We start from the raw sequence: 230,686 nt of genomic DNA, 5'->3' as shown, positions 1-230,686 counted from the left end.
CCACTTGAGTAGAATCATCCGTCAGCCCGCTGATTTCCAGGTTTAGGGAGGCTTGATCTATTTCATTTTCGACTTTTACGTTCTCTAAGAGGTCGTTTAACTTCATGGGAATATATTCACACCTTTATTTAGGTAAGGATTGTGCTAATCTAAATACTATCAAAATAAATAGCCTTCATGTTAATTTTTTTATAAGAAATATCTTTAATTCGAGACTGGTTAAGGTAAAAAGTGCCTTTTTAAAATAATGCGCAAAAGCTCATAATAAAGAGAGAAAGAAAGGCCGCTTTTTTACATAATGGCTCTGTTCACTATTAGTATGGACAGAGCTTGTGCAATAACACTCGTTCAAAAGAAACACGTGGGGGAATCATACGATGAATATGAATTTTAATCAATTAAAATCTTTTGGTATAGTAAAGTGTTTCGGTCCCAGTTCACAAACTGTGACTGGTTTAATGTTTCATTCTAAAAATATTCAAGAAGGGTCCATCTTTTTCTGCATAAATGGCGAGAATTCTGATGGTCATCTTTACGCAGAAGAAGCAATTAAAAGAGGGGCCAGTACCATCATAGGCGAACAAGAGAGAGAATTAGAGAAGTGGAGCAAAAGATATCCAGCGTGCTCTTTTTTGCTGGTCCAAAATGTTAGAAGGACGATGGCTTATTTGGCAAAGCATTTTTATAATTGTGCGGATGAGAAGCTGAAGACTATAGGAGTAACAGGGACAAATGGTAAGACGACTGTGTCTTCATATGTACGCTGTCTCCTTAACCTGCTTAAGATGCCGACAGGACTTATAGGGACGACAGGGATATGGACGTCTAAAGAAAAGGTAAGTTACAAAAAAAGCACGCCGACCACTCCAGAAGCGATCGATCTGCATCATATTTTTCATATGCTCGAAAGACAGGGAGACCAAGCTGTTTCAATGGAAGTGTCCTCGATTGCCCTTGATCAGCTGAGAGCAGAAGGCATTTATTACGATGTGGCCATCCATACAAATTTTTCAGAAGAACATTTAGAATATCATAGGACAATGGATCATTATAAAAACTGTAAACTTAAGTTATTTAAACAGGCGAAATGTGCCGTCGTTAATATCGATGATGAAGGCATGGCCGAGGACATTTTAGACATATTTGACGGTCCTCTTATAACTTATAGCCTCAAAGAATCGAGTGATGCTGATTTAAAGGCTTCAGGGGTTACGGTATCGGAAAAAGGGACAAGCTTTACGTTAGATTTTCTAGGCGAACGCTATCAGGTTTTCGTACCTGTGTTTGGCAATTACAACATTGCCAATGTCCTCTCCGCTGTAGGCACAGCGATTTTGCTTGGCCATCCGGTTAAACATATCATAGACGTGCTTCCGGAACTTCAAAGCCCGGAAGGTAGGTTCCAAGTAATCGAAGCGCCTAACAATGCAAAAATCATTTTAGACTACGCCCACACGCCGGTAGCTTTGAACCGTTTAGTAGAAGAAGTCAAGAAACTTAACTATAACCGGCTGATCGTCATGATTGCAGGGATTGGAATCAGAGATTTTAACAAGATGCCAAAAATGGCGGCAACGATTGATGGACAGGCTGATGAGGTGATCGTTACTGTTGATCATCCGGGTTACCATGACCCTCAGGTGATCATTGATCAGGTAATGAAGGGCTTTAAGGATCCTAAGGCTCCTAACATCCATTCTGCGCTTACACGGAAAGATGGCGTGTTAAAAGCATTGCTGCTAGCTGAAGAAAGAGACATTATTCTTTTGACAAGCGGCTGCATTAACAATGCTCAAATTGTTAAAGGAAAAGAAATTCCTCATTCAGATGAAGAGATTATTCACGGTCACTATTTACAATCATCATAAAAATTCGGTATTCTATTCCCTCTCCAGTAGGATGAAGCCCTGGTGGAGAGGGGCTGTTTGCGTGTATCTTCTCTTTTCTCCTGCCCATTACATTCAACTTTTTTATTTCATAACCTCATCCATTCCACCATAGTTGGATAGCATGAGAGGGAAACCCCCCTCTGTTTATTATGAAGAGAAAACCCGCTGTACGAGTTCACGGTAAGACATGAAGAATTCAGGGGTTTCCTGCGGCGGCATCCCGTCGAGCATATATTTATCAACCGACTGGTAATACCATTTTTGCATGTCATACCCTGCTTTAAAGAATCGCCATACTTCCTCCCCCAGCCTCTGCCTGTCGTTTTCTATAGAAGAAAGATTATCAAGCTTATCCGCAACAATTAAAAACTTCACCTCTTTATCTGACTGCTTGACGGTTTCAATCGTAAGGGATTTTCTCTCCAGCCAGGATTTCGTTTTATCTTCCGTATGGGAAGCGACAAGCCTGCGTACTTTGGCGCCGAACTCTCTTTCAATATCATCGATTTCATATGAAGTGTCTTCGACGACATCGTGCAAATAGCCGGCGCAAATAAGTTCCTTTGATGCCCCGGCTTCCTCTAAAGTCCGGGCTACACGTATGGGGTGTACAATGTAATCTTCATTGGAACTTTTACGCTTCTGTCCTCTGTGAGCGTGATCAGCAAATGATTGGGCTTTTTTTAAAATAGCGGCCATCTCCTTTCATTGGGCAGAATAGTTGTATCAGCGTTTTGTTGATTATAATATGGAACATAGAGTACGTATGAGCGAAAAGGGGAGTATAGGAAATGAAGACAATTGAAGTAACGGATTTACCTCCAGTAAACGACCAGTCCACCTTATTAGTCGTAGGAAAGTTTGATGGGCTCCATTTAGGACACCAGCAGCTTTTGAATGCGGCAAGATCTGCCCGCCAAGAAGGCGAGGAGATTTCGGTCTTAGGGTTTTCAGATCATCCACTTTGGGTGTTAAAAGGTGACTCCGACTACGAGAAGGCTTTATCTTCATTCCAGGATCGCCGTCAATTACTGGAGCAGGCCGGAGTGGATCGTTACTATCATGTTCATTTTACAAAGGAATATGCTCAATTAACCCCTGAACAATTCGTTCATGAACATTTAGGCCAGCTTCAGATCAGCCGTATTATTGTAGGCGAAGGCTTTAAATTTGGCAGAGGCCGAAATGCCGATACGGATGGTTTATCTAAGCTTTGCGAAAGGAACGGAATCGAGGTCACTGTTATACCTCACGTCACTTTTAACGGGGAAAAGGTGAGCAGCACGAAGATTCGCTCCCTCGTTACAAATGGAAATATGGAAGCTGCACAAGGTCTGCTCGGCCGCCCGTTTGAAATGACGGGGATTGTTGAAAAGGGTGAGCAGCTAGGCCGTGAACTTGGCTTTCCTACTTTAAACTTAGGGGATATTGAAGAATATGTCCAGCCATTTCCAGGCGTTTATTTAGGCGTAGTAGAGGTTCACCATGACTCAGCCAATGCCCACTATTATTCATTAATCAGTGCCGGGTACCGTCCCACTGTGAACGGAAAGACATATAAAGTGGAGGCCTACCTGCTTGATTTCTCAGGCGATCTGTATGGCAAAACGGTAACGGTAAAATATTTACGCTTTTTACGAGGAGAAGAGAACTTTAACGGGCTGGACGAGCTCGTCGATCATATGAAGCAAGACGAAAAGAATGCCAGGCGGATACTAGGGCTGGCCAACACAAGGTAAAGGAGCAGTGACATCATGGGGTAGTCGTAGTAGAAATTTGTGACAGCAACCTAATCAATGAACTGGATGTGGAATCAATCATTGAATCTGAATATCCAGACGTAGCCGTTTTGATGAATGAATGCCTATCCTTCTGCGGCCTTTGTGCCTTAAAACCGTATGCAATGGTCAATGGCACAAGGGTTTTTGGAAAAACCCCTGAAGAGGCTCTCGATAAAATCCGCCAAAAAATAGAAGAAGAACTTGCTTTCTATGCAGAATAGAAGTAGGCCGCAAAAACGGTCTATTTTTTTTGCTCAAGACTATGAAAGATGCGAATTAATTCTTTAATATCGCTGCTCGATAACTTTTCGAATCTTTCCTGCATATATTGGGCTCTCTTTTCATTAAGATGAGAGTATACTTCTTTTCCCTGAGTGGTTAACTCAAATACGACAACCCGGCGGTCCTGCCGGCTTCGGGTTCTTGTAATCAGTTCTTTTTCTACCAGCCGGTTCATAATCGAAGTTGCGTGGCTGTTGGAAACGTTAAGCCCTGAGGCTAATTTAGATACGTTCTGTTCAATGTTCTCTTTAATGGCACCAAGAAAGGCGAGTTCACTGCTTGTAAACCCTTCACCTAACCGCGCGTTTAAGTCTCGCCTGTATCCTCTGATAAAAGTTCGAAAAATACCTTCTAGGTCAGTTATCAAAGCTAATTTGTCTTTATCGATCATAAAAAGGCCCCCTTCTAAGTCCTTCATTTTTACTATCGTAAACGTCGTTTCATAAATAGGCAAATCCCCATTTTCAAAAAAACAAATATAGCGTCGAACGAATGTCATTGTGTTTTCGTTCGACTTTATGTATTATAATTTTAAATCTTTAGCGTAAAATGGCGATTGTGTTGGAGGTAACCTGATGAATAAAACGTTAATCATGCAGTCAGATTTTGGGCTCAGCGATGGAGCCGTTAATGCCATGTATGGAGTAGCTCATTCTGTCGATCACGATCTTAAGATCTATGATTTGACGCATGACATTCCTCCTTTTGACATATGGGAGGCTTCTTACAGGCTTTGGCAAACGATTTCTTACTGGGCAGAAGGTACGGTTTTTGTTTCCGTTGTTGATCCAGGGGTAGGCTCTACGAGGAGAAGCATAGTCGTAAAGACAGGGGCCGGCCATTATGTCGTGACACCTGACAACGGATCACTCACTCACATTAATCGAACGGAGGGGATTGCAGAAGCAAGGGAGATTGATGAAACAGTGAACAGGCTGCCAAGATCCGGAGAGTCTTACACCTTTCACGGACGCGATATTTACGCCTTCACAGGAGCGCGTCTTGCGTCAGGTGTGATTACGTTCGAGGAAGTCGGGCCAAAACTGGATGTGAACAGCGTGGTCAGCCTTGCTGTGAAAGAACCACAGCTGAAACAGGATGAAACAGAAGGGATGATTGATGTTCTCGATGTGCGATTTGGTAACCTTTGGACAAACATCAGCCGGGATTTATTTAAACAAATCGATATTCCATATGGCGGGCAGGTTGAAGTGGAAATTCAGCATGGCGGCCGGTCCATTTATCAGAACATCATGACATTTGGGCGTTCTTTTGCCGATACTTATAAAGGGGAGCCGCTCGTTTACATTAATTCATTAGACAATATGGCGATTGCCATTAATCAAGGGTCCTTCGCCAAAGCTTACGGCATTCGGACAGGATCAAATTGGATTGTCATTTTTCGAAAAATAACAGATAAATAAAAGAAGAATAGGGATAGGTAGAGGTGAACTACATGCATCTTCGGCGGGCAGGTGTGCTGCTGCTTTTATTGATTGCCGGATGCTCAAGTCAGATTTCCGGCATGTCGTTGGATTCGACCGATTTTCAAGAGAAAGAAGTTGTAGATAAACAGGGGAAGCTGAAAAACATCCAGTATTTAGATGACTTTGTTAAAAGTGTGGAACAGGGAGAAGAAGCTGAAGTCCGAGTGACCAAGTACACCGTAGAAGGGGATCAGGTTTTTACACGCTTAAGCTATGAAGAAGACGTTATTAATTATGAGCATGATACCACTAAAGACGAATTCGGAACAAAGAAAGTAACCGAGAAAACATGTGAATCGATTTCCCGTGAAGAGAGGACAATCGAAACGGTATATGCCCTCGCCTGTGGTTCAACAGAAATTGATGTGCTGACCATTTCATACGACGCTGGCGAGCAGGACAGGTTTGACATTCAATTTGTTTATGATAAAGAGAACAGAGTCAAACTGGACACGATAGAACGGTCGTTATCTTTGCAAGCTGAGTCTGCCAGCATGAAGGAAAATAATTTTCACTTAACGAAGGAAGAACGTAACAGTCTTTATAAATTATTAATTATGGGTAATTTTTCAGGCGATAAAGATGTAACCAATGAATGCCGCGATCAGCCCGAATACTCTTTAAGAGTACTGATTAACGGAAATGAAAAACAGTATCAATGGTCATCCTGCGACAGCGGGGAAGACGTTGAAGAGATGACGGAAATGGCCGAAAGGATGGCCGCCGTTATAAAAGAAACTAAACAATATAAGCAGTTCTTTCAATAGACTCTCGCAAAAATAAGCGCGGGTTTTTTTATTGGCTTTTTTAATAGGTTTGATCATAGTGAGCAAAATAAGAGGAGTTAGGAAATGTCTATGCTAAACTACCACTGTAACCTTTTAAAAGAAAGGAAGAGATCTATAAAATGAGAACGTTTAAATTACATGACAAAGTAGAAATGCCCCAGCTTGGTTTTGGTGTATGGCAAGTCGAGGAAAAAGACGCTGTACCAGCCGTAACTAAAGCTATCGAAACGGGATACCGTTCCATTGATACGGCAGCCATTTATAAAAACGAACGCCAGGTAGGAGAAGCCATCGCAAAAAGCAGCGTGCCGCGTGAAGAGCTCTTCATTACAACAAAAGTGTGGAATGCAGATCAAGGCTACGAGGCTACGATTAAAGCGATGGACGAAAGCCTTGAAAAACTGGGATTAGATTATGTCGACCTTTATTTAATCCATTGGCCTACACCTGAATTCGATGACTATGTAGAAACTTATAAAGCTCTCGAGCAGCTGCAGAAGGACGGGAAAACACGAGCCATCGGAGTATGTAACTTTGAAATTGAACATCTTCAGCGCCTGATGGATGAATGTGACGTCACGCCTGCTATCAACCAGGTTGAATGCCACCCATATTTGGCTCAAAATGAACTTAAACAATTCTGCCGCGAAAATGGAATCCTGCTGGAAGCCTGGAGCCCGCTTATGCAGGGGGGAGAAGTTCTGAAAAATAATGCCGTTCAAGCGATTGCTGAGAAGCACGGCAAAACAACAGCGCAGGTTGTCATTCGCTGGCATATACAGAATGATACGGTGGTTATTCCTAAATCTATTACACCATCCCGAATTGAAGAGAACTTCGATGTCTTTGATTTCGAACTGCCAGAAGAAGATATGGCCCAGCTGAACCAGCTGGACAAAGGCGAGCGCAAAGGCCCGCACCCAAACGAAATGAATGTAAGATAATTAAGACGGAGAACGCTTTATGCGTTCTCTTTTTTTTATGATCCTGTTCTTGTTTGCCTGGATCACATTTAGGAGATGAACCACCTGCCGATTCTGCAATTTTATGAAGGTAATAGCATTCTTCTCTCGCCATATGATCAGCCATCAAGGATGAAAAATTACTTAACACTTCTGCAGAAATCTCCATTTCCTCTCCACTTCTTCATTCAAAGCTTGAAATGAATCGTGATTAGTTTTCAAATCCCCCCCAACGTTTTAAAATAAAATTCATTAAAATGTCGAGAATCGCCAAAAAGGGAGGAAGAACCGCTGAAAGAGCTTAGAATATCGCTAATAGAGATCTTCTAAAGCACTGCCAGTTATAAAACTTATGACAAAATAAATATTCCAGCCTTTATAGATTATGATCGTTTATAATAGAGTGAAACCGAAAAGGAGGTATAATAATGATAGTTAAGCCCCGCACTTATCCTCTTAAGTTAAGAAAGATCCAATCACTCCTCCGAAGACTCCCCAAGAGTCATTCCAAATATCCCTTTATTCAAAGTACTTATTCACGAAACTTAGCAGGTTACGAAGGTGAAAAGTCTATTGATTATTATTTGGACCTTTTGCCAGAGGAAGATTATCTTATTCTTAAAGACCTGCGAATCAAAGGTGAAAAACACTATTTTCAAATGGATACAATTTTGCTGACTTGCAAATATATTTTAATTCTCGAAGTTAAGAATTTTGCGGGAAGCCTTAATCTGAATCGCAATACTCACCAGATGATTCGAACTTACAATGGAGTGGAAGAAGCTTTTCCTGATCCAATTTTGCAGGTGGAAAGTCATGTGCAACAGCTCGACCGTTGGATTAATTACATACTAATATAAAGGTTCCAGTGGAAGGAATAGTACTTCTCACAAATAATAAGACATTTTTAAAGATCACTGGAGAGCATAATGAAAATAAAATAATTATGAGCGAGGGCTTAATCAATCGTATAAAAAATTTAGAGGAGAGAACCGCTATATGTGATAAAAGTGAAATTTCTAAGTTGGCTTATCTATTAAAGGATGAGCATGAAGAAAAGGAAATTGATATACTAGCTGCGCTGGGAATCAATAAGCATGAAATCTTAAAAGGAGTTCAGTGTCCCTCTTGTAATGGAGAAATGAGAAGGCATCGAAAGAGCTGGGAATGCAAGGATTGTAAGTGCAGGAACCAAGAGGCTCATAAAAAAGCTTTAGAAGACTATGCTTTATTATTTTCACCATATATAGAAAATCATGCAGCACGTGAATTTCTTTTGGTCGAATCTATCGATGTTGTTAAAAGAATCCTTATTAATTTGAACTCATGTAAAACCGGCGGTAAAAAATTCAGGTCCTACCAAATCCCTCTTTCTCCTCTCAAATAGGCTCCAACACTTTTAATCCTCTCATCTAAGGGAAACATAGCATTAGAATGTTTTTACGAAAAGGAGTTAATTAAATGATTGTCCGCTTCGGTTATGTGGCCAACGCTTTAAATTTATATGACGGATCCCCTTCAAAAACGATGACTTTTGCACGTTATCAAAAGCTTCCCAAACAGGAAAGGGCAGACCAGCTCGAACGTATCACCCGCACGAACCTGGAAAATACGATCAGGGCGCTGCATTATAATATCGGCCATGAGATTCCGCTCTATCGGTTCTCTTCGTCGATCGTTCCTTTAGCGACTCATGATGAAGTTGATTTTAATTATATCAATCCCTTTTCCAATGAGTACGAGACGATTAGACAGCTTGTAAAAAAGCATGGGCTGCGAGTCAGCTTTCACCCGAATCAATTCACTCTTTTCACGAGTGATCGAGCTCATGTGACGGAAAACGCTGTGAAGGATATGGAGTATCATTATCGGCTGCTTGAAGCGATGGGATTGCACAAGCAGAGTTATATTAATATTCATATCGGCGGTGCTTATGGTGATAAAACAAAGACTCTGGCTCGTTTTCATGAAAATTTAAAGCAGCTCCCGCCAATGATCAAAAGGCAGATGACATTAGAAAACGATGATAAAACTTATACGACAACGGAGACGCTGCAGGTGTGCGAGAAGGAAAATATTCCGATGATGTTTGATTATCACCATTATTTTGCCAACCATACAGAAAATGAATTTTTATCGGAACTCATGCCGAGGATTTTTAATACGTGGAAAGATTGTGACCATCCGCCGAAACTTCATATATCCTCGCCTAAATCGGAAAAAGAGCTGAGAAGCCATGCGGATTATGTTGAGATCGATTTTATAAAAGGTTTCTTAAAAAAGCTGAAGAAATTTGGGCAGGACGTGGATGTAATGATTGAAGCAAAACAAAAAGATCGTGCGCTGCTAAAATTGGTAGAGGAGATTGCAGCGATTAGAGGAGTGAAGCGTTTGAGTGGAGGAAGTGTAGAAATATAAACAGCCGTCGTGAATAGCCACGCCGGCTGTTGTCATCTTATTTAACAATAAATTCAAAGTTGCCCTCAAATTTCACATCTTTGCCCAGCAGGAGGCCGCCGGTTTCCATAGCAGCATTATACGTCATTCCATAAGCTTCGCGATTTACTTTTCCATTGACCTCAAAGCCGGCAACTGTGCTTCCGTCTAATGGGCTTTGGGAAGTTCCATTGTACTCTACTGTAAAAGTTTCTTCGTTCGTTTTGCCCTTTATCGTAAAGTCTCCTGTAACTTCATACTCATCGTCGGAAACTTTTTTAATAGATTTGCTTTTAAAAACCATGTTCGGATATTTATCGGCTTCAAAGAAATCCCCGGAGCGGAGATGTCCGTCACGGTCTTTGTTTCCAGTGTTAATCGCAGTAACCGGGATTGTTACTTTCACGCTGGCTGTTTCTAAATTTGTAAAGTCGCCATTAACCTCGACTTCAAAGTCTTCAAATTCACCCTTCGCTTTTGAAACCATCATATGCTTAATTTGAAAATCCAAAGTACTGTGTACTTTGTCTAGAACTAATGTTGACATTGAAATCTCTCCTCTTTGTTAGTTATAAAATAAAAACTGGTTACTTTATGTAAGTAATATAACCCACATTTATTTCGAAGTCAAGATATTAACCTAAAAAAACCGCTTATTAAAAAAGCGGGTGTCTGTAAATTAGTGAAGTATCCGCCGTGCTTCCCAGAATCGCTGGACCCCCGTAAATAATTCAACGGCAAAAAAGACCAAAGTGGTCCAGAACAAAATATTAGGGAAGAGCATCATAACACTAAAAAGCAGGAAGCCTTCCGTCCGTTCAGCTAAACCTGCTTGATAATAAAAGGATTTCATGCCTGCTTTCTCAGATACGGTCCCGACCACTAAAAAAATAGTCATCGAAATTACAATGGCCCCAGTTAATAATAGGAGCGGCCACATCACTTCCGGATAGACAATGGCGATGGCAAAAATAATTGATAATTCTACGACACGGTCAAAAGTGATATCCATAACGGTTCCAAATGGGGAGGTTTTCGTGCGGCGCGCCATGGTACCGTCGACAGCGTCGAGAAAGCCGGAGAACCACAATAAAAAAACGGCCAAAAGGGGCTGGCCCAATAGATAAGCGATGCTGGAAGAAACCCCGACAAAGAGGGCGGTGATAGTTATCTGATCAGGAGTTTTTCCTTTTTTTAAAAGCCAGCTGGCTGTTGTGTCGATTGAGGGTTGTACGAATTTGCGAGCATGGGTATCGAGCATATTTTACTTACCTACCTTCATGAAAAAGTATATCACGAATGGAGGGGGAAACATTAATCCCGCAGCTCCAGGAAGGAGTGCTGCGGGATCTTTTTTAGGCGCTGTCTTCTTCAACGAACAGCTCTACATCTCTCTTGTCTGTTTTCTTCTTCACCACTCGATTGACATAATCGTCTGTCAAAGCTGCAATTTCCTTGTGAAGGAAGAGCAGTGGAATAATATTTGAAAGCAGTACAAAAGCAAGAAGCAGATCGAGGAACTGCCATACAAACTGAAGTCCGCCTAATGCGCCGACAAAGACAGCAGCAATATAAACCATCCTCATTCCTACGGCAGCTTTTAAATTAAATAGGTATTCTGCCTGTTTTTCACCGTAAAAGATCAGTACTCCTATTGTTGTAATTACAAAGAAAATGAGGAATACCGTTACAAATATACTTCCAAATGTGTCGCCGAGCTCTGTAGCAAAAGCGACGTTGATCATGTTAGACGCCTCTGAAGGACCTATATCTCTCCAGGCTCCAGTTACAAGTACAACCAGGCCGGAAGCTGTACAGATGACAATGGTGTCAACAAAAACGCTGAATATCCCCCATAAAGCCTGGCGGGAAGGGTGGTCTGTTTTCGCAGCAGAGTGAGCAATAGGGGCTGTACCCAATCCAGCTTCATTGGAATAAAGGCCTCGGGCAATTCCCCAGCGCAAGGCTTGGGCAATACCGGCCCCTGCAAAACCTCCAGCTGCTGAAATTGGTGTGAAAGCATGTACAAAAATCATCTCGAATACGGCAGGAAGCTGGTCAAAGTTAACGCCGATTACATATAGGCATACGCCTAAATAAGTAAGTACCATAAACGGAACGAACTTATCGGTTACTTTACCAATTCTTTTAATTCCGCCAAACACTACTAAAGCAATCACCACACACATTACAATTCCGGTGATTTCAACTGGCCAGTCGAAAGCGCCGGCTGTCTGGGTGGCAATGGAGTTTGACTGTACCATCGTACTTGGAATTAATTCAATCATGAGGAAAAAAGCAAAAGCAGTGGAAACCCATTTCCAGCCGAGGGCTTTCTTTATGTAATATTGAGGCCCGCCGACCCATTCATTTTTATCATTCGTTTCTCTGTATTTTAAGCTTAGTAATATCTCGGAGTATTTTGTAGCCATCCCGATTAAGGCTACGACCCACATCCAAAATAAGGCGCCTGGGCCTCCTAAGGAAATGGCTACGGGAACACCTACAATGTTTGTGGCACCTGCTGTAGAGGCTAGAGCCGAGGTGAAAGCCTGAAAAGGAGTAATCGTTCCTGTCTGCTTGTCCTTTTTGAAGATCTGCCCGACCGTCTGCTTAAGGACATGGCCGAAGAAACGAAATTGAAAAAACTTAAGCCGGATGGTGAGAAAGATCCCGCCTGCAACCAGTATAAAAGCTAGTGGATAAGTCCATAAAAAATTTGATACATCTGCGATAATCTGCTGAAAAACTTCCAAGAAATTAGTCTCCTCTCTATCTGTCGATTATCCAATCTATTCCCTGTTCTGCATAAAATAAACAATTTAAAACTAAAGTAAACGAGAGTACTCAGGAAAAAGGATATAATTAACAAGTGAGGAGGTTATAAGTATTGATTATCCAACATGACCAATTCGATCAGCATAATATGAGTAAACTTGTAAAAGAGCCATTGTCCCGCGTTCAATTGCCGGATGTCGGCCCAAAGTAAAGCTGGTATCAGGAATTTAGCGCCGTTCAGCTTTTTTACTGTCGCTTCCATAGATCTATTACTCTGTGTATTTCATCAGGCAGGGAAGAGAGGGAAAAAAGATACCTACTTTAACATTAAGGAAACGAAAGAATTTTGATTAAAGTGGTGACAGAGGAACAGACTGACCAGATGCACGAAAGCAGCAATCCACACGAAAGAAATGCAGATGAACTTAAAAAGGCAGAAGATTACAGTTATATCCGCGAGTTTTATAGTCTTCCTAAATAAAAACATCCGGCAAAAAAGCCGGATATTTACAGACTGTCGAGAAAGTCTCAACAGTTTTTTCTAATGGAGTTTCCTGTTTAAGCTAGCGTGGTTAGCGGGATTCCATTGGCCAAAAAAAGGGGACTAATGGGTCGGGAACCACCTCGCTTTTAAGCGGGGAAGACGGCAAGCCTCCTCGGGCTTGGCGCCCTGTGGGGTCTTGCCAGCCTTGCGTGTCCCGCAGGAGTCTCGTTGCTTCCCTTCCCATAACGAGGAAAAAGGTAAATGGAATCCTGCCCTTGCGAGAAGAGGAATCAGCTGACCTTTCACCTGGGCCCTGCATCCTTAAGAGCTTAGACCCCGGGAAGAGAGCAAGGAAAGAAACACGTGATCGGGAGAGGGCGATGGGAAACGGTGAGACTCCTGTGGAAGGAACGTACAAGGTGAGATCCCGCAAGGCGAAAGCCTGAGGAAGCTCACCGTACGCCCACGGAAAGCGATACGTTTCCCGGAGCCCTTTGCTGTATCCGATCCTTTAAAAGAAAAGTCGGTTGTCTGCAACATGAGGTTTATTTACAAGCTGAAAGTATCCAGCAAAAAAGCCGGATGTTTATTTTATACTTCTGGCGTTGGAGTAGGTTTTGAGTAACCTTGCTCGTACTGTTTATCGATGTCTTCTCTAATCTCTTTTACGGACTTTCCATCCTGGTAATCAACGATTGATTGAGCGGCAATCTCAAGACATACGCCGCATTTTGTGCCGTGGTCATCCCAGACGAGCGAACCGTCTTCGCCGTTTTTATGCACGAAGCAGTCGTAGTTATCTCTATGGCCGACAGAATCTCCACAGCCGCAGTAGCAAGGGATTTGTTCTAGTAACTCTTTATGTTGAGAGACAGCCATATAGATATTTTGCATTTCTTCAGGTTTTTCTTCTAGAAAAGCAGGCATCACATCGGAGCCTGACGTTTCCTCGCGAATATCTCCACCAGCTGTCTCTTGGGCATGCCCTTCATGCTCTTCGGATGCCCCTCCTGAGGAATCCTCACTATTCTGGGAGCAGCCAATTAATAACGTCGATAAAAGTAAGCCAAATATGATAATTAAATTAGTTTTCATATATTCGCCTCCTAAGCTCTCTTTTCTATATTAGTAGGAAATGAAAGGAAGCTCAAGAGAGTTTAGCACTGTTCAAGGAATATACAAAATTACTTTCCAAAAGAGGACAGGAATTTTACACGATCTCCCATCGGAGGGACGCGGTCATCAACGAGCGCGATTTCGAGAATTGCGGGACCTGCCTGGTTTAATAATTTATAGACGGCGCTCTCATTTAAATCTTCCATGCTCTTAACACGAAAGCTAGGTATTCCCATCGTTTCTGCCAAAGAAGAGATAGCCACCGGCTCCTGGGAGAATCTTTGGTGGGCCCGCTTATACTGCAGGGCATGGCCATGGTGAACCATACCTAGCCGGGCATTGTTCATCACTACAAATAAAACAGGAATATCATATTCCTTTGCGGTCAGCAGCTCCATACCGTGCATGAAAAAGCAGCCGTCCCCGGTAATACACACAGTCGGGCAGTCTTCGTGTGCAAGTTTAGAACCAATGGCGCTTCCGATGCCGCTTCCCATCGCTCCGAAATGGACGTTAATATCAAAGCTGTCCGGGGCTGCTACATTCATATGGTGAATAACATATGCCATAAACTCTCCTATATCAATGGTGTAGCGTGTTTTCAGTGGGAGAAGCCGCTGCAGTTTTAACAGCACATTTCTCGTACTGTACTCTTCTGTAATCTCTTCTAATGAACGCTCAAATTCAGGAAGATCAGCACGCTGATAGCCGAGGTTTTTAACACCTTCAATAATGGAGGAGAGGATAATATCCATATCTCCCGATAAAGCCACGTCAGTTTCATAGCGGCGGTTAAAGACGGATTGGTCAAAATCGATTTGGATTAAAGTTCGGTTCTTCGTTATGTTCTGATTATAGTTATTGGTGGCCGTTTCTCCTAAACTAGATCCAGCTACAAGAACGGTATTAAAATCTCCTTCATTTATTAGCGAAGAAGCCGACTCGTGACCGGCAAAACCAAATATGCCTCGATACAGCGGGTGGTTATCTGGAATCAGACCTTTTGCCTGTGGAGAAGAAATAATCGGCCAATTAAGAAGCTCTGCCAATTCAATTAATTGATCTGCACATCCACGAATTCCCTGTCCCGCAAAAATAAAGCCTTTAGGGCTGTCGGTTAATTTCATGACAGCTTCGTAGAGCGGCCCATCTTCAGGGAGGAGAGGGGCTCGTTTTGGAAATGGCGGGATGATTTGGTCCTCCGCTTCACTTAATTGAACGTCAATCGGCATGGCAATATGTACAGGTCCTGGCACTCCTGAAATTGCGGTCTCAACAGCTTTATGAATTTCTTTAAGGAGATCCTCCGCCCGGTCGACTCTTTTGCTGTATTTCGTTACTGATTCAAAGATCGGATGAGCATCTAATTCCTGCGAGGCATTGTGTCCCATCGTATTTACAGGAACGGCTCCCGTTAAAAACAGTACAGGAAGATGCTCACGCATTGCATTAGCCGCTCCTGTTACGAGGTTTGTGCCTCCAGGACCGCTGCTTCCGATACAAACTGCGAGTTTTTTTGAGTATTTTGCGTAAGCGGCAGCCATGTAAGAAGCTGCTCCTTCGTGCTTAGTAACAATTGGAGTGATTTCCGGACTGTCGTATAACTCATCAAAAAAAGCATTTACAGAACCTGCAGGGATGCCGAAAATATACGAAATATCCCCGCTTTTTAAATATTCAACTACTGCCTTAACAGATTTCATAATTTCCCCTCTTTCATTCCACAACTAGCTGTATATTTTTTGAAGAACCTCTTCTGCTCGTATAGGTTTGCAGTAATAAAAGCCTTGAATCAAGTAACAGCCATGACTTGTTAAATAATCAAGCTGTTCCTGTGTTTCTACTCCTTCAGCAATGACGTTGAGCTGCAGACTGTTCGCTAACGTGATAATCGTATTTGTGATTGCCGCATTGTTAGGATTTTTCGGCAGATCATCTATAAATGTTTTATCAATTTTCAAAGTATCCACAGGGAAGTCTTTTAAGTAACCTAAAGAAGAGTAGCCTGTGCCAAAGTCATCAATGGAGATTTGAATACCAAGCTCTTTTAAACAATGGATCACGTTCAGCGTCTTCTCGGTGTTATGAATGATCAGATTTTCTGTTAATTCCAGTTCCAGCAGCTGAGGAGGGAGACTGGTTTGTTCAAGGATGGCTTTGACTTTGCTGACAATGTTCTCCTGGCTGAACTGCTGGGGAGAAAGGTTTACAGATACAGACAGCTTTGTATACCCCTTGTCGTGCCATGTCTTCATCTGCCGGCAGGCTTCATGAAGAATCCACTCGCCCATCTGGATAATGAGGCCTGTTTCCTCAGCGAGTGGTATAAAATCTTTAGGTTTCATTATGCCTCGTTGTGGATGGTTCCACCGAAGGAGCGCTTCTACACCAATCATTTCTTGTTTTAAATAATCATACTTCGGCTGATAGACCACCCGGAGCTGATGATTTTTTAAAGCTTTATACAGGTCGTTTTCCAGCTGGATGCTTTCTATGGTTCGATCCTCTAAGTTAGGATCGTAAAGCTGAAACTGGTTGCCTGATAGTTTCTTTGCGGTGTACATCGCAACGTCCGCGTGTTTAATAAGCTGTTCAGAAGTAGTTCCATTTTCCGGATATATACTAACTCCGATACTCGTTTTCACGGCAATTTCCTGCCCATTGATATGAAAAGGGTCAGAGAATACAGCCAGTACCGCTCTCGCACAATCTGTCACATCCTGCCTTGTGCGGATACTTGGAATTAAGATGATAAATTCATCTCCTCCCTGTCTGGAAACGGTTGTTTCTTTAGGAAGACTGCTCGTCAGCCGTTCCGCTATTTTCTTTAATACTCGATCGCCGAAGGTATGGCCAAAGGTATCATTAATCTTTTTAAACCGGTCGAGGTCTAAGAAAAGAACGCCCAGTGAACGCCCATAGGATTCTGCATAGTTTAGTGCCTGATGCAGACGATCTTGAAACAGCACACGGTTTGGAAGGTTGGTTACGCTGTCATAAAACGCGTGATATTTAATCTTTTCTTCCATTTGTCTTCGGCTGGTAATGTCTTTGAAAGTCACTACATAACCTACTGTCTCCTCATTCTCAATTTGAGATGTAATGACGAACTCTACTGGAAACTCACTGTTATCTTTCCTCAGGAAATAGTCTTCTTCGGCATCTTTATTTCTATCGTCTCTCCGTCTTGGCGAAAATAACCCTGAAGCATCTGACATGTTCTCTTTGAAAATGATATGGCATGGTTTTCCTATGAGCTCTTCCCGGCTTTCATAGTTAAGGAGTTTAATTGCCGAAGGATTGCAAAACGTTATGTTCCCTTGAAGGTCTAAGCCAAATATCCCTTCACCGGCAGAGTTTAAAATAAGTTCTTTTTCTCTTCCAATCTGTTTGACTTCTTTTACAACTCGCTGTAACTCTTTATTTTTATCGGTAAGTTCAGAAGTTCTTTCAGAGATGATAAATTCTTGTTTTTCAATATAAAGTAAGTAAGAAAGCACAGGTGCTGTAGCATCTGCTATGGATTCCGCCAGCTGCATAGCCGATTCTGGGTAACGATGCCCTTTTTCGTTCAAATTGACAATTGCGATCGTACCTAATACTTTTCCGGTAGCAATCAACGGAATCATATAGAGGCCTTTGATTCCAAACCTCCGGCAGGCTTCATGGTTGGGGCGCGGGTCGGACATGGTATCATCTATAAAAATGGATTGTTTCTTCGACAATACTTCCTGAAACACTAAATCTTTTTTAAAATCTACGGAGAGGTGATGGTGGGTCCGTTTCCAGTCTTCCTCGGTCCAATCACTGTCTTTACTTAAGCTGGCAGGGTTGATGTGGCTGTTGGCAACAGGGTCTAAGAGATGGGCTCCGATATTAGAGTTTCCGAGGACTTGTCCGATGTATTCAAAGCATTTATCCATGACTTCCTCAAGTGTGGAGCATAAAGAAAGTTCACGAGTAACATTGAGCAAAAGCTGTTTATCAGCGATGAGGGACTCTTTTCTAGTCAGGTTATTAGAGTTTCTCACGGCTACGGCTGCCATGTTTACGTAAGCTTTAATAGATTCGATTTCAGATGAAGTGAGGTTCATGGGGATTCCGTAATCAAATAAGAAGACCAGGCCGTACAATCCTTCTTCGTAGGCCATTGGCAAGACTAAGAGAGACTTGATGCCAAATGCCTCAACAGCCCGTGGATCAGGTCTTAAATCCTTAGAAGTATCAGGTATGTAAATGGCTTCTTTAGTGTCAATCACTTCTCGCGCCAGGTGGTCGTGGTCGGTATCGACTACGTGCATATCGAGAGTCATTCCATTTATTATCTCGGGTTTTCCTACATAGCCTCGAAAGGTCCCGTCGGCCTGGGGAAGATAGATTCCCACTGAATCACAGCGTACAATTTCTTCAGATATCGCTGTGACGACATGCTCCAGCACTTCTTTTAATTCCAGATTCGTATTAATAAGCTTGGTAATTTGAGCAAGCCGGGAATACCTTGTTTGTTCGTTTGCCATGGTGATTCCTCCATACTGCAAAATTGGATAAAGCGTAACAAGCTTCTTCCCATAAGTCCTATTATCTATTATATCGACAATTTAATCCAAAGAATGAGTATAAAATACATTTATACTCATTCTTTTTCCTATCATATCAAATTAATAAGAAACCCGGCACCAACACCTATTAAAACAATAGCCCAGGCAGGCACCTTAAAGTAATGCAGGCAGGCAAATAGAATAACAGCCAGTGCAAAATCTGCATTGGATTGGATAGAGCTTGTAATAACAGGGTCATAAAAGGCAGCGAGCAGGATACCTACCACGCTTGCATTTACTCCCATAAGCACACCTTGGAACTTGGCTTTCTTACGCAGTTCACTCAGGAAAGGAAGAGCTGCAATTAAGAATAAGAAAGAGGGTAAAAAGATACCTACAGTAGCGACGACTGCACCCGATATACCTTGGATCATCGTGCCGAGATAACTGGCAAACGTAAACAGAGGCCCCGGCACTGCTTGTGCCATCCCGTAACCTGCCAGGAATTCTCCGGCATCAAGCCATCCTGTCGGCACAACTTCCCGCTCAATCATAGGCAGGACGACGTGGCCTCCGCCAAATACTAGAGCACCAACCCGGAAAAAGGTATCAAACATTTGGACGAGCATATTTTCAGTTGTACGTGCCAATATAGGAAGGAAAGCCAGTAGGCTGGCTAGTATAGCTAGAGCAGCAGCCCCTGCTTTTTTAGAAAAGGTGACAGGGAAGGGTTCTGCTTTTGTATCTGCAATTTTGTGAAAAAGCTTAGCTCCGAGAAGGCCTGCTGCTAGAATAATAACAATCTGCACCCATGCAGAAGGATAAAGCAGCATTATAAATGCGGCAGCCAGAGCAATGGTAATCCGCGGCGTGTCCGGTGTCAGCTTTTTTCCTAATCCAATGAGGGCATGGAGAACTACGGCAGCGGCAACAACTTTTAAGCTTTGAATAAAGCCGGCGTCACTTAAATCAAAAGACTGATACATTAACGCAAACAGGACAAGAACTAAAATCGATGGAACGGTAAAGCCGATCCAGGAGACAATCCCTCCTAATAGTCCTGCCCGCAGCATGCCGATGGCTATTCCCACCTGGCTGCTTGCAGGGCCGGGAAGAAATTGGCAGAGTGCAATGATGTCAGCATAGGTTTTATCATCCAGCCACTTTTTTCTATCGACGTATTCGTCTTTAAAGTAAGCCAGATGGGCAACAGGTCCTCCAAAAGAAGTGAACCCCAGCTTAGTAGAAGCTAATAGAACTTCTTTTAGGGATCCTTTAGGTCTACTCATGTTCATTCCTCCAATCATCTTCTAAAACTTCCAGGGCGAGCTCCCTGACTTGCTGTTTTCCTTCTTCAAGAACTCGTTTCCCTTCTTCGGTGATCGTATAATACTTCCTCACCTTGCCATTAACAGTTTCTTCATACTTATGGAGAAGACCGTTTTTGTGCAGAGATTTAAGAGTAGGGTATAGTGTTCCAGGGCTGATATTATAGCCGTGGGAAGCTAATTCCTCCATAAGGTATGCTCCATAAATGGGCTCCACATCTGCGTGATAGAGGATATGGATCTTTATTGATCCTAAAAAAAAATCTCTCAGCATAGAACAGTCTCTCCTTTTATCAGAATCCGATATCAATATACGATAATGTTGAATTTAATGCAATAAAAAATACGCAAACTTCGACAAAGTTTACGTATTCTTTACATTTTATTAATTTGTTAGAGCTTCATGAACTTTATTTAATGTCATATCGTGAGCGATGACGCCGTCGATCGTCCAGTGGCTCGGCTCATTCATAGTATAAACTTGATCTTTTTCAACGGCAGGCACGTTCTTCCATACAGAACTGTTATTTAGTACTTCAAATCCTGCTTCGTTTTCTTCACCGATTAGAAAGACATGGTCAGCGTCAAGCTCACTAAGCTTTTCTAAAGCAATGGGGTTCCACTGTTCCTGCTGCTCTAAGTTTTTAATAAACTCAGGCTGAGTAAGACCAACTTTCTCATACAAAACTTCTGCTCCATATCGTGTGGATTCGAATACATAAAATTCCTCGCCCATCGTCCAAATGAAGGCGACAGATTCATCCCCCACTGCTTCTTCAAGGCTTTCTTTCATATCCGCTGCCTTTTGGTCAAATTCATTTAATGCTTGTTCAGCCTCCTCTTGCTTGTTTAAGATCTCTCCCATTTGTGTAAGCTGCTCTCTCCAGTGAGCATTTACTTCTTCTTCCATAACGTAAGTTGGCGCTATTTGCTGATAATCTTCATAAGAACCATTTTGCAAAGAAGAAGGGGAACTGAAAATTATTAAGCCCGGGTCAGCCTCTAAAGTCTGTTCTAATGGAAGATCCCAGCTGATTTTAGGAACGCCTTCCAGTTCAGGCTGCAAATAATCAAGAACATCTTCACCAATTGACCACTGAGCAGCTGGCTTAACTCCTAAAGCTGCTAGAGAATCTTCTAAGTATGGGGCAAGTACACGTTCCGGGTTTTCGGGGAGTTTCACTTCTCCAGAGGCATGTTCAAGGGTTCGTTCTGAGGAAGCTTCTTTAGTATCCCCGGAATCTCCAGAGCTGTTTGAATCCTCTCCATTACTGCAGGCTATCAGTGCAAGGATGGACAGAAGGCTGATAAACATCCATATTGTTCTTTTCATTATGACTTTCCTCCTATGAAATTGTCTTTAAATAATTCATCTGACGATAATGATAATCATTTTCACTAAAAGAGTCAAATTCTCCACTTCCAATAACTTAGCTTGAAGATTTATTTTTTGTGCCATATACTTAGATAGTGATAATCATTCTCAATTTGATGAGTACATAGTACTGTCTTTGGAAATAGAGAGGGCTGAAATAAAGTGAGGGCAGCGGAAGAGTCTCAAGTTCCTAAGCATTTAGGAAAAGCATCATTAATATTTTTACTAGCATCAATCGGACTTGTTTTATCTTTAGGATGGTCAGTAGCACTTGGTGCGGCTGATATTCGTTTATCAACGGTGTGGGAGGCAGTGGTTAATTTCAACCCAGAAGAGGCCAGCCATCAGGTGATCCAGGAACTGAGGCTTCCGAGGGCAATTGGTGCAGCATTAGTCGGGAGCTTTTTAGCCGTTTCAGGAGCTGTCATGCAAGGGCTTACGCGTAATCCTTTAGCCTCGCCTTCCATCATGGGAGTCACTCATGGCGCCGCGTTTGCTCTCATCGTGGCTTTAGTATTTTTTCCCTCCCTTTCTTTGTCCGGGATGACGTTTGCTTCTTTTATCGGGGCTGGTTTAGCGGTCGTTCTTGTCTTTGCTGTTGGTTCTTTCTCTTCAGGGGGATTGACTCCTGTGAAACTGGCTTTAGCAGGCGTAGCGATTGGCGGAATGCTTAGTTCTATAGCCACAGCCATTTCCATGCATTTTCAAGTAGCTAAGCAAATGAGCTTCTGGTATGCCGGCGGGTTAGCAAACACGGACTGGACTTCGGTAAAAATCCTGCTCGCAGCCGGGGCGGTAGGTCTAGTATTAGCTATAGCTATTTCTAAATCTATGACCGTTCTCAGCCTGGGGGAAGACACCTCTAAGGGGCTTGGACAAAATACATTTCTTATTAAAGTTCTGGGAGTCGTTGTTGTATTCGTTTTAGCAGGAGCGGCTGTGTCTATTGCGGGTACTGTCGGTTTTGTTGGACTGGTCATTCCTCATATTACAAGGTTCCTTGTCGGTGCGGATTATCGACTGATTATTCCGATATCTGCGATTCTGGGAGGAGGGCTGTTAGTACTTGCAGATACGGCGGCCCGGCTGGTTAATGCTCCTTTTGAAACGCCCGTTGGCGCTATTACCGCCTTTATCGGTGTACCTTTCTTCCTTTACTTAGCACGCGGCGGAGAAAGGAGCGGAGTATAATGACAAGCTTTAAAAAAATGACGGCCTGGTATCTCGGGCTTGGAATTTATATTGTCGCCGTTATGCTCATCAGCTTAAACCTTGGTGCCATTCAAATAAGTCCGAGTGAAGTCTTTCAAACTTTAATCGGACAAGGAAACAGCCGGCAGGAGCTCGTTCTCTTTGATTTTCGACTTCCCGGCATCGTAATCGCTCTATTAGTAGGAATGGCTTTAAGTGTTTCAGGTGCTATTTTACAGGGGGTAACACAAAATGACCTTGCCGAACCCGGTATTTTAGGAATTAATTCCGGAGCCGGATTTGCTGTCATTCTCTATATCTTCTTTTTTCAGTCATCCATGAACTCTTTAACCGGCTGGGGCATTTGTATGCTGCCTTTATTTGGCCTTGTCGGAGCTTTTTTTGCAGCAGTTCTCGTCTACTTTCTGGCCTGGAAACAAGGGGTTGAACCGATGAGGCTCGTATTAGTTGGAATTGGTGTGAATGCGGGCTTTAGTGCGGCACTTATTTTATTTCAAGTAAAAATGAACCCGCAGGATTTTATGCAGGCGATTGTCTGGCTTTCAGGCGATATTTGGAGTCCGAACTGGGGTTTTGTAATCGCAATAGCTCCCGGGATATTACTGCTGATTATATATGGAATAGCAAAATATGCGGCCTTAAATGTTTTAAACCTGGGCGATGATGTAGCCATGGGGCTGGGGGCAGGCGTTGAGAAAGAGCGCCGGGTTCTATTGTTTGTTGCTGTCAGCCTAGCAGGTTTATCTGTAGCAGCGGCCGGGGGAATCGCCTTTCTAGGTCTTGTCGCTCCTCATATTGCCCGAAGGATTGTCGGGCCGAAGCACCAGTATTTACTGCCGCTTTCGACTCTTATTGGAGCTGCAGTACTACTGACGGCTGATACGTTAGGAAGGAATCTATTAGCGCCATCAGAGATTCCAGTAGGGATTGTAGTAACCATAATAAGTACGCCTTACTTTATTTACTTACTAATGAAAACGAAATAAAGGAGAGAGAGCATATGAAAGAACAATTTGATCTGACCATTATAGGTGGGGGGACAACAGGCCTATATGCTGCTTTTTATGCAGGAATGCGCAACATGAAGACGAAAGTAATCGAGTATCAGCCAGGGCTGGGAGGAAAAGTCTCTTTTTTCTATCCGGAGAAAAAGATTTACGATGTCGGCGGTTTCTTAGGGGTCACAGGTGAAGAGCTTGTGCATAGAGTCGAAGAACAGGCTGGAAGCATAGAGCCTGAGATCGTCACAGATGAGAAAGTTAAATCCATAGAAAAACAGGTAGATGGATCATTTATTCTTCACTCAGAAGACGGAAACCAGCACCTCTCGAAAACGGTCATCGTTGCTTCCGGTTTAGGGACGTTTGATATGAAACCGCTGAATGTACCGCAGCTGGAGAAATATAATCAGAAATTCATTCATTACACGATCCAGAATATTAAACAATATGAAGGAAAGAAAGCAGTGGTTGTTTCTGACAGCCGTGTAGGCATTGATTGGGCTTTAGCTTTAGAAAAGATTGCAAAAGAAGTCCATATAATCAATCATAGTCAAGAATTTAAAGCCGTTTATGAGCAGGATGTTGAGAGACTGGAAGCTTCCTCTGTTCGTATTCATAGAAATACGAAAGTAAGCGGTCTTGAAGGATCGGAAACAGAATTAACAGGCGTTGTTCTTGAGAATAGAGAGCGCCTCGATGCTGAACACGTTTTAGTCTATGAAGGGTTAAAAATTGAAAAAAGCCTGTATCAGGAATGGGGACTAGAGACGGAAAAAGGGCGTATCCCTGTGGAGATGAATATGGGTACAAACATAGAAGGAATATTTGCTGCCGGTGATGCAGCGCTTTATCCTCATAAAACAATGCTGATCGCTTCAGGGTTTACGGAAGCGATGACGGCGGTTAATGCAGCCAAATCATATATCGATCCTAAATCCAAATCCCAAGTTTACAGCACGGTCATCTATAAACATTCTTAAATGGTCTAGCGGTTTACGCACCTGCTGAGTTGCCTTCTAATTAGTGAACTTTAAGGCGGAAAATACGGTCAGCCTCGTCTAACCGTATTTTTTTGATGCTCTTTCTTTAAAATTAGATACTCTTCATCTTCCCGGACAGTTATCCATTTTTCTTCAAATATCTCTGCCGACCTTGCTTTTTCATGATCGATCTCCCGCTCGTTTACTTCACCTTGGTCATTATACTTTTTACCGCCTTTATAGTTGGCATATCGACGGGACCTCGTATAGCCCATTTGAAGGAACTTCCGGGCCATATCCATTCCGACAAAGTCCCCGGCTTTCTTATAGTCCAAATACATTTGATAGATCTTGTCAGAAGATTTCTTGGCGATTTCTGGTGTTTTAAACCTCCAGTGCGGAAGGATTTCGCTCTTATAAGGCTCCACCAGCAGCACTCCCTGCTCTCCAAGTCCGACCCGGTAGAGCTCAGGTTTTTCTCTGAAATCCGTGTTTTCAAAGTCGATTGAGTAATCAAACCCCATCAGTGCTTATCCTTTATATTCTCAATACCGAACATATTCAGTTCCAAGTCTTTAGACAGCTTTTTAAGCAAGGCTCCACCTGCTGTGCTGTTTCCTTTACTGTCAATTGGAGGCGAAACAACACCAATTCCCATCACTCCAGGCACCGAGCCGATGATGCTGCCTGAAACCCCGCTTTTACATGGGAACCCGACTTCTACAGCATAATGACCAGAAGCGTTATACATACCAGACGTAAGCATAATGGCTTTAACCGTACGTAAATGCTGATCAGGAATAAGTTTATTTCCATCTGGATCATATCCACCGCGGGCGAGGAATAATCCGACTCTTGCAAAACCGGTACTGTTCATCATAATGGAATTCATTCGAAAATAAAGGTCCAGTGCGTCTTCGACATCGGTTACGAGAGTGCCGGTACTCTGGAGAAAATAAGCCAGCGACCGATTGCGGGCTCCATTATTTACTTCAGCTTCATAAACTTCTTCATCCATTTTGAGCTCATTGTTTTCTGTAATGTCTTTTAGAAAGTCAAGGTAACGGCTGAAACGATTCTCTACCGTCTGACCCTTTATAAGAGAAGCGACTGAAATCGCCCCGGCATTAACCATTGGATTAAAAGGCTTCTCATTAGCTGGCGATTCCAGTGACGAAATAGAATTAAAGAAATCTCCCATAGGCTCCATTCCCACGGTTTGAAAGACTCTATCTTTTCCAAAATCCTGCAGGGCGAGCATGAGCCCAATAATTTTCGATGTGCTCTGCATAGGAACGGTCTGATCGTATTCTCCTGCCCGATATATTTCAAAGTCCGGCGTAATAATGGTTACACCTAGCATATCTCTCATCTTTTCATCCATCCGGGGGATATCCGGCTTTATTTCTCCATTTGCGGCATAAGGCTTGCTGTCTTCGATTGCTTCTTCAAGGTATTGATTACTGAGTTTTTTCATAGCCGTTCCTCCTGTGATTAGTAGTTAAATGTACCCTTTAGAGGATATGACGTAAACGTAGGCAGCAACTAAAAAAAGTAAGAGCTCTGAGGAAGAGGCTCTTACTCTTGTTGTTTTAAGTATCGCTGATCCTTTAAGAAAAGTCTCCAAAACAGGTAGAAGGCCGGTATTAATATAGCAAATCCTGCGGCATGAACGATAAGCAGCTTATAAAAAACCGTTGTATTAGTAAACGTTTCTGCCACGGTAAGGTCAGGATAAATTAAGTACGGCAGGTGAGCAGAGCCATAAGCGTATATGGCAATTCCATACTGAATGATAATAAATACCATAGCCGTGCGGGAAAGTCCCTGCTTTTCGTTCCTCTTAATGAACAGCGAAGCATAGCCAAGAAGGAAGAACAGAATAGAAAGACCAAACCAAATAGGGGTTGATTTAATATTTTCAATCAGCCATGATGCTTCAGCCGGCATCGTCCCAATTGTTAAAACAGCAATGACAATGGATACAGGTCCGAGCCATAACGCATGTTTTCGGTACGTATGGTAGGCTGACCAGTCTTTCGCTTCTTTGGCATAATCCATGAGAAAAACAGCCGAGATAAAGAGTTCTGTTGTTAAGCCAAAGGCGATGTGCATATATAGCGTTGGATGGACGAGCAGCTTGCCGTATAGAAGCTGCGGAACTTCACCGTCCATCTTTACAAATCCTCCGAGTGTAATCGGGAGGATGCTGACCAGCAGTGCAGGGATGAGTAATCCTGTCACACCAGAAGTAATTCTTAAAATTTCTCGATAACGGTTCGTATGGTTCGCAAATACCATAAAGGTCGTACGTATTGTTAATAAAACCACACCTAAACCAACAGGGACTAATAGAAGGCTTCCCAGTATATTAGTCGCGAAAGGGAAAAAGCTGACAAGAGATACGACAAAAAGGACGAGAAACACGTTGGTTACTTCCCATGTAGGTGAAAGGAAGCGGTTGGCAATATTGGCCGCACTTGTCCGACTGTTATGTGTATAGACCATACCCCAGAACCCGGCCCCGAAGTCCATTGAACCGAGCATGGAATAGATGAACAGCAGGCTCCATAAGAGCGTAATGGCTAAAGTTGAGGGTTCCATATTGGCTGTCACTCTTTTCTATTTTTTATTAAGGAAGTTATGAATTTACTGCTAAATCCTTTTCAACGGGATTTCTTTTAAAGTAATATCTGAGAACAAACCCGGTAACGAACAGCAAAGTAACATACATCGTTAAAAAGGTTACAAACAAGATGCCGACACTGTTTGATTTGGTAGAAGCTTCATCGGTTCTCAGCACATCTGTAACCGTCCACGGCTGGCGGCCGATACAGCTGAAACACCAGCCGGCCTCAATCGCAATCATCGCCAAAGGTCCGCTTGCAACAAGAAGGGCGAGAATAAAGCCAGGAAAGTCCCTTTTTAACACATGTTTCCAAAAAAGCGCTAAAAAAGAGACAACAATCAGAAGGCTTCCAATTCCGACCATGATGTTAAAGAGAATATGGACGTACAGCGGCGGCCACAGCTCTTCAGGGTATTCGTTTAAACCAATCACTTCTGTATCGAACCGGTCGCCGGCTAAAAAGCTTAACGCATAGGGAATTTCAATCGCGTATTTTACCCTCTGTTCTTCCGCAGAGGCATATCCGCCGATAGAAAGAGGGGCATAACTTGTTGTTTCAAATAAACCTTCCGCAGCGGCCAGTTTTCTTGGATTCTCCTCGTGGAGCACTTGTGCTGCCTCATGGCCGTTAATCGCAGTCGCCAGGGACATAGCAGCACCAAAGTATAAAGCAATCATTAATGCTTTTTTATGATAGTGCCGTTCGTTTTGAGAAATATTCTTTTTCAATAATCGAATGCCTGCGATGGAAGCAATTAAAAAAGCGGCGGTCATGTAAGCAGACAGCGTAACGTGGATAGCCGTTACCGTGAAACTTGGGTTAAACACAGCCTCCCAAACATTGACGTTCGTAATGGTGCCATTCTCGGAAATATCAAACCCAGCCGGTGTATTCATCCAAGCATGTACATCAGTAATCAAAATGGCTGAAGCCGTTGCACCGATTGCCACGAGGGTAATGCTCAGGAATCTCAGACCTTGCGGCAGACGGTCGGCGGCGTATAAATAGATCGACATAAAAACGGCTTCAATGAGGAATGCGAAAATTTCAATTTGGAAAGGCAGCGAGATTACCTGTCCGACGATTTCCATGAAATTGGGGAACAGCAAAGACATCAGTACGGCCACAATCGTTCCTGATGTAATCGACACCGCTAATAAAATAGCAAAGCCTTTTGTCCAGCGGCGTGCCATAAGAGCATAATCTCTATCCTTTTTAAACCAGTACATAATCTCAGCCAGAATAATCATGACGGGAATTCCTACACCGATTGTTGCGTAAATGATGTGGAAAGCCATCGAAGAACCAAATAATACCCGGGCCATGGTTACTATATCCATAACGTCACCTCATAACTCACTTTATCTAGCATCAGCCTGTCCTTAAAAGAACCTAATTAAACACAAAAAACCTCCTTCAATAAAAAGGAGGTGATTATAAGTTATTTTGTACAGTGGACCATCCATTCATCAATTGAGAAATCAAGGATACGGCCGGAATCTTCGTTAATCTGAAAATACGACTTTACTTTAGGTGAGGCATTAAGGAAAAAATTCTTTACGTGTTTTACTTCATTGTGGGGCAGGGTTCGCTCGGCCCAGTCTTTAAAGGGGAGGGTCTTCTTACGGACGATTTCCTGTTTCACAGAAAGCCGGCTGTCTTGCATGAAGTCTTTCCATTCGGATACTTTTAACGCGCGGTGGTGACTGAAATCCCGCATTTTTTCAAAAGTATTATAAAATTTATCCAAGACATCGTCTTCAGGCGCAATATTATCGACCATTATGAAGGAACCGCCTGGCTTTAATACACGATGGACTTCTTGAATAAACCGGTCAGGGTTAGGGAAATGATGAGGCGCAATCCGGCAGGTTACAGCGTCAAAAGATTCTTCAATAAAAGGGAGCTGTTCTGCATCAGCAATGACATAATATACATTGGATAGCCGCTGAAGGTATTTAGCCGTATGGCTGAGCATGTCTTTCGTAAGATCGGCGGCTATGACGGCTTTCACATCAGGGCTTAATTGCTTAGCGACATGCCCGCCGCCTGTTGCAATATCTAAGACTGTCCATGAGGCTTGAGGATTCAGCCAGTCCGTAATCGCTTGTAAATCATTCTTATTCCTATGGGTTTCGCTCGTTACATAAGCTTCTTTATTTTTGGAAAAGGTCTGCTGGGCCTGCTTTTTAATCGGATCCATCATTATTCCTTCTTTCTGTACGAGTTATTTTTATTATATGAAAAATAAAGAGATAAGAGGAATACTGGTTTTTAATCGAAACTGATAAGCTATCCTTATCAATGAATAAAATAAGAAGAAAAAAATTCTTTTCTCGGTGGCGCAGGAAGTGAAGAAGACCGTGAGACTCCTGAGAAAAACCGGGTGATCCAAGACCAAGAGGAGTGGGCTTCACGAGGAGGGGCGGGCGTTCGTCCGGGGAAAGCGAAGCGGTCCTCACTCCCGGAGCAGGGTATGAAAAGTATTGAAGACCAAATAAATAAGGCTGTCGAGATTTGCTCGACAGCCTGAATCAGGTGATTTTATTTAATAGAAAAAGTTTCTCTTTCAAGCAGGTCTTCAGGTTTTTTACCAATGTTGTCCTGGTGGAAGTAATCTCTGATGACTCCATCATGGAGGTAGTTGGCAATCGATACGATACTCATTCCTTGATCCAGCGCGAGATAAGCATTTGTCACTTCGCCGGTTTCTACATTCACAGAGTCAAGGAAACCATACTTTCCATAGGTTCCAAGGTTCTTTAATGTTTTAATATTTTCAAAGGCTTCAAGCGGTGCGTATTCTAAAGCTAAAAAGGTGGCATGTGGAGTCACTGTTCCATCAGCTCCGTAACCTTCGTGGCCTAGAGGAGCCACTCCGAATTCTTTGTAGTTATCGGGAGTAGCTGCCGGAGACATTCCCCAGGCTTCGTATCCCTGCTCCTTCGCATATTCAATTTGAATATCGACATGACGCTGGTTATTTAACCCGAGGGCGTTTTTGCCTAGTTCTTTTTCTTTAAGGACCAGAGCTGGCATTAGAGCTTCAAACATGCTGCCACCCCAGCTTGGAACGTATTTTGTGTCATTATAGCTATAGTGTCCTTCAAATACTTCGATACCGTCATAAACTTCTGTATAACCTTCAGGTGTTTGTGACTGCCAATCCCACTCGGCTGGCATAGTACGATGCATTTTCCACCAGTGAGTTTTTGGCACGTCTTCTTTACCGATAGCTAAATAACTTGCGACACGGGGCTCTGTATAAAAAGCTCCGTAGTGGTGAGCTGTCATACTATCCGTAACGGCATCATAGCCTCCACGCATTTGGCCGACTTCCGTATCGTAAAGGGTGGAGTAGTCCATCTCTTCAACGATCTGGCTTGTTTGTTCATATAGTTCAGGGTAAGCCTGTCCTGCAACAATCAGTCCAGCAGACAGCCACCCATTATCAACTGTAGAGATAAACTGGCCCCAATCCGTCATGAGGGAGCCGTCATCCGTGTAATACCAGTTGTAGAAAAGCCCGTTCCATTTTTCCATATCTTCTAATGTATCTAAAGTAGTCTTAATCTTAGAAACAGCTTCTTCTTCTGTAAGTGTACCTGCTTCTTCAGCAGCAATTGTACTCATGAAATACATACCAATGTTTGTAGGGGAAGTGTGCTTGGCAGGGTCGATCTCACCGTTATCAGTTCGAACAGCATCGTATGTAAGACCGGTATTTTCGTCTGTGAATTCTTCAAAGTAGCGGTAAGTTTGTTTAGAAATGGCTTCAAGCTGTGTGGAAAGGGCCTTCTCTTTTCCTTTATCAGAGGGGTGAGCGAACGAAGCTGTACCAAATGAGCCCATGATAAGCAGCAGAACAGTAAGTGCAAGTAAAGTTTTTTTCAAATATAACACTCCTTTATATGAATTGGTGAAACGTTTCGAATTTAAGTATACAGGATAAAAATGTAAGCGTAAACATAATACAGGGTTAATATCTGAATTTTATAAAAAGATAGAATAGTAGTAGGTAAAAAAACCTGAAAGGAGATAGGGGAAATAGTTTGGAGATGAGCGGTTTCTGTGAAAACGATTCGATATACGGGATAATCTTTTTAAAAAGAAGTGAATTTGAATTCGTTCGCGTTAAAAAAACTCCGCTTAAAGGAAGCTAAAAAGTCCTCTCTAATCTAAAAGAGCTGTTAAAGTTTGTTGTTCCGAACCGCTTGTCGGTGGATGCTTGCCGCGGGCACGGCCTCAGCTAACTTGGTCAAGAAGATCACTTGACCAAGTGTACCTTCGGCTCGCGCTGTTCCCGCAGGTGTCACCACCGATCGCTCATCGTGTAATTAACAGAAGTCACTCTTTTTTCTTGCACAATGAAAGTAATAAATTTATGAAAGAATAGAGGGCACAAATCTCTTAAAATTAGAAGAAAAGCGGTCTGGAATTTAAATTCCAGACCGCTTTTAAAAATTCTACCTTTCACAGATCTTCGGTTTTTCAGTGGCCTCGCTTTAAGCGGAGTTTTTAATCAGCAGTATTGCTCGTATGCATTCTTAAGGTTTTGAGTAATTTCTTCGACTTCGTGATCTTCAATCTCTTCACGGGGAATAAAGTGAACGACCTGGCCCTTTTTCAATAAGGCAATAGAAGGGGAAGACGGCTCATACCCTTCAAAATATTCACGCACGCGGCTTGTCGCTTCGCGGTCCTGGCCGGCGAATACAGTTACCAGCTGGTCCGGCTTTTTCTCAAAGTTTAACGATTCGCGGGCGGAAGGGCGGGCAAGGCCTGCTGCACATCCACACACTGAATTAACGAAAACGAGGGCAGTTCCTTCTGTTGTGCTGATAAACTCATCAACTTCTTCCGGTGTGGTGAGCTCTGTGAAACCCGCGTTCGTCAGTTCTTCACGCATTGGCTGAGAGATCTCTTTCATATAAGCTTCATATGGATTCATAAAATGAACTCCTCCTGTTTATTTTTGTTTAGTCGCTTGAGTCATCTGGTGCCAGACGGAACCTTTGGCTTCCTCTCCGCCTTCAATTCTTTCAATCGCCATGTTGACCTGCAGGCGCACCTCAAATTCAGGATCATTACTGGCTTCTTTAAGTGCTGGCAAGGCTGTTTCGTCTCCTAATTCATAGAGAAACATAGCCGCCCGCCATCTGACTAATCGGTTCGGGTCTTTTAGCGTTTCGATAACCTTTGACATCGCTTCTTTAAACCCTAAATCAGATAAGCAGTCACCGGCTGTTCTGCGGACAGTTACTGTTTTATCCTCCAGAGCTTTATATAAAGAGGGAAGGACTTCTGGTTCTTCGATCATTCCCAGATAAGCTGTGGCTAAGCGGCGGATGGAAGCTTTTTCATCATCCAGTGCTTTATCCAGGACGGGAAGGTCCTCAATGGTCGGATCCATTCGATCAAGGGCGGCATACCTTACCTTCCAGTCCGGGTTGTCCATCGTTTCTAAAGACACCTTTATTTTTTTCGGTTCTGATGGCTCATTTAAATCTTGGTCAAACGCTTGTTTAACAAGCTCTTTCAGGCGTGCTTCGTCGTAGCTTGCTGAGAGCTCATCTTTCACTTGTTCTCCAATTTCTTCTGCATCTCCATAACGAGGGTTCTGCTCTACCCATTTTCGCTCCATAATCATGTTGGGAGAAGCTGGAGACGCTTCCATCGCTGCATCCATAAATCGTTCAGGAAGGCCGACACGTTTTTCTTCATCGCCTTCTTCAAGCTTAACCTGCATCGGGATTCCTCTAAACATTTGTACAAATACTTTTACTTCCCCAAAAGAATCATCGGGCGTTTGCTGATTTTCTGCTGGTTCTACATGTTGTTCGGAGCCAAACACGCCCCGTACTTTTGGAAGAATTTCTTCCCAGGCTGTTTTAGGGCTGCGCTCAAGCGCAATAAAGTCGGCGACATGGTATAAGCCTTTAACGCCGTCTATTTGAAAAAGTTCATGAACAAAGCCAGGAGCCCCGTTATCAACTTCCTCTTTTTTATAGTTGTGGGTTTCTCCTGCCGGCAGTTCTTCGTTTAAATTTATTTTCATTGAGTGCGGGCTCGGGGTTGGTTCAATTGAGACAATTTTCATGATAAATTCCCCCTTCCTTAAAGGATTTATTTAAATTTTATCAAAGAAAACCTTCTATATCCATTGATAGAATCAGTATTCTCTGTACCGGAATAAATATTAGCTGGAACCTTATTTTTAAAAAGGTGAAACGTAATTCATAATAAATCGTAAAATAGTTTGGAAACAGTTGAGCGAAGGAGCGGGTTAGATGTCGGAAGGCGTCATGCAGTTAAAAGGTCTGAAGAAGACAATTAAAGGAAAACCAATTATTAAAGGCTTGGATTTTGAAATATTCGAGGGAGAGGTGTTTGGGTTTCTTGGTCCTAATGGAGCTGGGAAGACGACGACCATTCGGATGATGGCCGGCCTGATAAGCATGACCGATGGGGACGTGATCATTAAAGGTCATAGTGTGAAAAAAGATTTTAAAAAAGCGATTCGTCATGTAGGAGGAATTGTAGAAAATCCGGAAATGTACCCGTTTATGAGCGGGTATAAAAATTTGGTTCATTACAGCCGGATGATCCCCGGTATTAGTAAAGGGCGAGTGGAAGAAGTGATTCGGCTGGTAGGGCTTGAAAACAGGATGAAGGAAAAAGTATCAAAATACTCTTTAGGAATGAGACAGCGGCTTGGAATAGCGCAGGCATTATTACATAATCCTTCGGTTCTTATTTTAGATGAGCCGACCAACGGACTTGATCCATCCGGAATCCGTGAGATCCGGTCCTATATTAGAAGGCTGGCAGAGGAGTCTGGAGTATCGGTGATTGTGTCCAGCCATATTTTATCTGAAATGGAAATGATGTGTGACCGTATCGGCATCATTAAAAATGGTGAACTAATTTCCATTCAGCCTGTTCATGAGGTGCTTGGGGAATCTGATCAGAAAGAAGTGATTATAGAGGCTTCGCCGGTTGAGGAAGCGGAAGAAATTTTTAGGAAAAAGGGCGGTAAGGTTCAAAGGCAGAAGAATGAATTGATCTTTACGGCTCAAAGGGAAGAAATCCCTCTTTATGTACAGGAAATGGTTAACCACAACATCAAAATATACAGCGTGACCGTAAGACGCTCGACGCTGGAAGATAAATTTCTTGATTTGATAGGAGAGGGTGCCATTGAATAATTTTTTCCAACTTATTCGAAATGAGCAGATGAAAACCTATTCCCAGATCTCTACGTGGGTGATGGTGATTATTTTAGCCGTGATTGTTATTGGGATGGGCGTATTATTTAAAGTCGGGGGAGAAATGTCAGAAGGTTCTCAGGTGGATGGTAACTGGGAAGAACAGCTGCAGACAGAGAATGAGCGGATGAAAAAGGAAAGTCAGGAAGATGAATTCATGGCCGGTTTCAACGCTGAGCAGATGGCGATTAATGAATATCGGTTAGAGAATGATATTCCTCCTACTGAATATAATGTCTGGGACTTTGTGCTGGAGAACCAGACAAACGTATCAATCATTAGTCTTTTTACAATAATAATTGCTGCTAGTATAATTGCAAACGAATTTAGATGGGGTACAATTAAATTGCTGCTTATACGTCCGATTTCTCGAACGAAAATTTTAGGCGCAAAATATGTATCTGTACTCCTATTTGCGATAAGCATGTTATTCTTTTTATATGCTATGGCATTCATCACAGGCGGACTGCTGTTTGGATTCTCGGGAGTCAGTGAACCTCATCTGTTCATAATGTCTGGAGAGGTTCAGGAAACCCCGCAGTTTCAGCATACGGTTTATGGGTACTTATTAAGCTCAGTGAACTTGGTGATGATGGCGACTTTTGCCTTTATGGTATCTGCCGTTTTCAGAAACAGTGCGCTGGCAATCGGGATAGCCATATTCCTCATGATGTCAGGAAATGCGATCGTAGCTTTCTTTGCATCAAAGGAATGGGCAAAATATATTCTCTTTGCCAATACCAATCTGACTCAGTTCTTCTCTGGAACACCGATGATTGATGGTTTGACGTTAGAGTTTTCTATTACGATGCTCGTCGTCTATTTTGTCATATTTCTTGGATTATCCTGGATTTTCTTTACGAAACGAGATGTATCAAACGCATAAAAGAAGAGGAGTGTTGTATTTATGAAGCGAACCGTGGAAATCGTTTTTTCTGTTATTGGGGCCGTTTTATACGGACTGGTAGCTGTTTTTGCTGGAATTATGGTTAACTTCAGCGGGGATCCGAGTCTGAGGGCGGAATTTCAAAGTATCTTATATTCAGATCCTAATGTGAATCCTGAAGAAATCCCGATTGATGAAGTGATGGCATTTATTGATATGGGAGCCTGGCTGATGCTTATTTCAGCGGTTGCAGGAATCATACTGGGAATAGTGAGTATTGTATTTCTGCGCGGTAATAAAAAGCCGAAAGCAGCTGGTATTATTCTGATAGTAAGTGGAGTGATCACGGCTTTCTCAACTATCGGTTTCGCTCTCTTTGCATCGATTGCCTATGTGGTCGCTGGCATTGTAGCACTTGTCCGTAAACCGAAACAGCCGGCAGCAGAAGTAACGAATGAATCCTATTAACTTCAAAAGCACTGGACACGCGTCCAGTGCTTTTTTTAATCCAATATGCGGTTCATTTCATCGACATTTGCGACTTCCCGGTTCGCGACATTTGAATGCTGGGGCATAAGTCCATCTCCGTTACAGACTTTGCACGTGTACTGCCATTCTTCATCATCCATTAAAAGGCCGCGGCCGTCACATGCTAAACATAACTCATCTCTGCTGGACATGTTTACCACTCCTTGAAGGGTCTGTAGTAGTAAGTTGGCCCGTTTTTTCCTAAATATACATACCGTCTTAAGGACTAGGTTACTTTAAAAGGATGAAGGGAAAGAAAACATTAATTGGAGGGAAGAGCATGACAGACAATGAAGAAAAAGAAGTTAATGACGGAAATTCAACAGGAAACGATTCAAGTCAGCCTGCCAGGCAGTTTTATCTGCCGTATCAGATCGTGGATGAATTTGGAGAGAAGGGGAGAGACCATCTTAATCAGGCATTTGGTGGTCAGTTCCTGCTTGCCTTATCAGCAGGTTCATTTATGACATTCGGAGCTGTTTTTTCAATTCTGCTTGCAGAGGGAGTAGATATTAAGGGCGTTTACTACCTTCTGTCCGGTTTAGGATTTGCGACAGGATATGCTCTCGTGTTCATTTCAGGAGCTGTTTTATTTACGGAGATTAACGTACTTCTGCCATCTTATTTATTTAATAAAGCCAATTTAATGAAGGTCAACATTTATAAATTTTGGGCGAGTGCCTATATTGGAAACATCATTGGTGCTTTAGCAGTAGCTGTCCTGATTCAAATGTCGGGATCGCTTAACTCTGAATTCTATACGGAGCTGTCATCTTATTTAGATAAAAAAATGAAATTCATGGATCACGGATTAAAAGGCTGGTTCGAAGTGTTGGTATCGGGAATTCTGGCCAACTGGCTCATAGGCATGGCAGCATTTCTTACCACGGCTGCCCGCGATATTACTGGTAAAATTCTTGGAACGACACTCCCGGTAATTTTATTTGTGGCTGGTAATTTCCAGCACAGTGCGGCAAATATGGGGTATTTCAGCATGGGAATTCTCGTATCTGACAAATACACTTGGTATGAATACTTATTCCTAAATCTTATCCCGGCAAGTATCGGAAACCTGATCGGGGGAGGCATCCTCGTATCCCTGTTGTTCTCTTACGCTTATAAAGATCATATATCTACGAGCTTAGGAAAAAAATCTTCATATAAAAAATAGGATGTTAAAAAGCCCTGCCTTTTGTTAAGGCAGGGCTTTTTGCAGCTGATAGAGAGATCGGATTTTTTCCAAAGACGAAAATCACTAGTTTTTATGCGTCCCCACAAGATGTGGGGGCGTTTTTTCGCGGGAGTCCAACGTAGTCGCTCCTGAGGAATCAAATGTCACGCCTCTATTTCCATAGACTGAGTCCTGATGTTTTACAATTCATATTCTGGCACTTTAAGGCCAAGTCCATCAGCTACACGCTGTCCGTATTCTGTGTCGGCTTTATAGAAGTGTTCAATTTGGCGAAGTTTAATCTCTTCTTTTTCTACTGGTTTCATGGACTCTACAATGTTTTTCACGAGACGCGATTTCTCGTCGCTGTCCAATAATCGATACAAGTCTCCAGCCTGCGTATAATGGTCACTTTCATCGTAGCGTACGCTATCGGCATAGCCAGATACTTCAAATGGTGCCGGCTTGCTGTTTGGATCTTCTACAGGACCTCCGTAGCTGTTCGGTTCATAGTTTGGCTTGCCGCCTCCGTTGTCATCAAAGCGCATGAAGCCGTCACGCTGATAGTTACTCACTTGAGTACGCGGGCGGTTAACCGGCATTGCTTCGTGGTTAGCTCCGAGACGGTAACGGTGCGCATCTGAGTAAACAAACAGACGTCCCTGAAGCATTTTATCTGGAGATGCTTCTATTCCTGGTACGAATCGGCCAGGAGAGAAAGCTGCCTGTTCCACTTCCGCGAAGTAATTCTTAAGATTCTGATCCGTCACCATGCGTCCAACCTCAATCAGCAGGTAGTCTTTTTGTGACCACACTTTTGTTACATCGAATGGGTCGAAACGGTAGGTGTTGGCATCTTCCAACGGCATGATTTGAACATAAACCGTCCAGGCAGGATAGTCCCTTTTTTCGATAGCTTTATACAAATCGCCTGTCTTATAGTCAGGGTTTTCCCCGGCAATTCTGTTCCCGGTCTCTTCATCCAGGTTCTTGATACCTTGTTCAGACTTAAAGTGATACTTCACCCATACAGAGCTGCTTTCCGTATTCGTCCACTTAAAGGTGTGGCTTCCTAAACCGTGCATATGACGGTAGGTAGCAGGGATGCCTCGGTCTGAATGAAGAATTGTGACCTGGTGAAGCGACTCAGGTGAAAGGGAGAAGAAATCCCACACAGCGTTAGGGTCCTTCATGTTGGTCGCCGGATTTCTCTTTTGAGTATGGATAAAATCAGGGAATTTAATGGCATCTCTTAGAAAGAAGACCGGTGTATTCTTTCCTACCAGGTCATAGTTTCCGTCTTCTGTATAACACTTAACAGCAAAACCGCGCGGGTCGCGGACTGTGTCAGCTGATCCTCTTTCCCCTGCTACGGTAGAGAACCTCGTAAATACAGGAATGCGTTTCCCTACTTCATTTAAAAATTTTGCTTTCGTATAGGGTGTTACATCATTTGTGACTTCAAAAAATCCGTGAGCTCCCGCACCTTTTGCGTGAACGACTCGCTCAGGGATGCGTTCTCTATTGAAATGAGCTAGTTTCTCCAATAAGTGGACATCTTGTATAAGTGTTGGTCCACGGGATCCTGCAGTGATGGAGTTCTGGTTGTCGCCAACAGGAGCACCTGAGCTATTTGTTAACTGGTCTCTTTTTTGTTTATCTGACATTATTGGTTCATCTCTCCATAAAATTAGTGTCAATAATGATTATAATATAAGTCTTATAAAAATAAATATTTATTTATATTAATTATAAAATAAATTCTATTTTAATTTGTGGTAATGTCGTGGTAATAACAATTTGGGGAGTGTTGGTTTCTTTTAAGGATATTCTAATAAAAAGTTATATAGTGGAAGGATAAGACCATTTGATATCAATTAAAGTGATATTTTATCAATTGGAAACAAAAAAGAACTCCCTTTGATAGAGGAGTTCTTCAGCTGACACTATTCAAATAATAAGATTTCCAGATCTTTATTATAAGTGTGGACTAGCATAGCATGCAGCTGGCCGCGGTGATGGTACATGTGAGCCAGGATTTCCAGCAGCCATTCATATCGGGTATAAGTAACACCCCACCAAGATGTAATTTCGGCAAACAAATGATCCTCTGTGTAGCTTTCATATTGGAACTTCAATTGGGCGAAGTGCTCAAACAGAGCGGCCGAAATCTCCTCAGTCGTCTGAAGAGAAATAGAATCATAGAATTTCTTCATTTCTTGTTCGGATAATCCTTCGGCAATCTTCCCATCGGCAGAAGGGATAATGGCGATGTGTTCTAAAAGTTCACCGATCGAGAACTTTCCTTCGGTGGGACGGAACTTTAAATCTTCTTCATTGAGCTGGCCTAAGATTTCTGATATAGACGCTACTACGATTTCTAATTGATGGAAAGCCATTTGACAGTAATTATTCATGTTATAACCTCATATAAAAATTTTGTTACTACACATATTCTTCATTAAATGCTCATTCCCCTCTGTCTTGTGAAAATCTGTAATAAATCGACAATATTCCCCGGGAAATATTGTTTATTTTGATATTACCCAACAAAAAACCTCCTTATCGAAAACGAAAAAGGAGGTTTGCTGACAGCATTAACACGAGTGAGGGAACTTGAAATAATTTTGAATGACGTCGAGTTCTGAGTAAGGAACTCTTTGATCTTTAATAATTTGATAACCGCCAAATCCGATGCCGGTTAATAACACAACGTCTCCTTTAGAAGCCAAACCTAAAGCATAATGGATGCCGTCTTCTCGATGAAGCTTGGTATGAATGTTAGGCGCTGCTGGGTTTTTGAACCCTTTTAATACATCCTGCACAACATCCCGTCTGTTTGAAAAACCAGGCTGATCTACACTGACTATAATTTCATCAGCTAAACCTTCGACTTCCTGTGCCATCAAGGGCCGCTTATTAGGGTCGCGCAGGCCAATGCCCGTTATCATGACAATAAGCTTACGGTGGGGACTTTGTCGTACCGCTTCAATAACGTGGGACAAGGCATCTGGGGTGTGGGCGTAGTCCAAAATAATTTTAAAAGGGGCAAGGTTATGAATGACCTGGTAACGCCCTTCAGGACTTTTAATTTTAAAAATAACTGAAAGGATATCTTCTATACTGAAACCAAGCTGAAAACTAGCTCCAATAGCCGCCAATAAATTAGACACATTATAATGGCCAAAAAGGGGAGCGTGTACGTAATACTTCTTGTTGTTAACCACGAGATTGAATGCTGTCCCATTGGCCGTAGTGTGGATGTCTTCTGCTTTTAAATCAGCATTTGACTGAATGCCATAAGTCAAAACAGGGCTTTGGGAGAACTTCAGGATGTCCTGGGACATTCCGGGATCATCCAGGTTTACGACAGCCCGTTTTGACTGGGAAAATAATTTAAGCTTCGCCTGCTTGTATTTTTCCATCGTACCGTGAAATTCCAAATGCTCAGGTGTAAGGTTGGTATGAACGGCAATGTCAAAATCAATCGATGCCAGGCGGTGCTGTTCAATCGCTATGGAAGTGGATTCTATTACAGCTGCCTGTATATTATTTTTGCAATAATAATCGAGCACACGTTGAAGGTCTGGGCTTTCAGGCGTAGTAGGGACTGTTTGTTTAAAATCTTTTTTCTCTTTATCGTCCCATATGCCGGCAGTTCCTATCGAGCCTGTCCGAAACGATAACGCATTCAATATAGAATAAACAAAAGAAGTAACAGTCGTCTTTCCGTTCGTGCCTGTAATTCCAATAGTGGCCAGCTTCTTAGAAGGGCTATCGTAAAAGTTGGAGGACAGTTCCGCAAGGGCAAGTTTACTATTTGTCACTGCTATAAACGTGACATCGGGGTAAATGGTGGATTTCTTATGTAGCAGTTCTTCTGATGTTCCAATAATTACAGAGGCACCTAGTGTAACAGCCTTTTCTATGAATTGATGTCCGTCGTGATGCTCTCCTATAATACATACAAAGGCAGAGCCGGGAATTACGTCTCTTGAATCATAAACAACTGAACTGACCAGCTTGGATGACGGGCCATATACAGGAGCATCCCACAGACCGGTAAAGTGATACATTTTTTTCTCCAAATCATCAATCCTTTATGCAGGTAAATTTTACTAGATAGATTCCCGTCTTTTCGACATATTAAACTACTAAAGTGTCATATCTTTAAAAAATATAATAAAAAAAGCCTCGCTCGGGAGGCTTTTCATTATTAATATACTTTTTCCTTTTGTTTCTCTGCAAATGGGATGAACTGTTCGACAACATTATCGATAAAATCAACAGTCTGCTTATCGGTTAACTGGCCGCCTTCATCCATTTTATGCTGAATGCCGCCGATAAGAATCTCGTTGCCCGGCAGCACATTGGCTCCCATACCAGGAGCATTTAAAATTTGGCGCAGCTGCATTTGCGCGCGCACTGTACCGAGAGCTCCCATTGTGGCACCAGCAATGAAAGTGGCTTTATTCGCCATTTCGCGGTCACCTCGAGAAAGCCAGTCCAGAGCATTCTTTAATACGCCAGGGATAGAATGGTTAAATTCAGGAGTTACGATTAAGAAGGCGTCTGCATCTGCTACAGCTGCTTTAAAACGCTGTACAGAAGCAGGGGCTACATTTTCGATGTCCTGATCATAAAAGGCGACGTCGCGGATGGGTACAATCTTAATATCTAAACGGTTTTTATAACGTTCCTGAATAAACTTCGTCAATTTCATGTTATACGATTCTTTGCGAATGCTGCCGACGAGAGCTGCTACTTTAATCATAAAACATACTCCTCCTCAAAATAACTGGTCATAACTATTATAATGGCGGACCAGGCTTACTTCTAATCATCTGCCTCATTCTAGTAGAGTATAGTAAACGAAAAGGCTGCCGAATTTTGTCAAAAAAATTGTTAAAAAAACTATTGCATAACCCTCTTTATAGGTCGTAAAATTTCCTTAAATTCCTTAGTTTTAGTGGAAAACACAGCGGGAATTGATTTATATACCAAGCAAAGGAGGGTTAACCATGACTATGCTTTATTCCAAGGCGCGTGAGCTGTTTGACCAGGATTATAAAAACAGCCCGGAAGCTAAGGAATCAGAACAGGCAGCTTCTCTAAAAGTGAAGCGCACGAAAAGCGGCAAACTTCTCATGCCTTTTCGCAAAAACAAGCGAAAATAAGACAAAGAAGTGGTGACGGTAGCTATGAGAATAAACAGAATAAACGGGAATAGGCCAATGGCCGTTCCGTGGATAAACGTCTTAACCTCTTGTTAGAGTTAAGGCGTTTATTTTATTTTGGATTGCCATAAAAAGTTTGAGGCCTGTTAAGGAGTGAAATGATAACCAAAAAAGGAGGCTCTTCATAATGTCTATTTTCTCTAATGAAGCATTATCAAATCAGCATATTCTTATTACCGGCGCGACTGGAGGTATCGGCTATCAGGCTGCCATTGAAGCCGTTCAAGCTGGTGCAAAGGTGACAATCACCGGCAGAAACGAAGAGAAGCTGGCCGGGCTTAGAGAGGAATGTTTAAAGAACAAAGAGGCTGAAGTCTTCGTTTATCCGTCCGACTTAAACAAAGCAGAAGGCCGCAGGAGCTTAATTAAAGAAGCCCAAAATCAATATGGACCAATGACCGGTCTCGTCAATTCTGCCGGCATCTCCGGTGGAGGCTCAATTGAAAATTTATCAGAAGAAGATTTGCGTAAAGTGATGGAGTTGAATTACTTCTCTACTGTTTTACTCACCCAGGAGGTCTATCCCCATATGAAAAAAGAAGGAAAGGGAGCCATCGTAAATATCTCGTCCTTATCAGGCTTACGAGGCACACACAGTAATATCGCCTACAGTGCATCAAAGTTTGCCGTTACAGGGTTTACTCAATCACTGGCCGTTGAAGCTATTGAACATAACATTCGAGTCAATGCCATCTGTCCGGGATTTGTGGAGACAGAAATGGGGAAGCAGGCGATTAAAAGAAAAGGTGAAAGAGAGGGCCGAAGCTATGAAGAGCAGCTGGAAACAGCGAAAAGCAGAATCCCATCAGGAAGGCTCAGTACACCTGAAGAAGTGGCCAGGTCGATCGTCTTTCTATTGTCAGATGCGGCGTCCAATATAGTAGGAGAATCCTTAAAGATATCTGGGGGAAGCGTCATGAGGTAACTCCGTGCTACAATAAAAGTAAATGTCATATGGGGGATTTATATGGCTTTAGACCGCTATTCTCGACAAGAACTTTTTACATCAATCGGAAAACTAGGACAGCAGAAGATTCGTGATAAACATGTGCTTATTATCGGAGCAGGTGCCCTTGGGACGAGCAATGCCGAGCAGCTTGCCCGGGCAGGCGCCGGGAAGCTGACAATTGTAGACCGCGATTATGTAGAATGGAGCAATCTTCAGCGTCAGCAGCTTTTTACAGAAAATGATGCCAAACAGAGGATGCCTAAAGCCGTAGCTGCCGAAAATAGGCTGAAAGACGTAAATTCTGATGTTATTTATCGATCCTATATTATGGATGTCCAGCGCGAAGAACTGGAAAGTTTAATTAAAGACGTTGATGTACTGCTTGATGCTACAGATAATTTCGACACAAGAATGCTGCTTAACGACGTTTGTCAGAAATATAATGTGCCGTGGGTGTATGGGGGCTGCGCAGGAAGCCACGGAATGAGCTACACGGTCGTTCCCGGCAAGACACCCTGCCTGAACTGCCTAATGGAAACTGTCCCTTTAGGAGGAGCCACTTGTGATACGGTGGGAGTGATCAGCCCGGTTGTGCAAATGGCTGCAGCCCACCAGGTGGCCGAGACGCTGAAGCTGCTTGTAGAAGATTATCAGTCTCTTTTTCAAAAGCTGATCGTTTTTGATATGTGGAAGCATTCGTATTCAGGCATTGCAGTGAATCATGCGAAAAAGGAGGATTGTCCTTCTTGCGGAGTAGAAGCGACGTATCCTTTTATGCAGCCGGCGAATCAGACGAAAGCTGCGGTTCTCTGCGGCAGGGATACTGTTCAAATACGCCCTCCCCGAAAAATGGAGCGCGATTTTAATAAGCTGAGAGAGAATCTTCCAGGAACCAATATTGAGGAGAACCCTTTTCTGCTGTCGTTTAAACAGGACGATTACCGGTTTGTCTTTTTTAAAGATGGACGGGTATTAGTTCATGGGACGAAGGATATAACAGCGGCACGCCGCCTTTATCATAAAATCGTAGGATAAGGGTAACGGGTTTTAGAAATAGACGAGAAGGGAAAACTCGTAGTATAGTTAATTAAAAGTAGGAGGTTCTAGAGCAATGGGAAGGCTAATTAAAAGGTTAATTAAATACGGTCCCATGGTCTATCCGTATATTAGAAAATTCATGAAAAAACGTCGTATGAAATAACGAAAACGCGTCTTCATTCAGGCGCGTTTTTACATATAGAAGACAGGTAAGGGAAGAAAGAGGGAATCATTATGGAAAAATGGGAATCCACTCCGCTCATTAGGTTCTTTGGGGGAAAGAATCTTCTTTACATATTAGGAGTTATTTTATTCATTGGTCTCAATCTATTTATTTACTCTCAAGTTTCGTTTATCTTTAAGCCTATTGTCGCTTTTTTTGAAACGATTGCTTTATCCGTAATATTTACCGTTGTCGTCTACTATTTATTGCGGCCGATTATCGGATTACTCGAAGGATTCAGGATTAAGCGGGTGTGGGGGATACTAATTACCCTCGCATTAGTCTCGGGATTAATTACACTATTGATCTTCTTAATTATTCCATTTCTTGAACGGCAGTTTTTAAGTCTAATCGAAGAGCTGCCGGAATACCTCATGGAGCTGGCCTACTCAATAGATCAGTGGATTAGGAATTCCATTTTTGCTAATTATTATAATGATTTGTTTGAAGATCTTGGCGGAACGCTTGATCAGGTATCTGATAACCTGTCTACTTACGTAGGGAATACACTTGAAGGTGTTACAAGCTTTATTACGACCCTTACTAATGTAGTTATTGCACTAGTGACACTTCCATTTATCCTGTTCTACTTATTAAAAGATGGAGAGAAATTCCCCAATATGCTTTTAAGAATTTTCCCTCCGAAGGTACGTCCTGAGCTTTTGAATGTTTTTAAAGGGATCGATCATCAGTTAAGTGCCTATATTCAAGGGCAGATTATCGTAAGCTTTTGTATTGGGGCCATGATGTATGTCGGATTCCTAATTATTGGGCTGGACTATGCATTGCTGCTGGCTGCAATAGCTAGTGTGACAAGTGTCGTTCCTTATTTAGGGCCGATGATCGCAATTACTCCGGCTCTCATTATTGCTATCGTTACTTCACCTTTTATGCTCGTGAAATTAGCAATAGTATGGACGGTTGTTCAGCTTCTGGAAGGTAAGTTTATTTCTCCGCAAATTATGGGGAAAAGGCTTCACATTCATCCCGTCACTATCATTTTTGTATTGCTTACAGCCGGCCATTTATTTGGGATTCTCGGTATTATTGTTGCGATTCCAGGTTATGCGATTATTAAAGTGGTTGTCGTGTATATGTTCCTATGGTTTAAGCGCCGGTTTAATAAATTTGCGGCACCTGATAATAAGTACAGCGAAACAGAATAAATAATAAGTACTGTCTAAGCCGGTCCTTTAAAGCTTGTAGAGAAACCTCGTGCCTTTTAAACGACCAACTTCCTTTCAAAGGATAAGATGCAGCGAAGGGCTCCGAGAAGCGGATCGCTTTCCAATGGGCGTACGGTGAGCTTCCTTAAGGCTTCGCCTTTTAGGGATCTCACCAATGGAATCCCTCCAACCACACTAGCTTTAACCGGAAATTCCATGAGAAAAACTGTTGAAATTCTCTCGACAGCCTGAAAAAGAAGTGCCATGCCGGCACTTCTTTTTTTATTAGTGTTATGAGAAAACCAATAAAGCTGTAACAGCTGACAGGACAATTGAAGTGGCTGTAACAGCCATTAGCGGCTTCCATGCCCGCTGTGTTAAATCATTAAGGCTGACATTCAAGCCAAGTCCCGCCATCGCCATCGTCAGAATAAATGAAGTAATACTGGAAGACAGATTTAAGAAGGAAGAAGCATTCGGCAAATATGGAGTAATGATGAAGCTTCCGATCAGGCTCATAACGATAAACCCTATTAAAAACCAGGGGAAAGGAATGCTGTGGTTCGCTGTGCTTTTATTTTTACGATGTTTCATAACCCAAATTAAAAGTAAGCTCAGAGGCACTAATAAAAAAACACGGCCCAGCTTAGCTAATAATGCCATGGCGAGACTGTCTTCCCCGCCGGCCTCGCCTGCTAATACCGCGTGAGCGACTTCATGTAAGCTTAATCCCGCCCACATTCCAAAAGCCTCTGCTTCGACCGGAAGAAAAGGACGGAGAAGGGTATACACAATGGCGAAAATGGTACCGATAATGGAAATGATTCCCGCACTTAGAGCGGTATCTCTTTCTTTAGCTTCTAATATAGGGGATACAGCTGCAATTGCCGAAGCACCGCAAACTCCTGTTCCTATACCTAACAATAAAGACAGTCCCCGATCAGCTTTCAGCCATTTCGCCAAGGCCATCATCAAGCCGATACTTAATATAATAACAAGTAAATCACGCATGATGAGGGTAACCCCTTCAGCTAAAATAAGGTTAATATTTAACTGCAGTCCAAATAATATAATAGCGGCACGCAGAAGCCGCTTGGCTGAAAATGTAGTGCCTGATTTTAAGACTTCAGGAAAACCGAAAAAGTGACGAAACAATACAGCTATAAAAATTGAAATGGCCAGAGGGCCGACTTGCTGCATACCAGGAAGTTTGGCGAGCAGGAATCCCAGTCCTGCAATTATAAATGTAAAAAACACTCCAGGAATAATTGAGTGGCGTTGAAGTAAAGATATACGCATGTTTTAACCTACTTTGATTTTATTATCTACATTCACTATACGAACGCTTAATCTATTAGTAAAATAGAACTTTATAATGGTGATGATTAATAATATTAATAATTGAGGTGTGACAATGGATATCGAGTCGTTACAAACCTATATTAAGGTAATAGAACTCAAAAGCTTCACAAAAGCTTCAAAGCATTTAAACCTGTCACAGCCGTCCGTAAGCTTTCACATAAAAAATTTAGAGGAATATTTTCAAACGACGTTAATTGACCGTTCGCCTAAAAGATTTCAGCCGACGCAAACAGGAGAAATCGTCTATGAACGGGCCAGGCAGATGCTCGGCATTCTTAAAAAAGCAAAAACAGAAGTAGAGGAGTATCATCACCAGTTAAGAGGAACGATCCGAATAGGGGCCAGTTATACGGTTGGAGAATATATTCTGCCTTCTTTATTAAAAGCTTTTGATGAAGCCTACCCAGCCGTAGATCTAATGGTGACGATTAGAAATACTGAGCAAATAAATCGGGGTATTCAGCATCACGAGTTAGACGTAGGGTTAGTCGAAGGGAAAGTGAACAAGAAAGAATTGTCTTCCTTTCCTTTTAAAGAAGATGAGATGGTGGTTGTGGTACCGGAAACCCACCCTTTGCGCTCAAAAAAGGAAATAACGTTTGATGATCTGCAAGACCATACATGGGTCAGCCGGGAAGAGGGATCTGGAACGAGAGCAGTGATGGAAGCTGTCTTGGAAAACTATAATATCAGTGCTGGAAAAATAATAACGATCGGAAGCAACCACGGCGTTATTCAAGGGGTTAAGCAGGGACTTGGACTTTCGGTTATTTCAAGAACCGTCGTCGAGCATTCCCATGCGGAATCTCTGATTCTTACTATTCCTTTTATCAAGTCGACTACACGCTTCTTCTCCTGTGTATTACCTGTGGATGAACGCGAAATTTCTAAGAATGTTACGGTTTTTATACACTTGCTTAAAGGCTTTATAAATCAAATGTAAAAAAACTGTGTAAATATGCTATTAATTGAATATAGGGAAAAGATTTAGGGTAAGGTTAGGTAGAGAAAAGTGAAACCTTTATTAAAAAAAACCGTATAGAAGATAGAGCTTGGTTTCTAGTCAATTTTAAATATATGAGGTGAAACTATGAAAAGCCTAGACCAGATAGTCGACTACTTAAAGACACTGGGCATTGAGGTCGAAAAGGTTTATAAAACACCAAAAGAAGAAACAAGATAGTCCCCCTAAATACACATATAGCAAGAGAAGGTATGCTGCATACAGCATACCTTCTCTTCACGCAGACTTATGGGATGTAATCTTAATAAATTGAGGGTGCCTGGCCTGGAAAATGGACCATATAAGTCCTAACAGAACAGGAATCAGCAGAAAGAGAAAAACGCTGCCGGCTCCGTAGTTTTTCGCAATCACTCCAAAGACCGGCCCGGTTATGACCACCGAGGTTTGATTACATAGCATACGAAGACTGGCCATGCGGCCGTGAAGCTCCTTTGGTGTGGCCATTTGCTGAACGGATTGAAGCAGAGCTCTTACAAAGGAAGTTCCCAGTCCAATGAGAAGAATGCCTAAGAAAGCAGCGGTTATGCTTTTTGTTATTCCCACAAAGAGCAGTCCTGCAGCGACGGCGGCCAGGGAATATACAGCTATATGATTCTCCATCCGCTTCCACCACCATGCACCGAGCAGTCCGGCTGCAATTCCACCTATTGAAAAAGTTATATCCAGAGCTCCGTAAATAATTGCCGATCGCTGTAAATACTCGCTCGTATAAACAGATAAAAAGCCTAAAGTTGTATGAAATGTCAGCTGGCCAAGCATAAGGGTAACGAGCAGCCCGTACATCATACGGTTCGCGTTTAAAAAGCTGAACCCTTCGCCAATTTCCGTTATGAATGATGTGTGTTTCTTCGAAAGGCGCCTTACCGGTGAATACTGCAGGAAAACGACAGCAGTTAAAGCACTACAATAAAATAGTATAACGACAGCCAAAGATAAAGGCATAGTTACGAAGGTTGACAATAAACCGCCGAGCGCCGCTCCTGCTAAGCTTCCGGAGATCGTTGCAGAACCGGATAGTGAGAAGATGTTTGGCAGTTCTTCTTCCTTGAACACTTCGGCTACTAATGCCTGCAGTGAAGGACGAAATAAAGAACCGCATGTCTGTAGCAGCATATGTGTCAGAATGACCCACCAGGGACTGAACCAGCTGAATACAAAGGATAGGAACAGCAGGCATAAGATGATCACACTTACTGAGCCAGAAATATTTGCTAACCATTTACGATTATGACGATCGACAAGCACTCCAAAAATTAAATTTGAAAAAATGCCAGGTATAAACCCGAAACTTACAAACAGCCCTGTATAAATCGCATCTTCGGTCCATTGGTACAAAAACCAGGTGACGAGGACAAAATACATCGCCCTCCCGCACTCATACAAAAAATAACCTGCCAGCAGCTTATAAGTATTCCATCGGTCCAACTGCCTCACCTCACGTGGTTCTCTCTATTTTCATCATACGTGAATTTCTGCGATAAAAATAATATTGTTTTATAATTAAAAGGGATAACAAAAAGTTATCGGGGGAGGGCTTTTTGTGAAAATTGAAGACTATCAATTAATTATACTGCTAAACCATTCTAAAACGATAAGAGCTGCCGCTAAGAAAGCTTTAATTTCTCAGCCTGCCATTACACAGCGTTTAAAATACATAGAAGAATACTTTGGCACGACCATATTTATACGTACGCCGAAACAGCTCATGTTAACCCCTGAAGGAGAAGCAATTGTAAAGCATGCCGGTGAGGTGCTTTCAAAAGAAGACCAGCTCACTCAGCAAATAGCTGAAATAAAAGATAAAGTGGCTGGTACTCTTTCGCTTGGAGTATCGTCGCTTGTAAGCCAGCATACTCTTCCTTCGATCTTGCGAATCTATACTCAGAAATTTCCGGATGTAAAAATTGATCTGGTTTCCGCGGTCAGTGCAGAAATCAAAAGCAAGGCAGCAGATTTTCACGTAATGATCGTTCGGGGAGAGCCATTAAAAGGACTCGCTTGTATCCCTCTATATAAAGATCCTTTATATATATTTGATACAGCAGAGATTACCGGTGCAAAAGAACGGCCTTTTATCGAATTCAAAGCAGACTATGAGTATCAGCAGTTAGTTGAATGCTGGCTCCATCAATCGTCAAACCTCAACATACGGCGTACAATGAAGGTGGACCATTTTGAAGTTGCAAAAAAGCTGATGGTCGAGGGGTTGGGGATGACGGTTCTTCCATGGAGCCTAGTAAGTGAAGATTTGATGCATCTCTATCATGCTCCTTTGATTGTTGATGGTTCTCCTGTTCATCGTCAGACGTGGGCATGTGTAAAGCCGGATTACAGGAGGCTGCCGCAGGTCGATGCCTTCCTGCATGTTTTAGAAAAAAGCTCTGCAGGTTGATGCTGTTTGATAGGCAAAAGCAGCTTTCGAGATGTAATAGAGAATTAATAATTAGATTGTTGGCAGTTTTTCACCATTCATTTTATTATTAAAATAATTACTTTTGTAGAAGGGATATTACATATGAAATATAAATCGGTAGATTATCTCAATGAAATCCAACAGAATGAGTTTATTAAGGCGGCGATTGATCATGTAGGAGCAGGGGTGGTCATTTCTGATCCCGAGCAGATTGATAACCCAATTATTTATATTAACAAAGGATTTGAAGACCTGACGGGATATGAACCAGAAGAAGTTCTAGGGATGAACTGCCGGTTTCTCCAAGGCAAGGATACGGATCTAAATGCAGTCAAAACCCTTAGGGAAAACTTGAAAGCCTCTAAACCTATCCAAATTGAATTATTGAATTATAAAAAAGATGGAACCCCTTTCTGGAATGATCTGCAAATCTTTCCTGTTTATATTGAGAAAATGGAGCAGAACTATTTTGTAGGAGTTCAAAAAGATATTACGAAGCGAATAGACGCTGAGAGCCTGGTGGGCCACTATACTTCTGAAGTGAAACGGCTGTCCACACCGATTGTACCTGTAGAAGACGATGTTTCCGTCCTTCCTTTGATTGGGAATGTTGATGAAGAACGAGTGCAGCAAATGCTCGAATTCGTCAGCCACCATGTGCAAGAGGTAAAAGAGGATTATATTATTCTGGATTTATCAGCCGTCCATACTTTTAACGAAAATATTCATATGGGGATTTACCAATTAGACCAATTGCTTACGCTTATGGGGACAACCTTGCTGATCACAGGGGTAAAACCTAATTTTGCACTGCAGAGCGCACCTTACGCTAACTTTGGCGAGCTTTCCCTGAAAAGCTACCCGACCGTTAAGCAGGCTTTACAGGAGATACGGTAAGACAAAAAAAACAGCCGCAGCACGCGGTTGTTTTTTTAAAAATAAGGTTTAACGGGAGCATAGTTGAATATTTATGATTATCCTGAGCAAATCATAACCTGGTTGTTGTCAGGATCATAGAGAGTGAAGAAAGAAAAGTCATCAAATTCCACCAGTCCTGAAGCGATCGATAAACCCTTTTCTTCTGCAGCTTTTAAAGAGTCCTCAATATCATTAGTATGGAAGTTGAACAAAGGATAAGGAAGAGGACTGAAGTCTTTTGGCGTTTCTTCAGGTCCCGCATCTATCGTAAGGCTTGTCGTTTTATTTAAAAGAAAAGTGTACACAGGCTTCACTATATCTTTTTCGTTAACTGGATGACCCAGCAATTCTGCATACCATAAGACGGAAACTTTTAAGTCGCTCGCATGAACAAACACGGTATTGATTTGTTTTTGGACGAGAGGTTTCAATGATTCCACTTCCTTTATATTTTTGGCTCTGTTAAAAGGTTTGATTATTAATTAGTATGGAAAGCTAACAGAGCTTATAAAAATTAGTTCGTTAATAATAAATAAAATCCTCTAGGTTCTTTGTTAGTTTTTGAAGGAACAGGGAATGGTTTGGGTATAATAAAAAGTCTAATTAGATTAAGGGAGTGAGCTGACATGAGTGATATGATTCGAGAATGGGTTAGAAACGAGAGACAAGAGCGGTTATACAAAAAAGCATCGGTCATAGCGGAAGAGGCTCGTTCCCATGTAGTTGAAACAGATCGGGATGCTGAATTTTCGCATCAGACATTAAAAGTAATGAAACAGGAAAAATATCCATCTTTAAGCCTTCCAGTCCAGCATGGCGGTGAGAGCTTATCCTTATATGAATTCTTATTCATGCAGGAGAAGATTGCCGAGGGAGACGGCTCAGCAGCTCTATCAATCGGCTGGCATTTAGGGATCATGATGGAACTGAGCCAGGAACGATTATGGAGTAAGGAGAATTTTCTTAGGCTGGCTAAAGATGTGGCAGAAAATCAGGCGGTTGTAAACAGAGCAGCTACAGAGCCAGCGACGGGAAGCCCGACAAGAGGCGGAATTCCTGAAACAAAGGCTGTTAAGAAAGATGATTGTTATATAGTATCCGGCAGGAAGACTTTTACATCCATTTCAGATCAACTCGATTATTATATCGTTTCTGCCTATGTTGAGGATCTTAAAGAGGTCGGCTGGTTTTTAATAGACCGCCACCAGCCTGGTGTTAAAACGGAAAAAACGTGGGATACGCTGGGAATGCGCGGAACAGCCAGCGATGATTTAGTATTGGACGAAGTGGAAGTCAACCAAGAAGACCTGGTTGAAATTAAAGGGAAAGCCAAGCCTATGCCTAAAGGGTGGCTTCTGCATATTCCTGCCTGCTATTTGGGAATTGCTACGGCAGCGCGGAATCATGCGGTTCAATTTGCCAAGGAATTTCAGCCGAACAGCTTAGATGCACCGATTTCAGAAGTAGGCCATATCCAGGACAAAATTGGCGAAATGGAATGGAAGCTGCTTCAGGCTCACAGCTTCTTATATACGACAGCCCGCAAATGGGATGAGGAGCCGGAACGGAGAGAACAAATGGGACCTGATTTAGCGGCTGTAAAATTAGCTGTAACTAATACTGCGAACGAGGTTGTCGATTTGGCGATGAGAATTGCAGGAGGGCGGGGATTATCGAAGCAGTACCCGTTTGAAAAACTATATCGTGACGTCCGTGCAGGACTGCACAATCCCCCGATGGATGATGCTGTACTTCGCATGCTCGCTGGAAAAGCTTTAAAATAATAAAAAGTCCCGAATTCATTTTAGAATCCGGGACTTTTTTTATTCAGCTAGTAAATCAGCAAAAGCTTTTGCATATGGCGGCAGGTCTGGCGGACGGCGGGCAGAAATGATATGGCCGTCCTGTACGACAGGCTCGTCAAACCATTCAGCTCCTGCATTTGTCATGTCATCTTTAATACCCGGAGTGCTGGTCACTTTGCGGCCTTCTAAAATTCCTGCAGAAATGAGCACCCATCCTGCATGACAAATTTGGCCGATCGGCTTCTTATGCTCGTCCATATGTTGAACCATATTCAGCACACTTTCATAACGGCGGAGCTTATCTGGAGACCAGCCGCCGGGAACAAGAATTCCATCATAGTTTTCCGGATTAATATCTTCAAATCCGTAGTCGGCTGTTGCCGGAACGCCGTACTTACCAGGATATTCTTCGCCCGCTTTTTCACCAACGAGGTGGACAGTCGCTCCTTCCTCTTGTAAGCGAAGCAGTGGATACCATAGCTCTAAATCTTCGAAGTCTTTACTTACAAGAGCAATGACTTTCTTATTTTGTAATCGCATCGTACAGCCTCCTTATTAATTTCTAATATTAAGTCTATCAAAGAGAAAGCTTCAAAGATACTATTTAGAAACCGCGATTACCCACCAAATCAGCAGTGGCTGAAGCAGCGGCCTGAGCCACAAAAAGACAAAATTTGTTTCCGTTCCCCATGGTGAAGGTGCACTTATAATGGCTGCATAGATGTTTGCCGGAAGGACAGCTATCAAAAAAACAGCCGTTGCGATCCCGGCGGCGCGCCTCGTTTGGGGAAAAACGAGCAGCAGGGCGAGCATCCATTCAATGATGCCGGTAATATAAACAATCTCAAGGCGCATCGGGACAAACGGCGGAATCATAGCAGCGAATCCTTCTTCGTATATGAAATGAGTGACCCCCGCTAAGAAAAATGAAGCGGCGAATACATATAAAGCGAATGTTTTAATAAACTTCATAGGTAATCTCCTTTAAAAATTTGAAACATTTTATAGAGACAGCCGTATAACGGCTGTAGGGAAAATCACGTAAAGAGCTGATGCCAAAAATAACAAAAAAGGTATAATAATAAATAAGTTTAGCATATTTTTTTACTCAAATTGAAACTATTGTAAGGAGTCGAATGCAATGAAAAATCGTTTTATTATAATTTTTACTGCTTTTTTAATGATGCTGACCGCTTTTATTCCCGGGGCTGTAGATGCGTCTACTGGAGACCAGGGAATCAATGAAAAACTCGGTCTTCCAATTGTAGTTTATGGAGAGGCTCTCTCAGATGCTCAAAAATCGGAAGTGACAGACCTGCTGGAAGTGGATCGGCATGAACAAGTCGATGAGTTTACGGTTACGGGGCAGGATATTGCTAATTACATTGGCGGCAACCCGAACTCAAATATGTACTCTTCCGTAAAGATCATTCATAAAGATGAAGAGAACCTTAACATTGAAATTGTAACACCCGATAATATAACAGAAGTAACGAAAGAAATGTATGCAAATGCTCTGCTTACGGCAGGGGTTGAGAATGCGGATGTAATGGTTGCCTCTTCTGTAAAAGTGAGCGGACATTCTGCGCTTACTGGAATTTATAAGGCTTATGATTCCAAGGGAGTTAAGCTTGATGAAGAACGGATGAAGATCGCCAATGAAGAACTGGACGTCGCCACTTCAATTGCCAAAGAAGGGGATGTCAGCGAGGATGAAATCAGCCAGCTTCTCACTGAAATTAAAAAGGATATCGCTGAGCAGAACCCTGCGACAAAAGAAGAGGTTCAACAGATTGTAGAAGAACAGATAAGCAATATGAATATTGAACTCAGCGAAGAGGACCGCCAGCGGTTAACCGATCTATTTAACCAAATGCGGGATTTAAACATCAACTTTGATGAAGTCCGCAATCAGCTCGATGATTTAACAGGACAAATTACTGATATTATTAATGACGAAGGCTTTTGGAACAAAGTATCCAATTCGATAAAAACCTTTTTTGACAGTTTAGCAGACTTTTTCCGCTCCATCCTTAATTAATAAACAGAATCACTCGTGATCAGAAGTTTTTAAGCTGTCGAGAAAGGCTCGACAGCTCTTTTTTTATTTCATTTATATCAATGATCACATGAGAAAAGAAAAGTTTCTCTAAAAGAGATTTTTTATTGGGATTCCATCTGTTTAATGTGGGCAAGGTAGCAATCGGCGGCTCTTTTATATCTTCCCGTCTTGTAAAGATGATCCGCTAGCTTTAAGTAAAGGGTATCCAATGGTTCCTGGTCATGATTCTGTTTAAAAAAATGAATGCATTTTTCTATACTTTTTTGATAGGTGTCTAAGTCGTTAGTTTTTTCGTAATAGTCGAGAAAAGCTTCCAGTAAATAATAATGATCTAAAGTCTGAGTCACCTCATCTTTTGCTTGATGAAATAACTGCTTGGCGTCCTCGAGACGGTCGAGTGTAAGGTAGGTCTTACAGAGCGAATGGTATGTGATTTGCTTCTGAGCCACGAGGCCTTCCTGTTCTTTAAGTTCCAGCGATTTTTCCAAATAGTCGCAGGCAGCTTCCTGCTTTCCGGCTTTTCGCATGACAATCCCTTTATTATGAAAAACCTGTGTCAACAGGCCTTGGCTATTTAGTTCAATCAGCCGGGCTTCCGCTTCGGATAAGGCTTCCATCGCCTGATCGAATTTCTCCTGATTTAAATAAATGACACCGATGAGATTATAGACCATAGAGACTTCATCCCGCTGACTTAAGGATTCATAATACTTGATCGCCAGTTGGCTGAACTCTTCCGCCTGCTGATAATCTTTGATCGCACTGGATAAGACAGCGATATTATAAGTTATCGCTGCTTTTACTGAAAGAGGCTGGCCATCTAGACGGAATTGCTTATAATGCCGCAGACTCGTCGTGAAATCTGAACTTTGATAATGGCGCATCCCCTGGCAATAATGATAGGCATTCTGAACGTAAGCAGGGGCTTTTTCTAAATGTTTGCCTTCCACGAAAGGCTGAACGAGTGTTTCATATGTACGGAGTGCTTCAGGGTACTGCTTGCTTTTGCAGTAATACGCACACTTCAGGAGGAGATAATATACTTCCTGGCTCACGTTTGATAAGTAATAGTAATAATTTTCTTCGAGTGTCTCAATTAAAGGAGCGGCTTTGCTTATGTCTGTAATGATAAACTGTTCCAGTTGTGTTAAAACATGCTGGACTTCAATATCTTCCTTTTCAAACCCCTTAAAGAAGGGCAGGGGAAGCTGCAGGGCTGCGGAAATAGCAGAAAGAGTAGCAGCTCCCGGTTTGCGATATCCGTTCTCAATTTTACTTAAGTGGGCAGCTGATACGGCAGCCCCGGCTATATCATTTAACCGTAGATTATTCTTTTTTCGATAAATGTTAATTCTCCGTCCGATATCCAACGATCATCACCTCATATTTCCATCATACAAAATTTGTCGGATTATTGTTAGGTCTAAAGTAACAAAAAAATCAGGGTATAGTAAAATTTTTCAACAAATCGACTTAGAAGGTTCCAGGTTCAAAAAAAATTGCTATTTTCTTAAGTGATAATAGGTCTAATACAAGATTTGTATTTTGTGGGAATATTGTACGATGTAAGAAAACGTAAATAAGTGGAGAAAAATAATAATGGAGTGGAAGATGTGATGGAAAGTAGACGGGATGAAAAATTAAACGAAATCGTGGAAAACTATTATGCTTCATTACTGCGTACGGCTTTTGGCTATGTAAAAAACATGATGACGGCTGAGGACATGGTTCAGGATGCTTTGCTGAAAGCCTATGACAAATTTCATTTGTTTCAGGAGGGGCAGAACCTGAAAGCCTGGGTCTTTAAAATTATGATTAACCACTGTAAGGATTATCTGCGGAGTTATGACAGCCGTAAAGTAACACCTTGGGAAGGCCATTGGCTTCAAAATACGATGGCTAATACGAAAGACCCTTTGGATATTATGCTCGAAAAAGAAGCACACTCCCATATTCATGAAGCAATATCCCATTTACGTCCAGGTTACCATGAATGTGTTCATCTCTATTATTTCAATAATTTGTCAGTGAAGCAAGTCTCCCATGTCCTTCATATGAATGAAAATACTTTAAAAACTAGAATGAAGAGGGCACGGGATTATTTAGGAGGAGAATTAAGTCTCTCCGTTGCCGCTAAATAACTGAACTCAAAAAAGCGAGCGTGTCTGCTCGCTTTTATAGTATGGAAATTTATTGTTCAGCCAGAATTTTGGCATCTTCGACGATCTTCTCATAAGGGACATTTGTATCGCCTTTATAGTGCTTCATCACTTTGCTGTCTTTGCTTACTAAGAAAAAAGATGAGCCATGCGTGACCTGATCGGCTCCTTCAGGTTTACTTACAATTGTACGAAAGCTTTCCTGCCCGTAAGCTTCAATTTCGTCCTGGGAATAACCTGTTACAAAAGACCATGTCTCAAGGTCAGCCCCGTGAGCGGTTGCAAACTCTTCAAGCTTTTCAGGGGTATCCACCTCAGGATCAACAGAGAATGAAACGAATTCTGCTTCGATTCCTTTTTCTTTAAACTTTTCTTGAAGCTGGGCCATATTTCTCGTCATCGGCGGACATACCGTTTCACAGGAAGTGAAAATAAAGTTAGCCATCCACACTTTGCCTTCCATTTCCTCGACAGAAAAATCCTCGCCAGATTGACTGGTCCCTTCAATATTACTGATTTCCCACTCGAGAGGATCCTCTAATTCTTTTTGTCCGCAGGCAGCAAGGAAAAGGAACGCTGCCATAACAAAAATAAGCTTTACTCCGCTATGTATATTCATAAGGTGCTCCTTCCAATTAAGTAATAAAGTAAATCCCTTTATAGTTTACGACTGAGAGAATCGAAGTGTCAATTTAGGAAGCGATTTCTTCCCTTTTTCCTCGCATGTGGTTCTATTTTGTGGAAACACTATATACCTGAATAGAAAGAAGGGATATAGGGTGCCAGTTTATATAAATAAAGACCATCAGCGAATGTTTTATGAAGAGATCGGAACAGGGGAAGTCCTGTTGTGTATCCATCCTCCAGGGATGGGAAGAAAAGTTTTCGTAAATCAGTATGAGTTATCTTCGACCTTTCGTCTTATCATTCCGGATTTAAGCGGCCATGGTGATTCGGATACTACAAAAATTGCTCCGGCCATTAGTGATTACTCCAGTGAGCTTTTAGACTTATTGGAGCACCTTCAGCTAAAAGAGGTAATTTTGTTTGGATATTCAGCGGGAGGGTCAATTGCTCAAGACTTTGCCTTAACTTTTCCAGACAGAGTCAAAGCGTTAATTCTTTCAGGTGCTTTTCCGAAAGTCGCTGTAAAATTATTAGAAGTGGAATTTAAAGCGGGGATGAGCTGGGTGAAACAGGACCCCGGATCACTGGCTAAATTACTGAGCTTTTCTCATTTCAAAAGCCCTGAAATTAGAGCTGAATTAGAACACCATATGTCTAAATCGGATCCTTTCGTCTGGTACCATTTTTATAATGAATCTTTGAAGTATGATTGCACGGACCGGCTCCAGGAGTTTAAGATGCCGCTGCTGCTTCTATATGGGAATCGCGCCAAGTGGATTAAATATCATGTAAAGTATTATCAAAGCTGCAGCGATCCTTCTCTGGTCATTGTGGATGGAGCCTTTCACCAACTTCCGGCAAGCCATGGACCGATCGTGAATCAGGCGATACGGGATTTCTACGAACGAACGTTTACGGCCATACAAAAAACGCACGGCCTTCTATGAGGTGTGCGTTTTTTGTTCCTCTTCATCAGAGTAATGGTCGATGATTGCCTGTCCTTCTTTGGGAACTCGGTTCTCTTCATCTTTTTCTTCATGCTCGGTAAATGCTTCATTTATTTTGGCAGGGTGTGAAAACAGTTCGGCTGCTTCGTTGGAAGTGGGCTCATTCTTATGCTTTTTGTCTTTTTCCATCGTAATCCTCCTATGTTATTTAGTTGTGTTATTAGTTTTCCTTAAAATTATGTTCCTAAACAAAAGAACGATATATGATAGACTGTTAATAATAAGTTAACTGGTGTTTTATTAAGCTCTGTTAGGTGGCTTTGTTGATGAGAAAAGGGAGAGCTGCTCGCTTTTAAGCGGACAAACGTCTGAGCCGCCTCGCAAAACGGGTCTTGGATCGCGCGTTTCTCAGCGGGAGTCTCGCAGATATCCTTACTTTTTTAAGAATTATTGCAACAATAGAATTAACTTAGCATGATACTACTAGAGAGGGTCCGGCTTCCTTTTACAAAGGTAACGGTTCGCTGAATCCCTTCTTAATCAACACCGACGATTAACAGAGCAAATAATCCTCTACAAAGAAATGGGTGGGCACATGGGAGAAAAATTAAAGATCTTTAGTGACTGGATGACGCCTGTTGGTGAAAAGGATCGAGACGAAGTCCACCGTGACGGGGATTGGCACGAAAGTTTTCACTGCTGGTTTTACAGGCATGATAAAGACGAAACCTTCCTTTATTTTCAGAAACGATCGGACACGAAGAAGGAATTCCCATGCTTGTACGACATAACCGCGGCAGGGCATATTCAGTGTACAGAAGGGCGGGTAGAAGGAGGTCTTCGGGAAATCAGTGAAGAGCTGGGGCTGCAGCTTAGTGAGAAAGATATAGATTATCACGGATTCTACAAAGAAGAGCTTCGTGTGAAAACTTTAAAAGACCGAGAAATCTGTCATATTTACCTATATGCTTATGATGAAGCGAAAACTTTAACGATGAATGAAGAAGTTACCGACGTAGTCAGAGTTAATTTAGAAGAGTTCTTAAGCATGATTTCCAAGAACGGAAAATTTGTAACGGCTGAGTCCCTATTTCATAAGGAATCTATCTTGATGGAAGCCGAAGATTTCTGTCCGCATGACTTTAATTATTATCAGCATATCATCCAGGCGATCATGAGCACGCGATAGTTTTTTCGTTGACATCATGGTTTGGTCGTATTATATACTGTGGAAAACATATAAAGGAGAGACAGCAATGACTAAATCTTTTCATACACAAGTCGTACATAACCAAATTGACCAGGAGAAAGCCTTAAATAGTAAATCCACTCCGATCTATCAGACGTCTGCCTTTTCTTTTCGGGATTTAGACCACTTGGAGAGCTACTATGCAGGAGAGACCCCATATTCTTATACGAGAGAAAACAACCCGAACACAGATGAGCTCGGTCGTACGGTAGCCAATCTTGAAGGAGCGCCTGCTGGAGCAGCCTCATCATCAGGAATCTCGGCAATTATGGCGGGGGGTCTGTCCGGTTCAGAAGCCGGAGATCATATTTTGACAGCCGGAGAGTTATAAGGCGGCACCCACCAGCCGATTTCAAAAAAAATTTTCGCTTTTTGAATTGAATACACGATGGTTTCTTTTGCAGATGAACAAGCGATAAAAGATGCCATTCAGCCAAACACGAAGCTATTGTATTCCGAATCGATCTCCAATCCATTTCTACGAGTAGAAAATATCGAAAAACTGGTTGCCATAGCTCAGCAGCACAGCCTGCGGACGATGATTGACAATACATTTGCTACTCCTTATTTACTGCAGCCTTATAAACAGGGAGTGGATATCGTTGTCCACAGTGCCACTAAATACATCGGCGGGCACAGTGACGTTACTTCAGGCGTGGTCATTGGCCATGAAGATCTTATGGCTAAAGCGAAAAGGAAAGTGATAGGGCTTGGTACTAACTTAAGTCCATTTGAAGCCTGGCTGACACAGCGCGGATCCAAAACGCTGGCGCTGAGAATGAGACAACAGGCAGCTAATGCGGGCCAGGTTGCCAGTAAGCTGAGCGAGAACAGCGGCGTAAAGCGAGTCTTTTACCCAGAAGAGGTTTCTGATCGTGGGAATGGGGCGATCGTTACGATTGAACTTAGTCATAATGCGGATGTAGAAACATTTTTCAAATCACTTGGGTGGATTAAACTTGCTCCGACACTTGCCGGTGTTGAGACAACTGTATCCTACCCAATCCGTACTTCACACCGTTCGCTTACGCCTGAAGAAAGGGAGAAGATCGGCATAAATGAATATGTGATTCGCTTGTCAATTGGGATAGAAGAAGCGGATGATATTATTGCCCAATTCAAAGAAGCAATTGAACATTCTGTTAAATAAATATTCGAAAAATTATTGACTTTAAAGCAGCTAATCCTTATAATTCATAAACATAACCAAATTAAATATTGAGATTACTCTTATCAAGAGCGGCAGAGGGACTAGGCCCTGTGAAGCCCGGCAACCTTCAAACATCGGTTTGAAAAGGTGCCAAATCCTACAGATCACGGATCTGAGAGATAAGAGGAGGACTTTTGTTATTAACAACCCCTCTTCTTATCGAAGAGGGGTTTTTTGCGTCTTTTGTAACACATGACATAACTAAAAACTAAGGAGGATTTTACTATGACAAACTCTTTTGAAAGCTATGATTTAGATACCATTTCCTTACATGGCGGTCAATCTCCGGACCCAACGACAGGTTCACGCGCCGTACCAATTTACCAGACAACATCTTACGTGTTTCATGATACTGATCATGCGCAAAGTTTATTTGCCTTAGATGAGCCGGGAAATATTTACTCTCGTATTGGCAACCCGACCGTGGATGTATTTGAGAAAAGGATGGCTTTGCTGGAGAACGGTGTAGCTTCAGTGGCTACAGCTTCTGGGATGTCCGCCATTTCTCTTTCGATCTTAAACCTGGCTGGAGCAGGTGATGAGATTGTGGCAGCGGCTAATTTGTACGGCGGAACGTATAATTTGTTCGCTAATACTTTGCCGAGATATGGCATTAAAGTAGTTTTCGTAGATCCTGAAGATCCTGAGAACTTCCGCAAAGCGATCAACGATAAAACAAAAGCAGTATTTGCTGAAACAATTGGTAACCCGAGCCTGCACGTGCTGGATTTCGAAAAAGTGGCTCAAGTTGCCCACGATAACGACATTCCGCTCATTGTCGATAACACGTTTGCAACCCCATATTCCTGCAAACCGCTTGAATGGGGAGCAGACATTGTCGTTCATTCGGCAACCAAATGGATTGGCGGCCACGGTACGACAATCGGAGGTGTCGTTATTGACGGAGGACGCTTTGACTGGAGCAACGGCAAGTTCCCAGTATTCACAGAACCAGATGAAAGCTACAATGGCATTCGCTATGCCGCTGACTTTGGGACATTAGCTTTTATTACAAAACTCCGTGTTCAATTACTTAGAGACTTGGGAGCATGCTTAAGCCCGCAGAACGCGTTCCAGCTTCTTCAAGGCTTAGAAACACTTCACTTAAGAGTAGAACGCCATAATGATAATGCGCTGGAAGTGGCTGAATATTTAAAAGCACATCCGGATGTAGACTGGGTATCCTACCCGGGATTAAAAGAGCACCCGGCTCATGATCTGGCTAAGAAATACTTAGAGGTCGGTTATGGATCAATTGTAAACTTCGGCATTAAAGGCGGCCGTGAAGCGGGTCGCCAAGTAATTAACAACATTTCACTCTGGTCTCACGTAGCGAATGTCGGTGATGCCAAATCTCTTATCATTCACCCGGCGTCCACTACCCACCAGCAGCTGTCTGTAGAAGATTTGGCAGCCAGCGGGGTAACCGAAGAATTAATCCGCTTATCTGTCGGAATTGAATCAGCTAAAGATTTAATCAATGACTTAAACCGCGCCATTGGCAAAGCAACAGGCAGAGAAGCTGATACAGCCATTACAGAAAATGATGAGGGTGTAATCAAGTGGGCCCTTAATTCTCCAAAGGTAACGGAAACCGTCGATGGAGAAGAGGTAACAAGACCAAAACGGCTCGCGATAGTCGGGCTTAGCGGCAAGCCGTCCCGACCAAGTCACCGTTTGGCCCGCAAAATGCAGCGTATGGGTTATCAAATCGTACCCGTCAATCCTCGAGAAGAAGAAGTGTTAGGGGAAAAAGCTTATCCTGACCTGCGCGCCATTCCTTTTAAAATTGATGTTGCCCAAATCTTCCGCAGTCCGGAAGCGGCCATTGAAATTGCTAAAGAAGCGGCCGAAGTGAAGCCAGAGGTATTTTGGCTGCAGGAAGGGGTCATTTCTCCGGAAGCAGCTAAAATTGCGAGCGATGCCGGTTTGCAGGTCATTCACAACCGCTGTACGTATAAAGAAGCACAACGCTTAAGAGGCACCATAGAAACTTATGCATGTGAGATATAAAACAGGAGGAAAGAATGAAAATTAAATCCTCCGTTACTATCTACTGTTCTGCTGCTTACAATTACGTTAATTGTCTGCTCAAACGCCGAAGAAGAAGGCGGCCTTGATAAAATCACACGCGAACGCGGTGACTCTTACTTAGCGGAATTAAAGCAGCTAGACTTTACAAAAGGGTAAGGAGGATCGTTTTAGATGACGGAAAAAGTTCTGCCGCCAAGAAAAGGAAGTTATAATGTCGGAATAGAATGGATGGAAGGCGAACCCTTCAGCTGGGAGCGCGTCCATCCGATGTTTACCTGGTTTGAAACAGGCAAAGTAAACATGGCGCATGAATGCGTGGACCGGCATGTGGAAGATGGAAAAGGTGAAAAAACGGCGCTTCACTATTTTTCTGAGGAGCTGGAAATTACTTTCACTTATCGTGAACTGCAGACAGAGGTGAATCGCTGGAGCAACGTGCTTCGTACCAAGGGCGTGAAAAAGGGCGATTTCGTATTTATTTTCCTTCCGAAGCATCCTTATTGTCATATTGCCATGCTGGCAGCCATTAAAATCGGTGCTGTTGTCGGTCCATTGTTCGAAGCTTTTATGGAAGAAGCCGTAAAAGACAGAATTAATGATTGTGAAGGAAAATATCTAATCACAAATTCTGATTTCCTGGATCGTGTGAAACGCGAGGAAATACCAAGTTTAAAAACTGTCTTTACGACTGATTTCGATACTGTCGGTTCAGATATTTCCATAACGAAAGAAGCGGAGGAAGTATCAGATCATGCCGAGACAGAATGGGTCGATCTTGAAGACGGTTTAAATATTCACTATACGAGCGGGTCGACAGGCAAACCGAAAGGCATTATCCACGCTCATCGAAATATGATCCAGCAGTACCAAACCGGCCGCTGGGTGCTCGATTTAAAGGAAGACGATGTTTATTGGTGTACCGCTCATCCCGGTTGGATAACGGGGACGGTTTATGGAGTATTTGCCCCGCTTTTAAACGGCGTAACGACGATCATTCACAGCAGCCGATTTTCCGCGGATAACTGGTATCAAATTCTTCAGGATGCCAAAGTCACGGTTTGGTACAGTGCTCCTACTGCTTTTCGTATGCTGATGGCAAAAGGGGATAAGGCTTTAAGAAGGTATGATCTGTCTTCACTTCGTCACATTTTAAGCGTCGGGGAACCGCTTAACCCTGAAGTGATTTACTGGGGAGAGCGCAACCTGAACTTAAGAATCCACGATACGTGGTGGATGACAGAAACAGGGGCCCAGCTGATCGCCAATCTGCCGACGAGAACAATTAAGCCGGGTTCGATGGGGCGCCCGATTCCTGGTATCGAAGTTTCTGTTTTAGATGAAGAAGGAGAAGAGTTGCTCGCTTATGAAACAGGCCACTTGGCGATTAAATCATCCTGGCCTTCTTTAATGAAGGAAGTATGGAAAAATAAAGAGAAGTTTCAGTCTTATTTTCCCCACGGAGAGGAATGGTACATTTCCGGAGACCTCGCCTATTTAGATGAAGACGGGTACGTATTTTTCCAGGGGCGCAGCGACGATATGATCAACTCCTCAGGAGAACGCATCGGCCCGTTTGAAGTAGAAAGCAAACTGATCGAGCACAAAGCTGTTAAAGAAGCAGGAGTCGTCGGCAAGCCTGACCCGATTCGAGGAGAAATTGTCAAAGCGTTTATCGCCTTAAATTCAGGTTTTGAAGAGAGCTCCGAGCTGCTAGAAGACATCCGGCTGTTTGTGAGAAAAGGACTGGCTGCTCATGCTGCACCAAAAGAAATTGAAGTAATTGATAAACTGCCCAAAACCCAGATTAGCGGAAAAGTGCTGAGAAGAGAATTGAAGAGAAGAGATATAGACCAAGCAGGCTGACAATGTTGTTGCCTGCTTTTTTTAGTTGTCTAGGAAATTATAAAATTCCAAGCTGTGGATATATATGTTTAAAAGAGCGACATCCAGCTCCAGCGCCCAGACACTCGCGTCATAAGCCATCCGGCCTGCGGAAGGGAAGGCCACCTTCCTTCGGCCGTTTTGCCTATGACGCGAGTGTCCACCAGGGCGCTTTAAGCCTTTGTTCGTTTAGCGGCCAAATTAAAAAAAGCGGCGAAGCTGAAACTGGAAAGGCAAGATTCTGGAAGCTAAAAGTCTTTTCGGTTTTTTTATAGCTTGTTCTTTCCTATGTGTGGGGTCCCTGTGATTTGGGTATACCTTTACTAGAGTTAATTGTAGAGAGGTGATTAAGGTGGCTTATTCTGTAACATTGCAAAAAATATTAATCTTCCTTGGTATAGGACTTACAATTGGAGCAGTCATTGGGTTCAGCGCTGTTCTTGGCTTTGGACTGGATGGATCTGTTTTTGTCATTTCCATGTTTCTCAGCATTTTAACCGTGTTTGCATCAGCTATGTACGCCGAGCTTTACCACATTCGTGAAGCGATTAATAAGCAGCGTCAGGAAGAAAGCCGGTTAAGGTAACCTGGTGTTCTGGGAGGCTCCTGCGGAACCAGCCTATTTTATAAAAATCGAGGCAATAAGCACAATTATGTATAGCAGAACGATCAGAGTCATCGTTAAATAGCTTAAGGCAGAGAGCCTTCTGAAGATAACAAAAAAGGTAGCAATGATGACGCTTGGGATAAAGATCCAATAAATCAATTCCATAAACTAAAGGCATCTCCTTCCTATATTTTCATCTTAAGGACATGACGTGCGTTTTACAAGTTTTTAAATGTGCAAGTCCTGTTTATTGAAGGGAAAGGGAAGGGTATATGATGTTAAGCAGCTATGAGGAGGGAAGAGCTCCAGAACGGCTTGCTCCATCTGGTAGATTCTTCTCTCTATCCTAATATAGGAATTTGTTTTATTAATGTGGAGGTGGATACATGAAAAAGAAGGCAATTATAATTGGCGGGGGATTAGGCGGAATGTCCACAGCCATCCGTTTAAGCGGGGATGGTTATGATGTGAAGCTTCTAGAGAAGAATAGTAATTTAGGCGGGAAGCTGAACCGAAGGGAAGGAAAAGGGTTTACATTTGATACCGGTCCTTCTATCTTAACGATGCCGTGGGTATTAGAACAGCTGTTTGAAAGTGTCCATCGTCGTCTGGAGGACTACATAAAGGTTGAGAGGGTAGAACCACAGTGGCGTACCTTTTATGAAGACGGGACTCAGCTTGATGTGACGAGTGACCTGCCGACAATGCTTGATGAAATGGCAAAAGTCACGGACCGTCCGAATCGCAGCTTGACTGATTTTCTGTCCTATTCGCAGGATATGTATGAGCTGTGTATGAAGAGTTTCTATAAATACAGCATTTCCGATCTGAAAGATTTAAAGAAACACCACTCGCTGAGTGAACTTTTGAAAATGGATCCTTTGAGTACAGTTGCTAAAGCGACTCATAAGCAATTTAATAATAAGTATTTAGAGCAGCTGTTTAACTTCTTTGTCATGTATGTAGGATCGAATCCTTATTCGGCACCTGCCATTCTCAATCAGCTTGTTTATGTGCAGCTCGGCCTTGGCATTCATTATGTGAAAGGCGGGATGTACCAAATTGCTGAAGGAATGAAGATGCTCATGGAGGAATTAAGAGTGGACATCCACTTGAACACACCTGTTGAGCAGCTGGTTGTAGAAGGAGAAAAAGTGACAGGAGTGCAGACGGAAGATGGAAATATCCACACGGCTGATGTCGTTGTATCCAATTTGGAAGCCATCCCGGCCTATCGTCAATTAGCACCAAAATCTTCTAAAGTTAAAAAAGAAAGAAAAGCCCTGGAGAAAGAATTTAAACCTACCGTATCCGGGCTTGTCCTGTTACTCGGTGTAAATAAGAGGTTTGAGAATCTTAAGCACCATAATTTCTTTTTCTCAGAAGACCCTGAAATAGAGTTCAAAGAAATTTTTGATAAGGGTGTGCCGGCAGATGATCCGACTGTCTATATTGGTATTTCATCACGCACGGACGGCACACAGGCACCGGCAGGCAAAGACAACTTGTTTGTTCTGACCCACGTGCCGCCATTGAAAAATGGTAAGCGTAAATCCCAGGATTGGGATCATTACCGCGAAGTTGTGCTTGATAAGCTTGAACGAATGGGAATGGAAGGTCTGAGGGATTCCATCGAATTCGAGCACCGCTTTACACCGGAAGATTTAGAGAGTCTCTATGGACCAAATGGCGGTTCTATTTATGGAATTGCATCGGATAAGAAAACAAATGGCGGATTTAAGATTCCTGCTAAGAGCCAGGTCTATGATAATTTGTATTTCGCAGGCGGAGCGACTCATCCCGGAGGCGGTGTCCCAATGGTGACACTTTCAGGGCAGCTTACCGCAGATCTGATTAAAGAACATATGCATATGGAAGTAGAAGTATAAGGGCCGGCCTAAAAGCTGGCCTTCTTTCCTGTGGCGGTTTAAAATTAAGGAGTTTTTAAATGAGTGTATGGTTAATATTTATGTTATTTATACTTTCTGGGATTGGAGCTTTCTTTGCAGCTTCACGTCTGGCGTATTTTGGAGATGCTGTAAAAGAAAAAACTACAGCAACTTCCGCATTTATGGGAATGCTGATTGGTGTGGCCATTTCCCTTCCAGAATTAACGTCAAGTGTGACATCCATTATTATCGACGCGCCCGACTTGGCTGTAGGGAATTTAGTAGGAAGTAACTTATTTAATATACTGGCTTTAGCTATATTTGATCTGGTTTATCGAAAGCATCAGATTATGACTCATGCGACGGTAGAGAGTAAGCTGTATGGCTGGCTTGTTATCCTTCTCACATTCATAGTGTTGTTGGGGCTTATACTCCCTGTTCCCGCACACCTGTTCAATGTTGGCTACACGTCGATTGGGGTTATTTTAATTTACGCAATCGCCACGAAATGGATTAATGAACGCACAGAATACAAAGGCAGAAAAATTAAAAGGAAGCCAAAAAGATACAAAGAACATTCTTTTAGGCAGTCAATCTGGCAATTTATTTTAGCGGCAGCTGCTATTATGGTTATGGGCAGTATTTTAACGATTACTGCTGAAGAAATTGCTACGATTACTGGGTTAGGTGCCTCGTTTGTCGGTTCGTTTTTAGTGGCGATTAGCACATCCTTACCTGATGCCGTCAGTGTGGGAACGGCTCTTAAAATGAGAAATTATAATTTAGCCATTAGTTCATTGCTGGGAAGTAACGCCTTTAACTTAATAATTTTAGCGTTCACCGATATCTTTTACATTAGAGGGCGGCTTTTGGAACAAGCAGGACCTTCTAACTTGATAACCGGTGGTGTTTCGATCGGTTTTATACTGCTGATCATCTATAGCATCAGCCGCCGGCGTGCTCAGCCTGCCTGGAGCTATATGCTTCCTTCCTCACTTATTGTAGTTTCCTACTTTGTCACGACGTATTTCGTTTTTGCGATGAGATAGCAGTGTGAAAATAATGAAATATAGATGGAGGTGGGAGTATGGAGCTGCCTGAAGACTTGTTAAATCAAGCGGAAGAAAAAATGAAAGACCTAAAAGTGGAAGGGTTTGTGCTGGGAGAAGGCAACCCTGAAGCAGATATTATGCTTGTCGGAGAAGCACCCGGGGAAAAAGAAGCAGTCGAAGGGGTCCCTTTTATTGGCCGGGCCGGAGATGAGCTTGATAAACAGCTCTACTATTTAGGTCTGAAAAGAGAAGATATTTATATTACAAGTGCTGTAAGGAGCCGGCCGTATAAATGGGTGGATACCACATCGAAGAAGAGTGAAACCGGACGAAGAAAAGCTAACCGGAAGCCGAATCAAAAGGAAATCATTGCTCATGCTCCTATTCTTGATTACCAGATTGAAAAGGCAGATCCTAAAGTCATTATTGCTTTAGGGGGAGTCGCTTTAGAGAGGCTGGCGGGAAAGGATTATAAAATCAGCCAGGTGCTAGGTGAAGTGATCAACACACCGGTTTTAAAGCTCGAGAACGATGAATTTAAGCCGACGGTAAAGAACTATGCGGTTTTTCCGCTTTATCACCCGGCGGCTGTTTTCTACAATCCAAAAATCAAAGAAGATATTTACGCCTCTCTCGATCGTCTAAAAGATTATTTATCGGAACAGAATATATAAAAAAAGCTGTGTAAACAAAGCCTTTCTAAGCTCTGTTTAACACAGCTTTTGTTTTTATTGGGCGATCGGGAGAGCTTCTTCTTTTTCAAAAACAAAATATCCCTGCTGGCTTATATTCCCGCTGCCGATACCTGTGCTCTGCCAGCTTTTAATGGCGACGATATGCTGTTCATCTTCGCCTTTCACTGCATAGATCGTTTCGTGCTGAGTGAATGGTATGAACTTCTGCGATTCAGAAGGTTTAGGCGTCGCAGTTCCGACTGGCTTATCGAGTTCGTCAGGCTGAACCTGTCTCCCGGTTTGAACGTAAAATTCATCATTATGAATAATATAGGTCTGCCTCACTATTGTCGAGGTATCTTTCGTATTTCCGCTCACCAGCTCAATCTTCTCTGCGGATTCTATATTCTGCGTCTGAAGGTCTTTCATCTCCATGTCAGCCGAACGCTGAGAGTTAAGGGTTACGTCAAAAGTCTCTGTATCTGATGGCTGGTTATAAAACTGAAAGGCAATCACAGCCAATATAGCCATAGCGGGGAAGGGGAGTGCCGTTTTTGCCCAGCTTGTCCGCGGTGTGGCGGGCTGGTTTTTAACTTGATGAATCATTTTATGAACTTCATGTTCACCCATTGGAACCTTTTCATATTTCACTTGATGATTCATCTTTTTTAACCGGTGATCCATCAGTTCATTCATAAGTAGACCCCCCTTCGGAAACTAGCTGTTCTTGTAAGATTTGCCTTGCTCTACGCAGTCTTGTTTTCACCGTATTGGGACTGACATTTAATAGTTGAGCCATATCCTTTACTTCAAATTCTTCAAAATAGTAGAGGATCACGACTTCCCGGTATTTATCTTCAAGCCTTAAAATATGTTCGAGAAGCTCCTCATCTTCGCTTTTATGAATGGTGTACTGCTCAGGTGTTTCATGTTGAGAGGGCAGGTTCTGAAAAACTTCCAGCCCTTTTTTAAAGACACGGCGGATGTAAGAGCTTTTCAGATGGTCCTTGCATAAATTTATCGTTATTTTGTAAAGCCACGTCTTTTCGCTGGATTGCTTTTTAAAGGAATCATATTTCTCGTAAGCTTTAATAAAGGCATCCTGTGTGATATCTTCTGCCAGCGAATGGTCTTTTACATAAGAGTAAGCCAGCCATTTTAAGTCATGGCTGTATGTTTTGATCCAATGCTCCACTTTTATCTCCAGGGAATGATCGCTGTCTTCTGTCGGCTGCTGCTTTCCGATTAATTTGTCCCACTTCATAAAATTAGACGACACTCCTCCCGGCGAGGTTTTCTTAATAATATTACTAGGATAACACGATTTTTTGAAAGTTTACGTAAAAAATCAGCTTACGCCCTGTGAAGGCTAAGCTGAATTGTTTTTTTTGTGATTAATTCGTTCATCACTTTAATCGTCTGCTGAAGTTCTTCAAAGGTGGTGGTCCTGCCAAAACTAATTCGAAAAAGCCCGTGAGCTTCTTCAGGGGTATATCCCATCGCTAAAAGGCTCTTTGGTGGCGCTGAATGTGAGGATTTACAGGCGCTTCCTGATGAAATTGCTATGCTTTTTTGGTTGCATGCAAGCATAACCCACTGGCCTTCGAGACCATCAGCCCTTAAAGCTAGATGATGAGGCAGGCGGTTATGACGATCTCCGATTAACATAAAGTGGCTTCTATTAAGACGAGCTAGAAACCAATCCTGCATTTCCTTCCATCTCTTATTTAAAGAAAAGGAGTCTTCATGCATGATCATAGCGGCCGATGTGAAAGCGGCAATTCCGGGACCATCAACTGTCCCTGATTTAAATCCATCCTGATGAATAATATCCGGATAGAGGCTCTTTCGTGATACAGTAGGGGAAATATAACAGCCTCCTGTATTTTTAGGACCATTAATTTTGTGGGATGAAAAAGAAAGTGCGTTTATGTTCCAACCTCTTACATCAATAGGTATTTTAGCGAATGTCTGCACGGCATCACTATGAAACAAACAATCTTTCTCTTTTAAAATTTTTCCTATCTCCTCAAGAGGCTGAAGGACACCCGTTTCGCTGCTGGCATGGCATATAGTTACTAAAATAGTGTCCGACCGAATTAGTTTATTAAGAGAAGTAATTGATATTTGTCCATTTGGATGGACTTCTGTCTCATCTACCTCAAATCCTGCATCTTTAAGCTTATCTAACGCCTGATATATGGATGGATGTTCAAGCGGAGAGGTAATAATATGTCTGCCGCGCTGTGCATTTCCATAAGCGAGGCTTAATATCGTGGAATGGTTACTGTCAGAACCTCCGCTCGTAAAAAAAATACCTTCTGTCTCTCCTTTGATAATGCCAGCAAGCTCTTCCTTACAATGCATAATTAATTGTCTCGCCGACTCTCCCTCATCATGCAGACTTTGTTCATTCCCAAAATATGTTCGAGCGGCTGTTACATAAGCTTCTATAGATTCCTCACTCATTGGAGTTGTAGCACAATGGTCGAGATAAATCATTTTACCCCTCATTTCCTAAATTGCTCACTTATTCGTTCAATATTTCACATAATATTAAATTTCTTCTTGCTCCTAGTTTAAAAGTATGTAAATATATATGTCAAGACTAATGTATATACACACAAAAGGGGATCGGAATGGAACCAAAAGTAATGGAAACAGAGGTTGTCATCATTGGAAGCGGAATTGCCGGTTTGCTGACAGCATTAGAATTGCCGGCAGAGAAAAAAGTTGTTTTAGTGACGAAGTCTGCTCTCGGTGCCGGGAACTCGAGCAAAGCACAGGGAGGAATAGCTGCAGCGCTTGGCCGCAATGATAGTGTAGAACTACACATTGAAGATACAGTGGAGGCCGGGCGTTATGTGAACGCTCGAAACATAGTGACAAATATACTTAAGCAGGCCCCACAAGTTATGGAAAAGTTAATATCACTCGGGGTAGCGTTTGATAAAAACAGGGGCGGTGAATTTGATCTAGCTAAAGAAGGTGCCCACAGCAGCCGCCGGATTTATCATGCGGGGGGAGACGCGACGGGCTGGCATATCATCGAGCAATTAAAAAAGAGAATCACGAAAAATGTCGAGGTGCTGGAGCTTTTTAACGCGTATGATCTTGTGATGAAAGAAGGCAGGTGTACTGGTGTAAGAGGGAAAAATAAAGAAGGGGAGCCTGTGGTCATTTTTGCCGATGCCACTATAGTTGCTGCAGGAGGGTGCGGCCAGCTGTATTCGATTACTTCTAATGCAGAAGAGTCAACAGGGGACGGCTTAGCGATGGCTTACCGAGCGGGTGCAAAGCTCGTCGATATGGAATACATGCAGTTTCATCCTACGATGCTCTTTGCTAGAGGGAGAGGAGCTGGGCTGTTATCTGAAGCAATTAGAGGAGAAGGCGGTATTTTAGTAGATGAATTCAACCATTCCATTATGAAAGATCGCCACCCCCTAAAAGACTTAGCTCCACGCTCGGTTACTTCATTGGCGGTCTACGAAAATTTGAAAAGCGGCAGAGAAGTATTTCTATCGATTAAAAATGTTCCGGATTTTCCCGAAAGGTTCCCGACGATTGCTGGACGAGTTCTGGCAGAAGGAATTAATCTGGCTGGAAATCTACTTCCGGTCCGCCCGGGCGCTCACTTTATGATGGGGGGGATTGCAGCAAATGAATGGGGAGAGACTTCCATTAAAGGTCTATATGCTATTGGGGAAGCTGCATGCACCGGCCTTCACGGCGCCAACCGGCTTGCCAGTAATTCTCTGTTGGAAGCCGCAGCTTCAGCTTTACTTTTGGGAAGCCGTTTAAAACACGAAGGTCTTTCAGTGGAAAAGGCAAGCCAAGTTCACTGGCCGCTCAGTTCAGTGCCGCCTATATTGCCAGAACTGGGTGAGCTGAAAGGGAGAATGGATGAGTGGGCAGGTATTGTTAAGACAAAGGAAAACTTACTCCAAATGAGAGAGTGGCTTGTGAACTTTCAACCTTATCTGCTGCGTTCTGCTTCTTTCGAGTTAACTGAAGAACAGCTGACAATTAAGAATATGCTGACTGTGGCTTGGATGGTCATAAATTCAGCATTGGAAAGGACAGAATCAAGAGGGGCTCATATACGGGCAGATTACCCGACAGAATCAGAAAAATGGTCCAGTCTATCAATCAATTGGGAAGGCGGATCGTTAAAGCCGTCTATAGAAAAGAAAAGGTCTGGGCATGAAAGGAACAGATACGATGAACCCGTTATTAATTAATGAAAAGCTGAGAAGTTTTTTTCTAGAGGATGTCGGGACAGGAGATGTAACGACGGAAGCTATTTTTTCCAGCCAACACACGTCTTCGGCAAGAGTGACTGCGAAAAGTGAAGGCTTATTTTGCGGAGGAGAAGTAATTAGAGAGGGATTCCGCCTCTTGGATAGTCAGGCAGAAATAACGATTTTTGTACAAGATGGTGAACTGATAACAAAAGGCCAAATCTTAGCAGAAATAAACGGAAGTACGGCCGCGATTTTAAGTGCTGAGCGCGTAATCCTTAATCTTATCCAGCGATTGAGCGGTATAGCATCGATGACTGCTCGGGCCGCAGCTTTATTGAACGATCCATCTATACGCATTTGTGATACGCGAAAAACAATACCCGGCCTAAGAATGTTTGATAAGTATGCTGTTAAGTGCGGCGGCGGGAGGAGTCATCGTTACGGACTTTATGATGCGGTAATGATTAAAGATAACCATATTTCAGCTGCCGGAAGTATTACCGAAGCGGTGAGGAAGGTAAAAGAATCAGCGGGCCATATGATTAAAATTGAAGTGGAAACGACAAGTGAGAGGGAAGTTAAAGAAGCGGTTGAAGCCGGCGCTGATGTCATCATGTTTGATAACTGCAAACCAGATGATATTAAAAATTGTACAGCTCTCGTCCCTGACGGCATTCAAACGGAGGCATCGGGAAATATAACTCTCAGCAATATAGTTTCATATAAAGGGTGCGGCGTTCATTATATTTCCCTTGGTAGTCTCACACATTCTGTCGAAGCAGCTGATATCAGCCTTTTAATAGAAAGCCCAAAACAGTAATTATTAAATTCAAGATAGAAAGGAAGTCATTACATGAAGGTCTTACAAAGCTTTCAGGCTCATACACTTCCTGAGCATATCCGCTCGATGAGTGAACAGGAGATGAAAAGACGGGTCTGGTCAATAAAAAGAAAGCTCGGAAAACGTCTATATATGCCAGGGCATTATTATCAAAAAGATGAAGTTATTCAATTTGCCGATGCGACCGGGGACTCGCTGCAGCTGGCAAAGGCAGCTGCGAGCAACAAAGAGGCAGAGTATATCGTTTTTTGTGGGGTGCACTTTATGGCAGAAACAGCTGATATACTATCTGCTGAGCATCAAACAGTGCTGCTCCCAGATTTAAGAGCTGGCTGTTCTATGGCTGATATGGCTACTATTCAGCAAGTGGAAAGAGCATGGCCAAAACTCCAGGCGAAGCTGGGAGATAACATTCTGCCAGTCACCTACGTTAATAGTACAGCCGCGATTAAAGCTTTTTGCGGAGAACATAACGGTTCGACCGTAACCTCTTCAAATGCTGCTCAGATGCTTGAATGGGCTTTTACTAAGAAGCAGTGTGTTCTATTTCTGCCTGATCAGCATCTGGGTCGTAATACGGCTTATGACCTTGGGATTTCCCTGAGCCAAATGGCTGTATGGAACCCGTTAAGTGATACGCTTGAATATGAAGGAGAAGCTCATAATATTCGAATGATCTTGTGGAAGGGGCACTGCTCTGTACATGAAAAATTCACCTTAGAAAATATAAAGCAAGTAAAAGCTAATCACCCTGATGTAAATGTAATCGTCCACCCGGAGTGTTCATTCGATGTTGTTCAGTCAGCAGATGAAGCGGGATCGACGAATAAAATTATCGATGTGATTCGACAAGCCCCTGCTGGAACGAAATGGGCCGTTGGAACAGAGATGAACCTAGTAAACCGTATAGCACAGCAGGAAGCTGAAAAAAATGTTTTTTCATTAAATCCTAATATGTGTTCATGCTTAACAATGAACCGAATTGACCTGCCTCATTTGCTATGGTCACTTGAAAGCATTATAGAGGAGGATCCTCACCATATTATAACCGTGGATACAGAGACTAAACAGCTGGCAATGGCTGCCCTGGAAAGAATGTTGTCGCGATAAAAACAGCTCAGGATGGCCGAAGCCACTGAAAAAGTCCTTTCTAATCTAAAAGAGCTGTTAAAGTTTGTTGTTCCGAACCGCTTGTCGGTGGATGCTTGCCGCGGGCACGGCCTGAAGCTAACTTAGTCAAGAAGATCACTTGACCAAGTGGATCTTCGGCTCGCGCTGTTCCCGCAGGCGTCACCACCGAACGCTCATCGTAGAATCAACAGAGCCAATCTATAAAGAGTGATTTTCTTAGATTTTTAAAAGAAAGTCACTCTTTTTTCTTGTACAATGAAAGTAATACATAAAAGTGAGAGATTTGATGTTAGACCGTCCACATTCAAGGTGCGATGGCGAATTTCACAGCTAATGGGAAACAAATCGTGAAACTTATGAAGGAATAAGGGCACAAATCTCTTGAAATTCTACCTTTCACAGATCTTCAGTTTTTCAGTGGCCACGGAGGGCCTGAGCTGTTTTTATTTATTGAGCAGTCTTAATCACCATAAAGAATAAAAAACAGGCCATTCTTCAAGAGAATAACCTGTTAGCGGGAGGATCGCGGATTTATAAATCATCGAATCCATTGTCTTCTGATACTTTCGTGTATTGTCTTGATTTCTGCTCAAAGAAATCGGATTTTCCTTCATCGACTTCTTGATAAGCGCGAATCCATTTTAATGGATTTTCATTATATTCAGGGTATGGCTTGACTGCGCCAAGGAGCTTACAGCGTTTGTTGGCAATATAGCGGATATAATCTTCTAAGTCTTTAATTGGAATCCCTGGAAAACTGCTGCCGATGATATGGTGAGCCCATTTGATTTCCAGTTCCACGGCTTTTTTAAAGGTTTCTGTCGTAAACTCTTCATATTTCTTACGGTCGAGATCAGGATTTTCGTTTAGCGTTTCTTTAAAAATATGGGCAAATAAATTAACGTGGATCTGCTCATCCCGGTTGATGTAGTTAATCATTGTGCTTGTCGAAACCATTTTCTGATTTCTTGCCAGGTTGTAGAAGAAGGCAAAACCGGCATAAAAGAACAAGCCTTCTAACACGACATCATACACGATGGATTTTAAGAAAGAATCAAGGCTTGGATGATCGGCAAATTCTTCATATCCATCAGTGATAAACTGATTTCTTTCTATTAGAATGTCGTCATGCTTCCAGTACTCAAAAATTTTCTCCTGTTCGCCTTGATCGACAAGAGTGGATAATACATAAGAATAAGACTGGTTATGGACAACCTCTTGAAAAGCAAGCACCTGCATTAATGCCGAGAGGCTCGAATCTGTTAAATAGTCTGCGATTTTGCCGGAGTAATCTGTTTGGATAGAATCTAAGAATGCAAGCAGTCCAATGATCTTTTTAAAAGAGTTCTGTTCTTGCTCAGAAAGAGACGGCCACTGTTTCAAGTCATTGCTCATGTTAATTTCACTTGGTATCCAGAAGTTGGCAAGCATCGTTTTATACATTGGGTATGCCCAGGAATAGCGGGTGTTGTCCCAATTCAGCACATTGGAACTTCTGCCATTGACGATCCCGGTAGATGCGTTTGGCGCGTTATGATCCACGAGCTTTCGTTTGTCTAGTATTTGATCCATATTAATTCCTCCTTACGATGAGCAGCTTTCACATTCGTCAAATTCACCCTGGCTTGAAGTAGAGCGGGTGTAGTAAGTCGTTTTTAACCCTGATTTCCATGCGTCCAGGTGGAGAGTAAGCAGCTCTTTTGCTTTAATGGTGTTTTTTACATACAAGTTAAAAGAAATCGACTGGTCCACATATCGCTGACGTGCAGCATTTTGCTTAATGCTCGTATGCTGATCAATGTCATAAGCTGATTTATAATACCAGTAAGTTTCAGGGCTTAGATCGGGAGCTGTGACTGGAATCTTGAAATCTTTCTTTTCTTCGGAATAGAATTTTTTAAATATAGGGTCAATGCTGGCTGTGCTTCCTGCAATAAGAGACGTACTTGAATTAGGGGCAACGGCCATAAGGTAACCATTGCGGATGCCATCACGATGCACCTTATCCTGAAGCTTAGGCCAGTCAAACTTTCCGTGTTGGTCAAACGCCCGTTTAACAAAAAATTGCCCCGTATCCCAGTCTGATCCTTCAAAGAGCGGGTAGCTGCCTTTTTCTTTTGCCAGCTCGCTGCTGGCTACTATCGTGTAATAGGCAATCTCTTCATAAACCTCATTTGTGTAATCGACAGCCTCACCTGACTCCCAGGCTATTTTTTTCTGTGCTAATAGATGCGCCCATCCAAAAGTTCCTAAGCCAATGCCTCTGTAAGACTGGTTCGTCAGCTGTGCCTGCAGGACAGGGATCGTATTTCGCTCGATGACATTGTCGAGCATTCGTACTTGAATCGAAATGAGTCTTTGCAGCACGTTGGCGGGGACGGCTCTGCCTAGATTAATGCTGGACAGATTGCAGACAACAAATTCGCCGGGAGTCTTTATAGTAATGATTTTTCCATCTTCGACCCGCTGTTCTTCCTGCGTTGTCGGACTCTGGTTTTGGGTGATTTCTGTGCAGAGATTGCTGCAGTAGATCATGCCTTTATGAGAATTTGGGTTCATTCGGTTTACTTCATCACGGTAAAACATGTATGGCGTACCGGTTTCGAGCTGTCCAATCATAATACGCTTCATGATTTCAATGGCGGGAACCTTTTCCTTTGAAAGGCGGTCCTCCTGAATGCATGCTTCATAGCGGTTCCTAAAGGATCCCAAACCCCGCACTTCATCATAAGAGTCCTCTAATGAAAAACCCATGACGGTTCGAACTTCGTGAGGGTCAAATAAATACCAGTTATCACGGTTCTCGACGGCTTCCATGAACAGATCAGGGATAGAGACGCCTGTAAATAGGTCATGAGTCCGCTGGCGCTCATCGCCATTATTCAGCCGGCTATCTAAGAACGGGAAAATATCTTTATGCCATACATCTAAGTAAACCGCTACAGCCCCCTGACGCTGTCCGAGCTGATCAACGCTGACAGCTGTATTGTTAATCTGCTTCATCCAGGGGAGAACTCCGGAGGAAACCCCCTTAAATCCGCGGATATCACTGCCGCGGCTGCGGATTTTTCCTAAGTAAACACCAATTCCTCCACCGTGCTTGCTTAAGTTCGCAATATCTGTGTTGCTGTCGTAAATCGATTGGAGGCTGTCATCCACCGTATCTATAAAGCAGGAGCTCAGCTGCCCATACCGCTTCCCGGCATTGGCCAGAGTCGGGGTGGCCACCGTCATATAGAGGCTGCTCAGCGCCCAATAGGATTCTTTAACTAATTTTAAACGATTGGCTTTTGGTTCATCTGCCATCAGAGTCATGGCGATAATCATAAAACGCTCCTGCGGAAGTTCAAAAACTTGGCCAGACTTAGATTTGGCTAAATAGCGGTCTCCGAGCGTTTTCACCCCAATATAAGTAAACAGTCCGTCCCTCTCTGGTACAAGCGCCTCTTCCAACTCATTTACTTCTGCTTCTGAATAGTAATTGAGAAGGGAAGAAGTATAAATATCTTCCTCCATAAGCTGATTCAGCAATTGATAGAACCCGGTATATGGATGTTCGGTTCCGCGATTTTTCATAGCTTCTTCGTACATTTGCTGCAAATGGATCCGGCTCGCTACATACGTCCAGTCCGGCAATGTTTCACTAATTTCTGCAAGGCATTCCAGCACAAGAGTTTTTGCCTGTTCGTTTCTGTTTCCTGGTAAATTCTTTGATTTTTCAATGATTCGATCCAATTCTAAAGAAGGAAAGGAGGCTTTTTGTGTTTCCAGCCATTCCTGCCAAAAAGTCGTTTGAATTGATTGCATATCACCACTCCTTTGTTTTAAAGCTTTTTATCCATAGGCTTTGTTATTGCGGGCGGGGAAGGAATCTTTCGGCACTCCTGCTTAAAAAACGTGCTCACGGAAGCCCTCAGCGATGTAACGAGCGAGGTGGCCCGAAGGTTCTTCCGCTTAAAAGGGAGCGGATTCCTCCTTTTTATGCTGAAAAAGTTTTTAACAAAGTCTGACCATAAAAAAATCCGCTCAATAAATTGAGCGGATGAAACCATGAAACGGAGGAGGTAAGGCTGCCTGCATTCCATCGTTTCATCTTCTCAATCCCCGAAGAAGTAGAAACTCCTGCGAACGAAGACAGGTCTCCTGACTTACACTCGATCCTACTCCGGCCCTTCCCGTGAATGCACAGTGGGTGATCCGTTTCGCGAGTGATTACAGTTGCGGGGGCAGTTCTGGAATTGTACCAGATTCCCTATTAAGCCTAGTGGCATCTTCTATTCGCGGATACTATATATAGTGTTTTTAAAATCAATAATTAGCTTATATTGTGTTATAAGCATAACGAAGTTTAAAATGAAGTGCAACAATTTTATACAAAAATAAGCAGAAAGAATGTGTTTGAAAATAGAGGGAACGATCGACTTATATCGAAAAGTATAGGGAGAAAGGGAGGACGCTAATGAAGTCAGAAAAGGCATTAACAATTAACAAAAAGTGCTGGGATTCAATTGCTCATCATTTTGACGGTAAAGATGCATTACCTGATTACGGGCCTTACAGCCAGAGTGAAGAAGAGCTTCAGCTGCTTGGAAATATTGATAATACGACGGTGCTTGATATAGGTTGTGGAAGCGGGCATTCTTTGGAGTATGTAAGAAATAAACGCGCGCGTGAAGTATGGGGGGTAGACATTTCTGAATCGCAGATCCAGACGGCCAGGACGCTTCTCCCTTATGAGAACGTATCCTTGCATTGCGGCCCGATGGAAGAAAAGGGCACTATTCCAGAAAATTATTTTGACATCGTTTACTCTATTTATGCTTTAGGGTGGACGATGGATTTGAGAACAACCCTGTCGCTCGTATACTCATACTTAAAAGAGGGAGGGATCTTTGTGTTTAGCTGGGAGCATCCTTTTTATCCGACAGTTGATGTCAAAGAAGGAAGAATTGAAGTAACGCAGGCGTATGAACAGTCTCAACATAGGATTTTTGAAAGCTTTAAAGAAGATGGAATTCAAGCTGTGATGAAACGCAGAACATTGAGTACATATATAAATGAACTCATTCAAGCAGGTTTTACGATTGAAAAGCTTATTGAGGGGAGTGGGAGGTCTGAAGCGGAAGCGTCATACTCGCAGAGATATTATTCTTCCTTTAAAGCGAGTAAAGTACCAGCCACTTTTATAATAAAAGTTCGAAAGTAAGGGGAATGAAAGAATGAAATCTTTTAATTGGCATACAGAAGCAGAAAAACAGTGGGATGAACGGGCGGAATTTTGGAATGCCAACAGCCGCAGCATGTGGGACAAAGGCAGCAGGCAAACGATAATTCCTTTTATGGGACGGTTCATTGATAAAGGAATTACCGTTGCAGATTTGGGCTGCGGCGATGGTTATGGCTCTTTTAAGTTGTATCAGGCTGGATATCATGTGACCGGAGTGGATATTTCAGAAGATATGATTCGGCGTGCGAAAAGTCGAGTTGAGGAAGAAACTCTTCAATTCGTCCAAGGTGATTTAGTGGATCTGCCTTTAGCGAATGAAAGCTTTGATGCTGTTATGGCAGTTAACAGTTTAGAGTGGGTGCAAGTGCCTGATGAAGGCTTAAAAGAGATGAAGCGGGTTTTAAAGCCTGGAGGGAAATTGTGCATAGGTATCCTTGGGCCTACAGCCAAACCAAGAGTAAATAGTTACCGCAGGGTTTACGGAGAAGAAGTTATCTGCAATACCATGATGCCCTGGGAGTTTGAGCAGCTGGCTTTAGAATCAGGCTGGAAGCTGGTAGATGGGCATGGTGTATGGAAGCGGGAAGTTGAAGGGAAAGACCTTTCTGATCTGCCTCAGGAGCTTCAGCAGGCCCTGTCGTTCATGTGGGTGTTCTTATTGGAAAAATAGCTGAATAACCATTTGCAGAATGCGTCATTTTATGGCGCATTTTTTTGTGGCTTTAAAGGATTTTTAACCAACTATTGACATAAATATAGATTAAGTTTGAATTATATGAATGCTGACAAAAATCATCGGAATTATATAGTTTAGTTTTTAAGCAGCATTCATATCATATTGAACTGAAGAAGGGGGATTAGAATGAGTACATTTCTAGTAGTCGTAAACGTTGCAGTTTTACTGGCGCTCATTGGTGTATTAATTAAAATGCAGCAAAAGCACTTTTCGTTCAGTAAACGTGTGTTTGCAGGTCTAGGGTTTGGAATCATTTTAGGTATTTATTTACAGACCGCATTCGGTACAGAATCAGAAATTGTAACTCAAACGACGGACTGGTACAGTCTGGCGGGCAGCGGCTACGTCAAATTGTTGATGATGATCGTCATTCCGCTCGTTATGGTTTCGATCATTCAGGCGATCATTAATTTAGAGAAGGCATCAGAACTCGGACGGATGTCGGCATGGATTATTGGAATTCTTGTGGCGACAGCAATGGTGGCCGGAGTGGTTGGTGTCGGCAGCTCGCTTATGTTTGATTTAAATGCCGATCAGATTGAAGCCGGCCAGGAGGAGCAGGAACGGGGCGCCTATATGGAGGAAAACTTAGGAAGCCTTCAGGATATGAGCACACCTGAAAAAATTCTCGAATTTATTCCGGCCAATCCATTTTTAGATATGACAGGCGACCGGGCTACATCAACGATTGCTGTCGTAATCTTCTCGGCAATTGTTGGTATAGCTGTATTAGGCGTCAGGAGAAAGAATCCTGAGCAGGCAGCCGTATTTACTAAAGGAGTCAACGCGGTTTATGCTGTCGTCATGAGGATTGTTACATTGATCCTTCGTTTGACGCCAATTGGGATTATGGGATTAATGGCCAATACGGTTGCTCAAACAAATGTGGCTGGAATTTTAGAAATGGGTAAATTCGTTTTAGCCTCTTATGTTGCATTGCTTGTCATGTTTATTTTGCATCTCACACTTATCGCATTCAGCGGACTTAACCCATTCACTTATCTGAAAAAAGTATTGCCGGTTCTCGGTTTTGCTTTTACTTCCCGCTCTAGTGCAGGGACAATTCCTTTAAATATTTCAGCTCAGAAAAACAGCCTGGGCGTCGATGAAGGTACCGCCAACATGTCAGCTTCCTTTGGTGCGACGATCGGTCAGAATGGATGTGCCGGAATTTATCCTGCTATGCTTGCGGTTATGATTGCACCGTCTGTCGGTATCGATCCGCTTAGTCCAGGATTTTTAATTCAGTTGATCCTGCTGATTGGCATCAGCTCCTTTGGAGTAGCCGGAGTAGGGGGAGGCGCGACATTTGCAGCTCTCATCGTGTTATCTTCCATGAATCTTCCAGTAGCTTTGGCCGGCCTTTTGATTTCGGTAGAGCCGCTGATTGACATGGGACGTACAGCTTTAAATGTAAACGGTGCGATGACGTCTGGAACGATAACCTCACGCATTCTCGGTAAGTTCAACCGTGAAAAGTTTAACGACGCAAAAGCAGTGGAAAAAGACATTGCTATTTAAATAAAGCTTGAACAGAGTTTCTAAAAGAGCCGGCACTCGACGGCTCTTTTTTATGTTGTCAGTTTATGTAGAACATTGCAGGATTTACTCGTAATTTGGAGAATACATTAAACAAAGAGGTTAACCTAATGAAAAGGGGCATAAATCACATGTATTCGCAAGAGGTAACCAGGCGCGTTCAACAATCCCTCAATCAGCTGGGAAGCAATACGTCTTCCGCCTATATAGAAAATTTAACAAAAGTCCAAGTGATGGACTTATACCTACAGGATTATGGGGAAAAGATTTCACCAGAGAAGATCCGCAGCGTAATCTTAGAAATTTTCGGTATCAACCTTGAAGGAATATCAGCTTTGGAGAAGCTTCGAATTTCTGTATTTTCGAAAGGGCAGTGGATTGCTCAGAAACCTAAGGATTTATTTGTTGTGCATGCAGGAGCAGGGGATATCGATGTAAGAATTTATGCCACGCCCTATTTTAAAAAGTCAGCAGGCTACTCCAAGATACCTGAATCGCTTAGGGAAAAGCTTGAAGGCTTGGGTTACAGCCCTCTAAACGAAAAAGAAGAATATTATTACAGAGATCCTTCCGGCCAGAGTGTCCCTATGGAATTTAAAGACCAGACGATCGCCGCCATTGGAGAAGTCGTCCAGCTTGAATATAAACACATTTAAAAAGAGCATAGGCCAGCAGCCTGTGCTCTTATACATTAGTGAATATTCCATAAAAACTCGGCAACAGCTTCATCTACTCCAGTATGTTCGTGCAGCCCGGAGTGTGTGGCTGAAGGACCGCTGAAAACAAGCTCAGAGAAGTTTTTCCGCGGGACAATTCCTCGCAGTCCAAGGGCGCTTGGTTTTGTTACAACCCCATCCCATTGATCTTCTTCAAGGTCATTCTCATTAATGACACCCGCAATCGAAAGTGCTTGAATATCTTTTTCGAAGTTCTCTTTACTGTTTAACATTGTGACTAGTGCATTGGATTTCACTTGCAGGTCCACAGTGGCTTCTCCTGTGTTTAAACTGAAATAATCATTTTGCCCAATCCCTAAAAAAGGACTGCCGATCGTAATTAACTTTTTAACCTCCGGATAGTCGCCTTCTTGGTTGTTCAGTAAAAAGTTAGTGGAAGCTAATCCTCCCATGGAATGACCGACTAAATTAACTTGTGAAATTGCGTAGTCATTGTGAAGCTTCGTCATTATCGTACGAAGCCAGCTCGTCTGGTCAGCAATGCTCGCACGGTTGTTTTCAAAAATGACCTGAATAAACGGGTTCATTGTATAAGGGATACCTCCGCGAACCCTTACATTACCTTCATTTGTAACATATATGACCATTCGCTTTGTTCCCCAATTATTATCTTCAAACCGGTCCAGCATTGTATTAAATGAGCCAGGCCCGCCCTTGTAGCCATGCACAAAAATAGTCGGTGTCACGACCGAAGGCTTTTCAGAACGAGTCGGTGTAGAATTGACAAAGAAAATCGACGCCCCCAGTAAAAAGGATAACACGGTTATCCATATGAACTTTTTTCTATGGTGTAATACCTTATCAAGCATGGTGAGCCTCCAAAAACTGTACTTCTTCCAGTGTAATATAGAATTGATTTATTATAAACCTATTATTTCATTTTTGTTACAAATATTACGGTTTTATGATAAAAAGCCAGCGCAGAAGGCTGACTTTTTAATGGAGAAGATGGCTTATCTTCTCAGTTTTTGCAGTAATCTTAAGACTTCAATATACAACCAGACGAGCGTAATCATAAGTCCAAATGCTGCATACCATTCTAAATGTTTAGCCGCCTGCCGTTTAACTCCTCGTTCAATAAAGTCAAAGTCCAGCACTAAGTTTAATGCGGCAATAGCAGCAATAAAGATATTAATCCCGATTCCAATCCATCCATTTGAATGAAGATAAGGGACCTGAGTGTTAAAAAATATGTTTAAAATAAAGTTGATTAAATAAACGATTAATATCCCGATTGTAGCCGCAATGACCATCTGCCGGAACTTTTGCGTGACCCGTATGATTCTTAAGGAATAAAGGATGAGCAGTCCGGCCATTACTCCAAATGTGATAGATACCGCCTGAAGGACGATGCCCGGATACATTGATTCCACAATGGACGATAGGCCGCCGATAAAAAAGCCTTCAAGAGCTGCATAAACCGGGGCGGTAACGGGGGCTGCCTTTTTAAAGAAAATCGTAATTAATGCAAAAATTAAACTGCCGATCAGGCCGATCATCATCATTGTACGTACGTCCGTACCTTGGATATATTGATACCATGTATACCCTGCAGTACCTAATAAAAAGATAAATAATAAGCTCGTTTTACCAATAGTGCCTCCAAAGGTCATAGAAGATCCACCTGAATGATTCCTGGAGAACACTTTCTCGTTTAAGGCAGGGTTTCCTGAGCGCATAGTCTTCCTCTCCTATCTTCGTGCTATCTGTCTATTTCCCGATATTATATAGTTAAACATATGTGCCGGGGGAAGAAACGAATAAAGTATTACGATGTTTATATTTTCCTTTTTACAGGAAAACTAAGGATAAGTTTTCAATTAGAAAGGAGAATCGTTTTGAATCAAGAAGAATTGAAGAAAAAGATATACAATATTATGGATCAGCATAAAATCGGTACTCTTGCCTCGGTAAAGCAGGGCAAGCCGCACTCCCGTTATATGACATTTGCGAATGACGATGAGTTCACGTTCTATACACCTACTCACAGAGAGACCCATAAGACGGATGAAATTGAAGAGAATCCTAATGTTCATATCCTTATCGGCTATGAAGGGGAAGGTTATGGCGACACCTATTTAGAGGTGGAAGGCCAGGCGAAGATTAGAGAAGACCAGAAGGTTAAAGACTGGCTTTGGACCGAACAGATGGAACACTGGTTTAACGGAAAAGAAGATCCAGACTACATCGTGCTCGAGATTTACCCTGAAAGCATCCGGCTGATGAACGCCGGCGATAAAACTCCGCAAACATTAGAGATGTAAATGAAAGAAGCTGCTTCCCTTTAGGGGAGGCAGCTTCTTTAATGGTGCAGGGCGTGCTGAATCATCTGCTGCAGTACATTAATGACGTGCTCATCGTCGTGAGAATAGTACATCGTTGTTCCTTCCCGCCGGTATTTAACTAGCCGTAAGTTTTTTAAAAAACGCAGCTGGTGGGAAACCGTGGATTGCCTTAGGTGGAGGCTTTCCGCAATCTCATTGACACTGTACTCCTTTTCAAAAAGAAGGTTAAGAATTCTCACCCTCGTCGGGTCTGATAAGGCCTTGAAGGTTTGCGTGACGACGAAAAGCGTTTCTTCATCGAGGTCTTTTGAGTAAAAAGGGTGGTCATCCATATGTTTATCCTCCTTTTTCTTCATTCATCGAACAATATTCATCCTCATATTCAATTTCTATCGTTATATGGTCGAGATGAATATCTTCAATCACTTGCTTCACCTGTTCTTTAATGTTGCACACAGCTTCCTTGCTGGAGGATGCCGGCACAACGACATGTGTGGAAAACGCGTGGTGTTCCCCATCTAAAGACCACAAGTGAGTATGGTGGGTGGACTTCACGTCAGGCAGCTGCTGGATCGTATTAATAATTTCATCTAAATTAATGTTCTCTGGTACAGCCTCTAAGAACAGACGCATGGTTTTTACTAAATTAAGAATAACATTATATAAAATATACAACGTAATGAAAATTGATGCGATCGGGTCAAGAATCGGCAGCTCGGCAAATGTCATGACGATACTGACAATTAATACAGCCACCCAGCCGAGCACGTCTTCAAGCAGGTGCCAGGTGATTACTTTCTGATTCATTGAGGAACCGCCGCGAAGTTTAAAAACGGCAGCACCATTAACGAGAATCCCGAGCACCGCGAGTCCCATCATACCTAATGTATGAGGCTCCTGCGGGTCAAGCAGCCTCGGTACAGCTTCTGTTAGAATGAAAATTGATCCTACTATGAGTACCACACTGTTAATTAACGCTGCTAATAAAGAAAAACGCTTATAGCCAAACGAAAATTGCTTGCTTTTTTCCTTCTTAGAGAAGTTCTGCAGAAACCATGCGAGTCCAAGTGACAGGGAATCCCCTAAATCATGGAGCGCATCAGAGATAATCGCCATACTATTTGTTAAGATACCTCCAATAAGTTCAATAATTGTGAAGAAAAAATTAAGAAAGAAAGCTGTTTTGATATTTCCGGTCGTATGGTCATGATGATGGTGATGGTGTCCCAAATAGATCGCCTCCTTACTTCAATATATGTGTATATGTTCATATATATCATATTATGGGAAAGAATTAAAGTGTCAATAAATTAAAGAAGAAAACGCCAGGCTTCCTAAAAAGCCCGGCGCTTAAGTATAGAATATCAATAAAACTTACTTTCTATCGGCGGGTAATCGTCTAAATGGCCGGTAACTTCTGCCAGACGCTTCACTTCCCGAAGGAGGAAGGTTTTATCAAGTTCATAAATGACTTGCTTCTCAATATGATCAATCGTGTTACAGCCAAAATTCCACAGCTTATCATGTTTATCTTTATCAATAGACTCAGCGACCTTGGCTAAGCAGGCAACAATTTCGGTAATAATTAAATGGTTATCCTTTGCATAGTGGCGGATATAGCCAAAGCCCCGGTAAATGTAGTAGTCGAAAGTTTCTTCTCTTAGAATCACCCGCACCTGCTTATCATCGTCGGCAAGGTAAGGGCTGAACGTAATGTAGCTGTCAACGGAAAGCATAAGGTCGGCCATCTGGTGAAGGGTATTGGACGCTGTTTTAGGATCATCATTGCCAAGTGCCTTAATCGCAATTTCGGCAAGCTTGTGCATCCCCATCTGAATATCCTGAACTTCTGTTTCTTTGTAGCCGATTTCCACCATTTCATAGTATTTAGACTCATCTACTTTGTCGGCGCCCGGACCCCAATAACTAATCAGGTCATTGCCTGCCAGGATATAGTCGCCTGTCTGAACATGCAGCTGGAGAATAATATCATCCTGACGGGCTTCGTCAATCATTCGGTTATAATCAAACAGCTGAATATAGCCCGTTTTCCTTGAAAGTACATTGTGGGATTCCTCCTGATAATCTTCCATTAAGTTACTTGGATCCTTTGTGCGGTGTTTATCCAGATCTTTTCTTAAGGACTCGTAAATAATATCCTTAGAGACATTTTTCATACTGTACGTGATATTGTGGACCTGCATCCACGTTGTCGCATGGTTGATAAAATATACAAAAACCAATGCTGTAATAAAAGCTAGGGTTGCTGTCATAATAGGTGTAGCAATCAGGACTTTTTGCGAAGTTCCTCCAATAAAAAGAAATAAAAGCAACACAAACACAAAGCTGCCGTTAAATATTCCTAAAGCATGCTGGGTTTGGCGGTCGGAAATAAAGTTCAGCAGCATCCGCGGTGAAAACTGACCGCTGAATGTTGTTAAAACAACTAAGAGGGAGTTGAGCGTAAAGGCGCTCAGCGTTAAAATACCGCCAATCAGGGCACTGATCAAAGTTCTCGTCGCCTGGGGCTCAAAGTGAAGCAAAGGTGGTATAACGTCCTCCAGGCCAATCACAAGGTCTAAAGTTAAAGTGAGCGCCACTAAAAAAATGGAGATAATTATGTAAATAAGCGGCATTAACCATAATGTAGACTGTATTTCATGTTTTCGAAGCCGTTTAGACATCTGGAAGTATTTTTGTAAAGATAAAGGCAGCAAATTTAAAAACATAGAACGCCTTCCTTTTTAGTAGAATTTTGTTAATCTTTACTTTACCCTGCGGTATATAATTTAAACTGGAAGACGTGGAACCAATAACAGGAGGCGGTTGAAAAATGTGCTGGCAGAAGAAGTCGTTTGAGGATTTAACGAAAAGAGAGCTTTACTCTATCTTAAGAATCCGAACCCAGGTTTTTGTAGTGGAACAAAATTGCCCTTATGAAGAAGTGGACGGGCGTGACGAGGAGTGCATGCATATATGGAAAGAAGACGCAGGTGAGATCGTGGCATACTGCCGCCTTGTTCCCCCGGAGAAGCCGGATGAGTATTACTCGATTGGACGCGTCCTCGTCTCAAAAGCGGCCAGAGGGAAGGGATACGGCAGGAAGCTGATGAATACAGCGTTATTAACTCTAAATGAGTGGGATGTCCCTGCTGTTCAGCTTCATGGCCAGGAGTACTTAAGGGATTTTTATCGTTCGTTTGGGTTTGAAGAAGTAACGGAAGTATACCTTGAAGATAATATTCCGCACGTGGATATGGTAATGAAGATGCCGCCGGCAAGGAAATCTTAGTTGGGAACATACGTCTGTGAGCAAGAGGTTATAAAAGAAGGAACTTCCATAAAGAGGAAGTTCCTTCTTTTAATCCATTCCGGAGGTTTTTCTATGCCTGCTTGAACTTTTTAAACCGTTGAACCGCATCCTTTAAGCTTTCGTTCGAATTGTTAAGCCCGATTCTTACATAGTTTTCTCCATACTCTCCAAATCCAATGCCGGGGGCAACGAATAGTCCTACTTTCTCCAGGAGGGCATCGGCAAATGTTTCAGAAGTATAGCTTTCTGGAACCTTCAGCCACATAAAGAATGAACCTTTACATGGTGTGGTTTCATAGCCGGCTTCTCTCAGGCCTTCTTCTAGAATGTGGCGGCGCTCTTCATACGTATCGCGCAGGTCCTCCACGCACTTTTGCGAATCTAAAAGGGCAGCAGCGGCTGCATCCTGAACCGCTCCGAACAGACTGCAGTAGTAATGATCCTGAATCAGCTCAAGCGCTTGAACGACGCTGTGGTTGCCGACAGCAAAAGCGATCCGCCATCCGGCCATGTTGTATGTTTTCGACATCGTGTAAATTTCAACACCCACATCTTTGGCGCCCGGAATTTCTAGAAAGCTTAGCGGCTTTTCTCCATCAAACCCGATGGCTCCATATGCGAAATCATGAACGACACATATATCGTTTCGATCTGCTACTTCAATCGTTTCTTCAAAAAACTCGCGATTTGCTGAAGCTGATGTCGGGTTGTTCGGGTAGTTAAGAAACATCAGCTTTGCTTTTTTTAGAACAGCTGGGTCGATGTCGTTATATTTGGGAAGGAATGCATTTTCTTCAAGAAGCGGCATAGGCTCCATGACTCCATCGGCCAGTGCCACACCTGACCAGTAGTCTGGATAACCAGGGTCAGGAACGAGCGCGACATCTCCCGGGTTTAGAAAACACTGACTTAGTTCAACAAGTCCTGCTTTACTGCCAAATAATATGGCAACTTCTTTCTCCGGATCTACATCGACATCGTACTCCCGCTTATAGTATGTCGCTACTGCTTCTTTTAAGTGGCTAAAGCCTTGAAAAGGGGGGTATTTATGATTCAAAGGATTTTCGGCGGCTTTTTTTAAGGCCTCAACAATATGGCCAGGGGTCGGCTGATCAGGGTTCCCCTGTCCCAGGTTAATAAGGTCATGTCCCTGCTGCTGATATGTATTAAGCTTGTTTACAAGCTTGGCAAAAAACTGATCGGGCAACCGTTTTAATGACTCTGACTGCTGGAACTCTTTCATAAACTCCTACCTTCCATATCGTTTTTTGAAAAGTTTAATAATTCATACTAACGTGGCGTATTGAATTTGTAAAGGGCGGATTTTAAGTAAGGTGAAATAAGGGTATAACTACGTGTAGAAGGAGTGAAGGTTATGCGAATTGTAATTATTGGAGGAGACGCTGCCGGAATGAGTGCAGCGATGCAGATCGTTCGAAACAGTGAAGAGCTTGAAGTGATTACACTCGAGCGTGGAGGGATTTATTCTTATGGCCAATGCGGTCTTCCTTACTTAATAGGCGGGGAGGTAGAAGCTGCGGACGATTTAATTGCCCGGACACCCGAAACCTTCCGTGAAAAGCATGGGATAGATGCCAGAGTCCATCAAGAAGTGACCAAGGTGGATTGTGATAATAAAATCGTGCACGGCTTCGATCATCATTCAGAAAAGGAGTTTGAAGTGAAATATGACCGGCTGCTGATTGCAACAGGTGCTGATCCGATTCTTCCTCCATGGGAAGGAAAGAACCTGGGAGGAGTTTTTCCTTTAAAAACCATACCTGACGCTGAAGCCATTATGGAAGATTTGACGGAAGAAGTGGAAAACATCGCGATTGTAGGCGGCGGATACATCGGGCTTGAAATGGCTGAAAACCTTATACATTTAGGAAAAAAAGTTCGGATAATCGATCGAAGCAGCCAGCTTGCGAAAATTTTTGACCCCGATATGTCAGAACTCATTCATGAGGAAGCCAAGCGTAACGGTTTAGAACTTTCCTTAGGGGAATCGGTGGAAGGTTTTGAAGGAGAAAATCGTGTAGAAGCTGTCATCACGGATAAAGGTAAATATTCATGTGAACACGTGCTGCTCGCTGTAGGAGTAACCCCTAATACCAAATTTCTCGAAGGAACGGGTATTTATAAAAGTTACAATGATGCGATTCAAGTGAATGGTTTTATGGAAACGAGCATCATGGACATATATGCTGCAGGTGACTGTGCTACACAGTATCACCGTGTGAAAGAGCGCCATGACTACATACCGCTTGGGACCCATGCGAATAAGCAGGGACAGATTGCAGGCTTAAATATGGTAGATATCCATAAAAGCTTCCGCGGAATTGTAGGAACCTCTATATTGAAGTTTTTTAACTTAACACTGGGACGCACGGGCATCTCCTGCCGGGAAGCGGAGCAGGAACATATTCCTTACCGTACGGTGTCGGTTGAATCCACGCATGCGGCCGGATACTATTCGAAGAAAAAGATGACACTGAAGCTTATTTATCATGAAAAAACGAGAAAGCTTTTAGGCGGGCAGATGATTGGAGAAGAAGGGATCGATAAACGGACCGATGTGCTGGCGACTGCGCTTTATAATGAGATGACGATAGACGACCTTCTCGACCTCGATCTTTCCTACTCTCCTCCTTATAACAGTGTATGGGACCCTGTTCAGCAGGCGGCCAGAAAGGCGACTTAATCTTCGAAGCCTTTGGTCTGATTGTGATAGTATAAGGACAAAGGAACTAGATGAGAGGGATTAGACCATGCATCAAGAAGCAGAAGCTTTTATCCGTCAATGCTATGGAGAGTTAGGAAAGGATTCACTAATAGAGAACCGGGTCGATGAAGTAATTGATTCGATTGAGAGTACAGGGACTTACCGCCATACGTATGAAGAATTGGAATATGGTGCGAAGGCAGCCTGGAGAAACAGCAACCGGTGCATCGGCCGGCTATTTTGGGACAGTCTGCAGGTGTTTGACTGCCGTGATCTGCAAACGGGAGAAGAGATCCGCGATGCCTTATTTCATCATATAGAGTTTGCTACGAATAAAGGAAGAGTACGCTCGACGATTACTATATTTAGTCCTGAGTCCGGCATTCGAATATGGAACCACCAGTTGATTCGGTATGCGGGTTATGAAGAGGAAACGGGCATAATTGGCGATCCTGCTTCTGTAGAGTTTACGAAAGAGTGCCAGAAGCTCGGGTGGAAAGGAAAAGGGAGCAGGTTCGATATTCTCCCGCTAGTCATTCAAATAGGGAATCAGAAACCGAAGTGGTTTTCAATCCCTGAAGCCATCGTAATGGAAGTGCCTCTTCGGCATCCCAAATATAATTGGTTTGCCGATTTTGAGCTGAAATGGTATGCAGTACCGATAATTTCTGATATGAGACTCGAAATAGGCGGACTGAGTTACCGGGCCGCTCCTTTTAACGGCTGGTACATGGAAACGGAAATTGGAGCACGCAACCTGGCTGATGGATTCCGCTATAATATGCTGCCTGGAGTTGCCGAAGCGATGGGACTTAATATAAAAAGAAATACGTCCTTATGGAAAGACCGGGCATTAATTGAACTGAATCAGGCAGTGATTCATTCCTACAAGGAGGATAAAGTCAGCATCGTGGATCATCATAGCGCCGCAAAGCAGTTTCAGCTTTTTCAAAATAACGAAAGAAAGTGCGGCAGAGAAGCGACAGGTGACTGGACATGGCTGATTCCTCCCGTCTCACCTGCGACAACGGAGATCTTTCACCAGTCATTTGAAGACCGAATGGATTCCCCGAATTATTATTATCAAAAGAAAGCGTATGAAGAAAGAAAGCCTGAGTTATGAAACTCAGGCTTTTTTTGTGTTTGGCTCCGGGAGCGAAGACCACTTCGTTTTCCGTGGCCGAACACCCTAGAAAAGCGAGCTGTTTTCTACGCCTCTCTTATAAGGTATCAACAATATGTTTATTAATGCTAAGGACTGCCAACACAAGCCTCATTCATATAAGTCCGGGCGGCGGTCCTGGAAAATCGGGATTTGTTCGCGGATTGCTTCCACACGGGAGAAGTCGACATCACAGTATAAGATCTCTTCATCTTCCCCGGCTTCTGCTGCAATATTCCCCCAAGGATCGATAACAATCGAATGTCCGCCAAATTCGTTATTTTCATCAGATCCTACGCGGTTGCAGGCAATAATGAAACACTGATTTTCAATGGCGCGGCTGATGAGCAGGTTACGCCAATGCTCGACTCGAGGCTTCGGCCATTCAGCAACTACGAACAACCCTCGTGCCCCATTTAGCATATGGGTGCGGATCCATTCGGGAAAGCGAATATCATAACATACGACTCCCGCGGCAAGGGTGTCTTCGACAACAAAGTTTCCTTTATGAAAACCGGCATGGAGAAATTTTTCTTCGTTCATTAAGCGGAACAGGTGGACTTTACGGTATTTAAGAACCCTGTCTCCGTCCTTGTTATAGGCAACAAATGTATTGAAAAATTCCCCGTGATCATCTTCTGCGACAGATCCAGCAACGGTTACCCCAAGTTCTTTTGCCAGATCGGCCATCATCGTATGGGTCGGTCCATCTAATGTTTCGGCGATCTTATCAAAGTGCTCTAAATCATACCCGGTGGTCCATAGTTCAGGGAGTAAGATCACTTTACCGCCATTTTGGGCAGCTTCTTTAATGCGGGGAATGGCGTTCTTTCGGTTCGTTTCCGGATCACCGAACGCGATATCCATTTGAATAATAGCAATAGTTGTTGTCATCGTTTCACCTCTTTTCTTTTTATTCTAACAAAATAAATTCCCCCTATCATTGCATAGCCTAAAAAGGTTAAGGGTATATAAGGGAGGAAAGGGTGAATAGCTTTGAATTCAATACAAAGAGATAATGGTACATTTTTTGTAGAGGAAAATAGTGAAAGAGTGGCTGAATTAGCTTATAAACAAGGTGGCTCCACGATGACCATTACCCATACTCATGTTAAGGAATCTGAGCAAGGGGAAGGTCTTGCAACAGAGTTAGTGGAGAATGCCGTCGAATATGCGAGAGAACAAAATATGAAAATTAATCCGATGTGTTCGTTTGCCAAGAAAGTGATAGAAGAACGTACGGAATTTCAAGACGTGCTTGCGAAATAGATTTTTTTAAGGGGGAATCTTATGTCAGGCATTGTACGAGAGCCCGAGCCAAGAGACTTAGTCCACGTGACGAGGTATGCGATTGACTGGGCAAAGCTTGTAGATGAACAGCATGACCAGCCGCAGAGAACTGAACGTTTGAGAGGAAGAAAAGACTGGGCTGCTGAACATTTATTTAATGATCATCCTAATCGCCGCGTGCTCGTTGCTGAACAGGGAGGACGTACGGTCGGTTATATATTTGGAACCGTGGAAAATAACAAAACAGGCTGGATCCGTGAAATATACGTTGATGAATTTTACAGGCGTGAAGGAATCGGAACTAAGCTGATGGAATCGATAAGAAGCTGGATGGAAAGTCAGAGTATCAACAGTATTCACGTAAATATACCTGATAGTTATGGCAGGGAATTCTTTCAAACCTTTGATGACCTAACCATACATGCCGTCCACTAAATTAAGCGAAAAAGTGGGAGGAGATCTCTTGCCTGAAAAAGCTATGATTATTGTAAACCCTTCTTCTGGAAAAGAAGATGCGGCCGACTATGTAGAGCAAATTGAAGACATTCTTACGGGAAAAGGATACGAGCTTCAAACCGTTCAAACGAAAAAGGAATTCGATGCTACGAATTATTGTATTGAAGCCTGTCACGGTGAAATCGACTTAGTCGTATCCTTAGGAGGAGACGGCACACTGCATGAAACGATAAATGGCATGGTCGATCAGGAGCACCGACCGAAACTTGGAGTCGTTCCATTAGGTACAGTGAATGATTTTGCAAGGGCTCTGGATTTGCCGCTTGACCCAAAGAAAGCTATTGAAGTGCTCCGGTCAGATCATACAAAAAAAGTAGATATCGGGAAATTCAACGACCGGTATTTTGTTAATATTGTGGCCGTTGGAGCTATAGCTGAGGCGACGTTTGAAGTTTCTCCTGAACAAAAAACAAAATTCGGATCTTTAGCCTACTTTATTGAAGGAGTGAAAACACTGGCTTCTAACCAGTCTTATCCGATACGGGTGGAATTTGATGATAAAGTATGGGAAGGGGATTCCTTTTTATTTCTCGCCGCATTAACAAAATCAACGGGCGGCTTTGAAAAGCTGTCGCCTGAAGCTAAGGTTAATGACGGTGTTCTGCACTGTTACGCGATTAAAGAAGTAAATATGATCCGGTTGGCTTCAATCATCACCTCTGTTTTAAGAGGTAACGTAAAAGAAGACAAAGATGTGGAATATTTTACAGCGAAAAAGCTGCGCATTTCTTCTGAAGAAAAACTTCACACGAACGTAGATGGAGAAGAGGGAGATGAGCTTCCTGTTTCCCTTGAAGTAAAGCCCCAGCATATAGATGTTGTCGTATAAGGAAATAGAGTCTTTTTCGGTTGTAGACGCTGCTAACGAGAAGGATAATAAACTTGTAGAAAACCTAAACACAGAGGTTTTCTGCAATCTGAAAGCTTAAGGTAAAATCCTTAAGCTTTTTTTAGTATAAAAAAAGCCCTTCTCTGACGATAATATCAAAGAAAGGGTTCGCAGAATAACTGCCATAAAAAATCTACAGGTCTATTCTTTCGGAAAGAATAGAGGGTGATTCGACATTAGAGACAAAAGAGAGTTCTTTTCATTTCGAGATATATGACCAGAAGTATCTCGGGACCATTGCCGGAATGGTGAAATCCCTTTTGTTATTTACCATTGTATCATCGTTTACAGGCGTGCGTCTTTGGGAAAAGATTCGCAAAAGAAGCCAATAATTGCGGCATTAGGTTATGTATTTTCGCAAGTTTTGGGTAATTGTGGAAGATCGAAGGGCAGATTGTCTATTGTTTTCTGCTCATGTAAAATAAAGAGAATTTAGAGAGTCGAGGTGGGTCGATGGATTATAGTAAAATTCAAATACTGATACACATGCAGGCCTTCTCTGTTTTGAATGGAGAAAGCAGGCTGTCATCAAGCATGCCGGGAACCAGCGTACAATGCCGGACCGGGCAATGTTGATAAATACGGCGGGATTCCTCCTTTTAAAGAAACACAAAACTACGTAAAGAAAGTGCTCAGCTTCGCATAAAAAATCCCTCCTGGTTAAAGGAGGGATTATACGCGCTAGATTTTTTGGCTCATCTCCATATATTGATCGAAGACGAGCGTCATTTCCTGAAGGCGATTATGAACATCTTCATCGATCAGTTCCCCTTGTGTTGAAAAGTGATTCGTATGCGTATAGACATAGTTAGGGGTCACGAGGCAGCGGAAATAATTCAGGATGGGTTTTAACTGGTTTTCGATCACCAGGTGATGCTGCAATGTCCCTCCGTTTGCTACAATGGAGACAGGCTTATGGCGCATAGCCCGGGGTGAAATAGCGTCGAACAAGTTTTTTAAAGTACCTGGAATCGACCCTTGGAAAATAGGAGTAGCTATCACGTAGGCATCTGCTTGTTCTACCTCACGGATCAGCTGCTGCATTTCCTCGTTATATTCCTCACCAGGGCGGCCATCTACGAATTCCATTTGGTAGTCTTCTAAGTATAGGATAGAGGTTTCGTAGCCTTTATTAAGTTTATGAATATATCTTTCGATTTCATTTAGCAATGCTTTCGTTTTACTGCCCACGATAGTACCGTTAAGAAGCAGGATCTTCATGACAAGGTCTCTCCTTTATTCGTTCGGGTGGCGCCTGATACAATATTTGCTAACACTTATGTTAAATCATACGTAGGCAATAAGCAATTGTGACAGAGGAATTGCGTCGGTTTTGAAAGGGGAGAAGAAAAATGAGGAAATTTTGGCGCAGAATCAAATTTTTGGCCAATATAAGAAAGTCGGTGCCTTTCATCATTAAGTTTTTCCGTTCCTCAGATGTGAAGCTTAAACACAAGCTGCTTTCGATTTTGCTGATCATCGGCTATTTTCTCTTTCCCTGGGATATCGTTCCTGATTTTCTTATTCTTCTAGGGTTCGTAGATGATGTCGCAATTCTTGCATTTGTTTTGCAGCAGATGGTTAAGATGGCACCGGAATCCTTGAAAAAGGAATTTCACCCCGAGGAAAAACTGTAAGGTTTAGTGTACTTCCAATTGAGGTACATATTAGTTGTGAATGGATTTCTAAAAATCAAGGAGTGAGTATAATGAGTAATGTAATGTTTACTTCTCATGCGACAGCAAAAGGCGGTCGCGAAGGCCATGTTAAATCAGATGATGGTGTTATTGATGTAAATCTTGTAATGCCAGGAAGTGACAGCAATGAATCAGGCTCTAATCCAGAGCAGCTGTTTGCCGCAGGATACTCTGCATGCTTTGATGGTGCTCTAAACTTGATTGCCAGCAAACAGAAGAAAGACATAGAATCTGAAACTACTGCCGATGTAAGCCTTATTAAAGATGAGTCAGACGATGGCTTTAAAATTGGTGTCATTTTAAATGTAAGTGTAAAAGGTGTTTCCCAGGAGGAAGCCGATCAGCTTGTAAAGGATGCTCATGATTTCTGCCCTTATTCCAAGGCAACTAAAGGAAATATTGATGTAGAATTAAACGCAAAAGCTGTATAATGATTACGATAAAAAAGCCTCCGTTACTGGGGGCTTTTTTATCGTAATTTATTGTGAGCATATTTATATTAGAAAATAGAGTTAAACTTCATACTAGAGGTATGACAGATGCTTAAGGAGAGAAAACAAATGAGAATTACAGAAGAAGCCCGTGAATTACTCGATGAATTACTCGAGGAAACAGGATCAGGGAGTTTACGCTTGTATTTTGCCGGCTACGGGTGCGGTGAGCCTGATGTCGGGATGACGATTTCTGAACCTGAAGCGGATGATGAGATTCTCAATATTAATTCCATTCCCGTAGCGATCGATCGAAGAATCATTCACCTTACCGAAAACATAACCATTGATGGGAAAGCCACGATGGAAGGGCCGAAATTCCAAATGCTTGGACTGCCGGAAAAAGACTGCTAAAGCCTCTGAGCAAAGGGCAGGCGGATTGCTTATTTACGAATATAATTTTATAAGATAAGCTAATAAAAGCCCCGGTTCCTGTCGAATCGGGGCTTATTCTTGAAAGGCGAGGTATACATACAATTATGATGGCATCAGGACACCAAACTGTTGGGGTAACAGCAGGTTTATTATCCATTACCCTTTTACCGCAGGTGGAGTATATTCCAAATGGTACACTGGAAACAATTTTATTTTTTGTTTTTGTATTATTTGGCTCCTTATTACCTGACATTGATACACCCAGCTCCACATTAGGCAGGAAGTTTTGGAGAGCACTTATGTACATATTATTGGCGGCGGCAGTCTTATATCTTTTTGCCCCGGAATACTTAGAAACGTACAGAGAACAGTTGAAAGTATTTGTTATGCTGACCTTCCCGTTATTAGTCATGGTAAAAAGCCATAGAAAAATGACCCATTCGGTTGTGTTTATTGGTCTGCTGCTTTTTTATCATCTTGTGATTACTTACTTTTTTGAAGTACCGCCGTATTATTTTGTTGGATTTATGTTGGGTGTTTGTTCTCATCTGCTTGGGGATTACCTCACTAAACGAGGCATTCCCTTTTTTTACCCGATTTCCAAAAAGTACTTTCGGTTTATTATTACCATGAGAACAGGTTCATCTGCCGAGAAGATCATGGTTACGGTACTGTCCATTTGGAATGTCTGGTATCTTATTTCGCAAGTATTTTAGCGAATAGGTAATTATATGGTTAAGAGAGCCCTCTTAAGTGGAAGGTATATAAGACAGGAAACAAGCGAAAGGGGCACAGACATCATGCTTATTACAGGAGTAACGGGTTTTGTAGGGAGTGAGCTTGCTGGCTGGCTTCTCGACGAAGGCGTGCCTTTTCGTACTGGTTCCCGCCATCCGTTAGAAACGAAAGAGATGTTAGACAGTCACTTAGCCGATAGTGTCTATTTTGACTTTGAAAAAGATTCTACTTATGAAAAAACTTTTTCAGGAGTGAAGCGGTGGTTTTTAACAAGGCCATCTAATATAGGGGATGTTGAGCCGATCGTAAACGCGATGAAAGCGGCCAAAGAGTGTGGAGTGGAACGTTTAGTTTTCTTGTCTGTCTTAGGAGCAGAACGGATGGGCTTTCTTCCGCACCGCCGGATAGAAAAAGCTATTATGGAGCTGGGTTTTAACTATACGATCCTTAGAGCCAGCCATTTAATGCAGGATTTTTTAAAATATCAAATTCTTCCAATGAAAGAGGATCATGAGATCAATGCTCCTGCCGGTTTTGCTAAAATCAGCTTTGTCGACAGCCGTGATGTAGCCGAAATTGCTTATTTAGCGCTTCGGAATTCACTGACGGCTAAAGATGTTTACAAAGTTACCGGAAAGCAAGCCTTAACGATGAAAGAGGCAGCTCAGCTGTTTTCAGAAGAATTAAATACAGTGATTACTTATTCAAATCCTACGAAACATCAGTTTTTAGAATACTGTTATCATAGAGGATACAGCAGTTCATTAGCTAAGCAGCTGGCTAACATCTACACATCGGCAAAGAATGGATTCTTTAAAACAACCAGCCTCGATACTGAGAAGCTCCTGCAGAGGCAGCCAAGAGGCATGCAGGAATTCATACAAAATTACAAGCCTATATTTCTGGACAACTAGAGTGCGCTTAAGTAGAAAGCGCACTTTTTTCTTTTTTCTGGGTATCAGGTACCGGAATTGGCTCTACCATTATTACCTTTTCTCTTTTTAGGGAATGGTATGGGTAAAGACAAAGGAGGATGCTTAAGAAAATGTTTGAACCATGTTTGCAGGTGAAAGGGTTTTTGGAAGGGTTTGAAGGGAAATGGATGATAGCCGGGGGCTGGGCTATTGATTTACATATAGGTGAGGAGACGAGAGATCATGACGACATTGAGGTTGCGATATTCAGAGAGGATCTTACTCAGCTGTCTAAGTTCCTTAATGGCTGGGAGACATATGTCGTCGATCATTCACAAATGATCGAGAATAATCTTAAGGAGCCGCTTGATGAGCATATCCACGAGATTCATGCACACCGGGATGAGGCTAAATTAGAAGTGCTCCTCAATCGTAAACAGAGAGAAAAGTGGGTGTTCCGCAGAGATGAGGAAGTCACATTTCCACTTTCTAATATGAATTTACATTCTGAGCAGGGGATTCCTTATTTAAACCCGGAAATCGTACTTCTCTATAAGGCGAAAAATACTGAGGAGAAGGATGAGCAGGATTTCCGCTACGTCTTCCCTCACTTAAATGAGCATCAGAAAGAGTGGCTGAAGCAGTCGTTAATTCAGCATCAGCCGCAGCACCCTTGGCTGGAAAAATTACTGTATTAAGGGAAGATTACTTTTTTATAAAATATGCCATATCAGCTGGGGAATTTTGATAGAATAAAATAGGTTTGTTTTAAAAAACAAGGCTCTTTTAATTGTTAACGTTGATCTTCATGAAAAAGAGGAGCCAGTCGTTTTTTCGCGGACGACAGGTCAAGCCTCCTCGCGAAACCTGTGGTTGAGATCATGCCCGCCCGTTTTTTAAGCAGGAGTCTCGCAGAACCCCTTGCTTTTTCTGAATAGGATCAGCCAGAGCTCAAATTAAAAAGATAGAGATGGAGAAGGAGAAATATAACTTATGTGGAGATGGAAAAATATTTACCGCGGCATGCTGATGGGAGCGAGTGACGTAGTCCCGGGGGTAAGCGGCGGAACAATCGCAGTCGTGTTAGGTATCTATGATCAATTAATAGAAGCGATTAACGGTTTCTTCAGTAGAGAATGGAAAAAGCATTTAAAGTTTCTGCTTCCTTTAGGAGCAGGGATTATCATTTCTATTTTAATGTTGGCTAACCTGATTGAATGGTTGTTTGAGCACTATCCAGGCCCTACTAAATTCTTCTTTTTAGGATTAATTATCGGGGTCATCCCTTATTTAACTAATAAAGCGGATATGAAAAATAAATTTGAAGGCAGGCATTATGGTCTTCTGCTGCTGGGAGCCATTCTAGTTGGATCGATGGCTTTCTTTCAAGCAACAGAAGGAGAGCCAATGACTAATCTGACGCTGGCTTCTTACATCGGGCTTTTCTTTTCCGGGTGGCTTGCCAGCAGTGCGATGATCCTCCCGGGGATAAGCGGATCGTTTATTTTGCTGCTGATTGGTATGTACAGCACAATTATATCCGGGGTGGCTAATCTTCGGTTCGATATCATATTAACCGTAGGACTGGGCGTTGCTATTGGGATTGTGATTATGAGTAAGATCATTAATTACTTTCTTGAAAATTATACTTCCGCTACGTTTGGGCTGATCATAGGATTGGTCGTCGGTTCGATATTCGTCATTTTCCCAGGTGTACCTGAGTCAACTCCTTTGTTAATCGCAAGTATCATCACTTTTATTACAGGGTTGCTAAGTGCATGGCTCCTTGGTAGAGTGGAATATAAATAAGCAGAAGATAAGACTTTTCAACAAAATCACGGTATGATATTAAGCATAAAGAACGCAAAGGAGCATCATTCTTATGGAACCGATTAAGCAGCAAGACGCATTTGAGAAAACTATTGAAAGTGAACAGCCGATCATCATTAAATTCCACGCGGACTGGTGCCCGGATTGCCGGCGGATGGATATGTTTATCGGTGACATCCTTGAAGAATATAAAGATTACAAGTGGTACGATATTAACCGCGATGAGCTTCCTGAAGTGGCGGATAAATATGAAGTTATGGGAATCCCAAGTCTTCTCATTTTCCAAAAGGGCGAGAAAATCGGCCATCTTCATAGTGCCTATGCAAAGACACCTGAAGAGGTTGAAAGCTTTTTACAAAAGCATCTGTAAAAACAGCGCACCCACATGGCTCGGCCGTGTGGGTGTTTTTGAAATAAGGAAATACGGCATGCAGTTTAAGGGAGGGGTTCTTCTGAGACAGAGACTGTTGTTAGTGGGAGCGGGGCATGCACATTTAGAGGTCATTAACCAGTACGGCCAGAATCCGAATGATGACGTCGACGTATGTCTTTTGTCTCCGTCGAAATATCAATATTATTCGGGGATGCTTTCTGGGTATGTGGAAGGATTATATGAAAAAGAAGAAATCCGGATAAATGTGGAGAAGATGGCTGAGAAAGCAGGCGTTAATTTTATAAAAAAGAGAGCGGATTTCGTGAATCCCAAGCGTAAGAAACTCCACTGTGAAGGCGGCGCGGTTTATCCCTTTGATATGATAAGCTTCGATATTGGTTCAAACAAAGTGCCAGATCAATTTCAGTATTCCTTTACCCAATCGGTTAAGCCGTACAGTCACTTTGTCGACCAGATCTCCAGTTTAAGAGAAGCGCCTATGCCGCTGATTATTGGCGGAGGGGCAGCGGGAAGTGAGCTGGCTTTAGCCCTGCAGGCTTATAAAAATAATCATAATGCAGTAGGTCAAGTGCGCCTTGTTACTTCTACAGAGGTTCTCTCCTCAGGTTCGAAAGGGTCCACGAAGAAGCTCCGTTCGATTTTAAAAGAAGCAGGTGTACAGCTCTGGGAGCATGAGAAGGTAAAAGAGCTCTATGATGATTATGTGTTAACTCATACAAATAATCGCATCAGGCACAGTGACCTATTATGGATGAGCGGACCTCAGGCGGATGAAATTTTTAAAAGGTCCAGCCTGCAAGTCGATAAACGCGGCTTTGCACTCGTTCAAGATACTCTTCAGTTTGAAGATTATGATTTTATGTTCGGAGCCGGTGATTGTGTGACGATGAGTTCACACCCTGACCTGGATAAGAGCGGGGTTTATGCAGTAAAGCAAGGACCGGTATTGTTTGAGAACCTGCTGAACTTCGTAAAGGGGGCTCCGCTTCAGCCCTTTAAGCCTCAGAAGCAGGCATTATATATTTTATCGACAGGCAATAAAAAAGGCCTCTTTCTTTATGGAAAGCTTAAGAATCACAGCTTTAGTGCCTGGAAGCTGAAAAATAAAATCGATGAAAGTTTTATCAGAAAATACCAATAAGGCGTTTTCCTTCTGAAAGAGGAGGAACGCCTTATTTTAATTTTAATATTGTAAATACTTTTTTTCTAAAGAGATAAATAATAAGCCCGACCCAGGCAATAATCGAAAGGCCGGCGAGCAGCAGGCTGCGGTCGCCTTCGGCCAGACTGCTTCCGACTAAGCTGTACGCAAGTGTTCCTGGAATCAGGCCGATCATCGTGGCGGTAATAAAGGAGATCCATCTGACTTTCGCAATGCCTGCTGCGTAGCTGAGAACATTAAAACCGATGATCGGGATCAGCCGTAATGTAAGTACGTAAAGAAAGCCGTTCGCTTCCATTCGGGCATATAAGTTTTTCATCCACGGGGTGTTTGGAATTTTTATAACAGAGTGGCCAAACCACTTTCCCATAACAAACCCTACTACGGCAGCTCCTGAAGCACCGATCACGATAAAGAGTATTCCAGGCCACACCCCATAGGTGAATGCGGCGGCAAGCGATAAGATCGAAGTAGGAAAAGCAATAAACGGGCCAAGTGTGTACAAGCCGATAAAGATTAATGGCCCCCACCAGCCGTAGGAAAGGATATAAAGCCGAATCTCCCGCGGCGATAAATCCAGCTGGTATCGGACAAACCAGGCTGCAGCGACAAAGGCTAATAACAGGATGCTTCCGCGGATTATGGCTCTCTTGCTCATTCTGACCACCTCAAATTAGCGATTGGTAAAGCTTTGAACAGACGGCGAGGGAATCGAGAGATAAACTTTAGGTGCGGAAATGGTCTCATGTACAGGCAGCGATAATTTACGATCTAAGCTGCTGATATATAAATGGATAGTACGCTGTCCCTGGTGAAACGTCGTTTGTAACACTTCGGCTTCAAAAGCTTCCTGCTCCGGAACTTTAGTGTACAGCTGAATGTGATCCAATGGGATGTACCGTTCATCTTCTAAAACGAGGTGGCCGCCGAGAAATCGGGCAACAAAAGGATTAGCCGGCAGGTTGTGCAGCTCCTCTGCCGTCCCGATCTGCTGGAAAGTCCCTTCATGAAAGACCCCGATCCTGTCTCCCATCAGCATCGCTTCTTCATAATCATGAGTAACAAAAATAGAGGTGACCTCCCGTTTCTTCAGCAGGTCTCTGACCCAGTATCTGAGTTCCTGTCTGAGAGATGGATCAAGGCTGCTGAACGGTTCATCTAATAAAAGCACATCAGGTTCTGCTGCAAGCGACCTTGCTAAGGAAGCGCGCTGCTGCTGACCTCCTGAAATTTCGGCAGGGAATTGATCTTTTGCCTTATACAGACTGGTCGCTTCGAGTAAGTCGTTAACTTTATTATAAGAGATGTTTTGCAATTTTGCTCCATACTGGATATTTTCTTCAACGGTCATATGCGGAAACAGCAGCGGCTGCTGAAAAACGAATCCTACGCTTCTTTTCCGTGCAGGAATCGTGGACACATTTTGCCCGGTGAGATAGATAGAGCCTGCTGACGGTTTTTCAAGTCCGGCTAATATGCGCAGAAGGGTCGTTTTTCCGCTCCCGGATGGACCGACAATGCTCAAGTGCTCACCGGCATCAAGTGCAAAACTCAGTCCATTGATAACAGAGAGGGAGTCATAGTTTTTGATCAGCTGCTGTACGGTAATTTTTTTCGTCAAGTTCGTTGCCTCCATGGTTTTCTCGAATAAGGGATGAGGAGTAATAAAGACTCAATAATTAAGTATATGATTAAAGGCGGTATGGCGAACCAAAGGGCAAACGCGGACATCACCGAATCGTTAGCCGAATCGAGGTAAGGGAAAAAGATCATCGGCAATGTAATAACGATCCCGCCGCCGATGATTGCCGTAATGGCGTACTGGCTTAAACTGATGACAATGGTTAAAAAAGTAACACTGCGAATGGCCGCTTTTAATAATGGCAGCTCTATCGTTATAAACTGCCTAAATGGAGCGGCTCCTAATATTTCAGACTGCTCCATCAGCTTTTTATCCACTTGGTTGTAGGCATTTCGAAAAATTTTGTTACTGTACGGAATCGTCGGCACTAAATGAACGAGCGAAACACCTATCCACGTATCAGCAAGGCCAATACGGATCATAAATAAATGAAGTCCCATCGCAGCAAGCAGTACAGGAATAAGGATAGGTGCCAAAAGCAGCGCTTCAATCGCGGAATGAAACTTAAAAGAATTTAGTGCCAGTGCTCGTCCGCTGCTTATCCCAATCAAGAAGTTTAACAAAAGCACAAATGCCCCGATACCGATAGACCAGAACGTAGCTGACCACAGATGAGGATCAGAAAAAAGGATACCCCAGCTATCGAGTTGAACTCCAGCAAAACCTCCTGGTGATGTGAAGCTTTGGATGAATAAAACAGCGACAGGAATAACAAAAAAGAGAACAGCGATCAGGAAGAAGGTGGATTTTCTTTTCATCTATATCCTCCCCCTTAAGGCCCGCATCCGCTTTCGGTTAATGTACAGATATCCAAGCCATGATGAGAAAATGATCCCGATGCTCACAAGTATAAGGGCGCCAAAAGCAAGCGGCCGGTCGTCCCAGTCTCCGTTATAAAACCATTCATAGCTTAAGACGGAGAGCATTTCCGGATACGTCGTTCCAAGTAAAGCAGGAACTTCGTAGGCTGTTAAAGTAAAAGCAAACAAAATGAAAAACGTCTCGGTAACGGCCGGGAGAATATGCGGCCATTCGACGGTCTTAAACTGATCCCAGCGGCTTCCGCCAAGAGTTTGGACGACATCATAATAAGCAGACGGGATTGCTGAATAAACAGGAAAAAGCATTAACATGACAAAGGGGACCTCTTTTCCGATATAAGTCAGTATAATACCAACACCGTTAGGGTCCCTTGTCCATATGGGGAAATCAGCTGACGTATCGATAAGTCCCATGCTGATAAAAAACTGCGCCCATAACCCAGTTTCTGATAGAAAAAGAAGGACGACATATCCCCAAACGAGGTGAGGAAAGAGCATCGGCAGCCATACCGTCAGTCTTGGAAACAGGTTCAGCAATTCCTTTGAAAACGTCCGGCTCAAAAGGATCCCTGCCATTAAAGACAGAAGGGAAGCTATGAGAGCTGTACGCAGGCTGAACCAGAGAGAAGCGAAAAAGCGTTCAGATTCCAGCAAATGCTGCCAGGGATTGCCTTTAACACTTTCTATAAAGGCTGCTGTTATTCCGTAAAAAGGAAGAAGCAAAAATAAAGCAGCGGGCAGCAAGCTGAGCCATGGATTAGTTTTGAACCAGTTCATTGAACCATTGATCCTCCATCCATTCTACATACTCCGCATCCGATTCGGGAAGAAAGCTTTCTTCTAACCTTTGGGGGTGAAGCACACTGCTGCCACGGTCGACTTCTGCAAAGGCCTGTTTTTGCTCCTTATTTAACTTTTCAAAACTGATCGGCGTGTTTTCTCCCCAATATTCGGCCTTGTACTTAGCCAGCTGTGCCTCAGGAGACAGCATATAATTGACCGCCACTAGAGCAGCTGATTTATTAGGGCTGTTAAAAGGGAGGGAGAGAAAGTGTGTATTTCCGATCGAACCTGGGTTAAGAACAAAGGACTTCGTCGTTTCAGGAAAAATCCCTTCATCAATGAGCGATTCAGCGCGGGCTTCGTTATAGCCCATCGTCATAGTTACTTCTCCATCACTGTACAAACGGTCAAGCTCACTTAGAGAATTGGGGTAATGCTCTCCATTTCTCCACAAATGGGGTTCAATTTCTTTTAAATAGTCCCACATGCTTTCCGCCGGTTCTGACAGCTGCTCTTGCTGAAGCGGCTGTTCGTATATATCCGCCGGACTGTCAGCTTTGGCATACAGCAGATGACGAAGAAAAGCATTGCCTGTGAAATCGCTCGCTTGCGGATATGTAAACTCTCCGGGGTTTTCCGCAATCCATTGTTTTAGCTCTTTAAAGTTTTGCGGAGGCTCAGCTAATTTAGCTTCATCATAGTGAAAGACAAACTGAACCTTGCCCCACGGTGCTTCCATTCCTTCTGTTGCCATGCCAAAATCTGTAGAGATGGCTGGGTCTTCTTTATCGTAATACTCGTTATAGATCGGAAGCTTATCGACGAAGGAGCCGGCTAACCAGTCATTTTTCTTGGCATTTTTAAAGTTTTCACCATTCAGCCAAATGAGATCAATCGTGCCCTGCTGCTTTCCTGCCTGTTTTTCTGTCTGCAGCTTTTGAAGAATTTCCGGTGTATCCATAGGTACACGTTTTAACGTTATGTTATGGGCTTCCTTTAATTGAGGGGTGAGCCATTTATCTATGTATTGATTGATTCCTTCATCACCGCCCCACATATATAAACGAACTTCATCACCATCCGCAGTTTCTTCAATTTCAGACCATTCTTTATTTGTGATCTCCTCAAGTGAAGGCTGCTCTTCATTTGAGCTGCAGGCGGCAAGAAGGAGGAGCAGCAGAAATAAGCACAACTGTTTCATCTTTCAATCTCCCTTTTTATAAGCTTTCTTTTTATCTATCATACAAACAAATAGAAAGGAAAGGAAACAATACAACTGTACGAATGGGCTTTTTAATTTAGTATTATCAAATGGCTTTAAGCTGGGAAGATAATGCTGCGATACGGGGCAAGGCACAGAGTTAGTACTTATCAAAAGGGGATATAAATCTGAACAATATAAAGGTTCCTTTTGAAAGATGTGTAAGGGAAGGCTCCTGCGACTCCTAGAGAGTTCACGAACGATGAGGCTTGACCGTCCGTCCGCGAAAAAGCTGGCAGGTTGCCCTTTAAATCCTTCATTCAGAAAAAATCTATGGTACGATTTGGACAAAGGAGTGGATGACGTGAATCCTTCATTATCAACGGAACAGAAAAAGTACATGATTGACCGTATCCAGGAATATTTTGAGCTGGAGCGGATGGAGCCATTAGGAGAGCTTGCGGCAGATCAGCTGCTGCATTTCATGGTTGAGGAATTAGGACCGTTTATGTATAACAAAGGGGTTCATGACGCCCGGCAGATGGTCGATCAAAAGGTGATGAATCTCGATGAAGACTTACTGTCGCTTGAAAGGCCCGCTGGCCGGCCAAGACGCTGAAGGAAGATAAAAATCAGCTTACATTGAAACTAAATTACTAGGGGAATTACCGCTCGTTTTCCTCAAGAAGCCGCCATATTCTCTCCCATAGTAAATAGAAAGACAACCTGCCCTTAGCAACATCGCCAGGGACAGGTTGTCGTCTTTATCACTGCCTTCAAGTATTGGAGGATTCTAAAAAGCGAGGCAGAATTCTGCCTCGCTTTACGCTGTTAAGAAAGCCTCGCGAAGCATGACTTATTTAATTGATCTGAAAAGAGTTAAATACAGCAGTAATTCCTTCTCCTTTAGTCATTAATAGCCGGCCGTTTTCCAGCTGGCCAATCGGCTTGTCAAAAAGGTAAATTTCCTGAAAGACTTGCATCATTTTTTTCGGATCCGAACTGCCAAGTTTAAGCTCAAGGAAGCGTACTAAATTAATATCATCACCTGAAGCCGGCACGTTTTTTCCTTCCCATTCAATTAGAAAAGGGAGAGGATAAAGCGGGCTTTTTGGAAACAGCATCTGCCATTTTAAGAGTGATCCGTCTGGGCGCTTTCTCTGACCGTCAAATGGACCACTGTAAGGTATATCATTTTCTTTAAAATGCTTGAGGTAAGCCTCCATATCATCTGTTCGTAAAGCAAATTGAAATGGACCGGTAAGCCCTTGATCAAACGTTTGTTTAAACTCCTGAATCAGCGGATTCTCTGACTTCGCGGCTGTCTCCGCTGATTTTAGGCCAAGCCATTCAATGTAGCAGTCGTTCGAGAAATAGCACAGCTCATTATATGTTCCCCAGAGGGTGTGATGACCGCCTGGAACTCCTTTGAGCTGCTGTGTATCCATGAGCTTTTTCTGATCGGCTTTCGGGTCTGCTGAAGCAATGACGAGGTGATCAAAGGCTAACATTTAACATCCTCCTGTTACTTAACATTTTCTGTTAACTGAAAAGCTTCGGCCAGCAGCTGATACGATTGAAGACGGTTTTCAAACGGAGAAACGATCGAATTAATAATGACTTCATTGACATCATAATAGCGGGCCAGGTCCTCAATTTCTTCTTTTACTCTTTCAGGAGAACCTACAATGATACGGCTGCGGTTTTCCGCGATCTGTTCTTCTTCAAACATCGTGTAAGAATAATGAAAGGCTTCCTCAGGTGTAGGAAAATGGGAGCGAAGGTCTCCTTGTTCAATTTTTAGCAGGGCCAGATCCAGGCTGGCGGCCAAATATTCAGCTTCTGAATCGGTTGCGGCACAAATGACGAATACCGATACATTGCCTGCAGGCTTGCTTTGCTGGACAGAAGGCTGGAAATAATCCGTGTAGCGCTTCATCGCTTTAGCCCCGCCATAGCCATTGATAAAGTGGGCGAATGAATAGGAAGCACCGATTTCTGCGGCTACACGTGCGCTCGTTCCGCTGGAGCCGAGCATCCACACAGGAGGCGCTGTATGCCCGGAAGGAGAGGCGTGAATGCCCATGCCTTCTGGATCTTCTCCATGAAGATAAGAAATTAATTCCCTCACTTGTGATGGATAATTTTCTATATTCGGAAGCCTTCCCCGGTTTAATGCAAGGTTGACATTGGGTTTTCCGCCGGGGGCTCTTCCGATTCCTAAATCAACACGCTGAGGATATAGTGTTTCAAGCAGTCGAAAAGTTTCTGCTATTTTGTAGGAGCTGTAATGAGGAAGAAGGATCCCGCCAGTGCCTACTCGGATTCGTTTCGTCTGCCCGAGCAGGTGTGTCGCTAGTATTTCCGGTGCCGAACCCGCCAGCGTCTGCGTGCTGTGGTGCTCGGCTACCCAGAAGCGGTGATAGCCCAATTCGTCTGTCAGTTTGGCAAGCTCTGTTGTCTGTTGTAATGCTTGCTGAGGGCTCATCCCGGAAAGGATGGGGGATTGATCAAGTACGCTTAGTTTCATGTTTTGCCGCCCCTTTTTAACGTTAAATATTTCTACTATATATCGTGTCATGAGGAAACATCTTTTGCAAAGCTTTTAAAAAAGTACCCTTCCATAAGAAGGGTACAGGCCAGATCAGCGGTTAAGCAGACCTAAATAAATGTTTTCCTTAATAACGGAAGCAGGCTGTTTCATTAATTGTTTTAGATGCAGATGGTCCGTATCGATCGGCGTAATAAAAGGTGTTCCGCTGCGGAACTGATTCTCCGACTCAACGGCCAGCTTTGCCGTGCCTTTGATACCATTAAGGATTTCAATCCGGCCATCATCTGTTAAACCAGTCTCCACTTCCTTATAAAGGAGCAGGCCGTCTGTCGTCATCTGCCAGACGTAAGGGTTTTCTCCTGTTTTTAATGCCGGTTCGAGCACGGCTAAAGCATCGGCGGATTCATCTGTAATGATCTCCACCTCTGCGTGATAGCCTGGAAGAACCCCTTCCGCCTCTTTGGGGACGGTAATTTCTACAGGGTACTGACTGACTCTATTCGCATCAATATTTTTTGAAAAAGGATGAATGTTATCGACCGTGCCTTCAAGCTCCACTGGATCATTCTCTTCTGTGAGTGTAATCTTGGCAGTCATATCTTCTTCGGCAGCTTTTCGTTGTTCTTCCCGGAGTTCCCCTTTTACAAGAAGGTCAGTTGAAGAAATGGTCAGTAAAGGATCGCTAAGGTTTTCAGAACGATCCGTTACCACTCCGGAAACAGGGCTCTGCACCGTGATAGTCTGTCCTGTTGAGGTGAGCTGTTCTAATTGGCCTTGCACCATTGCAAGCTGTGATTCTTTTTGGGTCCGCTCTTTTTCTTTTTCGGCAATCGCTTCTTCTTTAATGATTTGGGCGACGGCTGAGGAATCTTGCTCCTGCGGCTCCTCTTCCTCCTCATTTACCCCTTCAGCAGAAGACGGGAAGTCAAACGTGCCCGACGCCTCTACGCTTTCTATCGACATCGATTCCACTTGCTGAATGTAGGTATCTATTGCTGTGATCTCTTCTTGAAGTTTGTCGGCCTCAAGCTGCAGGTCTTCTGATTGTTTCTCATAATCGTCGACCTGATAGGTATACAGGTCGTCGCCTTCTGTAACTTCATCACCAGTTTCTACGAAAAATTCCCCAAAGGATCCCTGGCTTTTATCAAAATATAAGGGGCTTGACTCCGCCGCTGCGAAAACCCCGCGGATATTTAAGGATTCCTGCAGATCATCAGTAAACGTTCCCGACCAGCTGCTTATGTAAGACTTTCTATCAATCTTTTGGTCAGCGTCGACGTATAAGAGAATGCTGTTGGTGACTACAAAAAGAAGCAGACCTGCAAGCCACAGTCTCTTTCTAAGATTATTCTTCATTACAGTTCACCCTTTAGGAAAGAAGTAGTGTAACAATCGAGTGGTCAAAATAGGATAAAGCAGCTGTTGCTGCGTATAGAATAAGATTCCATAAAAGGACGCCGGTGATGATCCACCACTTTCTTGAAGTTGATAATCGGCTAATACAATGAATTTGATACCAAATAATGAAAATCTGAAAAACCGATAGACAGCCGAAGAAATAAATCAGCCATTCAATAGAAGTGAAATACGATGCCATCACGCCAAATGAAAGAGGGGAAACGAACCAGTCGAGTCCAAGGTAAACCATAATAGGAACCCACGTTATTCTCTCAATCAGCATGACAAGCCAAACCACCATTTGGACAATGACTATTTTTTTATAATGTAAGTCAAAAAAGATCCAGTATATAAGAGAGGTGAAAAACAGAACGCCAAGGAGCAGACCAATAGAAAATGCGGCTCTTCCTATCAGAAACCACGTTTTATGTAATTCGTAGTCCATGCGGCTGAGCAGGTTGACGTTTCCTGAGAGGGGGTCTGTTCCCAGCCCAATCCAGGAAGTCCATATGTATGTAAGAAGAGTCAGGATAAGTAAGATAAAAAACGTAAACCAGCCGTTTCTCAGCCGTTCTGCTTTTTGCAGAGTGCACAGCTGTTCCCGCCTTCGGGTGAGTAGCTTTAACAGATTAATAGAATAAGTCATGACCGTCACCTTTCGTATGTTCCATGTACCCTTTAGTGTAACCGAAAATTTTTAATCTTTCTATCAAACTTTATCAGAAAATGGAAAAAAGCGCCGTTTGAACGACGCTTTGGTTTGGAGTGATACCTCAAGTTTTTATATAAGATTATTAGTCTCTTCAGGGAAGTGCGAGCCAATACCGCGAGACTCCTGCGAAAAAACGGGGAATCCGATACCCTGCAGCGTGGGATTCGCGAAGAGGCTCGGGTGTTCGTCCGCGGAAAGCGAAATGGTATTCACTCGCACGACAGCTTCAACGGCATTCCTTTTAATTTTTGCCCGACCGTCATCTGCAGCCTTCTTTCGATCCTAAAAGGCGATACCAAAAGTCATAAGGATCTTCAAACCGTGCTTGAGCACCTACGGGCGTATATTCTTTTGGATACGCTGAAGAAAGGATATAATCACCTGATGCTCTTCTTTGGAAAATCCCTCGCCGATCTCTTCTTCTATCTCAAGGACGATTGACCAGACTTCCTTCTCAATATGTTTTCCTTTCTTGGTTAATTGAATGACTTTGGCCCGGCGGTCGTTGGGGCTGGATTCTTTTGTGATGCATTCATTTTTGATTAAAGATTCTATGATGCCGTTCATCGAGGAAGCTTTAATATAGAGCCGTTTCTGTAAATCCTTCTGGCTCTGGGGGCCGTGCACGGCTAAAAAATAGATCACCTTGGCCTGCGAGCGGGTTACCCCATAATCGCTTAAGCGCTGGTTATATTCATTTTGAATAAAGTGGGATATCGTGCCGATGTTATAACCTACCAATGATTCTAAGTCGTGTTTCATTATTAATTAGCCTCCTAATCAAGGCTTAGTATAGGACTTTAAGGCCTGGAGGTAAACCTAACTGCTTATGTAGATAATGTTTTGAGCACCAAGTTTTAGGAAACAATATTAGGTAGAGGAAGTTAAAAGGAGGACACTGTATGCCTCGTTATGAGCGTGGTTTATTTTTATATAATGCAAATGCAGGAAACGATGAGCTTGAACAGAACCTCTCCCTGACGCTGCCGATTATTTCCCAAGGGGTGAAGGAGTTGTCTGTCGTTCAAACGGAGAGCCTTGAAGAGTTCAAGAAAACGTGCTGTGAATATGCCCCAGAGATCGACGTGCTTTTTATTTTAGGCGGAGACGGGACGATACATGAGTGTATTAACTGTTTAGCAACAGAAGATCATCGGCCGGTTTTAGGAATTCTGCCTGGAGGGACGTGCAATGATTTCAGCCGGGTGCTTGGCACTCCTCAGGATATGCAGCAGGCCGCGCGTGCTGTGATTAACGGTGAAGAAGTAAAAGTCGATGCCGGAAGATCGAACGACGACTATTTCATTAACTTCTGGGGCATTGGATTAATTACGGAGACATCCAATAATATCGACGAAGATCAAAAAGACCGCTTTGGCGTGCTCAGCTACTTCATCAGTGCTTTTAAAACGATGAATCAGGCGGATCCTTTTCACTTCACGGCAAAAGTGGACGGAGAGGTGATCAAGGAGGAAGCGGTGATGATTTTAATCATGAACGGACGCTTTGTTGGAACCCGCGAGGTCCCATTACCAGGATCGACGCCTCAGGATAAATATCTCGATGTATTAATTGTGAAAAATTCGAACTTAACACTCTTTCGAGAACTTCTGTCAATGAACAACCCATCCGCAGATCCTGATCGTTTTCAAGAGCTTACGTACCTTCGCGGAAAAGAAATCTTTATAGATGTTGAAGTTCCACAGAAAATTGATATGGATGGCGAAGTGAAAGGGGAGACGCCAACACATATCGACGTTTTGGAAGAACATTTTACCTTTTTAGCCCCAGACCTTGAAATGATGAGAAATGTAGAGCAAGGACGTGCCCAGGCTGAGTTGTCCTAATGATACCCGCTTCCATGGAGGAAGCGGATTTTTTACTGTAAACCTTTAGGAATTTTCGATTCTTTGTTATATTAAACGTATTAAACAGGGTGGATGAGAGGAAGAGAAATATGGACGAACAAGAATCATACCTTAGAAAAAAACAAGATCCGTCGCTGAAATTGTTTGTCGTCTTATCGAAGGCTAACCGCGCGATTGCGGACCTGGTGAAGGAAGACATTCAGAGATACGGACTCAACCCGACCGAATTTGGTGTAATGGAACTGCTTTATCATGAAGGAGAACAGCCGCTTCAGAAGATCGGTGAAAAGATTTTACTTGCCAGCGGAAGCATTACATACGTAGTCGACAAGCTCGAGAAAAAAGGGTACATCGAACGTGTTCCCGATCCGAGTGATCGAAGAATTACGTATGCGGCTATTAATGAAAAAGGAAAACAGCTTCTCCATGATATTTTTCCTGATCACTGGCAGCAGATCGAAAAGATTACCGGCGGTTTGTCAGATGAGGAAAAGAAACAGGCGATTGAGCTGCTGAAAAAGCTCGGCGTATATGCGGCCAAACTGAACTAGCACTAATTAGCATTCTCCGCTATAATATATATTAACTAAAGGCAAAGAAAGGAGGTATGAAGATGTTATCGATGCACGTAATTGACCGTGAACTATTGTATATCAACCGTGCGCTTTTTCATGATTTAACTGTCCAAGGGGGAAGTATGCCCTTTTTTAGCAGTTAAATAGAAAAAAGATAACGTCTCATACCTGATTTGATATTTGCGAACGTCCAAAGTCAGAGGTCCCATGAGGCCTTTGGCTTTTTTTGTTTGCCTTTAGGAGGAAAAATAAATGTATATTACGTTAAAAGATGCCTATAAAATTATTGGGGGAAAAGTACTGTTTGAGTCCCTTAACTTTGAAATAGATGAAGGCCAGAAGATTGGGTTAGTCGGAAGAAATGGAAGTGGGAAGACAACAATTTTTAAATTAATTACAAAGGAAGAGCCTTTAGACAGAGGCAGCCTGTTTATTAAAAAAGGATTGTCTATTGGTTATCTGAAGCAGATTCCGGAATCCTTTGAAGGTTCAGGAACCTCTTATTTAATGAGCGCATTTACAGAGCTCCATCAGATGCTTGATGAAATGAAACAGCTTGAGCAGAAAATGATGGATCCCGCCTGCATGGAAAAAGCGTTAAAGAAATACGGCGTGCTGCAGGATCAGTTTACAGAAAAAGGCGGCTATGAAATGGAGTCAATGATTCAGCAGGTAGCCCATGGTCTTAAAGTCAGTCACTTGCTGGAGCAGCCGATCAGCCGTTTGAGCGGCGGCGAAAGAACGAAGCTGTCGCTTGCGAAAATTTTACTAGAAAAGCCGGATGTACTGCTGCTTGATGAACCGACGAATCATCTGGATTTGCATGCCATTGAGTGGCTGGAAAAGTATTTGCGGGAGTACAAGGGCGCTGTCTGCATTATTTCGCACGACCGTGAATTCTTAGATGCAGTCGTCCATACGATCGTCGATGTAGAATCGGGCGATACCGAACGCTATAAAGGGAATTACAGCTCGTTTGAGAAGCAGAAGGAAGAGAAGCTGCTGGCCGAGTTCCAGCAGTATCAGGAGCAGCAGAAGAAAATAAAGAAAATGAAAGAAGCGATTCGGCGTCTGAGACAGTGGGCCAATGAAGCCAATCCGCCAAACCCGAAGCTTTTTAAAAAAGCGAAAAGCATGGAACGGGCAATGGAGCGAATGGAGAAGATCGACCGGCCGGTGATTGACCCGAAACGAATGAATCTATCGCTCGAAATGAAGGAACGAAGCGGCGGGGATGTACTGATCGCAGAAAATGTCGGTCTTGCTTTTGACGACCACTCGGTTCTGGAGGATGTATCTCTTCACCTCCGCTTTCAAGACCGCTTGGCAGTCGTCGGCACAAATGGCAGCGGGAAATCTACTTTTATCAAGGTTCTGCTCGGTGAATTGAGTCCGGATGACGGTGAAGTCAAACAGGGCTCCTCCATTAAAGTGGGATATTTACCGCAGCATCCGCTTAAAAATGTGGATGAAGGATGCCGTTTAATCGACCATTTCCGGGAGCACGTCATTGTAACCGAAGGGCAGGCCCGCCACATTCTCGCCGGGTTTATGTTTTATGGCTATGATGTCTTTACAAAAATCGGGCACTTAAGCGGTGGTGAGCGCATGAGGCTGCAATTAGCGATTTTTATGCACATGGGGATTAATCTTCTCGTGTTGGATGAGCCGACCAACCACTTGGATATTGAGTCACAAGAAGTGCTGGAAGAAGCTTTAAAAGGATTTGAAGGTACGGTAATTGGGGTCTCACACGACCGTTATTTTTTAAATCAGTGCTTTGACGAAACAGCTTATTTAGTCGATGGCCGGCTTTATCGTTATTTAGGAAGCTATCAGGAAACGAAAAGCCACTGGGAACAGCTGCTTGAAGAAAGTCTCAATAAGAAAGAAAAGAAGGTTGATGCCAGACCTCATGAAGAGCAGCAGCCTTCTTTAAGCTATGAGGAACAGATTGTAAATTTAGAGAGTGAATTGGCGCTTGAACAGAAAGAAAATAAAAAGCGTCACCTCCAAACAAAAATCGACAAATTATATGAGTTGTGGTTGAAAAACTAAAGAAACCACCTGTACACTATAAGTACAGGTGGTTTCTAATTATTACGTAATATCTCAGCTTCAAACGATGGCGTTTAAATTTTTCTAAATTTGGGAATTAAAATTGTTACATATTGTGTTTTTTTGTTTTTAGAAAGGGAGGCAAAGGAAGTGCGCGTATTAGTTATTGGAGCCAATGGTAAAGTAGGAAAGCATATCGTTTCAAAATTAAAGGAAACGGGACATGAACCAGTAGCAATGGTAAGAGATACTGACCAGGTTCCTTTTTTCGAAGAACAAGGAGCGGCTACTGTTCTTGGCAATCTTGAAAATGAGATTGACCAGGCTTTTTACAATATAGATGCTGTTATTTTCGCAGCGGGTTCAGGCCCTGACACCGGAGCTGATAAGACGATTCTAATTGATCAGGAAGGTGCAATTAAGGCGGTAGAAAAGGCAAAGCAATTTGGGGTGCAGCGTTTTGTAATGCTGAGCTCAATGGCTGCCGACCGTCCGGAATCAGCACCAACAGGCATCCGTCATTATCTTTTTGCGAAACACCGTGCGGATGAGCATTTGAAACAAGCGGGACTGAACTATACGATCGTAAGACCTGGTGCCCTGACGAACGATGAGGGGACGGGACGAGTCACGCTGAAAGAACATGTCAACAATTTTGGAGAGATCTCAAGAGAAGATGTGGCAGCAACGATTGTCCGCCTGTTAACCGTACCGGGAGCCGAACAAAAGAGTTACGATTTAGTCTCTGGCGATCAGGCAATTGAAGATATCCGCTAATGTTACAGAAATGTTTCAAACACGTTTAAATCGTAAATAAGGCGGGTAATAAAATATTGACACGCAGTGTAGGCCAGGTAGAGGAGGTTCAACTATGAGTCAGCATAAAGTTATCGTTTATACTAGTAATCAATGCTCTCAATGTGAAAAGGTCATTAAAAAGCTATCGGAATGGAATATCGATTTCGAAGAGAGAAATATTTCTGATGATAGAACCTACTTCAAAGAACTTCAGAGCCAAAATGTGTATGGAACACCGGCTACCTTTATTAATGACGAGAAAGTGCTTGGTTACCAGGAGAGAAAACTTAAACGGACGCTGGGCATTCAAGATACAGGACGCTTTCATCAACTAAACCACTTAAATTTTTCTTAAAAGCTCCAAGTGATTACAATGATCACTTGATTTTTTTTACACTTTTTAAACGATGTGGGCATAGGCTGTAGTAGTAATTAGCAAAGGTGGTCCTCTTATGTATCCATATTCAACTAATTATTATTGGCAGCCACCCGACAATTCCTATTTTTATCAGGAAATGTACCGGAATTACCCTCCATTTATGAACCAGAATATGACCCAGACACCACAGTCATCCTATATGCCTTACAGCAGCCCTCAGGCTCAGCCGGCATTTGCGTCTCAGGGCAACAGCGGCGGCGCTGCACAGACATACGGCTGGGAGCAGGGATATGATCCTTCTTACATGTATGGTTATGGGTATCCAGGTTATAATGAGGGTGGAGCAAACGGGTTTATGAAAAAGAACCTGATGTCGTATTTTCAGGACGATAAAGGCCAGATTGATTTTGACAAGATGATGTCAACTACTGGCCAAGTAATGCAGACGATTCAGCAAGTCTCTCCGGTAGTTAAAGGAATAGGATCGTTTGTAAAAGGGATGCGCTGACGAACGCACCCTTTTTTACATAATGCTTGGTAATTTATATGATTAGAAGTGGAATCTGCGACACCTCCTGCTTAAAAAACGGCTGGCAAGTCTCCGCAGTGAGGCGCGAGCGAGGAGGCTTGACGGTTCGTCTGTGGAAAGGGAGTGGATTCCCCGAAAAATAAAAATTTACCAGAGTTTTGCATAAGAAAGATGGTGAAGGAAATGGCAACTGCTTGTTTGTGTATTCATGGGTATACAGGAAGCCCCGCAGAAGTCGAGCCCCTGGTGGATTACCTTCAGGAGCATACGAACTGGCATATTGAGGCGCCGACACTGCCGGGCCATGGGGAACGCCTCAATTTACGTGGGCACTACTACCAGGAGTGGATTGCCACAGCGGAGCTCGCCCTCATTGAACTGAGAAAAAAATACGACCATATTATCTTGATCGGCTTTTCGATGGGCGGGATGATTGCTTCATATTTGGCGGCAAAATATAAAGTAGACCGGCTCGTATTGCTGTCAGCTGCTTTGAAATATATTAGTTTCGGGCAGATGATTAAGGATATGTTTGGAATCGTGGGAGATGCGTGGAGGGGGTCTTTATCATCGAATGAGCTCTTCCTGCGCTACCGGACGAAGATCACCCAAACGTATTTTCTTTCGAGTCTGGAATTTATGCGTTGTGTAGAATTTACGAAACCTTATTTAAAGGATATCCAGTGCCCGACGCTCATTATGCAAGGCCAGCTCGATGGCATGGTGCCGAGCAAAGCAGCCAACTTCTTGGATAAGGAAATTAAATCTCCTGTAAAGGAACTGGTCTTCTTGCCGAAGTCCAAGCATTTAGTCTGTCACGGGGAAGATTGTGATGTATTATTTGAAAACGTCCTGAAATTTGCCATGGACTTATAAGAAAGGAGAAGGTCCGCTTGAATAAAAAGTCGGGACAGGCTCCTATACATACACGATTTTACTATGGGTGGGTCATCGTCATGGTGGCCGGCCTTAGTGTTTTCTTTTCAGGGCCGGGTCAGACCTATTCAATTTCAATATTTATTGATTACTATATAGAGGATTTTGAATATTCCCGATCACTCGTTTCCGGGTTATATTCTACGGCTACCCTCTTGGCCGGTTTCACTTTGTTTCTTGTCGGCCGCGTGATTGACCGGTTAGGGCAGCGGATCATGATGGCGGCGGTAGGAGGCCTGCTTGCACTGGCCCTGTTTTGGAATGCTTTAATAATGGGACCTATTATGATGTTTGTAGGCTTCTTTCTCATTCGTTTGTTAGGTCAGGGATCCATGACATTAATACCAAATACGCTTGTTCCACAGTGGTTTATTCATAAGCGCGGCAGAGCGTTAAGCGTTATGGCCATTGGAGGATTCACCAGTTCTGCTTTATTTCCTCCGTTAAATGCTTTTTTAATTGAAGAGGCAGGATGGAGAATGACCTGGGGGATATATGGGACGGTCCTCCTCTGCTTATTTGTACCTCTGGCCTATATGTTCGTCCGTAATCAGCCTGAAGATATAGGAGAGGTTCCGGATGGGATAATAAAGCGGGCGGGAATTGAGGAAGCGGAACCACATATTGAGGTTAATGAAATCAGCTGGACGCTGAAAGAAGCGATGAAGACCCGTGCATTCTGGTTTATTCTCTTTTGTGTGATCGTGCCGGCCCTCGTTAATACAGCTGTTACCTTTCACCTTGTTTCTATTATGGAGATTAAAGGACTGGGTACAGGAACCGCCGCGACAGTACTAGCTTTAATGGCGATCGTTGGTTTTCCGGTTACGTTTGTGGTCGGTTATTTAGTCGACAGGGTAAAAGTGCACTACATATTAGCAATTACTTTCTTTGGCCATATAGCCACACTGCTCGTTTTATTTTTTTCGAATTCCTGGTGGCTTGCTATTGGATTTGGAATAGTCTGGGGAATCGTAAACGGGTTTGAACGTATCGTATTAAATATCGTCTGGCCAAATTACTTCGGGCGTCAGCACTTAGGGAGCATTAAAGGGCTCGCTCAAACAGTAATGGTCACTGGCTCTGCGCTCGGACCTCTGCCGTTTGGTATCTTTTATGACTGGCTTGGAGGATATCAGGAGGTTATTTTATTAACCATTCTATTTCCTTTAACAGCCGCTGTGTTAGCGCTGCTTTCTCCTCAACCGAATTATAAAGATTACCATTAAAAAAGCCCAAGAGCTGTTAAACAGCTCTTGGGCTTTTTAGGGTGCTTTAAAACAGGGTCTTGCTAAAACAATATGTTTATTTAGTTTTTAATACTAAAAGGGAGTCCTGCTTACCTTCCGCAGACGAACGGTCAAGCCTCTTCGCTCGTGGCCCCCCGTTCTTTAAGCAGGAGTCTCGTAGAACCCCTTGCGTTTTCTGTGAAGTCCACAGTTTCGTGTTCAACAACTATTAATTAAGAATCATCCCTGAAAAAAGCAATCACGAGTCCGCTTTCTCCAGCATAAGTAGAAATGAGCGGCCCTGTTTCTGTAAATATTGAATCTTTAAAAGGATATTTTTCTTTAATGGATTTCAAAACCTTTTGGCCGTAAGCTTCATCGTTGCTGTGAGATAAAGCGATCACCTTGTCTTCAAACTGATGAGTATATTCACCGATCTGCTCAATAAACCGGCGGATGGCCTTTTTGTTCCCCCGTACTTTTTCCGTAACTTCAATCGAACCTTCGTCATCGGTAGCCTTCATGAGAAGCTTAATGTTTAAGGTCTTTGCAATTGTTCCTTTGACACGGTCAAGGCGCCCGCCGCGTATAACATTCTCGAGAGTTTTTAAAACAAACAAGGTCGTCGTCTGCTCGATCTTTTTTTCCATATGAGCCACTATATGTGAAAACTCGGCTCCCCGCTCAATTTGACGGGCGGCTTCATCCACAAGCAATGCAATCCCGCAGGAAGCGGTTTTTGTATTTAAAACGGCAATCGGGCGGTCAGGCTCTTCTTCAAGCAGCATGTTACGTCCGATCACGGCACTATTATAAGTGGAGCTTAAGCCTTGTGTTAAAGCGAGAACCAGTATAGGTACAGAAGGGTGGACTTCCTTGTACTTTTCATAAAAGTCCTGCGGGCTTGGAGAGGATGAAGTAGGCCAGACGTCGGTTCTGTTTAATTTTTTATAGAAAGCGGGTAAATCCATAGTTATTCCTGTTTTGTACTGCTCTTCCCCAAAATGAATGTTAAGGGGAACAACCTTTAATTGATGCTGTTCGATCATAGAATCCGGGAGATCAGCTCCACCGTCAATAATCATTTGAATCGTCATTTGTTCACCTGCTCTCAAGAGTATTTATCTGTTAGAACCAGTATAACAAAGCTGCTGGCTATTCTTTATTTGGAAGGTGGGTGATTTTTGGCTTCATCATTTTTTTCGTGCTGATAATGAAGAGCATAAGTCCAAATAATACGATAGAACCGCCGAGCCACTGGGAGGACGAAATCATTTCATCAAGTATAAAGTAAGCCAATATAGAAGCTCCAATCGGTTCGATTAAAATACTCATCGAAATTTTTGAAGCACTTACCCACCTTAACGACCAGTTGAATAAAGAGTGTCCGAAGAAAGTGGGTATGATCGCAAGTGCCAGGAACATCATCCACTGATCAGATGAATACCCGGTGAAAGGAACTTGAAGAGCGACGTTATAAAGCAGAAGGATTAAAGCAGCCACCCCGTAGACGACAAACGTATAGGATGTCAGGGAAAGACGCTTTCGCAAATTCTGCCCGACGAGAAAGTAGCCGGTTACCGTGACCGCTCCAAGCAGGGCCAACATGTCTCCCCATAAGGCGAGCCCGTTTATTTGGAAGTCACCCCAGCTGATGATGACGCTTCCGGTAATGGCGATCAGCATGCTGAGCACAGCACCTGCGGAAAATCTCTCATGATAAAATAAATACGTCCCGATAAATGCAAAAATGGGCTGCATCGAAACTAATACAACAGAACTTGCGACAGAAGTATAATTTAACGATTCAAACCACATGATAAAATGCAGGGCCAGAAAGATTCCCGATAATGCTGCAAACACCCAGTCTTTCCAGGCGATTTGCACAAGATCTCTCATATGCTTCATCAGTACATAGGGGGCTAATATAGCGAATGCAATAAAAAGCCGGTAAAAAGCAGTAATGGAAGCTGGCGCATCTCCTGCCAGTTTGACGAAAATAGCTGATGTTGAAATAGAGATGACACCAATGATTAATAATATATATGGATGAAATGGAGGTTTTTCCATAGGAACATCCCCCTCTACAATTAAATGGCTTTCTTAATTTTATCATTGATGGGTTTGAAAAGCATAACAAAAATGTGTAGAATTAATAATGCTATGTGTGTTATGATGAATGAATCTATCAGGCAGGTGCTTGGAAGCCTCTCCGTAGTCGGAAGGAACTGGAGGCTTTTTTTACATGTCTTAATCATAATAGAGGTAGAAGATTTCGTGATCTTTCAGGGGTAGTCTTTTCCTTTAGTGGTACTGTGGAAACTTAAAGAGGAACATATAAATGGAGGGCTCGGAATCCCCTCAATGATACGATGAACTGCCCATATAAGAGAACGAAGTTTCATTTTATATATAAAAAGGAGTATGGAATTATAGTGACAACATTCAATTCATTAGGTTTATCAAAACCCGTTTTAAAAGCTTTAGACAATATGGGCTTTGAAGAAACCACACCGATTCAAGAGCAAACAATTCCGCTTGGGTTACAAGGTAAAGATGTTATCGGCCAGGCGCAGACAGGTACGGGTAAAACAGCAGCATTTGGTATTCCAATGATCGAAAAGATCGATAAAGACATCCGGAAAGTTCAAGGGCTTGTCGTAGCGCCTACACGTGAGCTTGCGATTCAGGTTGCCGAAGAAATCAACCGTCTTGGTAAAAATAAAGGCATCCGCACCCTTCCTATTTATGGCGGGTCTAACATGGATCGCCAAATCCGTGCACTGAAAGATAATCACATTGTTGTGGCGACACCAGGTCGTTTACTTGATCACATCCGCCGCAAAACGATTAAGCTTGAGTACGTACACACGGCAGTACTAGATGAAGCAGACGAAATGCTGAACATGGGATTCATCGATGATATTCGTGATATTCTAAAAGCATTGCCTGAGCATCGCCAAACACTGCTTTTCTCTGCGACAATGCCGAAAGAAATCCGCAATATCGCAACAACCCTTATGAAGAGCCCGGAAGAAGTTAAAGTTAAAGCAAAAGAAATGACAGTAGAAAATATCGAACAGTATTATGTAGAGATCCCTGAAAAACATAAGTTCGATACACTTACACGTCTTCTTGATATTCACGCACCAGCTTTAGCGATCGTATTCGGCCGTACGAAGCGCCGTGTCGATGAGCTGTCTGATGGATTGCAGGCCCGCGGTTTTCGTGCGGAAGGAATTCATGGTGACTTAACGCAAGGTAAGCGTATGTCCGTTCTTAATAAATTTAAGAAAGGCCGTATTGAAATCCTTGTAGCAACAGACGTTGCAGCCCGTGGACTTGATATCTCAGACGTTTCTCACGTTTACAACTTTGATATTCCGCAGGATCCTGAAAGCTATGTGCACCGTATCGGACGTACTGGCCGTGCCGGACGTAAAGGGGAATCCATTTCCTTTGTTACACCGCGTGAAAAAGCGCAGCTTAATTTAATTGAAAAATTAACGAAGAAGAAAGTGGAGCGCATGAGCGTACCTTCTTCTGATGAAGCGCGCCGCGGTCAGCAGCAGGTAGCTGTTGAAAATCTTGTCGATACGATGGAGAAACAGGACCTTTCCAAGTTCCAGAATTCCGCTAATGAATTGCTGGAACAGCATGATGCGTCTACGATCGTAGCAGCAGCACTTAAACTGATGACGAAAGAGCGCAGTGAAGTGCCTGTCCGTTTAAGCTCTGTTCAGCCGATCAGTGTAAAAGGTGCTCAGCGCAGTGGTAAAGGCAAGGGCAGCAAGAAGCCTTACCGTAAAGAAGGCAAGCGTCCATTTAACAAGCAGAAATCTCGTAATTTCAAAGGGAAGAGCAACAGAAGTTTCCAAAAAAACCGCAGCTCTAACTAATAAGAGATAATAAAATCCCTCGGAGAAGATTCGTTTTCTCCAAGGGATTTTTTTTGAACCTTTATGAAATGCCACATCGTTTGGGGCCGCTTAAAAGCGAGCTGCTTTTTAGCGCCTGACCACCAAATTACAAGCGTCCAAACAAAGCTAATGCGGCGAGAAAGAGAATCGCTCCCCAGAAAATATACTTACCGTACGTTTTAAACGTCTGCTTTCGCTTCCAGCGGTTCGGATTAAACGCGATGTCGCCGCTGGCGGCTTTTGAATGCTTCGCCCGGTTTTGCCAAATAGAAAACGGACGTGCTCCTTTAAGAAGAGGCGGCGCTAGCGCAAAGCCTCCAATCAGGCCGAATAGGTGAGCCCATACATTGATGCCTGAGCGTGTGAACGTCATAAACAGGCCTAGTATTAAAATCACCATAACGATTTGGGAATTGGCCGGGCCGAGCAGTTCTTTTCTGTTGAAGTACATATAGAGGTAGACACCAAAAAGGCCGAAAATTGCTCCTGAAGCTCCTAAGTGAAGATAAAATTCATTCGGGGCAATCAGGTAAGTTCCGATATTTCCAAACGCTCCGGCTGCTATATACATGAGAATGAACTTAACTTTGCCGAGCATTTGCTCCAGTGCTGGACCGAACAATACAAGTGAAAATGAATTAAACAGCGCGTGGGTAAATCCGGCGTGCAAAAAGATAGGCGTAATGATTCTCCAGTATTCTCCCTGTCCTACTAAATAATTATTTCCGATGCCGAAGCGGTAAAATTCCAGCGCAGGCCCCAGCTGAAAAACATCAATGAACAGCCATAACCCAAGGTGGATGGCGACCAGAGCCGAAACAATCGGGTAAAATTTCAAGAATTCCTGAAAGCTTTCCGTACGCACAAACATTAGCGGGCTCTCCTTTTTAACGTATTCTATATCTACTATAATCGAATTTCTAATCTAGTATTCTTTTTTAACAAAGGAAAAGATCGGGTATACTACAAACAACTTACGAAAAGGAAGATGAAAAGATGATTAAAGGGATTGGTGTGGATTTGATCGACCTTGAGCGTATTAATCAAAGTATAAGTCGAAATCCACGTATGGTTCAACGAATTTTAACTGACAATGAACAGCAATTTTTTAATAAGTTAAAAGGGCAGCGGCAAATTGAATTTTTCGCGGGGCGTTTTGCTGCGAAAGAAGCTTTTTCTAAAGCCGCCGGGACTGGCATCGGGCGCTTAAGCTTTCACGATATAGAAATACTTCCGGATTCAAATGGAGCGCCACAGATGAAAGTGAATGGCTATGAGAGTTATAATATCTGGATCGCTATTTCTCACAGCCAGCACCAGGCGATTGCCCAAGTCATCCTTGAGGAAGTGTGAATGGACATATTTACATACATTTATTCATAGCATGGTAATGCGGGTAGGAGGGAACGAATGGATATTGTGACCGCGCAGGAAATGTACGAGTGGGATCGTTTAGCAATAGAGTCAGCTGGAATGCCGGGGGCGATGCTGATGGAAAATGCTGGACGTGCGGTGTGCAGTGACTTGGAACGAAAGCTTCAGCCGGGTGATCGGGTGATGGTCTTAATTGGCGGAGGGAATAACGGAGGTGACGGCTTTGTAATTGCCCGTACCCTGCTCAATCGTGGCTATCGTGTACAGGCCTGGCAGGTTGTACCTAATGAGAAAATCAAAGGAGATGCCCTCGTTCATAAGGAACTGTTTGTCCATTCCGGGTATACAGTCCAGCATCTCGAAGATGTTCAGTCATGGAAGACAGCCCTGCGTGAGGCCGATATTGTGATTGATTCGATGTTAGGGATTGGTGTAAAAGGAAAACTCCGCCCTCCGTTTGATGAAATCATTCCGCTCGTAAATGAGCATGAAGCCTATACGATCGCCGTGGATATTCCAAGCGGTGTGCCTGCTGATGAAGGAGTGACCGAATTTGATGGTATTCAAGCAGATTTTACCGTCATCATCGCGGCTCCGAAACAAAGCGTCTTCTTAGAGCATACAAGCCCTTTTTATGGTGAGTGGAGCATAGTAGAGATCGGTCTGCCTTCTTCGATTCTTTCCGATCCAAAACGCAGCCATTGGCAGGTGGAAAACGTCAAATCGACTTTGCCTGACAGACAAGCTTTATCTCATAAAGGCAGTCACGGCAAAGGATTAGCCGTAGGCGGAGCCTTTCATATGCCTGGATCGATTGCGATGACGGCACGAGCGGCTTTGAGAAGCGGGATTGGCTTATTAACTATCGCAACGCCCAAAAACGCCGTCCCGCTCGTCACCTCATTTGTCCAGGAGGCTATGTACTTTCCTCTGGCAGACGGTGGGGAGGCCATGGACTTTTCCGGGTTTGACGGAGCAGCTTTCGGTATGGGAATCGGCAGAGAGGAAAAGAGTTCCTTTTTATTAGACGAGCTGCTTAATGGGACAGACGGCCCTTTGCTTATTGATGCAGACGGCCTCTACCATCTAAAAGAAAAGTTAGGAACGATGCCTGGTCCGGACCGTCCGATCGTTGTAACGCCGCACCCAGGGGAGTTCGCCCACTTAACCGGCCGCTCGATTCCTGAGATTTTAGCTTCACCTTTTTCCATCAGCCGAGATTTTGCCTGCCGTTACGGTGTTTACGTTGTGCTGAAAGGGCCAAATACAATTATCACAGCCCCTGACGGCAGACAGCGGGTCGATACGTCAGGAAATGACGGCCTGGCAAAAGGAGGAAGCGGTGATGTCCTCTCAGGAGTACTGCTGGCTCTTATCCTTCAGTCTGATTCTGTGTTTGATGCTCTAGCCAATGGCTGTGTCATCCACGGGTTTACCGCGGAGATGTTGACAGCCGGTGAGCATTCTACAAGGGGGCTTCTGGCTGGCGATCTGATTGAGGGGTTATCCCAGACCTTTCGTGCATTTTCTTAAAACATCCATTTGGTGAACGTTCCCTTTGTCCTCAAGGAAGAGACAAAGGAGTTGAAATCAAGATGAAGCGTTTCCCGATCCTTTTCTTTATGATCATGGCGGCCCTTCTTGTTCTCAGCGCTTGTGGAGAGCAGTCGAAAGAAGACGTCGTGAAAAAACTCGAAGACCAGCAGGCGGAGATGGCCGGTTATAAGACAGATGCCACGATGACGATGAAAACCGGCAAGGAAGACCAGAAGTATCAAATTCAGATCTCCCATAAAAAGAAAGACTTTTATAAAGTCGAGCTTGCCAGTGATCGAGATGAAAAAGGCAGCCAAATTATCTTGAAAAATAACAGCGGTGTATTCGTACTGACACCTGCGCTCAATAAGAGCTTTAAGTTCCAGAGCGATTGGCCGGAGAACACAAGCCAGCCTTACTTGCTCAACTCACTCATTAGAGACATTAAAGCAGACAGTGAGGCTGAGTTTAACTCAACTGATAACCATTACGTCTTTAAAACGAAAACCAACTATCAGAACAATCAATCCCTGCCTTTTCAAGAGATTTATTTTGATAAAAAGACATATGCTCCTGTAATGGTGAAAGTGTTAGATAAAGACATGACCTCCTTAGTAGAAGTGCAGTTTTCCAACTTCGCGCAGGATGATTCCTTTAAGGAAACCGACTTCGATGTTGATGAAAATATGGCGATGAGCCAAACGGAAGATACAGCCGTAAATGCAGCTGAAGAAGACCCGGCAGAACCAGAGCAGCCGGCGGAAGAATCAGCGGAAGCGGAAGTTCTTTATCCTGAGGAAACATTTGGATCCAGTCTCTTTGATGAACAGAAAGTGGCGACAGAGAATGGTGCAAGAACCATTATGACGTATAAAGGAGAAAAAGACTTTACCGTCATTCAGGAGTCTGCGACGACTCAGCCGGCAAGTGCAAGAGAAACGGTTGCGGTTAATGGCGAGCTCGTTCAGTTAGCTGACGGATCTGTAGGTGCTCTTTCTAATCAAAAGCTTGAATGGACGAAGAACCAAACAACTTACCATGTGGCCAGTAATGAATTAACCCAGGAAGAGCTCATAGCTGTGGCCAATTCCGTAAATGGCTACTCCGTAAAATAAAGGTACGACATGCAGGCAGGCTTAACGGTCTGCTTTTATTTTTTTAGTTATGTTATTTTTAATAGTAATGCTCATAAAAAAAGGGGAACCTGTTCGCTTTTTGCGGCCCCGTACGATCTTGAGTGCGTTCGAGTGGCGCAGGACTTAATCGAACTTTCTCTTTACTAGAGTCTCCTCGCTCGTGACCTCACTGCGTGGGCGCAGGACGCCTTTAAACAGGAGTCTCTCAAATTCCCTTTCTTTTTGGGATGTTTTAACAATGTCGTTTTACAGAGCCATTTTTCTGGTCAGGCTGACAATAAAAACTAATCCAAAGTTATTGTTTAAGCAGCTCCCGTTCTCCTGGCAGTTGACACGCTTTTTCTAACATTCAATAATAAGAAAGATATGAATAAGAACAGGGGGCGCTTTTATAGTGTCAGCAGAGAAATTTTACAGAGATACATGGGCAGAAGTAGAGTTGTCCCATATTGATTACAATATAAAACAGCTTAAAACACGTTTAAGAGAAGATACAGGAATTTATGCCGTAGTAAAAGCGAACGGGTACGGGCATGGTGATATTCAGGTGGCAAAAAAAGCTCTGAAGGCTGGAGCCGAGCGCCTGGCGGTTGCTTTACTCGATGAAGCTTTAAAACTAAGAAAAGCCGGCATTCAGGCTCCAATCCTTGTTATGGGTTGGACCCGTCCTGAAGATGCCGTGCTCGCTGCAGAGCATGGTATCGCAGTGACCGTCTTTCAGGAAGAATGGCTTCAGTCACTGCCGTCAAATGGATTTGCAAGACCGCTGCTTCTCCATATGAAATGGGATACGGGAATGGGGAGGATCGGCATTCGCTCTTCTGATGAAATGGACCGTCTGCTGGCTGAGATTAAGAAAAATGAAAACCTAAAGCTCGAAGCGATATTTACCCATTTTGCCACAGCGGACGAAACCGATACTTCCTACTACCATAAGCAGGTCGAACGTTTTGAGTCTATGCTGAAACACTTAAAGGCTGACTGGCCGCATGAAGTAGAAATGCATACAGGAAACAGTGCGGCAAGCATGCGGTTCCCAGAGCAGATGAAACACTTCGTCCGCTTTGGAATCAGTATGTATGGACTGTATCCATCTCCTGATGTAAAAGAGGAACAGCCTATCGATTTAAAGCCGGCTCTCTCACTGCAAAGCAGACTCACCCACGTAAAGAAAGTGGAGCCAGGTGAAAGCTTAAGCTATGGGGCGACTTATCAGGCCAAAGAGGAAGAATGGATCGGAACTGTTCCTGTCGGTTATGCCGATGGCTGGATTCGAAAGCTGCAGGGTTTTGAAGTGTTAGTGGGCGGAAAAAAACACCCCATTGTCGGCCGGATATGTATGGATCAGTTCATGATTAAGCTCGATCAGGAATATTCTGCAGGAAGTCAGGTTACATTAATTGGAAAGCAAGGGAATGATGAAGTGCACACGGACGATGTAGCAGCATATTTAGAGACGATTAATTACGAAATTCCTTGTATGATCAGTCGGCGAATTCCACGCATGTATTTGGAAAACGGGCATATAGTAGAAGTAGAGAATTCCTTATAAATTTTTAAAATGTGCAGGAATCCTTTTAATTCCAGACGCTAAGCTACATCTTTCACGAAAAAAACCCAAGACTCCTTTGCAATAGACACGGGCGAATGATAAGATTAAATTGGACTTAAGTAGACTGGTTTCTTTTGGGAAAAGATGGTGGAGGTGTATGGTTGTGTCCGACAGTATGCGAGAGATTGTCATTCGGATTCCGAATAACCTTTTGGTTGAATTAGATGGACATGTTCAACATGAAAATAGTGATCGGAGCGATTTCATGTGTAAAGCGACGAAAATGTACCTGCGTGAAGAAAAACAACGCCATATTAGAGAATCTATGAGACGTGGTTATATGGAAATGGCTAAAATTAATCTTAACATCGCTTCAGAAGCGTTTCAGGCCGAAGAGGAGGCAGATCACACCCTGGAGCAACTAGTGAGCGGGGTGTGAAATCGGTGATAGTCAAACGAGGAGATGTTTATTTCGCTGATTTGTCCCCAGTTGTGGGATCCGAACAGGGAGGAGTGCGCCCTGTACTTATCCTGCAAAATGATATCGGGAATCGTTTCAGCCCCACAGTAATTATCGCCGCGATTACTGCACAAATCCAAAAAGCCAAACTTCCCACACACGTTGAAATCGATGCAAAGAAATATGGTTTTGAACGTAATTCTGTTATCCTATTGGAACAAATCAGGACGATTGATAAACAGCGTTTGACCGATAAAATTACACAGCTAGATGAACCGATGATGAAACAGGTCAATGAAGCGTTACAGATCAGCCTAGGACTGATTGACTTTTAACAAAGCTGCCGCAAAATACGGCAGCTTTGTTTTTTGTCGTCTAGGAAATTATAAAATTCCAAGCTGTGGATATATATGTTTAAAAGAGCGACATCGAGCTCCAGCGCTCAGACACTGCGTCATAAGCAATCCGCCCTGCGGAAGGGAAGGTCACCTTCCTCCGGCCGTTTTGCTTATGCGTTTTGTGTCTACCAGGGCGCTTTAAGCCTTTGTTCAGTGGCAAATAATTGAAAAAACATATTCGGTTGGCGAAGATATAGGAAAAAGTATAAAATAGAAGTAATTAGTATATTTAATACAGCAAATTTGTTAATATTATATTTGTATAACTCTGAACGGGAATAAACAAGACTGGTTAATAACGTGGAGGTTTATCATGGACAAGAGATTAAAAGGGATGGTTATCGAACATAGCGATGACATCGTGAAAATGTGGCTAGAAGAAGTAAACAGCAAGAAATCCAGTGATTATACATCATCAATATCGGACGAGCTTTTCGAAAATACAAATAGAGAATTCGTGAATGTGATCTTTTCCAGTATTGAAAAGAACGGTGTCTCTTCCGACCTGGAAGACTTTTCAGAACGCCTGATTAATTTAGGGTGGCCGCTCAGTTACTTAACGGATGGCATGCAAGTGTTTCGCCGTGTAATTACTGAATTTATCTTACAAAGATCAGATCAAGTCGATTCAAAATATTTCGGTGAAATTCTGCGCCAGGTCGATAACTGGGTAGATCCCGTTATTAATAAGCTCGTGAACGAATTTTCTGGAAGCTGGGAAAACATCGTGTCCTTGCAGAGAGTAGCTCTTCAAGAACTGTCAGCTCCGTTAATTCCGGTAATGGAAAACATTACAATCATGCCTTTGATTGGCACCATTGACACAGAAAGAGCTAAACTTATCATGGAGAACCTGTTAGATGGTGTGATTAAGCATAATGCTGAAGTTGTGTTAATTGATATTACAGGTGTTCCTGTTGTAGATACTATGGTGGCTCATCACATTATTCAGGCAGCCGAAGCGGTTCGCTTGATTGGTTCCCGCTGTATCTTAGTGGGCATCCGTCCGGAAATTGCGCAGACGATTGTGAACCTGGGCATTGACCTTGGGAAATTCCCGACGAAGAGCTCACTCCGAAAAGGATTCCAAACTGCCCTGGAATTAACTAACCGCACCATTGAACAGACACAAGACAAAGAAAAAGATATAGAAAAGCTAATTGATTCTCTGGACAGGGAGTGATAACAGTGAGAATACCAATTTTAAAGCTCCATAACTATTTACTAATTTCTATTCAGATTGATTTGGATGATCAGACGGCTATTCAGTTTCAGGAAGATTTATTGAGTAAAATTCACGAGAGCGGATCTACAGGAGTGGTTATTGACTTAACCTCTGTAGACATTATTGATTCCTTTATCGCCAAGGTTCTAGGTGATGTAGTAACAATGTCTGATCTAATGGGGGCAAAAGTGGTCCTCACAGGTATTCAGCCTGCTGTTGCAATGACATTAATTGACCTTGGAATTCATATGCAGGATGTCCCAACTGCACTAGATTTAGAACAAGGACTGATAAAACTTCGTCAGGAATTGGAGGAGTGAGTATGGACATCCAATCCTGTGTCAATATCAAAAAAGAGTGGGATATTGTAGGAGCAAGACAGCTTGGGCGCGACATTGCCAGAAAAATTGGTTTTGGAACAGTCGACCAGGCAAGGATTGCTACTGCAATTTCTGAATTAGCAAGAAATATTTATTTGTATGCTGGGACAGGAAAGATCTGCTTTGAACCGATTGAAGATATGAATCAAAAAGGGATTACAATTATTGCGATGGATGATGGCCCGGGGATTAAAGAATTAAACCAAGTAATGGAAGACGGCTTTTCCACTTCTGGAGGACTGGGAGCGGGATTGCCCGGAGTTAAACGATTAATGGATGATTTTAATATATTCTCAGAGTATGGCAAGGGGACGGAAATCAAAGTCGTTAAATGGCTCCGGTAGAGGAGGGATACGATGAGTACGCTTAAACTCGATCTGGAAAATTATAAAGAATTAATGCATCAATATATAAAAACAAAAGATGAGCAGGCTCTTTATCAGGCCGAACAATTCAGCAAGCATTCGATGCAGCAGAACATTTCTCCTGAAGAGATTATTAATGTTCATATTGAGTCCTTACAGGACCTATACCCGGAAATGCCTGAATATATTCAGGCTTCACTGGACTTTTTGTTAGAAACGATGATTTCTTATGGGCTCGCTTATCAGGAGTATCAGTCCCTCCGGGAAAGACAGCTCGAGCTTAAATCTGAAATTTCTGTTGCTGCCAATATGCAGCAGACGCTTCTTGCTACGGAAAAACCTGATTTTGACGGCCTGGACCTAGGCGCAATAAGCGTTCCCTCGAAGCAGATGAATGGGGATTACTACCATTTTGTTAAAGATGAAGACGGTTCGCTTGGTATCGCGATTGCCGATGTAGTAGGGAAAGGTGTACCAGCTGCGCTGTGTATGTCCATGATCAAATATTCGATGGATAGTTTTCCTGAGAATTTGATGGACCCCGGTGTCATTCTGGGCAGCTTAAATCGAGTGGTTGAGCGAAATGTGGATTCCAGTATGTTTGTTACGATGTTTTACGGCTTGTATGATATCCGTGATCACGTATTTCGTTTTTCATCAGCTGGCCATGAACCAGGCTACTACTACAACAGTAAAAAGGACGAATTTGAAGAGATTGATGCTTCCGGATTGGTGCTTGGTGTTTCTTCAGAAGCCACGTATGAACAATGCTCAAAACAGGTGCACGAAGGTGATATGGTAATCCTGCTTACAGACGGAGTTACTGAATGCAGGCAGGGCGACCGCTTCATTGAAGAGGATGAAGTGCTGGAGATCATTAAACAGTATGCCCACCTTTCCGCTCAGGAAACAGTAGAGCAGGTGTACAAGCATTTTGAGAGGCTGCAGGATTTTTATTTGCGTGACGATTTTACTTTAATAATTTTGAAGAGGAAGGTTTAAAATAAAGGTGCACCGGGTACTTTTATTCTACTGGACTTTTTTAAGTTACAAGGGGAGGCATATGAGATGAACTTAACTATCGACGTTACGAATAAAGAAAAAATCGCCACAGTGGCGCTATCTGGGGAAGTGGATGCCTTTACAGCACCTAAGCTGAAAGACACTCTTTTACCCCTTACAAAAGAAGAAGGCCAAACAGTTGAAGTAGACCTTCAGGATGTAAACTATATGGATTCTACAGGGCTTGGAGTTTTCATCAGCGCTCTTAAGTCTACAAAGGAGCACAACACTTCTTTACAGCTTATTAACATGCAGGACCGAGTATACCGTTTGTTTAAAATCACTGGGTTAACCGAGATTATGGACATTGATAATAAAGTACAAGGTGGAATGTAATCATGGAACCATTTGATTTTGTAGAGGTTAAAGTTCCTGCTAAAGCTGAATATGTTGGTGTTGTCCGCTTAAGCACCTCTGGAATTGCAAACCGTATGGGGTTTGGCTATGAGGAAATTGAAGATCTTAAAGTAGCGATTTCTGAAGCGATCACAAATGCTGTGAAGCACGCATATAAGGAAACAGGCGAAGGTGAGATTACTATTGGCTTTGGAATTTATAAAGACCGCCTGGAAGTAATGGTTGCCGACCATGGTGGAAGCTTTAACCTTGGTGAAATTAAAGAGGATATCGGACCGTACAAACATAATGACGATATCGGCGAACTGCGGGAAGGCGGGTTTGGCCTATTCCTAATTGACGCATTAATGGATAAAGTAGAAATCAACAGCAAATACGGCGTTATTGTCCTGATGACAAAATACCTTCAGGAAAATGAGGTGGGTCAAGATGGCGACCAGATCTCAACATCATAATGATGAGGTTTACGAGTGGATCGCGTATTTACAAGAAAATCCTAAAGATGAAGAAATTCAAGAAAAAGTTGTCTTAACCTATAATGATTTAGTGGAGTCCATCGCCCGTAAATATTCAAAAAACAGTACGATTCATGAGGATCTGGTGCAAGTCGGAATGCTTGGTCTGCTGGCCGCTATCCGCCGCTATGACCCGGAGTTCGGGAAGTCCTTTGAGTCCTTTGCGATTCCGACGATCATCGGGGAGATTAAACGATTTATCAGAGATAAAACGTGGAGTGTCCATGTTCCCCGGCGCATTAAAGAACTAGGACCTAAGATTAAGAAAGCCGCAGAAGAACTGACCAGTGACCTGCAGCGGTCTCCTTCGGTATTGGAAATCGCTGATTATATCGGGGTTTCTGAAGAAGATGTCCTGGAGACGATGGAGATGGGCAAAAGTTATAAGGCTCTTTCCGTGGATCGTAAAATCGAAGCCGATTCTGATGGAAGCACTGTGACGATTCTTGATCTTATCGGAAATCCTGAAGGCGGCTATGATCAAATCGATCAGAAAATGCTCCTTCAAAAAGTGCTGCCGATACTTAGTGAACGTGAACAGGAAATTCTGCAGTGCACCTATTTTGAGAACTTGAGCCAAAAAGATACCGGGGAGAGGCTCGGTATTTCACAAATGCATGTTTCTCGCCTTCAGCGCCGAGCTCTTCGTAAACTAAAAGAAGCCTTACAGGCAGAATCCGTCGAGGCATTTTAAGTGAACACTGGTGCAGCGGCAAAAGTAGCTGTCTCCATTTATCAGAAAGCCAAAAAAGGAAATTACTTTTGTGGAGATAGTTATTACTACAAGGAAACCGATGAGAAGTTTGTTTGTGCTATTGCTGACGGTTTAGGCAGCGGAGAGCTGGCGAAGGATTCTTCACAGGCCGTAATGGACGTGATCGAGAAATATCCGGATTTGGAAATTGAGTCAATTATTACGAAATGCAATAATGCTTTGCTCGGCAAACGCGGGGTAGTGCTAGGCATACTTAATATCGACTTCAAGGAGCAGACCTATTCTTACTCTTCCATAGGGAATATCGGCATTATTATCATTGATCAGGATGGTAATAGAAGCCGGAACATTCCTCTTGCTGGTTATCTTGCAGGGTATCCGAGAAAGCTGAGAGTGAGCCGGGGTAAGGCAGAACGAGGGATGATGTTTCTTATGTTTTCTGACGGAGTACAAGATCGGAAATTATCGGCGAAGCATATCAGCTCAAAAAATATAGATGTGATGACTCAACAGTATAAAGAGCTTTATGGCAAAAGCATTGATGACGATACGACACTCATCGCCATGAAGTATAAATAAAGGGACCTTATTCTAAGAAAAATCATGAATAAGGTCCCTTATTAAGTGTGCGATGTTTGATACAATAAAGAGTAGACCTAGTTATTGAGGAGGACTTGTTTTGAGTGAAAACCAGGACCATATTCAGTTAGTGGCAAAAGAAACCGGGATTGCCGTAAAGCCTATACAGCAAGTGATTCAATTATTAGCAGATGGGAACACGGTTCCGTTTATTGCCCGCTACCGAAAAGAGTTAACGGGAGGATTAGACGAAGTTCAGATAAAAACGATAGAAGATCAGTGGAACTATGTAGAGAACCTCTCCCAGCGAAAAGAAGAAGTAACCCGGCTGATAGATGAGCAGGGAAAATTAACAGAGGAACTAAAAGAAGAAATCGAAAACGCGGCTAAACTGCAGAAAGTGGAAGACCTATACCGGCCGTATAAGCAAAAGAGAAGAACCCGAGCTACGGCAGCCAAGGAAAAAGGACTCGAGCCTTTAGCTTTAAAAGTATGGGAGCAAAAGCCTTTTGACTATGAAGCAGAAGCGAAAGAGTTTTTCTCCGAAGAACACGAGTTACATACCGTTGAAGAGGTAACTGCCGGCGTGAACGATATTTTAGCCGAGTGGATTTCTGATGATCCTCAATATCGCGAGAATATAAGACAAAAGACTTTCCATTCAGGTACAATTGAAGCCAAAGAGAAGGATAAAGAAAAAGACGAAAAGTCGATTTTTGAAATGTACTATGAATATCAGGAACCGATTCGCTCCATTGTTTCTCACCGCATCCTGGCTTTAAACCGAGGGGAAAAGGAAGATGTGCTAAAAGTAACGATTAACCCGCCGCAGGACAGCATTATTGATTACTTGAAAAACAAAGTAATTAAGCCATCAGCGGATGCCAAGCTTCGTGAATTACTGGAGATGGCGATTGAAGACAGCTATAAACGTCTTATCCAGCCTTCAGTTGAAAGGGAAATTCGTAATTCGTTATCAGAAACAGCGGAAGAACAGGCGATCGAAGTATTTTCCAGCAACTTAAAGAGCCTGCTGCTTCAGCCGCCGTTAAAAGGCAAGGTTGTCCTGGGAGTCGATCCTGCCTACCGAACAGGATGTAAGCTCGCTGTCATTGATGAAACAGGAAAAGTACTCGATATTTCTGTTATTTACCCAACTCCTCCAAAGAATGATGTAAAAGGTGCCGAGAAAACGATTAAAGGCTATTTTGATAAATATCCGATAGAGCTGATTGCTGTCGGAAATGGAACAGCTTCAAGAGAAACCGAGCAGTTTATCGCCAATATGATTCAGTCATATGATTTTAAAGCAGCTTATATGATCGTTAACGAAGCGGGGGCAAGTGTATATTCAGCTTCCAAGCTCGCCCGTGAAGAGTTTCCGGAATTGAAGGTTGAAGAGCGAAGCGCCGTATCCATCGCCCGACGCGTCCAAGACCCGCTGGCAGAACTCGTGAAAATTGATCCGAAATCGATCGGTGTCGGGCAGTATCAGCACGACGTTACGCAGAAGAAGCTCAACGAATCCCTTACCTTTGTCGTAGAAACGGCCGTAAACCAGGTAGGAGTAAATGTGAACACGGCTTCGCCATCACTTCTTCAATATGTATCCGGCTTAAGTAAAGCCGTAGCGAATAACGTCATTAAGAAAAGAGAAGAAGTCGGTAAATTTACAAGCCGCAGGCAGCTTAAGGACATTCCGCGTCTCGGCGCCAAAACGTTTGAGCAGAGTATCGGTTTCCTTCGTGTATTAGAAGGAGAAGAGCCGTTGGATAAAACATCGATCCACCCGGAATCTTATAAAGCCGCTTACTCATTACTAAAAGAAATCAATGCTTCCCCAAGCGATTTAGGAAATCAAGAGGTCAGGGAAAAGCTGTCAGGACTCAATTTATCAGAGATGGCTGAAAAGCTTGGAACAGGAGAGCCTACCTTGAAGGATATTGTAAAGGCACTGGCCGAACCAGGCCGTGACCCAAGGGATGACCTGCCGAAGCCATTGTTAAAAACAAATGTATTATCGATGGAAGACTTAGAGCAGGGAATGGAATTAGAGGGGACCGTTCGAAATGTTGTCGATTTTGGAGTATTTGTGGATATCGGCGTAAAACAGGATGGGCTCGTTCACATTTCCAAGCTTTCCAATAAGTTCGTTAAGCACCCAATGGACGTCGTATCCGTCGGTGATGTCGTCACCGTATGGGTGGATAATGTAGACGCCCAAAAACAGCGGATCGCGCTGACTATGGTGAACAAATAATCATACCTGCCTGGGAGACACCACGTCTTCCGGGCTTTTTTATTTTAAACGACGTCGGTAAAAATACCAGCACTGATTTAACATTTTAATCTGATACTTATCCTTATTTAAAAATGCATTGGACATTTGCTTCTGTAACCAACGAGGCACAGAAATCTCCTCCCTTTGAAATTAGGAATCATCCCATTTATAATAAGTTATGCGTAAAAGAAGAAGGATGTGTCACCATGACGATGTCAGAAAAGCAGCTGCATGAATGGACAAACCAGATATCCCTCGATTTTTTTGGGAAGCCATTTATTGATCGTGTAACCATTAACCCCAGACTTCGCACAACAGGCGGACGGTATATTCCTTCTAAACGAGTTATCGAGCTCAACGGAAAATATTTAAAAGAGCTGGGCGAAGAGGAATTCCAGGGCATCATAAAGCATGAACTCTGTCATTATCATCTTCATATAGAAGGAAAAGGCTTTTCGCATGGGGATCAATCTTTTAAAGAACTGCTGAAAAAAACAGGGTCGCCGCGGTACTGTAAACCGCTGCCTTCTGATCTGGATAAAACACTCATATATAAATGCACAGACTGCGGACAAAGCTATAGAAGGAAGAGGAAGATCGATACGTCCCGCTATGTTTGCGGAAAATGTAGAGGAAAGTTAAAAAAACAGTAAAAATCCATTGACGAAATATGTAGTCCATGTTAAATTAAATAAGCCCTGAACAAAGGGGAGTGAAGAGCAGACAAGCTGCTTTAAATTACATAAAAAATAATATTGACACAAGCCTATAAATGTTATATTATATATAACGTCGCTGACATTGTCAGTTTGAAATTTATTCCACAGTAGCTCAGTGGTAGAGCAATCGGCTGTTAACCGATCGGTCGTAGGTTCAAATCCTACCTGTGGAGCCATTACGGAGAAGTACTCAAGTGGCTGAAGAGGCGCCCCTGCTAAGGGTGTAGGTCGCGCAAGCGGCGCGAGGGTTCAAATCCCTCCTTCTCCGCCATTTTTTATTGTTCTAAACGGCCCGTTGGTCAAGCGGTTAAGACACCGCCCTTTCACGGCGGTAACACGGGTTCGAATCCCGTACGGGTCACTTTCATACATACACTTCAGGTCCGGGTCCGGTAGTTCAGTTGGTTAGAATGCCTGCCTGTCACGCAGGAGGTCGCGGGTTCGAGTCCCGTCCGGACCGCCATTTAGTTGGGCCATAGCCAAGCGGTAAGGCAACGGTTTTTGGTACCGTCATGCGCTGGTTCGAATCCAGCTGGCCCAGCCATTTTGTGTGTGAAAAGGGTTGACAAACCTTTTGAGAAGTTATATGATATTCCTTGTGCTTCAAACAAAGCATAACTAAATATTCTCAAGCTGTTACGAAATTATTTCTTTTATTAAGAGCCATTAGCTCAGTTGGTAGAGCATCTGACTTTTAATCAGAGGGTCGGAGGTTCGAGCCCTCCATGGCTCACCATTTTCTTGCGGGTGTGGTGGAATTGGCAGACACGCTAGATTTAGGATCTAGTGCTTCACGGCGTGGGGGTTCAAGTCCCTCCACCCGCACTTAGTAATTAGCTTTTGCAAATTGCTTGATCAATTAGCGGTCGTGGCGGAATCGGCAGACGCGCTAGGTTGAGGGCCTAGTGGGGGCAACCCCGTGGAGGTTCAAGTCCTCTCGGCCGCACTAAGCTTTTTCAAAAAAAGTATTGCAATTCAAGCTGGAGCATGATATATTAGAATATGTCGCTTCAAAAGGCGCCCGTAGCTCAATTGGATAGAGCGTCTGACTACGGATCAGAAGGTTAGGGGTTCGACTCCTCTCGGGCGCGCCATTTACTTACGGGAAGTAGCTCAGCTTGGTAGAGCACTTGGTTTGGGACCAAGGGGTCGCAGGTTCGAATCCTGTCTTCCCGACCATGAGAGTTCTATCATAACGCTGGAAATCTACTTATCACTTAATTTAATATTGCGGGTGTAGTTTAGTGGTAAAACCTCAGCCTTCCAAGCTGATGATGAGGGTTCGATTCCCTTCACCCGCTCCATTATAAGCTGTTGAATGCCATTTGGGGCCTGTAGCTCAGCTGGTTAGAGCGCACGCCTGATAAGCGTGAGGTCGGTGGTTCGAGTCCACTCAGGCCCACCATTAAGCATTTTGATCTTTGAAAACTGAACGAACCAACCAGTACGTCAATTTATTCTTTCTATTATATAGAGAGAATTCAAACAAGCACATTCGGTGTGCAAATGAGCAAGTCAAACTACTTTTATGGAGAGTTTGATCCTGGCTCAGGACGAACGCTGGCGGCGTGCCTAATACATGCAAGTCGAGCGCAGGAAGCTAACTGATCCCCTTCGGGGGTGACGTTAGTGGAATGAGCGGCGGACGGGTGAGTAACACGTGGGCAACCTGCCTGTAAGACCGGAATAACCCCGGGAAACCGGGGCTAATGCCGGGTAATCTCCTCCCTCGCATGAGGGAAGAGTAAAAGATGGCTTTCTGAGCTATCGCTTACAGATGGGCCCGCGGCGCATTAGCTAGTTGGTGAGGTAACGGCTCACCAAGGCGACGATGCGTAGCCGACCTGAGAGGGTGATCGGCCACACTGGGACTGAGACACGGCCCAGACTCCTACGGGAGGCAGCAGTAGGGAATCTTCCGCAATGGACGAAAGTCTGACGGAGCAACGCCGCGTGAACGATGAAGGTCTTCGGATCGTAAAGTTCTGTTGCGAGGGAAGAACAAGTACCGTGCGAATAGAGCGGTACCTTGACGGTACCTCGCGAGAAAGCCCCGGCTAACTACGTGCCAGCAGCCGCGGTAATACGTAGGGGGCAAGCGTTGTCCGGAATTATTGGGCGTAAAGCGCGCGCAGGCGGTTCCTTAAGTCTGATGTGAAAGCCCACGGCTCAACCGTGGAGGGTCATTGGAAACTGGGGAACTTGAGGACAGAAGAGGAGAGTGGAATTCCACGTGTAGCGGTGAAATGCGTAGATATGTGGAGGAACACCAGTGGCGAAGGCGACTCTCTGGTCTGTTTCTGACGCTGAGGTGCGAAAGCGTGGGTAGCAAACAGGATTAGATACCCTGGTAGTCCACGCCGTAAACGATGAGTGCTAGGTGTTAGGGGGCTTCCACCCCTTAGTGCTGAAGTTAACGCATTAAGCACTCCGCCTGGGGAGTACGGCCGCAAGGCTGAAACTCAAAGGAATTGACGGGGGCCCGCACAAGCGGTGGAGCATGTGGTTTAATTCGAAGCAACGCGAAGAACCTTACCAGGTCTTGACATCCTTGGACCACCCTAGAGATAGGGTCTTCCCTTCGGGGACCAAGTGACAGGTGGTGCATGGTTGTCGTCAGCTCGTGTCGTGAGATGTTGGGTTAAGTCCCGCAACGAGCGCAACCCCTAATCTTAGTTGCCAGCATTGAGTTGGGCACTCTAAGGTGACTGCCGGTGACAAACCGGAGGAAGGCGGGGATGACGTCAAATCATCATGCCCCTTATGACCTGGGCTACACACGTGCTACAATGGATGGTACAAAGGGCAGCGAAGCCGCGAGGTGTAGCAAATCCCATAAAACCATTCTCAGTTCGGATTGCAGGCTGCAACTCGCCTGCATGAAGCCGGAATCGCTAGTAATCGCGGATCAGAATGCCGCGGTGAATACGTTCCCGGGCCTTGTACACACCGCCCGTCACACCACGAGAGTTGGCAACACCCGAAGTCGGTGAGGTAACCTTTATGGAGCCAGCCGCCGAAGGTGGGGCCAATGATTGGGGTGAAGTCGTAACAAGGTAGCCGTATCGGAAGGTGCGGCTGGATCACCTCCTTTCTAAGGATAAAAGGAACGGCTTTTTAGCCGTCTCCTTCGGAGGACGTACATGGTTGGTTGTTCAGTTTTGAGAGATCAAAGGATCTTCTCAATGTGAACCTTGAAAACTGGATAAGATTTGACAAGACATCAAACCAAAGTAAGAAACGTCTTTTCACGACGATTTAAAAGTTAAGTGAATAAGGGCGCACGGTGGATGCCTTGGCACTAGGAGCCGATGAAGGACGGGACTAACACCGAAATGCCTGGGGGAGCTGTAAGTAAGCTTTGATCCCAGGATCTCCGAATGGGGAAACCCGCTGTTCGTAATGGAACAGTATCCATAACTGAATACATAGGTTATGGAAGGCAGACCCGGGGAACTGAAACATCTCATTACCCGGAGGAAGAGAAAGCAAACGCGATTTCCCAAGTAGCGGCGAGCGAAACGGAATCAGCCCAAACCAGAAAGCTTGCTTTCTGGGGTTGTAGGACACTCCTTTGGAGTTACCAAGAGAGAGGATAGACGAAGTGATCTGGAAAGATCCGCCATAGAGGGTAACAGCCCTGTACTCGACATCCTTTCTCCTCCGGAGTGTATCCTGAGTACGGCGGAACACGAGGAATTCCGTCGGAATCCGGGAGGACCATCTCCCAAGGCTAAATACTCCCTAGTGACCGATAGCGAACCAGTACCGTGAGGGAAAGGTGAAAAGCACCCCGGAAGGGGAGTGAAAGAGAACCTGAAACCGTGTGCCTACAAGTAGTCGGAGCCCATTCATGGGTGACGGCGTGCCTTTTGTAGAATGAACCGGCGAGTTACGACCGTATGCAAGGTTAAGCTGATGAGAAGCGGAGCCGCAGCGAAAGCGAGTCTGAATAGGGCGATTTGAGTATGCGGTCGTAGACCCGAAACCGTGTGATCTACCCATGTCCAGGGTGAAGGTCAGGTAACACTGACTGGAGGCCCGAACCCACGCAAGTTGAAAATTGCGGGGATGAGGTGTGGGTAGGGGTGAAATGCCAATCGAACACGGAGATAGCTGGTTCTCTCCGAAATAGCTTTAGGGCTAGCCTCAGAATAGAAAGTCTTGGAGGTAGAGCACTGATTGGACGAGGGGCCCCTACCGGGTTACCGAATTCAGTCAAACTCCGAATGCCAATGACTTTGTTCTGGGAGTCAGACCATGGGTGATAAGGTTCATGGTCGAGAGGGGAACAGCCCAGACCGCCAGCTAAGGTCCCTAAGTGTGTGTTAAGTGGAAAAGGATGTGGAGTTGCTTAGACAACCAGGATGTTGGCTTAGAAGCAGCCATCATTGAAAGAGTGCGTAATAGCTCACTGGTCGAGTGACTCCGCGCCGAAAATATACCGGGGCTAAACACACCACCGAAGCTGCGGATTGATCCTGATGGATCAGTGGTAGGAGAGCGTTCTAAGGGCGGCGAAGTCAGACCGTAAGGACTGGTGGAGCGCTTAGAAGTGAGAATGCCGGTATGAGTAGCGAAAAAAGAGTGAGAATCTCTTTCACCGAAAGCCTAAGGTTTCCTGAGGAAGGCTCGTCCTCTCAGGGTTAGTCGGGACCTAAGCCGAGGCCGAAAGGCGTAGGCGATGGACAACAGGTGGATATTCCTGTACCGCCTCCTTTCCGTTTGAACGACGGGGGGACGCAGGAGGATAAGGAGTGCGCACGATTGGAAGAGTGCGTCCAAGCAGCAAGACGGTCGGATAGGCAAATCCGTCCGGCAACGTCAAGCTGTGATGGGGAGGGAAATAAAGTACCGAAGCTCCGGACTTCACACTGCCAAGAAAATCCTCTAGTGAGGAAAGAGGCGCCCGTACCGCAAACCAACACAGGTAGGCGAGGAGAGAATCCTAAGGTGAGCGGGAGAACTCTCGTTAAGGAACTCGGCAAAATGACCCCGTAACTTCGGGAGAAGGGGTGCTCCTCTGCCGAGGAGCCGCAGTGAAAAGGCCCAAGCGACTGTTTACCAAAAACACAGGTCTCTGCGAAGCCGTAAGGCGAAGTATAGGGGCTGACACCTGCCCGGTGCTGGAAGGTTAAGGGGATGCGTTAGCTTTTAGCGAAGCGTTGAACCGAAGCCCCAGTAAACGGCGGCCGTAACTATAACGGTCCTAAGGTAGCGAAATTCCTTGTCGGGTAAGTTCCGACCCGCACGAAAGGTGCAACGACTTGGGCACTGTCTCAACGAGAGACCCGGTGAAATTATACTATGCGTGAAGATGCGCATTACCCGCGACAGGACGGAAAGACCCCGTGGAGCTTTACTGTAGCCTGATATTGAATGTTGGTACAGCTTGTACAGGATAGGTGGGAGCCTGAGAAGCCGGAGCGCTAGCTTCGGTGGAGGCGCTGGTGGGATACCACCCTGGCTGTACGGCCATTCTAACCCAGGACAGTGATCCGGCCCGGAGACAGTGTCAGGCGGGCAGTTTGACTGGGGCGGTCGCCTCCCAAGGAGTCACGGAGGCGCCCAAAGGTTCCCTCGGCATGGGTGGAAATCATTCGCAGAGTGTACAGGCACAAGGGTGCGTGACTGCGAGACCTACCAGTAGAGCAGGGACGAAAGTCGGGCTTAGTGATCCGGCGGTACCGTATGGAAGGGCCGTCGCTCAACGGATAAAAGCTACCCCGGGGATAACAGGCTTATCTCCCCCAAGAGTCCACATCGACGGGGAGGTTTGGCACCTCGATGTCGGCTCATCGCATCCTGGGGCTGTAGTCGGTCCCAAGGGTTGGGCTGTTCGCCCATTAAAGCGGTACGCGAGCTGGGTTCAGAACGTCGTGAGACAGTTCGGTCCCTATCCGTCGTGGGCGTTGGAAATCTGAAAGGAGCTGTCCTTAGTACGAGAGGACCGGGATGGACACACCGCTGGTGTACCAGTTGTTCCGCCAGGAGCATCGCTGGGTAGCTACGTGTGGACGGGATAAGTGCTGAAAGCATCTAAGCATGAAGCCCCCCTTGAGATGAGATTTCCCCTAACAATAAGTTAGTAAGATTCCTCAGAGACGATGAGGTCGATAGGTCCGAGGTGGACGCGTGGTGACACGTGGAGCTGACGGATACTAATCAATCGATGATTTAACTTTAAAAGAAAAGCGAAAACGCCTAGGCGTTGCAGCTACAAATTATGACGGTTTGATTCCAATCAGTCTTATCCAGTTTTGAGGGTTTACCTCCATATAATAGATGAGGTGGCGATAGCGAAGAGGTCACACCTGTTCCCATGCCGAACACAGCAGTTAAGCTCTTCAGCGCCGATGGTAGTCGGGTATATCCCCGTGAGAGTAGGACGCTGCCTCGTCTTTTACAATTTAATTTTATGGGAACTAAATAGTAGTTTACCCACATTATCGCGGGGTAGAGCAGTTCGGTAGCTCGTCGGGCTCATAACCCGGAGGTCGCAGGTTCAAATCCTGCCCCCGCAACCAAATTATTTTTAACTGTGATTCAACTTGTATAGTTGAAAAATTTTTTTGTTTAAATAAAAAAATGGTCCGGTAGTTCAGTTGGTTAGAATGCCTGCCTGTCACGCAGGAGGTCGCGGGTTCGAGTCCCGTCCGGACCGCCATTTTCATTTAAATTTCCAGCCTTAGGGTTTTCCTAAGGCTTTTGTTATGCACAAATTTAATTTAAGGCCCGTCCTTGCTATAATGGAGAGAGTGAATGATGTTCACGGAGGGGGCCATAACCTATGGACGAGTTTTCTTTTATCGATTCAATTCAGCCTCGCACCTATCGCCAGTCTTCTTTGATTAAAGGGATCAGCGATGATGCGGCCGTTTTTCGACAGACGTCACAGGATATTGTTACAGCTGTTGATACAATGGTAGAGGATGTGCATTTTTCTAAAAAAACGATGGATCCTTACCACGTTGGATACCGCGCCCTGGCTGCTAATTTAAGTGATTTAGCGGCGATGGGCAGTACTCCGGCATATTACTTAGTTTCATTAGTTGTGCCTCCTCATTGGAGTGAAGAGGAATTGCAGGAGCTCTACCGGGGCATGATGAGTTTAGCTAATGAGTACCGGATGGATTTAATCGGCGGTGATACGGTGTCTGGCAAAGAGCTGTGTGTTTCTGTTACGGTGATTGGGTTTACGGCTAAAGGCAAAGCCCGATACCGAAGAGATGCGCGTGAAGGTGACATTGTGTTTGTTACAGGTACATTAGGTGACGCACGAGCAGGCCTTGAATGTCTATTAAAAGAGAAGCCCAGTGAGTATCTTATCAGGCGTCATCGCACCCCGGATCCAAGGATACGTTTTGCTAAAAGGCTGGAAGAATTGCCGCGGGTCAGCTTAAATGATGTCAGTGACGGAATCGCCAGTGAATCGAATGAAATTGCTGAAGAAGCCCGGGTGGATCTTCATCTTGATTTTGCCAAACTCCCATACGCTAAAGAAAGTCAGGAACTTTTCCCCTATCATTATGAAGATTGGATTTTGGCTGGAGGGGAAGACTTTGAACTATTAGGGACGGTATCAGAAAAGGATTGGTCCTTCGTTCAAAACGCAGCCGAAAAGGAAAACCTTAAAGTGACCCGGATAGGCTGGTGTGAGGCCGCTGCTCAATCTAACGGGCAAGTGTACTTATATAAAAATAATCAGCGCCGTCTTTTAGAAAAGTCGGGCTATACCCATTTGCAAGAGGATCGTGATTAATATGAAAAAGACGATAACGACACATACCGCTGAAGAGTCAATGGCGCTTGCGAAAAAGCTTGGCGGGCTGCTGACCCCAGGTGATGTTCTCACATTGGAAGGTCAGCTGGGCGCTGGAAAAACGACGTTTTCTAAAGGATTAGCGCAAGGGCTTGGGGTAACGCGTACTGTAAAAAGCCCAACTTTTACAATCATGAAAGCGTATAAGGGGCATATGCCTTTTTATCATATGGATGTTTACCGTTTAGAGGACAGCGATGAAGATCTCGGTTTCGAAGAGTATTTTCATGGCGAGGGTGTAACAGTCGTGGAGTGGCCGCAGTTTATCGAAGAGTACTTGCCAAAGGAACGGCTTGAGATTACGATCGAATACTTAGAAGAAGACTCGCGCAAGATTACCTTTGAAGCCCGCTCTCCACACTTTGAAAGGATATGTAAGGAGCTGGACGAATGAACGTGTTAGGGATAGATACGTCAAATGAAATATTAGGAATCGCGGTCGTGAAAGATGGTGTCGTAATTGGAGAACACGTCACTTTTGTGAAAAAGAACCATTCTGTCCGTCTGATGCCGGCGATCGATCAGCTCATGAAAGAGACACAGACAAAGCCTGAAGAGCTTGACCGCATTGCTGTGGCCAAAGGACCTGGTTCTTACACAGGCGTGCGGATCGGCCTGACAACGGCTAAGACGATGGCCTGGTCGCTGAACATTCCGGTTGTCGGAATATCAAGCTTAGAAGCATTAGCGAGCCAGGGGCGATTGTTTGATGGGTTGATCTGTCCGTTTTTCGATGCGCGAAGAGGCCTTGTATACACCGGGCTCTATGATCAAAAGCTGCAGCCGGTTAAAGAGGAAGCCAATGTGTTATTGACAGAGTGGCTTAAGACCCTTAAGGAATATCGTGAGCGAATTCTATTTCTTAGTCAGGACCTGTCTATCCACCGGGAAGTGATCACAGATGTCTTAGGAGATCAGGCGGTCTTTCCAGATGCGGCTTATCATTACGCAAGGCCAGCTTACCTGGCTCTGGCAGCTTCAGAAAAAGAAGCGGGCTCTGTTCATGAGCTTGTGCCTAACTACTTACGTCTGCCGGAAGCGGAGGCTAAGTGGCTGGCTCAGCAGGAGAAGCAGTGATGGCACATATTCGGAGAATGACAAGAAGTGATCTCGATCAAGTGCAGCGTGTCGAACAGGCCACTTTTTCAGTACCATGGTCTAAAGAAACTTTTTTAAACGAATTAGGAGATGCGAACCCTTACGCGCATTATTATGTCATTGAAGACGAAAACGGGGTTTTCGGCTACTGCGGGGTGTGGCTGATTATTGATGAGGCCCACGTCACCAACATCGCGATTCATCCTGATTATCGCGGCAAAGGCTACGGAGATCAGCTGTTTCGCCGTTCATTTGAAAGTGCGATTGAAATGGGAGCGATTCAACTGAGCTTAGAGGTGCGTGTCTCCAATACGGCTGCCCAGCATTTATATCGAAAATTCGGGCTCGTACCGGGCGGCATTCGGAAAAACTATTATACAGACAATGGGGAAGATGCATTAGTCATGTGGGTGGGATTAAAATGAAGGATCAATATATATTAGCGATTGAGACAAGCTGTGATGAAACAGCCGTCGCCATCGTCAAAAATGAACGAGAACTGATCACAAACGTTGTAGCTTCTCAAATTGAGAGTCACAAGCGCTTTGGCGGAGTGGTCCCTGAAGTTGCTTCCCGTCATCATATTGAGCAAATCACTTTAACACTCGAAGAAGCGCTTGAGCAGGCAGAGCTGACGATGGATGATATCGAAGCTATTGCAGTTACCGAAGGGCCTGGTCTCGTTGGAGCACTCCTCGTCGGTGTTAATGCGGCCAAAGCTTTGGCATTTGCGAAACAGAAGCCGCTTCTAGGCGTTCATCATATTGCCGGCCATATTTACGCCAACCGTTTGGAAAGGGAATTTGAGTTTCCACTGTTATCACTCGTCGTTTCCGGAGGCCATACAGAGCTTATTTTAATGAAGGATCACGGATCTTTTGAAGTGATTGGAGAAACTCGGGATGATGCAGCAGGAGAAGCGTATGATAAAGTGGCCCGTACGTTAAAACTTCCTTATCCAGGAGGGCCGCACATCGACAAGCTGGCACAGACAGGAGAAGCGACGATTGATTTTCCGCGGGCTTGGCTAGAGGAAGGTTCATATGATTTCAGCTTTAGTGGATTAAAATCAGCAGTTATCAACAAGCTGCACAATGCGAAACAGAAAAATGAAACGATACCTGTGGAAAACGTTGCCGCCAGTTTTCAAGAAAGTGTCATTGACGTGTTATCCACAAAGGCGTACAAAGCGGCTAAAGAGTATAACGTTAAACAGGTCATTGTAGCAGGCGGGGTAGCAGCCAACCGCGGCTTAAGGAAAGCGTTGGAAGAAAAGTTTGCAGGGGAAGAGATGGAGCTGTTAATTCCACCGCTTAACCTTTGTACCGATAACGCTGCGATGATTGCTGCGGCGGGCGCTGTAGCTTATCGTCAGGGCCATAGAGCCCGCTATGATTTAAATGCAAATCCAGGTCTTGACTTAGAATTGTACGGAGAAAGAAAGAATATTTAAAAGACTTCCTTTTACCAAGAAGGAAGTCTTTTTTTGTCGTAAAAGTTATACACAATTGAATATTTATGCAGTGGATAACATAAATAGACGAGCGGTTTTTCAAGCAAGAAAACGATACCAACATTTTGTGGATAAGTTAATGTTGACCTGTGGATAATGTGTATAAGGTTGTTGAGAACCGATATATCAATTCACAGATGTTGAAAACACTGTGGATAATAAAATTCTGACAATACGAGTCTATGCAAACAAAAAAGCCGCCTAAGTAAGGGCGGCTAGTCGAGCGATTCCCATTCTTCCATGAGGGCTTCGATCTTTTCGTGGCTGCTGTGGTTTTCTTCGGTCAGTTCAAGCGATTTCTCATGATCCTGATACACTTCAGGCTCACAGAGCAGCTGTTCATTTTCTTCAATTTTTGCTTCAAGCTGTTCGATTTCTTTTTCAATCTCTTCCATCCGGCGTCTCCGCTTACGGTCTTCGCTCTTTTGTGCTTTATCTTGAGCGAAGCTGTTTTTCGTCTCAGGCTGTGCAGTCTTCGGCTCGTTCGCCAATTTGTCGGCGGATTCGAGTTCTTCCAGTTCCTGCTCTTCCTGCTTTTTCTGGACATAATAATCGTAATCCCCAAGGAAAACCCGTGTTTCAGAAGGCTGCATCTCGACAACCTGTGAAGCGATCTTGTTAATAAAATAACGGTCGTGCGAAACGAAAAGAATGGTCCCGGGGTAATCCACAAGTGCTGCTTCAAGCACTTCTTTACTGTCGAGATCCAAGTGGTTTGTCGGTTCATCGAGGATTAAAAAGTTCGATTGCTGCATCATCAGCTTAGCCAGCGACAGTCGTGCTTTCTCACCGCCGCTTAATGCGGAGACGGGTTTTAGGACATCTTCTCCTGAGAACAAAAAGTTACCGAGGATAGTGCGGATGTCCTTTTCATTTTTCAATGGATAGTCATCCCACAGCTCATTAAGCACGGTTTTCTTTGAGTGAAGCTTCGTCTGTTCCTGATCATAGTAGCCGATGTCCACATTCGTGCCAAGCTTAATGTCACCTTTGGCTGCTTTAAAATTGCCGATGATCGTTTTAAGAAGTGTCGTTTTTCCGACACCGTTAGGACCGACCAGGGCAAAAGAATCACCGCGGTTAATATCGAGCGAAAGATCCTCGAACAAAAATTTGGACGCGCCATCATAGCGAAATGCCAGGTCACGCAGCTTCAGTACATCATTTCCGCTCTTCTTCTCCACTTGAAAGCTGAACGTCGCAGATTTCTGATCGGACTTTGGCTTATCAATTTTATCCATTTTTTCAAGAAGCTTGCGCCGGCTTTGCGCTCGTTTACTCGTCGTCGCGCGGACGATGTTCTTTTGAATAAAATCTTCCATCCGCTTAATTTCGCCTTGCTGCTTTTCATATTTCTTCAGCTCAAGCTCATAATCGGCTTCTTTCTTTTTCAAATAATCGCTGTAGTTGCCGTGATATTTTTTTGAGCCCTGATAGGCGATTTCATATACGGTATTAACGATCTCATCTAAAAAGTAGCGGTCGTGCGAGACGATGACGACTGCTCCATCATAGCCTTGAAGGTAGCCTTCAAGCCAGGCAAGGGTATCAATATCTAAGTGGTTTGTCGGCTCATCAAGAATTAATACATCCGGCTTCGTTAATAGCAGTTTCCCTAACGCAAGACGAGTTTTCTGCCCGCCGCTTAAGGAAGAGATTGGTGTGCTCCAGTTAAAGTCACGGAAGTTCAGTCCATTCAGCACGGACTTAATCTCGGCTTCATACTGATAGCCGCCGGCTTCTTTAAAATAGTTCTGCTTCTGGTCATAGCTGCTTAACAGCTTCTGATAAGCGTCCTGGTTCTCAAGCAGATCCGGATCTGCCATATCGGCTTCCATAGAACGCAATTCCTGCTCAAGCTTTTTAAAATGGGAAAAAACCTTCTCCATCTCGCTCCAGATCGAATCGCTCGATTGCAGGCCGGTATTCTGCGCCAGGTAGCCAAGGGTTACTTCTTTTGGTTTGAAAATATCGCCGCTGTCATAGCTCATTTCCCCAGCCATCATTTTAAGCAGCGTACTCTTGCCGGCACCGTTACGGCCGACAATCGCGATACGGTCATTTTTCTGTACTTCTAATTTTATATTCTCTAAAATCAACTCAGCACCAAAACGCTTCGTTAATTGATTTAATTGCATGAGAATCATGTAGTTTCACCTCAGTCAAGATAAGTGTATCCTATGTAGGATCAGAGGATCAAGGACAGGTACTCGAGATTGTGAAACACTTAACGACTTCTATTTGATTTTTTGGTAAAATAAGAGTACTGTTTCAAGTAACAACATGCTAGCAAAAGGAGTCAGACGGATGGCAGATTTCACTCACTTTAATGAACAAGGACGAGCCCGCATGGTGGATATCTCCGCTAAGGGAGACACGGTGCGTACAGCGGTTGCACGCACGAGTGTCGAAGTGAATGGAGAGATTTATCATAAGATTACCCATGATGAAATGGAAAAAGGCGACGTACTCGCTGTCGCTCAGGTAGCGGGCATCATGGCTGCTAAGAAAACACCCGATTGGATCCCGATGTGCCATCCTTTATCACTAAAAGGCGTAGACATTACGTTTCAATGGGACGTAGACGCAGGCTATCGATTAATCATTTACGCTTCTGTTAAAACAAAAGGAAGCACAGGAGTTGAAATGGAAGCGTTAACGGCCGCATCCGCCACCGCCCTGACGGTTTACGACATGTGCAAAGCGGTCGATAAAGGGATGGTCATCGGTCCCACTTGCCTTGAGGAGAAAACAGGCGGGAAAAACGGGGATTACCGGAGAAGCGATCGGTAAAAGGAGGGTCCTTCAAGCAAATGGATATCGAAAATCAAAAAATACCACAAGCTACAGCAAAGCGTTTGCCGCTATATTACAGATTTATTAACAACCTGCACAGCCAGGGCAAGCTGCGCGTCTCCTCAAAAGAACTCAGCGAAGCTGTGAAAGTCGATTCCGCGACAATCCGCAGAGATTTCTCCTACTTCGGAGCCCTCGGAAAAAAAGGCTACGGCTACAACGTTGAACACCTGTTGTCCTTTTTTAGAAAAACACTGGATCAGGATGAAACGACCAACGTTGCCCTGATCGGTGTCGGAAACCTCGGAACCGCATTTTTAAACTATAACTTTACGAAAAACAATAATACGAAAATCAAAGTCGCCTTTGATGCTGATGAGAAGCGGGTCGGAGAAACGGTTGGCGGTGTGCCGATTAAGCACATCGACGAGCTCGAGGATTATATGGACAACATCTCGGTTGCCATCCTGACTGTTCCGGTATCAGCCGCACAGGGAATTGCTGACCGTCTCGTGGATGCTGGCATTTCCGGCGTTCTGAACTTTACGCCAGCAAGGATTACCGTACCAGCAAGCGTACGCGTCCATCACATCGATCTCGCGGTTGAACTGCAGGCGCTCGTCTATTTTCTAAAACACTACCCGCTAGATGGGGAATCAGAAGAGGATAACCAATAAGGTTATCCTCTTTTTTTTTCGTTAGGAGCTGGTACGTGCGGAGGAGGCGGTCATTTCGCACGTATTTTCCAATTTTTGCTATTTCATAAAAATGTAAATCCAGCCGTCTATAGCCGGAAAACGTTTTTAACTGTAAAATATAAGAAAAAAGGCAGGGAGGGACCCTGATGAAAGAGCATATCCACAGGTATTGCATGAAATTAAAAGGTACAACTCATGATTATAAGGAAGAATGGAGCGCTGACCGCTACCACGTCGGCGCAAAAATGTACGCCATGGTTGGCGGCGACTCAGAAAGGACACCGATCATTTCGTTAAAATGCGACCCCGAACGAGCCGAGGTGCTGCGCGATACATATGAAGGCATCATCCCCGGCTATTACATGAACAAAACGCACTGGAACTCGATCTACCTGGAGGCCGACCTCCCCGATGGCTTGTTGGAAGAACTGATTTCTCATTCGCACACGTTAGTTTTTAACAAGCTGACGAAGAAGCTGCAGAAACAGATCACTGAAGCGGACTAAAACAATTATGAATGGTTTATTTGCTAGGTTGGATTTCAAGGGAATACTTGTCTAATTCACTTTACACTTCCATTAAAAAGAAGGGAGAATAAAAATGATTACCAAGATGAAGGCTTTAATAGATAACCAGTATGGTAAACCACGCGGATTACTAGGAATGTATTTTGGCGAAAAAATGGTCAGGCAGCATAAACCAGAAACATTATGGACCATTGAATTACTAAGAAATATAGAAGATAAAAGTGTGTTAGAGCTGGGGTGCGGCGCGGGATATGCCATGAAGCATATATTAAGCCGAGATAATGTTAAGGAAGCGGTAGGAATTGATCTTTCCCCGGTTCTCATTCGGTCAGCTGCCATGAGAAATAAAAAAGCAGTCATTGAAGGAAGAGCTAAATTAGTTGAAGGAGATGTAAAACAACTCCCATTCCAAAGTGAACATTTTAATAAGGTGTTCAGCATTCATTCCATTTATTTCTGGGATCAGCTTCCTGATACAGTCTCTGAAATCCATCGGGTCCTTAAACCGGGAGGGTCTTTCATCATAACTCTTAGTGATGGAAAAGACGATGAAAAGTGGGAAGGAATAGAAAGTTTAATGAAAGACAAATTTATCCCTCTAGCAAGGGAACGGGGGTTTCACAATGTCGAGCTTGTAAGAGGTCCACATTCCAGGCATTATCATACGGCTGCTATCCTAGGAGAAAAGAGGCTTTAATAAGAATCAACCTTTTACCCATAAAGGAGGAACCTAATGAATATTGCGAATGAATAATTGAAAACCATTCAAAACAGGTTTCAAAGTGTAAAAGACGTTGGAGATCAGGCGATTCAACAGCTGGCTGAGGACGACATCTACTGGAGATTAAACGAAGAATCAAATAATATTACCATTATCATCAAACATCTAACCGGCAATATGGTTTCACGCTGGACAGACTTTTTAACGTCTGATGGAGAAAAAGACTACAGAAATCGGGATGAGGAATTTGAGGATACCATCACCTCTAAACAAGAAATGATGGAAGTGTGGGACAAAGGATGGACTGTACTTTTTGGTGCATAAGTTAACGAAAGAAGATCTGTTAAAAACCGTAATGATTCGCAGTGAAAAACATTCAGTCGTTGATGCCATCGAGAGACAGATGGCACATTATGCTTATCACGTATATGAAAGTTATCGATATGGGAGGAGCCCATTCTCAAGGAGGATCGGCTAAAGTAGCAAACAGTGTGACATCCAACAATGCTTGGCATTCAGGAATCATTAAAAGAAACGACAGGGATGGATTTAAAAGCGATGCTCGAAAGCTACGTATTCCGCGGCTAAATAACTTTGGCTCACAAAAAGAGGATTCATTTGAAGAAGTTTCAGCCACCGCCGAGCCGGAGCCTCAAGTTACCGATGATAAAAGTGAAGATTTTAGTGAGAAGAAAAACGAAGAGAGAGAATAGGAGCAAAAAAAGCATGCAGCCGTCCAACGGCCTGCATGCTTACTTTTTTAATGAGGAGGGAAGAAACCATCATTTCTAATCAGACCTTTTTTATAACAATAAACTGACGAAGAAGCTGCAAAAACAGATTGAAGAGCATAGAAGGACAAAAATCACTTGCGGGTTTACCCGGTAAGTGATTTTTTTCATGACAGTTGTTTTCTCGCGTATTTTTTCATTTTCGCTCGTATTTTTGACTGATCCTGAAACGAATCACAGGTTATAATCGTTATGTAATAAAGAATCCATTTTTTTCATAAAACATCATAGGTAGAGGAGCTGACTTTATTGGGAATCAGCCTGATTTTTTTCGCTATTATCATTTTCATTATTTTTATCATAATTGTCATGACCTTCCTTTTTCAACAAGAAGGAAAATCACCGTCCCCTTTTAACTTTTCAATGATTGTTTTCGCTGGGCTGACGTTACAGATTGGAGCTTATTCGCTTCTGCCAATAGAAGTCTCTGACGCTTTATTTTTTCCGGTGTGGGTCCTTCTTGGCGCAGCCGGGCTCTTAGCCGGTGCATTTGAATATAAAAGTAACACAGCTGCGGCTCTAGGGGTTACTGGTTTATCAATAATAAGTGTTTTTGTCAACGGAATTTCAAAGGTGTAAAAGGTGGTGTACCGCAATGAATAAAAAGCATCAGGCATATATGGGCTTAATCAGCAGCCTGGTTCTGTGCTTATTCGGTGTTTCTCAGTGGGCGGGAGAAACATCCTCAGCAGATTTCATCCCCATATTGTTTGCCGTCGGCGGCTTTTTTGGCATAATCGGAGCGGTGATTGAGCTAAAGAAGGAGAAGTCTAAATGAAAAAGCGCTGGAGAAGAAAGACAGTCGGTTCCATATCTTTGATTTTCTGCTGGAGCTGTTATTTTGGATCCCTGAACTCCTGATCTTTCCTTTTCGGATCGTCTTGTTTTTAGTAAGAGGGATCGGAAGGTTAGTAAAAGATATTTTTGACATTGTATAGGGGCCGTCAATATTTAAAAGGAGGGATGGAAGTGGATCATTTATCAGAGGCCGGGAAGAACGAATTCTTCAAAACCCGTTTGGAGCAGCTTTGGATTGACGGTTACATAACGGAAGATCAATACAACAAAATATTAACCGCGAATCGCTTATTCACTGTTGATCTTAAAAAAATAAAGGAAGAGAAAGAGAGTGCGGCGATGGTCGATCCCAACCCGGAAATAGAACCGCCGCAGGAGCAAACGGTTAAGGTGAAAAAAGAAAAGTCACCAGAAGAAATTCGTGAGCGGAACATTACGTGGTCTCTGATTCTCGGAGTGTCCCTTTTACTCATCACCGGGCTTATAGTTGCGACCAGCCAGTGGGAACAGATGGGGCCTGGAATGAAGGTGTTATCGATTGCCTTTGTGTCCCAGTTCTTCTTTGGCTTGAGTCATATAACGGGTAAGTTTCTTAAAATCACAAAAACGGCTTTTGCTTTCTTAACTCTTGGAAGCCTCCTTATTCCAATAGGCTTCCTTGCGATCGGCTATTTCGAACTGTTCGGCAATTTTCTTTCTTTATTTGGAGAAGGGCGGTATCTCTTAGGGCTAATGGGAACACTGCTTCCTTTACCGTTATACGTCCGCCACGCGTTCGTCCACAAGTCCCGTCTGTATGTATGGATTTCTCTCGTGTTTTTGTCACTTTCCGCAGGGTTTGCTCTAGGTGCTCTGCCGTTATCAGTCGACGCTTTTTATATGCTGCTCATGCTGTTTAATGCGGGGCTGCTCATTCTCTATGTCAGGTATAAAAAACAAGATAAGCTTAAGATTTTTATAAAAGAAGTTCCGCTGTACGCGCAGCTGAATCTTGTGCTTTCCACACTGCTGATGCTGTTCTTCTTTGAAAGTAAAGTATTCTACAGCTTTAACCTTTTATTGACGGCCAGCATCTATATGGCGATGGTCTTCGTCTACAGAACGAAAGAGTATCAATTCGTGTTTTCCGTGATGATCGTTTATGCCGTCTATCAGCTGGTTGAGAATTCGCCGCTGCAATCGGTCGATGCCACGGTCTATGCGCTGACTGGGCTTATTTATTTAGGTTTTGCCTATGCTTTTAAAAACTATGCCTTCGTAGATAAGGTATTCCGCTATACGAGCGGGAGTGTTTCGTTTTGTGCTTTTATCTATATCAGCTATGAAAGCATCTTGCTGAGAGGGGAAGTGGATTCATGGCTGCTGCTGGGAGGTTATGCCATCATAACTGTCAATTACCTGCTCCTTTCCAACTTGACGAAATACAAGGTCTTTCAATACATGACCCCAATATTTTTCTTTATCTCGCTTTGGCAGCTATGGGAATTAACTGAAACAGGGCCGCTGTTTTTCTTTATGTTTATCTCAGCAGCACTCATGCTTGTATACGCAGGATTATGGACAGAAAACCGCTGGTTAACAGCTGTTAAAGAGAGCGCGTTTTATGTTTCAGCTTTCGTGCTATTAGGCTCTCTTCTTTATGGATTAAATGAAATGTTGTACGGATACAGCTCGCTTATGTTTTTCGTGATTGCGATCCTTGCTTATCTTGTAAAAAGAAAAATCCAAATTCAGGACGTCAGAGAAACGGCTGTATGGATCCATCCAATCGCATTATTTCTGGCCGCGGCTTTTCTATATGAGCCGATTACAAATGTCGCTGCCTTTTACGAAGAAGGTTTAGCTCTCCCGTTTCATCTCGCTTTAACTGGTCTATTGCTGCTGGCTATTCATCTAGGCTGGAAAAAGCTTAAAGAGCAGAAGCTTTCGATGACCACTTTTTATACAGGACAGGGCTCATACCTGCTGGCAATGATTTTACTCATTAACAATCCACAGGTGAACGGTACCTTCATCAGACCGATGATTCTCCTGGTCGGCATCGGAGTATTGTACTGGCTTGTCCAGTTTATGGGGCAGTCGTTTTTATGGAGTTTAATCTCTATTGTGACATTAGCTTTTTATCTCTCGATGATAGATACGTTTTCCATCAACACATTTGAAGCGATTTTCATCTATATGGCATTTGCGCCGGTCGTTTTAGTAACAATAGGAGATGCCGGTCAGAGAAAATGGGCAGGAATTAGACCGTACTTTTATTGGCTGGGCCATGGCATTCAACCGCTGATTGTGGCGGTGTTCCTGCTTGATCAGATCAGTTCTGAAACGGTCAGTCCCGTCATTTTACTTGTGCCGATGGGGCTGTATGGTTACAGTACGCTCAAGGCAAACACTGAATGGAAAATTAAGGTGATGCTGTATGCAGCCTTGACAACACTGTTTATCTTCATTTTGACACTGCCTCGATTTTACGGACTGTGGCCGTCGGTGCCGACGGTGTACGTGTTCCTCGTTACAAGCTTAGTGATCGCTGGAATATGGGAAGCTGTGCCCCGCCTTTGGCAAAAGCGCATCGACTGGTACTTGGTGCCTTTTTCAATCCTAGGTTTATATTTAATCGCAAGCCGGGAAGGGGAGTGGCTGGCTTATGAGTGGATTCCTTCATTTGGCTATGTCATCCTGATCCTTTTCTTTTTACACAAGAGAGACTGGTCGATCGTCAGGTTTGCTCCATTATTTGTAACGCTTATGTTATGGGAGAAGGCGGGATCTGATTGGGACCGCTCCTTATATATTCTCGCACTTGCAGGATTCGCTCTCATATTGGCAGGAGCCGGCCGTTATTTCCATAAATATCTTGTCGGGCCAAAAAATAAGGCCGATGCCTATTCATGGATTGCGTTTATGTATGTCGTTTATTTGAATTATCTCACGACCTGGGATGACAGCGTCTGGCTGCGTATTACCCCAGTCGTTCTATTGAGCGCATGGTTCTTTATCAATGCTGATAAATGGGCTCAGAAGCTCGTTGATAAAGCTTTCCGTACAGCAGGAGCGTCCGGTCTTTATGCGGCTTACCTGATGCTGTTACACGACTATCGAGCCTACATTCCAGACTTGATCGAAGCAGAGCTTCAAGTTCTTCCAATTCTCGGCGTTCTTTTCCTCCTGAGAAAAATGGCCTGGAAGGACTTCACGTCTATTATGTATCACGTCCAGTTTGGAGCTTTATTGCTGATCGCGGCTTACCTTGTTGTTGATGCGATCCAGAGCCATACGATCTGGGATGCTTGGATCATCGGCGGGCTGTCTCTTATCTCAATGCTGGCAGGCATGCAGTTCCGCATCAAATCTTACTTTTTTGTCGGTATGGGCGTACTCGTCTTCAACGTTCTCTATCAATCTAGACCTTACTGGGGGAACGTGCCATGGTGGGTATACTTGCTGCTGGCAGGATTTCTTCTTATCGGAATCGCCAGTTACAATGAATGGCAGAAACAGCAGGCGAATTCGAGCAAGCCGGTGGAACGGAAGATCAAGCGGTTGTGGTTATCTTTTAAGAAATGGAATTAATAAAAAAAAGGTGCACTTCTCATCATTGGAAGTGAACCTTTTTGGCTATTATATTTCAATGTTATAAATTTTAATATATCACAGGGCTGACAAACCAAAGCCTTATACGAGGCATCGAGAGTGTCGAACGTCTGATGAAGGTATTTTATTGAAACGTCCTTCAGAACTAATCGTAAATATAATTAGGAAATTATTTCTACGGAGGGGTCATGTGCTACATATAACCGTGACAGATAATAATGAGAATGTCATCTTGAAATGGCAATTTAGCAAAATTAAGATTCCTAAAAATGATGTTATGGAAGTGGTCAGTGACGATACATATGCTGGCGAAGATAAAAAAGCGGTGAGAATCGGATATCCATCGGGTTCAACAGACAGAGTTGTGATTAGAACGAAGAAAGACAATTATATTTTATTTACAAGCCAAATTTCTATTAAAGAAAAGATAGAGTCGATGATCAAGCATAAATAAGGAGCGTTAGGGATGGAAAAGTATTTTTATGAAGCTTTCGAGGGTCTATCAAGATTAGGACCTGGAAGTGAACATTCAACAAAAAAGCGATTCGTTTAGTAAATATACCAAGAGATAAAGAAATGAAAATTCTGGATATTGGCTGTGGAACGGGGCAGCATACCTTACTTTTAGCGGATCAGTTTCCAAATGCCCGCATTACGGCTATAGATAACAACGATTCATATTTGAGAAAACTTAAAGAACGGCTGCAGGTGAAAGGGTTAGAAAAAAGAGTAGACGTCCTAAATCTATCAATGTTTGAAATGGATTTTCCAAAAGGAACATTCGATATGATTTGGGCAGAAGGATCCATCTATATTGCGGGGTTTCAAAAGGGTTTGCAAGATTGGCGGAAGTTTTTGAAAAAAGATGGTTATCTCGTATGCAGTGAAATTTCCTGGCTGCATTCCCATCCTTCTGAAGAAAGCAGGCAATTCTGGAATCAAAGCTATTCTGATATGAATACCATCCCTGATAAAATAAAGCAGATTGAGGACAATCATTATGTATATATGTCTTCGTTCGTACTGCCCAAAGAAGATTGGACCGAAGAATATTATGCTCCTCTCGCTGCAAATCTTAAGCATATGAGAGAAAAATATGCAGGTAATGAAGAAGCACTGGAAGCTGTAGAAATGATTCAGCAGGAGATCAACCTGTATCACGAACAGTCAAGTGACTACAGCTATGTTTTCTACTGCAAACAGAGAAAGGATTAGATGATGAAGAAAAAAACTATCATTTTAACATTGCTGGCGGTAATTTTTCTTAGCGGCTGTCAATCAATGAACCAGGCAGACAGCCAGACAAAAGAGGATGTATTCGAGTATGAAGATTCTTTAATTGGCGACAACAGTGCAATTATTAATATTATCGGCCAATTGGAGCACAGTGAAGAATTCAAGGAAGTCACTTTGCAGTCAAAAGAAGTTCCTTATGGAATGACCCTTACATATGAAGGCATAGAACAAACCGAGATCGAAAAGGAATACCGGGAGACGGCAATCTATAATGCTACATTCCTATTTGTCTTGGTTGAAAATGCAGAGTGGGCGGCTTTCCAGTTTGACGATCAGGAATATAAACTGACAAAAGAACAGTTGAGTAAATGGTATGACACTGACTTAAGCGGTTTATCGAATGAACAAGAGGTAAAAGACCTTATTCAAGAAGCGATGTCTGAAGAAAGTAAAGTGGAGGTGCTTTTCTAAGAGGAAGGAGTTTAGAAAGTGGGAATCCGCTCACTTTTAAGCGCCCCCGCATGGGAGGTTGGCACACGACGTGCCGAACTTAATCGAACTTTTTTAGATCCTAGCGAAAATCACGCTGCGGGGTCACGGTCGCTCGGGGTTTCATAGTTATTAGTAGAGAACCTTATAAGAAAAGGAGGGGATGATTAATATATTAAGGAAAATAGAAGGGTGAGGGAGAGCAGGAAGTGAATAGAAAACAATGGATTGGTTTAGGGATATTAATCACATTAACAGCCATTGTAGTATTCGGCCCATACAGCGTGGTCCGGGAATTTAATGAAAAAGGGGCGGTTAAGGAGTTTATTGGGACAGATAACACATTTCAGGGACTTAAGATAACAAAAATAGACTATCGAGGTTCAGATACATATTTTATTCAAACCGAAGAGGAAGGAAACCGGAAAAACTTCATCCTTATGAGGCACTATACTTCGGTGATGAACGGGCAATGGAAAGTGTTTGAGCAGACAGGGGAAGAAGGCCATTATTAAGTAAGAAAAACGGCAGCCTATATGACTGCCGTTTTCTTATTTCTGTGACTGAATAATTTCGTCGATAATCCCATATTCCTTCGCTTCTTCTGCACTCAAGAAATAGTCGCGGTCCGTATCTACAGCTACTTTTTCAATGGGCTGCCCGGTACGATCGGCTATCAACTGATTCAATTGCTCTCGCAGCTTCAAAATCCTTCTTGCCGAAATTTCAATATCTGCTGCCTGGCCGCGCACACCGCCAAGCGGCTGATGGAGCATAATTTCGCTATTAGGCAGCGCAAAGCGCTTTCCTTTTGTACCAGCGAGTAAGAGCATAGCGCCAAATGAAGCGGCCATCCCTGTGCAGATCGTGCGGATATCCGGCTTTATATATTGCATCGTATCTAGGATAGCGAATCCTGCGGATGTTGAGCCGCCCGGGCTGTTGATATAAAGAGATACATCCTTATCTGAATCATCAGCAGCCAGAAAAAGCAGCTGGGCAACGATGCTGTTTGCCATGTGATCGTTGATTTCATCACTGACCATGATAATTCGATCTTTCAATAATCTTGAGTATATATCGTACGAACGCTCGCCGTGCTTCGATTGTTCAATTACATATGGAATAGCAGACATGTTTTTTCCTCCTTCGTATACCGCCTAAGCGGCCATCGAGAGGGAACTGGAAGGAGAGGAAAATGCCATGACCTTTAACGTCGGCTGACTTTCTTTAGGGAACAAGGCTGGTATCAGCTTAATAAAATCAGAAGGATCACCTGAGCGGATTGCGTGAAGCAATGGCCGTGTGATGATTTCTGATTTCGCAGTTTGTAAGTCAGGAAGCTCTTCACCAGAAGATAATTTAGCGAGTCTGGTTCTTGCCCTGTTTAGTACCGCCTTGACTGCTGTTTCTGTCATGTCAAAAATCTCGGCGATCTCAGAATTTTGAAAGTGAAAGCCATCTTTTAAAGTGAAAATGACCGACTGTTTCGGTGTAAGCTTAGAGATCGCTTTTTCTAAAAGGTCTGTATCGATTTTGCAGTAATCATCCTTTTCTATTGGATCACAGCCAAGGACTTCACGGTTAAGCTTTTTACGTTGGTCCAGCCACAAATTACGAGCCATCTTCTTCAATAAAGCTGCATTGAGATCAGACTTCTGACCATAATGATTCATCGCTTTGTATATAGTTTCCTGAGCTAAGTCCTCACCATCCCACTTGTTTTGGGATAGAAAAAGACAATAATCCTTTAATTTAGAATAAAGTTCTTCGAGTTTTTTACAGTTTGAGGGTGCTTTTATGCCAGGCCTGGCGTTCATTTTCCTCACTCCTTTAGTTCCTCTCTATCCTTTAAACGATTAAGAAAGAAAAAAAGATACGGTCCAATAAAATATTCTGCAGATGTTTCTATTATAGCTTATCATATTGCTTTTATATGCATTGATGAGGAACCCCCATAAAAAAGAACTGTCCGCTGAAAGTTCTCAAATAGCGTAATCCGCATTAAAACCATCAGGGATCATGTAAATTACATTTTCAACTTTTTCTTGGGGAGGACCTGCGTGGTCAGGCTTTGCTGCGCCTGCCTCCTGGTCCCTTCAACAATTGGTTCGATTAAAAGCATAAAAGTAAAAGTTTAAGCTTGTAGCTGGGTGAAAATCTATTAATCTCTTGTTAATAGAAAATTGCAGAAGTTTAGGGAAATATAGGAAAGGGAACATATGAAGAGATTGGGCAATTTGACTCATGCAGAGGAGGGAGCAGGCAGCGTTCGCAGCCCGATGTTTTTAGGGACAGTAATGAAAGCGCTAACAAAAATTAAGCGGGAGGTTGTAAATTTGGCGACGAATAACCGGGCAGTAGCCTATACAGGTAATGGCGGAGTCACGGTAAAAGATATCGAATTTCCTGAGCTTGTGTTGAAGGATGGTCCTGGAGTAAACCCGCAGAACGTCGGGCGGCGCTGTGATCACGGAGTCATTTTAAAAGTCGTATCCACCAATATTTGCGGAAGTGACCAGCACATGGTCAGAGGAAGAACCACAGCTCCCGAGGGGCTCGTACTTGGACATGAAATTACCGGTGAAGTGATTGAAACAGGGCGAGATGTAGAGTTTGTTAATAAAGGCGACCTTGTTTCCGTTCCATTTAACATTGCGTGCGGACGCTGCCGCAACTGTAAAGAACAAAATACACATATCTGTTTAAATGTGAATCCGGATCGGCCGGGCTCTGCCTACGGCTATGTAGATATGGGCGGCTGGGTCGGCGGACAGGCTGAATATGTTATGGTTCCTTATGCAGACTTCCAGTGCCTGAAGTTCCCTGATAAAGACCAAGCCATGGAAAAAATGCTCGATTTGACGATGCTATCAGACATCTTCCCGACAGGATTCCACGGAGCTTATACGGGTGGTGTAAAGATTGGTTCCACAGTCTATATTGCTGGGGCAGGACCTGTAGGATTGGCAGCCGCCCACTCGGCTCAGCTGCTCGGCGCTTCGGTCGTAATTGTCGGCGACCTGATCGAAGAGCGTCTGAAGCAGGCGCGAAGCTTTGGATGTGAAACCATTAATATTAGTGAGCATGATGATATTTCTGAGCAAATTGATCAGATTCTTGGCGTTCCTGAAGTTGATGTCGCTGTTGACTGTGTCGGTTTTGAAGCCCATGGACATGATCACCAGGAGGCTCCGGCTACTGTACTTAACTCTATTATGAAAGCCACCAGAGCAGGCGGAGGCCTCGGAATCCCAGGCCTCTATGTAACGGAAGATCCCGGCGCTTCGGATGAAGACGCAAGACGCGGCTCGCTGAAACTTGATTTCGGCCTTGGATGGGCCAAAGCCCAAACCTTTGCCACCGGCCAGACCCCAGTCATGCGCTACCATCGCGGATTGATGATGGCCATTTTAAAAGGAAAAGCCAACATCGCTAAAGCAGTAAATGCTACAGTGATTGGACTTGAGGATGCTCCTCTTGGTTACGATGAATTTGACTCAGGAGCGGCGAAGAAGTTTGTACTGGATCCGCATGGTATGCTGAAGAGTTAAATGAACGGAGCAAAAGACGCTTATCTGTAAAGGATATGCGTCTTTTTGTGTTTTTCCTGAAAAAAATAATTGAGGTTCCATTATTTGTTTGGAATAATTGGAACTAGCATTTATTAAGGTGACAGATATGATGAAAGCTACGTTTGTACTATCAAGTTTATCCATACCCGTTTCTCTTATTTTTGACCAGGGAGGGTCAGGAATGATGGCTGCCTTGTTATTTATGTTTCTGGGCACCTATTTCAGTAAACCTAGATTTACTAAAAGGAATGCAGAAAGAGGGGGGTTGAGCTGAAAAAAGGCAGAGCTTTATTTTTAATCGGATTACTATAATTATCAACAGGCATCTGCTTATTCACGATGCGGAGCCAGGTTCCAGTGCTTTCATAAAATAGGCAGTTGGAAGAAGAACTCCAATTCTTGCTTCAATTAAAGCAAAGAAGCGGGTAGGCCCGACAGTCCTACAGAAAACATCGTTTCGCCGTTAAAGTACAGGAATTTAGGGTAGGTACAACAGGAGTTATTGTCTCGACGCTTTCGACTAAAGGTGCTAAAATAGCTTGGCCGGTAAGTTTTGTTTGTGAAAAAGTAGACAAGGTTTTTAAGAATAAAGATAATCGTGGCTTCTAATAAGAAATTGACCAATTTTTATCACCTCTATCCCCCCTTATATCCTTACCTCTTAAGTGTTTAACCAAAGTTCTAATAAAGTTTGAATAGATGAAAAAAAAACCGCCGACAGAAACTTCGGCGGTTTATGACTAAAAATTCGGCAGATTATCCAGGTTGTTCTCTTTAATACCGTCCGGCTCACTGCGTAGAATATCACGTCCGTATTTATGGAAGACGTCAACATGAGCGAGGTTTCCTTGTTTTGCTTCATTGAGGGCAGAGACATAGTCGAGTTCGCGTCCGCTGTTTGTTTTAACAGCGATAATGTCGCCGTCATCATTTTTTCTTACAGCTACGATCTCTTCCTGTCCCTGCTGAGGAGCTTGGCTTCCTTGTTCCTGGGCGGCGTTCTGTTCGCCCTGCTGCTTGTACTGATTGTAGATTTCTTCAAAATCTGACATGGTCATTCCTCCTTCTTATACATTATTCTCCAAAAATCTAAATAGAATTCCTCATGAATTGGTCCTGTCTTACATTTGTAACGCTACCAAATCATCTTGAAAAATTATTAAAAAACCTTCATTATTTTAGAAAAGGAGGCCCGATATGCGACACGATATACAACCCAATGAGCGAGCTTTCTCTACTAAGGAAGTTGCAGAAGAAATGGGAATCGCTACAACGACAGTACGAAGATATGGGCAGATTTTAGAACGGAATGGTTATGAATTTTTTAAAGACGGAGATCGGCGGATTTTTGTGCGCTCTGATATCGATGCTCTTAAAGCAATCCGGGACACGGATAAGCCGCAGGACGATATGGCGAAAGACCTTGTCGAAGATCAGCGAAACCGGCTGAAAAGGTCGACAGAAGTTGCCATCCCCAATACATATGACCATTCTCTTCAGGACCCTGCTCAGTTAAGCGAGTTTTTCAAAGCGTTAACGAATGAACTGGCAGCTGCAAGAGAAATGAATGTCCAGCTGTCTAATGATATGAACGAACTGAAAACAAAGGTATCCCGGCTTCAGCAGGATCATCATGTAATCAGTTCGGGTGTAGGGAACTTCGCACAGAAAACTTCGACCAACATTGAGAAGCTGTCAGAACAGCAAAAAAATCACTATGAGGCCCTGCTTGAGCAGGAGAGAGAGAAAAGTGAAGCACTAAAACAGGAATTACAGCACATGCGGGATGAACAGAGAAAAGAATGGCAGTCCCAGAATGAATTTAATAAACGTCTGGAAGAGTCGGTCAAACCAAAAGGGAAGCTTGAACGAATTCTGGCTTTATTCAGATAACGCTGCTAACACTTGAATCTCTAGTGATTTAAGTGTTTTTTAATCGTAAGCCATCAGGAATCAATAAGTTTTACTGCAGCAAAATACTTTTTCCAGCCTAACTAAAAGGAACTTCCCATACGGAAGTTCCTTTTCTTTTCGCTTAGTAATTTTTCTTCCAGCTCATAAAATACACGAGCGTCTGAACTAAAGGGATAAGCAGCAATATAATGATTGGATAATACGGCATTGTTTCAATAACAAATGGATAGAGGAGAAGCAGGGCAGCGGCTATCGGAGAAATATACCACATCGCTACATAAGAGCTGCGGCAGGCTTTTCCTGTTAGAAAACGCTCACGTTCATCGCTCTCTTCTAATTCAGGAGGCAGAAGGGCTGCTTGCTTCCAGGAGCCATGTTTCTTTTTGTTTTTCTTGTAGGCCATCGCCGTAAGAATTCCGCCGATCAGGAGAAAGAACAGGATGGGAAGAACCGGGATAGTAATTTCCCAGGGCGGGTTAGGATCGTGAATGATTTCAGCAAACTGTATTTGCGCACTATATAAAGGTACTAAAGCCCATCCGAACAAAACAATTAAAGTAATCGAAATTAAAGCATTCTTATAAGTACTCATCGTTCGTCCTCCAACGTAAATATTTCTTCCACCTGTAAATCAAAAGCTTGAGCTACCCTCATTGCCAGCAGCAGGGAAGGAATATAGTCATCCTTCTCTAAAGCGGCGATCGTCTGCCGCGACACCTCTACCTGCCTTGCAAGATCTGTTTGTGTCCATCCAATTTTAGCACGTAGTTCTTTTACTCGATTTGATAAATACATATCCAACCAACTTTACATTTATTGGTTTAATTGTAAAGTTGACTTAACATTATGTCAAGTCAACTTTACTTCAATGAATGATGAAACCAACTTTAGAGTAAATCGTATTTATAAAAGTAAAATCTAAGAATCATAAAGAAATAATACATTCGTAAGGAGTGTTACTAGTGATTGATAGAATTGATACATTGTGCTTAATTGTTAAAGATGTGGAGAAGTCTTGCAGATGGTATCAGGAGATCCTCGGGTTTGAAGTTGCTTTTAGAGGTGAAGGCTATCGCGTGCTAAGCGTTGGAAGCAACAGTATTCCGCTAACTCTTGAAGAAGGTGACAGACATTTAAACACTCATCAGACCTATCCGATATTCTTTTCGAAAAATATCAAGAAAACCTATGAAGAATTGAAGGGAAAAAGCGTATCAGTAAGCGAATTATGTAATGACGATGTAAATAACTTCTTTAATTTTTATGATTTAGATGGTAACAAATTGCAAGTCTGCTTTTTTGAATAATTCAAGAAAGGGAAAATTATTATGAAAAAAATCACATAGAGAGGAACAACTCGTGAAAACTCAATTTATAGAATTAACTCAGCCAACCCCAAGCCTGGCAGATATGTTTAACAAATGGGAGAACGACTCCGAGATGGTTCCATTGACACGCCCTAATCTAAACAAAGCCGATTTAGAACGCCAGTGGAAAGTTACAGCTGATGAAATAAAAGAACGGCTTCATTATCAGAACATTTACCTAATATATGTGGATGGACGACTGGTCGGCGAAATGAATTATATGGTGGATCCAGATCATCTCTACAAAAAAGACCCAGGTACAGCCTGGATAGGGATTACGATAGGCGAGCCGGAAGGACGGGGCAAGGGGATCGGATATGCGGCGATACGATACTTAGAAGAACAAATTACACGTATGGGTCTTAAGCGGATTGAACTCGGCGTGTTTGAATTTAACAAACAGGCATTTAACCTTTATAAAAGGCTCGGATACGAGGAAATCACCCGCATCCCAGAGTTTACTTACTGGCAGGGGAAGATGTGGGCAGATATTCGAATGGAAAAGTACTTAGGAAATGATCCTGCTTTCAGTGGAGGATAGAAATGGACAATATCGATAAAAGAAATCGATTGGATGTATCCCCTTTTAGTTATCGGGTCACTAAAAATCGCACCGTTTTTATAGACTTCGACGGTCAGTAGGTAAAAATACTAAAAGGAAAAGAAGCAGAGAAATTTCTAGATAAAATGGACATAGCGGAAAATGAAAAAGCCAGGCAGTTAATCATGGCGAAGATCACAGGGAATTTCAAACGTGGAAATGAGCGTAATCCAAAGAAATTTTGACCTTAGTGTAGGAGGGAATTCATGAATTGGCGGGTATTAAAGGATGGCAAAACCATGCTGGGTTTTATCGTATCCATTTGGTCTGGGGTTTTTGCAACCATAGCAGCAGCTTACAGTAATGAGTATTGGATTGGATTGTTCGTTGTTTCTTTAATCACTATGTCTGCGAGCGTCTATCGTGCAGACAAAATTTATAAGCGAAATGTGGGGTGAGCTAAATGGAAATTGAATTAGTTTTTCTATCTATTGTTGTTTCATTAATTTTAGCCGTTGTCCTTCATCTTCTTCAAAAGAAATTAAAATCTAAGAAGCATATAGGTGATGTTATTTTCACTCAGCTTATTGTTCTTGCTTTAGTAATATTTCCGATCAGCTTCTTTGTGGGAGGATGGGATGGCTTATTTTGGGGAGCAGTTGGAGTTTATATGCTTATTCCTTCCTTGAGCGGACTTATTTTTACTAAGCTTATCAAACGCAGCGGAAGGAGAACAGAATGGAATCATGGGTAAAGGAAAGGATAGATACAGCTCACGGACGTCCAAAGATATTTTTACGGGGAGCAAGATGTGCAGTGCCCGCATAGCAATTAACAATCATATCCCTGGAGCAGAATTAGTTATTTTTCACGATCCATTATTAGAAGAGAAACAGCTATTTAAGTCTGAAACGAACAGTCTTTCCCAAAAAGTTTATGCCGGAGGTGGAGATAGATGAGCAGGTTAAAGCAAAAGCTTGATATAGACAAGATTGTGTTTATCGGCAGGACATATGAAGAGTATATGGACATGTTTGCTCTATCTGAGGAATTTGTAAGAAGAATAAGAATTCTTGATTGTCCAGCAGGCGCTTGTTCTTTTACTGCCGTCGGACGGAAAAAGGGGTTTGAGATTACCTCGTGTGACATCGTATATGACCATTCAGTGGAGGACTTAAGAAACAAGGGGTTAGAAGATATTGATCATGCGATGGAACACATGGAAAAAGCAAAAAATAATTATGTTTGGGACTACTTTAAAGACATTGATGAGCTTAGAGAATACCGCGCCAGTGCCTTGAAGGACTGTACGGATGATATGCGAGAACACGGACAAACATACGTTCCTGTCACACTTCCGGCGCTGCCATTTAAGGACGAATCATTTGATATTCTTTTATCCGCACATTTTCTATTTATGTATGCAGACCGTCTGGACTATGATTTTCATGAGGAGACCCTTAAAGAATTATTAAGAGTTTCTAAAGAAGAAATCCGGATCTTCCCCTTAGTAGACCTCGAAGGTAATAAATATAAACACTTAGACAAATTAAAGAAGTTTATTATGAGCAGAGGCTGCAGAGTAGAAGAACTAAAGGTTCCCTATGAATTTCAGGACGGGGCTGATTCGATGTTAAAAATAACAAAGGTTGAATAGAAAGTAAGAGCAGTTTTCTCGAGCGGGAGAAGAATTGCTTGGGATTTGTCTTAAAGATTTCTAACGGGAACTCCTATTAATGAAAACAATGACATTCATAGCAAAGATAGGGAAACCAGCCTGATGGCCCCTAATGGTGCGAGTTACATAAAGCTGGAACAATTGAAAGGCATAAGTGAGAAAGAGCTTCTGAAATTACGCGGAGGTGATCTGGGAGCTTCGTGCTGCTCTTGAGGCCAAAGGTTTATCTTTTGCAAATAAATAAGGGGCTTCTATCTTTATGTTTTGGCATAAAGACTTTTCCTTTTTCTTTTTCGATAGGTAAGAAGTGCAGTTTTTAAAGAAGCGTACCCTCCAACAGCTGCGTTGCCATAGAAGAAACCCATAAATAATCCGGCCCATAAATTGTTGGGGTGGGCTATGAAAACAGCGATGAACAGGCCGATTATATTAGCAAGAGTAGGGATGAGACCTTTTGGGATAGCAAACGTCATTTTGAAAAGCTGGGTAAGTATAATGACTGAGGGCACGGCTATGATAACGTCCCAAAAATTTGTGTGGATGATCGGAAAATGTTCCATTTCGCTCACCTCTTTTTTCGTTAGTATAAGTGATTGAGTAAGTTTTTATGTGTGAGCGATCAAATGTATAAATTCGAAGAAGGACGTATCATCATTAATGATTTCGGGAGGAACCCATGAGAAGAGACAAACTCAGCAGCTGTATAGAAGCCATCGAATCAAGCTTTCCCGACTATAAAATAAGCAATGCAGAACCGATCGGGGAAGGTTGGATGAGTATCGCCCTTAAGGTCAATGATGAATGGGTGTTTCGGTTTGCAAAGAACGAGAAAGGATCGGCTGATTTAGAAAAAGAAATTAAAATCCTGCCAAAGCTCAAGGAAGCGGTAACTGTCGCGATTCCGGAATTTGAATATGTCGGCAAACAAACGAATGGACAGCTTTTCGTTGGTTATAAACTGCTTCCCGGCACTCTTTTAGAAGAAGAAGCCGTTCCTCATCTAAATCAAGATCAAAAGAAAAAGCTCGGCTCTCAGCTTGCACGCTTTATAAAGGAATTGCATGCTTTTTCTATAGAAGAAGCTCTCAAAGCGGGGGTGCCGCAGTTTAATCTCAAGTCATTCTTTTCTAAGCTCTATGAAGAAACGAAAAGAGATATTTTTCCACGCATTGAACCTAGCCTGAGCCGCTATATTTCTTCAAGGTTTGGGACTTACTTGAGTGACTCCTCTTATTTTTCCTATACGCCTGCACTCATTCACGGGGACTTGTCGCCCGATCACTTTCTAACTGATCCAAAAACGGATGATTTATCAGGAATCATTGATTTTGGCGACCTTTGTATCAGCGACCCTGACTATGAGTTTATTTATATCCTTGAAGATTGCGGAGAGAATTTTACCCGAGAGCTTCTAAAGGAGATGGAAGAGAAGGAGATCGACCGCTGTATTCAAAAGGTTTCTCATTTCGTTACTTTTGACCATATAAGATATGTACTTGAAGGCATAAAAAGGGGAGAAAGTGAGTGGATAGAAGAAGGACTTGATGAAATCAGAAAAGAAATGAGGGAAGAAGCATAAGAGCACAGCGAATTGTTTAAGGGAACTCACAATGGGTAAATTTAAACAGTCGAAAAAGGAGGAGGATCAGGATGAGCAAGCTGCCAAACAAATGGTTAGTGGTGGTCTCTGTCCTCTTTGGAACCTTTACCGTCATCTTAAACAACAGCATGCTCAATCCGATACTCCCGCGGTTTATCGAAGTCTTCGATTCCAACGCCGTATCGGTGGGCTGGATTTTGACAATCTTTATGGTTTCGATGGGGATGACGATGCCATTAACCGGCTTTCTTGGCGACCGATTTGGAAAAAAGAAAGTCTACCTAGCGGGGTTATGCCTGTTTATTTTCGGGTCGATCTCAGGCCTTTTATCTAATACATTAGCGATGGTCATCGTATCTCGGGCGATCCAGGGGATGGCCGGCGGTCTGATGATGCCGATCGCTATGGCATTAATTTTTAATTCATTTCCGAAAAATGAGCGGGGACTCGCGGTCGGTATCTATGGCATATCAGTGATGGTTGCTCCGGCCATTGGACCGACGATCGGCGGAACGCTCGTTCAATATTTGGACTGGCCGTGGCTCTTTGCGATAAACATTCCATTTGGATTAACTGGGCTTTTCCTGTCTGCGAAGTTTTTAAAACCGACAAAGAAGGATCCAATGAAAAAGTTCGACCTTGCCGGATTCCTGCTCGTTACGTTTGGAATCGGCGCGATTCTTTACTCTCTTGGGCGCGGGAGAACAGTGGAACTCCTATTAGATCCAGTCAATCTCTCACTGATTGGAGCAGGACTTGCAGCGATCGTGGCTTTCGTTTTCTATGAAAACCGCCAGGAGGATCCACTCTTAAACTTATCGGTGTTCAAAGTACCGACTTACACGGCATCGATTCTTGTGACGTCTTCAGCTTCGATTGGATTGTTTTCCGGAATCTTTTTGCTTCCATTATTAATACAAAATGTGTACGGCCTAAACGAAGTGATGACAGGGCTGCTTTTCCTGCCAGCAGCGGCGGCCAGCGGGCTGTTTATGTCACTTGGAGGACGGCTGCTCGATAAAAAAGGACCAAGGTATGTCGTGCCGCCAGGGTTAGCAATTATGGCTTTAGCTTCTATCGGTCTTGGATTCCTTGAGTTGTCCACGCCCTTCTGGTGGATTCTTGCCTTAAACACCATTCGTGGCGTCGGAATGGGGATGGGCAACATGCCGGCGACAACGTCTGGGATGAACTCGATTCCTGAGCACCTTGTCGCTCAAGGATCGGCAATGAACAATATCATCCGCCAGATGTCCTCGTCTCTTGGCATTGTGTTCTTTTCAATCTACTATGAAGTACGCCGCGCTCAGCTGGCGGCCGCCCCTGATGTCGATCAACAGCTGGCCACATTGCAGACATTAAATGAAGCGTTTCTCGTCTCAGCGGCCGTGCTGCTGTTAGCAATTCCGTTTTCGTTTATTTTAAAAGGCGTTCAGGATGATAAAACGAAAGCATAGAAAAAATCGTGAGCATGAAAAATAAATAGATATTTTCTCAACGGCCTCAAAAAAAGTCGAGACAAGGTCATTGTAGAGATGTACGCCTCCTAAAAAAGCCACGGGCACTCTTTTCCTTAGGAAATATAAAACGCGGAAAAGAAGTTATTCTTCTAACTTCTCTTCCGCGTTTTTTTGGTTCCATTCTCTTTTTAAAAGGCCATACATGAACATATCATACGCTTCACCATCGCGCATCACAAACTCGCGCTGCGCTCCTTCATACGTAAACCCGAGCTTTTCATACAGCCAGATCGCCGGCTGATTGTATTCAAAAACCGTCAGCTGCAGGCGGTGAAGGTTCAGTTCGTGGAAGGCGTAGTTAATTAACAGATCCATCGCTTCGGTTCCATAGCCCTTGGCCTTGTAGTCTGGATTGCCGATCGCAATCGCTACCCAGCCGTTACGCTGGTTCCAAAGGATGCTGCTTAATTCCACGTAGCCGATAAATTTATCGCCATCGCAAATGGAGAAAAGAAAACTCTTATCGCTATTCATCGCTTCATCACGCCACTCTTTTAAAGACTCCAATGTTTTCGGGCGTGCCGCCACCGCGTCAAACCTTCTCATAAAATGGGAGCTGTTGAACCAGGTCTTAATTTCGGTTAAGTGTTCGTCTTTAACAGTCCCAAGGTGAACCCGGTGACCGTGAAGGATAGCTTTCATAAGCAGATTTCCTTTCTCCTCTTTATTTTTTCTTGTTATTCTTTATCTTTTTCATTTTAAGATGGATGTTGACTAAGCGGACCGCCACCGCGAAATTAAAGGTAGCTACCATCACCGGAAGGATGGTCCGGAAATTCCAAACAGATTCTGAGGCCGAGTAGGTCGCAATATACGTAAATGCGGCCCCCATGAGGAAGTAAATCAAGGCCATCAGAAGGGGGAGGCTCTCATATTACAGCAGGCCTCCCGTTAAGATCGTCTGCAGCTGCTCCTGCATCCGGCGAATATCTTCTTCACTGTAGAAGAGCTGCGATAGGACGACAAAGCTGTTCATCGCCATATGAGCGACAATCGGCGTAATGATGCTCTTCGTTTTTACATATAGAAACGCAAAAACTAACCCCATGGAAAAATACACGAGCATATGCTGAAAGTCGAAGTGAAATGCGCCAAATACGAGTGCTGAAATAATAACAGCGAGCCAGAAGTTCGAGCGCTTATAAATCTGGCCGAAAATCACTTTACGAAAAATGATTTCTTCCGTTATAGGAGCAAATACAACGGGTAATAAGATGAACAGAGGTGCTTCGCGGGCAATGTTCATTAAATCCATTGTATTCTCAGATCCTGCAGGTATGCCAAGCAGTTCCGTTTCAATCAATGCGGCAATGGCCTGAGCGAACAATGCAAGGAACACGCCGGCAATCGACCAGCCAAAAATTTTCAACCCGCTCGAGCGGTCTGATCTCATCTGGGCTTCCTTCATATCAGGTTTCAGTAACGCTATGATAATGATTGTAGCGATGGTAAAGCTGATGACCGACCACAAGGCAATCGCGTCAAATCCGCGCGCAATACCGAGAGAGGCCAGTACTGGAACACCAATCAAGGCCGACAGCTGTGTCGCCACGTAGGTGATTATAATAATCCAATATCTTTTTGGCATGTACATATCTCCTTTTTCATTATAGGCGTTGTTAAAATGTTGTTATTTTGAAGGAAAAGTAAGGAGTCTCGGACGTTCGTCCGCGAAAAAGCGGGCCGTTATCCCCTGTTTATTTAAAATTAACGCAGCCTTCTTTTAAAAATCAGTCTGTTTATACCATATGTATTTTATCATAATTTAAAAACTACCCATAAATATAAGGGCTTATACAATGTGGAATCGTGTCAGAAAAAGATGACGAAAATTTAGTTTATTTTACTTGAAAATATGAGACGATTTGATTATGATAATAATTGTGATTAGCACTCACCATCAGAGAGTGCTAATAAGCAACAATAATCGATATTAATGCTGACTAAGGAGGGTGTCCTAATTGTTAAAGCCATTAGGTGATCGTATTGTGATTGAATTAGTAGAGGAAGAGCAGACTACTGCAAGCGGAATCGTGCTTCCGGATTCTGCGAAAGAAAAGCCGCAGGAAGGTAAAGTGGTAGCTGTAGGTACAGGCCGCGTAACGGAAAACGGTGAAAAAGTTGCCCTGGAGGTCAAAGAAGGCGACCACGTAATTTACTCTAAGTTCGCAGGAACAGAAGTGAAATACGAAGGCAGCGAGTACTTAATCATTCGCGAAAGTGATGTACTAGCAGTAGTTCAGTAATTACTGCAAGAACAATTTAATCGATACGAATTTTGATAAGGAGGGCATTTTTTTATGGCTAAAGAAATTAAATTCAGTGAAGACGCACGCCGCGCGATGCTGCGTGGAGTAGATACATTGGCTAATGCCGTTAAAGTAACACTAGGACCAAAAGGACGTAACGTTGTATTGGACAAGAAATTTGGAGCACCACTTATTACTAACGATGGTGTAACCATCGCGAAAGAAATCGAGCTGGAAGACCACTTCGAAAATATGGGTGCACAGCTTGTATCCGAAGTAGCTTCTAAAACAAACGATATCGCAGGTGACGGTACAACAACTGCAACAGTACTTGCCCAGGCGATGATTCGTGAAGGACTTAAAAACGTAACTTCCGGTGCGAACCCTGTAGGCATTCGCCGCGGAATTGAAAAAGCTACAAAAGTAGCAACTGAAGAATTGCGCAAAATCTCTAAACCGATCGAAGGTAAAGATTCTATCGCACAAGTAGCTTCCATCTCTTCTGCAGACGAAGAAGTAGGACAGCTGATTGCTGAAGCTATGGAGCGCGTAGGTAACGACGGCGTTATCACGATCGAAGAATCTAAAGGCTTCTCTACAGAACTAGAAGTGGTTGAAGGTATGCAGTTCGACCGCGGATACGCTTCTCCTTACATGGTCACTGACCAAGATAAGATGGAAGCTGTTCTTGAAGATCCTTATATCCTTATCACGGATAAGAAAATCAACAACATCCAGGAAGTTCTTCCTGTCCTTGAGCAGGTTGTACAACAGTCCAAGCCGCTTCTATTAATCTCTGAAGACGTAGAAGGCGAAGCTCTTGCGACTATCGTTGTCAACAAACTTCGTGGAACATTCAACGCTGTATCTGTAAAAGCACCAGGCTTCGGCGATCGCCGTAAAGCAATGCTTGAAGATATCGCGACACTTACTGGTGGTCAAGTTATTACTGAAGACTTAGGTCTTGATCTGAAGAATACAACACTAGACCAGCTTGGACGCGCGTCTAAAGCGGTTATTACTAAAGAAAACACGACTATCGTTGAAGGTGCCGGAAACCCTGAGCAAATCGCTTCCCGCGTCGCTCAAATCCGTACACAGGCAGAAGAAACATCTTCTGAATTCGATAAAGAAAAACTACAAGAGCGCCTGGCTAAGCTTGCTGGCGGAGTAGCTGTTATTAAAGTAGGTGCTGCTACTGAGACGGAACTAAAAGAGCGCAAACTTCGCATTGAAGATGCCCTTAACTCTACTCGAGCAGCTGTAGAAGAAGGCATCGTAGCTGGTGGTGGTACAGCTCTAACCAACATCATTAACGCTGTAGAAGGTCTTGGATTAACTGACGATGAAGGTACAGGTGCTTCTATTGTACTCCGTGCCCTTGAAGAGCCAGTACGCCAAATCGTACACAACGCCGGCCTTGAAGGATCCATCATCGTTGAGCGTCTTAAAGGCGAAGCTGTAGGCGTTGGTTTCAACGCTGCAACTGGCGAGTGGGTCAACATGGTTGAGCAAGGTATCGTAGACCCTACAAAAGTTACTCGTTCTGCTCTGCAAAACGCAGCATCTGTTGCGGCTATGTTCCTAACAACTGAAGCTGTAGTCGCTGACCTTCCAGAAGAAGAAGGTTCAGGCGGCGGAATGCCTGACATGGGCGGCATGGGTGGAATGGGCGGCATGATGTGATAGCCCCCAAAACCCTTTCACCATAGGGTTTAAGAGCAATTTGACTGGATTTTGACTGGTTTTTAAAATCGTTTAATAAATCTACAAGCCTCTCAAGAGTTTATAAACTTTTGAGAGGCTTTTCTTTTTTTCTTAAATATGAGCCGGACACCAGGGTTGATAATTTGGAGATGTTAAAAGATGCATGTGGCAGAGGGGTGAATCTAGGATAATTGCAATTAAGTGATAGGAAGATTATCTCGAAGACTTGATTTCGAGATAGCAGGGTGAAGTTAAAAATATATGGTGAAAGCTTGCCAATGGGCTGGCCGTTTATTTAAGATAAGAAAGAAGCTATAATTAGAGTTTGAATCGTTTGTTAAAGTGTCTTTCCCTAAATGTTGATGTTACTACTAATCATTTTAACCAAGATGCCAATAAAAGATAGGAGGGATTAGTGTGGATAGAAGTAACCAGGTGATCTGTGATAAAAGGTCATATTCTAATAAAAGGAAATCTCATCAGCATGATTTTGGCCAATTTCTTTTTCCTTTGCAAGGTTCTTTAGAAATAGAAACGCATGACCAAGAATTAAATCTTACTACTGAGTATTGCTTTTATCTCCCTCCTGCTTATAATCATGATTTTCGTTCTACGGTTAGGAATGAATTTCTGATTTTAGACATTCCCACTGGTTTTTTATTGTGGGATACAGAAAGTATGTATTTACCGTTGGATAAACAGTGGAATTCGATTCGATATTTACTATTAGAAGAGGTTGGGAATAAGAAAGATTCGGTTGCTCTTAGAGATTTAACAAGATATGTGGCACATAAACTTAAAAGTTCTACACCAGCTTCGATTGAATATATTCATAATCATTATAAAGAGTCAATTAACTTAGATACATTAGCTGCAATAGAAAATTATCATCCGATTTATTATTCCACATGGTTTAAACGAAAAACAGGCAAAAGCCCAAAAAATTATATAACAGGATTACGGGTAAAAGAAGCGAAAAAATTATTATTGGACACTTCTTGGACTATATTATATATTAGCCAGGAAATAGGATTTGAAAACTCCTCATCCTTTACAAGGTGGTTTGTAAAGTGGGAAGGTATGACTCCAAAAAAGTACAGAATGATTAAGAATGGATAAAAAGAAACTTAAACTCAGTAAAGATGAAGAAACAGGATTCATCTACAATGAGTTTAAGTTCTTTTTTTTTGAGGTGATACTTATGGAAAAAAAGTTAGCTCCCTTTTTCGTTTTACTTGCCGCTATTTTATGGGGAACAGCAGGTACAGCTCAGGCTCTCGCTCCAGATACTGCAAACCCCGTTGCAATTGGAGTGACGCGCTTAGCGTTAGGTGGTATTCCTTTATTCATTGTTGTTCTTTTATTAGGGAGGTTAAATTTTAGAAGCTTGCCAATAAAAGAAACTCTACTCGCTTCTTTCTGCATGGCATGTTATCAACCCTTCTTTTTCTCTGCCGTGACATTGAAGAAAGACAGAGGTTAGATCCGCCTCTGCCATCTTTTTGATCCACTTAGGACAAGGAATTGAGCCACTCGCGCCATAAGTGAGCCACTACCATACATGATGGTGGATCTGAGTTTTACTGGTGTAATCCGTAACGTTCTCTCATCGACATTTCTCCGTCAATGACAATATTATATGAATCGTGAACGATTCGATCGAGAATGGCGTCAGCCAGTGTGCTTTCTCCTATTTTTTCATGCCATCCTCGCGGATCAAATTGTGAACAGAAAATAGTGGATCCTTGTTGGTGACGTGCCTCCACAATTTCTAGAAGGTCTCTTGCTTCCGTATCATTTAGAGGTGTTAGAAGCCATTCGTCTAATATGAGTAAGTTAACTTTTTTATATTTTTTCATTACTTTTCTGTAGATCCCTTCGCCTCTAGCGATGGCTAATTCGTCTAATAAGTCGGGGAGACGGGTGTATTTCACTTTATAAAACTGCCGACATGCTGCGTTGCCAAAGGCACAACCCAAGTATGTTTTACCATTTCCAGAGGCGCCCATAAGAATGATGTTGTGGTGCTCTTCAATATAGCTACCTGTCGCCAAACGCAAGATTTGGTTTTTGTCCAATTTCCGGTCAGAGTAATACCTGATGTCTTCAATACATGCTTGAGTGTCTCTTAATTCAGCTGCCTTTATCAATCGATCGAGTTTACTATTTTGTCTTCGTGACCATTCCATGTCAACCAGTAATCCAAAACGATCCTCAAATGATAATTCTTGATATTCAGGGTTACTTAATTGTTCAGTAAATTTCTCTGCCATTGCTGTCATACGCATTTCATTTAATTTTATTAGAGTATTATCAGTTGTCATGATTTTTACCTCCATAATAGTTCGCACCGCGTGTAAAACCATAAGCGCTATCATTTTTTCGTTCACTAGATTTTTTTGTCACCATTTTAGGATCGAATTTATCCTGGCCCGTTTTTAAAATGGTCTGAACACTTTTGAGTTTAGGTCTTGGAGTATAGGACAAAATTCTTTCGCAGGCGTCTTCGACACGTTCAATGGAATACTTATCTGCTAACTTAATTAAACCGAAGGTTGATTTTAAGCCTTGCTTTTCAGTTGGGTAGCTTTCTAAAATCTTTTCAATGGTTAATAATGTGAACGGTCCTGCGGACTTCCCCCATTTTAAAATGTACTCTTTATCAAGCTCTAAATATTGCTGGTGTTTTCTAGGCATATGATCTGGAATCGTTTGAAAAGAATCCCCATATCTACTTAATCTCTTATGGGAGGCAATCCGTGCATTTTTATAAAATACTTCTACTATTGTTCTAGTCATTCTGACGTCTACTGTACATTTGATATAATCATAAGGAACAGAATAAAATTTAGAATCAGCTTTTATATGATAGTCGGGTTGGACAGTCGCCGTTGTCCAAGTCGCCATTTCATAGGATGAAGTAGGCAGAGGCATAAGAGCGAACTTTTCTTCCTCTAAAAATGCTTTCTGCCTATTTCCACTTTTTTTCTGAAAATCTTTAGTATTGAATTCTTCTAACTTCTCTTTTATTGCCTTATTAACTTCTATGAGAGTAAAGAATTTTTGATTACGAAGAGAAGCAATAATCCACGTTGATATGTGGCCTACAGTAACTTCTACACTTGGTTTATCTTTTGGGTGAGAGACTCGTGCTGGGATTATAGTTGTCTGATAATGTTCAGCCATCTCTTGATAAGTCGGGTTAATGATAGGTTCAGTACGAGATGATTTCGTTACACCAGTTTTTAAGTTATCAGGGACGATAATTCTCGGGATTCCCCCAAAAAATTCAAAAGCATGAATATGAGCTGTAATCCAGCTTTCACTGTTCATGGACAAAAATGCTTCTACATATGCATACTGACTACAAGGTAAAACACTAACGAAAATATACACAGGTATCTTCTCACCAGTTAAGTGGTCGGTCAGATGCATTGTATCCCCTGCCCAGTCAACTTCCAGCTGTTCTCCAGGTTTCCTTTTAATACGCATGGTAGCTTTCGTTTTTCGTGCATAGTCATTATAAAACCTGCAAAACTGGCGATAGCTGTATGGGATTTCATTATTCGCCCTGCTCTGCACAGAGTATTCATCCCATAATAGAGATAAAGTGACACCTGACTTCGCCAATTCCTTATGAATATATTCACCATCTGGCTTGCGCCGATGATCGGAAGGAAGTTTCTTTTCCGGGAACAGAATGGACAGTAAATCTAAGTCAGTCACATCCTTGTCCAATGGCCAACATACACCTTTTTCCTCCGCTCGTTTTAGCACTTCCCTTACAGTGTTCCTGGAATGTCCACAACTTGAAGCTATCCCCCTTTGAGTGACTCCTTGTGCCTGAAGCCTTAATATCTCTCGATACTTAACCACAAAAAAACCCCCTACATAATAAAATGGCACCGTTAAGGTGCTTCTTTATTATATAGGAGGGTGGATCAGCTTTGTCTTAAGTGGATCAATATATTGGTAGAGTTGGATCAAAAAGATGGCAGACCTGGGTCATTTCCATGGCTGTAAACAGACATTGACCGGAGTGGCTATAGGGACAGTCATAGCTATTGGAAGTGCACCTGTTTTATCTGGAATTATTGAGTGGTTATTTTTGAAAAAAAGTCCAGCAAAAGTTTGGTGGTATTCTACCGTTTTATCGATCGTCGGATGCTTTATGATTTTTATAAACAAAGAATCCGTAACTGTAGATCCTTATGGCATAGCGATGGCTTTGGTAGCAGGATTATCTTTTGCGAGTTACACTCTGGTTAGTGGGAAATTAGCTAAGAGACATTCATCCATTTCAATAGTGGCTGTAGTATTTACGCTTAGTGCCATCTTTCTATCTCCATTGTTATTCATCTATGACATGTCGTGGATTAATGAAGGAAAAGGCTTTGCAATAAGCCTCCACCTAGGACTCATAGCAACCGGATTTGCCTATTTTCTGTTTGCCAAAGGTCTTATAAACGTCCCTTCTTCAACGGCCGTTACTCTTTCGTTGGCGGAACCCCTAACAGCTGCATTGTTGGGAGTGTTCCTTCTTGGAGAGCATTTATCCTTAACTTCTTGGTTAGGTATCTGTTTCTTACTATTAGGGATTGGGGTGTTAATTCTTTATTCCAAGAATACCAGGATTGATGCAAAGACAAGAGTCAGTTCCAACGTAAGTGAATAAGGACAGGAATAACCTATAATGATGAAGTGGCCATTAAAATCCACGAAAATTTGCCCTGGTATAATAAGCTACTCCATCAATGGGTTGAGCGGATGAATGGTTAGTTATGGAATAGCCATTAAAAGATAAAGCACAAGACGTTAGCAACTACTTCTAGTTTGTGAACCGAATATTATAAAATGCATTAGCCCAAACGGTTAAAGATCGACTTCTTTTAGTCTGAATCTAGGAGAAGTTTTGGTGACTGGATTATGACTGGATACTGTTCATAAAGTTTTACAACTTATTGTGTTTAATCAATTTACTTGCTAACAGAAATCTTGTGATAATAGGGTTCTGCGTAGTTTATTATTATCCTATTAATTAGTCGAGTGAATGGGCGGCATGATGTGATAGCGCCCAAAATCCTTTCGCCATAAGGTTTGAGAATGATTTGACTGGATTTTGACTGGTTTTTATAATCGTTTACTAAATCTAAAGGCCTCTCAAGAGTTCATAAACTTTTGAGAGGTTTTCTTTTATGCTCTAAATTATGGCTCTACTGGTAAATAACAGAAAAGTGCAAATTATTTGTGATGTTACTTAACCTGATATAAAATGTATTTAAGTAACATTAATAAAGGGGGCAAAATTTTGGAGTTTGTCGAGCCGATTCGTGGTATTAAAGATATTAATAAAATGAAAGGAATATTAAAACAGCACTCCCAAAGAGATTTGTTGTTTTTCGTTCTTGGCATTAATACTGGCTTGAGAGTCAGCGATCTTCTTTCCTTGAAAGTCAAGGATGTATGGGAGGATGCCAAGCCTAGGGATTTTTTATATTTAGTTGAATCTCACAGTGATCAGGAACAATCCTATTATATTAACAGAAGTGTAAAAAAAGAATTGAAAGCCTTCCTTTCCTACCTTGACCCTAATCCGCAGGACTACCTCTTTAAGTCCAAAAAGAATAATAACCCAATCACCCGCCAGCAAGCTTACCGGATTATTAATCAGGCCGCAAAGGAGGCTGGGTTAACAGGAAAAATCGGTACCCACACATTACGTAAGACATTTGGCTATCATGCTTACCGTAAAGGGATTGCTATCTCATTTATCTCTCAAATTTTCCACCATCATTCAAGTTCTCAAACGTTACATTATATCGGTATAGACAAAAATGAAAAAGGGGCGGTGAAAGTAGATGTTAATTTATAGCAGCTGAAAGAGTATTTCAGTTTTAAAAATTAATGAGAAAGGGCTGAGAAAATAATTGAATGTATTGGTCTCAAAAGTAAAAGAAGTCTTATTTGCTGTCCTTCCTATAACTGCAATAGTTCTACTTCTTCATTTCACTTTAACGCCACTTGACCCTACCCTGATCATTCGTTTTATTATTGGAGCTATCCTGATCATTCTTGGACTGTCTATATTTCTTATTGGGGTTGACATCGGGATTACTCCTATCGGACAGACAATCGGGAAAGCAGTCGCCAAATCAAATAAAATTTGGATCGTTATCGTTGCGGGTTTACTGCTGGGCTTTTTCATTTCGATTGCTGAACCTGATTTGCACATTCTGGCCGGACAAGTTGAAATGGTTACATCAGGACTGATATCGAAAGTAATTCTTGTGATTGTTGTATCAATAGGAATTGGTCTATTAATTGCTACCGGGTTTGTGCGAATTGTCTATAATTTCCCGCTTTATAAGCTGTTGACAATCTTGTATCTGATTATTTTAGTTCTTGCAGTATTTACCTCTCCGGAGTTTCTGGCTATTTCTTTTGATGCCTCAGGAGCGACTACGGGTGCCTTGACCGTACCTTTCATTTTGGCGCTTGCTTTAGGTATTTCCACATTAAAGAAAGACAGTAAAGCTTCCGAGAAGGACAGCTTTGGTTTAGTAGCTATTGCTTCAACGGGTGCCATTATTTCCGTGATGATCATGAATATTGTGATGCAAACTGATAAAATGACAGGTAGTTTAAATACAAAAGCACATGACTCAATTTCTATCTTTGGCCCTTTTTTACATGAAATACCGATTATAATGTTTGAAATTATAATCGCACTGATACCGATTTTAATAGTTTTTCTTGTATTTCAGAAAAAATCGTTCAAAATGACTAAGAAAGCCGTCAGGAAAATTTTAATGGGAATACTATTTACATTTATTGGGCTTGTTTTGTTCCTTGTAGGGGTGAATGCAGGATTCATGGACGTCGGGAGTACAATGGGCTATAACCTGGCCTCCCTGGATAATAAAGCGTATATTATTATCATATCCTTTGTTATGGGTCTGGTTACAATTTTGGCTGAACCAGCTGTACATGTTCTTACAAATCAGGTTGAGGATGTAACAAGTGGTTATGTGAAAAGGTCAGTGGTATTGAGTACTCTGTCACTCGGTGTTGGGTTGGCGATTCTCTTATCCATGTTGAGAGTCCTAATTACAGACCTGGAGCTGTGGCATTTACTGTTACCCGGATACATTATGGCAACCACACTGATGTATTTTGCACCGAAATTATTTGTAGGAATAGCTTTTGATTCAGGCGGGGTTGCTTCTGGGCCGATGACAGCAACTTTTATACTGGCGTTTGTCCAGGGGGCTGCCGAGGCGACTTCAGGGGCTGATGTTTTGGTGGATGGATTTGGCATGATTGCACTGGTTGCCATGACACCATTGATAGCTTTACAGATTTTGGGACTAGTGTTTAAAGTAAAATCAAAAAAGAGAAAAGGAGGAGTAGAGCACAATGTCGAGCAAAACTGATAGAGTGGAACTTGAATTAGTATGTGTGATTGTGAACGTCGGCCTGGGAAGTAAAATAATGAAATCTGCTAAAAAGCACGGAATCTCAGGTGGTACTGTGCTGGTAGGCAAAGGTACAGTGAAAAGTCGTATTCTTGATATGTTTGGACTGATTAATGTGAAAAAGGAAATCATTTTAATGGGTTCCAATAAATTAACGGCATCTCAGGTTCTCGAAAAATTAAATGAGAAATTCAAGTTTAACAAGCCAAATCACGGCATTGCGTTTACTACTTCAGTGAATCAGATCTTTGGTGCAAGCAGTTTTAAAAGTGATCGTTTAATAGGAAGCGGAGGTGCAGATAATAAAATGTATCATGCTATCACGGTGATTATTGAAAAAGGAAATGCGGAAGAAGTCATTGATGCAGCAACCGAAGCTGGCTCAAAGGGCGGTACAATCATCAATGCAAGAGGCTCAGGGATACACGAAACCAGCAAAGTTTTCTCGATGGATATTGAACCTGAAAAGGAGATCGTGTTAATTCTTTCTGAACGGGATAGCACCGATGCGATTGTCTCATCAATCAGAAGAAAGCTCAAAATAGATGAGCCGGGCAACGGAATTATTTTTATACAGGATATTAATAGCACGTACGGATTGTATAAGTGATGTATTTGCTATCAGTATCTGCTTGCAAATTAAAAAGGTCACTGACTACGGTTGCAATTCGTGCAATCCGTAATCAGTGATCTTTTTTTATTAACCATGGTGGATTAAGTCTCTTCTAATCGAAAAACTCCTGGTATTTTTCAGGATCGTGGGCAAGTATTTCTTTCAGTGCATTTTCATCTAATTTATTCAATTCGTTTGCTGAAGTCTTATCTTCAGCAAAATAAGACCAGTTTCTCTTGAATAATTGTGTCTTCCCCCATGCCTTCGTTTGACCATAGGTACTATTTACATTTGCATATTTTTGAAATTCATAAACAAGATCCGCCTTCTCCGAATCATACAGTTTACCATCAATAACCTTTCTCATAGTAGTCCTGCTATTTCCTGATTTCATAAATGAGCAGACTTCCGTTCGGCAATCTAAGTGTTCTTTTTATTTTATCAATAGAGATGGAAGTTGGAAAGCCTTTAGCCACCTCTGCATGGGTGTTAGTGGTGTCGATAGTATCAATAGACCTAACAAAAAGGGATCGGAATAAAATTCCTTTACGTGATATTTTCTGAATATATTATATAATGGATTATGAAAATTCACAAAAAGAGAAAATGGATAGATAAGCATGCTTTTTACTATTTACTTTTGCTGGTAAAATAAAAATGAGGTATATTTCACTGCTGGTCGAAGGGAGGGGAGAGAGGTTAACTTTTATAAATTTGTTATATCACTATCCTTATTGTTGGTAACAGTGGTTATAAATCCATTTCATGAGATAGCTATAAAGCCACACAAGCCCTCCGCCACTGAATTGACGGCTAAACCAGTAGTTTCAACTCAGAAAGCTGTGCATTTTTCATATGCCATTGTGCTACCGAAAAATGAGAAAGAGGATTTCCGATCATTAAAGCTCTCGAAAGATAGAGCTTACAGTTTGCGGCGTTCTCTCCCATTTTATACCTATTCCACTTATGTAACTTTAGTGAGATCACTACAACAGTTTATGAAGGTGAAGTTCTTTCAATCAAGCTATACATGATTTTCTCTCTACCTATGCACTAATCTGGATAAAGAGGAGAGAAGACATGAAATATTCAAATGATAAAGATACGTTATTGTATTATGGTATGAGTTTCTTAGTGTTATTCATTTTCTTTGGAGGTATTTTTATTTCAGGTATTGTTACAGGTGTTGAATGGGGAGAATATATACCTCGATTTTCCCGGGATATGTTCAATGCTAGGGAATTAAAACAGATAGTGGGTTTGGAATAAAGATAAAATGATAAACCCATTTATTAAGGCACACCCATGGATAATCAATATTTAAAACGATAAAGTAATTGATGGTGGAATAGTGTGATTTATCGAGTTTAACAGCTTGAAAGCTATGGAGTATGTTTATTATAAATAAAAAAGCAAGATTAAAAAATATTATATAGTGAGCTAGTTACTCAAAAAACCTCTATCTTTGTTTGTAGTTGGAAGCCATAAACACGATAGAGGTACTTTCTTTTCTGTTTACAATAATTTTATTAGTAATAAACATTACATACGCTCGTAATTTATCTAAAAGATTTTTTACTTTCCCAATTTACAACTTTAGCTCTCATGATTATCGTTGATGTTATCAATAAACGACTGAATTCTTTCTAAAGTTTATGTAAATATTTAATAGATTGCTTTTAAGAAATTAGATGTAACATTATTATTAGATAGGGGCGTATCCACAAAAAAAGAGATGCTTGGTTATGTATTTTCGAAATGAGAAGTTAGGAGAACTTTATGGAAAACTGTTAATGGATATATTGAATGAATATGGTTACGCAGGAATCTTACTTTTAATAGCGCTAGAAAATTATTTCCTCCTATCCCCTCTGAGGTAATCCTTACGTTTGGTGGGTTTATGACTACTTCTTCATCTCTAAGCGTGACTGGAGTTGTTATTGCTTCAACATTAGGTTCAGTTTTTGGAGCATTGGTTTTATACGGAATTGGTCTCGGGCTAGATGTAGATCGGCTGGAAAAATTCATTGAGAAATGGGGACATATTTTAAAATTATCAAAATCAGATATTCATAAAGCTGATCAATGGTTTGATAAGTATGGCCCTTGGACTGTTTTCTTTTGTAGGTTTATTCCATTCGTGAGAAGCTTGATCTCAATTCCTGCAGGGATGTCTAATATGAATTTTGGTGTATTGATTATTTTGACAACTTTAGGAACATTCATTTGGAATATTGTTCTTGTTAACTTGGGGGCTTCAGTAGGCGGGTCGTGGACAGAAATAGTTGCCTACATGGACATTTACTCAAATATCATTTATGTGTTGTTAATCATAGTGTTTATATTATTTATAGCAGTTATGTATAAGAAAAAGAATAGGTAATTTTTTATGTAACTGGGAAGAGGTGTACCATTGGAATTTTGGTATATAATTGTTTCAATTATATTAGGTTTTGTGGAGGGGCTTACTGAATTTGCTCCTGTTTCTTCAACAGGACACATGATAATAGTTGACGAATTATGGTTGCAATCTAAAGAACTATATAGTGAGCCCGTAGCAAACACATTTAAAGTTGTGATTCAATTAGGATCCATACTAGCAGTTGTTGTTATTTTTAAGGACAATTTTAAACAAATGCTTAATTTAAAGAAAGGAGAGGGAGTAAAGGGGAGAAAATTAAAACTAACTCATGTGATCGTTGGTATTATTCCAGCAGGAGTATTAGGATATGCATTTGAAGATTATATAGATAATTATTTGTTCTCAGTTAAAACGGTGATCTTTGGTCTTGCTGCTGGAGCAATACTTATGATTTTGGCAGACTGGTTTCAAAAAAATAGAACTTATACAATAAGCACCGTAGATCACATCTCGTATAAACAAGCTTTTGGTATGGGACTATTTCAGTGTGTTGGTTTATGGCCAGGCTTCTCCAGGTCAGGTTCAACCATTTCCGGCGGCGTCTTACTCGGTATGAGTCACCGAGCATCCTCTGATTTTACTTTTATCATGGCAGTGCCAATTATGCTGGGAGCTAGTGGCCTCTCCTTTATCAAAAATTTTCAACATTTCACCATAGATGCTATGCCCTTTTTTATAATAGGATTTCTCAGTGCCTTTGTTTTTGCCTTAATTTCTATTCGTTTTTTTCTGAAGCTAATCAATCGCATAAAGCTCGTTCCGTTTGCTATTTACAGAATCCTTTTAGCTGGATTCATATATGTCCTGTACTTTTAAGCATGATTAAAAAATGTACTATAGTGATTTTTCTGTTAATTGACCGTCTCTTTATTGTCACGCTTTCAGAACCTGAAATACAACATACCTATTCATTAGACAATTTCAAATCTGATATAGTACGAAATCATTCAGCCCTTAATATATATTAAGGGCTGGTTTTTGCATTTTACTCAGTTAGATGCTTATCCATTTCTTTTGAGCTAACCTTTTGTTCTAATTCCTTTGTTAATTGGTCCTTATACTTTGATTCAACAAGAATATATAAGAAGTCTCCCGGATGTATTTTTGTTTCTCCATAGGGGGTTATCACATGGTTGTCTCTAATTATTGCATTAACATTTGAACGATTGGGTAAAGAAAGTTCTTTCAGTTTCTTTCCAACAACCGCAGATTCTTTGTTTGTCTGAAATTGAACTATCTCTGCAGCCACTTTTCCCATGGATATCAGTTCAATAGAATGGTGTGGAACATCTTTTTTAGGTCCTACCAGTTTTAATTTCTTAGCTGCCCAGGAGATGGTGGAACCTTGAATTAATGCTGATGTTAATACGATAAAGAATACGATGTTAAAGAGGGTTTGGCTATTCTCAAGGCCCTCGACGATTGGAAATGTAGCAAGAACAATTGGAACGGCTCCACGTAAGCCTGCCCAGGATATTAAGACCTTTTCTTTAACTGAATAATTGAGTTTTATTAAAGAAAGAAAAACGGCAATAGGGCGGGCCACAAGTATTAACAATACAGATAAAATCAATCCCCCTAGAATAACTTGTAAGGAAAAAAGTTGCGCTGGAAACACTAACAGCCCCAAGATAATAAACATGATAATTTGCGCCATCCAAGCAAATCCTTCATTAAACTGAAAAATGGAATATCGATAGGTTAATTCCCGATTTCCTATCACTAATGCGGCTATATATACTGCCAATAAGCCACTCCCTCCAATAAGTGCAGTTATCCCATAAATAAGCAGGGCAAAAGCTACTGATAATATAGGGTAAAGCGCACTTGATTCTAATCTTATTCGGTTAATAGAAAAAGAAGCTAACCTACCAAAAAGAACTCCCAAAATAAGTCCCAGTCCCATTTGTAAAAAGAATGTAGGGACTAGCATCCAAATAGAGCTATCCTGCCGTGAAATTAACTCTATGATTGAGATAGTTAAAAAGACAGCCATAGGATCATTTGTACCGGATTCAGCCTCAAGAGTAGCCCCCATCTTAGCTTTTATATTCCTTTCTTTAAGAGCAGCGAAAACTGCTGCCGCGTCTGTCGAACCAACAATCGCCCCTAAAAGCATTCCTTCTAGGAGAGTTACGTCAAATAAGAGAAAAGCAGAATATCCAATAATTGTAGAGGTTATTAGTACTCCTACTGTAGCTAGGGATAATGAAGGTATCGCTACCGAGCGAATCGTTGCCCATTTTGCATGTAGCCCTCCTTCAAATAGGATAATAACCAAAGCGAACACCCCTATGATCTGAGCTACCTTAGCATTATCGAAAAAAATAATTCCTAAACCATCACTTCCAGCGAGCATTCCTACGATTATAAACAAGATAAGAGAGGGGAGTCCCCACTTAGTAGAAAACTTTGAAGCGAATATTCCACTGAAAAGTAATAATGCAGTGAGCATTAAGAAAGTGTCCGTACCGAATGCTTCAAAAAACATTGTGTTTAATTCTCCTTATAAATTATTTAATTTGTATAGGATAAAGAAAGCAAAATTATCCATATACTTTTATAACTGGAATACAAAACTTTGAAATATTTATGTATAGTCTTATTGGTGTTGTACAGTCACAATAAAACCCATATTCTCACCTTGGTGTTCCTCGAACTTTTCTTTTTCAAACCTTATTCGGGTGTTAAAAAAAGAAGCCGGTGAATGGCATTAATGAGGTGGATCTGGATTTTTTGCTTATAGGAAGAGGAATTTTTTACCCGTTGATTTTAATAGCTTTATGGACAGAAATAGTTATAGTAGATGTAATTGTAGATTATGTTAAATAATTTTTCTCAATGGTTGCAACTTTTTCAGTTGGACTGCCAGCGAAAAAAGTAACAAGAATTGAGCCGCAATTAGTTTGATTGCCCGCATTTTCTCCACTCCTTTAAGGACCCTAACTAATTATACCAATAATAGATATAAAATGAACAAAAACGAAGGAGAGTTAGCGGCTAAAAGCATAAAATTTCACTTAAAGATTTCAAGAATATAAAGCGCATAATTACACTGCTTCTTAATTAAGAAAAAAAGTTATGGATTAATTAGCAACGGCCGACAAAAGTACTAGCTTGTAGAGTTATGGTTATTAGATTATATTGATATTGAGTCTTCTGATAAGGGGCAAACTTAGAAGACTAGGTGATTGTCTTTATGTTACAAGGTCTGCGGGGAAGCATATAGTGGCTCTTTTCTCCTGTCCGGTATCCGTTGACGATACAAGGAATCCTTTCTAACCTTTTTAAAAGGCTTGGTTAATACCATATATACCTATTCCAAAAAAAATAATAAAAGTGTTAGTATGTTTTATTAGGTTGCCATCCTACTTTAGGAGGATCATTTTTTTGAGTATCCGGTACCGTCCTAAATTAGGTTCTAACCAAATAATCAATTTTTTTATGTTCTTTTGTGCTGTATTATCAAAAATGAATAATATTATAGATTAAAGAATTGACAGAACCACTTCATGTTCTGGTTCTCATACTATATACTGGCAAGGAGAAAAGCCTTATCATAAATAAAACATAAATAAAGGTTTAGGAGGATTGAAATGAGAAAGGTTATTGAGGGGAAATTGTATGATACTGAAAAAGCGAACCTTATTCATGAGTTTCAGAAATATGCCAATATAGTTAGTACTTATGGTCATACTAAGACTTGGGTGCCAGCGCAATTGTATCAGACAAATAGGGGAAACTGGTTTGAGTTGGTTGAAGGTCAAAATACATCAGATGTACTAAATAAATTGAATGAAGATAAAGTAAAAGAAATACTTGCCAATGACCCTGAAAAATATCAGGAGTTTTTCGAATTAGAAGATGCCTAGTTATGTTGTAAGTCAATAAACTTACAGAAAAATACGAGCGCTATAAGATTACTAGGTGAACTATAACAGCCGTAAGTAGCTGTTATTTTATTTCAATTTCAGTACTAATTATTCAAAGAAATAAGCTATACTCAATGACAGGAAGGAAAAGCTATGAACTTTCTTCACCTATGGAATCGGATTTAGTCAGCCACTATTTTCACCAGGTCTTTCCCAATCGACATACTATTCGACAGAACTATTTATTTTATTTTGTTATAGATGTTGAATACGGACCTTAAATACACTGCTTTTATCCCTCGGTTTTGATGTTATTTTCCTTTATTAACTTAGGTGAATCCATGGGCGGCATGATATGAGCCCCCCATACCCTTTCAGCATATGGTTTGAGAACATTTGATTGGGTTTTAAAATCATTTACTAAATCTATAAGCCTCTCAAGAGTTCATAAACTTTTGAGAGGCTTTTCATTTAGGTAATGTATCGGTGACTGGATTATGACTGGATACAGATCATAAAGTATTAAAACTTATTGTGGTTTATAAATTCACTTTGCGATGGAAACCTTGGTATAATAAGGTTCCACAGGGTCTTTTATGGTATATACAATATATAGCTGAGCAAGTGAATGGGCGGCATGATGTGATAGCGCCTAAACCCCTTTTAACATAGGGTTTAAAAGCAATTTTACTGGATTTTGACTGGTATTTAAAATTATTTACTAAATCTAAAAAGCTTCTCAAGAGTTTATAAACTTTTGAGAGGCTTTTCTTTTATTATTAAATATGAGCCGGGGGATACAATTGTTTAAACTAGGATTAATATTGGAGATGTTTACAGAAGAAGAAAGAGAAGTCTACTTTAGTATGCGTTGTTCATTTTGGTTAAAAAAATATTTAGAGGAGTGCACGTATATTTATTTATTACTTAACATCAAATAAACCCATATCGGTTATTTTTGATCAGGAATGACCGGTAATGCCAAGAAAGGGTTAGAAAAGGATTGAATTTCTTCGAAGCCTCTATGTAATCAAGACCTTTCAATAATTTTATTAATTACTGTATACCTTTTCTGCTGGTCCATCAGATAGTAAACCTGCAATAGGTAAGGCTAAGGAAGCTATTACTTTTTTATTTTCGACAATTACTAAACCTCCACCCATCTCTTTTATCGTATCTATTGCAAATAACATATCCTTCTCATTCGTACCACAATAACATTATTATGCTAATCATGAGCGCCTGATCTTCGCGAGCTTTTAGCTGACTTGTCTCTTCTGCTTTCAACCAGTTATAGTATCCAGCCCGACTGACGCCTGGAACTTCACGGAAATGTTCAAAATTTTAGTGATATGCGCTTAAATGTTCATAATAAAAGGGATGTTCTTTTTATGTTAGCTAAAATGTTGAAAATTATAGGAATTTTATAAACAGGAGGTAAATATTTTGGGTGCTATTAGTATGGACTTACTGACAATGAAAGTCATCATTGGTTTTTTCACACTCTTTTTCATTGTCATCTTAACAGGAAAAACAGCCATTTATCAGCTAACACCATTTCACTTAGTTTTTGTGCTATTGCTTGGAGGGTTTTTAGAAAATACTATTTATGAAGACGATATAGGAATTTTGTCTTTTTTATATGCTGTCGGTTTGTGGACATTGCTGATGTTGGGTGTAGAATTTCTTACTTTGAAAATAAAATCGACACGTTCTATATTGGTAGGGAAACCTGCCATAATCATTCGAGATGGTATCATTGACCGAAATATAGCGAAAAAAAACAAATTAGATATGAATCAAATATTAAGCTTACTTCGACAAAATAATGTTTTCTCCGTACGTGAAGTCAAGTACGGCACACTCGAACCTAATGGGCAAATAAGCACACTGCTAAAATCTAAATATCAACAACCAGACAAGCAAGATCTCAACCTGCCAGAAAGCTTTGTAGATCTACCGATCAGCTTAATTATTGACGGTGAAGTTTTATGGGACAATTTAAGTGAGTGTGGATTTGATGAAGAGTGGCTAAATAATGAACTAACAGCTAATGGGTATAATGATAAAACTAAGATTTTCTATGCAGATTGGAGAAAAAGTGAGGGTATTCATATAAGTCCTAAATAACAACTCTTCCTGCTTATTTTAAATCATTAAGATAAGCTTTTAACTAAATCAACGACAATTTACCAGTTCCTCCATGTATAAAACAGTCAAGGCTCGCAAATGTTATAAAAAAAGAGAGGAGGAATCCAATTGCAGTGGATTCTTTGGTTATACCTTATAAATACAATAGTTATGTTAATTATAGCAGTCCGCGAAGTCCGCAGACCAGCTAAGGCTTTAAACTGGTTGGCGATTTGTCTTATTTTACCAATTGTTGGATTTGTATTCTATATTAGTACAGTAAATCCCAAACGTATTCATAAAGAAAGGCTCTCATTTTCAAGTGATAACCCCTGTGAGCTGCATTCCTTTAGTCCATCAGCTTCACGCATTGCTTATGCATTACAGAAATTAAGTGTAAATGGGCTGCATAGTGCTAAAATCCAAGTACTTACAAACGGGATTGAAACTTACAAACACATTTTCGAGTCTCTAAAAAATGCCCAAAAAACGATCGATCTTGAATATTACATTTACCGTGATGATCAAATTGGTAAGAGGATTACGGAATTATTAATCGAACGAGCAGAAGCTGGAGTGCAAGTTCGTTTTATAAGAGATGGCTGGGGAAGCAGGAAGTTTCCTCGCAGCGAAATCAAGCGCATGATGAATGTTGGCATTGAATGCCGAACAATTTTTCCTTTGCGCTTTCCTTGGATAACGTCAAACTGGAATTATAGAGATCACTGCAAGATAATTACGATAGACAAAAAGGAAGCATTTACTGGTGGAATCAACATTGGATATGAGTATACGGGATTGAAGCCTGACGTAGGATTTTGGCGTGACACACATGTGCACATTTCAGGAGAAGCTTCAGCAGATTTACAGAGGATTTTTGACAGCCATTGGAACATCGCTGAAGTGGAAAAGAGCAAAATCAGAGATACACAAACAGGAGGTACAAAGAACAAAATTTCCTCCGGCAAATCATTAGAGTGGACAACAGAAATGAGCACAGAATTTCACATCAAGGAGATTGATACAGAATCGCCTACAAAAACTCAACAAGAAGTTTATGTGCATACCTTAGAAGGAAATCCGGGTATTCCAACTCCCGTTATCCGAGAAGCTTATTTCATTTGTATAACCCAAGCAGTCAAAACTATTGACATCACTACTCCTTATTTTATACCTGATGAGGATATTATTATGGCGATAAAAACGGCGGCGTTACGAGGTGTACGTGTTAGGTTATTAGTTCCACAACGTGTAGACCAAATAGTAGTAGGAACTGCAAGCCGTACCTACTATGGAGAACTATTAGAAGCAGGCGTAAATATTTTCTTATATGAAAAAGGAATGCTGCATGCGAAGCAAATGGTCATTGACGGAGAGATAGCTGAAATAGGGGCTGCCAACTATGACATGAGAAGTTTCCGTTTAAATTACGAGACATGTCAATTTTATTATAGTAAAGACGTGGCAAAGAAACTCACAGTGCAATTCGAACGTGATCTATCAGAGTCTAAAAAGTTAACTTTAGAAGATTTGAAACAGCGTTCTTATTCCAAGCGTTTAGTGGAACAAAGCGCTCGCCTTTTGTCTCCGTTGTTATAGGATATAAATAAATGTAGTTGAACTATTTATATTCTTTTTTAATAAAACTAACTTCTTCTTTAGAGACGGTATAAAAGAGAGCGTAAGAACTTGGCGATCTTAAAATTCCATTCCCCGTGAGCCCGTATATAATTATTTTAAAAAAGCAGAGATTGTCCTAGCAAAATGAACTTTATTTTATACTATTTATCGATGAAGATATAGGCTGTATTACTTCTAAGTACTTCTTTTAATTTGACTGGATTTTGACTGGATATTGTTCATAAATATTGATATGTTATTTAACCTCACTCTAATTTTAAAAGGTTTAATCACCGATAAGATAGGGTTTTCTGGGCTTTATATTTAAGTATTTCATTTATTCAGTGAATGGGCGGCATGATGTAAGGTCTTCCTTACACTTCTCCCTCACGTAGTAAAGCTACCATACCAAATGAAAGACTACTTCCTTTATTGGGAAGTAGTCTTTTTTGTATCAATCATATCTTATATAGGATTATCTTGTTGGAAGCAGAGAGACGAATCCATCGCTTAGTAGTTTTAATGAAGCGATGGGTCCGTCCTTTCTACTTCCCTGCCAATAAAAAAGAGAGAAAAGCGCAATGGGCATTTCTCTCCTGTAAAAAGACTTACCTCGAGACAGAAAAACTTTTCTCTTCTGTCACTCCACCATATTCCTCCTTAAACTCATCAAGAAGAGCACGCACTTCATCGGTGGATTCTGTGCTCATCAGCTGATTCCTTAACTCACTTGCTCCCCGGAATCCGCGGACATATATCTTGAAAAAGCGGCGGAGCGGTTGGAAGAGACGCGACTCGAGTTCTTCCGAATATTTATCATGAAGATCGAGCTGCAGGCGAAGCAGGCCGAGGAGTTCTTCGCTTGTGTGCTCTTTCTTCTCTTTTTCAAAAGCGAACGGGTTATGGAATATCCCGCGGCCGATCATTACTCCGTCCACGCCGTATTTTTCCACAAGTTCAAGTCCCTTCTGGCGGTCAGGAATATCCCCATTAATCGTCAGAAGCGTATCAGGGGCTATTTCGTCACGGAGTTTCTTGATCTCGGGAATCAGCTCCCAGTGAGCCGGGACTTTACTCATTTCTTTTTTCGTACGGAGATGAATGGAAAGATTGACGATATCCTGTTCCAGAAGATGCTTCAGCCAGTCATGCCACTCATCTACTTCCGAATAACCGAGACGGGTCTTCACACTGACAGGCAGTCCTCCCGCTTTGGCTGCCTGGATGATTTCTGCTGCAACATCCGGCCGACGGATCAGCCCGCAGCCTTTCCCTTTCGTTGCGACATTGGGCGCAGGACAGCCCATGTTGATATCGACGCCTCGATATCCCATCTCTGCCATACCGATACTCATTTGGCGGAAGTATTCGGGCTTGTCTCCCCAGATGTGAGCGACGATCGGCTGCTCATCTTCCGTGAACGTCAGACGTCCCCGTAAGCTGTCTTTTCCTTTCGGATGGCAGTAACTCTCCGTATTCGTAAACTCTGTAAAAAACACGTCAGGTCTTGCTGCTTCACTCACGACATGACGAAAAACGACATCCGTCACTGCTTCCATTGGCGCCAGAACAAAAAACGGTCGCGGCAGCTCATGCCAAAAGTTATCTTTCATAGTATATCTGAACCTTTCCTAAAGGAACCCTGTAGTTCCAAAATTTAAAAGTGAAAATGTCTCTGCTTTCTTATCTATATCCAGTTAGGCTGGATTTCAACCAGTATATACTTTAATAGTATCAAACGAAAAGTGCAAGGGGAATGGGACATTGGGAGCGCTGGAAAAGAGTGGGGAAGGTACCCATGCTTCCTTTCCATTAATAGCAAAATTTCATAAAGCTTAGATAAATATTAAAATAAGAGAGGGAATCAGCAGGGGTGGGGTGGAGCTCTTTTCTTTCCTGAAAAATTATTATAAGCTTCACGCCCATTCATCTACTTGTATTTCTATATTTACAGTGCTTCAGCAAATAACATTCGAGCAAGCATCCTCTTTTATATTAAGTAAAGTTTCAGTTGAAACAGTAAGACTAAACTTTTCTTAAATCTTAACAATTTATGGCTCCATAACCTGATCCAATAATTAAAGCACATATAGCAGCAAATGTTACTGCAGTAGCAAAGCCCCTTCCTACACTGGTAGCTTTACCTCTAGTTCCTACGTAAATACTAAAAAACTACGCCAGAGGTCCATGATTTAACTCAAAGTTGCATGATCAACATTCTACTGAATATTATGATAAGCAATAATAGGACTGAAAGTAGTTTTTGTAAATAACTTATAACTAAAACAATGTCTTAAAAAAATGATATCATTTTGCTAACGCAGTCCCGTAAACAACGGTTAAATTCCGTTAAAGATGTTGCAAACATAATTTAACAAAAACTTGATATAACAGAATCTAGGCATACAGCGTGTAAGGTATTACACACTCTTATCTTAGGGGTGCCATAATGGAATCTCCTCCCTTTAAACCAAAAAAATGTCAAACTAATTAATGGTTACAGTTACTGGCTCATTAGTTAAAGCCAATCTTCACAAGAAGATCGGCTTTACTGTTTAGATAACTAACCATCATTGCTTCCTGTTTGTTTCATAATATTCCTACATAGTTCCTATTTTTCCGTTAAATAATAAAATAAAAATCTCAGTTTCTCGAAATAATGTAAATAAGATAAATGATATACAGTATCATAAGGACGAAACCCTCTGTTTTTCCAATTTTATAATGGGTCCTTGAAAATAAGAACAATAACAAGCTCAGTGCAATCATGATCATCACATCGATAAATATCTTCCCATTCACAGTTAAAGGCGAAATGACCGCTGAAGCCCCAAGAACAAATAAAATATTGAAAATATTGCTACCCACCACATTCCCTAGTGCAATTCCACTTTCTTTCTTCAATGCAGCGGATATGGAGGTCACTAGTTCAGGAAGCGATGTACCAATCGCAATGATGGTTAGCCCTACTAATGTATCACTCATCCCTAGGTCATAGGCAATCTCTGTCCCGTTGTCTACCACCAGGTCTCCACCAAAAATAATAGCTGCTAAACCTGCTAACGTTAAACCAGTGTTTTTTCCCCACTTAATGTTTGAAGGAATTGGTTCATGTATTGATTCTTTTCGACTTTTCATGCCAACTTCAATCACATAGTACATAAAAATAGATAAAAACAATAAAAAGATAATGCCGTCCCCGCGGTTTAGCAAGTTTTCACTTAATCCTTGTAATTCCGAATCACTTATAAGTACGAGTAGAGCTCCACTAGCCAGCAATACGAATGGGATTTCTTTTTTGGTTGTTTCACTCTCTACCATTAATGGATACAGGAAGGCTGCGATACCTACCACTAAAGTGATATTAAAGATATTACTCCCGACCACATTTCCCAGTGAAACTTCAGCATTTCCTTGTAAAGCTGCAATGATGCTGACTGTTGCCTCAGGAGAGCTTGTTCCAAAAGCTACAATCGTTAACCCTATCAAAATAGGGGGGACACGGAGAAGCCTGGCAATGTTGGAAGATCCATCAACGAATAAATCCGCTCCTTTAATTAATAAACCGAAGCCGACAATTAATAAAACGTAAGCCATAGTTGATCTTCAAACTCCTTTTTATTTTTAATCGTTTAACCATACCCTTTTTTCGATGAATTTAAATATCATGGGATCCAGCTTATAGCTGGTTAGTATATTCTCTTGCGGGTAAGGTTTTTCAAGGTCCGCTCGATTTGATGAAATCCTAGATGTTGGAAATGGTTAAAGCCGTTGATTTTACGGGAAAAGTGTAATTTTGTTTCTCTTCGGGAAAAGGAAGAAGAAGATTTGATAGAGACTGCTTTCCTCTTTTGGAAAAGGAGAGAAGCAACTGATAAGGATCAGAAGGAGGAAACATACATGGCTAATCAAACCACAGAAAATCAGGAAACCATTAAGAAAATTAAAGACTTGATTAAAGATGAGAAAGTGGGGATGCTGACCACGATATCTCCAGAAGGCAGGCTGATGTCCCGGCCGATGCATACGCAGGAAGTACAAATGGATAGGGAAGAGATCTGGTTCATTACAAAAAAAGATACAGAGAAATATGAAGATATCAACCGTAACCCTGCCGTTAACTTGGCATATGCAGGCAGTTCCTATGTATCGATCAGCGGTACAGCTGAATTTGTTCAAGATGATAATAAGAAGAAAGACTATTGGAATAAGATTATCGAAAAAGTGCTGAACGCGTCTGCAGATGACCCGAATGTTGTATTGGTCAAAGTGACCCCTGAAATCGCTGAATACTGGGAGTCCGGCTTGAGTGTCAAGGTCGTTAAGGAATTTGTGAAAAAGATGACCAGCACTAAGTCAATAGATGAAGGCAATAAATTAAAGGATACGGTTACCTTTGATGAAAACAGGAGATAACTTTTGGCGGGTATATTTATAGCAAAGTCTGGATGATTCAATAGACGTGTGATTTAACTTGTTCTGGTTTGTTTTCCCATTATATCAAAATGACCAACTTGTTAGACAAGACAGGATAGATCTAAAGGGCCTCAAAATAGTTCACTGAACTTTTGTTAGGATTTTTTATTCAAATTTTCATGATATTGGAAGATCCTCAGACTTCTAAAGATTTGGGGCAGCCTTTTAGCTTATTGGTCAGCCGGAATACGGTGATAGAAGGTATTAAAGAACTTAAAAAGGAACTTCATAATTTTTATCAGTCCTTGTCATGTCAACTCATGAGCTTGATAAGAGGCCGGGCCTAATTAGTTACTATCCAAAATTGCGCCGAAGGGAAGTCCTAATGAACTCTTCACAGGACTCATATCAAATGACAGCTTTCACTCATTGATTGATGAAGAAACGGTGATGGATATAAGCACCACGAACTTAGTGCCCTTCCTTTTTTAATAAATAAAACAATACTCCAAATATGAGGTTTAACCACCTTTCATTTGGAGTATTGTTAAAGTATGAAAATGTTTAATCTATGCCTTCGTCATTTAAATGCTGAATTTCATCATAAGCCCCGTAATCCGTTGATACATAGTTGAAAAAACTATCATTTTAAAAAACTTTTGGCACCAGTATATTTATCTCCCCAATATCCAGAAAATACCGGGTCAATGGCAACTCCTTTACTTTTCGTAGCAGAAATCATATTCCCATCTCCGATATAGATCCCTACGTGGGAAACTCCTTCTCTATGTGTACCAGAGAAGAAAACCAAGTCTCCTTTTTGAAGATTTGATGCTGCTACAGATGTCCCTTGTTTATATTGATCATAGGAACCCCTTGGGAGGTCGATCCCTACTTTCTTCATTACATAGTATGTAAATCCCGAACAATCAAAACCATCCGGCGTTTCTCCACTCCATTCGTATGGAGTTCCCAGGTGCTTTTTAGCTATACTGACCACTTCATCACTTGAAGCTGATGCAGCGTGAGCATTTGGTGCAAATAAGACCACTGCCATAAGACTGGCTAAAACGACACTGACAAATTTCTTTAACATAAAAAATGCCCCCTGATTATGTATGGTTATATAATTTTCCCCATATAATATCGTAGCATATTATAATTCGACTCAATTTTACATTTATTTAACAAATACACATTTCTAATTAATTTTATAACCTATAATACTACTTTTATAGGAAGCCTTTTTTAAACAATCAGCTTGGAAACATTGACTCCTTACTAAATTTACTACATAATAATCTATTAATATATAAGCACAGTAAGGCATAACATTGAGAATATATAATAGGAAACTCTCAGATAGTCCTCAAGTAAAAAGAGTAATATTCCCAACGGATGTAAATTCATCAACCTATCATGCTAATGAACCTATTCTTTGAATGGTTGGGCAATCTCCTGCCCGATTTCCTTGGATTAAAGAATTGTCGAAAGTGGATATTAGATGTAGCTAATATCAATGAAGGTGGTACCGCGGAGACCATGCTCATCCGTCCCTTGTATTAGGATGGAAGGGCGTTTTTTACAAAAATGGATGGTGAATGGAAAATGATCAAGAAAAGGATCGTTGTCAAAATAGGTAGCAGCTCTTTAACGAATACAAAAGGAGGACTAAGCAATGAAAAGCTGCGTGAGCACGTAGATGCGCTTGCACGTTTGAAGAACCTGGGGCATGAGGTGATTATGATCTCCTCAGGAGCCGTTGCAGCCGGTTTTACTGATCTTGGCTATTCCTCACGTCCTGTAACGATTGCCGGTAAGCAAGCCGCCGCAGCTGTAGGGCAGGGACAATTATTAAGAGGCTATACGGAAGAGTTTAAAAGACATGGCATTGTAGCTGCACAATTACTATTAACTAGACACAACTTCTTGCATAAAGAACAATATCAAAATGCACACGCTACCTTATCTGAACTTTTAAAACGTAATGTCACCCCTATTATTAATGAAAATGATTCAGTGTCTGTTGAAGAATTAAACTTTGGCGATAATGACATGTTATCAGCGCTCGTCAGTGGGCTGGTGCATGCAGATTTTTTAATGATCCTAACAGATATCAATGGGATTTATGATCAAAATCCACGAACTCATCCAAATGCAAAAAAGTATAACTTTCTTCATGAAATTGATGATCATTTAGTAAAAGGTGCTTCTGAAGCTGGTTCAAAAGTTGGTACGGGCGGGATGAAATCAAAAATAGAGGCAGCTCGTACAGCCTTACTATTAGGGGTGAAAGTATTTATTGGATCTGGGGCGGGTGATGAAAAACTCGTTGATATTTTAGTTGGAAAAGGGGATGGCACTTATATCGGCGGCAGCTCACAGTCCAATATGAATAATTCCAAACAGTGGCTGGCGCTGCATTCCATTCCAAGAGGTAAAATTGAAGTAGATCATGGGGCTGAAACTGCAATATTAAAACATGGTAAAAGTCTCCTGCCTGCAGGTGTAACAAACATTATGGGTAACTTTAAGGTCAATGATGTAGTGGAGGTAGTTAACGTAAAGGGGCAGCTTATTGGGAAAGGCAGTGTGAATTTTTCTTCCAATCAATTATTAGAAATTAAGGGACTATCAAGTACAGAGGCTATGATAAAAACCAATAGTGATCAAAAGGTTGTTATTCACAGGGATTACTGGGTAAGTCAATGACGATTAAGGATGAAATCTATTGTATCTTACACGTCAATTACTATCTTTTTAGGTTGGTTGGCACTTCTTCTATGGTCTGCTTTCTGATCTATATTAAAAGATTTTCTTGCAAAACATGATAATGTTTCGAATAGTCATGGGCGGGCTGATGATTTACTCTGCGGTATCGATTTTCATTAAGTAGCCATCAGTTATGATCAACAATTCTGCCATGGACCTACCATAAAGAACCTCTCACCGTATTACGGAGAGAGGTTCTTTGTATATGAGCTTCTTGAGGCTTAGATTTCCTTAATTCACATTAGCTGTTTTCTCGTTTCATTTATCCATGCCAATTACTTGCATATAGGAGAAGTTGTATCAAAGATGCTTCGACCTGTGCTCCCTCCGATCTTTGCAGTTGGAACCTCTATTCCATTAATTGTTTCCATTTTTCTTATTTGGTATTTCAATTTAGTGGGTTCATTCATGAAGAAGGGACGAAGGAAAGAAGGGCTTGTTCATAAAGCAGCTGGATGGATCTTAAATTGCTGTAGGTATTTTGGATGCTTTAACTTATTGGTGAAAAATGAGGTTCTAGATTAGTTTGAGTAGTAATTCAGATCCGCTTTCACCTTGTAGAAATTATATACGGTCAGCGGTATGGGTATATAAAAGGTGAAGGATTCAGACTAGCAATTGTGCTAGTCTTTTTTTGAAAACTGATGTTTAACTATACCCCTACTAGGTAAAAGTATTAAGTATAGCTCATATTTATAGAAAAGGATTGGAGGATTTCGATTGGCACACGAACACCATAATCATGAAAACCAAAATGAACACCATGATAAACATGGTGATAAGAAGCATGATCATGGACACGATAACCATGGACATGAAGATCACGGTCATGAGGGACACGATCATGGGGCCATGGTTGAAGATTTTAAGAAGAGGTTTTATATATCTTTAATTGTAACCTTACCTATATTGCTATTGTCTCCGATGATTCAGGATTTTATTGGTCTGGATATTTCCTTCCCTTATGACCAATATATTTTATTCGGTTTGGCAACCTTTGTATTCTTCTATGGTGGATGGCCTTTTTTAACAGGGGCACTAGATGAACTGAAACAAAAAAATCCGGGCATGATGACTCTGATAGGATTAGCGATTGTGGTCGCTTATGTGTATAGTTCCCTTGTTGTTTTCGGATGGTCAGGTAAAAATTTTTTTTGGGAGCTAGCGACATTAATTGATATTATGCTGCTTGGTCATTGGATTGAAATGAAATCTGTGATGGGGGCTTCAAATGCTTTACAGGAACTAGTAAAACTAATGCCTAATGAAGCTCACCGATTAAAAGAAAATGGAGAAACAGAAGATGTCCCATTAAGTGAACTGCATTCTGAAGATCTTGTGCTCGTAAAACCGGGAGAGAAAATTCCGGTGGATGGCGTGATTACAGATGGTAAATCGGCCATTGATGAATCGATGCTAACAGGGGAGTCCGTCCCAGTTGAAAAGCAGCAAGAAGACAAAGTTATCGGCGGGGCCGTCAACAAAGAAGGCAGCCTCACCATCAAAGTGAAAAATACGGGCGATGATACTTATTTGTCACAAGTCATTAGCTTGGTGAAAGAAGCCCAACAATCAAAATCACGAGCCCAGGATTTTGCTAACCGGGCAGCAAAATGGCTTTTCTATTTAGCATTAGGGGCAGGTATAACCACATTTATCATTTGGATGGCACTAGGATATGCTTTCGATGTTGCTTTAGAACGTATGGTAACCGTTATGGTTATAACTTGTCCGCATGCTTTAGGTCTTGCTGCACCACTTGTCGTAGCCGTTTCTACTTCACTGTCAGCTAAGCAAGGGCTATTGATAAGAAATCGGACGCAATTTGAAAATGCAAGGAACATAGACGCCGTCATATTTGATAAGACCGGTACGTTAACCAAAGGAGAATTCGGTGTCACGAATATTATTCCTAATCAACAAGAAGAAAATGATATGTTGTATTGGGCAGCAAGTGTCGAGCAAAATTCCGAACACCCTCTAGCTAGAGGTATTCTAGAAAAAGCCCATGAACAAGAGATATCCCTTGGAAAAGTAGATGATTTTGAATCCATTACAGGAAAAGGCCTAAAAGGATATGTCGATGGAAGAGAAGTAAAAGTCATGAGTCCTGGTTATATGAAAGATGAAGGATATTCTTATGATACAGAATCCTTTAATGAGCTCTCGGAAGAAGGAAAGACAGTGGTATTTGTTTTGCTGGACGATCAATTTATAGGAATGATTGCGCTGGCTGACATGGTCCGTGATTCAGCAAAAGAAGCGATAGCAGAACTAAAATCAAACAATATTCACTCTGTCATGCTTACGGGTGATAACCAAAAAGTGGCGAATTGGGTGGCAAAACAGCTGGATATTGAAGAGGTGTATGCTGAAGTATTACCTGATCACAAAGCTGATAAAGTGAAGGAAGTCCAGTCCAAGGGAAGAAAAGTTGCGATGACTGGAGATGGAATTAATGATGCCCCAGCTCTTGCTACGGCGGATGTTGGTATTGCTATCGGAAGTGGAACCGATGTAGCAGTAGAAACAGCTGATATTGTGCTTGTAAAAAGTAATCCCAAAGACATTGTTTCTATTGTAAGCTTATCTAAAAACACGTATAAGAAGATGGTGCAAAACCTCTGGTGGGCAACAGGTTATAATATTTTTGCAATTCCTTTAGCGGCCGGAGTTTTAGCTCCAATTGGTATTGTACTCAGTCCTGCAGTTGGAGCAGTTTTAATGAGTCTAAGTACGGTTGTTGTTGCCATTAATGCGAAGCTGTTAAAGGCAGACTAATAAAACGAGGCAAAGTATCTTCTTTGCCTCGTTTTTATGATGAATAATGGTTGTGGTGACCTTGATCATTCAGAACATACAGCTAATTTATTTAAGTGATCATTTTCTAAATAGTAGTACCCAGAAATTGTTTCATTAGCCAGTTCCTTTTTAATTTCCTCTTTGATTGGTATATGCTCAAAAGACCCCTTTATGGAGGGGTCTTTTCAAAGACATTTAAAGTTATTTCCCGTCAATATCTGGGAGGTTTTTTTGCATGTTTTGTACAGGTTGACTTTGTCTTGCTCTTTGAGCTAGTTGTTGAACTCCACCGTTGCGGTTCATTCGGGAAATTCCATACATTGCTGCAGCACCAATAGCTCCGGCTGTACTTAGAGCTAACCAAGAAGCCCCATTTTGTCTGCCATTCATCTGTGATCACCCTTTACAGAAATTTTAAGTCCTTAATAGGAACAGGTTTAGTGTATCTATTTAAGAGACCTTTAAACTGGTGAAATTATGTTAAAACTTAATTTTATTTCCAGAATAATTCCAACAAATAACTTGTATTATAACCAATACCTTTTTAAAAAATAATAGCCAGGGTGATCACCCTGGCAGGTTGGAAGGTTTGGCGAGACTAGCCAACACCTTAAAAATTTTTTCCTATTTATGCCGTACTTATACCAAATATATGTAGATTCTAATTAGATTTAATGTTAGTTCTATGAGAAGTTAATCCAAAGGGATACCTAAATGAAGCAATTAACGTTAAAATTGGTTATTTGCCTAAATCAACAAGGACAAATTGGGTTTAAATCGTTATTAAGATATGTAGTTCGAGCTACACCTTTCTCAAGCAGTTTCACCCGAATTTCACCATCAAAAAATACATTTGAGATCAGGCGCTGATGTTCTTGGCAGTTTATAATAATAATGAATAGAACTTAAAGGTCTAGCTCAACATAAAAATAAAGGATACATAAAACCATCTCTTTTTAAAATTAGAACACTCATCTCCAATATTATAATGTAGCCACGAAGTTCATGCCAATATAAGGCATAAACAGAGGTTCAATGGATGCATAAAACGAGACATGATCCACAATGAGATTGAGATCACATCATTGGAACGAAGGTTTGTGCGTTAAAAATGAAAATCCAGTCTTCTGGCTGGATTTTCCACCGTTATTAGTCATCTGCTCTGATGTAAGCTTTCCTTAAACCCTTTGCTATACAAGGATTTGAAACCTTTAAAAAGAATATTGACTGGATTTTTTGAAATTTAAGCCTGAATTCTAAAAGCCTCCCGTTAGTTCATTGGACTTTCGGGAGGTTTTTTAGATAAGAATACTTTAAGGCGCTTTTACTAAGTGTCATTCAAAGTACAACGTCGCATATAAGCTTGCAGCAGCTAGTGTTACCTCATATAAATTCACACTCTCTGCAATGTGCCATTATATTTTGACAGCATTATAAAGACATGTTAGTGTTAAAAACGTTAAATAAATTCTTAACAAACTTAATTCACTTCAAAACTGGAGTTGATCAAATTGAACCTGAACCTAAAACTACAACAATACATTAATGGTAAATGGGTGAACGCAAACTCGGAGAAGACGCGTACTATTATTAATCCATTTAACCAAGATGTTATCGCCGTTGTTCCAGAAGGCGATGAATCTGATACAAAAGCAGCAATTGCTGCAGCAAGAGAAGCCTTTGATCACGGAGAATGGCCTTCTACCCCGGCAACGGAGCGTGGGGCTGTCGTTAGGAAGATTGCTGAATTGATTGAAAGAGACAAAGAAGAATTGGCTTATTTAGAATCATTGGATACTGGCAAGACAGTAGAAGAAAGCCGTGGCGACATGGATGATATCGCTGGAGTGTTTCGTTATTATGCAGAAATTGCAGATAAAGATGGCGGCGAGCTGATCGATTCTCCAGTGCCAAACTCGATCAGTAAAGTGGTTCACGAACCGGTTGGTGTTTGTGGGCAAATCACTCCTTGGAATTACCCTCTACTTCAAGCGTCTTGGAAACTGGCTCCAGCGCTTGCGACTGGAAATACGTTAATCATGAAGCCGAGTGAAATCACACCGCTTACTCATATTAAAGTATTTGAACTAATAGAAGAAGCGGGAGTCCCTGCGGGTGTTGCGAACCTGGTTCTTGGTGCAGGTGATACCGTGGGCGCAGAGTTGTCTAGTAACGAAGATGTAGACCTTATTTCTTTCACAGGCGGCATTGTGACCGGGAAGAAAATTATGCAAGCGGCAAGCTCGAATGTGAAGAAGCTCGCACTTGAGCTTGGCGGGAAGAACCCGAATATTATCTTTGCTGATTCTGATTTTGACCTTGCTGTCGATCAAGCTTTGAACGGGGTATTCTTCCACGCAGGACAAATCTGTTCCGCTGGTACAAGACTGATTGTAGAAGAAAGCATTCACGATGAGTTCGTGAACGCGCTTGTGGAGCGAGTGAAAAAATTCAAGCTGGGAAGCGGATTTGATGAAGATACTCAAATGGGGCCGCTTATTTCCGCTGAACACCTTGCGAAAGTAGGAAAGTATGTAGAAACAGGGATCAAAGAAGGTGCTACCTTAGCTGTGGGAGGTAAACGCCCGGAAGATCCTGAATTGCAAAAAGGATTCTTCTACCTGCCTACGATTTTCACAGACTGTACGACAGACATGAGCATTGTCCAAGATGAGGCATTTGGTCCAATTATCACGGTTGAAAAATTCACTGCAGAAGAAGAAGCCGTAAAGCTTGCCAATGACTCGATCTACGGACTTGCTGGCGGCGTTTTTACAAACGATATTGCAAAAGCGGAACGCTGTGCGGCGAAGATGCGTATGGGTACGGTTTGGATTAATGAATTCAACCTGTATTTCCCACACGCCCCGTGGGGTGGCTACAAGCAGTCCGGTATTGGACGTGAACTTGGCAGACTAGGTATTGAAGAATATACAGAAACAAAGCATATCTTCCAAAACCTTAAACCTGAAATGCTCAACTGGTTTTAAGCATAAAATCTATTATTCTTTTATAGATTTAAATTCTAAAAGACGAAAGTGAACGAGAATTAATAATGGAAGAAGAGATTTCTCTTCATCTCTTTTTTCCAAATTCAACATCAAGGAGGAACAGAAATGACTGAATCATATGATATTGTAGTCGTTGGTGGCGGTAGTGCGGGTTCTGTACTCGGCGATCGTCTAAGTGAAGATGGAAAAAAAAGCGTTCTTGTTTTAGAGGCGGGACGCAGTGATTATTCATGGGACCTATTGATTCAAATGCCGGCAGCCTTGCCGTTTCCTTCAGGCAAAAATCTTTACGATTGGCAATACGAATCTGACCCTGAGCCACATATGAATGGACGCCGCATCAAGCATGCTCGAGGAAAGGTGCTTGGAGGTTCTAGTTCCATCAACGGTATGATTTACCAGCGCGGAAATCCGAAGGACTATGAGCGTTGGGGATCCGATGAAGGTATGGAGAACTGGGATTGGGCCCACTGCCTTCCGTATTTCAAACGCTTGGAAAATGCTTTAGGCTCACCGGATGATGATCTTCGCGGTCACGACGGTCCGATTAAATTGGAACGCGGACCTGCTAAGAACCCTTTATTCCAAGCCTTCTTTGACTCAGGTGTAGAAGCTGGTTATTCACGAACTCCTGATGTAAACGGTTTTCGTCAGGAAGGTTTCGGACCGTTTGATAAGCATGTGTACAAAGGTCAGCGTCTGTCCGCATCACGTGCTTACTTGCACCCGGCCATGGACCGTGAAAACCTGACAGTCAAGACTCGGGCATTCGTTACGAGCATTGACTTCGATGGTACGAAAGCAAAAGGATTAACTTATAAGCGAAATGGAAAAATGCATCAAGTGGAAGCAGGAGAAGTCATCCTTGCAGGAGGTGCAATCAACACGCCACAGCTGCTTCAACTATCTGGTGTAGGGGATGCTAAGCACCTTCGTTCCCTTGGCATTGATCCAGTCGTTGATCTTCCAGGTGTAGGAGAAAACCTTCAGGATCACCTTGAAGTCTATGTCCAGCACGCTTGCCCGGTTCCTGTTTCTGAACAGCCGAACCTACAGAAGTGGCGCATGCCTTGGATCGGTTTACAGTGGATGCTCGGACGCACAGGACCGGCAGCGACGAACCATTTCGAAGGCGGAGGTTTCGTTCGTTCCAACGAAGACGTCGACTACCCGAACTTGATGTTCCACTTCCTTCCGGTAGCGGTACGGTACGATGGACAAAAAGCGCCAACGGATCACGGATTCCAAGTACACATCGGACCTATGTACTCTGATGCCCGCGGATCATTAAAGATTCGTTCGAAAGATCCTAAAGAGCATCCAAGCATGGTATACAACTACCTTTCTACTGAACAGGACAAACGCGAGTGGGTGGAAGCGATCAGAATTACTCGTGAAATTATGTCTCAACCAGCCATGAAACCTTATAATGCAGGGGAAATCTCACCTGGTCCTACCGTACAAACAGACGAGGAAATCCTGGAATGGGTGAGAGAAGATGCTGAGACGGCCCTTCACCCGTCTTGTACGGCAAAAATGGGACCTGAATCAGACCCTATGGCTGTCGTAGACCCGGATACGATGAAGGTTCACGGACTCGACAATGTACGAGTAGTCGATGCATCGGCTATGCCTTACGTAACAAACGGCAATATCCACGCACCTGTATTGATGTTGGCGGAAAAGGCAGCAGACCTTATTCTTGGACGCAATCCGCTGGATCCTATCGATGCCGATTACTATCAACATGGCGTACATCCGGCCGACGCAGGTACAGTAGCTAAATCAGAATCTAAATAAAACTTTTCGTGAGAAGGCCTCTTTCAAAATGTATTTGCTCGTGAAGCATACATTTATGATAGAGAGTGCCTTCTCTTTTTTTGTCGGTGTAACTCTGAAGTTGATAGTCTTTCTGAGGTAGCACGTTTGTTGAAGATATGTCCTTTTCATACTCTTAAATGAAAGAAAGAAGGGCAATCCCTTCTTTCTGTAGAGTGGAAATTATAGGTGAGAAGACAGATAACCCAATAGTCCTTGAAGAGCTTCAAGCTGGGCTTTTGGATCGTTTTCAGAAGTTGCTTCTGCTCCATCCTCGACATCTTCTGCATTTATACATACTGGACCTACTGTGATCACTAAGCCAAGTAGGTTAATCTCAATACCACATGGGATCGCAACACAAAGTAATCGATTAGCCCCTTGATCTGGATCGCAGGTGCATTCTGCGCATACTTGTGAATCTTGTAATGTGTTAACGATTTGTTCCATTTCAGCCATTTTTTTCACCTCTTTCTTTATTGCAATAATATAATATATTAATAACTGCCGGTGCCCGAAATGGACAAATGTAAGATTATTAAACTTTTGGACAAACGTCTTACTTATACTCTTAATAGATGTATAAACTTTGCGAAGAGTAAGGGTAGTAGAGGTACCTGACTTTCATGTTATGTTACGGTTCCAACCAGTTAAACAGGGTTAAATAGTTAGTGATTAGAAGAGGGTAGTCTTTTTTTGTGCTAGTAACACGTGAAAGGAAGTTCTAAGTATTTATATAAAATGAAAGACTACCTCCAAGTAGAAAAGAGGTAGTCTATTCTGTTTCTAGTGGATTATATTTTTAAGAGAATACCCCTATTCCTAAAAGAGGATTGCTTTTATTTGTGAACAAATTTGTAAAATTTATGAAATATAAAGAAAAAATAGTAAAAAGGTGGTAAAATATCTTTTATATCCTATAATTTTTTTCGAGGATATATAATTTTTTGTAAGCGTTTTATTAAAATTAGAAGAGGTTGATGAAAAAGTGACAATGCAAGTGAAAGAAGTTTCAATTTTCGACCACACGGGAAACAAGATTATGACCGAAGACCGTGAGATAGCGATTATCGCTAAAATGGAAGATCCTAAAATCGCTATCTTGGGAAATGTGGTAAGCGAGGGAGAGTGTGAGGAGCTCATCCGTCTTTCCAAAGATCGGATGAACCGATCGAAAATCGGATCGAAACACGAAGTGAGCGACATTCGGACAAGCAGCAGCACCTTTCTGCCAGAGGATGATGTCACTGCCAGGATCGAAAAGCGAATGGCACAAATTATGAACGTACCCGTAGAACATGGAGAAGGACTTCACATACTGAATTATAAACAAGGCCAGGAATATAAAGCACATTATGATTACTTCAAATCAAAGGTCAAACCAACGAACAACCCAAGGATCAGCACGCTTGTCCTTTACTTGAATGATGTAGAAGAGGGAGGGGAAACCTACTTTCCGCACATGAATCTATCTGTCTCCCCTCATAGAGGAATGGGTGTCTATTTTGAATATTTTTATTCGGATCCTGTGATCAATGAGCGGACACTCCATGGCGGATCCCCGGTCACAGCCGGAGAAAAATGGGCCGCGACGATGTGGGTGCGGAGAAAACAGTATCGATAAGCTTAAGTATAAGGAATTCCAGTCCAACGAACATCCCATTCTTATCATTAAAGAGATCAATTCCAACCGGTTGGATTGATCTCTTTTTATGTGTTATTTACGCTATTTTTTTATTCTTAATTGGTTCCATCAGATCTCTTGCTTTCCTTTTCATCCCATAGTAATCTTGAGTTTCATTGAAGGGAGTGGAGAGACCATGGCGCGAGTGGTCATCTTAGCCGAAAAACCCTCTCAGGCAAAAGCTTATGCAGAGGCTTTTACTATACAGGAAAAAACGAAGACTTACATTCAATTAAAGCCGGATGAGACATTCCCGGATGGTGCGACCATCACGTGGGGAGTCGGTCATCTGGTTGAATTAAAAGAGCCTCATGACTATAAACCGGAGTGGAAGAGGTGGAAGCTTGATCAGCTTCCGATCGTCCCTGAACGTTTCCTTGAGAAAGTCTCTAAAGGGAAATGGGAGCAGTTTCAAGCGGTTAAGAGGTTGTTCCAGCAAGCGGACGTGCTCGTGAATGCGGCCGATGTCGACAGGGAAGGCTCGAATATCTTTTACAGTATTCTTCGCTTAACTGGCGTAAAGGGAAAACCGATTCAACGATTGTGGATTAATTCGCTTGAGAAGGATGAAGTTCTTAAAGGATTTAAGAATCTACAAAGTAATGAGAAGGACTTGCGTTTATTTGATGAAGCGAAAGCCCGTCAAATCAGTGATTGGATGGTTGGGATCAATGCCAGCCGACTTTTTACACTGCTTTTGCAGAAGAAAGGTTTCTCAAGCTATCTGTCGATTGGGCGCGTGCAATCTCCTACGGTTTATTTGATTTATCAAAGGCACAAAGAAATTGAAAACTTTGTCTCAGAGCCTTTTTATCAGATCGAGGGTCTTTTTCAATCAAAATCAGGTGCCTATAAAGGTTTGGCTGAGATTAAGGAAAAGGATAAATCAAAGGTGCAGGCGCTTATGGACAAGCATGGGCTCAAAGAGAAAGAAGCCTTACCAGGGATTGTTCAAAAGATAGATAAAAAGACAAAATACCAAAAGTCACCGAAGCTGCATTCCCTCTCTACCTTACAGAGTGTTGCGAACAGACGCTGGAAATATACACCGTCGCAAGTGCTGAAGATTATGCAGAAGCTCTATGAGAAGCGGCTCGTTTCCTATCCGAGAACAGACTGTAACTTTATAACCGAAAATGAGTTTGCTTATTTAGTGAACAGCTTAAATGCGTACCAGGAAGCGCTGAACATCTCTTTCACACCTGTCTCCTTAAAACCAAATAAACGGTTTGTCAATTCTAGTAAAGTTCAGGAGCACTATGCGATCATTCCGACGAAGTCCGTACCTACAGAGAAGAAGCTGAATGGATTAAGCCGTGAGGAACAAAACATTTATCGTGAAGTTCTGGCCACGACACTGGCAATGTTCCACGGGGACTATGTGTATGAAGAGACGGTGATTTTTACACATGTTCACGACTTGCCTTTTAAATCTACAGGCAGACGAGAAGTGAGAAAGGGCTGGAAGGAGCTGTTTCCAAAGCCTTCTAAGTCAAAACAGGAGAAAGAAGCAGATCTGCCGGATGTCCAAAAAGGTGAGCAGGTCGGCGCGCAGCTTCATATAAAAGAAAGCATGACGCAGCCGCCTAAGCCGTATACCGAAGGACAGCTGATCAATATGATGAAAACATGCGGAAGGTTTATGGATGATGAAGAGGACGTGGAGATTTTAAAGGAAGTCGAAGGACTGGGAACAGAAGCCACCCGCTCAAGCATTATTGAAACGATTAAGGCGCAGAAATATATTGAAGTGAAAAAGAACATCGTGTATGTCACAGATAAAGGGATTATGCTTTGTGAAGCAATCGAAGGAACGCTGTTATCAAGCCCTTCCCTTACAGCGAAATGGGAATCGTATTTAAAGAAAATCGGCAATGGCGAAGGGTCTAAACAAGTTTTTCTCAAGCAGACCGGTCAGTTCATTGAAAAGCTCATTCAAGAGACCCCGGACGCCATTCAGCAGGTGAACGTTCGAAGTACCGGAGAGAAAAACAAATGGAATGAACCGATTGCCAAATGCCCGGCCTGTTCTGCTGGCGTTATAATGGATCGATACAAATTTTACGCGTGCTCCGCTTATAAAGAAGGGTGTAAAGTGACCTTTCCGAAAAAATTAGCAGGAAAAACGTTAACGAACAATATGATTAAAACGTTATGCGAGAAGAAGCGGACGAGGGTTCTAAAAGGATTTAAGGGAAAGAAACCGTTTAGTACAGCTTTAACATTGGATGAAGATTATAAGATTACGTTTGATTTTAAAAAGAAGGCTTGAAGTTTGGTGCCTGCTCGCTGCTGCATTTAGTGTGGAAGCGGATAGGCATTTTCTGCTCCTTCCTCAACCGAAACATGTTACGATACCTCTAGGAAAATATAGGAGGAGCTTATAATGACGAGAAAGCTTTACTACATAGATGCATATCAAATGGAATTCGAATCTAAGGCTGTAAAAATAGATGAAGATGAGCGTGGTTTATATGTGGTGCTGGAAGATACGGCGTTTTATCCGACAGGAGGCGGGCAGCCGCACGACAAAGGAACGCTAAATGGAATCGAAGTGATTGATGTCGAAGAAGTAGAAGACGAGGTACGTCATTACACAAGAGAAAAGCTTCCGGCCGGAACAGGAAATGTGCAAGGAAGGGTCGATCAAGAGCGGCGGATCGACCACATACAGCAGCACTGTGGTCAGCATATCATTTCAGCTGTTTTTCATGACCAGTTTGGCATTCCGACAACGAGCTTCCATTTAGGAAGAGAGACGGCGACGATCGACTTGGATGCTGAAAGTCTATCCGAAGATCTTTTGAAAAAAGCGGAGGAGCAGGTGAACGAGATCATCCGTAGCAACGTTACTGTTGAAACAAAATGGATGTCCGTTGAAGAGGAGGCGCAGTATCCGCTTCGAAAGCCTCTCGTCGTCGATGGGAAGGTTCGCCTAGTGATCATTCCAAACATTGATTACAACGGATGTGGAGGAACGCACCCGAATTTTACGGGTGAAGTCATGGCTGTCAAATTCCTAGGATGGACGAAAAACAAGAAGCAGGTGCGCTTGGAGTTCGTCTGCGGCTATCGCGTTCTGGATAAGCTCGAGCATAAACACCGGGTATTAACGGAAATGAAGCGTCTTGTTCCAAGACCGGAGCAGCAGCTTGTAGAGGAAGTCGATGAGCTGATTCAGGCAAGCAAAGAGAAAGACAAGAAAATCGCTGAGCTTGAAGAACAACTGCTTCAGCATGAGGCACGTGAGATCATTTCAGCGTCACAGGGAGATAAGGTGATTCACCTCGTATTCAAAGACCGCCCTATCAAGACGCTCCAGTCTCTAGGAAAAGCGATCATTGAAGAAGCTTCTGATGCCTTTATTATTCTGATCAGTGAACAGGAAAATCAGCTGCAGTTTGTGCTGGCTCATGGAGCAGACATCGAGCGAAATATGAATGAGGTCGCGAAACAAGTCTTGCCTCTTATTGAAGGAAAAGGCGGCGGTCAGCCGCATTTCGTCCAGGGAGGCGGCAAAAAGGTAATGGATGGACAGGTTTTTGCTGATCGAGTGAAAAGCCTGTTATAAATTAGGGAATTAAACTCAAAAGGGTGATTATAAGATACTCAATGAGTCGCTTAGAACTTATTGTATAGGTTAGACTAACCTGTAAATAGCCATATTATTGGAGGTTTATGAATGGATAATAATGATGTATTAATCAGATTAAGATATGCCCTGGATATAAAGGATCAGGATATGGTGGAGATCTTTAAGCTTGGCGGTGTTGATTTCACAACAGAAGAAGTGTCCAAGGTGCTTACAAAATCAGATGACGAGGAAGCCGCTGATAATGAAGATTACATCAAGTGTACGAATAGTATGCTGGAGTCCTTTTTAAATGGCTTGATCACCTTTAAAAGAGGACCACAAGAACCGAAGCCCGGTCAGCCGAATAAGCCGGATCGGTCGATTAAGAACTATTCCAGCGTAAATAACGTCATGCTGAAAAAAGTAAAAATCGCCTTGAAATTAACGAGTGAGGATATCATCGATATTTTAGATGAAGCAGGCGTCAAGATAACAAAAGGGGAACTAAGCGCGCTGTTACGAAAAGAAGGGCATAAGAATTATAAGGAATTCGGTGACCAATATGCGCGGAATTTCTTGAAAGGATTAGCTATAAAGTATAGAGGCTAAAATGCCATTTGATTAAATGATAGATGATAAAGTTATATATATTTGCTTAAGTGAGACAAGTGGTGCATTTTACATGCTCCGCTTGTCTTTTTTTATCTTTGCTTGAAAGCTGAACAGCCATTTTTTCTAGGGTTTTTATTTTTTTCCGATAAATAAATTAAATAATAAGCGTAATGATTACTATTTACAAATCGTAATCATTACGCTAAAATAATACGGAATAAAAGGAGGAGAGCATTTGTTTAAAAAATTTGCAGGAGTACTTAGTTTATTTATTGTCATCTTTACTATGGCTGCATGCGGCGGTGAAGAAACAAGCGGCGATGAAAGTAAAAAAGGATCTCAGGAATTTAATGAAGAGTTAAAGGTGTTCACAACGGTTTATCCTCTTCAGTTCTTTACTGAACAAATCGCAGGGGATCAAGCATCAGTGGAATCTATTCTTCCGCCTGGATCAGACCCTCATACATTTGAATCAACCACCAAAGAAATGATCAAAATCGCTGAATCGGATGCTTTTATTTATAATGGGGCAGGTTTAGAGCCTTATGCGAACAAAATCTCTGAATCTATTGAGTCAGAAGACGTTCAAATCCTTGAGGTATCGAAAGGAATTGACCTGGAAGAGCATGCCCATAGCCATGGCGAAAAAGACAGTCATGATGAACATGCGCACGACGAAGATGGTCATGAGGACGAACATGCCGGGCATGACAACGGCGATCAAGACCCGCACATTTGGCTGGACCCTGTTCGTTCTATTGAAATGGCAGAACATATAAAAGAGACATTAGTCGAATTAAAGCCTGAACAGGAAGAAGGGTTTAACGAAAACTTTGAAGAGCTGAAAGCAAAGCTTGAGAGCTTAGACAAAAAGTTTCATACACAGCTTGAAAGCTTACCTGGAAATAAAATTATCGTTTCTCATGAGGCCTACGGGTATTGGGAAAAAACATACGGAATTGAGCAGGTGGCCGTCTCAGGATTAAGCCCTGAGAATGAGCCTTCTCAAAAAGAATTGCAAAATATTGTGGAAACAGCTGAAAAGCAAGGGTTAAATCATGTGCTTTTCGAACAGAATATCACTCCAAAAGTAGCAGAAGTTGTTCGAAAGGAAATTGATGCAGAGACTTTACGCATACACAATTTATCTGTTCTAACCGAAGAAGATATTCAGAATAATGAAGATTACTTCACACTCATGCAGAGTAATTTAGAAGTACTTTCAACAGCTCTATCTGAGCCTTCATCAGCCTCAAATGGATCCAGCGAAGAGCATGATCACAGTCATGCCCATGATGAAGAAGAAAAAATTTATGAAGGTTATTTTGAAGACAGCCAAGTGGAGGACCGAAAACTTTCTGATTGGGAAGGAGACTGGCAGTCCGTATATCCATACCACCAAGGCGGAACTCTGGATGAAGTATATACTCATAAAGCAGAACATGAAGGGAACAAGACAGCTGAAGAATACAAGGAATATTATGAGGCAGGGTACCAGACAGATGTCGATCGTATTGTCATTGACCGAGAGACCGTCACCTTCTATAAAGATGAAGAAGAGCGTTCTGGAGAGTATGTCTCGGATGGTTATGAAATTTTAACCTATGATGCAGGTAATCGAGGGGTAAGATACATCTTTAAACTAAAGGAAGAAGCGGAAGGGCTTCCGAAGTATATTCAATTTAGTGATCATAGTATCTATCCAACGAAAGCCGATCACTATCACCTATATTGGGGCGACGATCGTGAAGCTCTATTAGATGAAGTTTCCCACTGGCCGACCTATTATCCATTAGATATGAGCGGTCATGACATTGCTCATGAAATGATGGCACACTAAAATAGAATGTTAAAGTTTTCATAAAGCAGTAGACCGTAAGAAGGTCTTCTGCTTTTCTTTTATTTAGGATCTCGTTACGATTATGAACCGCCCGTCGTTTATGTAAATTTCGGACATTAAATATGTACCCTTGAAAAATACAACATCCCCCGGCTGCAGATCGTTTACACTATTACCCTTCACCCACTGATCGGCAGTACCTCTAGGGAGAGAAATAGATTTTGATTCTTTATACACATTTTGGACAAGCTCAGAAAGGGATTTCTGAGAGGAATCTGGAAACTAGTGAATATTGGTCTGAAGCCTATCGGGGGCAAAACGATACACAGATGATGGTTCACCCCCATCTTTAGATAATGAGATTGTAGAGCAGGCAAAAGACTTAATTGGGGCGCATTACAATCTAAAGGGGTCTAGTCCGGAAGATGGGTTTAATTCAGGCGGGTTTGTTTATCATGTGTATAAAGAGGTAACCGGAAGCTGGCGGTCGAAACACCCTTCGTCACAATTTGAAGCAGGGATGAACATAGAGCGAGATGAATTAGAGCCTGGAGACATTGTCTTTTTGAAGAAATTGATTTCAGGCATTTATTCAGTGAATGACGAGTTTATCATTTCCACTCCGTCCGGTGAACACCCCGCTGTCAATCGAATTTATCTCTATCCCCATAATGAAGGATTGAATAAAAAGAAGGTTCCTTTTTAGGGAACCTTCTTTTTATTCGTACAATAGGATTAGTTTCAGTGACGAATCCTTTTCGTATCGTTTAAAGCTTAAGTATTCGACTGCTTCCTTCCTTTATTGTATGTTTTTTCATCACACATTCGAGAATAAATTTGTTTATTATCAAATTTAGGCCGTTAAATGGCGTTTCGATTTGTTTTGTAAATTTCTTTTCTTGGGATGAATTTTTTTAAAAACAGGGTATACACGCACAGCCAACAAGCTGGTAAAAACAGCAAGAACTATGTCTATGCCTACGGTACTAAACAATCCGGCGGCCAGTACATGAGATAAACTAGTAGGGATGTTCAGCCATAGATTTAATGCCAGATAAAGATAAGGGACGCCTATGGCATAAATAAGGACGGTTCCTATTAGGTTGGCGGCAATAAAATGTTTGAGCGTCGGCTGTTGAATACGTTCAATAATAAAACCGATGGCATAAGCTCCCATACCAAAGCCGATTAAATATCCGAACGTTGGCTGCAAGATATACGTAAGCCCGCCTCCTTGTGTAAAAACAGGAAGCCCAGCTAAGCCGACAAAAAGATAGACCAACTGACTTTGCAGCCCGCGCTTGCTTCCTAATAATGTTCCTGCTAAAAACACAGCGACAATTTGCAGTGTAAAAGGGACAACGGGCAGCGGAACTTTTATAAAGGCGCCAATCGCAGTCATTGCTGCAAAGATAGCGACAAGTGTAAGGGATAGAGTTCTGTAATTTTTCAACTTATTCTCCTTTCCTTATCCGAAACTTACTAAAGGAACTGAGTGGGGTTTGCCGGCAGCAGGCATGGAAGTTTCAGAATAACCGTTTTTTAAGTTTTATTTTCTCCACCGAGTTACACGGTTTCCTTTGCATACTCAACCTCAAACCCAAGATCTTCAAGCATTTGATGGTCTTTTGTTCCTTCTTGACCGTCAGTCGTAAGATAATCGCCTACAAAAATTGAATTTGCCGGGTATAGACTAAATGGTTGAAGACTTCTCAAGTTAACCTCTCTACCACCTGAAACGCGAATTTCTTTTGAAGGGTTAATAAAGCGAAATAGACTTAGTACCTTCAAACAATAGGTTGGTGTCAGTTCATTTGTTCCCTCTAATAATGTCCCATCAATGGCGTGCAAAAAGTTCACAGGTATGGAATCGGCGTCCAGTTCTTTTAAAGCGCGAGCCATATCAATCACATCTTGTTTAGACTCCTTCATCCCGACGATGACACCTGAACAAGGGGAAATTCCTGCCTCTTTCGCATGATTAACGGTAGCAACCCTGTCATGATATGTGTGGCTGGTAGTAATCTGGTCATGATGCCGTTCAGAGGTGTTGATATTATTGTTGTAGCGGTCTACTCCAGCTTCTTTTAACTCCCGGGCTTGTTCTGGCTTCAGCAAACCAAGGCATGCACATACTTTCATATCGTATTTATTTTTAATTTCTTTAACAGCCGATGTAACAATGTCGAGTTCTCGTTTCGAGGGCCCGCGCCCGCTCGCCACGATGCAGTACGTTCCTGACTTAAGGCGGTGGGCTTGCTCGGCCCCCTCAATGATCGTGTCCTTGTCCATCATGCGGTATTTTTGAATGGGAGCAGTAGAATCCCTGGATTGGGCACAGTACCCGCAGTTTTCAGGGCAAAACCCTGATTTTGTATTAATGATCATGTTTAATTTAACCTTGTTCCCGTAGTAATGCTTGCGAACCTGATACGCACTATGTAACAACTCTAGTAATTCCTCTTCTGGACACTCTAAAACAGCGAGTGCCTCTTCATTCGTTATTTCATTACCCTCAAGGACTTTTTCAGCTAATAGCTTCCAATTTTGCATCCAATCCCACCTTTATCTAATTCCTAAATGCTCTTTTAAAGTGAAAGTTTTAACAAGTCGGTAATCCACGAATCTTGATTATTCTAGCAGGCTTCACCGGCTCTTATTTTCCATTCTTTACCTCCTCTCTTTTATAAAATAAGCATAGAAGAAGGGGCTTCTATATGTCAACTTATTATATTTTAGGTTAACATATAAGTTAAACCTCCTTGAAAAATCGATCAGATAATGTAAACTTAAAAAATAAATAGTTAACATTAATCGTGAAGGGATTTGATAGACTCTGGAAGGATAGAGGATTATACGACTTAACTGCACTTAGCGGTCCCCATGCATGAAGAAAGGTTATATTGAAAGAATAAACTTTTTACAAAATCTGATGAAATAGATACTTGGCTTAATAGAAACGGAGGAGAAGAATGGACTTAATAGACAAGAGTAAAAAATACTTGTGGCTGCCGTTTACACAAATGAAAGATTATGATGACGAGCCATTAATTATTGAAAGCGGTAAAGGGATTAAAGTGAAGGATATTAATGGAAAAGAATATTTTGATGCTTTTTCATCTGTCTGGCTGAATGTACATGGACACCGAAAGAAAGAGCTGGATGATGCTGTCCGCGCTCAGTTGAATAAGATTGCCCATTCTACCTTACTCGGAATGACGAATGTTCCGGCTACCGAATTAGCGGAAGAACTAGTCAAAATTGCTCCTGATTCCGTAAGCAGAGTCTTTTATTCTGACAGCGGGGCAGAAGCCGTTGAAATTGCTGTAAAGATGGCCTATCAATATTGGCAGAATATTGGTGAGACCAACAAACAGAAATTCATTTCGATAAAGAATGGATATCACGGAGATACAATTGGGGCAGTTAGTGTCGGAGCCATTGATATTTTTCATAAGGTGTACGGTCCTTTAATGTTTGAAGGGTATAAAACAACGGTTCCTCATGTCTACCGCTACCCTGAAGAGGACGCTGAGAAATGCCGTGATGAAGCACTTGAAACACTTGAGACCTTATTAAAAGAGCATCATCAGGAGATTGCCGGGTTAACCATTGAATCAATGGTCCAGGGGGCCGGCGGCATGATAGTCATGCCGGAAGGTTACTTAGCCGGTGTTCGGGAACTATGCACTAAATACAATGTTCTCATGATTATTGATGAAGTAGCGACAGGCTTCGGTCGTACTGGGAAGATGTTTGCCTGTGAGCATGAAGGTGTCGAACCGGATCTCATGGCAGCAGGAAAAGGAATTACCGGGGGCTACCTGCCTATTGCCATTACATACACAACAGAAAAAATTTATGAGGCTTTTTATGATGACTATACAAACCTGAAGACTTTCTTTCATGGTCATTCGTATACCGGCAATCAGCTTGGCTGTGCAGCAGCACTGGCCAACCTCCAATTATTTGAGAAAGACCATATCACTCAGCGGGTTGCGAGAAAGTCTGAGTATTTACATGAATTATTCGAAGATTTGATCGACCTCCCTCATATCGGAGACATCCGTCAGCTTGGCTTCATGTGCGGGATTGAGCTCGTTTACGATAAGAATACGAAGGAGCCTTTTCCTTTTGAAAGAAGAGCAGCCTATAAAGCCTCATTAAAGATGCGGGAATTAGGCCTTTTGACAAGACCTACCGGAGATGTAGTCGTCTTTATGCCGCCTCTAGCCAGTACAGAAGAAGAGTTAAAGGAAATGGTTCAGATTATGAAACAAGCCATTGAGAGTATTACATCGGAGGAGGCGCTTCACGTTGCTGCGACAAACTCATGAGTGGCTGGCACAGGAAGTGGACACAATTAAGGATCAGAGGTTATACAGACAGCTTAGAACCATCTCTCCCTCGACTCTAGGGAGATCTTACGTAGATGGAATGGAAAGCATCATGGCTTCTTCCAACAATTACTTAGGCTTAGCAGAAGATCAAAGACTCACCGATGAAGCTGTGAAGATTATGAAAGAGTATGGGGTTGGAAGCACTGGATCAAGACTGACCACCGGCAATACCATCTGGCACGAGAAGCTGGAGAAGCGGATCGCTGAATTCAAAAACGAAGAAGCTGCCCTCATCTTCTCAAGTGGGTACCTTGCCAATATTGGCGTAATATCCAGCCTGGCAGGGGAAGGAGATATCATTTTAAGCGACCAGTTCAATCACGCAAGTATTATTGATGGCTGCAGGCTCAGCCGTGCGGAGACAAGTATTTATGGTCATCTGAATATGGAAGATTTACAAGAAAAATTAATCCATAGCCAGCATTATAAACGGAGATTTATCGTGACAGATGGTGTGTTCAGTATGGACGGGGACATTGCTCCATTGCGTGAGATCAAAGCTTTAGCGGAAACTTATAACGCTTTTGTAATTGTAGATGATGCTCACGCCACAGGGATTTTAGGTGAAAACGGCAGAGGGACAAGTGATCACTTTGATGTATCTGTAGATGTAATAGTGGGAACATTTAGTAAATCCATCGGCACCGAAGGAGGGTTTGTCACTGGGTCAAGAGCGCTGATTGAGTATTTAAGAAACCGGGCAAGACCATTCATTTTTCAAACGGCACTCCCCCCTAGCATGATGGCAGCTACTATTAAGGCCATCGATATTATCGAAACCAGTCCACAACTTCAGGATCATTTGCAGCACTTGATCGACTACACTCGAACTGAATTACTCAATTTTGGCTTTGACGTGAGAGGAGAGCGAACTCCTATTTTACCTGTCGTTATTGGAGACTCCAAAAAGACAATGAATTTTTCTAAAGAACTCGAAAATAATGGCGTGTTCGCTCCAGCCATTCGGCCTCCCAGTGTTCCACAAGGGGAAAGCCGGATTCGAATGACAATCATGGCGACACATACCAAAGAAGATATCCAGGAAATCTGTAAGGCCTTTTATAAGGTTGGAAAAAAGTTTGAGGTGATATAATTGGGACAAGGAATTTTCGTAACTGGAACAGACACAGGCATTGGAAAAACATTCGTAGCAGCTGGAATAGCGGCCGCACTGTCAGAAAAAGGTGTGGATGTCGGTGTTTTCAAACCGATGCTAAGTGGTGACAATAGAGAAGACCCGGAAAGTGATACTATAATCTTAAAGTCCATGTCTGGTGACGAATCTCCGACATCGGACATCACTCCCTTTCAATTTGATGAACCGTTGGCACCCTATCTCGCCGCTAAGCGACAAGGCATTTCTGTAAAAAAGACAGAAGTGATAAATACCTGGAATGATATCAAACATCGCCATTCCTTTAAAATAGTTGAAGGGGCAGGCGGCATTGCCGTCCCTTACGGAAAAGATTTTCTCGTCAGTGATGTGATGAAGGATATAAACCTTCCAGTGCTTGTGGTGGCCCGCCCTAATCTAGGTACAGTCAACCACACCTTTCTGACAGTGGATTATGCCCGCAGGTGCGGGTTGGATGTAATAGGCGTTGTGATCAATGGATATAATCCCGAAACGGCAGGAGTTGCAGAACAAACGAACCCTGAACTAATTGAGCATTTTTGCAAGGTACCTGTCCTTGGAATTATCCCGCAAATGGATAAAAAGGATAAGAAGACGCTGGCTGAGTTATTCGATTCTAAAATGGATTTATCTTCTTTTATGCAGGCAGGTGTTAAATGATAACAGGTCCTTCCTCATAAGTTGGGGGATAAAACAAAAAATGCTTCCTTTTAGGAAGCTTTTTTGTATGGAGACAGATTTATTTCAGAAATTATATTAGTTATTTAAGTATAACCGTACGTTATTTAAGAATAAGTCAATGATATTGAAGAATCTTAAAGACTTATTTAAGAGTGATTCGAAATTATCCAAGAAAAGGACTTTCATCTAACTTATATTCAAATAACAGAATAGCGGTAAGCGCCGTTCATCATTATCTTAGTAACTTTCCCTTTTTGCTCTAGATAATCAAGCTGGCCAATAATTTCCGACATGACTAGGGAAAATTGCTGGTCATACGTTTTCCCATAATAGCTCTGAGCAATATCACGGCCCGTAACTGCTCCGTTCTGGATAAGGACTCTGATCTTTTCTCCTTTTTCTTCAATACGCTGCAGCCGCTTTTTAATTAAACCGTGGGGATCTCTGATATCAGCCCCATGACCAGAGTAAACAAGCTCTACTGGCAGGGAGGCTATCTTGTTAAGAGATTGTACACTTTGGTGAAGTGTTGGAAGCCGTTTTCCGTTTCCATCAGGCTCCACTAAAGCATTGCTCGAAATATGTTGAAGGAGGACATCTGCCCCAAATAATATGTTGCTTTCTTGAGCCCATAACCCTATTTGATCAGGGGCGTGCCCGGGAAAGTGAAGAATCTCTAATAGCTGGAGTTGGGCTTTTTCGATTGCTGAAATAGAAGGCTGAATAGCTGCATCATGATTTTTATCAAGCGATTCGACTAAATAATCGACCTGCCGCTTGCCTCGATCACCACAATCAAATCTTTCATATAATTCGTGAAAAAAGTTTATACGCATTTGAAGGAAGTCCGGATCTCTTTTAAGGCGCGGAATAGCTATTTGATGAGCGAAGACAGGGATATCATGAGTTTCAACAATTCTGTTAACCAGACCGCAATGGTCTATGTGGTTATGACTAATTACAACAGCCGTTAAATCTTTCATTGTAAAGCCATGATGTTTGAGGGTATTCTGAAAAGCTTCCCAATTGTTTTGGTCATTCCAGCCAGCATCGAAAAGAATCAACTGGTCATCAAGGGAAAGCAGATAGAAATTCACGGTTTTCAGGGGATTCTTTTTACCGAGGTCTACTTTTATTGGATAAACTCTAAAAGCTGTATTTTGGTATTCAGACATACGGCACAACCTTTAATACAGATTATAATTTGAACTATTATTATAACACTTCGACTATTCATACATAATCATGTTTCCTATGAGTTGCGGAAAAAAGAATCTATGTTTCGCAGCCGTCTTGTTTCTGCAATGCTGCAAAGTACCTTCCTTTATGTAAAATTCAAATTTAATGAAAGCGTGGGTGTCTATATAGTCAGGTACAGCTATTCTTCATAATCTAATAATAGGATGAATTTGAAAAGGAGAGTTTATTGTTATGTCTATAGACGAGTGTTTACAGTTCCTTCCTCCACCGGGCTGCCCTGATATTTTTCCAAGAAGAAAATGTACGAATCCTCGAATTGAACTACACAACCCCGGCCCTATCAGCTGTCAAGCAACGATTACAGGCAGGGTTCTTTGTGATGAAGGGTTTGTGCCGGGGATTGAAGTGAATTTGTCCAGTACAGCTTCCTTTATGAGCTTTACTCCTGCTAATCCAATCACCAATTTATTTGGAGAATTTACAAGCACAGTTACCGTAGAACAGGGTACAGATATTACAGAAGGAGTAGATTATACAGCAAGTGCCGTTGTGAATGGGGTGACAATAGAAAATACAAACTTTGTACGGGCTGGCTGTGTTGCGTGTGATAATCCTGTTATTACGTTAGACACTCCTGAAGCTACAGTTACTTGTGATGGTGCGGCCCTTTCTGGTACCGTAACCTGTGGTGAGGATGGGGAAGGTATTACAGATGTGGCTGTATTTTTTACTCCTGCTGTTAATAATGTATTTATAAACCCTAATCCTGCTATTACGGATAGTAATGGGGTTTATACAGCTACAATCACACCTATCACAGGAGCGATGGAAACTATAAACATTACGGCATTTACTACCGTAGGGGGGATCCCGATAAGTGACGGTCCTAACAGTGTCGATGTAGATTGTCCTCTGCCTCCAATGGAGTGCACTTGCAAATTTAGATTAAATACTCAAGGAGGAGAACAGCCGGAAGCAAATATCCGGGTGACTCGCTTTGGAAATGTTATGGATTATACGGGGACACTAAATATTACTGTCAATCAATGTGGGGCAAGTGCCGGAGGTGGATGTGATCCGGGAATAGATAACTTCAACTTTACTTTTAACGCAAATAATGGAGACACCTTCCAGTTCACTCAAGGACGCAGAACATCTATCACATGTGAAGATAACTTTACTAGAGCTACAGTAATCGGTCATATAAACGGACGGATTAACCAAGGACCGGCAAGGACATTCACGGCTACGATTACCGCTACTTTAAATAACGTAACAAATGTGATTACTTGGGAGATATATGCCGAAGATGAAACCGCGACCACTTTTGAGACGCTTACACCTTTTGCTGCACCAGGTTCGCCTCAATCGTTTATTGCCGATTGTCCGTAAATAAAAGTAATACGAATAGGAGACGCTGAATAAAAGGCGTCTTTTTTGTTTTGGGAAAGATAAATATTATTATCTCTTAAGAAGTAGGAGAGGGATCGTATGATTTTCGGCAGTCACGTTTCAATCAGGGATGGTTATTTAGGGGCTGCCAAACGAGCCGCAGCCCTTAACGCTGATGCTTTTCAATATTTTCCGAAGAACCCGAGAAGTATATCAGTTAAATCGTTTAATAAAGAAGATGCGATGCTGTGCAAGAATTTTTGTAAGAGGAAAGGACTTGTATCAGTTGTTCATACGCCGTATCCTACGACTCTAACCCCTGCTGATGAGAATAAAAGGGAGCAGGTGAAAGGGTCCCTTTTGAATGACTTAGAGATTGCTGATGCCTGCGGATCGCTTGGGGTTGTGGTCCATTTCGGAAAAGATATTTTCCGGGACGATCAGCTGGCCAGTTATCGATTAATGATAGAGGTGCTAAATGAAGTGCTTAGCCAGTGGCAGGGAGAGTGCAGGATTCTCCTTGAGAATATGGCAGGGAAGCCGGGAGCAATGGGCACTACTTTGGAAGAACTCGTGCAGCTCCGGAGATTATCTGATCATCCAGATAAGATCGGCTTCTGCTTCGATACGTGCCATGCATTTGCGAGCGGGCTATGGGACGGTGACAATTGGAAGCAGGTAGAAGAAAAGGGGGTAGAGCTGGGCTATTTTGAGGATTTAGCTGTGATCCATCTCAATAATTCTAAATATGACACGGGCACAGGGAAAGACCGGCATGCGAATATTTTTGAGCTTGGTTATATTAAGGAAGAACAATTTGCTCAGGTAATGGATTCAAGACTTTTAGAAAATGTACCATTCATCTTAGAAACTCCTAAAGAAATCGTTTCTCATAAAGAAGAAATCCGCCAATTGCATCTAAAATGGGGGAAAGATAAAGGTACGCCATAAGCGTACCTTTGTGAATCATTATTTCTTATTCACAGAAGCATCATAAATCGTATCTACTGCATCCTTCAATGCTTTATCAAACTCTTCTTCAGATTGATTAGCATTAAGGTCAGCTGCCAGAGCACGGGAAAAGCTTGCAATCAGACCAACATTCTCTTTCAACTTCTCATTTGCATCATCACGGGAATAACCGCCGGACAGTGCGACAACACGTACAACTCGCGGATGCTCAATCAACTCTTTGTAATTGTTGGCTTTCGTTGGAATCGTAAGCTTCAACATAACATTTTCGTCTTCTGATAAATTATTGAGATGGTTTAGAATTTCATCACGCAGGATTTCTTCACATTTTTCCTTGTTCTCACTGTGAATATTGACTTCCGGCTCGATGATCGGGACGAGACCAGCAGCGATGATCTGTTTTCCGATTTGGAATTGCTGCTCGACGACCTGCTTAATACCATCCTCGTTTGGTTCATGGATGACTGAGCGCATTTTAGTACCGAAAATATTTCGTTCGTTGGCACGGTGCAGTGTCGCATCCAAGTCATGGATCGGTTTCATGAGCTGCACGCCATTTTCCTGCTCGGCTAGTCCTTTATCGACTTTGAGGAAAGGGACAACGCCTTTATCAGCAAGATAATCAGCCGTATATTTACCCTCAATTTCACGATCCATCGTCTGCTCAAAGAGAATCGCACCAATTATACGGTCACCATCAAAGGCAGGAGATGTGATGATTCTTGTCCGCATCTGGTGGACAAGATCAAACATTTCATCTTCCCCGGAATAAGAACCTTCAGGTACCCCGTACCCTGCTAATGCTTTAGGCGTACTGCCGCCGCTTTGGTCGAGTGCGGCGATAAATCCTTTTCCATTTTTGATTTTATCGAATTGCTGATTGTTCATGCTTCCACTCCTTCTTTTTTAATAGAATCCACTTATACTCTTCCCATTATTGCCTAGTACGTAACAAAAAGCGGAAAAGATAGTAATGATTTTAGGCGTATTAATGATAAAAATTCCTGATCTCATTTAAGTCATTTATAAATAGATCTGCCTCTTCCTTACTCAAACGCACGAGCATTTGTTCATTCAAGGTTAATACCTGACCATCCATCTCACCCTTATGGCTGTTTAAATATTCATAGATCGAGTTAAATTGGTCTTTGTTAAGTATCGAGGATGTTGAAAACTGCTTGACCTGCTGGAGTACAAACTCATCGTTAAACTGATCAAATTCCCCGGTGATAATATCACCTATAAAATTCATCTCATCACTCCTCAGATATTATTTCTGAGTTAGTTTGTCCTTAATAGCCGACTATATAACTGTGACAAAGAAGTCTAGCTATTAAATAACAGAGTATATTTCTAGACATTGTCTTTTACTTCCCTTTACGATATAGATAAGACATGATCGTAATATTAGTGGAACTTATTAAGCTTATTTAGAAAGGGTGAAGGTAATGAAAGTACTTGTAGTCGGAGCAAACGGACAAATTGGAAAACATCTCGTTTCTTTTATTCAGGAAAATGACAGCCTGGAAGCCAAAGCCATGATTCGTAAAGAAGAGCAGGCGTCCTATTTTGAAAATTTAGGTGCAGAAACAACAATTGTTGATCTTGAAGACGATATTGAATCAATCACAAAAGCAGCTGAGGGTGTGGATGCCGTCGTATTCACCGCAGGTTCCGGGCCAAACACCGGGCCGGATAAAACGATTTTAATTGATCTGGATGGTGCTGTAAAAACCATTAAAGCGGCTGAAGCTGCCGGTGTGAAGCGATTTGTTATGATCAGCTCGTTTGATACGACACGTGAAGCGATTCAGGCAGCTAACTCGTCATTCGCTCCATATGTAGTGGCTAAGCACTATGCCGATGAGTGGCTAAGAGGAACAGCGCTCGAATACACAATTATCCACCCCGGCCGTCTGTCAAATGATGAGGGAACCGGTAAGGTGGAAGCGGCAGAGACAGTGGAAAGAGGAAAGGTCCCACGAGAAGACGTTGCTTCTGTGATTGTTGCCACTTTGGAGAATGACTCAACGATTGGCAAAGAATATCAAGTGGTAGGTGGCACAAAGTCGATTAAGGAAGCCATCGATTCCCTCTAAATAAAAGAGAATTTTTATTAAAGACAATTTACCGTCAAGGTGAATTGTCTTTTTAATATGACTTGAGAAGAAAAGCCAGCGACGAGACGGGCTGCCTCGCTTTGCAAGGAGTGATAAGCCCACGTGAATCAGGCGAAGAATGTTTCAACTTCCCAAATAAAGGATAC

229 protein-coding genes, 14 tRNA genes, 3 rRNA genes, 7 pseudogenes and 2 riboswitches (1 of these 255 only partly in view) are annotated in these 230,686 nt (G+C 42.4%); of the genes and pseudogenes, 164 read left to right on the top strand and 89 right to left on the bottom strand.

The genetic code is table 11. From position 1 onward, the window contains the following. Positions 1-106 carry the 5' end (the start) of a UDP-N-acetylmuramoyl-L-alanyl-D-glutamate--2,6-diaminopimelate ligase gene (locus tag HUS26_RS14905; protein WP_173917884.1) on the bottom strand. 1,358 nt of this gene lie to the left of the window's left edge, so the window shows 106 of its 1,464 coding nt (coding positions 1-106); its start codon is at positions 104-106; the stop codon falls past the left edge of the window. Positions 107-377: 271 nt separating this feature from the next. Between HUS26_RS14905 and HUS26_RS14900 the strand changes: the two genes are divergently transcribed. Beyond that, complete coding sequence (locus tag HUS26_RS14900; RefSeq protein WP_173917883.1) at positions 378-1,868, top strand: UDP-N-acetylmuramoyl-L-alanyl-D-glutamate--2,6-diaminopimelate ligase; 1,491 nt, start codon at positions 378-380, stop codon at positions 1,866-1,868. Positions 1,869-2,036: 168 nt separating this feature from the next. On the opposite strand, the gene HUS26_RS14895 is transcribed toward HUS26_RS14900, so the two are convergent. Beyond that, entirely contained in the window at positions 2,037-2,588 is a 552-nt protein-coding gene (locus tag HUS26_RS14895) for an HD domain-containing protein (protein WP_371809599.1), read from the bottom strand. 92 nt (positions 2,589-2,680) lie between these two features. Here HUS26_RS14895 and HUS26_RS14890 point away from each other — a divergent pair, with 92 nt between their 5' ends. Beyond that, complete coding sequence (locus HUS26_RS14890; RefSeq protein WP_173917882.1) at positions 2,681-3,628, top strand: bifunctional riboflavin kinase/FAD synthetase; 948 nt, start codon at positions 2,681-2,683, stop codon at positions 3,626-3,628. Positions 3,629-3,663: 35 nt separating this feature from the next. Further along, positions 3,664-3,891, top strand: a complete 228-nt coding sequence (locus HUS26_RS14885; RefSeq protein ID WP_173918870.1) for a YuzB family protein — start codon at positions 3,664-3,666, stop codon at positions 3,889-3,891. Between the two features lie 20 nt (positions 3,892-3,911). On the opposite strand, the gene HUS26_RS14880 is transcribed toward HUS26_RS14885, so the two are convergent. Continuing rightward, positions 3,912-4,343: a MarR family winged helix-turn-helix transcriptional regulator gene (locus HUS26_RS14880; RefSeq protein ID WP_173917881.1), complete on the bottom strand. Its 432-nt coding sequence runs from the start codon at positions 4,341-4,343 to the stop codon at positions 3,912-3,914. 184 nt (positions 4,344-4,527) lie between these two features. On the opposite strand from HUS26_RS14880, the gene HUS26_RS14875 reads away from it, so the two are divergent. The 3 genes from HUS26_RS14875 to HUS26_RS14865 all read left to right on the top strand — a co-directional run bounded on the left by HUS26_RS14875 (position 4,528) and on the right by HUS26_RS14865 (position 7,171). Beyond that, entirely contained in the window at positions 4,528-5,376 is an 849-nt protein-coding gene (locus tag HUS26_RS14875) for an S-adenosyl-l-methionine hydroxide adenosyltransferase family protein (RefSeq protein WP_173917880.1), read from the top strand. Between the two features lie 32 nt (positions 5,377-5,408). After that, on the top strand, positions 5,409-6,206 hold the full coding sequence (locus HUS26_RS14870; RefSeq protein ID WP_173917879.1) for a DUF4362 domain-containing protein: 798 nt from the start codon (positions 5,409-5,411) through the stop codon (positions 6,204-6,206). A 140-nt stretch (positions 6,207-6,346) separates the two neighbouring features. Beyond that, positions 6,347-7,171, top strand: a complete 825-nt coding sequence (locus tag HUS26_RS14865; RefSeq protein WP_173917878.1) for an aldo/keto reductase — start codon at positions 6,347-6,349, stop codon at positions 7,169-7,171. Positions 7,172-7,223: 52 nt separating this feature from the next. Here HUS26_RS14865 and HUS26_RS20065 read toward each other — a convergent pair. Beyond that, positions 7,224-7,364: pseudogene (locus tag HUS26_RS20065) on the bottom strand (DUF2935 domain-containing protein); the annotation flags it as partial. A 253-nt stretch (positions 7,365-7,617) separates the two neighbouring features. On the opposite strand from HUS26_RS20065, the gene HUS26_RS14860 reads away from it, so the two are divergent. The 3 genes from HUS26_RS14860 (at position 7,618) to uvsE (ending at position 9,607) form a co-directional block, all read left to right on the top strand. After that, positions 7,618-8,049 (top strand): nuclease-related domain-containing protein, encoded by a 432-nt coding sequence (locus tag HUS26_RS14860; protein ID WP_173917877.1) that lies wholly within the window; start codon positions 7,618-7,620, stop codon positions 8,047-8,049. 8 nt (positions 8,050-8,057) lie between these two features. After that, complete coding sequence (locus HUS26_RS14855) at positions 8,058-8,576, top strand: hypothetical protein (protein ID WP_173917876.1); 519 nt, start codon at positions 8,058-8,060, stop codon at positions 8,574-8,576. Between the two features lie 74 nt (positions 8,577-8,650). Continuing rightward, positions 8,651-9,607, top strand: coding sequence for a UV DNA damage repair endonuclease UvsE (gene uvsE, locus HUS26_RS14850; protein WP_173917875.1), 957 nt, complete (start codon positions 8,651-8,653; stop codon positions 9,605-9,607). Between the two features lie 37 nt (positions 9,608-9,644). Here the strand turns inward: uvsE and HUS26_RS14845 are convergent, their stop codons facing one another. From HUS26_RS14845 to HUS26_RS14835, 3 genes are all read right to left on the bottom strand, one after another. Continuing rightward, positions 9,645-10,172 (bottom strand): YceI family protein, encoded by a 528-nt coding sequence (locus HUS26_RS14845; RefSeq protein ID WP_173917874.1) that lies wholly within the window; start codon positions 10,170-10,172, stop codon positions 9,645-9,647. A gap of 132 nt (positions 10,173-10,304) precedes the next feature. Then, positions 10,305-10,886, bottom strand: a complete 582-nt coding sequence (locus tag HUS26_RS14840; protein ID WP_173917873.1) for a CDP-alcohol phosphatidyltransferase family protein — start codon at positions 10,884-10,886, stop codon at positions 10,305-10,307. Between the two features lie 94 nt (positions 10,887-10,980). Beyond that, complete coding sequence (locus HUS26_RS14835; RefSeq protein WP_173917872.1) at positions 10,981-12,381, bottom strand: sodium:alanine symporter family protein; 1,401 nt, start codon at positions 12,379-12,381, stop codon at positions 10,981-10,983. Between the two features lie 368 nt (positions 12,382-12,749). On the opposite strand from HUS26_RS14835, the gene HUS26_RS20150 reads away from it, so the two are divergent. Further along, on the top strand, positions 12,750-12,884 hold the full coding sequence (locus HUS26_RS20150) for a hypothetical protein (protein WP_256371069.1): 135 nt from the start codon (positions 12,750-12,752) through the stop codon (positions 12,882-12,884). Between the two features lie 594 nt (positions 12,885-13,478). Here HUS26_RS20150 and HUS26_RS14830 read toward each other — a convergent pair. The 6 genes from HUS26_RS14830 to HUS26_RS14805 all read right to left on the bottom strand — a co-directional run bounded on the left by HUS26_RS14830 (position 13,479) and on the right by HUS26_RS14805 (position 21,202). Next, positions 13,479-13,982 carry a PCYCGC motif-containing (lipo)protein gene (locus HUS26_RS14830; RefSeq protein ID WP_173917871.1) on the bottom strand — a complete coding sequence of 168 codons (504 nt, stop codon included), beginning with the start codon at positions 13,980-13,982 and terminating at the stop codon, positions 13,479-13,481. Between the two features lie 89 nt (positions 13,983-14,071). Then, positions 14,072-15,706 (bottom strand): thiamine pyrophosphate-binding protein, encoded by a 1,635-nt coding sequence (locus tag HUS26_RS14825; protein ID WP_173917870.1) that lies wholly within the window; start codon positions 15,704-15,706, stop codon positions 14,072-14,074. A gap of 24 nt (positions 15,707-15,730) precedes the next feature. Next, positions 15,731-18,520: an EAL domain-containing protein gene (locus HUS26_RS14820; protein ID WP_173917869.1), complete on the bottom strand. Its 2,790-nt coding sequence runs from the start codon at positions 18,518-18,520 to the stop codon at positions 15,731-15,733. A 131-nt stretch (positions 18,521-18,651) separates the two neighbouring features. After that, positions 18,652-19,830, bottom strand: coding sequence for a chromate efflux transporter (gene chrA, locus HUS26_RS14815; RefSeq protein ID WP_371809596.1), 1,179 nt, complete (start codon positions 19,828-19,830; stop codon positions 18,652-18,654). After that, a complete protein-coding gene (locus tag HUS26_RS14810) occupies positions 19,823-20,143 on the bottom strand; it encodes a PadR family transcriptional regulator (RefSeq protein WP_173917867.1) in 321 nt (106 codons plus the stop codon). Before HUS26_RS14810 ends, chrA begins: the two co-directional genes overlap by 8 nt. 111 nt (positions 20,144-20,254) lie before the next feature. Further along, on the bottom strand, positions 20,255-21,202 hold the full coding sequence (locus HUS26_RS14805) for an ABC transporter substrate-binding protein (protein WP_173917866.1): 948 nt from the start codon (positions 21,200-21,202) through the stop codon (positions 20,255-20,257). Between the two features lie 204 nt (positions 21,203-21,406). On the opposite strand from HUS26_RS14805, the gene HUS26_RS14800 reads away from it, so the two are divergent. From HUS26_RS14800 to HUS26_RS14790, 3 genes are read left to right on the top strand one after another with little or no spacing between them, the layout of a single operon-like run. Beyond that, positions 21,407-22,435, top strand: coding sequence for an iron ABC transporter permease (locus HUS26_RS14800; protein ID WP_173917865.1), 1,029 nt, complete (start codon positions 21,407-21,409; stop codon positions 22,433-22,435). Then, positions 22,435-23,442: an iron ABC transporter permease gene (locus HUS26_RS14795; RefSeq protein WP_173917864.1), complete on the top strand. Its 1,008-nt coding sequence runs from the start codon at positions 22,435-22,437 to the stop codon at positions 23,440-23,442. Before HUS26_RS14800 ends, HUS26_RS14795 begins: the two co-directional genes overlap by 1 nt. Positions 23,443-23,456: 14 nt before the next feature. Then, positions 23,457-24,437, top strand: coding sequence for an NAD(P)/FAD-dependent oxidoreductase (locus HUS26_RS14790; protein ID WP_173917863.1), 981 nt, complete (start codon positions 23,457-23,459; stop codon positions 24,435-24,437). A 68-nt stretch (positions 24,438-24,505) separates the two neighbouring features. On the opposite strand, the gene HUS26_RS14785 is transcribed toward HUS26_RS14790, so the two are convergent. The 8 genes from HUS26_RS14785 to HUS26_RS14750 all read right to left on the bottom strand — a co-directional run bounded on the left by HUS26_RS14785 (position 24,506) and on the right by HUS26_RS14750 (position 33,167). Beyond that, complete coding sequence (locus HUS26_RS14785; protein WP_173917862.1) at positions 24,506-24,961, bottom strand: DUF4385 domain-containing protein; 456 nt, start codon at positions 24,959-24,961, stop codon at positions 24,506-24,508. Beyond that, complete coding sequence (gene glsA / locus HUS26_RS14780) at positions 24,961-25,914, bottom strand: glutaminase A (RefSeq protein ID WP_173917861.1); 954 nt, start codon at positions 25,912-25,914, stop codon at positions 24,961-24,963. Before glsA ends, HUS26_RS14785 begins: the two co-directional genes overlap by 1 nt. A gap of 101 nt (positions 25,915-26,015) precedes the next feature. Continuing rightward, complete coding sequence (locus HUS26_RS14775; protein WP_173917860.1) at positions 26,016-27,041, bottom strand: cytochrome d ubiquinol oxidase subunit II; 1,026 nt, start codon at positions 27,039-27,041, stop codon at positions 26,016-26,018. Positions 27,042-27,078: 37 nt separating this feature from the next. Further along, positions 27,079-28,407 carry a cytochrome ubiquinol oxidase subunit I gene (locus HUS26_RS14770; protein WP_173917859.1) on the bottom strand — a complete coding sequence of 443 codons (1,329 nt, stop codon included), beginning with the start codon at positions 28,405-28,407 and terminating at the stop codon, positions 27,079-27,081. Positions 28,408-28,508: 101 nt separating this feature from the next. After that, the gene (locus tag HUS26_RS14765) at positions 28,509-29,270 is read right to left on the bottom strand and encodes a class I SAM-dependent methyltransferase (RefSeq protein ID WP_173917858.1); all 762 of its coding nucleotides are present in this window, start codon (positions 29,268-29,270) and stop codon (positions 28,509-28,511) included. A 341-nt stretch (positions 29,271-29,611) separates the two neighbouring features. Next, positions 29,612-30,970: a glucoamylase family protein gene (locus HUS26_RS14760; protein WP_371809595.1), complete on the bottom strand. Its 1,359-nt coding sequence runs from the start codon at positions 30,968-30,970 to the stop codon at positions 29,612-29,614. 619 nt (positions 30,971-31,589) lie between these two features. Beyond that, entirely contained in the window at positions 31,590-32,018 is a 429-nt protein-coding gene (locus HUS26_RS14755; protein WP_173917857.1) for a BrxA/BrxB family bacilliredoxin, read from the bottom strand. 18 nt (positions 32,019-32,036) lie between these two features. Beyond that, the gene (locus tag HUS26_RS14750; RefSeq protein ID WP_173917856.1) at positions 32,037-33,167 is read right to left on the bottom strand and encodes a conserved virulence factor C family protein; all 1,131 of its coding nucleotides are present in this window, start codon (positions 33,165-33,167) and stop codon (positions 32,037-32,039) included. A 190-nt stretch (positions 33,168-33,357) separates the two neighbouring features. On the opposite strand from HUS26_RS14750, the gene HUS26_RS14745 reads away from it, so the two are divergent. Genes HUS26_RS14745 through HUS26_RS14735 form a run of 3 tightly spaced genes read left to right on the top strand, consistent with a single transcriptional unit; the run spans position 33,358 to position 35,689 of the window. After that, positions 33,358-34,275: an ABC transporter ATP-binding protein gene (locus HUS26_RS14745; RefSeq protein ID WP_173917855.1), complete on the top strand. Its 918-nt coding sequence runs from the start codon at positions 33,358-33,360 to the stop codon at positions 34,273-34,275. Beyond that, positions 34,268-35,221, top strand: a complete 954-nt coding sequence (locus HUS26_RS14740) for an ABC transporter permease subunit (RefSeq protein WP_173917854.1) — start codon at positions 34,268-34,270, stop codon at positions 35,219-35,221. Before HUS26_RS14745 ends, HUS26_RS14740 begins: the two co-directional genes overlap by 8 nt. 21 nt (positions 35,222-35,242) lie before the next feature. Continuing rightward, positions 35,243-35,689: a DUF4064 domain-containing protein gene (locus tag HUS26_RS14735; RefSeq protein WP_173917853.1), complete on the top strand. Its 447-nt coding sequence runs from the start codon at positions 35,243-35,245 to the stop codon at positions 35,687-35,689. Between the two features lie 35 nt (positions 35,690-35,724). On the opposite strand, the gene HUS26_RS14730 is transcribed toward HUS26_RS14735, so the two are convergent. Further along, the gene (locus HUS26_RS14730) at positions 35,725-35,901 is read right to left on the bottom strand and encodes a hypothetical protein (RefSeq protein ID WP_173917852.1); all 177 of its coding nucleotides are present in this window, start codon (positions 35,899-35,901) and stop codon (positions 35,725-35,727) included. Between the two features lie 128 nt (positions 35,902-36,029). Between HUS26_RS14730 and HUS26_RS14725 the strand changes: the two genes are divergently transcribed. Further along, the gene (locus tag HUS26_RS14725) at positions 36,030-36,920 is read left to right on the top strand and encodes a formate/nitrite transporter family protein (protein WP_173917851.1); all 891 of its coding nucleotides are present in this window, start codon (positions 36,030-36,032) and stop codon (positions 36,918-36,920) included. Between the two features lie 200 nt (positions 36,921-37,120). On the opposite strand, the gene HUS26_RS14720 is transcribed toward HUS26_RS14725, so the two are convergent. The 4 genes from HUS26_RS14720 to HUS26_RS14705 all read right to left on the bottom strand — a co-directional run bounded on the left by HUS26_RS14720 (position 37,121) and on the right by HUS26_RS14705 (position 41,691). Then, complete coding sequence (locus HUS26_RS14720) at positions 37,121-38,587, bottom strand: catalase (protein ID WP_173917850.1); 1,467 nt, start codon at positions 38,585-38,587, stop codon at positions 37,121-37,123. Positions 38,588-38,866: 279 nt separating this feature from the next. Next, a complete protein-coding gene (locus tag HUS26_RS14715) occupies positions 38,867-39,337 on the bottom strand; it encodes a DinB family protein (protein ID WP_173917849.1) in 471 nt (156 codons plus the stop codon). Between the two features lie 180 nt (positions 39,338-39,517). Next, on the bottom strand, positions 39,518-41,008 hold the full coding sequence (locus tag HUS26_RS14710; protein ID WP_254434214.1) for a UDP-N-acetylmuramoyl-L-alanyl-D-glutamate--2,6-diaminopimelate ligase: 1,491 nt from the start codon (positions 41,006-41,008) through the stop codon (positions 39,518-39,520). 128 nt (positions 41,009-41,136) lie between these two features. After that, the gene (locus tag HUS26_RS14705) at positions 41,137-41,691 is read right to left on the bottom strand and encodes an NADPH-dependent FMN reductase (protein WP_173918867.1); all 555 of its coding nucleotides are present in this window, start codon (positions 41,689-41,691) and stop codon (positions 41,137-41,139) included. A gap of 250 nt (positions 41,692-41,941) precedes the next feature. On the opposite strand from HUS26_RS14705, the gene HUS26_RS14700 reads away from it, so the two are divergent. The 4 genes from HUS26_RS14700 (at position 41,942) to HUS26_RS14685 (ending at position 45,533) form a co-directional block, all read left to right on the top strand. Next, on the top strand, positions 41,942-42,097 hold the full coding sequence (locus HUS26_RS14700) for a hypothetical protein (protein ID WP_173917848.1): 156 nt from the start codon (positions 41,942-41,944) through the stop codon (positions 42,095-42,097). Between the two features lie 187 nt (positions 42,098-42,284). Beyond that, on the top strand, positions 42,285-43,082 hold the full coding sequence (locus HUS26_RS14695; RefSeq protein WP_173917847.1) for an SDR family NAD(P)-dependent oxidoreductase: 798 nt from the start codon (positions 42,285-42,287) through the stop codon (positions 43,080-43,082). 42 nt (positions 43,083-43,124) lie between these two features. Beyond that, positions 43,125-44,141, top strand: a complete 1,017-nt coding sequence (locus tag HUS26_RS14690) for a MoeB/ThiF family adenylyltransferase (protein ID WP_173917846.1) — start codon at positions 43,125-43,127, stop codon at positions 44,139-44,141. A 237-nt stretch (positions 44,142-44,378) separates the two neighbouring features. Further along, positions 44,379-45,533 carry an AI-2E family transporter gene (locus HUS26_RS14685; protein WP_173917845.1) on the top strand — a complete coding sequence of 385 codons (1,155 nt, stop codon included), beginning with the start codon at positions 44,379-44,381 and terminating at the stop codon, positions 45,531-45,533. Positions 45,534-45,824: 291 nt separating this feature from the next. On the opposite strand, the gene HUS26_RS14680 is transcribed toward HUS26_RS14685, so the two are convergent. Continuing rightward, entirely contained in the window at positions 45,825-46,832 is a 1,008-nt protein-coding gene (locus HUS26_RS14680; protein ID WP_173917844.1) for a YeiH family protein, read from the bottom strand. A 115-nt stretch (positions 46,833-46,947) separates the two neighbouring features. Here HUS26_RS14680 and HUS26_RS14675 point away from each other — a divergent pair, with 115 nt between their 5' ends. Further along, a complete protein-coding gene (locus tag HUS26_RS14675; RefSeq protein ID WP_173917843.1) occupies positions 46,948-47,838 on the top strand; it encodes a LysR family transcriptional regulator in 891 nt (296 codons plus the stop codon). Positions 47,839-48,135: 297 nt separating this feature from the next. Here HUS26_RS14675 and HUS26_RS14670 read toward each other — a convergent pair whose 3' ends face one another. Beyond that, the gene (locus HUS26_RS14670; RefSeq protein ID WP_254434213.1) at positions 48,136-49,353 is read right to left on the bottom strand and encodes an MFS transporter; all 1,218 of its coding nucleotides are present in this window, start codon (positions 49,351-49,353) and stop codon (positions 48,136-48,138) included. A 106-nt stretch (positions 49,354-49,459) separates the two neighbouring features. Here HUS26_RS14670 and HUS26_RS14665 point away from each other — a divergent pair, with 106 nt between their 5' ends. Both HUS26_RS14665 and HUS26_RS14660 read left to right on the top strand, forming a co-directional pair. Then, complete coding sequence (locus HUS26_RS14665) at positions 49,460-50,311, top strand: LysR family transcriptional regulator (RefSeq protein WP_173917841.1); 852 nt, start codon at positions 49,460-49,462, stop codon at positions 50,309-50,311. Between the two features lie 123 nt (positions 50,312-50,434). After that, a complete protein-coding gene (locus HUS26_RS14660) occupies positions 50,435-51,229 on the top strand; it encodes a PAS domain-containing protein (RefSeq protein WP_173917840.1) in 795 nt (264 codons plus the stop codon). Positions 51,230-51,306: 77 nt separating this feature from the next. Here HUS26_RS14660 and HUS26_RS14655 read toward each other — a convergent pair whose 3' ends face one another. Beyond that, positions 51,307-51,681: a VOC family protein gene (locus HUS26_RS14655; RefSeq protein ID WP_173917839.1), complete on the bottom strand. Its 375-nt coding sequence runs from the start codon at positions 51,679-51,681 to the stop codon at positions 51,307-51,309. A gap of 195 nt (positions 51,682-51,876) precedes the next feature. Here HUS26_RS14655 and HUS26_RS14650 point away from each other — a divergent pair, with 195 nt between their 5' ends. Further along, the gene (locus HUS26_RS14650) at positions 51,877-53,034 is read left to right on the top strand and encodes an acyl-CoA dehydrogenase family protein (RefSeq protein WP_173917838.1); all 1,158 of its coding nucleotides are present in this window, start codon (positions 51,877-51,879) and stop codon (positions 53,032-53,034) included. Positions 53,035-53,073: 39 nt separating this feature from the next. Here HUS26_RS14650 and HUS26_RS14645 read toward each other — a convergent pair whose 3' ends face one another. Further along, positions 53,074-53,595, bottom strand: a complete 522-nt coding sequence (locus tag HUS26_RS14645) for a type 1 glutamine amidotransferase domain-containing protein (RefSeq protein WP_173917837.1) — start codon at positions 53,593-53,595, stop codon at positions 53,074-53,076. 60 nt (positions 53,596-53,655) lie between these two features. Further along, a complete protein-coding gene (locus HUS26_RS14640; RefSeq protein WP_173917836.1) occupies positions 53,656-54,027 on the bottom strand; it encodes a hypothetical protein in 372 nt (123 codons plus the stop codon). Between the two features lie 169 nt (positions 54,028-54,196). Between HUS26_RS14640 and HUS26_RS14635 the strand changes: the two genes are divergently transcribed. After that, positions 54,197-55,096, top strand: a complete 900-nt coding sequence (locus HUS26_RS14635; RefSeq protein WP_173917835.1) for a DUF1002 domain-containing protein — start codon at positions 54,197-54,199, stop codon at positions 55,094-55,096. 122 nt (positions 55,097-55,218) lie between these two features. Here the strand turns inward: HUS26_RS14635 and HUS26_RS14630 are convergent, their stop codons facing one another. Beyond that, positions 55,219-56,487 carry a helix-turn-helix domain-containing protein gene (locus HUS26_RS14630; RefSeq protein ID WP_173917834.1) on the bottom strand — a complete coding sequence of 423 codons (1,269 nt, stop codon included), beginning with the start codon at positions 56,485-56,487 and terminating at the stop codon, positions 55,219-55,221. Between the two features lie 246 nt (positions 56,488-56,733). On the opposite strand from HUS26_RS14630, the gene HUS26_RS14625 reads away from it, so the two are divergent. Beyond that, positions 56,734-57,258: a sigma-70 family RNA polymerase sigma factor gene (locus HUS26_RS14625; RefSeq protein WP_254434298.1), complete on the top strand. Its 525-nt coding sequence runs from the start codon at positions 56,734-56,736 to the stop codon at positions 57,256-57,258. Between the two features lie 49 nt (positions 57,259-57,307). On the opposite strand, the gene HUS26_RS14620 is transcribed toward HUS26_RS14625, so the two are convergent. Then, positions 57,308-57,895, bottom strand: a complete 588-nt coding sequence (locus HUS26_RS14620; protein ID WP_173917832.1) for an SCO family protein — start codon at positions 57,893-57,895, stop codon at positions 57,308-57,310. Positions 57,896-58,055: 160 nt separating this feature from the next. Between HUS26_RS14620 and HUS26_RS14615 the strand changes: the two genes are divergently transcribed. Continuing rightward, entirely contained in the window at positions 58,056-58,850 is a 795-nt protein-coding gene (locus HUS26_RS14615) for an alpha/beta fold hydrolase (protein WP_254434212.1), read from the top strand. Here the strand turns inward: HUS26_RS14615 and HUS26_RS14610 are convergent. Further along, a complete protein-coding gene (locus HUS26_RS14610; protein ID WP_173917831.1) occupies positions 58,845-59,039 on the bottom strand; it encodes a hypothetical protein in 195 nt (64 codons plus the stop codon). The genes HUS26_RS14615 and HUS26_RS14610 overlap by 6 nt on opposite strands. Before the next feature lie 406 nt (positions 59,040-59,445). On the opposite strand from HUS26_RS14610, the gene HUS26_RS14605 reads away from it, so the two are divergent. From HUS26_RS14605 to HUS26_RS14585, 5 genes and pseudogenes are all read left to right on the top strand, one after another. Then, positions 59,446-60,039 carry an NUDIX domain-containing protein gene (locus HUS26_RS14605; protein ID WP_173917830.1) on the top strand — a complete coding sequence of 198 codons (594 nt, stop codon included), beginning with the start codon at positions 59,446-59,448 and terminating at the stop codon, positions 60,037-60,039. Between the two features lie 67 nt (positions 60,040-60,106). Next, positions 60,107-61,249, top strand: a pseudogene (locus tag HUS26_RS14600) (PLP-dependent aspartate aminotransferase family protein). A 77-nt stretch (positions 61,250-61,326) separates the two neighbouring features. Beyond that, positions 61,327-61,435: riboswitch (SAM riboswitch) on the top strand. Between the two features lie 99 nt (positions 61,436-61,534). Further along, a complete protein-coding gene (locus tag HUS26_RS14595; protein WP_173917829.1) occupies positions 61,535-63,322 on the top strand; it encodes a PLP-dependent aspartate aminotransferase family protein in 1,788 nt (595 codons plus the stop codon). A gap of 192 nt (positions 63,323-63,514) precedes the next feature. Next, positions 63,515-65,206 carry an acetate--CoA ligase gene (gene acsA, locus HUS26_RS14590; protein WP_173917828.1) on the top strand — a complete coding sequence of 564 codons (1,692 nt, stop codon included), beginning with the start codon at positions 63,515-63,517 and terminating at the stop codon, positions 65,204-65,206. Between the two features lie 370 nt (positions 65,207-65,576). Next, entirely contained in the window at positions 65,577-65,810 is a 234-nt protein-coding gene (locus tag HUS26_RS14585) for a hypothetical protein (protein ID WP_173917827.1), read from the top strand. 33 nt (positions 65,811-65,843) lie between these two features. Here HUS26_RS14585 and HUS26_RS14580 read toward each other — a convergent pair whose 3' ends face one another. Further along, positions 65,844-65,996 carry a hypothetical protein gene (locus HUS26_RS14580; protein WP_173917826.1) on the bottom strand — a complete coding sequence of 51 codons (153 nt, stop codon included), beginning with the start codon at positions 65,994-65,996 and terminating at the stop codon, positions 65,844-65,846. Between the two features lie 221 nt (positions 65,997-66,217). On the opposite strand from HUS26_RS14580, the gene HUS26_RS14575 reads away from it, so the two are divergent. From HUS26_RS14575 to HUS26_RS14565, 3 genes are read left to right on the top strand one after another with little or no spacing between them, the layout of a single operon-like run. Continuing rightward, complete coding sequence (locus HUS26_RS14575; protein ID WP_173917825.1) at positions 66,218-67,720, top strand: NAD(P)/FAD-dependent oxidoreductase; 1,503 nt, start codon at positions 66,218-66,220, stop codon at positions 67,718-67,720. A gap of 59 nt (positions 67,721-67,779) precedes the next feature. Continuing rightward, positions 67,780-68,769 (top strand): sodium:calcium antiporter, encoded by a 990-nt coding sequence (locus HUS26_RS14570; RefSeq protein ID WP_173917824.1) that lies wholly within the window; start codon positions 67,780-67,782, stop codon positions 68,767-68,769. 38 nt (positions 68,770-68,807) lie between these two features. After that, on the top strand, positions 68,808-69,446 hold the full coding sequence (locus HUS26_RS14565; RefSeq protein WP_173917823.1) for a uracil-DNA glycosylase: 639 nt from the start codon (positions 68,808-68,810) through the stop codon (positions 69,444-69,446). A 54-nt stretch (positions 69,447-69,500) separates the two neighbouring features. On the opposite strand, the gene HUS26_RS14560 is transcribed toward HUS26_RS14565, so the two are convergent. The 3 genes from HUS26_RS14560 to HUS26_RS14550 form a co-directional block, all read right to left on the bottom strand. Continuing rightward, positions 69,501-70,142, bottom strand: coding sequence for a hypothetical protein (locus HUS26_RS14560; protein ID WP_173917822.1), 642 nt, complete (start codon positions 70,140-70,142; stop codon positions 69,501-69,503). Then, positions 70,135-70,710: a sigma-70 family RNA polymerase sigma factor gene (locus tag HUS26_RS14555; RefSeq protein ID WP_173917821.1), complete on the bottom strand. Its 576-nt coding sequence runs from the start codon at positions 70,708-70,710 to the stop codon at positions 70,135-70,137. Before HUS26_RS14555 ends, HUS26_RS14560 begins: the two co-directional genes overlap by 8 nt. A gap of 89 nt (positions 70,711-70,799) precedes the next feature. Then, positions 70,800-71,948: an IscS subfamily cysteine desulfurase gene (locus tag HUS26_RS14550; protein WP_173917820.1), complete on the bottom strand. Its 1,149-nt coding sequence runs from the start codon at positions 71,946-71,948 to the stop codon at positions 70,800-70,802. Between the two features lie 137 nt (positions 71,949-72,085). Here HUS26_RS14550 and nadB point away from each other — a divergent pair, with 137 nt between their 5' ends. Genes nadB through nadA form a run of 3 tightly spaced genes read left to right on the top strand, consistent with a single transcriptional unit; the run spans position 72,086 to position 75,644 of the window. Then, positions 72,086-73,690 carry an L-aspartate oxidase gene (gene nadB, locus HUS26_RS14545; protein WP_173917819.1) on the top strand — a complete coding sequence of 535 codons (1,605 nt, stop codon included), beginning with the start codon at positions 72,086-72,088 and terminating at the stop codon, positions 73,688-73,690. Continuing rightward, on the top strand, positions 73,671-74,513 hold the full coding sequence (gene nadC, locus HUS26_RS14540) for a carboxylating nicotinate-nucleotide diphosphorylase (protein WP_173918865.1): 843 nt from the start codon (positions 73,671-73,673) through the stop codon (positions 74,511-74,513). Before nadB ends, nadC begins: the two co-directional genes overlap by 20 nt. 33 nt (positions 74,514-74,546) lie before the next feature. Then, positions 74,547-75,644 (top strand): quinolinate synthase NadA, encoded by a 1,098-nt coding sequence (gene nadA, locus HUS26_RS14535; RefSeq protein WP_173917818.1) that lies wholly within the window; start codon positions 74,547-74,549, stop codon positions 75,642-75,644. A gap of 40 nt (positions 75,645-75,684) precedes the next feature. Here the strand turns inward: nadA and HUS26_RS14530 are convergent, their stop codons facing one another. The 3 genes from HUS26_RS14530 to HUS26_RS14520 form a co-directional block, all read right to left on the bottom strand. Next, positions 75,685-75,831, bottom strand: coding sequence for a hypothetical protein (locus HUS26_RS14530; RefSeq protein WP_173917817.1), 147 nt, complete (start codon positions 75,829-75,831; stop codon positions 75,685-75,687). A 365-nt stretch (positions 75,832-76,196) separates the two neighbouring features. Continuing rightward, the gene (locus HUS26_RS14525; protein WP_173917816.1) at positions 76,197-77,237 is read right to left on the bottom strand and encodes a ribonucleotide-diphosphate reductase subunit beta; all 1,041 of its coding nucleotides are present in this window, start codon (positions 77,235-77,237) and stop codon (positions 76,197-76,199) included. A 12-nt stretch (positions 77,238-77,249) separates the two neighbouring features. After that, positions 77,250-79,472: a ribonucleoside-diphosphate reductase subunit alpha gene (locus HUS26_RS14520; RefSeq protein ID WP_173917815.1), complete on the bottom strand. Its 2,223-nt coding sequence runs from the start codon at positions 79,470-79,472 to the stop codon at positions 77,250-77,252. A gap of 308 nt (positions 79,473-79,780) precedes the next feature. Further along, a riboswitch (cobalamin riboswitch) is annotated at positions 79,781-79,955 on the bottom strand. 169 nt (positions 79,956-80,124) lie between these two features. Here HUS26_RS14520 and HUS26_RS14515 point away from each other — a divergent pair. The 4 genes from HUS26_RS14515 (at position 80,125) to HUS26_RS14500 (ending at position 83,823) form a co-directional block, all read left to right on the top strand. Next, a complete protein-coding gene (locus HUS26_RS14515; protein ID WP_173917814.1) occupies positions 80,125-80,871 on the top strand; it encodes a class I SAM-dependent methyltransferase in 747 nt (248 codons plus the stop codon). A 13-nt stretch (positions 80,872-80,884) separates the two neighbouring features. Beyond that, positions 80,885-81,562, top strand: a complete 678-nt coding sequence (locus tag HUS26_RS14510; RefSeq protein ID WP_173917813.1) for a class I SAM-dependent methyltransferase — start codon at positions 80,885-80,887, stop codon at positions 81,560-81,562. Between the two features lie 192 nt (positions 81,563-81,754). Continuing rightward, a complete protein-coding gene (locus tag HUS26_RS14505; protein WP_173917812.1) occupies positions 81,755-83,149 on the top strand; it encodes an L-cystine transporter in 1,395 nt (464 codons plus the stop codon). A 149-nt stretch (positions 83,150-83,298) separates the two neighbouring features. After that, positions 83,299-83,823: a hypothetical protein gene (locus HUS26_RS14500; RefSeq protein WP_173917811.1), complete on the top strand. Its 525-nt coding sequence runs from the start codon at positions 83,299-83,301 to the stop codon at positions 83,821-83,823. A gap of 35 nt (positions 83,824-83,858) precedes the next feature. On the opposite strand, the gene HUS26_RS14495 is transcribed toward HUS26_RS14500, so the two are convergent. Both HUS26_RS14495 and HUS26_RS14490 read right to left on the bottom strand, forming a co-directional pair. Further along, positions 83,859-84,713: an alpha/beta fold hydrolase gene (locus tag HUS26_RS14495; protein ID WP_173917810.1), complete on the bottom strand. Its 855-nt coding sequence runs from the start codon at positions 84,711-84,713 to the stop codon at positions 83,859-83,861. A 144-nt stretch (positions 84,714-84,857) separates the two neighbouring features. Next, positions 84,858-85,583 carry a Bax inhibitor-1/YccA family protein gene (locus HUS26_RS14490; protein WP_173917809.1) on the bottom strand — a complete coding sequence of 242 codons (726 nt, stop codon included), beginning with the start codon at positions 85,581-85,583 and terminating at the stop codon, positions 84,858-84,860. Between the two features lie 159 nt (positions 85,584-85,742). On the opposite strand from HUS26_RS14490, the gene HUS26_RS14485 reads away from it, so the two are divergent. Continuing rightward, a complete protein-coding gene (locus HUS26_RS14485; RefSeq protein WP_173917808.1) occupies positions 85,743-86,168 on the top strand; it encodes a pyridoxamine 5'-phosphate oxidase family protein in 426 nt (141 codons plus the stop codon). Positions 86,169-86,206: 38 nt separating this feature from the next. On the opposite strand, the gene HUS26_RS14480 is transcribed toward HUS26_RS14485, so the two are convergent. The 3 genes from HUS26_RS14480 to HUS26_RS14470 form a co-directional block, all read right to left on the bottom strand. After that, positions 86,207-86,521, bottom strand: a complete 315-nt coding sequence (locus HUS26_RS14480) for a helix-turn-helix transcriptional regulator (protein WP_173917807.1) — start codon at positions 86,519-86,521, stop codon at positions 86,207-86,209. A gap of 4 nt (positions 86,522-86,525) precedes the next feature. Then, positions 86,526-87,419: a cation diffusion facilitator family transporter gene (locus HUS26_RS14475; protein WP_173917806.1), complete on the bottom strand. Its 894-nt coding sequence runs from the start codon at positions 87,417-87,419 to the stop codon at positions 86,526-86,528. Between the two features lie 134 nt (positions 87,420-87,553). Further along, entirely contained in the window at positions 87,554-88,918 is a 1,365-nt protein-coding gene (locus tag HUS26_RS14470; protein WP_173917805.1) for a DUF2254 domain-containing protein, read from the bottom strand. Between the two features lie 104 nt (positions 88,919-89,022). On the opposite strand from HUS26_RS14470, the gene HUS26_RS14465 reads away from it, so the two are divergent. Next, positions 89,023-89,481 (top strand): GNAT family N-acetyltransferase, encoded by a 459-nt coding sequence (locus HUS26_RS14465; protein WP_173917804.1) that lies wholly within the window; start codon positions 89,023-89,025, stop codon positions 89,479-89,481. 91 nt (positions 89,482-89,572) lie between these two features. On the opposite strand, the gene HUS26_RS14460 is transcribed toward HUS26_RS14465, so the two are convergent. Next, complete coding sequence (locus HUS26_RS14460) at positions 89,573-90,745, bottom strand: pyridoxal phosphate-dependent aminotransferase (RefSeq protein ID WP_173917803.1); 1,173 nt, start codon at positions 90,743-90,745, stop codon at positions 89,573-89,575. A 132-nt stretch (positions 90,746-90,877) separates the two neighbouring features. On the opposite strand from HUS26_RS14460, the gene HUS26_RS14455 reads away from it, so the two are divergent. Together HUS26_RS14455 and HUS26_RS14450 are read left to right on the top strand one after the other, a co-directional pair. Further along, positions 90,878-92,206 carry an FAD-dependent oxidoreductase gene (locus tag HUS26_RS14455; protein WP_173917802.1) on the top strand — a complete coding sequence of 443 codons (1,329 nt, stop codon included), beginning with the start codon at positions 90,878-90,880 and terminating at the stop codon, positions 92,204-92,206. Between the two features lie 67 nt (positions 92,207-92,273). Further along, entirely contained in the window at positions 92,274-93,350 is a 1,077-nt protein-coding gene (locus tag HUS26_RS14450; protein ID WP_173917801.1) for a nitric oxide synthase oxygenase, read from the top strand. A 150-nt stretch (positions 93,351-93,500) separates the two neighbouring features. On the opposite strand, the gene HUS26_RS14445 is transcribed toward HUS26_RS14450, so the two are convergent. Beyond that, positions 93,501-94,283 carry a carbon-nitrogen family hydrolase gene (locus HUS26_RS14445; protein WP_173917800.1) on the bottom strand — a complete coding sequence of 261 codons (783 nt, stop codon included), beginning with the start codon at positions 94,281-94,283 and terminating at the stop codon, positions 93,501-93,503. Between the two features lie 102 nt (positions 94,284-94,385). Here HUS26_RS14445 and HUS26_RS14440 point away from each other — a divergent pair, with 102 nt between their 5' ends. From HUS26_RS14440 to HUS26_RS14425, 4 genes and pseudogenes are all read left to right on the top strand, one after another. Beyond that, positions 94,386-94,658, top strand: a complete 273-nt coding sequence (locus HUS26_RS14440; RefSeq protein WP_217424734.1) for a GNAT family N-acetyltransferase — start codon at positions 94,386-94,388, stop codon at positions 94,656-94,658. A 21-nt stretch (positions 94,659-94,679) separates the two neighbouring features. Beyond that, positions 94,680-95,114, top strand: coding sequence for a GNAT family N-acetyltransferase (locus tag HUS26_RS14435; RefSeq protein ID WP_173917799.1), 435 nt, complete (start codon positions 94,680-94,682; stop codon positions 95,112-95,114). 28 nt (positions 95,115-95,142) lie between these two features. Continuing rightward, entirely contained in the window at positions 95,143-96,024 is an 882-nt protein-coding gene (locus HUS26_RS14430; RefSeq protein ID WP_371809593.1) for a diacylglycerol kinase family protein, read from the top strand. Positions 96,025-96,631: 607 nt separating this feature from the next. Further along, positions 96,632-96,730, top strand: a pseudogene (locus HUS26_RS14425) (lytic transglycosylase domain-containing protein); the annotation flags it as partial. Positions 96,731-96,765: 35 nt separating this feature from the next. Here the strand turns inward: HUS26_RS14425 and HUS26_RS14420 are convergent. Further along, complete coding sequence (locus HUS26_RS14420; protein WP_173917797.1) at positions 96,766-97,305, bottom strand: NADPH-dependent FMN reductase; 540 nt, start codon at positions 97,303-97,305, stop codon at positions 96,766-96,768. Between the two features lie 131 nt (positions 97,306-97,436). On the opposite strand from HUS26_RS14420, the gene HUS26_RS14415 reads away from it, so the two are divergent. The 9 genes from HUS26_RS14415 to HUS26_RS14375 all read left to right on the top strand — a co-directional run bounded on the left by HUS26_RS14415 (position 97,437) and on the right by HUS26_RS14375 (position 103,664). Continuing rightward, complete coding sequence (locus HUS26_RS14415) at positions 97,437-97,721, top strand: YkvA family protein (protein ID WP_173917796.1); 285 nt, start codon at positions 97,437-97,439, stop codon at positions 97,719-97,721. A 71-nt stretch (positions 97,722-97,792) separates the two neighbouring features. Continuing rightward, positions 97,793-98,212 carry an organic hydroperoxide resistance protein gene (locus HUS26_RS14410; RefSeq protein WP_173917795.1) on the top strand — a complete coding sequence of 140 codons (420 nt, stop codon included), beginning with the start codon at positions 97,793-97,795 and terminating at the stop codon, positions 98,210-98,212. Positions 98,213-98,341: 129 nt separating this feature from the next. Beyond that, a complete protein-coding gene (locus HUS26_RS14405; protein ID WP_173917794.1) occupies positions 98,342-98,626 on the top strand; it encodes a hypothetical protein in 285 nt (94 codons plus the stop codon). A 125-nt stretch (positions 98,627-98,751) separates the two neighbouring features. Beyond that, positions 98,752-99,363 (top strand): metal-dependent hydrolase, encoded by a 612-nt coding sequence (locus HUS26_RS14400; RefSeq protein ID WP_173917793.1) that lies wholly within the window; start codon positions 98,752-98,754, stop codon positions 99,361-99,363. Between the two features lie 84 nt (positions 99,364-99,447). After that, a complete protein-coding gene (locus HUS26_RS14395; RefSeq protein WP_173917792.1) occupies positions 99,448-100,299 on the top strand; it encodes an NmrA family NAD(P)-binding protein in 852 nt (283 codons plus the stop codon). A 131-nt stretch (positions 100,300-100,430) separates the two neighbouring features. Then, complete coding sequence (locus tag HUS26_RS14390) at positions 100,431-100,997, top strand: nucleotidyltransferase domain-containing protein (RefSeq protein ID WP_173917791.1); 567 nt, start codon at positions 100,431-100,433, stop codon at positions 100,995-100,997. Positions 100,998-101,292: 295 nt separating this feature from the next. After that, positions 101,293-102,108: a DUF368 domain-containing protein gene (locus HUS26_RS14385; RefSeq protein WP_173917790.1), complete on the top strand. Its 816-nt coding sequence runs from the start codon at positions 101,293-101,295 to the stop codon at positions 102,106-102,108. Positions 102,109-102,181: 73 nt separating this feature from the next. After that, the gene (locus HUS26_RS14380; protein ID WP_173917789.1) at positions 102,182-102,499 is read left to right on the top strand and encodes a thioredoxin family protein; all 318 of its coding nucleotides are present in this window, start codon (positions 102,182-102,184) and stop codon (positions 102,497-102,499) included. Between the two features lie 58 nt (positions 102,500-102,557). Then, the gene (locus HUS26_RS14375) at positions 102,558-103,664 is read left to right on the top strand and encodes an FAD-dependent oxidoreductase (RefSeq protein ID WP_254434211.1); all 1,107 of its coding nucleotides are present in this window, start codon (positions 102,558-102,560) and stop codon (positions 103,662-103,664) included. A 31-nt stretch (positions 103,665-103,695) separates the two neighbouring features. Here HUS26_RS14375 and HUS26_RS14370 read toward each other — a convergent pair whose 3' ends face one another. The 5 genes from HUS26_RS14370 to HUS26_RS14350 are packed head-to-tail and all read right to left on the bottom strand — an operon-like array spanning position 103,696 to position 108,132. Next, the gene (locus HUS26_RS14370; protein WP_173917788.1) at positions 103,696-104,343 is read right to left on the bottom strand and encodes a TVP38/TMEM64 family protein; all 648 of its coding nucleotides are present in this window, start codon (positions 104,341-104,343) and stop codon (positions 103,696-103,698) included. Positions 104,344-104,358: 15 nt separating this feature from the next. Beyond that, positions 104,359-105,306 carry an ABC transporter ATP-binding protein gene (locus HUS26_RS14365; protein WP_173917787.1) on the bottom strand — a complete coding sequence of 316 codons (948 nt, stop codon included), beginning with the start codon at positions 105,304-105,306 and terminating at the stop codon, positions 104,359-104,361. Next, positions 105,303-106,085 carry an ABC transporter permease gene (locus tag HUS26_RS14360; RefSeq protein ID WP_173917786.1) on the bottom strand — a complete coding sequence of 261 codons (783 nt, stop codon included), beginning with the start codon at positions 106,083-106,085 and terminating at the stop codon, positions 105,303-105,305. The genes HUS26_RS14365 and HUS26_RS14360 overlap by 4 nt, the downstream gene beginning before the upstream one ends. Beyond that, positions 106,086-106,925 carry an ABC transporter permease gene (locus HUS26_RS14355; RefSeq protein ID WP_173917785.1) on the bottom strand — a complete coding sequence of 280 codons (840 nt, stop codon included), beginning with the start codon at positions 106,923-106,925 and terminating at the stop codon, positions 106,086-106,088. Continuing rightward, positions 106,906-108,132: an ABC transporter substrate-binding protein gene (locus HUS26_RS14350; protein ID WP_173917784.1), complete on the bottom strand. Its 1,227-nt coding sequence runs from the start codon at positions 108,130-108,132 to the stop codon at positions 106,906-106,908. Before HUS26_RS14350 ends, HUS26_RS14355 begins: the two co-directional genes overlap by 20 nt. Positions 108,133-108,496: 364 nt before the next feature. On the opposite strand from HUS26_RS14350, the gene HUS26_RS14345 reads away from it, so the two are divergent. Next, positions 108,497-108,751, top strand: a complete 255-nt coding sequence (locus HUS26_RS14345; protein WP_173917783.1) for a DUF2164 domain-containing protein — start codon at positions 108,497-108,499, stop codon at positions 108,749-108,751. A 241-nt stretch (positions 108,752-108,992) separates the two neighbouring features. Here the strand turns inward: HUS26_RS14345 and HUS26_RS14340 are convergent, their stop codons facing one another. The 5 genes from HUS26_RS14340 to HUS26_RS14320 all read right to left on the bottom strand — a co-directional run bounded on the left by HUS26_RS14340 (position 108,993) and on the right by HUS26_RS14320 (position 113,561). Continuing rightward, positions 108,993-109,643, bottom strand: a complete 651-nt coding sequence (locus HUS26_RS14340; protein ID WP_173917782.1) for a VOC family protein — start codon at positions 109,641-109,643, stop codon at positions 108,993-108,995. Between the two features lie 14 nt (positions 109,644-109,657). Further along, positions 109,658-110,662, bottom strand: coding sequence for an LLM class flavin-dependent oxidoreductase (locus tag HUS26_RS14335; protein ID WP_173917781.1), 1,005 nt, complete (start codon positions 110,660-110,662; stop codon positions 109,658-109,660). Between the two features lie 114 nt (positions 110,663-110,776). Continuing rightward, positions 110,777-112,045, bottom strand: coding sequence for an efflux RND transporter periplasmic adaptor subunit (locus HUS26_RS14330; protein ID WP_173917780.1), 1,269 nt, complete (start codon positions 112,043-112,045; stop codon positions 110,777-110,779). A gap of 13 nt (positions 112,046-112,058) precedes the next feature. After that, positions 112,059-112,733 (bottom strand): hypothetical protein, encoded by a 675-nt coding sequence (locus HUS26_RS14325; protein ID WP_173917779.1) that lies wholly within the window; start codon positions 112,731-112,733, stop codon positions 112,059-112,061. 399 nt (positions 112,734-113,132) lie between these two features. Further along, the gene (locus tag HUS26_RS14320; RefSeq protein WP_173917778.1) at positions 113,133-113,561 is read right to left on the bottom strand and encodes a MarR family winged helix-turn-helix transcriptional regulator; all 429 of its coding nucleotides are present in this window, start codon (positions 113,559-113,561) and stop codon (positions 113,133-113,135) included. A 140-nt stretch (positions 113,562-113,701) separates the two neighbouring features. Between HUS26_RS14320 and HUS26_RS14315 the strand changes: the two genes are divergently transcribed. The 9 genes from HUS26_RS14315 to HUS26_RS14280 all read left to right on the top strand — a co-directional run bounded on the left by HUS26_RS14315 (position 113,702) and on the right by HUS26_RS14280 (position 121,171). Then, positions 113,702-114,646: a YegS/Rv2252/BmrU family lipid kinase gene (locus tag HUS26_RS14315; RefSeq protein WP_173917777.1), complete on the top strand. Its 945-nt coding sequence runs from the start codon at positions 113,702-113,704 to the stop codon at positions 114,644-114,646. Between the two features lie 110 nt (positions 114,647-114,756). Next, positions 114,757-115,218 (top strand): MarR family winged helix-turn-helix transcriptional regulator, encoded by a 462-nt coding sequence (locus HUS26_RS14310; protein ID WP_173917776.1) that lies wholly within the window; start codon positions 114,757-114,759, stop codon positions 115,216-115,218. A gap of 62 nt (positions 115,219-115,280) precedes the next feature. Next, the gene (locus tag HUS26_RS20175; RefSeq protein WP_305792009.1) at positions 115,281-115,385 is read left to right on the top strand and encodes an RAxF-45 family protein; all 105 of its coding nucleotides are present in this window, start codon (positions 115,281-115,283) and stop codon (positions 115,383-115,385) included. A 109-nt stretch (positions 115,386-115,494) separates the two neighbouring features. Further along, a complete protein-coding gene (gene abc-f / locus HUS26_RS14305; protein ID WP_173917775.1) occupies positions 115,495-117,300 on the top strand; it encodes a ribosomal protection-like ABC-F family protein in 1,806 nt (601 codons plus the stop codon). A 150-nt stretch (positions 117,301-117,450) separates the two neighbouring features. Next, on the top strand, positions 117,451-118,077 hold the full coding sequence (locus tag HUS26_RS14300; protein WP_173917774.1) for an SDR family oxidoreductase: 627 nt from the start codon (positions 117,451-117,453) through the stop codon (positions 118,075-118,077). Positions 118,078-118,171: 94 nt separating this feature from the next. Beyond that, positions 118,172-118,453: a glutaredoxin family protein gene (locus tag HUS26_RS14295; protein ID WP_173917773.1), complete on the top strand. Its 282-nt coding sequence runs from the start codon at positions 118,172-118,174 to the stop codon at positions 118,451-118,453. A 97-nt stretch (positions 118,454-118,550) separates the two neighbouring features. Then, the gene (locus HUS26_RS14290; RefSeq protein ID WP_173917772.1) at positions 118,551-118,985 is read left to right on the top strand and encodes a YppG family protein; all 435 of its coding nucleotides are present in this window, start codon (positions 118,551-118,553) and stop codon (positions 118,983-118,985) included. A gap of 204 nt (positions 118,986-119,189) precedes the next feature. Continuing rightward, a complete protein-coding gene (locus tag HUS26_RS14285) occupies positions 119,190-119,882 on the top strand; it encodes a carboxylesterase (RefSeq protein WP_173917771.1) in 693 nt (230 codons plus the stop codon). An 80-nt stretch (positions 119,883-119,962) separates the two neighbouring features. Further along, on the top strand, positions 119,963-121,171 hold the full coding sequence (locus tag HUS26_RS14280; protein WP_173918862.1) for an MFS transporter: 1,209 nt from the start codon (positions 119,963-119,965) through the stop codon (positions 121,169-121,171). Between the two features lie 233 nt (positions 121,172-121,404). Here HUS26_RS14280 and HUS26_RS14275 read toward each other — a convergent pair whose 3' ends face one another. Then, positions 121,405-122,268 (bottom strand): DegV family protein, encoded by an 864-nt coding sequence (locus tag HUS26_RS14275; RefSeq protein WP_173917770.1) that lies wholly within the window; start codon positions 122,266-122,268, stop codon positions 121,405-121,407. Between the two features lie 58 nt (positions 122,269-122,326). Continuing rightward, on the bottom strand, positions 122,327-123,241 hold the full coding sequence (locus tag HUS26_RS14270; RefSeq protein ID WP_173917769.1) for a DMT family transporter: 915 nt from the start codon (positions 123,239-123,241) through the stop codon (positions 122,327-122,329). Between the two features lie 365 nt (positions 123,242-123,606). Here HUS26_RS14270 and HUS26_RS14265 point away from each other — a divergent pair, with 365 nt between their 5' ends. After that, entirely contained in the window at positions 123,607-125,070 is a 1,464-nt protein-coding gene (locus HUS26_RS14265) for a DEAD/DEAH box helicase (RefSeq protein WP_254434210.1), read from the top strand. 127 nt (positions 125,071-125,197) lie between these two features. Here HUS26_RS14265 and HUS26_RS14260 read toward each other — a convergent pair whose 3' ends face one another. Then, positions 125,198-125,962: a rhomboid family intramembrane serine protease gene (locus tag HUS26_RS14260; protein WP_173917767.1), complete on the bottom strand. Its 765-nt coding sequence runs from the start codon at positions 125,960-125,962 to the stop codon at positions 125,198-125,200. A gap of 125 nt (positions 125,963-126,087) precedes the next feature. Here HUS26_RS14260 and acpS point away from each other — a divergent pair, with 125 nt between their 5' ends. The 15 genes from acpS (at position 126,088) to HUS26_RS14185 (ending at position 139,005) form a co-directional block, all read left to right on the top strand. Continuing rightward, positions 126,088-126,444, top strand: coding sequence for a holo-ACP synthase (gene acpS, locus HUS26_RS14255; RefSeq protein ID WP_173917766.1), 357 nt, complete (start codon positions 126,088-126,090; stop codon positions 126,442-126,444). 57 nt (positions 126,445-126,501) lie between these two features. Further along, positions 126,502-127,998: an NAD(P)H-hydrate dehydratase gene (locus HUS26_RS14250; RefSeq protein ID WP_173917765.1), complete on the top strand. Its 1,497-nt coding sequence runs from the start codon at positions 126,502-126,504 to the stop codon at positions 127,996-127,998. A 62-nt stretch (positions 127,999-128,060) separates the two neighbouring features. Continuing rightward, positions 128,061-129,116, top strand: a complete 1,056-nt coding sequence (locus HUS26_RS14245) for an outer membrane lipoprotein carrier protein LolA (RefSeq protein ID WP_173917764.1) — start codon at positions 128,061-128,063, stop codon at positions 129,114-129,116. A gap of 415 nt (positions 129,117-129,531) precedes the next feature. Further along, a complete protein-coding gene (gene alr / locus HUS26_RS14240; RefSeq protein WP_173917763.1) occupies positions 129,532-130,689 on the top strand; it encodes an alanine racemase in 1,158 nt (385 codons plus the stop codon). Positions 130,690-130,846: 157 nt separating this feature from the next. Then, positions 130,847-131,128 (top strand): CopG family ribbon-helix-helix protein, encoded by a 282-nt coding sequence (locus tag HUS26_RS14235; protein ID WP_173917762.1) that lies wholly within the window; start codon positions 130,847-130,849, stop codon positions 131,126-131,128. A 5-nt stretch (positions 131,129-131,133) separates the two neighbouring features. Then, on the top strand, positions 131,134-131,484 hold the full coding sequence (locus HUS26_RS14230; RefSeq protein WP_082236075.1) for a type II toxin-antitoxin system PemK/MazF family toxin: 351 nt from the start codon (positions 131,134-131,136) through the stop codon (positions 131,482-131,484). 376 nt (positions 131,485-131,860) lie between these two features. Beyond that, positions 131,861-132,730 (top strand): RsbT co-antagonist protein RsbRA, encoded by an 870-nt coding sequence (locus tag HUS26_RS14225; protein WP_173917761.1) that lies wholly within the window; start codon positions 131,861-131,863, stop codon positions 132,728-132,730. A gap of 5 nt (positions 132,731-132,735) precedes the next feature. Continuing rightward, positions 132,736-133,092 (top strand): STAS domain-containing protein, encoded by a 357-nt coding sequence (locus tag HUS26_RS14220; protein ID WP_305792008.1) that lies wholly within the window; start codon positions 132,736-132,738, stop codon positions 133,090-133,092. 2 nt (positions 133,093-133,094) lie between these two features. Then, on the top strand, positions 133,095-133,496 hold the full coding sequence (locus HUS26_RS14215; protein WP_173917759.1) for an anti-sigma regulatory factor: 402 nt from the start codon (positions 133,095-133,097) through the stop codon (positions 133,494-133,496). Positions 133,497-133,508: 12 nt separating this feature from the next. Beyond that, positions 133,509-134,519: a PP2C family protein-serine/threonine phosphatase gene (locus HUS26_RS14210; RefSeq protein ID WP_173917758.1), complete on the top strand. Its 1,011-nt coding sequence runs from the start codon at positions 133,509-133,511 to the stop codon at positions 134,517-134,519. A 66-nt stretch (positions 134,520-134,585) separates the two neighbouring features. Continuing rightward, a complete protein-coding gene (locus HUS26_RS14205) occupies positions 134,586-134,915 on the top strand; it encodes an STAS domain-containing protein (protein ID WP_173917757.1) in 330 nt (109 codons plus the stop codon). Between the two features lie 2 nt (positions 134,916-134,917). Beyond that, positions 134,918-135,391, top strand: coding sequence for an anti-sigma B factor RsbW (gene rsbW, locus HUS26_RS14200; protein WP_173917756.1), 474 nt, complete (start codon positions 134,918-134,920; stop codon positions 135,389-135,391). Then, on the top strand, positions 135,366-136,145 hold the full coding sequence (gene sigB, locus HUS26_RS14195; protein WP_173917755.1) for an RNA polymerase sigma factor SigB: 780 nt from the start codon (positions 135,366-135,368) through the stop codon (positions 136,143-136,145). Before rsbW ends, sigB begins: the two co-directional genes overlap by 26 nt. Further along, positions 136,146-136,745 carry a SpoIIE family protein phosphatase gene (locus HUS26_RS14190; protein WP_173917754.1) on the top strand — a complete coding sequence of 200 codons (600 nt, stop codon included), beginning with the start codon at positions 136,146-136,148 and terminating at the stop codon, positions 136,743-136,745. A 100-nt stretch (positions 136,746-136,845) separates the two neighbouring features. Continuing rightward, positions 136,846-139,005 carry a Tex family protein gene (locus tag HUS26_RS14185; RefSeq protein ID WP_173917753.1) on the top strand — a complete coding sequence of 720 codons (2,160 nt, stop codon included), beginning with the start codon at positions 136,846-136,848 and terminating at the stop codon, positions 139,003-139,005. A gap of 39 nt (positions 139,006-139,044) precedes the next feature. Here HUS26_RS14185 and cmpA read toward each other — a convergent pair whose 3' ends face one another. After that, positions 139,045-139,155, bottom strand: a complete 111-nt coding sequence (cmpA, locus tag HUS26_RS14180) for a cortex morphogenetic protein CmpA (RefSeq protein ID WP_173917752.1) — start codon at positions 139,153-139,155, stop codon at positions 139,045-139,047. Between the two features lie 77 nt (positions 139,156-139,232). Here cmpA and HUS26_RS14175 point away from each other — a divergent pair, with 77 nt between their 5' ends. The 23 genes from HUS26_RS14175 (at position 139,233) to tsaD (ending at position 150,118) form a co-directional block, all read left to right on the top strand. Continuing rightward, the gene (locus tag HUS26_RS14175) at positions 139,233-139,679 is read left to right on the top strand and encodes a SprT family protein (RefSeq protein ID WP_173917751.1); all 447 of its coding nucleotides are present in this window, start codon (positions 139,233-139,235) and stop codon (positions 139,677-139,679) included. Positions 139,680-139,846: 167 nt separating this feature from the next. Beyond that, positions 139,847-139,921 (top strand) — tRNA-Asn (locus tag HUS26_RS14170). A 4-nt stretch (positions 139,922-139,925) separates the two neighbouring features. Continuing rightward, positions 139,926-140,016 (top strand) — tRNA-Ser (locus HUS26_RS14165). A gap of 18 nt (positions 140,017-140,034) precedes the next feature. After that, a tRNA-Glu gene (locus HUS26_RS14160) sits at positions 140,035-140,106 on the top strand. A gap of 25 nt (positions 140,107-140,131) precedes the next feature. Next, positions 140,132-140,208, top strand: a tRNA-Asp gene (locus HUS26_RS14155). Positions 140,209-140,214: 6 nt separating this feature from the next. Further along, positions 140,215-140,289, top strand: a tRNA-Gln gene (locus HUS26_RS14150). A gap of 116 nt (positions 140,290-140,405) precedes the next feature. Beyond that, positions 140,406-140,481 (top strand) — tRNA-Lys (locus HUS26_RS14145). Positions 140,482-140,488: 7 nt separating this feature from the next. Continuing rightward, positions 140,489-140,570 (top strand) — tRNA-Leu (locus tag HUS26_RS14140). Between the two features lie 37 nt (positions 140,571-140,607). Then, positions 140,608-140,691 (top strand) — tRNA-Leu (locus HUS26_RS14135). A gap of 71 nt (positions 140,692-140,762) precedes the next feature. After that, positions 140,763-140,839: transfer RNA gene (locus HUS26_RS14130), tRNA-Arg, on the top strand. 8 nt (positions 140,840-140,847) lie between these two features. Then, positions 140,848-140,924: transfer RNA gene (locus HUS26_RS14125), tRNA-Pro, on the top strand. A 51-nt stretch (positions 140,925-140,975) separates the two neighbouring features. Further along, positions 140,976-141,049: transfer RNA gene (locus HUS26_RS14120), tRNA-Gly, on the top strand. Between the two features lie 24 nt (positions 141,050-141,073). Beyond that, positions 141,074-141,150, top strand: a tRNA-Ile gene (locus HUS26_RS14115). Between the two features lie 120 nt (positions 141,151-141,270). Further along, a 16S ribosomal RNA gene (locus tag HUS26_RS14110) occupies positions 141,271-142,839 on the top strand. Between the two features lie 169 nt (positions 142,840-143,008). Then, positions 143,009-145,930, top strand: a 23S ribosomal RNA gene (locus HUS26_RS14105). A gap of 101 nt (positions 145,931-146,031) precedes the next feature. Continuing rightward, a 5S ribosomal RNA gene (gene rrf, locus HUS26_RS14100) occupies positions 146,032-146,145 on the top strand. Together the 16S, 23S and 5S rRNA genes with 14 tRNA genes alongside form the textbook arrangement of a ribosomal RNA operon. A 50-nt stretch (positions 146,146-146,195) precedes the next feature. Continuing rightward, positions 146,196-146,272, top strand: a tRNA-Met gene (locus HUS26_RS14095). Between the two features lie 63 nt (positions 146,273-146,335). Further along, positions 146,336-146,412 (top strand) — tRNA-Asp (locus HUS26_RS14090). 123 nt (positions 146,413-146,535) lie between these two features. After that, a complete protein-coding gene (thiL, locus tag HUS26_RS14085; protein ID WP_173917750.1) occupies positions 146,536-147,507 on the top strand; it encodes a thiamine-phosphate kinase in 972 nt (323 codons plus the stop codon). Between the two features lies 1 nt (position 147,508). Then, positions 147,509-147,961: a tRNA (adenosine(37)-N6)-threonylcarbamoyltransferase complex ATPase subunit type 1 TsaE gene (gene tsaE / locus HUS26_RS14080; protein ID WP_173917749.1), complete on the top strand. Its 453-nt coding sequence runs from the start codon at positions 147,509-147,511 to the stop codon at positions 147,959-147,961. Further along, on the top strand, positions 147,958-148,644 hold the full coding sequence (gene tsaB, locus HUS26_RS14075; RefSeq protein WP_173917748.1) for a tRNA (adenosine(37)-N6)-threonylcarbamoyltransferase complex dimerization subunit type 1 TsaB: 687 nt from the start codon (positions 147,958-147,960) through the stop codon (positions 148,642-148,644). The genes tsaE and tsaB overlap by 4 nt, the downstream gene beginning before the upstream one ends. Then, positions 148,644-149,090, top strand: a complete 447-nt coding sequence (gene rimI, locus HUS26_RS14070) for a ribosomal protein S18-alanine N-acetyltransferase (protein WP_173917747.1) — start codon at positions 148,644-148,646, stop codon at positions 149,088-149,090. The genes tsaB and rimI overlap by 1 nt, the downstream gene beginning before the upstream one ends. Next, on the top strand, positions 149,087-150,118 hold the full coding sequence (gene tsaD / locus HUS26_RS14065; protein ID WP_173917746.1) for a tRNA (adenosine(37)-N6)-threonylcarbamoyltransferase complex transferase subunit TsaD: 1,032 nt from the start codon (positions 149,087-149,089) through the stop codon (positions 150,116-150,118). The genes rimI and tsaD overlap by 4 nt, the downstream gene beginning before the upstream one ends. Before the next feature lie 275 nt (positions 150,119-150,393). Here the strand turns inward: tsaD and HUS26_RS14060 are convergent, their stop codons facing one another. Then, entirely contained in the window at positions 150,394-152,325 is a 1,932-nt protein-coding gene (locus HUS26_RS14060; RefSeq protein ID WP_173917745.1) for an ABC-F family ATP-binding cassette domain-containing protein, read from the bottom strand. A gap of 160 nt (positions 152,326-152,485) precedes the next feature. Between HUS26_RS14060 and moaC the strand changes: the two genes are divergently transcribed. From moaC to HUS26_RS13995, 13 genes and pseudogenes are all read left to right on the top strand, one after another. Continuing rightward, positions 152,486-152,971: a cyclic pyranopterin monophosphate synthase MoaC gene (moaC, locus tag HUS26_RS14055; RefSeq protein ID WP_173917744.1), complete on the top strand. Its 486-nt coding sequence runs from the start codon at positions 152,486-152,488 to the stop codon at positions 152,969-152,971. Between the two features lie 20 nt (positions 152,972-152,991). Further along, positions 152,992-153,651, top strand: coding sequence for a redox-sensing transcriptional repressor Rex (locus HUS26_RS14050; RefSeq protein ID WP_173917743.1), 660 nt, complete (start codon positions 152,992-152,994; stop codon positions 153,649-153,651). 167 nt (positions 153,652-153,818) lie between these two features. Then, positions 153,819-154,178 (top strand): MmcQ/YjbR family DNA-binding protein, encoded by a 360-nt coding sequence (locus tag HUS26_RS14045; RefSeq protein WP_371809592.1) that lies wholly within the window; start codon positions 153,819-153,821, stop codon positions 154,176-154,178. A gap of 94 nt (positions 154,179-154,272) precedes the next feature. Beyond that, the gene (locus HUS26_RS14040; protein ID WP_173917742.1) at positions 154,273-154,896 is read left to right on the top strand and encodes a class I SAM-dependent methyltransferase; all 624 of its coding nucleotides are present in this window, start codon (positions 154,273-154,275) and stop codon (positions 154,894-154,896) included. A 57-nt stretch (positions 154,897-154,953) separates the two neighbouring features. After that, positions 154,954-155,398: pseudogene (locus HUS26_RS14035) on the top strand (DUF1572 family protein). After that, entirely contained in the window at positions 155,334-155,633 is a 300-nt protein-coding gene (locus HUS26_RS20285) for a hypothetical protein (protein WP_254434315.1), read from the top strand. Before HUS26_RS14035 ends, HUS26_RS20285 begins: the two are co-directional and overlap by 65 nt. Positions 155,634-155,960: 327 nt before the next feature. Beyond that, complete coding sequence (locus tag HUS26_RS14025) at positions 155,961-156,290, top strand: hypothetical protein (RefSeq protein ID WP_173917741.1); 330 nt, start codon at positions 155,961-155,963, stop codon at positions 156,288-156,290. Positions 156,291-156,306: 16 nt separating this feature from the next. Further along, on the top strand, positions 156,307-156,489 hold the full coding sequence (locus HUS26_RS14020) for a hypothetical protein (RefSeq protein WP_173917740.1): 183 nt from the start codon (positions 156,307-156,309) through the stop codon (positions 156,487-156,489). A 185-nt stretch (positions 156,490-156,674) separates the two neighbouring features. Next, positions 156,675-160,082: a hypothetical protein gene (locus tag HUS26_RS14015; protein WP_173917739.1), complete on the top strand. Its 3,408-nt coding sequence runs from the start codon at positions 156,675-156,677 to the stop codon at positions 160,080-160,082. 211 nt (positions 160,083-160,293) lie between these two features. Further along, complete coding sequence (locus HUS26_RS14010) at positions 160,294-160,557, top strand: hypothetical protein (RefSeq protein WP_173917738.1); 264 nt, start codon at positions 160,294-160,296, stop codon at positions 160,555-160,557. An 89-nt stretch (positions 160,558-160,646) separates the two neighbouring features. Then, positions 160,647-161,318, top strand: coding sequence for a class I SAM-dependent methyltransferase (locus HUS26_RS14005; RefSeq protein ID WP_256371080.1), 672 nt, complete (start codon positions 160,647-160,649; stop codon positions 161,316-161,318). A 3-nt stretch (positions 161,319-161,321) separates the two neighbouring features. Further along, entirely contained in the window at positions 161,322-161,810 is a 489-nt protein-coding gene (locus HUS26_RS14000) for a DUF4825 domain-containing protein (RefSeq protein WP_173917737.1), read from the top strand. Positions 161,811-162,037: 227 nt separating this feature from the next. Continuing rightward, entirely contained in the window at positions 162,038-162,343 is a 306-nt protein-coding gene (locus tag HUS26_RS13995) for a hypothetical protein (protein ID WP_173917736.1), read from the top strand. A 36-nt stretch (positions 162,344-162,379) separates the two neighbouring features. Here the strand turns inward: HUS26_RS13995 and clpP are convergent, their stop codons facing one another. Continuing rightward, positions 162,380-162,964, bottom strand: coding sequence for an ATP-dependent Clp endopeptidase proteolytic subunit ClpP (gene clpP, locus HUS26_RS13990; protein WP_173917735.1), 585 nt, complete (start codon positions 162,962-162,964; stop codon positions 162,380-162,382). A gap of 24 nt (positions 162,965-162,988) precedes the next feature. Then, entirely contained in the window at positions 162,989-163,648 is a 660-nt protein-coding gene (locus tag HUS26_RS13985) for a sigma-70 family RNA polymerase sigma factor (RefSeq protein WP_173917734.1), read from the bottom strand. Positions 163,649-164,167: 519 nt separating this feature from the next. On the opposite strand from HUS26_RS13985, the gene fdhA reads away from it, so the two are divergent. Continuing rightward, positions 164,168-165,382 (top strand): formaldehyde dehydrogenase, glutathione-independent, encoded by a 1,215-nt coding sequence (fdhA, locus tag HUS26_RS13980; RefSeq protein ID WP_254434209.1) that lies wholly within the window; start codon positions 164,168-164,170, stop codon positions 165,380-165,382. A 761-nt stretch (positions 165,383-166,143) separates the two neighbouring features. On the opposite strand, the gene HUS26_RS13975 is transcribed toward fdhA, so the two are convergent. Continuing rightward, entirely contained in the window at positions 166,144-166,461 is a 318-nt protein-coding gene (locus HUS26_RS13975) for a DUF3892 domain-containing protein (RefSeq protein WP_173917733.1), read from the bottom strand. 139 nt (positions 166,462-166,600) lie between these two features. Here HUS26_RS13975 and HUS26_RS13970 point away from each other — a divergent pair, with 139 nt between their 5' ends. Continuing rightward, positions 166,601-167,296 carry a hypothetical protein gene (locus HUS26_RS13970; protein ID WP_173917732.1) on the top strand — a complete coding sequence of 232 codons (696 nt, stop codon included), beginning with the start codon at positions 166,601-166,603 and terminating at the stop codon, positions 167,294-167,296. A gap of 142 nt (positions 167,297-167,438) precedes the next feature. Here the strand turns inward: HUS26_RS13970 and HUS26_RS13965 are convergent, their stop codons facing one another. Together HUS26_RS13965 and HUS26_RS13960 are read right to left on the bottom strand one after the other, a co-directional pair. Continuing rightward, complete coding sequence (locus HUS26_RS13965) at positions 167,439-167,909, bottom strand: hypothetical protein (RefSeq protein ID WP_173917731.1); 471 nt, start codon at positions 167,907-167,909, stop codon at positions 167,439-167,441. Then, positions 167,906-168,112, bottom strand: coding sequence for a helix-turn-helix transcriptional regulator (locus tag HUS26_RS13960; protein WP_173917730.1), 207 nt, complete (start codon positions 168,110-168,112; stop codon positions 167,906-167,908). Before HUS26_RS13960 ends, HUS26_RS13965 begins: the two co-directional genes overlap by 4 nt. A gap of 167 nt (positions 168,113-168,279) precedes the next feature. On the opposite strand from HUS26_RS13960, the gene HUS26_RS13955 reads away from it, so the two are divergent. From HUS26_RS13955 to HUS26_RS13930, 7 genes and pseudogenes are all read left to right on the top strand, one after another. Further along, positions 168,280-168,624, top strand: a complete 345-nt coding sequence (locus tag HUS26_RS13955; protein ID WP_173917729.1) for a VOC family protein — start codon at positions 168,280-168,282, stop codon at positions 168,622-168,624. A gap of 52 nt (positions 168,625-168,676) precedes the next feature. After that, positions 168,677-169,225, top strand: a complete 549-nt coding sequence (locus HUS26_RS13950; RefSeq protein ID WP_173917728.1) for a GNAT family N-acetyltransferase — start codon at positions 168,677-168,679, stop codon at positions 169,223-169,225. A gap of 2 nt (positions 169,226-169,227) precedes the next feature. Next, positions 169,228-169,470 (top strand): annotated as a pseudogene (locus HUS26_RS20055) (hypothetical protein). Positions 169,471-169,491: 21 nt separating this feature from the next. Beyond that, positions 169,492-169,683: a hypothetical protein gene (locus HUS26_RS13945; RefSeq protein ID WP_173917727.1), complete on the top strand. Its 192-nt coding sequence runs from the start codon at positions 169,492-169,494 to the stop codon at positions 169,681-169,683. A 5-nt stretch (positions 169,684-169,688) separates the two neighbouring features. After that, complete coding sequence (locus HUS26_RS13940; protein ID WP_173917726.1) at positions 169,689-169,979, top strand: YesK family protein; 291 nt, start codon at positions 169,689-169,691, stop codon at positions 169,977-169,979. After that, positions 169,972-170,184: a hypothetical protein gene (locus HUS26_RS13935; protein ID WP_173917725.1), complete on the top strand. Its 213-nt coding sequence runs from the start codon at positions 169,972-169,974 to the stop codon at positions 170,182-170,184. Before HUS26_RS13940 ends, HUS26_RS13935 begins: the two co-directional genes overlap by 8 nt. Then, the gene (locus tag HUS26_RS13930; RefSeq protein ID WP_173917724.1) at positions 170,181-170,882 is read left to right on the top strand and encodes a methyltransferase domain-containing protein; all 702 of its coding nucleotides are present in this window, start codon (positions 170,181-170,183) and stop codon (positions 170,880-170,882) included. The genes HUS26_RS13935 and HUS26_RS13930 overlap by 4 nt, the downstream gene beginning before the upstream one ends. 278 nt (positions 170,883-171,160) lie before the next feature. On the opposite strand, the gene HUS26_RS13925 is transcribed toward HUS26_RS13930, so the two are convergent. Then, positions 171,161-171,463 (bottom strand): hypothetical protein, encoded by a 303-nt coding sequence (locus tag HUS26_RS13925; protein ID WP_173917723.1) that lies wholly within the window; start codon positions 171,461-171,463, stop codon positions 171,161-171,163. Between the two features lie 116 nt (positions 171,464-171,579). Between HUS26_RS13925 and HUS26_RS13920 the strand changes: the two genes are divergently transcribed. Both HUS26_RS13920 and HUS26_RS13915 read left to right on the top strand, forming a co-directional pair. Further along, a complete protein-coding gene (locus HUS26_RS13920; protein WP_173917722.1) occupies positions 171,580-172,482 on the top strand; it encodes a phosphotransferase family protein in 903 nt (300 codons plus the stop codon). Positions 172,483-172,553: 71 nt separating this feature from the next. Next, positions 172,554-173,960, top strand: a complete 1,407-nt coding sequence (locus HUS26_RS13915; protein WP_173917721.1) for an MDR family MFS transporter — start codon at positions 172,554-172,556, stop codon at positions 173,958-173,960. A gap of 144 nt (positions 173,961-174,104) precedes the next feature. Here HUS26_RS13915 and HUS26_RS13910 read toward each other — a convergent pair whose 3' ends face one another. From HUS26_RS13910 to HUS26_RS13900, 3 genes are read right to left on the bottom strand one after another with little or no spacing between them, the layout of a single operon-like run. Further along, a complete protein-coding gene (locus HUS26_RS13910) occupies positions 174,105-174,665 on the bottom strand; it encodes a GNAT family N-acetyltransferase (protein ID WP_173917720.1) in 561 nt (186 codons plus the stop codon). 22 nt (positions 174,666-174,687) lie between these two features. After that, positions 174,688-174,855 (bottom strand): DUF4305 domain-containing protein, encoded by a 168-nt coding sequence (locus HUS26_RS13905; RefSeq protein WP_254434297.1) that lies wholly within the window; start codon positions 174,853-174,855, stop codon positions 174,688-174,690. 42 nt (positions 174,856-174,897) lie between these two features. Further along, complete coding sequence (locus HUS26_RS13900; RefSeq protein ID WP_173917718.1) at positions 174,898-175,611, bottom strand: CPBP family intramembrane glutamic endopeptidase; 714 nt, start codon at positions 175,609-175,611, stop codon at positions 174,898-174,900. Positions 175,612-175,984: 373 nt separating this feature from the next. Here HUS26_RS13900 and groES point away from each other — a divergent pair, with 373 nt between their 5' ends. The 4 genes from groES (at position 175,985) to HUS26_RS13880 (ending at position 179,462) form a co-directional block, all read left to right on the top strand. Then, positions 175,985-176,269 (top strand): co-chaperone GroES, encoded by a 285-nt coding sequence (gene groES, locus HUS26_RS13895; RefSeq protein WP_173917717.1) that lies wholly within the window; start codon positions 175,985-175,987, stop codon positions 176,267-176,269. 54 nt (positions 176,270-176,323) lie between these two features. Continuing rightward, on the top strand, positions 176,324-177,958 hold the full coding sequence (gene groL, locus HUS26_RS13890; RefSeq protein ID WP_173917716.1) for a chaperonin GroEL: 1,635 nt from the start codon (positions 176,324-176,326) through the stop codon (positions 177,956-177,958). Positions 177,959-178,396: 438 nt separating this feature from the next. Then, complete coding sequence (locus HUS26_RS13885; protein WP_173917715.1) at positions 178,397-179,098, top strand: AraC family transcriptional regulator; 702 nt, start codon at positions 178,397-178,399, stop codon at positions 179,096-179,098. Further along, positions 179,091-179,462 carry an EamA family transporter gene (locus HUS26_RS13880; RefSeq protein WP_254434208.1) on the top strand — a complete coding sequence of 124 codons (372 nt, stop codon included), beginning with the start codon at positions 179,091-179,093 and terminating at the stop codon, positions 179,460-179,462. The genes HUS26_RS13885 and HUS26_RS13880 overlap by 8 nt, the downstream gene beginning before the upstream one ends. Positions 179,463-179,559: 97 nt before the next feature. Here HUS26_RS13880 and istB read toward each other — a convergent pair whose 3' ends face one another. Together istB and istA are read right to left on the bottom strand one after the other, a co-directional pair. Next, a complete protein-coding gene (gene istB / locus HUS26_RS13875; protein ID WP_173915207.1) occupies positions 179,560-180,303 on the bottom strand; it encodes an IS21-like element helper ATPase IstB in 744 nt (247 codons plus the stop codon). Next, positions 180,293-181,855 (bottom strand): IS21 family transposase, encoded by a 1,563-nt coding sequence (istA, locus tag HUS26_RS13870; RefSeq protein WP_173915918.1) that lies wholly within the window; start codon positions 181,853-181,855, stop codon positions 180,293-180,295. The genes istB and istA overlap by 11 nt, the downstream gene beginning before the upstream one ends. A gap of 115 nt (positions 181,856-181,970) precedes the next feature. Between istA and HUS26_RS13865 the strand changes: the two genes are divergently transcribed. From HUS26_RS13865 to HUS26_RS13850, 4 genes are all read left to right on the top strand, one after another. Next, entirely contained in the window at positions 181,971-182,654 is a 684-nt protein-coding gene (locus HUS26_RS13865; RefSeq protein WP_173917714.1) for an EamA family transporter, read from the top strand. Positions 182,655-183,287: 633 nt separating this feature from the next. Beyond that, entirely contained in the window at positions 183,288-183,851 is a 564-nt protein-coding gene (locus HUS26_RS13860; RefSeq protein ID WP_173917713.1) for a tyrosine-type recombinase/integrase, read from the top strand. 55 nt (positions 183,852-183,906) lie between these two features. Further along, on the top strand, positions 183,907-185,412 hold the full coding sequence (locus HUS26_RS13855; protein WP_173917712.1) for a DUF1538 domain-containing protein: 1,506 nt from the start codon (positions 183,907-183,909) through the stop codon (positions 185,410-185,412). After that, positions 185,396-186,064, top strand: coding sequence for a P-II family nitrogen regulator (locus HUS26_RS13850; RefSeq protein ID WP_173917711.1), 669 nt, complete (start codon positions 185,396-185,398; stop codon positions 186,062-186,064). The genes HUS26_RS13855 and HUS26_RS13850 overlap by 17 nt, the downstream gene beginning before the upstream one ends. 115 nt (positions 186,065-186,179) lie before the next feature. Here HUS26_RS13850 and HUS26_RS13845 read toward each other — a convergent pair whose 3' ends face one another. Continuing rightward, complete coding sequence (locus tag HUS26_RS13845) at positions 186,180-186,434, bottom strand: hypothetical protein (protein WP_173917710.1); 255 nt, start codon at positions 186,432-186,434, stop codon at positions 186,180-186,182. A gap of 713 nt (positions 186,435-187,147) precedes the next feature. On the opposite strand from HUS26_RS13845, the gene HUS26_RS13840 reads away from it, so the two are divergent. From HUS26_RS13840 to HUS26_RS13830, 3 genes and pseudogenes are all read left to right on the top strand, one after another. After that, the gene (locus HUS26_RS13840; RefSeq protein WP_173917709.1) at positions 187,148-187,336 is read left to right on the top strand and encodes a hypothetical protein; all 189 of its coding nucleotides are present in this window, start codon (positions 187,148-187,150) and stop codon (positions 187,334-187,336) included. 476 nt (positions 187,337-187,812) lie between these two features. Next, a pseudogene (locus HUS26_RS13835) lies at positions 187,813-188,450 on the top strand (DedA family protein). Positions 188,451-188,480: 30 nt separating this feature from the next. Further along, a complete protein-coding gene (locus HUS26_RS13830) occupies positions 188,481-189,305 on the top strand; it encodes an undecaprenyl-diphosphate phosphatase (protein ID WP_173917708.1) in 825 nt (274 codons plus the stop codon). 169 nt (positions 189,306-189,474) lie between these two features. On the opposite strand, the gene HUS26_RS13825 is transcribed toward HUS26_RS13830, so the two are convergent. After that, on the bottom strand, positions 189,475-190,980 hold the full coding sequence (locus tag HUS26_RS13825) for a potassium/proton antiporter (RefSeq protein WP_173917707.1): 1,506 nt from the start codon (positions 190,978-190,980) through the stop codon (positions 189,475-189,477). A gap of 1,105 nt (positions 190,981-192,085) precedes the next feature. On the opposite strand from HUS26_RS13825, the gene HUS26_RS13820 reads away from it, so the two are divergent. Then, positions 192,086-192,361, top strand: a complete 276-nt coding sequence (locus tag HUS26_RS13820) for a hypothetical protein (RefSeq protein ID WP_173917706.1) — start codon at positions 192,086-192,088, stop codon at positions 192,359-192,361. A gap of 1,052 nt (positions 192,362-193,413) precedes the next feature. On the opposite strand, the gene HUS26_RS13815 is transcribed toward HUS26_RS13820, so the two are convergent. Further along, positions 193,414-193,554 (bottom strand): adenine deaminase C-terminal domain-containing protein, encoded by a 141-nt coding sequence (locus tag HUS26_RS13815; RefSeq protein WP_173917705.1) that lies wholly within the window; start codon positions 193,552-193,554, stop codon positions 193,414-193,416. A gap of 253 nt (positions 193,555-193,807) precedes the next feature. Here HUS26_RS13815 and HUS26_RS13810 point away from each other — a divergent pair, with 253 nt between their 5' ends. Then, a complete protein-coding gene (locus tag HUS26_RS13810; RefSeq protein ID WP_173917704.1) occupies positions 193,808-194,491 on the top strand; it encodes a DUF421 domain-containing protein in 684 nt (227 codons plus the stop codon). Between the two features lie 129 nt (positions 194,492-194,620). Then, a complete protein-coding gene (locus tag HUS26_RS13805) occupies positions 194,621-196,090 on the top strand; it encodes a phospholipase D-like domain-containing protein (protein WP_173917703.1) in 1,470 nt (489 codons plus the stop codon). Positions 196,091-196,719: 629 nt separating this feature from the next. On the opposite strand, the gene HUS26_RS13800 is transcribed toward HUS26_RS13805, so the two are convergent. Together HUS26_RS13800 and HUS26_RS13795 are read right to left on the bottom strand one after the other, a co-directional pair. Beyond that, positions 196,720-197,724: a tRNA-dihydrouridine synthase gene (locus HUS26_RS13800; RefSeq protein WP_173917702.1), complete on the bottom strand. Its 1,005-nt coding sequence runs from the start codon at positions 197,722-197,724 to the stop codon at positions 196,720-196,722. A 1,030-nt stretch (positions 197,725-198,754) separates the two neighbouring features. After that, the gene (locus tag HUS26_RS13795; protein WP_173917701.1) at positions 198,755-199,708 is read right to left on the bottom strand and encodes a calcium/sodium antiporter; all 954 of its coding nucleotides are present in this window, start codon (positions 199,706-199,708) and stop codon (positions 198,755-198,757) included. A 303-nt stretch (positions 199,709-200,011) separates the two neighbouring features. Between HUS26_RS13795 and HUS26_RS13790 the strand changes: the two genes are divergently transcribed. Continuing rightward, entirely contained in the window at positions 200,012-200,527 is a 516-nt protein-coding gene (locus HUS26_RS13790) for a pyridoxamine 5'-phosphate oxidase family protein (protein ID WP_173917700.1), read from the top strand. A 643-nt stretch (positions 200,528-201,170) separates the two neighbouring features. Here the strand turns inward: HUS26_RS13790 and HUS26_RS13785 are convergent. After that, entirely contained in the window at positions 201,171-201,623 is a 453-nt protein-coding gene (locus HUS26_RS13785) for a C40 family peptidase (RefSeq protein ID WP_173917699.1), read from the bottom strand. Between the two features lie 512 nt (positions 201,624-202,135). Here HUS26_RS13785 and proB point away from each other — a divergent pair. Both proB and HUS26_RS13775 read left to right on the top strand, forming a co-directional pair. Then, complete coding sequence (gene proB, locus HUS26_RS13780; protein ID WP_173917698.1) at positions 202,136-203,239, top strand: glutamate 5-kinase; 1,104 nt, start codon at positions 202,136-202,138, stop codon at positions 203,237-203,239. A 780-nt stretch (positions 203,240-204,019) separates the two neighbouring features. Next, positions 204,020-206,080: a heavy metal translocating P-type ATPase gene (locus HUS26_RS13775; RefSeq protein WP_173917697.1), complete on the top strand. Its 2,061-nt coding sequence runs from the start codon at positions 204,020-204,022 to the stop codon at positions 206,078-206,080. Between the two features lie 222 nt (positions 206,081-206,302). Here the strand turns inward: HUS26_RS13775 and HUS26_RS13770 are convergent, their stop codons facing one another. Beyond that, positions 206,303-206,491, bottom strand: a complete 189-nt coding sequence (locus HUS26_RS13770; RefSeq protein ID WP_173917696.1) for a hypothetical protein — start codon at positions 206,489-206,491, stop codon at positions 206,303-206,305. 1,127 nt (positions 206,492-207,618) lie between these two features. Here HUS26_RS13770 and betB point away from each other — a divergent pair. Then, positions 207,619-209,091, top strand: coding sequence for a betaine-aldehyde dehydrogenase (betB, locus tag HUS26_RS13765; protein WP_173918858.1), 1,473 nt, complete (start codon positions 207,619-207,621; stop codon positions 209,089-209,091). A 126-nt stretch (positions 209,092-209,217) separates the two neighbouring features. Beyond that, complete coding sequence (gene betA / locus HUS26_RS13760; protein WP_173917695.1) at positions 209,218-210,912, top strand: choline dehydrogenase; 1,695 nt, start codon at positions 209,218-209,220, stop codon at positions 210,910-210,912. 201 nt (positions 210,913-211,113) lie between these two features. On the opposite strand, the gene HUS26_RS13755 is transcribed toward betA, so the two are convergent. Continuing rightward, a complete protein-coding gene (locus HUS26_RS13755; RefSeq protein WP_173917694.1) occupies positions 211,114-211,389 on the bottom strand; it encodes a hypothetical protein in 276 nt (91 codons plus the stop codon). Between the two features lie 535 nt (positions 211,390-211,924). Between HUS26_RS13755 and HUS26_RS13750 the strand changes: the two genes are divergently transcribed. From HUS26_RS13750 to HUS26_RS13730, 5 genes are all read left to right on the top strand, one after another. Then, positions 211,925-212,554, top strand: coding sequence for a 2OG-Fe(II) oxygenase (locus HUS26_RS13750; RefSeq protein ID WP_173918857.1), 630 nt, complete (start codon positions 211,925-211,927; stop codon positions 212,552-212,554). A 196-nt stretch (positions 212,555-212,750) separates the two neighbouring features. Beyond that, complete coding sequence (locus HUS26_RS13745; RefSeq protein ID WP_173917693.1) at positions 212,751-214,886, top strand: type IA DNA topoisomerase; 2,136 nt, start codon at positions 212,751-212,753, stop codon at positions 214,884-214,886. A gap of 114 nt (positions 214,887-215,000) precedes the next feature. Continuing rightward, positions 215,001-216,185 carry a DHHA1 domain-containing protein gene (locus HUS26_RS13740; RefSeq protein ID WP_254434207.1) on the top strand — a complete coding sequence of 395 codons (1,185 nt, stop codon included), beginning with the start codon at positions 215,001-215,003 and terminating at the stop codon, positions 216,183-216,185. A 111-nt stretch (positions 216,186-216,296) separates the two neighbouring features. Further along, positions 216,297-216,797, top strand: a complete 501-nt coding sequence (locus HUS26_RS13735) for a DUF1456 family protein (RefSeq protein ID WP_173917692.1) — start codon at positions 216,297-216,299, stop codon at positions 216,795-216,797. A gap of 238 nt (positions 216,798-217,035) precedes the next feature. Then, positions 217,036-218,640, top strand: coding sequence for a metal ABC transporter solute-binding protein, Zn/Mn family (locus HUS26_RS13730; RefSeq protein WP_173917691.1), 1,605 nt, complete (start codon positions 217,036-217,038; stop codon positions 218,638-218,640). 63 nt (positions 218,641-218,703) lie between these two features. Here HUS26_RS13730 and HUS26_RS20280 read toward each other — a convergent pair. After that, positions 218,704-218,883 (bottom strand): annotated as a pseudogene (locus HUS26_RS20280) (NlpC/P60 family protein); the annotation flags it as partial. Between the two features lie 118 nt (positions 218,884-219,001). On the opposite strand from HUS26_RS20280, the gene HUS26_RS13720 reads away from it, so the two are divergent. After that, positions 219,002-219,346 carry an NlpC/P60 family protein gene (locus HUS26_RS13720; RefSeq protein ID WP_173918855.1) on the top strand — a complete coding sequence of 115 codons (345 nt, stop codon included), beginning with the start codon at positions 219,002-219,004 and terminating at the stop codon, positions 219,344-219,346. A gap of 147 nt (positions 219,347-219,493) precedes the next feature. Here the strand turns inward: HUS26_RS13720 and HUS26_RS13715 are convergent, their stop codons facing one another. Together HUS26_RS13715 and bioB are read right to left on the bottom strand one after the other, a co-directional pair. Continuing rightward, positions 219,494-220,042 (bottom strand): biotin transporter BioY, encoded by a 549-nt coding sequence (locus HUS26_RS13715; protein WP_173918854.1) that lies wholly within the window; start codon positions 220,040-220,042, stop codon positions 219,494-219,496. 164 nt (positions 220,043-220,206) lie between these two features. Beyond that, positions 220,207-221,193: a biotin synthase BioB gene (gene bioB, locus HUS26_RS13710; protein WP_173917689.1), complete on the bottom strand. Its 987-nt coding sequence runs from the start codon at positions 221,191-221,193 to the stop codon at positions 220,207-220,209. A gap of 419 nt (positions 221,194-221,612) precedes the next feature. Between bioB and bioA the strand changes: the two genes are divergently transcribed. The 3 genes from bioA to bioD are packed head-to-tail and all read left to right on the top strand — an operon-like array spanning position 221,613 to position 224,835. Next, complete coding sequence (bioA, locus tag HUS26_RS13705) at positions 221,613-222,977, top strand: adenosylmethionine--8-amino-7-oxononanoate transaminase (protein ID WP_173917688.1); 1,365 nt, start codon at positions 221,613-221,615, stop codon at positions 222,975-222,977. Then, positions 222,958-224,133 carry an 8-amino-7-oxononanoate synthase gene (gene bioF, locus HUS26_RS13700; RefSeq protein WP_254434205.1) on the top strand — a complete coding sequence of 392 codons (1,176 nt, stop codon included), beginning with the start codon at positions 222,958-222,960 and terminating at the stop codon, positions 224,131-224,133. The genes bioA and bioF overlap by 20 nt, the downstream gene beginning before the upstream one ends. Further along, positions 224,134-224,835: a dethiobiotin synthase gene (gene bioD, locus HUS26_RS13695; protein WP_173917687.1), complete on the top strand. Its 702-nt coding sequence runs from the start codon at positions 224,134-224,136 to the stop codon at positions 224,833-224,835. Positions 224,836-225,053: 218 nt separating this feature from the next. On the opposite strand, the gene HUS26_RS13690 is transcribed toward bioD, so the two are convergent. Beyond that, positions 225,054-226,031 carry an MBL fold metallo-hydrolase gene (locus tag HUS26_RS13690; RefSeq protein WP_173917686.1) on the bottom strand — a complete coding sequence of 326 codons (978 nt, stop codon included), beginning with the start codon at positions 226,029-226,031 and terminating at the stop codon, positions 225,054-225,056. Positions 226,032-226,287: 256 nt separating this feature from the next. On the opposite strand from HUS26_RS13690, the gene HUS26_RS13685 reads away from it, so the two are divergent. Next, positions 226,288-227,448 carry a hypothetical protein gene (locus HUS26_RS13685; RefSeq protein ID WP_173917685.1) on the top strand — a complete coding sequence of 387 codons (1,161 nt, stop codon included), beginning with the start codon at positions 226,288-226,290 and terminating at the stop codon, positions 227,446-227,448. Between the two features lie 99 nt (positions 227,449-227,547). Beyond that, positions 227,548-228,399: a deoxyribonuclease IV gene (locus HUS26_RS13680; protein ID WP_173917684.1), complete on the top strand. Its 852-nt coding sequence runs from the start codon at positions 227,548-227,550 to the stop codon at positions 228,397-228,399. Positions 228,400-228,417: 18 nt separating this feature from the next. Here HUS26_RS13680 and HUS26_RS13675 read toward each other — a convergent pair whose 3' ends face one another. Both HUS26_RS13675 and HUS26_RS13670 read right to left on the bottom strand, forming a co-directional pair. Further along, complete coding sequence (locus HUS26_RS13675; RefSeq protein WP_173917683.1) at positions 228,418-229,308, bottom strand: fructose bisphosphate aldolase; 891 nt, start codon at positions 229,306-229,308, stop codon at positions 228,418-228,420. A 100-nt stretch (positions 229,309-229,408) separates the two neighbouring features. Continuing rightward, positions 229,409-229,672, bottom strand: a complete 264-nt coding sequence (locus HUS26_RS13670) for a hypothetical protein (protein WP_173917682.1) — start codon at positions 229,670-229,672, stop codon at positions 229,409-229,411. A 196-nt stretch (positions 229,673-229,868) separates the two neighbouring features. On the opposite strand from HUS26_RS13670, the gene HUS26_RS13665 reads away from it, so the two are divergent. Then, positions 229,869-230,519, top strand: a complete 651-nt coding sequence (locus tag HUS26_RS13665) for an SDR family oxidoreductase (protein WP_173917681.1) — start codon at positions 229,869-229,871, stop codon at positions 230,517-230,519. Positions 230,520-230,686 lie beyond the last annotated feature (167 nt).

The sequence above is a fragment of the Halobacillus sp. Marseille-Q1614 genome (genome assembly GCF_902809865.1).
Lineage (GTDB): Bacteria > Bacillota > Bacilli > Bacillales > Halobacillaceae > Halobacillus_A.
The sequence above is the reverse complement of the archived record's forward strand: the minus strand, read 5'-3'. Positions and strand labels throughout refer to the sequence as shown.

Bases quoted from the DNA above. Each gene is read 5' to 3' on its own strand.
- HUS26_RS14900 (WP_173917883.1), top strand. From the start codon at position 378: ATGAATATGAATTTTAATCAATTAAAATCTTTTGGTATAGTAAAGTGT.
- HUS26_RS14895 (WP_371809599.1), bottom strand. From the start codon at position 2,588: ATGGCCGCTATTTTAAAAAAAGCCCAATCATTTGCTGATCACGCTCAC.
- HUS26_RS14890 (WP_173917882.1), top strand. From the start codon at position 2,681: ATGAAGACAATTGAAGTAACGGATTTACCTCCAGTAAACGACCAGTCC.
- HUS26_RS14880 (WP_173917881.1), bottom strand. From the start codon at position 4,343: ATGATCGATAAAGACAAATTAGCTTTGATAACTGACCTAGAAGGTATT.
- HUS26_RS14875 (WP_173917880.1), top strand. From the start codon at position 4,528: ATGAATAAAACGTTAATCATGCAGTCAGATTTTGGGCTCAGCGATGGA.
- HUS26_RS14870 (WP_173917879.1), top strand. From the start codon at position 5,409: ATGCATCTTCGGCGGGCAGGTGTGCTGCTGCTTTTATTGATTGCCGGA.
- HUS26_RS14865 (WP_173917878.1), top strand. From the start codon at position 6,347: ATGAGAACGTTTAAATTACATGACAAAGTAGAAATGCCCCAGCTTGGT.
- HUS26_RS14860 (WP_173917877.1), top strand. From the start codon at position 7,618: ATGATAGTTAAGCCCCGCACTTATCCTCTTAAGTTAAGAAAGATCCAA.
- uvsE (WP_173917875.1), top strand. From the start codon at position 8,651: ATGATTGTCCGCTTCGGTTATGTGGCCAACGCTTTAAATTTATATGAC.
- HUS26_RS14845 (WP_173917874.1), bottom strand. From the start codon at position 10,172: ATGTCAACATTAGTTCTAGACAAAGTACACAGTACTTTGGATTTTCAA.
- HUS26_RS14840 (WP_173917873.1), bottom strand. From the start codon at position 10,886: ATGCTCGATACCCATGCTCGCAAATTCGTACAACCCTCAATCGACACA.
- HUS26_RS14830 (WP_173917871.1), bottom strand. From the start codon at position 13,982: ATGAAAACTAATTTAATTATCATATTTGGCTTACTTTTATCGACGTTA.
- HUS26_RS14825 (WP_173917870.1), bottom strand. From the start codon at position 15,706: ATGAAATCTGTTAAGGCAGTAGTTGAATATTTAAAAAGCGGGGATATT.
- HUS26_RS14820 (WP_173917869.1), bottom strand. From the start codon at position 18,520: ATGGCAAACGAACAAACAAGGTATTCCCGGCTTGCTCAAATTACCAAG.
- chrA (WP_371809596.1), bottom strand. From the start codon at position 19,830: ATGAGTAGACCTAAAGGATCCCTAAAAGAAGTTCTATTAGCTTCTACT.
- HUS26_RS14810 (WP_173917867.1), bottom strand. From the start codon at position 20,143: ATGCTGAGAGATTTTTTTTTAGGATCAATAAAGATCCATATCCTCTAT.
- HUS26_RS14805 (WP_173917866.1), bottom strand. From the start codon at position 21,202: ATGAAAAGAACAATATGGATGTTTATCAGCCTTCTGTCCATCCTTGCA.
- HUS26_RS14795 (WP_173917864.1), top strand. From the start codon at position 22,435: ATGACAAGCTTTAAAAAAATGACGGCCTGGTATCTCGGGCTTGGAATT.
- HUS26_RS14790 (WP_173917863.1), top strand. From the start codon at position 23,457: ATGAAAGAACAATTTGATCTGACCATTATAGGTGGGGGGACAACAGGC.
- HUS26_RS14785 (WP_173917862.1), bottom strand. From the start codon at position 24,961: ATGGGGTTTGATTACTCAATCGACTTTGAAAACACGGATTTCAGAGAA.
- glsA (WP_173917861.1), bottom strand. From the start codon at position 25,914: ATGAAAAAACTCAGTAATCAATACCTTGAAGAAGCAATCGAAGACAGC.
- HUS26_RS14775 (WP_173917860.1), bottom strand. From the start codon at position 27,041: ATGGAACCCTCAACTTTAGCCATTACGCTCTTATGGAGCCTGCTGTTC.
- HUS26_RS14770 (WP_173917859.1), bottom strand. From the start codon at position 28,407: ATGGATATAGTAACCATGGCCCGGGTATTATTTGGTTCTTCGATGGCT.
- HUS26_RS14765 (WP_173917858.1), bottom strand. From the start codon at position 29,270: ATGGATCCGATTAAAAAGCAGGCCCAGCAGACCTTTTCCAAAAATAAA.
- HUS26_RS14755 (WP_173917857.1), bottom strand. From the start codon at position 32,018: ATGAATCCATATGAAGCTTATATGAAAGAGATCTCTCAGCCAATGCGT.
- HUS26_RS14750 (WP_173917856.1), bottom strand. From the start codon at position 33,167: ATGAAAATTGTCTCAATTGAACCAACCCCGAGCCCGCACTCAATGAAA.
- HUS26_RS14745 (WP_173917855.1), top strand. From the start codon at position 33,358: ATGTCGGAAGGCGTCATGCAGTTAAAAGGTCTGAAGAAGACAATTAAA.
- HUS26_RS14735 (WP_173917853.1), top strand. From the start codon at position 35,243: ATGAAGCGAACCGTGGAAATCGTTTTTTCTGTTATTGGGGCCGTTTTA.
- HUS26_RS14730 (WP_173917852.1), bottom strand. From the start codon at position 35,901: ATGTCCAGCAGAGATGAGTTATGTTTAGCATGTGACGGCCGCGGCCTT.
- HUS26_RS14725 (WP_173917851.1), top strand. From the start codon at position 36,030: ATGACAGACAATGAAGAAAAAGAAGTTAATGACGGAAATTCAACAGGA.
- HUS26_RS14720 (WP_173917850.1), bottom strand. From the start codon at position 38,587: ATGTCAGATAAACAAAAAAGAGACCAGTTAACAAATAGCTCAGGTGCT.
- HUS26_RS14715 (WP_173917849.1), bottom strand. From the start codon at position 39,337: ATGAATAATTACTGTCAAATGGCTTTCCATCAATTAGAAATCGTAGTA.
- HUS26_RS14700 (WP_173917848.1), top strand. From the start codon at position 41,942: ATGACTATGCTTTATTCCAAGGCGCGTGAGCTGTTTGACCAGGATTAT.
- HUS26_RS14695 (WP_173917847.1), top strand. From the start codon at position 42,285: ATGTCTATTTTCTCTAATGAAGCATTATCAAATCAGCATATTCTTATT.
- HUS26_RS14690 (WP_173917846.1), top strand. From the start codon at position 43,125: ATGGCTTTAGACCGCTATTCTCGACAAGAACTTTTTACATCAATCGGA.
- HUS26_RS14685 (WP_173917845.1), top strand. From the start codon at position 44,379: ATGGAAAAATGGGAATCCACTCCGCTCATTAGGTTCTTTGGGGGAAAG.
- HUS26_RS14680 (WP_173917844.1), bottom strand. From the start codon at position 46,832: ATGCGTATATCTTTACTTCAACGCCACTCAATTATTCCTGGAGTGTTT.
- HUS26_RS14675 (WP_173917843.1), top strand. From the start codon at position 46,948: ATGGATATCGAGTCGTTACAAACCTATATTAAGGTAATAGAACTCAAA.
- HUS26_RS14660 (WP_173917840.1), top strand. From the start codon at position 50,435: ATGAAATATAAATCGGTAGATTATCTCAATGAAATCCAACAGAATGAG.
- HUS26_RS14650 (WP_173917838.1), top strand. From the start codon at position 51,877: ATGAGTGATATGATTCGAGAATGGGTTAGAAACGAGAGACAAGAGCGG.
- HUS26_RS14645 (WP_173917837.1), bottom strand. From the start codon at position 53,595: ATGCGATTACAAAATAAGAAAGTCATTGCTCTTGTAAGTAAAGACTTC.
- HUS26_RS14640 (WP_173917836.1), bottom strand. From the start codon at position 54,027: ATGAAGTTTATTAAAACATTCGCTTTATATGTATTCGCCGCTTCATTT.
- HUS26_RS14635 (WP_173917835.1), top strand. From the start codon at position 54,197: ATGAAAAATCGTTTTATTATAATTTTTACTGCTTTTTTAATGATGCTG.
- HUS26_RS14625 (WP_254434298.1), top strand. From the start codon at position 56,734: ATGGAAAGTAGACGGGATGAAAAATTAAACGAAATCGTGGAAAACTAT.
- HUS26_RS14620 (WP_173917832.1), bottom strand. From the start codon at position 57,895: ATGAATATACATAGCGGAGTAAAGCTTATTTTTGTTATGGCAGCGTTC.
- HUS26_RS14610 (WP_173917831.1), bottom strand. From the start codon at position 59,039: ATGGAAAAAGACAAAAAGCATAAGAATGAGCCCACTTCCAACGAAGCA.
- HUS26_RS14605 (WP_173917830.1), top strand. From the start codon at position 59,446: ATGGGAGAAAAATTAAAGATCTTTAGTGACTGGATGACGCCTGTTGGT.
- HUS26_RS14595 (WP_173917829.1), top strand. From the start codon at position 61,535: ATGACAAACTCTTTTGAAAGCTATGATTTAGATACCATTTCCTTACAT.
- acsA (WP_173917828.1), top strand. From the start codon at position 63,515: ATGACGGAAAAAGTTCTGCCGCCAAGAAAAGGAAGTTATAATGTCGGA.
- HUS26_RS14580 (WP_173917826.1), bottom strand. From the start codon at position 65,996: ATGGAATTGATTTATTGGATCTTTATCCCAAGCGTCATCATTGCTACC.
- HUS26_RS14575 (WP_173917825.1), top strand. From the start codon at position 66,218: ATGAAAAAGAAGGCAATTATAATTGGCGGGGGATTAGGCGGAATGTCC.
- HUS26_RS14570 (WP_173917824.1), top strand. From the start codon at position 67,780: ATGAGTGTATGGTTAATATTTATGTTATTTATACTTTCTGGGATTGGA.
- HUS26_RS14565 (WP_173917823.1), top strand. From the start codon at position 68,808: ATGGAGCTGCCTGAAGACTTGTTAAATCAAGCGGAAGAAAAAATGAAA.
- HUS26_RS14560 (WP_173917822.1), bottom strand. From the start codon at position 70,142: ATGAATGAACTGATGGATCACCGGTTAAAAAAGATGAATCATCAAGTG.
- HUS26_RS14555 (WP_173917821.1), bottom strand. From the start codon at position 70,710: ATGAAGTGGGACAAATTAATCGGAAAGCAGCAGCCGACAGAAGACAGC.
- HUS26_RS14550 (WP_173917820.1), bottom strand. From the start codon at position 71,948: ATGATTTATCTCGACCATTGTGCTACAACTCCAATGAGTGAGGAATCT.
- nadB (WP_173917819.1), top strand. From the start codon at position 72,086: ATGGAACCAAAAGTAATGGAAACAGAGGTTGTCATCATTGGAAGCGGA.
- nadC (WP_173918865.1), top strand. From the start codon at position 73,671: ATGAACCCGTTATTAATTAATGAAAAGCTGAGAAGTTTTTTTCTAGAG.
- nadA (WP_173917818.1), top strand. From the start codon at position 74,547: ATGAAGGTCTTACAAAGCTTTCAGGCTCATACACTTCCTGAGCATATC.
- HUS26_RS14525 (WP_173917816.1), bottom strand. From the start codon at position 77,237: ATGGATCAAATACTAGACAAACGAAAGCTCGTGGATCATAACGCGCCA.
- HUS26_RS14520 (WP_173917815.1), bottom strand. From the start codon at position 79,472: ATGCAATCAATTCAAACGACTTTTTGGCAGGAATGGCTGGAAACACAA.
- HUS26_RS14515 (WP_173917814.1), top strand. From the start codon at position 80,125: ATGAAGTCAGAAAAGGCATTAACAATTAACAAAAAGTGCTGGGATTCA.
- HUS26_RS14510 (WP_173917813.1), top strand. From the start codon at position 80,885: ATGAAATCTTTTAATTGGCATACAGAAGCAGAAAAACAGTGGGATGAA.
- HUS26_RS14505 (WP_173917812.1), top strand. From the start codon at position 81,755: ATGAGTACATTTCTAGTAGTCGTAAACGTTGCAGTTTTACTGGCGCTC.
- HUS26_RS14500 (WP_173917811.1), top strand. From the start codon at position 83,299: ATGTATTCGCAAGAGGTAACCAGGCGCGTTCAACAATCCCTCAATCAG.
- HUS26_RS14495 (WP_173917810.1), bottom strand. From the start codon at position 84,713: ATGCTTGATAAGGTATTACACCATAGAAAAAAGTTCATATGGATAACC.
- HUS26_RS14490 (WP_173917809.1), bottom strand. From the start codon at position 85,583: ATGCGCTCAGGAAACCCTGCCTTAAACGAGAAAGTGTTCTCCAGGAAT.
- HUS26_RS14480 (WP_173917807.1), bottom strand. From the start codon at position 86,521: ATGGATGACCACCCTTTTTACTCAAAAGACCTCGATGAAGAAACGCTT.
- HUS26_RS14470 (WP_173917805.1), bottom strand. From the start codon at position 88,918: ATGTTTTTAAATTTGCTGCCTTTATCTTTACAAAAATACTTCCAGATG.
- HUS26_RS14465 (WP_173917804.1), top strand. From the start codon at position 89,023: ATGTGCTGGCAGAAGAAGTCGTTTGAGGATTTAACGAAAAGAGAGCTT.
- HUS26_RS14460 (WP_173917803.1), bottom strand. From the start codon at position 90,745: ATGAAAGAGTTCCAGCAGTCAGAGTCATTAAAACGGTTGCCCGATCAG.
- HUS26_RS14455 (WP_173917802.1), top strand. From the start codon at position 90,878: ATGCGAATTGTAATTATTGGAGGAGACGCTGCCGGAATGAGTGCAGCG.
- HUS26_RS14450 (WP_173917801.1), top strand. From the start codon at position 92,274: ATGCATCAAGAAGCAGAAGCTTTTATCCGTCAATGCTATGGAGAGTTA.
- HUS26_RS14445 (WP_173917800.1), bottom strand. From the start codon at position 94,283: ATGACAACAACTATTGCTATTATTCAAATGGATATCGCGTTCGGTGAT.
- HUS26_RS14435 (WP_173917799.1), top strand. From the start codon at position 94,680: ATGTCAGGCATTGTACGAGAGCCCGAGCCAAGAGACTTAGTCCACGTG.
- HUS26_RS14420 (WP_173917797.1), bottom strand. From the start codon at position 97,305: ATGAAGATCCTGCTTCTTAACGGTACTATCGTGGGCAGTAAAACGAAA.
- HUS26_RS14415 (WP_173917796.1), top strand. From the start codon at position 97,437: ATGAGGAAATTTTGGCGCAGAATCAAATTTTTGGCCAATATAAGAAAG.
- HUS26_RS14410 (WP_173917795.1), top strand. From the start codon at position 97,793: ATGAGTAATGTAATGTTTACTTCTCATGCGACAGCAAAAGGCGGTCGC.
- HUS26_RS14405 (WP_173917794.1), top strand. From the start codon at position 98,342: ATGAGAATTACAGAAGAAGCCCGTGAATTACTCGATGAATTACTCGAG.
- HUS26_RS14400 (WP_173917793.1), top strand. From the start codon at position 98,752: ATGATGGCATCAGGACACCAAACTGTTGGGGTAACAGCAGGTTTATTA.
- HUS26_RS14395 (WP_173917792.1), top strand. From the start codon at position 99,448: ATGCTTATTACAGGAGTAACGGGTTTTGTAGGGAGTGAGCTTGCTGGC.
- HUS26_RS14390 (WP_173917791.1), top strand. From the start codon at position 100,431: ATGTTTGAACCATGTTTGCAGGTGAAAGGGTTTTTGGAAGGGTTTGAA.
- HUS26_RS14385 (WP_173917790.1), top strand. From the start codon at position 101,293: ATGTGGAGATGGAAAAATATTTACCGCGGCATGCTGATGGGAGCGAGT.
- HUS26_RS14380 (WP_173917789.1), top strand. From the start codon at position 102,182: ATGGAACCGATTAAGCAGCAAGACGCATTTGAGAAAACTATTGAAAGT.
- HUS26_RS14375 (WP_254434211.1), top strand. From the start codon at position 102,558: ATGCAGTTTAAGGGAGGGGTTCTTCTGAGACAGAGACTGTTGTTAGTG.
- HUS26_RS14370 (WP_173917788.1), bottom strand. From the start codon at position 104,343: ATGAGCAAGAGAGCCATAATCCGCGGAAGCATCCTGTTATTAGCCTTT.
- HUS26_RS14360 (WP_173917786.1), bottom strand. From the start codon at position 106,085: ATGAAAAGAAAATCCACCTTCTTCCTGATCGCTGTTCTCTTTTTTGTT.
- HUS26_RS14355 (WP_173917785.1), bottom strand. From the start codon at position 106,925: ATGAACTGGTTCAAAACTAATCCATGGCTCAGCTTGCTGCCCGCTGCT.
- HUS26_RS14350 (WP_173917784.1), bottom strand. From the start codon at position 108,132: ATGAAACAGTTGTGCTTATTTCTGCTGCTCCTCCTTCTTGCCGCCTGC.
- HUS26_RS14340 (WP_173917782.1), bottom strand. From the start codon at position 109,643: ATGTTAGCCTTTGATCACCTCGTCATTGCTTCAGCAGACCCGAAAGCC.
- HUS26_RS14335 (WP_173917781.1), bottom strand. From the start codon at position 110,662: ATGAAACTAAGCGTACTTGATCAATCCCCCATCCTTTCCGGGATGAGC.
- HUS26_RS14330 (WP_173917780.1), bottom strand. From the start codon at position 112,045: ATGAAGAATAATCTTAGAAAGAGACTGTGGCTTGCAGGTCTGCTTCTT.
- HUS26_RS14325 (WP_173917779.1), bottom strand. From the start codon at position 112,733: ATGACTTATTCTATTAATCTGTTAAAGCTACTCACCCGAAGGCGGGAA.
- HUS26_RS14320 (WP_173917778.1), bottom strand. From the start codon at position 113,561: ATGAAACACGACTTAGAATCATTGGTAGGTTATAACATCGGCACGATA.
- HUS26_RS14315 (WP_173917777.1), top strand. From the start codon at position 113,702: ATGCCTCGTTATGAGCGTGGTTTATTTTTATATAATGCAAATGCAGGA.
- HUS26_RS14310 (WP_173917776.1), top strand. From the start codon at position 114,757: ATGGACGAACAAGAATCATACCTTAGAAAAAAACAAGATCCGTCGCTG.
- HUS26_RS20175 (WP_305792009.1), top strand. From the start codon at position 115,281: ATGTTATCGATGCACGTAATTGACCGTGAACTATTGTATATCAACCGT.
- abc-f (WP_173917775.1), top strand. From the start codon at position 115,495: ATGTATATTACGTTAAAAGATGCCTATAAAATTATTGGGGGAAAAGTA.
- HUS26_RS14295 (WP_173917773.1), top strand. From the start codon at position 118,172: ATGAGTCAGCATAAAGTTATCGTTTATACTAGTAATCAATGCTCTCAA.
- HUS26_RS14290 (WP_173917772.1), top strand. From the start codon at position 118,551: ATGTATCCATATTCAACTAATTATTATTGGCAGCCACCCGACAATTCC.
- HUS26_RS14285 (WP_173917771.1), top strand. From the start codon at position 119,190: ATGGCAACTGCTTGTTTGTGTATTCATGGGTATACAGGAAGCCCCGCA.
- HUS26_RS14280 (WP_173918862.1), top strand. From the start codon at position 119,963: ATGGTGGCCGGCCTTAGTGTTTTCTTTTCAGGGCCGGGTCAGACCTAT.
- HUS26_RS14275 (WP_173917770.1), bottom strand. From the start codon at position 122,268: ATGACGATTCAAATGATTATTGACGGTGGAGCTGATCTCCCGGATTCT.
- HUS26_RS14270 (WP_173917769.1), bottom strand. From the start codon at position 123,241: ATGGAAAAACCTCCATTTCATCCATATATATTATTAATCATTGGTGTC.
- HUS26_RS14260 (WP_173917767.1), bottom strand. From the start codon at position 125,962: ATGTTTGTGCGTACGGAAAGCTTTCAGGAATTCTTGAAATTTTACCCG.
- acpS (WP_173917766.1), top strand. From the start codon at position 126,088: ATGATTAAAGGGATTGGTGTGGATTTGATCGACCTTGAGCGTATTAAT.
- HUS26_RS14250 (WP_173917765.1), top strand. From the start codon at position 126,502: ATGGATATTGTGACCGCGCAGGAAATGTACGAGTGGGATCGTTTAGCA.
- HUS26_RS14245 (WP_173917764.1), top strand. From the start codon at position 128,061: ATGAAGCGTTTCCCGATCCTTTTCTTTATGATCATGGCGGCCCTTCTT.
- HUS26_RS14235 (WP_173917762.1), top strand. From the start codon at position 130,847: ATGGTTGTGTCCGACAGTATGCGAGAGATTGTCATTCGGATTCCGAAT.
- HUS26_RS14225 (WP_173917761.1), top strand. From the start codon at position 131,861: ATGGACAAGAGATTAAAAGGGATGGTTATCGAACATAGCGATGACATC.
- HUS26_RS14215 (WP_173917759.1), top strand. From the start codon at position 133,095: ATGGACATCCAATCCTGTGTCAATATCAAAAAAGAGTGGGATATTGTA.
- HUS26_RS14210 (WP_173917758.1), top strand. From the start codon at position 133,509: ATGAGTACGCTTAAACTCGATCTGGAAAATTATAAAGAATTAATGCAT.
- HUS26_RS14205 (WP_173917757.1), top strand. From the start codon at position 134,586: ATGAACTTAACTATCGACGTTACGAATAAAGAAAAAATCGCCACAGTG.
- rsbW (WP_173917756.1), top strand. From the start codon at position 134,918: ATGGAACCATTTGATTTTGTAGAGGTTAAAGTTCCTGCTAAAGCTGAA.
- sigB (WP_173917755.1), top strand. From the start codon at position 135,366: ATGGCGACCAGATCTCAACATCATAATGATGAGGTTTACGAGTGGATC.
- HUS26_RS14175 (WP_173917751.1), top strand. From the start codon at position 139,233: ATGACGATGTCAGAAAAGCAGCTGCATGAATGGACAAACCAGATATCC.
- thiL (WP_173917750.1), top strand. From the start codon at position 146,536: ATGGACGAGTTTTCTTTTATCGATTCAATTCAGCCTCGCACCTATCGC.
- tsaE (WP_173917749.1), top strand. From the start codon at position 147,509: ATGAAAAAGACGATAACGACACATACCGCTGAAGAGTCAATGGCGCTT.
- tsaB (WP_173917748.1), top strand. From the start codon at position 147,958: ATGAACGTGTTAGGGATAGATACGTCAAATGAAATATTAGGAATCGCG.
- rimI (WP_173917747.1), top strand. From the start codon at position 148,644: ATGGCACATATTCGGAGAATGACAAGAAGTGATCTCGATCAAGTGCAG.
- tsaD (WP_173917746.1), top strand. From the start codon at position 149,087: ATGAAGGATCAATATATATTAGCGATTGAGACAAGCTGTGATGAAACA.
- HUS26_RS14060 (WP_173917745.1), bottom strand. From the start codon at position 152,325: ATGATTCTCATGCAATTAAATCAATTAACGAAGCGTTTTGGTGCTGAG.
- moaC (WP_173917744.1), top strand. From the start codon at position 152,486: ATGGCAGATTTCACTCACTTTAATGAACAAGGACGAGCCCGCATGGTG.
- HUS26_RS14050 (WP_173917743.1), top strand. From the start codon at position 152,992: ATGGATATCGAAAATCAAAAAATACCACAAGCTACAGCAAAGCGTTTG.
- HUS26_RS14045 (WP_371809592.1), top strand. From the start codon at position 153,819: ATGAAAGAGCATATCCACAGGTATTGCATGAAATTAAAAGGTACAACT.
- HUS26_RS14040 (WP_173917742.1), top strand. From the start codon at position 154,273: ATGATTACCAAGATGAAGGCTTTAATAGATAACCAGTATGGTAAACCA.
- HUS26_RS20285 (WP_254434315.1), top strand. From the start codon at position 155,334: ATGCTTATCACGTATATGAAAGTTATCGATATGGGAGGAGCCCATTCT.
- HUS26_RS14020 (WP_173917740.1), top strand. From the start codon at position 156,307: ATGAATAAAAAGCATCAGGCATATATGGGCTTAATCAGCAGCCTGGTT.
- HUS26_RS14015 (WP_173917739.1), top strand. From the start codon at position 156,675: ATGGAAGTGGATCATTTATCAGAGGCCGGGAAGAACGAATTCTTCAAA.
- HUS26_RS14000 (WP_173917737.1), top strand. From the start codon at position 161,322: ATGAAGAAAAAAACTATCATTTTAACATTGCTGGCGGTAATTTTTCTT.
- clpP (WP_173917735.1), bottom strand. From the start codon at position 162,964: ATGTCTGCTATTCCATATGTAATTGAACAATCGAAGCACGGCGAGCGT.
- HUS26_RS13985 (WP_173917734.1), bottom strand. From the start codon at position 163,648: ATGAACGCCAGGCCTGGCATAAAAGCACCCTCAAACTGTAAAAAACTC.
- HUS26_RS13975 (WP_173917733.1), bottom strand. From the start codon at position 166,461: ATGACCATGTCAGATTTTGAAGAAATCTACAATCAGTACAAGCAGCAG.
- HUS26_RS13970 (WP_173917732.1), top strand. From the start codon at position 166,601: ATGCGACACGATATACAACCCAATGAGCGAGCTTTCTCTACTAAGGAA.
- HUS26_RS13965 (WP_173917731.1), bottom strand. From the start codon at position 167,909: ATGAGTACTTATAAGAATGCTTTAATTTCGATTACTTTAATTGTTTTG.
- HUS26_RS13960 (WP_173917730.1), bottom strand. From the start codon at position 168,112: ATGTATTTATCAAATCGAGTAAAAGAACTACGTGCTAAAATTGGATGG.
- HUS26_RS13945 (WP_173917727.1), top strand. From the start codon at position 169,492: ATGAATTGGCGGGTATTAAAGGATGGCAAAACCATGCTGGGTTTTATC.
- HUS26_RS13940 (WP_173917726.1), top strand. From the start codon at position 169,689: ATGGAAATTGAATTAGTTTTTCTATCTATTGTTGTTTCATTAATTTTA.
- HUS26_RS13935 (WP_173917725.1), top strand. From the start codon at position 169,972: ATGGGTAAAGGAAAGGATAGATACAGCTCACGGACGTCCAAAGATATT.
- HUS26_RS13930 (WP_173917724.1), top strand. From the start codon at position 170,181: ATGAGCAGGTTAAAGCAAAAGCTTGATATAGACAAGATTGTGTTTATC.
- HUS26_RS13925 (WP_173917723.1), bottom strand. From the start codon at position 171,463: ATGGAACATTTTCCGATCATCCACACAAATTTTTGGGACGTTATCATA.
- HUS26_RS13920 (WP_173917722.1), top strand. From the start codon at position 171,580: ATGAGAAGAGACAAACTCAGCAGCTGTATAGAAGCCATCGAATCAAGC.
- HUS26_RS13915 (WP_173917721.1), top strand. From the start codon at position 172,554: ATGAGCAAGCTGCCAAACAAATGGTTAGTGGTGGTCTCTGTCCTCTTT.
- HUS26_RS13910 (WP_173917720.1), bottom strand. From the start codon at position 174,665: ATGAAAGCTATCCTTCACGGTCACCGGGTTCACCTTGGGACTGTTAAA.
- HUS26_RS13905 (WP_254434297.1), bottom strand. From the start codon at position 174,855: ATGGGGGCCGCATTTACGTATATTGCGACCTACTCGGCCTCAGAATCT.
- HUS26_RS13900 (WP_173917718.1), bottom strand. From the start codon at position 175,611: ATGCCAAAAAGATATTGGATTATTATAATCACCTACGTGGCGACACAG.
- groL (WP_173917716.1), top strand. From the start codon at position 176,324: ATGGCTAAAGAAATTAAATTCAGTGAAGACGCACGCCGCGCGATGCTG.
- HUS26_RS13880 (WP_254434208.1), top strand. From the start codon at position 179,091: ATGGATAAAAAGAAACTTAAACTCAGTAAAGATGAAGAAACAGGATTC.
- istB (WP_173915207.1), bottom strand. From the start codon at position 180,303: ATGACAACTGATAATACTCTAATAAAATTAAATGAAATGCGTATGACA.
- HUS26_RS13865 (WP_173917714.1), top strand. From the start codon at position 181,971: ATGGCAGACCTGGGTCATTTCCATGGCTGTAAACAGACATTGACCGGA.
- HUS26_RS13850 (WP_173917711.1), top strand. From the start codon at position 185,396: ATGTCGAGCAAAACTGATAGAGTGGAACTTGAATTAGTATGTGTGATT.
- HUS26_RS13845 (WP_173917710.1), bottom strand. From the start codon at position 186,434: ATGAGAAAGGTTATTGATGGTAAACTGTATGATTCGGAGAAGGCGGAT.
- HUS26_RS13840 (WP_173917709.1), top strand. From the start codon at position 187,148: ATGAAATATTCAAATGATAAAGATACGTTATTGTATTATGGTATGAGT.
- HUS26_RS13825 (WP_173917707.1), bottom strand. From the start codon at position 190,980: ATGTTTTTTGAAGCATTCGGTACGGACACTTTCTTAATGCTCACTGCA.
- HUS26_RS13820 (WP_173917706.1), top strand. From the start codon at position 192,086: ATGAGAAAGGTTATTGAGGGGAAATTGTATGATACTGAAAAAGCGAAC.
- HUS26_RS13815 (WP_173917705.1), bottom strand. From the start codon at position 193,554: ATGTTATTTGCAATAGATACGATAAAAGAGATGGGTGGAGGTTTAGTA.
- HUS26_RS13800 (WP_173917702.1), bottom strand. From the start codon at position 197,724: ATGAAAGATAACTTTTGGCATGAGCTGCCGCGACCGTTTTTTGTTCTG.
- HUS26_RS13795 (WP_173917701.1), bottom strand. From the start codon at position 199,708: ATGGCTTACGTTTTATTAATTGTCGGCTTCGGTTTATTAATTAAAGGA.
- HUS26_RS13790 (WP_173917700.1), top strand. From the start codon at position 200,012: ATGGCTAATCAAACCACAGAAAATCAGGAAACCATTAAGAAAATTAAA.
- HUS26_RS13785 (WP_173917699.1), bottom strand. From the start codon at position 201,623: ATGTTAAAGAAATTTGTCAGTGTCGTTTTAGCCAGTCTTATGGCAGTG.
- proB (WP_173917698.1), top strand. From the start codon at position 202,136: ATGATCAAGAAAAGGATCGTTGTCAAAATAGGTAGCAGCTCTTTAACG.
- HUS26_RS13770 (WP_173917696.1), bottom strand. From the start codon at position 206,491: ATGAATGGCAGACAAAATGGGGCTTCTTGGTTAGCTCTAAGTACAGCC.
- betA (WP_173917695.1), top strand. From the start codon at position 209,218: ATGACTGAATCATATGATATTGTAGTCGTTGGTGGCGGTAGTGCGGGT.
- HUS26_RS13755 (WP_173917694.1), bottom strand. From the start codon at position 211,389: ATGGCTGAAATGGAACAAATCGTTAACACATTACAAGATTCACAAGTA.
- HUS26_RS13750 (WP_173918857.1), top strand. From the start codon at position 211,925: ATGCAAGTGAAAGAAGTTTCAATTTTCGACCACACGGGAAACAAGATT.
- HUS26_RS13745 (WP_173917693.1), top strand. From the start codon at position 212,751: ATGGCGCGAGTGGTCATCTTAGCCGAAAAACCCTCTCAGGCAAAAGCT.
- HUS26_RS13740 (WP_254434207.1), top strand. From the start codon at position 215,001: ATGACGAGAAAGCTTTACTACATAGATGCATATCAAATGGAATTCGAA.
- HUS26_RS13735 (WP_173917692.1), top strand. From the start codon at position 216,297: ATGGATAATAATGATGTATTAATCAGATTAAGATATGCCCTGGATATA.
- HUS26_RS13715 (WP_173918854.1), bottom strand. From the start codon at position 220,042: ATGACTGCGATTGGCGCCTTTATAAAAGTTCCGCTGCCCGTTGTCCCT.
- bioB (WP_173917689.1), bottom strand. From the start codon at position 221,193: ATGCAAAATTGGAAGCTATTAGCTGAAAAAGTCCTTGAGGGTAATGAA.
- bioA (WP_173917688.1), top strand. From the start codon at position 221,613: ATGGACTTAATAGACAAGAGTAAAAAATACTTGTGGCTGCCGTTTACA.
- HUS26_RS13690 (WP_173917686.1), bottom strand. From the start codon at position 226,031: ATGTCTGAATACCAAAATACAGCTTTTAGAGTTTATCCAATAAAAGTA.
- HUS26_RS13685 (WP_173917685.1), top strand. From the start codon at position 226,288: ATGTCTATAGACGAGTGTTTACAGTTCCTTCCTCCACCGGGCTGCCCT.
- HUS26_RS13680 (WP_173917684.1), top strand. From the start codon at position 227,548: ATGATTTTCGGCAGTCACGTTTCAATCAGGGATGGTTATTTAGGGGCT.
- HUS26_RS13675 (WP_173917683.1), bottom strand. From the start codon at position 229,308: ATGAACAATCAGCAATTCGATAAAATCAAAAATGGAAAAGGATTTATC.
- HUS26_RS13670 (WP_173917682.1), bottom strand. From the start codon at position 229,672: ATGAATTTTATAGGTGATATTATCACCGGGGAATTTGATCAGTTTAAC.
- HUS26_RS13665 (WP_173917681.1), top strand. From the start codon at position 229,869: ATGAAAGTACTTGTAGTCGGAGCAAACGGACAAATTGGAAAACATCTC.